We start from the raw sequence: 224930 nt of genomic DNA on the forward strand, positions 1-224930 counted from the left end.
TGGCCCGTCCCGAACGCGGTGTCGCAGCCTTTCGCGAACTTGTCGCTGGGCCTGGGCAGGAGCTTCCCGGCCTCCACCCTGCTGACGTACGCCTCCGAGTACCCGGCAGCCTGGCCCAGGCGCTTCTGCGTGAGCTTGCGGGCGAGACGGACCTGCTTGACGTCCCGCCCGAAGCGCTGGAGCGGATTCAAGTTCACGGATGGGGTCGTCTCGTCCAATGCTGTGACCTCTCGCTAAGTGATCCTGGCCAGCATCGCGGCAGGTCACCGACTTGCACGCCGCTATTCAAGGCGTCTCATTCTATTGGCTGACGCGTTTCCCTGGTGACCAATTGACTACACACGGTGCCCGCCCAGGGTGCCCAGGGAACAGCTGAGTGGAGCTGATGTCATGAACGGCCTACGCCTCCTGCCGTGGTCCAGCCCGGAGGGCAAGCCCTGCTACTTGTCGACTGACGACGACAACAGCCGGTTGAGTCAGAAGGCGGACGACATCGAGGCACTGCAGCTGGGCATGGGCGCCCAACTGCTCGAACACTCCAAGGCGTTGCTCACCAACGAGAAGGTCGGCGTCGTAGAGCTTCGCTTCCTGGCCTGCCGACTGACCGAGGCGCTGCGGGATACGTTGCGCGTCGCTGAGAGCAGGGGTGAACGGCTCCTCGCGTATGCCGGGGACGACACCGATGAGGTGGACGAGGATCATCCCGAACGGCGGCCCGGGTAGCGGATCGGCTTGCGGCAGTCCGGTGCGGCGGCGGGTAACAACTGGCCGTCAAGCGCGTAGCACAGGGCCGCGTGTAGGTGCTCCGCGGCGGTGGAGGTCAGTCGCAGTTCAGAGGCGCCGAGCAGCTGGCCGCCTCTGCTGATCTGGAGCGGGAGTGCGAGGCCACCGTCCTCGGTGTGGCGCAGCTTCCACTCGCGGTCGTGGCTGATCTGCCATACGGTCATGGTCGTCACTCACCGGTAATCGCGGGGGTGGTTGGTGTAGGTGTGACCGGTCGGGGCGGTCCAGGTGGTGGTGCCGGACTCGGAGTCGCGTTTCAGGGCCCAGCCGGGGTGATGGGTCTTCATGAGGTGGTGGCGTCTACAGAGGGTGGTGAGGTTGTCGGGAGTGGTCTGGCCCCCTGCCGTGGGGTTGTCGTGGTTGAAGGGTTCGACGTGGTCGAGGTCGCAGCGGTGGGCGGGCATGTGACAGGAAGGGAAAGCGCAGTAGGCGTCACGGGCAATGACGTGGCGCTCAACTTCGGCGGTGGGCTTGTAGGTGGTGGGGTCGGTTTTGATCAGCATCCCGGTGGTGGGGTGGGTGATCAGGCGGCGCCAGACGGTGCCTTCGGCGAAGGCGACTCCGCGGGCCTGGTCGGCGGTGATAGGGCCGTAGCCCTTGAGGTGGGCGGGGTCGTCGGTGTCGCCGATCAGGACGTCCAGGGGGACGGTCACCTGGACCACCGCCGCTGAGCGGCCGCCCGAGGATTCGGGGGTGCTGACGGCACGGTTGACGATGAGGTCGTAGAGGGCGTCGACCCGCTTCTGCTCCAGGGTGCGGCCCTCGTCGGGGAGGGTGGCGGCGTGGGTGTCGACTGCGGCGGTCATGGCCGCGGCCTGTTCTGCCGGGAGGATCGCGCCCCACATGGCCATGCCGTCATCCTGCGGGTAGTGGACCATCTGCCGCTGCCGCTTGCGGGCTTGGTGCCGCTCTTCCGCGCCGTCCGGATCGGCTCGGACGATCTCGCGGGCCAGGGCGCGGCGGGTCTGGCCGGTGGTCATGGTCGGCAGCTTGTGCAGTAAGGCCGCCTCGACCTGCTCCGCGACATCGGGATTGAGGACGGCGCAGGCTTCGGTGACTGCTGCGGCCTGTGAATAGGAGATCTCGCCCTGGGCCAGGAGAGCGCGTGTGGGTGGGTAGCGACTGGCCAGCTCGCGGGCGACCTCCAGGCGGCGGGCGGCCGTCGTGCCGGACAGCTTCAAGGCACAGGCCACTTCCTCGCAGGTGAAGTTCCAAGCGGCCTCGGTGTTGCGGTCCCATCCCGCCGGTGGGCCCTCGCCCCAGGCGTCGGCTTCCAGTGCGGCGAGGATGTCTGCCTGCTGGGCCTGGATCCAGGCGGTGTGGCGCTCCAGGGCCTTCAGGGCGTCGATACGGCCGGTGTGCGACAGCTTCTCCGCGCGCAGGGTCGGCAGGACCGATGCGGTGTGCGGACCCGGTGCGGTGGCGGCCAGCTGGGCGGCCCATTCGTCCGAGGTGATCGGATCGTTCGGGTCGTTCGGCTCGCTCGGTTCGTTGGTCGCGTTCTCGGTCGTGTGCGCGGTCGTGTGATCGGCTGCGTTCTCGGCCATGGCGGTGGTCATGGCGATCACTCCCCCGTGATGCCTCAACTCCCGCCCCCTCGGCGGGTTCACAGCTCGATTCTTCATCACTCTCCGTGACCACACCAGGCCGCAGCCGCCACGCCATCACTTCGAGTGAACGTTCGGGAGATGGGGAACGCCCCGGGCGAGGAATGGCGGACCCCACCGGGGCGTTGACGTCGGCATGCCCATCGCCGTTTATGTACTTGGCCTGTCCGTCTTCGCCCTCGGAACCTCGGAGTTCATGCTCTCCGGGCTGCTCCAACCCGTCGCCCGGGACATGGGAGTGACGATCCCCACGGCCGGGCTGCTGATATCGGCGTTCGCGATCGGGATGGTGGTCGGGGCGCCGCTGCTGGCGGCGGCCACGTTGCGGTTGCCGCGGCGGACGACGTTGATCGCGTTGCTCGCCGTGTTCGGGCTCGGGCAGGTGGCGGGGGCGGTGGCGCCGTCGTATGGGGTGTTGTTCGCGTCGCGGGTGGTGAGCGCGCTCGCGTGTGCCGGGTTCTGGGCCGTGGGGGCGGCGGTGGCCGTGTCGTTGGTGCCGGTGAACGCTCGGGCGCGGGCGATGGCGGTGATGGTCGGCGGGCTCAGCGTCGCGAACGTCGTGGGGGTTCCGGCCGGGGCGTTCCTCGGGCAGCACGCCGGGTGGCGAGCGGCCTTCTGGGCGGTGGCCGGGCTGTCGGTGCTCGGGCTGATCGGGGTGATCGCGCTCGTACCGCGTACGGAGGTGCCGACCGGGGAGGACCGGCCGCGGCTGCGGGGCGAGTTGGGCATCTACCGGGACCGTCAGGTCTGGCTCGCGCTGGTCACCACCGCGCTGAGCGGGGGCGCGGTCTTCTGCCTGTTCTCGTACCTCGGGCCGCTGCTCACGGACGTGGCGGGGCTGGACGAGGGCTGGGTGCCGACGGTGCTGGCGCTGTTCGGGGTCGGCGCGCTGATCGGTACGGCGGTCGGCGGGCGGATCGCGGACGCGCACCTGTTCGGGACGATGTACGGCGGCATCACCGCTTCGACGGTGGTGCTGAGCGTTCTGGCGCTGACCGCGCACAGCCCGATCGCGGCGGTGGGCCTGGCGCTGCTGCTCGGCTTCACGGCCTTCTTCACCGCGCCCGCGCTCAACGCCCGCATGTTCAACGTCGCGAACACCGCCCCGACGCTCGCGGGCGCGACCACGACGTCCGCGTTCAACATCGGCAACACGGTGGGCCCCTGGCTCGGCGGCCTGGTCATCAACGCGGGCTGGGGCTATCCGGCGGTGGCCTGGACGGGTGCCGCACTGGCCGGTGCGGGCATCGTGACGACGGCCCTCGCGGCGCGGCTGCATCGTACGGAGGGGGCGTCTCGCGTGATCGCGGGCGGCGGCTCGACGGCGACGCCCGCGCGCGAGGCGGAGGCGTCTTCCGCCACGCCGTGAGCCGGGCCGTTCCGCCCGCTGGGCGCGGCTGAGTCAGCCGTCACCCGCCCAGCGGGCGCGCCCTCAGCCCCCGCCGCCCCCACGCCCGCGCGCCGCAGGCACCCGGCGACGGCGCAGGCCAGCCGCCGTGAGCCGCCGCAGCAGTTCCTTGCTGCCGACCTCCTCCGCCCCCGCGCGCACCGCCCGTGCGTAGAGGTCGCTCGGGACGTCGTAGTGGTCGCGGTCGAAGCCGCGGCGCGGGGCGCCGATGCGGGTGGCGAAGGCGTGGAGTTCGTCGTACGAGACGTCGCTCACCAGGTGTGACCACATGCGGCCGTGGCCCGGCCACGAGGGCGGATCGATCAGTACGGCCATCAGAGGGTGGTCCCGAGCCGACCCACGGGGGCCACCGCGACCGCCGTCTTGCCGCAGACCCAGTGCGGGTCGGGGCCCAGTTCGGGTTCCACGTCGAGGGCGTGGAGGTCGCCGCCCCGGGTGCAGACGGGGCAGAGGGGCCAGCGGCCGTAGCGTTCCAGCAGGGAATCCTGGACGTCCTGGGCGACCAGACCGGCGACGTAGGCCACGCCTTCCGGCCATTGCTCGACCCACCAGCGGCGGTGCGCGATGGCGTCCTCGACGAGCGAGACGATGTCGGCGTGGGCGACGTCTCCCGCCGCGAGGTCGGCCAGGACGAGCGCCCGTGCCGCGTGCAGTGCATGTTCGAGCTTCATGGGTCCCATTGTCACCTTTGCTTCGTCGCGCCGCCTTCCAGCGCGCTTCCACCGCCCGACGCGCGCCGCGAACCGCCGCCGCGCGCACTCTTGACGGGCCCCGTGGCCGGAAATAGTTTTCAGACGTGAGTAGCAAGTTGAAGGAAACTTTCACTCCCCTCACCGATCCCGCCGTGCCCGCTCCCTCCGCCCTCGCGGCGAAGGTCCGGACCCTGGGCCCCTCCATGACCCGCTCGATGCAGCGCGTCGCCGAGGCCGTCGCGGGCGATCCGGCAGGCTGCGCGGCGCTCACCGTCACCGGGCTCGCCGAGCGCACCGGCACCAGCGAGGCCACCGTCGTCCGGACCTCCCGGCTGCTCGGCTACCCCGGATACCGCGATCTGCGCCTCGCGCTCGCCGCGCTCGCCGCGCAGCAGGCGGCGGGCCGGGCACCGGCCGTCACGGCGGACATCGCGGTCGACGACCCGATCGGCGACGTGATCGCCAAGCTCGCGCAGGAGGAGCAGCAGTGTCTGGCCGACACCGCCGCGGGGCTCGACCCCGGCCAGGTCGAGGCCGCGGTCGCCGCGGTCGCCGCCGCCCGCCGGATCGATGTGTACGGCATCGGCGCGTCCAATCTGGTCGCCCAGGACCTGGTCCAGAAGCTGCTGCGGATCGGCCTGATCGCGCACGCGCACGCGGATCCGCACCAGGCCATCACCAACGCCGTCCAGCTGCACTCCCGGGACGTCGCGCTCGCGATCACCCATTCGGGGCGGACGACGGACGTCATCGAGCCGCTGCGCGTCGCCTTCGAGCGCGGGGCGACCACCATCGCGATCACCGGCCGCCCGGACGGCGAGGTCGCGCAGTACGCGGACCTCGTCCTCACCACCTCCACCGCGCGCGAGAGCGAACTGCGCCCGGCGGCCATGTCCAGCCGCACCAGCCAGCTGCTGGTGGTGGACTGCCTGTTCATAGGCGTGGCGCAGCGCACGTACGAGAGCGCGGCGCCCGCCCTGTCCGCCTCGTACGAGGCCCTCGCGCACCGGCACGATCCCCGCCCCAGCCACCGCTGAGGCCGGGGCACGCGACAAGGCCCCGCACCGCCATCCCCCACCGTCACGCTTACGTAGGGAAGAGCCGCTTCGCCATGACTTCCGCCGCTGATGAGCAACAGCAGCAACAGCAGCAGCAACAGCTCCGCGCCCAGCTGGAGACCCTCACCACCGAGGCGTTCCGCCCCGAACTCGCCGAGATCGACCGGCTCGACACCGTCGAGATCGCCCGCATCATGAACGCCGAGGACGCCGGAGTCCCCGCCGCCGTCGCCGCCCAGCTCCCCCGGATCGCCGCCGCCATCGACGGCATCGCCGCGCGCATGGCGGACGGCGGGCGGCTGATCTACGCGGGCGCGGGCACCGCCGGGCGGCTCGGGGTGCTCGACGCGAGCGAGTGCCCGCCCACCTTCAACGCCCGGCCGGACCGGGTGGTCGGCCTGATCGCGGGCGGGGAGACCGCCATGGTGTCGTCCGTGGAGGGCGCGGAGGACAGCGCGGAGCTGGCCGCCGAGGACCTGGACCGGATCGGGGTCGGCCCGCAGGACACGGTCGTGGGCGTCTCGGCCTCCGGCCGCACCCCGTACGCCGTGGGCGCCGTCGAGCACGCCCGCCGCCGGGGGGCGCTCACCGTCGGGCTGTCGTGCAATACGGGCTCGGCGCTCGCCGCGGCCGCCGAGCACGGCATCGAGGTCGTCGTCGGACCGGAGCTGCTCACCGGCTCCACCCGGCTCAAGGCGGGTACGGCGCAGAAGCTCGTGCTCAACATGTTCTCGACCATCACCATGATCCGGCTGGGCAAGACCTTCGGGAATCTGATGGTCGATGTGCGCGCCTCGAACGAGAAGCTGCGGGCGCGCACGCGCCGTATCGTTTCTCTGGCGACCGGCGCCACGGACGAGCAGATCGAGAGCGCGCTGACGGCCACCGACTGGGAGGCCAAGAACGCCATCCTCACGATCCTCGGCGGCGTGGACGCGCCCACCGCCGAGAAGCTGCTCGGCGAGGCGAACGGCCATCTGCGGGCCGCCCTCGAAGCGGCCGGGGCGTAGCGCCCCGAAACCCCGGAAACACGGCGGCGGGGCGGCACCCCTGGGAGAAAGGGTGCCGCCCCGCCGTCGTCAGTGGACGGTATGACCGACCGGCGCGCGGGGCGCCGAAGCCGATCAGAAGTCCATGTCACCGCCCGGCATGCCGCCCGGGGCGCCCGCCGGAGCGGCCTTCTCGGGCTTGTCGGCGATGACGGCCTCGGTGGTGAGGAACAGCGCGGCGATCGACGCGGCGTTCTGGAGCGCGGAGCGCGTGACCTTGGCCGGGTCGATGATGCCCTCGGCGATGAGGTCGATGTACTCACCGGTCGCGGCGTTGAGGCCGTGGCCCGGGGTCAGGTTGCGCACCTTCTCCACCACGACGCCGCCCTCGAGGCCGGCGTTGACGGCGATCTGCTTCAGCGGGGCCTCCAGGGCCAGGCGCACGGCCTGGGCACCGGTGGCCTCGTCGCCCTCGAGCTCCAGCTTCTCGAACACCGAGACGGTCTGGAGCAGGGCCACGCCACCACCGGCGACGATGCCCTCCTCGACGGCGGCCTTGGCGTTGCGCACCGCGTCCTCGATGCGGTGCTTGCGCTCCTTCAGCTCGACCTCGGTCGCGGCACCGGCCTTGATGACGGCCACGCCGCCGGCCAGCTTCGCCAGGCGCTCCTGGAGCTTCTCGCGGTCGTAGTCCGAGTCCGAGGACTCGATCTCGGCGCGGATCTGGTTGACGCGGCCCTGCACCTGGTCGGTGTCGCCGGCGCCGTCCACGATGGTGGTCTCGTCCTTGGTGACCGTGACCTTGCGGGCGCGGCCGAGCAGGTCGATGCCCGCGTTCTCCAGCTTGAGGCCGACCTCCTCGGAGATGACGGTGCCACCGGTGAGGATGGCGATGTCGCCGAGCATGGCCTTGCGGCGGTCACCGAAGCCCGGGGCCTTGACGGCGACGGACTTGAAGGTGCCACGGATCTTGTTGACGACCAGGGTCGCCAGCGCCTCGCCCTCGATGTCCTCGGCGATGATCAGCAGCGGCTTGCCGGACTGCATGACCTTCTCGAGCAGCGGGAGGAGGTCCTTCACGCTGGTGATCTTCGAGTTGACGATCAGGATGTACGGGTCGTCGAGCGACGCCTCCATACGCTCCATGTCCGTCGCGAAGTACGGGGAGATGTAGCCCTTGTCGAAGCGCATGCCCTCGGTGAGCTCGAGCTCGAGCCCGAAGGTCTGCGACTCCTCGACGGTGATGACGCCTTCCTTGCCGACCTTGTCCATGGCCTCGGCGATCAGCTCGCCGATCTGGGTGTCGGCGGCGGAGATGGAGGCGGTGGAGGCGATCTGCTCCTTGGTCTCCACGTCCTTGGCCTGCTCGAGCAGCTGGGCGGAGACGGCCTCGACGGCCTTCTCGATGCCGCGCTTGAGGGCCATCGGGTTGGCGCCCGCGGCAACGTTCCGCAGGCCCTCCTTGACCAGCGCCTGGGCGAGGACGGTCGCGGTCGTCGTGCCGTCACCGGCGACGTCGTCCGTCTTCTTCGCGACCTCCTTGACCAGCTCGGCGCCGATCTTCTCGTACGCGTCCTCGAGTTCGATCTCCTTGGCGATGGACACACCATCGTTGGTGATCGTGGGGGCGCCCCACTTCTTCTCGAGGACGACGTTACGGCCCTTGGGGCCGAGGGTGACCTTGACGGCGTCGGCGAGCTGGTTCATCCCGCGCTCGAGGCCGCGCCGCGCCTCCTCGTCGAACGCGATGATCTTGGCCATGTGAAGTGGTCCTCCCAAGACGGGGTGGATTGCTCCGGACCGCGCCTGGCGCCCGCGACGGACGGCCTGCCTGCCGTGCGGTTCCTTGCCCCGCGCGGCGCCGGCGAGCCTCACCGACCCGATCCTTCTGTCACTCTCACCTTCAGAGTGCTAACGCAATAATTAGCACTCGCCCCATGAGAGTGCAAGCGCCCGACGGGCGTCAAGAGAGGCGTGGGGCGGGGCCCCGGGGAAGGGGACCCGCGGCATGCCAGAGGGCCCGCCCCCTCGCGGGGTACGGGCCCTCCGGCTACTTCAGTCAGCTGCGTCGCGTTCGGCGCGTCAGCCTACGGCCACGCGGACCATGTCCGCCTGCGGGCCCTTCTGGCCCTGCGAGATCTCGAACTCGACCCGCTGGCCTTCCTCGAGGGTGCGGTAACCGTCCATCTGGATCGCACTGTAGTGGACGAATACGTCCGCACCACCGTCGACCGCGATGAAGCCGTACCCCTTCTCCGCGTTGAACCACTTGACGGTGCCCTGAGCCATTCCTAACTCCCCTATTGCTGGCCCTTGCGCAGGACCGCACTCCGCGGACCCGGGTCAGACCTCACCCCCCGAGTCGAGGGGGGTGTGCGCCGGAACGCGTCGACCGCCGCTGAATGTATCCGTCCCAACGCCCTCTGCAACAGGTCAATTGGACGAGAATTCTGGGCACGGCCGATCGGTTAAAAGTGGAGAAGTCCTGTGAAGTTCGGGCAAACCCGACCGGACATAGGGTACCAACCCGACAAATCGCGCACACACTTTGCGCACAAGTTGACGAGTTCTCATATGCGGTTCCGGCGCCGGGGCCGATGAGGTAGCCCGCGCCCGACGGGGAAGCGGGGCAACTGTATCGCGATTCCACACACGGAATCGCCCCGTCCGGTTCTTCCCGGACGAGGCGATTTCCAGAGGTGAGCGGGGTGATGGGGCGTCAGCAGCCACCCGCGACCGCGGGGATGATCGACACCCCGGCGCCGTCCGGCGTGGCCGTGGCCAGGCCCTCGGCGAACCGCACGTCGTCGTCGTTGACGTAGACGTTCACGAAGCGGCGCAGCTTGCCGGTGTCGTCCAGGACGCGCGCGGAGATGCCCGCGTGGTTCTTCTCCAGGTCCGCCAGAACCTCGGCGAGGGTCGCACCCTCGGCACTGACCTCGGCCTGGCCGCCGGTGTAGGTACGCAGGATGGTCGGGATTCGGACGTTGACGCTCATGCGAGGCCAGCCTCTCGGAACGAGTCAAGGGTGGGGCGGATGATGGCGGAGGGGCCCGTGGTGGGGGCCACCGCGTCGAGGGTCTTGAGGCCGTCGCCGGTGTTGAGGACGACGGTCGTCAGGGACGGGTCGAGCAGCCCGTCCTCGATCAGCTTCTTGGTCACGCCGACGGTCACGCCGCCCGCGGTCTCCGCGAAGATCCCCTCGGTGCGGGCGAGCAGCTTGATCGCGTCGACCACCTGCTCGTCGGTGACGTCCTCCACCGCCCCGCCGGTGCGGCGCGCGATGTCGAGGACGTACGGGCCGTCCGCCGGGTTGCCGATGGCCAGCGACTTGGCGATGGTGTTCGGCTTCTGCGGGCGTACCACGTCGTGGCCCGCCTTGAAGGCGGTGGAGACCGGGGAGCAGCCCTCGGCCTGGGCGCCGAAGATCTTGTACGGCTTGTCCTCGACCAGACCGAGCTCGATCAGCTCCTTGAGCCCCTTGTCGATCTTGGTGAGCTGGGAGCCGGAGGCGATCGGGACGACGATCTGGTCCGGCAGCCGCCAGCCGAGCTGCTCGCAGATCTCGTACGCCAGGGTCTTGGAGCCCTCGCCGTAGTACGGCCGCAGGTTGACGTTGACGAAGCCCCAGCCCTCGCCCGCCGGGTCGCCGATCAGCTCGCTACAGAAGCGGTTGACGTCGTCGTAGTTGCCCTCGATGCCGACCAGGTCACCGCCGTAGACGGCGGCCATGACGACCTTGCCCGCCTCCAGGTCGTGCGGGATGAAGACGCACGAGCGGAAGCCCGCGCGGGCCGCCGCGGCGCCCACCGCACCGGCCAGGTTGCCGGTGGAGGAGCAGGACAGGGTGGTGAAGCCGAAGGTGCGGGCCGCCTGGACGGCGATGGCGACGACCCGGTCCTTGAAGGAGTGGGTCGGGTTGCCGGAGTCGTCCTTGACGTGCAGCTCGCCGGTGACGCCCAGCTCGCGGGCGAGCCGGTCGGCCTTGACGAGCTGGGTGAAGCCCGGGCTCAGGCTGGGGAGCGCGGCCACGTCGGCGGGGACGGGCAGCAGCGGCGCATAGCGCCAGATGTTGTCGGGACCGGCCTCGATCTGCTTGCGCAGCCCCTCCGGGTCGCCGCCGGGCAGCTCGTACGCCACCTCCAGCGGCCCGAAACACGACCCGCACGCGAAGATCGGGCCGAGGTCGAAGCGCTCACCACACTCGCGGCAGGACAGGGCGACGGCGGGGCCGAAAGCGGCAGCGGACGTGGTTGAGCTTTCGACGGATTGCACAGCCATGGAGGCGAGGCCCTTTCTCCTCATCTTCCTCGGGACGCATTTCGCCACGAGACGGAATTGGCACCTTCCCGAGCTGGGAGCCTCGCTACAGGACGCGAGACCAGCTGGAGGGTTGCCGGGGCTTCAACGGGCCGTTCCCTCTGCCCCTCTGGATGAGCGGTATGGCCGCCGGGCCGGACCCGGGGCGTTTGTCCGCACCGAGCCCCCGACATACGAAGGTCACGTGCGTTGTTCAAGACTGTAACCGACGGCCCGGATGGTTGAGCTAGCCGTCCGAACCGCGAGATGGATCACAACGATCACGCCGAGCGATCACAGCAGGGAGACAAAACAGGTGCTGGATGAGGTGGAGCGCTGGCTGGAGCACCGCTCCTGGTCGGCCGACGACCGTCCGCTGGACCGCCTGCTGGCCGCGAAGCGCCACACGGCGACGAGCGTCAGCGTCATACTGCCCGCGCTGAACGAGGAGGCGACCGTCGGCGAGATCGCCGCCGCGATCCGCCGCGAGCTGATGACCGAGGCCGTGCCGCTCGTCGACGAGCTGGTGGTGCTGGACTCCGGCTCCACGGACCGCACCGCCGAGGTCGCGGCCGCGGCCGGGGCGACCGTGGTGCACCGCGACGCGCTGCTGCCCCGGCTGCCCGCGCTGCCCGGCAAGGGCGAGGTGCTGTGGCGGTCGCTGCTGGCGACCAGCGGCGACATCGTCTGCTTCATCGACGCCGACCTGCGCGAATTCGACGCGCGCTTCGTCTCCGGCATCGTCGGACCGCTGCTCACCGACCCCGGGGTGCAGCTGGTCAAGGGCATGTACGACCGGCCGCTGCGGGACACCGCCGGACAGGGCGGACGGGTCACCGAACTGGTCGCGCGGCCGCTGCTCAACCTGCACTGGCCGCAGCTCGCCGGATTCGTCCAGCCGCTGGGCGGCGAGTACGCGGCCCGGCGCTCGCTCCTGGAGCGGCTGCCGTTCCCCGTCGGGTACGGGGTCGAGCTGGGCCTGCTGGTCGACTCGCTGCACACGGTCGGGCTCGACGCCCTCGCCCAGGTCGACATCGGCGTGCGCAAACACCGCCACCAGGACGGCAAGGCGCTCGGCCGGATGGCCGCCGCGATCTACCGCACCGCGCAGCTGCGGCTGGCCCGCGGCCATCTGGTGCGGCCGCGGCTGACCCAGTTCGAGCGCGGCGAGAACGGCTTCGAGCCGCGGACGACGGCGGTGGACACGGAGGAACGGCCGCCGATGATCGAGATCCCGGAGTACGCGGAGCGGCGGGCGGCATAGCTCTGCGGCATAGCTCTCACGGGGGCAAGAAACCGTACGTACGTTTGCGCGCGGTGCCCGATGGCTAGGCTCGCGACATGGCCGTTGAACGCAGCGCACCGATCCTCGTCGCGTCCAACCGCGGTCCGGTCTCGTACGCGCTGGGCGAGGACGGTTCGCTCACCCCCAAGCGCGGGGGCGGCGGGCTGGTCTCCGGGCTGAGCGCGATCGGGCCCGACGCGGGCGCGGTCTGGGTGTGCGCCGCGCTCGGCGACGGCGACCGCGAGGCGGCGCGCCGCGCCGGGGCCGGACACCTGGACGCGGACCACACCGGTGGGCAGCAGGTGCGGATGCTGGACATCGCGCCGGACGTCTTCGCCGCGGCGTACAACGGCGTCGCGAACTCGGTCCTGTGGTTCGTCCACCACCTGCTCTACCAGACCCCGGTCGAGCCGGTCTTCGACGCGGAGTTCCGCGCCCAGTGGGCGGCGTACGAGGCGTACAACGCGGCCTTCGCCGACGCGCTCGCCCAGGAGGCGGCCGACGGCGCGATCGTGCTGGTGCAGGACTACCACCTGGCGCTGGTCCCCGGGCTGCTCCGGGCCCGCCGCCCCGACCTGCGGATCGGCCACTTCTCCCACACCCCCTGGGCACCCCCGGACTACTACCGGCTGCTGCCGGACGACGTCGCGGCGGGCGTGCTGCGCGGCATCCTCGGCGGCGACCGCGCCGCCTTCCTCACCGGGCGCTGGGCCGCCGCGTTCGCCGACTGCTGTGCGGCGGTGCTGGGCGCGGAGGTCGTCCGGGGGCCGGACGGCTCCGCGGCCGCCGTCCGGTTCGAGGGCCGGGAGACCCGGCTCGGGGTGCACGGCCTCGGCGCCGATGCCGACTTCCTGCGCGAGCGGTCGCGGGCGGCCGACGTGGACGAGCGGCTGGCGGCGCTGCGCGAGCAGATCGGACCGGGCCGGAAAACGATCGTCCGGGTGGATCGCACCGAACTGTCCAAGAACATCGTGCGCGGGCTGCTCGCCTACCGCCGCCTCCTGGAGACCCACCCCGAGTGGCGCGAGCGCGTGGTCCACGTGGCCTTCGCCTATCCGTCACGCCAGGACCTGACCGTCTACCGCGACTACACCGAGCGGGTGCGGGTGCTCGCCGAGGAGATCAACGCGGAGTACGGAACGGAGGGCTGGCAACCGGTCGTGCTCCACGTGAAGGACGACTTCGCGCGCTCGCTGGCCGCCTACCGGCTGGCCGACGTGGCACTCGTCAACCCGATCCGGGACGGGATGAACTTGGTCGCCAAGGAGGTGCCGGTCGTCTCCGAGCGCGGCTGCGCGCTGGTGCTGTCGCGGGAGGCGGGGGCGTACGAGGAGCTGGGCGCGGACGCGGTGACGGTGAACCCGTACGACGTGGAGGGCACGGCCCGCGCGCTGGACGAGGCCCTGCGAACCCCGGACGCCGAGCGTGCGGACCGCACGAAGCGCCTGGCCGCGGCAGCCACAGCCCTCCCACCCCGCGACTGGTTCCTGACCCAGCTACGGGCCCTGCAAGCGGACTAGAGCCCCCCACCCCGCCCCTCCCCGAAACCGGGGCTCCGCCCCGGACCCCGACCCTCACCGGGCTCCGCCCTGAACCGCTGCGGGCGTGGGCGGGGCACCGCCGGGGCGAACCGCCGAGCCCGCGCCACCCCGACACCGCGGCACCGCCCGCGGGCTCCACCCCGGCCCGTCCGGGCGCACCGCCCCGGGCGCCGCTCACCGGGCTCCGCCCCGGGCGCACCGGCCCGAGCACCGCCCCGCAGCCTCAGCGCCCCGGCCCGTCCCGGGCGCCGGGCCCGCGCCTCCCGTCGCCGCGGCACCGCTCCGGACCCGGCCCCGGGGCACCGCCGTAGCCGTGCACGGCCTGCGGGGTCGGCCCTGCGGGCACCGCCCCGGGCGCGCTCACGCGCCTCGTAGCCGAGCGGCGGCACATCGCCCATCGGCGGCGGGGGTCCAGGGGGGTGCCCCCTGGGTTCGGGAAGGGGCGGGGTGGGGGACTCTCAACCCACCGCCCCCGACACCGCTCGCAGGGCGCCGCTCCCCGGACACCGCTCCGGCGCTGCCGCGCCTCGGCGGGGCGCGGCGTCGCTTCGCCGACCGGCGGGCCGGGGGTCCAGGGGGGCTGCCCCCTGGGTTCGGGAAGGGGTGGGGTGGGGGCTCAGCGCAGCGCAGCGGCCAGGGCCTCCAGCAGGGCCACAACCCCCGCCGGGCCGTCGACCACCAGGTCCGCGCGCTCCGCCAGGGCCGTCACCTCCGTGCTGCCGCTGCACACCAGCAGCCCCGGCACGCCTTCCTTCCGCAACCGCTCCACGGCGGCGAACGCGGCCAGGTCGCCGAGGTCGTCGCCCGCGTAGAGCACCGCGCCCGCGGAGGTCTCGCGGACGTACTCCAGCAGGGCGACGCCCTTGTCCATGCCAGGCGGGCGCAGCTCCAGGACCAGGCGGCCGGGTTCGACGATCAGGCCGTGGCGCTCGGCCAGTGCCTGGAGCGGGGCGCGGAGCTGGTCGAAGGCGGCCTGGGGGTTCTCGGTGCGGCGGGTGTGGACCGCGACGGCGCGGCCCTTGTCCTCGGTCCAGGTGCCGTGCCAGGCGCCGTTCGCCTCCAGGACGCCCGGCAGTTCGGCGCGGACGGCGGCGATGCCCGGGTGGGGTTCGGGGGTCTGGACGGCCTGGCTGGACGCGTCCCAGCGCTCGGCGCCGTAGAGGCCGAGGACGACGAGGTTGGCCGGGGCGGCGCTGTCCGCGAAGCCGCCGTAGCGCACGGCGACTTCGGCCGGGCGGCCGGTGATCACCGCGAAGGAGCCCAGCCGGGGGCCCAGCGCGGCGAGGGCCGGGACGGCGCCGGGGTGGGCGCGGGCCTGGTCGGGGTCGGGGACGATGTCGGCGAGGGTGCCGTCGAAGTCGACCCCGAGGACGGCCCGGTCGGGCCGTTCCAGGAGGGCGGCGAGGCCCTCGCGGCCGGCGGCGGTGGCGGGTACGGGAAGGGGGTGGCTGCCCATGCGGCGACCCTACCCGCCCCCGCCCACCGGCACCCGTACCGGCGACCGGCGTCGGCCACCCGGGGACGACGCCAAAAAACTCAGCGGCGGTCGCGCCGCTCGTCGCGCAGACGGCGCAGCCGGTTGATCGTCACCGGGTCGTGTTCCAGCGCGCGGGGGTCGTCCAGCAGGGCGTTGAGCAGCTGGTAGTAGCGGGTCGGGGTGATGCCGAGCCGCTCCCGTATGGCCCGTTCCTTGGCGCCCGGGCCCGGCCAGCCGCCGCGCTCGACGGCGAGCACGGCCAGGTCCTGTTCGGAGAGTCCTTCGGCGGTCACGAGTTGGCCGTCTCCATGGCGTCCGCCGCCCGCTGGATCTCGCCGAGGACGCTCGCTGGGTCGCCGCCCCTGGTCACCGTCGAGCCGATCTTCTCCTTGACCATCTTGCTGATGCTCGCCCAGGAGGTCTTGTCGGCGGGGTAGAAGTGGGCCTGGTCCATCTGGTCGAGGAAGCGCCACAGCTTCTTGTGTTCCTGCTCGTGGCGCATCGTCGCGGAGACGGCCGTGGTGACGGGCAGCAGGTCGTACTGGTCGGCGAAGTCCAGCACGTTCTTTTCCTGGTAGACGAAGTCGAGGAACTCCCCGATCTGCTTCCGTTTGCCGTTCGCCTTGAAGGCCATGAGCCAGTCGGCGACGCCCATCGTGGAGGCGGACTTGCCCTTGCGGCCGGGCAGCGGGGCGGTGGCGTATTCGATGTCGTGGCCGGACGCCTGCTGCATCAGGGTGGGGTGACCGTTGAGCATGCCGACCTCGCCGCGGGTGAAGGCGTTGAAGACGTCCTGGCGGTTGGTGCGGGCCGGGGAGCGCGGACCGGTGAGGTCCGCGCCGACCAGCTCGTCCCGCAGCCACTCGAAGGTCTCGATGTTGGCGGTGGAGTCGATGGTGTAGCTGCCGTTGGAGTCGGTGTAGCCGCCCCCGCCGCTGAGCATCCAGATCATGGCCTCGGCCTGCGACTCCTCGGGGCCGAGCGGTAGCCCGTAGGGGATCTTCACCCCGGCCGACTTGAGCGCTTGCGCGGCGTCCTTCAGGTCCGCCCAGCTCTCGGGGGCGGAGGATATGCCCGCCTCGTCGAACAGCTTCTTGTTGTAGAAGAGCAGCCGTGCGCTGGAGACGAAGGGCAGCCCGTACAGCACCCGGCTGACCTCGCCCGCCTGGGCGATGGAGGTGATGAACGAGGCCTGGGTGGGGATGGAGAGCATCTGGTCGGCGCGGTAGAGCTTGCCCGCGGCGGCGTAGTCGGCGTACGCGCCGATCTGCGCGATGTCCGGGCTGTCGCCGTCCTTGACCATGTCGGCGACCTTCTTGTCGACTTCGGTCCAGCTGTAGACCTTGACGTCGACCGTGATGCCGCTGTGCTTGGCCTCGAAGGCCCGGGCCAGTTTGTCCCAGTACTTCTGGGAGGTGTTCTCGGCGCTGTCGCCGTAGTCCGCCGCGATCACCTTCAGGACGTTCCCGTCCGATCCGGAGCTATCGCTGCCGCACGCGGACAGCGCGGGCATCGCCACCGCCGTCGCGGCCCCAGCCGTCGTCAGACTCAAGAACCGTCGCCGCTGCACTGCCTTTTCCCACCCTATGGCTTGATTCATCCTCCGCGATGCTTCTCGCGAAGGTCGAGCGAGTCTGCCTTGCAAACCTCCACAAGGTCTACACCATGGGCGTATCGCTTCGGTATCGGACCTCTCCTTGCCAGGTCAGACGTATCGCACACCCTCACGTGGGATGTGTCACGTCGTCACAACTCGCTTACCTGCGAAGAAGAACCACCCGGCGAGTGGACTAGACCTCTCGTGGTGGATCGCGGGAGACTGTCCCTGTGAGACACGTCATCGCCCTCGATGTGGGCGGCACCGGCATGAAGGCCGCCCTGGTCGGGGCGGACCGGACACTCCTGCACGAGGCCAGGCGGCCCACCGGGCGGGAAGACGGACCCGAGGCCGTGGTCGCCGCGATCCTCGACTTCGCCGCCGAGCTGCGCGCCATCGGCGAGCGGCGGTTCGGCGAACCGGCCGCGGCCGCCGGGGTCGGCGTGCCCGGCGTGCTGGACCAGGACCGCGGCGTCGCCGTCTTCGCCGCCAACCTCGGCTGGCGCGACGTACCGCTGCGCGCGCTGCTGTCCGAGCGGCTGGGCGGCGCCCCGGTCGCCCTCGGGCACGACGTCCGGACGGGCGGGCTGGCCGAGGGGCGGCTGGGGGCGGGCCGGGGCGCCGACCGGTTCCTGTTCGTGTCGGTGGGCACCGGGATCGCGGGCGCCATCGGCATCGAGGGCCGTCTCGAACCGGGCGCCCACGGCGACTCCGGCGAGATCGGCCACATCGTCGTACGGCCCGGCGGCACCCCGTGCGGCTGCGGCCAGTCCGGCTGTCTGGAGACGCTGGCCTCGGCCGCCGCGGTGGGCCGGGCCTGGGCGGCGGCGGGCGGCGGGCCCGGCGCGGACGCGGCCGACTGCGCCAAGGCCGTCGAGTCCGGCGACCCGCGGGCCGCGGCGGTGTGGCGGGAGGCGACCGGCGCGCTCGCCGACGGCCTGGTGACCGCCCTCACCCTGCTGGACCCCGAGCTGCTGATCATCGGCGGCGGGCTCGCCGAGGCCGGGGAGACGCTGTTCACCCCGCTGCGCTCGGCGATCGAGGAGCGGATCACCTTCCAGACGCTCCCCCGCATCGTCCCCGCGGCCCTCGGGGACACCGCGGGCTGCCTGGGCGCGGGGCTGCTCGCCTGGGATCTCGTCGCCGCGCAGTCCGCCGCGCAGTCCACCGCGCAGTCCACCGCACAGTCCCCGCACCCCGCGCCGTCGCCCACGTCCCCCTCATCCCACGCGCAGCCCGCGCAGTCCACGGAGGTATCCGGCTGATGGTCCAGCGAACGGTTCTCACAGGCGCCCGGGTGGTGCTGCCGTCCGGGATCAGCACGGACGCCACGCTGACGGTCGAGGGCACCCGCATCGCCGGAACGGCCGCCGGGGACAGCGCGGGCGCGGGCGACACCGTGCGCGATCTGTCCGGCTGCTGGATCGTCCCCGGCTTCGTCGACCTGCACCTCCACGGCGGCGGCGGGGCCTCGTTCTCCACGGGCACCGCCGAGGAGGCGCTGACCGTCATCCGGACGCACCGCGCGCACGGCACCACCACGACGCTCGCCTCCACCGTCACCGGCGACCTCGACGACCTCGCCCGGCAGGCGGCGGTGCTCTCCGAGCTGGCCGAGGACGGCGAGCTGGCGGGCATCCACTTCGAGGGGCCGTTCATCTCCCCGCACCGCTGCGGCGCCCACCAGCCGTCGCTGCTGCGCGACCCCGACCCGGCGGACGTGCGCAAGCTGATCGACGCGGCGCGCGGCACCGCGCGCATGATGACGCTCGCGCCCGAGCTGCCGGGCGGGCTGGAGTCCGTACGGCTGCTGGCCGACAGCGGCGTCCTGGCGGCGGTCGGCCACACCGACTCGACGTACGAGGCGACCCGGGACGCCGTGGAGGCGGGCGCGACCGTGGCGACCCACCTGTTCAACGCGATGCCGTCGCTGCTGCACCGCGAGCCCGGCCCGGTGGCCGCGCTGCTGGAGGACGAGCGGATCACCATCGAGCTGATCAACGACGGGACGCATCTGCACCCCGCCGTGCTCCAGCTGGCCTTCCGGCGCGCGGGCGCGGACCGGGTCGCGTTCATCACCGACGCGATGGGCGCGGCGGGCATGAGCGACGGGCGCTATCCGCTCGGCCCGATGGAGGTCGAGGTCAAGGACGGCGTGGCGCGGATCAGCGACGGGCCCACGGCCGGTTCCATCGCGGGCTCCACCCTCACCCTCGACCACGCCTTCCGGCGGGCCGTCACGGTCGACGGGCTCGGCGTGGACCAGGCGGTCCGGGCGCTGTCCGCGACCCCCGCGCGGGTGCTGGGGCTGGACGACCGGGTGGGGTCGCTGGAGGCGGGCAAGGACGCGGACCTCGTCGTCCTCGACGCCGACTTCCGGCTGCGGGGCGTGATGCGGCGCGGCGACTGGGTGGTCGACCCGCGGTAGCGAGCCGCGGTAAGGGAGCCGCTGCCCCGTACGCCGCGCCCCGCTGACCCCGAATTGGCCGATTTCGCACCATGATTGGGCGTCCCGGTCATCCCAAAGGGGTGGGCCGGGCGCCGCGCCTTTGGCATGATCGCTCACGCGCGGGCGCCGCTCGGCACCCAGCCACACGCTTTCAGCACAGGAATCTCCGTCCGGCGGGGGGACGGGAGAGGAGATGCCGGGTGATCCTGACGGTCACGCTCAACACCGCCCTCGACATCACCTACCGGGTGCCTCGACTGCGCCCCCACGCCAGCCACCGCGTGACCGACGTCACCGAACGGCCCGGCGGCAAGGGCATCAACGTCGCGCGCGTCCTCGCCGCACTCGGCCACCACACCACCGTCACCGGCTTCGCCGGAGGGGTGACCGGCACGGTGGTCCGCGATCTGCTGGCAGAGGATGCGGACACGGACGCCGCCACGGACACCGGCGGCGGGCGGATCACCGACGCGCTGGTGCCGATCGCCGGCACCACCCGGCGCACCCTCGGCGTCGTCGACACCGCGTCGGGCGACACCACCCAGTTCAACGAGGCCGGACCGGCCGTCACCTCCGCCGAGTGGGCCGCCTTCATGGACGCCTACGCCGGGCTGCTGCGCGAGGCCACGGCGGTCGCGCTGTGCGGCAGCCTGCCGCCCGGCGTCCCGGTCGGTACGTACGCCCAGCTCATCCGCGAGGCCCGGGCCGCGGGCGTCCCCACCCTGCTGGACACCAGCGGCGAACCGCTGCGCCGCGGCGTCGCCGCCCGCCCCGACATCGTCAAGCCCAACGCCGAGGAGCTGGCCGGGCTCACCGGCTCCACCGAGCCGCTGCGCGCCGCGCGCGACGCCCGGCGGCGCGGGGCGCGCGCGGTGGCCGCCTCGCTCGGCGCGGACGGACTGCTCGCGATCACGGCCCAGGGCGCCTGGCGGGCGGCGCCGCCGGAGCGCCTGGCGGGCAATCCGACGGGCGCCGGGGACGCGGCGGTGGCGGGGCTGCTGTCCGGGCTGGTGGACGAGGCGCCCTGGCCCGAGCGGATAGCGCGCGCGGTGGCCCTGTCGGCGGCGGCCGTGCGGGCACCGGTGGCGGGCGAGTTCGACCGGGCGGTCTACGCGGAGCTGCTGGACCGGGTCGAGGTCACCGAGCACCCGACGGCGGCCTGAGGAAGCGGGACGGCGCCTATGGGCTGCCGTCCCGCGTGCCGTCAGCCCTTCTTCAGCCACATCTGGTCGAGGTTGACGTCGCACTTGTCGCCGTCGCCGCAGGACAGGGTGATCGTGTTGCTGCCCTGGCTGAGCTGGACGATGGACCACGAGTACGTCCAGCCCTTCTCGTAGTCGCCCTTGGGCGCGTTCGAGAAGTTCTTCATGCTGATCGGCCGGGTCGACTTCTTGCCGTTGACCGTCAGCGACAGGCTCTGGTCCTCGCCGGGCACGCCGTAGCGCACGTACAGCTTGTACGCCTTGGCCCGGTCGACGTCCACGTCCCAGGTCGCCGAGGAGCCGGGGCTGTTGACGCCGACGTACGTGCCGCCCTTGGACTTGGCGCCCTTGACGTCACTCGCCGGGGCCGCGCCGCCGCCGAGCGACATGTTGGCCGCGTCCTCCTTGGGCAGCTCGGCGGCGGGCTTCTTGGAGGGCTCCGGCTTCTCGCTGGGCTCGACGCTGGATGCCGCCGTGGGCTTTCCGCCGGCCTGGTCGCCCTTGTCGTTCTCGTTGCCGCCACTGTTGGTGAGCATCGCGACGCCGATGCCGATGACGACCACCGCGACCACGGAGACGGCGCCGATCAGCAGCCCCCGGTTGTTGGGGCCGCGGCCGCCACCGCGCGGGGCGGGGGCGGGCTGACGGGGGCTGCCGCCGCCGGGCAGCGTCTCGGGGGCGGCGTAGTGGGCGTTCTGCTGCCCGTAGCCCTGCTGGCCCGGCTGCCCGTAGCCCTGCGGCTGCTGGTTCGGGATCTGCTGGCCGTAGTTGCGCTCGCCGACCGCGCGGACGTGGTTGTACGAGGTGCGGGGCACCCCCGGCTGCTGCCGGCCGGCCGGACCGGGGTAGCCGTACCCACCGGTACGGGCGGGACCCGGCTGACCCGACTGGCCGCCCTGCCCGCCCTCATCGCCCTCCGTGCGGTACAGATAGGCGAACGGGTCGTCGTTCTCCGGTGTGTCCGAGCCGTTGTTGCCGGCCGTCATCCCTGGTCACTCCCCTATGCATATGGCCATCGGCGCTCAGGTGTGCGTACGCGCCACGACAGCTCATATCAGGGCCGACAGGGCCTCAACAGGGCGTGGGCTATCCGGATGGCCAATATTCATGATCGGTTCACTGTCGGCGGCAGGGCCGCATCGACGCAGCGTACCTCGATCGGAGCGGGGCGGGCTGCCGACCTTCCCGGCCATGGCCCGTCCGGCCCTCACCCGGCTCGTCTGCGCTCCTTCGAACGGGACCGCTTCTCGACGTACATCCGCTGGTCGGCGGAGTGCAGAACCTCCTCGGCCGACATGCCGCAGCCCGCCCAGCCGATGCCGAAACTGGCCCCCACCCGCACCGCACGGCCGTCGACCCGGATGGGCGGCAGGATCGCGTTGCGCAGCCGGACGGCCAGGTCCTGGGCGTCCGCCCGGCCGAGGCCGTCGGCGAGGACGACGAACTCGTCACCGCCGAGCCGGGCGACGGTGTCGCCGTCCCGCACCCCGTTGGTGAGGCGGCGGGCGACCTCGATGAGAACCGCGTCACCCGCGTGGTGGCCGAACCGGTCGTTGATCGACTTGAAGCCGTCGAGGTCGCAGAAGAGGACCGCGAGCCCCTTGTGGCCGTCGTCGACGTCGTCATCCTCGTTGGGCGCGAAGGTGTGCACATGGTGGTCGAACGGGACCCCGCCCGCGGCGGGCGGGGGCGGCGAGCCGAAGCCCTCGAACTCGTCGAAGCCGAGCGGAAAGCCGTCCGTGGCGAGCGTCCGCCCCGCGCCGCCGTCCGCTCCCGGCAGGCCGTCCGCTCCCGGCAGGCCATCGGCGAACTCCGCCCGGCCGCCCTGCGGCGGATGGGCGCACAGCCTGCTGCCGAGGCGGGTGCGCAGCTCGGCGCTGTTGGGCAGACCGGTCAGCGAGTCATGGCTGGCGCGGTGGGCGAGGGCCAGCTCATGGCGCTTGCGCTCCTCGATGTCCTCGACGTGGGTGAGCAGGAAGCGCGGGCCGTCGGCGGCGTCGGCGACCACCGAGTTGCGGAGCGACACCCAGACGTACGTGCCGTCGCGGCGGGCGAGCCGCAGCTCGGAGCGGCCGCCCTCGTGGGAGGTGCGCAGCAGGGTGCCGATGTCCTCGGGGTGGACGAGGTCGGCGAACGAGTAGCGGCGCATCGCCGAGGCGGGGCGGCCCAGCAGCCGGCACAGGGCGTCGTTGGTGCGCAGCAGATGACCGTGCTGATCGCCGCCCATCTCGGCGATGGCCATGCCGCTGGGGGCGTACTCGAACGCCTGACGGAAGGATTCCTCACTGGCCCGGAGGGCCTGCTGCTCGCGCTCCAGGCGCAGCAGGGCGCGCTGCATGTTGCCGCGCAGCCGTGCGTTTCCGATCGCAATGGCGGCGTGGAAGGCGTACATCTGCAACGCCTCGCGCCCCCATGCGCCGGGGCGGCGCCCATTGCGCGGTTTGTCGACGGACAGGACCCCGATCAGCTCGCCGCCGGAGCCGCCCGCCGCGTGCAGGGGGGCGAACAGGCGGTCCATGGGGTGCCACTCGTCGGCGAAGCGGGGCGCGGGGCCGGGGGTGTGCCACTGCGGAACGTCGTCATCGTCGAGGACCCAGCCCTCGGTGTGCGGGATGAAGCGCAGGTCGCCCCAGCGGTCGCCCATCGACAGCCGGCGGTCCCAGGAGGCGCGGGAGCCGACCCGTCCGGCCATCAGCGCCTCGGCGCCCGCGCTGCCGCCCACGGCGGCGACCACCAGGTCACCGTCCGGACGGACCAGATTGACGGCCGACAGCTCGTAGCCGAGCCCGGCTATGACGCCGTCGGCGACGGTCTGAAGGGTGTCGGCGAGGCTGCGGGCGGTGTTCAGGTCGGCGACCACCTGATGCAGCTGCCGCAGGGTCGCAAGGCGGATATAGGGCTCCGACTCGGCCTCCATCGCTCGCACTCCCCCGAGACCTCGACAGCAACTCCTGGCTTCCTTTGTCGTCCGATTGCCAACGGCCACTGAATCACAGCGAGCTGCCCACCCGGTACACAGGGTCAACAATTACTGGCTGCTGTGACTCATGTCACAGACCGTGTTCACACCCCACCAGGACCGCGTGGGAGCGCTCCTACATTTTCTGAACGCAAATTCCGCAAGCGGGCCGCCTACGGCCGGAGACCTACGTCCGGAGTGGTCCGGTGGCCCGATGCGCGGGGCCGCGCGACGCGGCTAGCGTGTAGAACGTGTTTCAGACGACGCCTTCCGCCCCCACCCCCGCCCCGGCCCCGGCCGGGCCCGCCGTCCCGCATGCTGGTGGGGTGAGTGAGGACGACTTCCGCGCCGCCCTGTCGCGGCTCGCGGCCGGTGTGGTGCTGGTGACCGCGCACGACCCGGAAGAGGGGCCGAGCGGTGAGGACGTCGGCATGACGGCCACCGCGTTCATGTCGGTGTCGCTCGACCCGCCGCTCGTGATGGTGAGCGTTCGCAACGGGTCCCGGCTCGACGAGCTGCTCGAACGACAGCCGCTCTGGGCAGTGTCGGTGCTGTCGGAAAGTCAACGGACCACAGCGGGACGATTCGCCATGAAGGGGCGCATCAGCGACCGACTGCTGTTCGAAGACATGGCGGTGACCCACGGCACGGAGTCGGGCGCTCCGCTGGTCTCCGGGGCGCTGGCGACGCTCGAATGTCACACCGAGCAGCGGGTGACGGCCGGAGACCACACCCTGGTGGTCGGCCGGGTGCTGTCGGCGACGACGCCGAGCACCGAGGGCGGACCGCTGATGTACTTCCGCGGCCGCTACCGCACGCTCGAATAGGCGGTGCTCTTAATGGGCGGCGCCCTTAATAAGCGGTGCCCTTAAGAGGCGGTGCTCTTAAGGGGCTCAGCGCCCTGCACGGAGGGGACCTCAGCCCCAGTCGCGTCCCGAACGCCCGCGCTTGGTGTCGCTCCGCTTCTTCTTCTCCCGCAGTCGGCGCTCGTTGATGCCGCGCGGGATCCGGGTCGGGCGGCGCGGCCTGGGCGGCGGCGCGGTCGCCTCCGCGAGCAGCGAGGCGAGCCGGACGGCGGCCGTCTCGCGGTTGCGCCACTGGGAACGGTGTTCGGACGCCCGCACGGTCAGCACCCCGTCGGCCAGCCGCCCGGCCAGCCGCTCCAGCGCGCGCTCCTTCCACACCTGCGGCAGCGCGTCGGTGGCGGCCAGGTCGAAGCGCAGCTCGACGGCGCTGTCACTCGTATTGACGTGCTGCCCGCCGGGCCCGGACGACCGGGAGAAACGCCACATCAGCTCCGCCTCCGGCAGGGAGACGGAACCGCGGATGACATAGGGCCCGGACATGGCTCCATGGTCACCTGCCGACCCCCGCGGCGTCATCCCGTTTTGCCGGGACCGAGGGCGTGCTCCGGGGACCCCCATCAGGGTTTGGCAAAGAAAGTAAAGGTACCTGGAACCTGTGGGTGCCCTGATGGCGTTGTGCAGGATGACAGTGACTTCGCCCGGAGCCAATGGACGAAGCCTGCCGACTCGAACCATCGAGACCACGAAAGGGACTCCCCATGGCTGTAAGCCTGTCCAAGGGCGGCAACGTCTCGCTCACCAAGGAGGCACCGGGCCTGACCGCCGTCACGGTCGGCCTCGGCTGGGATGTCCGCACCACCACGGGCACCGACTTCGACCTGGACGCGAGCGCCATCGCCGTCAACACCAACGGCAAGGTCTACTCCGACCAGCACTTCGTGTTCTTCAACAACAAGGCCACCCCAGACCAGAGCATCGTCCACACCGGTGACAACGTGACCGGTCAGGGCGAGGGCGACGACGAGCAGATCAACGTCAACCTGGCGGCCCTGCCCGCCGACATCGACAAGATCGTCTTCCCGGTCTCGATCTACGACGCCGAGTCGCGCAGCCAGAACTTCGGTCAGGTGCGGAACGCGTTCATCCGTATCGTCAACCAGGCCGGCGGCACCGAGATCGCCCGCTACGACCTGAGCGAGGACGCCGCCACCGAGACCGCCATGGTCTTCGGCGAGCTGTACCGCAACGGCGCCGAGTGGAAGTTCCGCGCCGTCGGCCAGGGCTACGCCTCGGGCCTGGTGGGCATCGCGCAGGACTTCGGCGTCAACGTCTGACGTTTTCCTGGCGCAGTACGCGGCGAGGGCCGCCCCCGACAAGGGGGCGGCCCTCGCCGTTTTTCGCGACAAGTACGTACCAACCAGGCATTTCCCCGCTATGCCTGACTGACTGAAATTTGCCCTGCTTGAATAACGAACGGTCAAATTCTTGTTACGCACCTGTCAGAACGGATCGTTCGATGACAATCTCTGCTCGGCTCGCCGCGCGTCTCTTCTGACTCCGCGGTAAGTCCTTGGTTCCGCGTGCACACGGCCCGGCCCACGGCCCGGCAGGCACCTCTCGCCGCGGAACCGAAGCGCGTCACTGGCACCTCACGCACCACTCCTGCTCGACCGGACGGTCCACCCACGGCTGTCCGCACCCCCTACACAGGGCTGCGATCCCGCGGCCCCTCAGCAAGGAGACCGAGTGAGACCTCACGCTTCCTCCCCCCGCAAGAAGACCATCCGCGCGGCCGCGTTCGTCGCCTCCGCCGCCATGGTCGTCATCGGCATCCAGACCGGCTCGGCCAACGCCCAGCCGGACAGCTCCCGTGAGGCAGGCGCGACCGCGCTGATGCTGACCCCCGCGGAGCGCACCGCCTCGATCAAGGCGGCGCAGGCCGATGCCTCCGCCCAGGCCGACCACCTGGGGCTCGGGGCCAAGGAGAAGCTCCTCGTACGCGACGTCATCAAGGACGCCGACGGAACCGTGCACACCCGCTACGAGCGCACCTACGACGGGCTGCCCGTCCTCGGCGGCGACCTGGTCGTCCACGAGAAGCCCAGCGGCGCCCGCACCGTCACCAAGGCGACCAGCGCGAAGATAGCCGTGGCCGGCACGGACGCCGCGGTGTCCGCCTCCGCCACTTCCAAGGCCGCGCTGAAGGCCGCGACCTCGGCCGACTCCGGCGAGAAGGCCAAGTCGCCGCGCAAGGTGGTCTGGGCCGCGGCCGGCAAGCCCGTGCTGGCCTGGGAGACCGTCGTCACCGGCACCCAGAAGGACGGCACGCCGAGCGAGCTGCACGTCATCACCGACGCCGCCACCGGCAAGAAGCTGGCCGAGAACGAGACCGTCCACACCGGGACCGGCACCAGCAAGTACAGCGGCACGGTGCCGCTCGGCACCACCAAGAGCGGCTCCACGTACAACCTCACCGACGGCACCCGCGGCAACCACAAGACGTACGACCTGAACCAGGGGTCGTCGGGCACCGGCACGCTCTTCACCGACGCCGACGACGTCTGGGGCGGCGGCCGCCAGACCGCCGGGGTGGACGCGCACTACGGCGCCGCCGAGACCTGGGACTTCTACAAGGAGGTCCTGGGCCGCAACGGCATCAAGAACAACGGCGTGGGCTCGTACTCCCGCGTCCACTACGGCAACAACTACGTCAACGCGTTCTGGCAGGACTCCTGCTTCTGCATGACGTACGGCGACGGCTCGGGCAACGCCAACGCGCTCACCTCGATGGACGTGGCCGGCCACGAGATGACCCACGGCGTCACCGCCGCCACCGCCAAGCTCGTCTACAGCGGCGAGTCCGGCGGCCTCAACGAGGCGACCTCCGACATCATGGCCACCGCCACGGAGTTCTACTCCGCCAACTCCTCCGACGTGGGCGACTACCTCATCGGCGAGAAGATCAACATCAACGGCAACGGCACTCCGCTGCGCTACCAGGACAAGCCCAGCAAGGACGGCGCGTCCCGCGACTACTGGTCCTCGACGCTCGGCAACATCGACGTCCACTACTCGTCCGGGCCCGCCAACCACTTCTACTACCTGCTGTCCGAGGGCAGCGGTGCGAAGACCATCAACGGCGTGAGCTACAACAGCCCGACGTACGACGGTTCGACGGTCACCGGCATCGGCCGGGACAAGGCCACCAAGATCTGGTACAAGGCCCTGACCACGTACCTGACCTCCACCAGCAAGTACGCCCAGGCCCGCACCGCCACCCTCAGTGCCGCCACCGACCTCTACGGGGCGAACAGCACCGAGTACAAGGCCGTCGCCGCCGCCTGGACCGCGATCAACGTGAAGTAAAGATCAGCGTGAAGTGAAGACCACCGTGAAGTGAAGACCACCGTGAAGTGAAGACCACCGTGAAGTGAAGCGGAACGGGCCGCACCGGCGATTCCGGTGCGGCCCGATGCGGTCCCCCGGAGTTCCTGTCACAGCCGCTGATCGGCCCTTACGCTGCTCCCATGACTCAACACGTACGCGGCGTGGTGGCCCCCGGCCGAGGCGAGCAGGTCCGGATCGAGACGATCGTGGTGCCGGACCCCGGCCCGGGCGAGGCGGTGGTGAAGGTCCAGGCGTGCGGCGTCTGCCACACCGATCTGCACTACCGGGAAGGCGGCATCAACGACGAATTCCCGTTCCTCCTCGGGCACGAGGCGGCGGGCGTCGTGGAGTCCGTCGGCGACGGTGTCACCGAGGTGGCCCCCGGCGACTACGTGATCCTCAACTGGCGCGCGGTGTGCGGCCAGTGCCGGGCCTGCCGCCGCGGCCGCCCCTGGTACTGCTTCGCCACCCACAACGCGTCCCAGCCCATGACGCTCACCGACGGCACCGCCCTGACCCCGGCCCTCGGCATCGGCGCGTTCGCCGAGAAGACGCTGGTCGCGGCGGGCCAGTGCACCAAGGTCGACCCGGCCGCCTCCCCGGCCGCCGCCGGGCTGCTCGGCTGCGGGGTGATGGCCGGGATCGGCGCCGCCATCAACACCGGCAACGTCGGGCGCGGCGACGCGGTCGCGGTCATCGGCTGCGGCGGAGTCGGCGGCGCGTCGATCGCCGGATCCCGGCTCGCCGGTGCCGCGAAGATCATCGCGGTGGACGTGGACGACCGGAAGCTGGAGCAGGCCCGCTCGCTCGGCGCCACCCACACCGTCAACGGCAAGACCACCGACGTGGTCGAGGCCATCCGCGAACTGACTGACGGCAACGGCGCGGACGTGGTGATCGAGGCGGTCGGCCGCCCCGAGACGTACCGCCAGGCCTTCTACGCCCGCGACCTGGCCGGCACCGTCGTCCTGGTCGGCGTGCCCACCCCGGAGATGAAGCTCGAACTGCCGCTCATCGACGTCTTCGGACGCGGCGGAGCCCTCAAGTCCTCCTGGTACGGGGACTGTCTGCCGTCCCGCGACTTCCCCCTGCTGATCGACCTCTACCAGCAGGGACGGCTCGACCTGGACGCCTTCGTCAGCGAGACCATCGGGCTCGACGACATCGAGGCGGCGTTCGAGAAGATGCACCGCGGCGACGTCCTGCGCTCGGTGGTGATGCTCTGATGACCCCTGACGGTGACACCGCGATGACCCCTCCGCCCGTACGCATCGACCACCTGGTCACCTCCGGCACCTTCTCGCTGGACGGCGGCACCTGGGACGTCGACAACAACGTCTGGCTCATCGGCGACGACCACGAGGCGTACGTCATCGACGCCGCCCACGACGCGGACGCGATCATCGAGGCCATCGGCGACCGCCGACTGCTCGGCATCATCTGCACGCACGGCCACGACGACCACATCGACGCGGCCCCGGACGTCGCCGACCGCACCGGCGCCCCGATCCTGCTGCACCCGGACGACGAGGTGCTGTGGCGGATGCGCCACCCGAACCGCGCCCCGGACAAGCCGCTGGCCGACGGCGACGTGCTCACCGTCGGCGGTACGCAGTTGCGCGTCCTGCACACCCCCGGCCACTCCCCCGGCGCGGTCTGCCTGCACGCCCCCGCCCTGACCACCGTGTTCTCCGGGGACACCCTCTTCCAGGGCGGACCGGGCGCCACCGGGCGCTCGTACTCCTCGTTCGAGACGATCATCGAGTCCATCCGGGAGCGGCTGTTCGCCCTGCCGCCGCAGACCGTCGTCCGCACCGGGCACGGCGACCCGACGCTGATCGCGGACGAGGCGCCGCACCTGGAGGAGTGGATCGCGCGCGGCCACTGAGGCGCCGGTGCCTGAGGCGCCGGCGCCGAGCTGCTGGGGCGTAGTGGGTGTCTTGTCGATCAGCCCGGCATGATCGGCAAGACACCCCCCAGGGCGCCGGGCCCGCCCCGGTGCCCTGCCCCCTTGTCCCACCGGGCCCCCATGACACCATCAACCCCGTGATCGACCTGGGCTACTCCCTCTCCCGCCGCTTCCCGGACCCGCCGCAGACGGACTACCGGAGCGCGGACGTGCACGCGCTGCGCCACGATCTGTTCTGCGGCGACGTCTATCTCGCCGACACCGTGGCCGACCGCGAACTGTCCACAGCCTGGGGATGGGTTCCGGTGCTCGACTTCGCCTGGGCGCTGTGCGACATCGTGGAACGGCTGGACCGCGACCCGCGCGGCAGCCGGTCCGCCCGGGCCATCCACGAGGAGCTGGACTTCACCGAATCGGCCGACCGCATGCTCTTCGAGCGCCGCTTCGGCTGGGTCGACATCACCGCCGACTGGGTGCCGCTCGAAGAGGCACCGCTGACCTTCCAGCACTCCGCGCTGCGCCGCGAGGCCCGCGACTTCCTCCAGGATCTGATCGCCGACCTCGTCGACATGCACGAGGGGCTGGGCGACAACCCGGTGGTCTGGGACCTCCAGGCCCGCTTCCCCCGCGTCTGATCCCTTGTTCCCTTGGTTCCCTTGACTTGAACCATGGTTGAAGTCGGAGGCTGACGGCATGGTCGCGCACCACTCGTTCAAGCTCTGGGAGACGCCATGCACGCCGTCCGCCTGCACGCCTTCGGCCCCGCCGGGAACCTGACGTACGAGAAGACCGACGACCCCGAGCCCGGCCCCGGCCAGGTACGCATCGCGGTCGCCGCCGCCGGGGTGCACCTGCTGGACACCGCGCTGCGCGAGGGCCTGACCACCGCCGTCCACACCGCCCCCGACCTGCCCACCATCCCCGGCCGCGAGGTCGCGGGCACCGTGGACGCCCTGGGCGAGGGCACCGACCCGGCGTGGCTCGGCAGACGCGTCGTCGCCCACCTCGGCATGGTCCCGGGCGGCTACGCCGAACTGGCCGTGGCCCCCGCCGCCAAGCTGCACGCCATACCGGAGTCACTGGACGCGGCACAGGCCGTCGCCATGATCGGTACGGGGCGTACGGCCATGGGCATCCTCCAGTTCGCGGAGCTGACCGCCGACGACGTGGCCCTGGTGACCTCGGCGGCGGGCGGCATCGGCCAGCTCGTGGTCCAGTACGCGAAGCACGCGGGCGCCACCGTCGTGGGGCTCGCGGGCGGCCCGGCGAAGCTGGCGCGCGTCCGCGAGTTGGGCGCGGATCTCGCCGTCGACTACGACGACCCGGCCTGGCCGCAGCAGGTCCGCACGGCACTGGGCCCGTCCCGTCACCCCACCGTCCTCTTCGACGGGGTGGGCGGTGAGCCCGGCCGCGCGGCCGTCGACCTGCTCGGGCCCGGCGGCCGCCATCTCGTCTTCGGCTGGTCCTCGGGCGGTCTGCTCAGCGGCGGACCGCTGGAGTTCGCCGAAGGGGAGCTGGCAGCGCGCGGCATCACCTCGCGGTCCGTCCTCGGCCCGCCGATGCTGGAGAAGGCGGGCGGCCCGGACCCGATGCGCACCCTGGAGGAGCGCGCGATGGCAGAGGCGGCGAGCGGCCGCCTCGTACCCTCCGTGCACCGCTTCCCCCTCGCCGAGGCGGCCGCGGCGCACCGGGCGCTGGAGACGCGGGCGACGATGGGAAAGGTCGTACTGATCCCCTGACCCGGCGCCTCACCAGACCCTGCTACTTGGGCACGCTGGCCGCGACATCATCCAGCACGGCGTCCGTCAGCAGCCCGGTGTCCTCCAACACCTCCATGTGGTCCATCACGGTGTTGTTGGCCACCTTGGCCAGCCGCCGGATCATATGGTTCTTGGTGGCGGCGCGGACCTCGCCGATGGTGATGAAGATCTTCCCGTGCGAGGCGCGCAGCAGATCCACGAAGAGCTGGTCGAACTTCTCGCCGTCCGCGTTCTTCATCTGCTCGACCCACTCCTGCTGTTCGGCGCTGGCCTCGTCCGGTATGGGAGCGGACAGCGCCTTCGCATCCTCGCGCACCAGCTGGTCGAGCTTGCTGTGCCCATCCAGCAGATGCATCCCGGCCCGCTTGATCGCCTCGCTCGACGCCTGGTTCTGCGCCATCCGCCCGGCCGGGATCTCCCACAGCCCGGCCTGGCGGACCTTGACCAGGAACGTCTTGTCCAGCTCGCTCAGCGGCCCCGAATTGGCGGCCTCCGCCCCCGAAGCCGCCGCCCCGGCCCCGGCCCCGCCGTGCGCGGACGGCATGCCGCTGTCCGCCACCGACTGGCTCCCCCCGTCATCCGCCTGGGAGACCCAGATCCCCGCCCCCGCGACCACCGCCGCCAAGGCGACCCCGACGGCCATCATGCGGCTGCGGTTCGACGCTGCGCCGCGACTGCTGCGCCCATGAGTTGTCATCGTGCCTCCTGGTGGGGGGGTGCTGGAGTACGCGAAACACTAAACTTTGCCTGCTGCAAAAAAATGCGTTCGTCAGGAGTGCACAAAAGCACCCACCCCGCCCTGCGCTTCCCCCTACACTCCCCGCCCGCAAGGCATTTCGGCCCGCTGCGACCGATGCGTCCAGGCAGCTCAGCGAACCAGCCCGGGAGCACCGCGCCCAATATCGGCAAGAAGGCGTCGACCCATGCGTGGGCCTATCCCGTCGCCCGGGAGCGCATAGCGAAGCGAAATTGACCTGACGCCACCGGGTTCGCGGCTTACGGTCACCCCGTGAAGCACCTGCGCAAAACGGCGGTCGACCTCGTCCTCGGAGAACAGTCGACCCATGAGCTGCCCATGCTCGCCGCCGAAGCCCTCGCCCGCGGCGTGGACAGCCCGGCCCTCCGTACCCTGGCCGGGCTGTCCCGCGCCGACGCGTCCCGCGAACTCTTCTGGCAGGCCATGGCGGAACTCGGCTTCCCCCGGCCCGACCCGGAGACCGCCTGGCACCACCGCATGCGCTGGGCCGCACAGTCCCTGCTCCGCGGAGAACTCTCCCCGTACGACGCGAGCGACCAGATCTACTGGTGCGCCTCCCACCTCGAGCGGTCCCCCCACGCCACGAGCGTCACCGACCGCTTCCTCGGCCTCCAGCTCGCCTGGGAGGAGCTCCAAGGCCAAGCCCCCGCCGTCGAAGACCAGATGCGCGAGGCGGCTACCGCCCTACTGCGGGCGTCTCCCGATGCGCCGCGTCCATGATCTGCCGCATCTCGGCCAGCGCCGACCCCAGCGCCTCCCGGTCCGTCGCCTCCTCGGCCACGACCTCCAACTCCCGCAGCCGCGCGGCCCGGGCCGGGTACCGCTGGATGGCGACGAACTCGCCCCACCACTGGAGGAACGTACGCAACGGAGCGATCGTGCCGTTCCGGGCGGCCTGCTCGACCGCCCGGTCCAGATGCTCGACGAAGGCGGGCAGCTCCCCGGGCGCGATCTGAGCGACCGCCGCCCGCAGCGCCGACGGAGTGAGGACCGGCATCGGGATCAGGGGCCCGTCGTGGGCGGAGAACTGCTCGGTCATCACTACAGCTCCTGACACTCCATCACGCAAACGTGCGCCGCGAGCCTACGCCGGTACCCCGCCCGCCACGCGCCCCTGACCCCTATCGATCAATCAAGCACCACACCGGATCACAACCGCCCGCCCTTGACGCCCCTTCGCCCACTCACGTCAAAACCGACAACACCCGCGCCCGCTCGCTCCTGCTCCGGGCGGGCGGGGCGGGCGGGGCGGGGCGGGCGGGCAGGGCGGGCAGGGCGGGCGGGCGGGGTGAAGCGTCGGAGAACACTGCGCGGCGTGTCCAGGAGGCTTTCCGGAACGACGCCTCCGCCCTGCCCGAATTGCCGCCGTCTGTCCGGTCCAGGCCGCCCCCAAGGGACGTAGCGTGAACCGCCCGTGGCCGTCGCGCCCAAGGTCGCGCCCAGGTTCCGTCGGTTCCCCCTCGTGAGGATGACGCAGGTCTGATGCAGGTCAGGTTTCAGCAGCCGCTTCCCCCGACCGTCGAATCGCACGGAGGCGGCGCTCACGGCGGCGTCGCCGTGGCCGAGCCACCGCCGCGGGCGGCCCCGCCCCGGAAGCCCGTCACGGCTCGGCGGGCCCGTCGGGCCCGGCCCCGGCTGTACGTCATCGACGGCATCCGCCTGGTCGCCGCCCTCATGGTGGCCCTGCACCACTACGCCGGCACCAACCGCGCCAACCAGCCGGGCAACGCGATCTGGGACCGCCCGGCCTCCGAGATCATGCCCTCGCTGTTCCGCTTCGCGTCCTTCGGCTGGATCGGCGTGGAGATCTTCTTCGTGATCAGCGGCTTCGTCATCTGCATGTCGTGCTGGGGCCGCACCCCAAAGGACTTCTTCGTCTCCCGCGTGATCCGCCTCTACCCCGCGTACTGGGTCGGCGTGGCCTTCACCACGGCCAGCATGATCGCGCTGCCGGGCGTATGGGAACGGCCTCCGGGGCGGGACATCCTGCTCAACTTCACCATGCTCCAGTCGGGTTCCAACGTGCCCGACGTCGACCTCGTCTACTGGACCCTCTGGTCGGAGCTGCGCTTCTACCTTCTCTTCATGGTCGTGGTCGCCATGGGCCTGACGTACCGCAGGGTCGTCGTCTTCTGCTGCGTATGGGGCGCGGCCGCGATGCTCGCCCCCGTGTCCAAGTTCCCGCTCCTGGTCCTGGCGGCCGACCCGAGCGGCGCCTGGTACTTCATCGCGGGCCTCGCCCTCTACCTCATGCACCGCTTCGGCCAGGACCTGCTGCTCTGGGGCATCCTCGCCATGGCCTGGCTGATGGGCCAGCGCGAACTGGCGCTGCGGGTCGCGTACGAAGACGTCTCCAGCTGGCGCGGCGCCGTCCTGATCTTCACGGTGTTCCTGCTCGTCATGGTGGCCGTCGCGCTCGGCTACACCGACCGCATCCGCTGGAAGTGGCTGGTCACCGCGGGCTGCCTCACCTACCCGCTCTACCTGATGCACTACGTCGCCGGCGTGTCGCTGATCAGCCGCCTCCACGACACCATGGACCCCCGCCTGCTCCTCGCCCTCGTCATCTCCGGCTTCCTGGCCCTGAGCTGGCTGGTGCACCGCTTCGTGGAACGCCCGGCGGCGCGACTGCTGAAGCGCGGCCTGGAGTCCTCCTTCACCCGACTCCGCACCTTCGGCCGCGCGGCCTGACCTGACTCAGCGGCGCAGCAGGTCGATCACCCCGGTCGTGCCCTCGTCGCCGTGCCCCGCGGCGAGACGACGCTCCATGAGCGCCATGAACGGAGTGAGCAACTCCGGGCTGACGCCCTGCTCCTCGGCGGTGCGCAGCAACGTCCCGTTGGCCTCCACCATCATGGCGAGGTTCGACGTCACGTCGAGGGTGTAGTCGCCGGTCTCCAACTGCGCGGCGACCTCGTTCGCGTAAGGCGCCATGGCGGTCAGCCACTCAATCAGCAGGCCCGCGAACTCCTTCGGAGCGACCTCCGTCCCGCGCATCAGCGCGAAGGCGTGCGACACCCCGGCGAACAGGCCCGTCATGGCGCTCAGCAGCGCCACATCATGCAGCGCGGCCGAGCCCGGATCCTCACCGACATACCTGGTGCCCGCCGGGACGGCGAGCACCTCGCGGTGCGCCGCGAACAGCTCCGGCGACCCGCTGTAGAAGACGTACGCGCCCGAATCCGGGACCCCGATCATCGGCGGAACGGCCATGATCCCGCCGCCCAGATACCGCGCCCCGCGCGCGCCCGCCCACTCCGCCCGCTCACGGGCCTGCCCAGGCGTGCTCGTGGTGACGTTGACCAGATCCTTGCCCGTCAGATCGACGTCGGCCAGAACCTCCCCGACCGAGGCGTCATCGAGCAGGCACACCACCACAAGCCCACTAGCCGCCACCGCCTCGCGAACCGCCCCCGCAACCGTCGCCCCCTCGCCGACAAGCGGCTCCGCCCGCCCCACGGTACGGTTCCACACCGTCACCTCATACCCAGCCGCCAGCCACTCACGGGCGATGGCGGCACCCATCGCACCAAGCCCAAGCACACTGATCTTCTTTGCGTCATGTCCCATGCCGCAAGACTCATCGCTGAACGCCGAGTCGCCAAGTACCCACTTTTAAGTGGGGTAGTTACCCTGCACGTCAGTGACGAGCTGGAGGGCTCCACGTCCGCCCCCACCGCTTCGGCCCCACGAGGCACCACCCTCAACGAGGCCCTGGCCCCACTAGGCGCCTGGGGCCGCGAGAACCTCCTCGATCACGCGCCCCACGCCTGACTCAGCCTCGCAACGCAGCGTCCCGGCGCCAGCTCACGGCGTCCGCACGCCGCACTCGGCATCCGCTCGCGTCTGGCTGGCGGAGGCGAGCAAAGCCAGTTTGTCGGCGCTGTCGGTGCCGGGGGCCGGGTGGTGGATGACGAGCACCTGGCCGGGCGCGGCGCTGACACCCAGCCGCTCCACTTTCAGTTGCAGGGCGCCGACCTGGGGATGGTCGATGCGCATGGACGCCCCCGCGCACGTTCGTACGTCGTGCCGGGCCCAGAGGCGGCTGAAGCGAGGGCTGGCGAGGGAGAGTTCGCCGACGAGTTCGATGAAGCGGGGGTCGTCCGCATCGGTGCCGACGGACTCCCGGAAACCGGCGACCAGGTCCACGGTCGCGCTCTCCCAGTCCGGGTAGAGCGCGTGCTCGGCGGGGTCGAGAAACAGGTCGCGCAGGCGATTGGCTCCCACCGCCAAGCGCGGTGACAAGGCGGTCGCCAAGGCGTTGGCGGCGAGCACGTCGAAGTAGCGGCCCTCGACGTGCGCGGGGAGCGAGAGCGTGGCGACGAGCTGGACGATGCCCGCTGGGACGGTCTCCCTCCGGGATCGGCGCCGGTGCCGTCGGGGTTTGGCGGCGCCGAGGCGCAACAGGTGCGCCGTCGCCTCGTCGTCGAGCCGCAGCACGCGGGCGAGGGACTCCAGGACCTGCACGGAGGGGTTGCGGTCGCGGCCCTGCTCCAGGCGCAGATAGTAGTCGGCGCTGATGCCCGCGAGCATCGCGACCTCTTCCCGGCGCAGCCCCGGCACGCGCCGTAGCCCCACGGCGGGAATGCCGACCTGCTCCGGGGTGACGAGCTCGCGGCGGGCGCGTACGTAATCGCCCAGCAGGTTCGGTTCGTCGCTCATGCGTCGACGGTAATCGCGCCGTCGCGCCCGTGCCTGGTCCTGCCACCCCCAGGATCACGGGGGCTCTGGCTCGCCCGGAGCCCGAGCGGCAGGGTGGCCCACCAGGGACAGACACGATGAGGAGCAACGATCATGTCAACGTATCTGCTGGTACACGGCGCCTGGCACAGCGGACAGTGCTGGGAGCGAGTGGTCCCGCTACTCGCCTCAGCCGGACACCGGGCGCTCGCGCCATCCCTCACCGGCCACGGCGACCGGGCGCATCTGCTCAGCCGCGACGTGGGGCTCGACACCCACGTAGACGACATCGTCAGGCTGATCACCGACGAGAACCTCACCGAGGTGATCCTCGTGGGCCACAGCTACGCCGGTATGGTCATCTCCTCCGCGGCCAACCGCATCCCGGACCGGATCGCGCACCTGGTCTACCTCGACGCGATGGTCCCCGAGGACGGCGAGAGCGCGGCCGACGTCATGCCCATAACCCAGGACCTGATCGACCGCGCCCTCCAGTCCGAGAGCGGCTGGCGGGTCCCGCCGCTGCCCGAGATGCCGCCGCCCACGGGCCTGTTCGGGGTCACCGACCCGGCAGACGCCGCCTGGCTGCGCACGACCCTGTCGGACCAGTCCGTACGCTGCCTCCAGCAACCGGCCCGGCTGGACAACCCGGCCGTGAACACGATCCCCCGGACGCACATCCACTGCGTCGTCGGCGAGCCCAAAGGCTGGCCCCGACGCCCCGTCCCCCCGACACAGCCCAACGGCACCCCGTCCCAGGTCTGGCAACTGCCGACCGGCCACGACTGCATGATCACCATGCCGACCGAGCTGACCGACCTACTCCTCAAGCTCGGCTGACCCCACCAAAACGCGCCGGTTGGACATGCCAATTCTTACGTGGGTTCCCGGTCCTTGCGGATCGGGACCCCACGCACAATCGCCGACTCGTCAGCTCGGCTGGTCTCCGATGTAGCGGTAGATGGCGTCGTCGGAGTTGACGTGCCACACGGTGCCGTCGGCGGCAACGCCGATGTCGACCGCACTGCCCGGGATGCCGACCCAGGGGTTCGCGTCATAGCCGGTATACCGGTACAACTGATTCGAGGAGTTGACGCCCCAGACGTGGGTCCTGGAGCCGACCGAGATCCGGCTCAGGCCACCGGAGATGTTGACCCAGGTGGTTGAACTCTGGTCTCCGGTGTAGCGGTAGATGGCCCCGGCAGAGTTGACGCACCACACGGTGCCGTCGGCAGCAACGCCGATGTCGACCGCACTGCCCGGGATGCCGACCCAGGGGTTCGCGTCATAGCCGGTGTAACGGTAGATCTGGCCAGAGGAGTTCACCCCCCAGACGTGGGTCCTGGAGCCGACCGAGATCCGGCTCAGGCCACCGGAGATGTTGACCCAGGTGGTTGAACTCTGGTCTCCGGTGTAGCGGTAGATGGCCCCGGCAGAGTTGACGTGCCACACGGTGCCGTCGGCGGCGACGCCGATGTCGACCGCACTGCCCGGGATGCCGATCCAGGGGCTGGCGTCGTAGCCGGTGTAACGGTAGATCTGCCCCAGGGAGTTCACTCCCCAGACGTGAGTCCTGGAGCCGACCGAAATCGTCGTGAGTCCACCAGAGATGTTCTTCCACTCAGCCATGCGTATGCCCCTTCGCTTCGGACGCTGTACGCAGGTACTTGGCGAGCAACAGAACACCCAAACAATCCCATATTTTGATTGGATGCTTTAATTATCCAAAAAGCGATGTTTATTGCTGTCCGCCCTTGAAAGCTGGGGGATCAGGCGTTTTGCAGGGGGTCCTTTGAGGCCGGAAGGGCCGTAACCCACACGGAGGGCCAACGATGCTTCGGGTTGACTTCCTCCCCCGAGGACCCAGCCCCTCATGATCGGCCGCACAAGCCCTAGCCATGCCCGGTTGCCGTTCGCCTCAACCGAGGAGCGGGGAACTCGAGAACCTCGCATCAAACGCACGCTCCGGGAGCCGGTCCGCGCTCACCGTAGACACAGAACCGGGCCATCCTCAGCTCCAGCAGGGCAAACTCGACGACGCCTGCGGCAGCGCGTACGTCGCGTCGTCGGCGCGGAAGACGTGGTGCTCCCAGCGGTGCCCATCGGGCTGCTGGACGTCCACGAGCCACAGGTTGACCCACGGGTTGCTGTAGATCTGCCGCTCACCATGGTCGGTCCACCGCATGAGGCCAACTCCCTCTCACTGACGGGCCGTCCGGCGTGTCACCGTCACGGGCGACGGACCGGGCCAAGGAACCTCACACGGCTGCCCCGGCGCCGGGCGGCTCGGCGGTGAGCCTGGCCCGCTTGGCAGCCACGGCCTCCGGAGCAGCCGGTCCATTGACCTCGTCGACATGGCGTCCGGCTGATGTCCGCCGTGGATGTCGACCGCCCCGGACGGGAGCCGTCCGGGGCGTTGTCCGTGCTCAGGCACAGAGCCGACTGTCGGGTTCGAACCGACAACCTTGGCTTTACAAGTTCGTCACCCCCGATGTGGTGATCAGCCCCTCGACGCCTTGCCCCAGCGTGCCCGGTGCGCGGACGAGTCTCGCGCTGCGGCGATGTGCACGCCTTTGCATGAACACTGCGCGGTACGGCGGGCTTGAGATCAGGGTGACCTCTCAGTTCACTCTCGCTTGGGCTGACGTGGGGTCGGGAGCGGACAAGAACTTCGCCGCCTACAACGTGGGCGGGTTCGGATCGATCGGGGAATGGAAGACGCTGGCTCAGCTGGGCCGGCCGTCCTTCGACGACATCAACGGCAAGGTCGCGGCAATCCAGGTCCGCGCCGTCAGTCCCGGTGACGGGCTGCTGAGGCCGCCCACGGGCTTCACGAAGATCTGGGGTGACCACGGGACTGGCTCCGACAAGGACGGCTCGGTGTGGCGTCCAGTGCCGCCTTCTGGCTACGTCGCGCTCGGAGACGTCTTCGTCTCCGGCTACAACAGTCCTAATCCGGCGCAGTATGCGTGTGTCCGCAAGGACGCCGTCGGCGGTCACAGGTACGTACGGGAAGCCCGCATCGGGGGAGAGATCTGGAACGACCTCGGTTCCGGCGGGGACAGGGACGTGTCGGTCTGGGCGGTGCAGGCCCCGCCGTACCCGCCGGACCGCGTCGACCGGCTGATCATGGGCGTGGACGGCTTCATCACGAACCCCGCGTACAGCAAGCCGGAGCAGCCGGTGTACGTCCTGGACCTCCCTGCGCTGGTCGTGAAGAACGAGCAGGCGCCCGGTCCGGTCCTCACCTCGCACGCGCAGCCGGTGAAGGAGACCCTGCAAACGGTGGAACGGGTGGTGACCGTGCCCTGCACGCTCGTCGCGGACCCGGGCAGGACCCCTGCCTGGCAGGTGGAACACTCGCCGTTCTAGCAGGCTGGAGCGGCGCGTGAGCTACTACCGGCAGATGTACTACAGCCAGCCCAGCGGAACAACCGAGCAGCCCAACAGCGAAGCGATCACCACGGGTGTGTCCGAGACCAAGGGCGAGGAGTTCAGTAAGCGCACGAGCGTCAGTGTCACCGTTTCGGCCGGTATCGAGCTGAAGGCATTCTCCGCGTCGGTGGAGACCAGCGTGACCCACGAACTGGGTTACACCAGCCGTACAGACGTCACCCAATTCCAGGAGCGCACGCAGAACTGGGGGATGACGACGCCGCCGCGGTCGACGACCGTGCTGTGGTCCCCACGGCACGAGATCCGGCCTATCCGGGCCAACGGGGACATCGTCGGCGGCCAGAGCGGCCTCGTCTTCGATGTCGAGGAACGCGTACTCACCGAGTACCCCGGCGGCCAGGGCGCCAAGGTCTTCGTCGACGGCGTGGAAACCACCGTCGAAGACCTCAAGGCCGCCCAGTTCCAGACCACCATCGACACCGCCGTCGGCCCCGAGGGCCAGGAGGCCTGACCGCCACCTGACCGCCAAGCCCACATCCGGATCCTCGGCAGGCATCAACCCCGGCCCCGGCCCTCCCTTCGCAGGGAGGACCAGGGTCGGCCCTGTTCCAACACGACCGCGCAACTCTCCCCGCGCGAGGTGGGGTCCATGACGGCGCACGACGCCCGGCACGGCTGCGCCACGCTGCTCACGGCGGCCGGGGTGGCTCCGCGCGTGCTGATGGAGATCCTGGGGCACAGCCAGATCAGCATGACCATGGATGTGTACACGCACGTCGCGCAGGACACCCAGCGGGAAGCGATCAGCCACATGGACCGGCTGCTGAAGCGGCGGCCCAACCAGGACTGACCAGCGGCGTTCACCCGCGTTGATGTCAGTTGTGGATGTCAGAAGCCCCGGACGGAAAACCGTCCGGGGCTTCTTCCCTGCTCAGACACAGAGCCGACTGTCGGGTTCGAACCGACGACCTTCGCTTTACAAGAGCGGTGCTCTACCAGCTGAGCTAAGTCGGCGTCCCCAGCAGTGTACCCACCACACCGGGGTGCTCCGTTCGAAAATTCTGGTGTCCGGAGTAGAGACAGGGCGGGGGTGGGGGGTATAGCGTCACGCCAATCCACGTGCAGTGGACTAGACCCCTACCTTTACTCGGATCGTCCGGCACGTTCCTGCCGGTGAAGGGACCAGATCACCATGGCTACGGTCACGTATGACAAGGCGACCCGGATCTACCCGGGCACCGAAAAGCCCGCCGTCGACCAGCTCGACATCGGCATCGAAGACGGCGAGTTCCTCGTTCTGGTCGGCCCCTCGGGCTGTGGGAAGTCCACGTCGCTGCGGATGCTGGCGGGGCTGGAGGACGTCAACGGCGGGGCGATCCGGATCGGCGACCGCGATGTGACGCACCTGCCGCCGAAGGACCGGGACATCGCGATGGTGTTCCAGAACTACGCGCTGTACCCGCACATGACCGTCGCGCAGAACATGGGCTTCGCGCTCAAGATCGCCGGGGTCAACAAGACCGAGATCCGGCAGAAGGTCGAGGACGCGGCGAAGATCCTGGACCTCACCGAGTACCTGGAGCGCAAGCCGAAGGCGCTGTCCGGTGGTCAGCGGCAGCGGGTGGCGATGGGGCGGGCCATCGTGCGGGAGCCGCAGGTGTTCCTGATGGACGAGCCGCTGTCGAACCTGGACGCCAAGCTGCGCGTGCAGACCCGTACGCAGATCGCGAGCCTCCAGCGGCGACTGGGGATCACGACGGTGTACGTCACCCACGACCAGGTCGAGGCCATGACCATGGGCGACCGGGTGGCCGTCCTCAAGGACGGGCTGCTCCAGCAGGTCGACACCCCGCGGAACATGTACGACCGGCCGGCCAACCTCTTCGTGGCGGGCTTCATCGGGTCACCCGCGATGAACCTGGTCGAGGTGCCGATCATCGATGGCGGTGTGAAGTTCGGCAACAGCGTGGTCCCGGTGAACCGGGAGGCTCTGGGCGCCGCGGCCGACAAGGGCGACCGTACGGTCACCGTGGGTGTCCGGCCCGAGCACTTCGACGTGGTGGAGGCGAACGGCGGGACGGCGAAGTCGCTGGCCAAGGCCACCGACGACGCCCCGGCCGGTCTCGCGATCACCGTCAACGTGGTCGAGGAGACGGGCGCGGACGCGTACGTCTTCGGTTCGGCCGAGGTCGGCGGCGAGAGCAAGGACCTGGTGATCCGGGTCGGCAGCCGTCAGGTGCCGGAGAAGGGCGCACAGCTGCACGTCGTGCCGCAGCCGGGCGAGGCCCACGTCTTCTCCACCTCCACCGGGGAGCGGCTCAGCGACTGATGTCCGTGAGGTGAGGCGCCGTCTTCCGCTTCGCGGGGGCGGCGCCTCGCTCATGTCCGCGGCCGCTCACTGTCGCGTTGTGGTGTTGTCGATAAATTCCTCGACATTCCGGTCTTTTCGATTCCGTTCGTCAACACCCCCACACGCGAGAACGGGTTTCCATCACCCGGCATGGTGACTCAATGTCGCCAAATCATCGCTCCTCGCTACGATCCCTCCCGTGAACACCGCAGCCCGCCGTATCGGCAGAACCCTCGCGCTCGTCCTCCCCGTCGTGCTCGTCCTCTCCGGAACGCTCGCCGTCACCCGCGTCCCGTGGGCCTCGCCGAGCGCCGAGTCGCAGATCCTCACCGCCTCCTCCGACCGCGCCTCCACCCGCGCCGTCCACCGTGCCCCGCACGAGCTGCTGCGCGACCGGCTGCTCGCGGAGTTGCAGGAGAAGGACCCGGGGGTGGCGCTCACCCACCTCCAGGCCGCCACGAACGAACGGCCGTCGCTGGCCCGGCACTGCGCGGACATCGCCCGTGCGCTCGGCCGTGCCGCGGTCGCCAAGTACGGGGGTACGAACCGGGCCCAGGCGTACGCCCGTCCCGTCTGCGACACCTCGTTCGCGTCCGGCATCACCCAGGCGTACCGCTGACCACACCGACGCCGACCGCACCGCCCCTCGCCACATCGCCGACGGCCACACCCGGCTTCGGCTCCCCGTGCGGTCACCGCGCCACCGCATATGGTGCGATCCATGACCGATGACCTCCACAGGCCCGGGCACCACGCTCACCACCCGCATGCCCCGCGCCCCACACAGGCCGTCGTCCTGGCCGGAGGCCAGGGCTCGCGGCTGCGTCCGTACACCGACGACCGTCCCAAGCCGATGGTCGAGATCCCGGGCACCGGGACCCCGATCATCGGCCATCAGCTGGCCTGGCTGGCCGCCGAGGGGGTCACCGACGCGGTCGTCTCCTGCGGTCATCTCGCCGCCGTCCTCCAGGACTGGCTGGAGTCGGCGGAGCTGCCGCTGCGCGTGACGACCGTCGTCGAGAAGGAACCGCTCGGCCGCGGCGGGGGCCTGAAGTTCGCCGCCGCCCGGCTGCCCTACCCCGATCAGCCGTGGTACGCCACCAACGGCGACATCTGGACCCGCTTCTCGCTGCGCGAGATGGCCGACTTCCACCATGAACGCGACGCCGTCGCGACGCTCGCGCTGGCCCGGCCGCGCATCCCCTGGGGGGCGGTGGAGACGGACGAGTTCGGTCACGTCCTCGACTTCATCGAGTCGCCGCCCTCCCCGTATCTCATCAACGCGGGTGTGTACGTCTTCTCCGCCACCTTCACCTCGCTACTGCCGGGGCGCGGCGACCACGAGCGGACGACGTTCCCGCGGCTCGCCCGCGAGCGGCGGCTGGCCGGGTTTCCGCTGCCCCACGGGGCGTACTGGCGGGCCATCGACACCGCCAAGGACCTCACCGAGGCCGCCAAGGAACTCTCCGCGGGCCCCCCGCCGTCCGGTCGCGGCTCGCTGGAATCAACGCCGGTGCGGCCGTTGCACGATTGACCCCCGGCAGGCATGAAAGAGCCCTCCGCGCCCATGGACGGCGCGCGGAGGGCCTTCTTCGTACGGGTTCGGGTTCGGTCAGCCGAGTACGGCACCCTCAGCCGAGGAGGCCGCCCAGCGCGGCCTCCTCCTGCGCCGGTTCGCCCTCGTCGTAGGAGTCGGCCGCCGGGCCGCCGCCGCCCATGCCGCCGCCCTCCGAACTCGTCCCGCCCAGGCCCGCGCCGCCCCCGCCGCCGAGGGCCGGCGGGCCCGGTTCCGTCATCGGGGCGGCGGGTCGGCTCGGGGTGCGGGGGGTCGTACGGTGGCGCCGCGCCTGGCCGGGGCTGCCGGTGGCGCTCGCCGAACCCGTCGCGCTGGGCCTGCCCGAGGTGGCGGACGCCGATGGCGAGGCGGAGGGGGTCGGACGGTTCAACGGGGCGCGGTACGAAGGCGATCCGGGCGTTTCCACCGTGCCGCCCACCCCGCCGCGCGGGCTGGTCTCGGGCTTCCGGGGCAGCGGCGAGCCGGGGAGGCTGTTCCTCGGCACCTCGTGCGGCTCGGGCGCCCGCACCGTCTCCGAGGACCGTACGGCGCCGCCGATCATCGAGCCGAGCAGCAGGGTGAGCCCGGCCACCACCATCGCCATGACGGTGCCGCGGCGCAGCACCCGCCGCCGCAGCGCCCACAGTTCGACGCGCGGGCCGAGCCGCCGCCAGGCCTCGCCCGCGAGACGGGCGTCGGCCGAGTACACCGGGGCGCCCGCGATGATCAGCGGGCTCCAGGCGGCGAGGTAGATGATGTCGGGCGCGTCGTAGACCGGTACGGTGCGCCAGCTCACGGTGAGGATCAGCGCGGCGGACAACACCGCGCCGACGCAGGCCGCGAGCCGCTGCCACAGCCCGAGGACGGTGAGCACGCCGACCACGATCTGGAGGAACGCCACGGTCAGCCCGGCGCCCACCGGGTGCTCCAGGGCCAGGTCGCGCAGCGGCTCGGCGATCGGCCAGGGGTTCAGGGACTGGAGCCAGGTGACCATCGAGCCGCGCTCGCCGCCGTCGAAGTAGACGGGGTCGGAGAGCTTGCCCATGCCCGCGTAGACGGAGATGAAGCCGAGGAAGATGCGGAGCGGGAGGAGGACGACGCCGAGGTTCATCCGGCGGTCGGGGTAGTACGCGTGCCGCACCTGCTCGGAGGGGCGCCGCGGGCGCGGGACCTGGGGGCTCCGGTGGGTCTCGGGCGCTTGACGGGGCCGGTGGTGGGGCTGCCGGGTCTGGTGGGCGGCGCGGGAAGGCCGGGGGACGCGTGGCGTCGGGCCGGTGCGGTGCGTCGCGTCCGACTCCCGCGGCCGCGGCGGCCGCCCGGTCTCCGGCACCGGGTCCCGGCGCGGGCTGCGCGGCCCGATGACCGTGGGCGGGCCGGTGACCGTGGGCGGGCCGTCGTCGAAGGTGACCCGCGGCAGCACCTGCGTGGTGCCCACGTCCTCGGGGCCGTCCACGGTTTCGGAGTACCGCACGGCCTGGAGCAGTCGGGTCGCCGCCGTGTCCCCGCCGGGCCGGGTGCGGCCGCTCCACACCACGGGCGGGCGGCGCCGGGGCGCGGCCCCGGCCCCGATACCGGCGAGCCGGGCCGTGTCCGCCAGCGCGCTGCTCACGACCGGGGAGGAGAGCTGCACCCGGAAGCTGGGGGGATTGACGGCGACCTTCGCAGGGTCACACGGCACCTTGGCCATGGTCAGCTGCGGCTCGTCGTCGAATCCCGGCGCGCGTCCCGCCAGGGGCGTGCGGAATTTTCTGGTCTCCACGCTCAACTAACCGAGTGACCGGCGGGAAAGACACTGCCGGGGACGGTGTGATCTGTCGGGGGACCGTCAAGATCGTCCGGGCGTGGGTACGTCCCCCCTGCCCCACCCGGTCACGGCGGACCGGCGGGGCGGAGGGGACGGCGCGTCGTGCGAAGGGTTACGACCGGCGCCGCGACGCCTCGTACAGCACCACACCTGCCGCGACACCCGCGTTGAGCGACTCCGCGCCGCCCGGCATCGGGATGCGGACCCGGAAGTCGCAGGTCTCGCCGACCAGTCGGGACAGACCCTTGCCCTCGCTGCCGACGACGATCACGACCGGGCCGTCCAGCGCCTCCAGGTCCTGAAGCTCCGTCTCGCCGTCCGCCGCGAGGCCGACGACCGTGAGGCCCGCCTTCTGGTAGGACTCCAGCGCCCGGGTCAGGTTGGTGGCGCGCGCCACCGGGGTGCGGGCGGCGGTGCCCGCGGAGGTCTTCCAGGCGCCGGCGGTCATCCCGGCCGCGCGCCGCTCCGGTACGACCACGCCGTGGCCGCCGAAGGCGGAGACGGACCGCACCACGGCGCCCAGGTTGCGCGGGTCCGTAACGCCGTCGAGGGCGACGATCAGCGGGTCCTCGCCGTCGTCGAAGGCGGCCGCGCTCAGGTCCTCGGGGTGGGCGTAGTCGTACGGCGGGACCTGGAGCACCATCCCCTGGTGGTTGAGCCCGTTCGTCATCCGGTCCAGCTCGGCCTTCGGGGCCTCCATGAGGTGGATGCCGCCGCGGTCGGCGGCGATCTTCAGCCCCTCGCGCACCCGGTCGTCGCTGTCGATGAACTGCTGCACGTACAGCGTGTTCGCCGGGACGCCCTCGCGCAGCGCCTCGACCACCGGGTTACGGCCCACCACCAGCTCGTTCGTGCCCTTGGCGCCGCCGCGGCGCGGGGCCGGGCGCTTGGCGGCCTGCCGGGCGCGGGCGTTGGCGATGCGCTGCTTGGCGTGTCCCTTGCGCATCTCGGCGGGCGGGGTCGGGCCCTTGCCCTCCAGGCTCCGGCGCCGCTTGCCGCCGCTGCCGACCGTCGCGCCCTTCTTGTTGCTGGTACGGCGGTTCCTGCGCTGGCTGTTGCCGGCCATGAATGTCACCTATCTCTTCACTGCTCAGCGCTGCTCGGCAATCGGCAACGGGCAACGGAAAAACGTGGAACGTCACACGCGTCTACGGTCGTATGTACGGTCATACCAGTGTGCCGCCCGGCTCAGCGGGCGGCACAAAGAGCGAGGTCAGCGGGTGCCCAGCTCCCAGCGCGGACCGGACGGGGTGTCCTCGATGACCAGCCCCGACTGCTGGAGCTGGTCGCGGATCGCGTCCGCCGTCGCGTAGTCCTTGCGGCCGCGCGCGGCCTGGCGCTGCTCCAGGACCAGCCGGACGAGCGAGTCGACCACGCCGTGCAGGTCCTCACCGCGGTCCGAACCGGCCGACCAGTGGTCGTCGAGCGGGTCAAGGCCCAGCACGCCGAGCATGGACCGCAGCTCGGCCAGCCGCGCGACCGCCGCCTCCTTGTCGTCGGCGGTGAGGGCGGAGTTGCCCTGGCGGACGGTGGTGTGGACGACCGCGAGCGCCTGCGGCACCCCGAGGTCGTCGTCCATCGCCTCCGCGAACGCGGGCGGCACGTCGGCCGCGGGAGGGACGGCCTCCCCCGCCTTTTCCGTGACTCGCTGGATGAAGCCCTCGATGCGCGCGAAGGCGGACTCCGCCTCGCGCAGCGCCTCCTCGCTGTACTCGATCATGGAGCGGTAGTGCGGGGTGCCCAGGTAGTAGCGGAGCACGATGGGGCGCCAGCGCTTGACCATCTCGGAGACCAGCACGGAGTTGCCGAGCGACTTGCTCATCTTCTCGCCGCTCATGGTGACCCACGCGTTGTGCACCCAGTACGTGGCGAAGTCGTCGCCGAACCCCTTGGCCTGCGCGATCTCGTTCTCATGGTGCGGGAAGATCAGGTCGACGCCGCCGCCGTGGATGTCGAAGGCGCTGCCCAGGTACTTGTGCGCCATCGCCGAGCACTCCAGGTGCCAGCCGGGGCGGCCGCGCCCCCACGGGGTCTCCCAGCTCGGCTCGCCGGGCTTGGCCGCCTTCCACATGGCGAAGTCGCGCGGATCGCGCTTGCCGGTCTCGCCCTCGCCGCTGGGCTGGCGCAGCCCGTCCAGGTCCTGGTTGGAGAGCCGGAGGTACTCGGGGTACGAGCGCACATCGAAGTAGACGTTGCCCTCGGCCGCGTACGCGTGACCCCGGTCGATCAGGCCCCGCATCATCTCGATCATCTCGGGGATATGACCGGTCGCCCGCGGCTCGTAGGTCGGGGGAAGGCAGCCGAGGACGTCGTACGCGCTGGTGAAGGCGCGCTCGTTCGCGTAGCCGATCGACCACCACGGGCGGCCCTGCTCGGCCGACTTGGCGATGATCTTGTCGTCGATGTCCGTAACATTACGGACAAACGTCACGTCGTAGCCGCGGTACGCGAACCAGCGGCGCATGATGTCGAAGTTGAGCCCCGACCTGATATGCCCGATGTGCGGGGCAGCCTGCACGGTCGCGCCGCACAGGTAGATCGAGACACAGCCCGGCGTGAGCGGGGAGAAGTCACGGATCTGCCGGGCACCGGTGTCGTACAGGCGAATAGTCACGCGTCAAGGGTAGTCGGAACCCGGCAGTGCCCCGCGACCCGTCGGCCGCAGGGACACAGAAGCGTGACACTTCTCCTCAGAGGCTGCCGACGACCTTGCGGGCCGCGATCCGCACGACGATGCGCTCGTCGTCCTGACCCGAGGCCGGGTTGAACTCGGCGTACTTCTTGCCCGTGTACTTGAGCGACAGCTCGTCGATCAGCTTCTGGGCGCCCTCGGTGGTGTAGCTCGCCGTGCCGCGGATCTCGGCGTACGTGTACGGCGCGTCCGCGGGCTGCACCAGGACCGTGACGCGGGGGTCGCGGTCGATGTTCTTCTGCTTCCGCCGTCCCATGGTGGTCGAGAACAGCAGCTCGTCACCGTCGCGCTTCACCCACACCGGTGACAGCTGAGGGCTGCCGTCGGGCTGGGCGGTGCCGATGATGACGAAGACCGGGGTGTCGAGGACGCGCTTGAGGTCGTCGGAGAGTGTGGTGGCCACGGGGTGCTTCCTTTCCTCGCGCCGAGCTGGGCGGTGGTGCGGATGGGATTCGGGTTACCGGATCCGTACCCCACACACCGTCAAGGTGCGGGGCGCGCTCCGAGGAACGGCCCGTACGGCGGAGGAGTGCCCTCCGCCGCCGTACCGGGGCCCCGGCGCCGCGCCCGGTCCGCGGCTGGCACCGCCCCGGGGTCCGCGGCTAGCGCCGTACCACCAGCGCGGTCGCCACCGCCGCCAGGCCCTCGGCCCGGCCGGTCAGTCCCAGCCCGTCCGTCGTCGTGCCCGAGACCGAGACGGGCGCGTCGATCGCCGACGACAGCGCCTTCACCGCCTCGTCCCGACGCTTGCCGATCTTGGGGCGGACGCCGATCACCTGGATCGCCACATTGCCGATCTCGAAGCCCGCCGCCCGCACGATCCGGGCCGCCTCCGCCAGCAGCGTCACCCCGGACGCGCCGGACCACTCGGGGCGGCTGGTGCCGAAGTGGGCGCCGAGGTCGCCGAGGCCCGCGGCGGAGAACAGCGCGTCACAGGCGGCATGGGCGGCCACGTCGCCGTCGGAGTGCCCGGCCAGGCCGTACTCCTCGCCCTCCCACAGCAGACCCGCGCACCACAGCTCGCGGCCCTTCTCGAAGGCGTGCACATCCGTGCCGATGCCGACCAGGGGAAGCGCGGGAAGTCCCGCCGCGGGCGGCTGCTCAGAAGCCATCGTTCTTCCTCCTGCGCGCGAGAACCGCCTCGGCCAGCACCAGATCCAGCGGCCGGGTCACCTTGAACGCCTCCTCGTGGCCGGGTACGACCACGACCTCGACGCCCATCCGCTCGACCATGCCCGCGTCGTCCGTCGCGCCGTCGCCCTCCAGGACGATCTTCTCGTGCGCGGCGGCGAGCGTGGCGCGGTCGAAGCCCTGCGGGGTCTGTACGGCGCGCAGCAGGGCGCGCTCGGGGGTGCCGACGACCGGCTCGGGCTCACCGGCCCGGTCGCCGGTGCGCGGCTCGACCCGCTTGACGGTGTCGGTCACCGGCAGGGCCGGGACGACGGCGGGCGACCCGTCCCGTACGGCGGCGACGACCGCGTCCACGGTGTCCACGGGGACGAGCGGGCGCGCCGCGTCGTGCACCAGCACCGTCGTGACGCTGTCGGGGACGGCGGCCAGGCCGAGGCGCACCGACTCCTGGCGGGTCTCACCGCCGGGGACGACGACCACCTCGGTGGTCCCGGTGAGCGGATACGCGTCGAGCAGCCGCTGGACCTCGTCGGCACCGTCCGGCGGGGCGACCACGACCACGAGCGAAACGGCACGGGATCCGGCCATCGCCCGAACGGCGTGCACGAGCATCGGCGTACCGCTCAGCGGGCGCAGCGCCTTGGGGGCTCCCGGGCCCAGCCGCACGCCACGGCCCGCGGCGGGGATCACGGCGGCGGTGCGGGCGGGGCGCTCGGACGCGCCGATGGGCGGGGTTACGGACTTTGCGTTGGCGTTCAGGTTTGCTTCCTCGGCCGAAATGGGTATGGCCACAGCGTGCCGGGCGCGATGCCCCGACCGGCCCCTTCCGTGACGACTGGTCGTGCCAGCTGCCCGGGCCCGGCACACCTTGCACCACAACAGCGACACCACAAACGGTCTTGCGCCAAGGGCTGCGATGTGGTGGGCTGAGGTGTCTGTGCGCGCACATGCCGCAGCGCCCGGCGAACAGACTTACTTACGAGGAGCAGGTCTGAATCACTCGGGCACCGCGGCATTTATGTGTCAGGACGCGAGTACCTCATCCAGCAGGGCCTCGGCCTTGTCCTCATTGGTGCTCTCGGCGAGGGCGAGTTCGCTCACCAGGATCTGGCGCGCCTTGGCGAGCATGCGCTTCTCACCGGCGGACAGACCGCGCTCCCGCTCTCGGCGCCAAAGATCACGCACGACCTCGGCAACCTTGATCACATCACCGGAGGCGAGCTTCTCGAGATTTGCCTTGTAGCGACGGGACCAGTTCGTGGGCTCTTCCGCATACGGTGCGCGCAGCACCTCGAAGACCCGGTCCAGCCCGTCCTGGCCGACCACATCACGCACACCGACGAACTCCGCATTGTCCGCCGGCACACGAACCGTCAGGTCACCCTGAGCGACCTTCAGCACCAAGTAGGTCTTGTCCACGCCTTTGATCTGACGAGTTTCGATGGCCTCGATCAGCGCGGCCCCGTGATGGGGATAGACCACGGTGTCGCCAACCTTGAACGTCATGTGACAGGTACCCCTTCCGTGGCTATCCAGGGTAACACGTGAACGCCTTCTTCTGAATGGCGTTTTCGCAGGTCAGGGCATATCTCGGGGCTTGACAACAGCGGCTGGGACGTGCTGGGCAAGGTGGGCGGAACCGGGTATTCGCAGGTGGGAGCGGTTGTCCGGGCGGCCTGAAACCGGCGCGATACGCGCCCGGAGAACATCATGCGGGTGGCCGTACGTCCCGTTTTGCCGGAGTCCGGTCGATGGACTTCCGCTACTCCGTTCGGCCGAGGAGCGACAGATCCGGCCCCGATTCCCGAATTGATCACGGCCGCACTGATCATGTCTGTGAGACATCTGTGGTCAAGTGCGTGATCAATTTTTCGGACGTCCACGGATTCCTTACCGATAATCTCCCCGATCCGTCACCGAACCGATATTCAGGGTGGTCGGGAGGGTGGTCATGGATGTGCGGTGTGGGGCGTGCGGGCCGGGCGCGTCGTCCCCGAACGCCGGTGAAGGCGGGTCGGGTGCGGGGCCAGAAGGGCGGATCGGTAACCTAAGCGCGCTGATCCAACTTTTACCTCGTCCTAGGAGATGCCGCCGCCGTGAGCAGCAGCCTTCGACGCGGCGCCCTCGCCGCAGCCGCCATCGTGGTCTCGGTCGCCCCGCTCTCCGCCTGCGGAGCCGGGAACGACGCGCAGACGCTGGAGGTCAAGCCCGACAACGCCGCGACGTCCGTCGGCGATATCAAGATCCAGAACGCCACCGTGGTGACCCAGCCGGACCGGACCGCGAAGGGCCCGGCCGTCGTCACGGCCCGGATCTTCAACAACGGCGACCGGGACGAGACCCTCACGGCCATCACGCTGCCCGACGCGAAGGCGACGGCGAAGCTGCACCCGGCCAAGGGCACGGGCAAGGCCGCGAGCAAGATCGTCGTCCCGGCGGGCGGCTCCGTCGCCATCGGCGGCGAGGGCAACGCCTCCGCCGTCGTCTCCGACGGGCGCGAGGCCGCCAAGGACGGCGACGCCCAGCGGATCGTCTTCGACCTCAGCTCGACCGGCGACGTGCCGATCACGGCCTTCGTCGTGCCGGCGACGAGCTACTTCAAGGGCTGGGGCCCGTCCGAGCTGCCGACCCCGACCCCGTCGGCTCCCCGGGGCGGTACGCCCTCCGGCAAGCCGGGCCAGACCACGCCGGGCCAGACCGCGCAGCCGGGCGGCCAGAAGCCCGGCGGCGACAAGCCGTCCGACGCGGCGTCCGGCTCGGCGAGCAACACGCCGGGCGGCGGCCAGAGCAACGGCATCGCCCCCGGCGAGCCGACGCCGAACGACGAGGACTGAGCACACGCGAGGGCGGCCCCGGAGATCCGGGGCCGCCCTCGCGTTGTGAGCCGGTACGCGAACGTACGGGCCCGTTTACGGCTCGACCCCCTCCCCCGTGCGCACCTCGCACCGATCGGCCCCCGGGGGGCCTCACGGGCTTCGGCGCGCTGCGCCGGACTCCGTCCGGCGGGCCCGGCCCGAGCCCGGTGGCTTACGGCTCGAACTTGTAGCCCAGGCCGCGCACCGTCACCAGGTAGCGCGGCGCACCCGGGTCCGGCTCGATCTTGGCCCGCAGCCGCTTGACGTGGACGTCGAGGGTCTTCGTATCGCCCACGTAGTCCGCGCCCCACACGCGGTCGATCAGCTGCATCCGGGTCAGCACCCGGCCCGCGTTGCGCAGCAGCATCTCCAGCAGGTCGAACTCCTTCAGCGGGAGGTCCACCTTGCCGCCGCCGACCGTGACCACGTGCCGGTCCACGTCCATCCGGACCGGGCCCGCCTCCAGGGCGGCGGGGGTGACCTCCTCCGGCTCGCCGCGGCGGCGCAGGACGGCCCTGATGCGGGCCACCAGCTCACGCGACGAGAAGGGCTTGGTCACGTAGTCGTCGGCACCTATTTCCAGGCCGACGACCTTGTCGATCTCGCTGTCCTTGGCGGTGACCATGATCACCGGGACGTTGGAGCGACCGCGCAGCTGGCGGCACACCTCCGTACCGGGCAGTCCCGGCAGCATCAGGTCGAGCAGCACCAGATCGGCGCCGTTCCGCTCGAACTCGTCGAGTCCCTCGGGCCCCGTTGCCGCGATGGCGACCTCGAATCCCTCCTTGCGGAGCATGTACGACAGCGCGTCGCTGAACGATTCCTCGTCCTCGACGACCAGAACTCGGGTCACGGAAGGACCTCCGGGGCAGAGAGTTGTTCGTTGGTGAAGGTCTCGTACGGTCGGTCGCCGTCCTCACCATCGAGGTCGGATCCGGAATCGTACGGCTCGCCCGGCCCCCCGGCCGGGCGATCCCGGTCCCCCCGCGCCGCACCGGCCTCCGGGAGCCTCAGGGTGAAGGTGGAGCCCTGTCCCTCAGCGCTCCACACCGTGACCTCCCCGCCGTGCGAGGCGGCCACATGCTTGACGATGGCGAGACCGAGGCCGGTTCCACCGGTCTGCCGCGAGCGGGCCGGGTCGACCCGGTAGAACCGCTCGAAGATCCGCTCGCGGTCCCTTTCCGAGATGCCGATGCCCTGGTCGGTGACGGCGACCTCGATCAGATCGCCGCCCGTCGCGGGGATGCGGCGGGCCGCGATGCCGACGCGGGTGCGGGCCGGGCTGTAGTTGACCGCGTTCTCGACGAGGTTGCCGAGGGCGGCGGCCAGCTGGCCCCGGTTGCCCCACACCCGCAGATCCGCGGTGCCGCCGGTGGCCATCGTGATCTGCTTGGTGCCCGCCTGGTGGCGGCAGCGGTCGATGGCCTCGGCGACCAGTTCGTCCACCCGCACCGGCTCGGCGTCCTCCAGCGGGTCGTCGTTCTGGACCCGGGAGAGGTCGATCAGCTCCTGGACGAGGCTGGACAGCCGGGTCGCCTCGACCTGCATCCGGCCCGCGAAGCGGCTGACCGCCTCCGGGTCGTCGGACGCGTCCATGACGGCCTCGGAGAGCAGGGAGAGCGCGCCGACCGGGGTCTTCAGCTCATGGCTGACGTTCGCGACGAAGTCGCGCCGTACGGCCTCGATCCGGCGGGCCTCGGTGAGGTCCTCGACCAGCAGCAGGACCAGCCGGGAGCCGAGCGGGGCCACTCTGGCGGACACGGCGAGGGCGTCGCCCCGGCCGGTGCCGCGCCGCGGCAGGTCCAGCTCGATCTGCCGGATCTCGCCGTCCCGCCGGGTGTCGCGGGCCATCGCCAGCATCGGCTCGACGGCGAGCTTGCCGCCGCGCACCAGTCCCAGCGCGTACGCGGCCGAGCTGGCCTTGACGACGGCGTCCGCCTCGTCGAGCACGACGGCCGAGGAACGCAGTACCGAGAGCACGGTGTCCACACCGGGCGGCAGGGCGGCATCGGTATGCAGCGATGAGCGCGTAGGCTTCGCCTGTTCGCGCTCGCTCCAGCGGAACGCCAGCATGGCGATGACACCGGTGCACAACCCGGCGAGCGCCGCCACTGCGGCGATCGCCGCGTTCACGTTCATGCATCCAGGTTATGCGGGCGGGGAGCGGCCTCCACAGACCTGCACAGGGCCTCTCGAACAGACGTTGCCGAGAGTTCACCGGGGGGATGGCAGCGGTTCACTCCGGACGCCTCGGCGGTCGACCGCCGCACGAGGTGGCGTGGGGAGCGTTGCCGAGAGTTCACCTTGGCGTCCGGGGCGGTTAACCGCGGGGGGTCGCGCCGGACGCGTTCTGAGCCGAACGTGGCAGGGTGGGGCACACGAGTCCACGAAGAACCGTCAGCGAGAGTCAGTGAGAGAAGGTCAGTGATGCGCGACGCGTACCACGAGGAGCTGGATTCGATCGGGGAGGGCCTGGTCGATATGGCCCGGCTCGTCGGTTCGGCCATCGGCCGCGCCACCACATCCATCCTGGACGCGGACCTGAAGCTTGCCGAGAGCGTCATAGCCGCCGATGAGAAGGTCGACGACCTCCAGCGCGACCTGGAGAACCGGGCGATAGCCCTGCTCGCCCGGCAACAGCCGGTCGCCACCGACCTACGGATCGTCGTCACCAGCCTGCGCATGAGCGCGGACCTCGAACGCTCCGGTGACCTGGCGCAGCACGTCGCCAAGCTCACCCGGCTCCGCTTCCCGGACAACGCCGTGCCGCACGACCTCCACGCCACCATCCTGGAGATGGGCCAGCTCGCGCAGCGGCTGATGGCGAAGGCGGCCGAGGTCATCGTCACCAAGGACGTCGACCTCGCCGGGCAGCTGGAGCAGGACGACGATGCGATGGACCTGCTGCACCGCACCCTCTTCCAGCACCTGATGGACGACCGCTGGAAGCACGGCATCGAGACGGCCGTCGACGTCACCCTGCTGGGCCGCTACTACGAGCGCTTCGCGGACCACGCGGTGTCGGTCGCCAAGCGCGTCATCTACCTGGTCACCGGCGAGCACGCGGACGAGATAGCCCCGGCCGGCGCCCAGGAGGCCTGAGCGGGCGTGGCCGCAGCACGGCGGCGTGCCTCCGCGCGCCGTCGATGCGCCCCTGTGGGCGGGCCGTGGACCGGGACCATGAGCAGCAGGTGCCCTCTCCCGAGGAGACGACTCATGGCGGACATCACCCGACCCGAACCCCAGCCCACCCACCCCATCGCCGCCTGCGGCTGCGGCTCGGGCTGTAGCTGCGGCTGCCAGTCCGGCGGCTCCTGCTCGTGCGGCGGCAACTGCGGCTGACGCGGCGACGCGGCCACGCACGACCGGGGCCCGGGACCGAAGACCGGTCCCGGGCCCCGTCCCGTTCCCTCTCCCCCGTCCTCTCCCTGCCGAGGTGCGGCCGACGGCCGCACCGGCGAATCTGGTCCTATGAACGATGGGACCCCGGCCCAGCCGCGCGTAGTGGTGGAGGAACCTCACGACGGCCGCCGCCGCGTGCGGATCGACGGCGAAGACGTGGGCGTGGTGGTGAACGCGGAAGAACTCCGCCGCCTCCTGACCCGCACGGGCCTGACGGACGAGGACACCCCCGTCGACGACCCCCGCCTGATCGACTGGCAAGGCGGCGGCCCCGACGACTGGCCCGCCGCGTAGGCCCACGCGGGCCAGGGGGTGTCAGACACCCCCTGGATACGCCCGGCGGGTGAACGACTACCCGAGGGGCGCTGTACGGGCTGCCCGGAGGCCCGCCACCGCCCACCGTTCCGCCGCAGCCACCGACCGGTCCGCCGCCCGCCGCCGGGTAAGCGGCTGCTCTGGATCGGGGACGCGTACTACCCGCTGCGCAACCTCGCCCGGGTGTACACGCTCACCCATCAGCCCCATGCACTACTACTTCGGAGACAACGTTCGCGAAGTGAGCTCCCTCGGGTCCTTCTCCTGGAGGGGAGAGTCGGCCGCGGGGCGGTGAGCCGCCAGCTCCTTCGTCAGCCGCTGGATGTGGTAGTGCTGAACGCGCGCCGTGCGCTGTAGGGCCATCACCGCGGTGAGGAAATGATCCATCTCGGCGGCCCGGGTGAGGATGTCGTCGGGCACGTGTTCGTCCCGCAGGCAGGCTTCCGCGTCCTGGCTGAGCACGGCCTGCGCCCAGCCATGGGTGATCGGCTTGAACAGGCTCGGGTGTTTGGCCACGATCCGCGCCCGGATGGCCAGGTCGTTCTCGGCGGCCTCCACGTGCAGTCCCGTGTCCTTGTTGCGCGCCCCGAACAGCGGCTCATGGATGTGGTGGGCATCGAAGCCGTGCTCGACGCAGCCGACCCAGAAGTCCCAGTCCTCTCCGGCCCGCATGCTCTCGTCGTAGCCGCCCACGGTCTGCCACACCTCCCGGCGGTACAGCGAGCAGTAGAACATGATCAGCCGCTGGAGCATCAGTTCCCGGCTGTAGGCGGGGAGGGACATCGCCTGCGGGGGCAGATCGTCGTCGGTGAAGGTGAACACATCAGTGGAGGCGATCGCGATGCCGGGGCTGCCGTCCAGGACCGCGACGGTCTTCTCGAGCATCGTGGGAGCGATCACGTCGTCGGCGTCCATCGGAAGGACGTAGCGGCCGGTGGCTTCCTCGATCCCGGTGTTGCGGGCGGCCGAGACACCGCCGTTCGCCCGCTGGACGAGCCTGATGCGCCAGTCGGGGTGGCGGGCGATCAGGGACCGGGCCACCTCGGCGGTGTTGTCGGTGCTGCCGTCGTCGACGATGAGGAGCTCCCAGTCCTGGAAGGTCTGGGCAAGGACGCTGGACACGGCCTCGGGAAGATAGCGGGCGTAGTCATGGCAGGGGATGACCACCGAGACCACAGGTGCGGGATGGTGTGGCATGCGCGGTCTTTCGGTTCGGGACGGGAAGGGGAGGGGAGGAGGAGTGGGCGTGGGAATCGGGCGGGACGGAAGCCGGTGTTCCGGACGCCGGCCGTCCCCCGGGGGCCACTTCTGCGGGCCCACGGCCGGGCACAGCGCCGGATCCCGCGCTAGCTGTGCTCGTGCTCCGCGTGCTGGGGGGCGTAGGCGTCGTGCGCGTACTCGCGGTGGTGGCCGAACTTGTGCTCGCGTCCGCGGTCGTGATCGACCTCGCGGTGGTGGCCGAACTTGTGCTCGCGTCCGCGGTCGTGATCGACCTCGCAGAACCACCCGTAGCCGGGGATGGTGATGTTGCCGACGTTGCAGCAGTGCCCGTAGTCGGTGATGGTCACGTTGTTCACGGGCGGGCAGCAGTGCCCGTAGTCGGTGATCGTGACGTTGTTCACGGGCGGACAGCAGTGCCCGTAGTCGGTGATCGTGACGTTGCCTATCGGCTCGCAGGGGTGGCTGGTCCCGGGCGTGAGGGTCACGTCGCCGCTCATCGGCTGTCCCGAGTACCCGTACGTCGCCGTCTCCGTCCGCGTGTCCGGAGCGACGGCGGCGTAGGCCGCCTCCGCGGTGCTGAGCAGTCCGGCCGTGGCCAGCGCGGCAGGCAGAGCCAGTGAGGTCATGACACGGGATTTCACGGTGGCACCTTTCCTTTGGGTGCGGGGGGAGCTGCCCCGGAATGCCGGTGTACTTCAGTAAAGCGCGCGGAGCCCAGCAGAGCAGAGGCGGTTCCCATGTCCAGGGCCATCGCGGCCAGCCCCTCGGTCTCGATGACCTGCCGGTAGGGGAAGGACGGGAAGGTGAGGCCGTCGCGGTGCAACTCCGCACGGACCAGCAACGCGGTTCCGCCGACCGAGTCGACGCGGACGAGTCCGCGGCCGCGCAACTCGTCGAGGTACGTCCGGCCGAAACCCCTGGGCGGCTGAAGGATGCCGTCGCGCAGCCACTGGGCCCAGTTGAGCGTGCCGGCTCCGGGCTTGAGGACGAAGGTGTTGAGGTCGTACGTCGGCCCGCCGGGTGCGGTGGCGCAGTGCGGGACGACGATGTCCTTGCGCGCGCCCAGCAGGCGCTGGACGAGGTCCGCCGGATAGCCGGTGACATCGACGTCGAGCCACAGCACCCACTCCTCGTCGGCCAGGGCCCGGGTGAGGAGATGGTTGCGCACCTTGGCCAGCACCGACCGGCGTCGGCGCTGGATGCCCTGCTCCCAGCGGGGTCCGGCCAGCTGGAGGCCGAAGTCACGGTGGACGAGGGTCACCCGCCGGAACTCCGCCTCGATGCCGGGCAGGACCTGCCGGAGCAGTTCCGGGGTCGAGTCCCTGCTGTCGCCCTCCAGCAGGCCCAGCGAGATCGCCTCGCGCGGGTAGTCCAGCGTCCGCAGGCGGTCCAGATAGCCGGGCAGGAACGCGGCCGCGTCCTTGAGGGGCGTGAGCACCAGCACCGGGGGCCGCTCGCTCGCCGGTGCCACCACGGGCTCGGGGACCGGCCGCGGCTTCCGCTCGTCCGTGCGCACGGCGCCCGCGGCGGTCTCGGCGTGCGCGATGTCCCCCGGCTCGAGCGGCAGCCGGGTCGCCATGGCGAGCAACTGCTCGGTGTAGGCGCCGGGTTCGGCCCACACCTGGGTCGCCACCTCGAAGTGCTCCGCGAAATGCGACTCGTCGAAGGTGTTGTTCCCGTGGCACACGTAGGTGTACAGGTCGGGCGCGTCCACCGAGACGACCCGGCAGCTTCGGACCAGCTCCTCGGCCACCGGGGTGTCCTCGCCACGGCGCTCGGCCGGATAGCGCGGGAGCCGGTCCTTCGCGCACACCATCGACCCTTCCCAGACCCGCGCGCAGGAGACGGCGAGCTTGCGGCGGGCGGGCCACCACAGCCGCTCACGGGCGAGGAAGCACGCGTCGGCACCGAGCGCGAGGATCGCCGCCATCTGGCTCTCCACCCGCTCCGGGTCATACAGGTCGTCGTCGTCCCACTGGCACACGTACGGCCCGGCGGCCCGGTCCACCGCCTCATTGCGCAGTTCCCCCAAGGTCCGTTCCTCCGGGGGCAGCCGGTGATGGCGGATCCTCGGATCGTCCAGGTCACGGATGTGCTGCTCGAGTGCGTCATCGGTGCCGTCCTCCAGCACGACCAGCTCCAGGTTCGGGTAGGTCTGAGCGGTGAAGCACCTGATCGCGCGGCGTGCCGTCGCCGAACGGTCCTTGGTCACCATCAGGCAGGACACGGTCGGCGCCGACGCGCCCGAGGCCCAACGGCGGCGCTGCGCCTCCAGGTTGAGCAGTCCATCGGCGACCGGTTGCCGCTCCTGGCTCGCCCAGAACGGGAACCGCCTGCCCGCCGAGACCCTCGGCGCGGTCGCGGTGTCGCACGCCCAGCTGCCCGACCAGTGATGCACGGCGTAGGCACGGTCGTAGTCGGCCTCCTGCGGGCCGAACAGCTCCGTCGCGTACGGGCTCACCTCCGGATACAGGGCCTCCGGGCCGACCACCGTGATCGAGTCCGGCTCCGGGGCACTGTCGACCGCTCTGGTGAGGAAGAACGGTCCGGTCGTGTCGAGCGTGCCCGGCAGCTTGTGGGCGCCGACCAGTCGACGGTGCACATGGGCCGCCCAGAAGGGGTGGCCCGGCCGTGACGCGATGAACGCGTTGCCGACGATGCGGGTGAATCCGCGCTGCCGGGCCAGCAACAAGCGCGTGTGCACCTCGGGTTCGCAACCGAGGACGAGTTCGCGCCCGTCAAGGAGATCGGAGACCGGCTTCAGGCACTCGAAATCCAGATCCACGTAGAGGCCGCCGAAATGGTCGAGCAGGAAATAGCGGATCGCGTCGGCCCGCATGATCGGTTCGGGATAGCCGTCGTAGACCGGCAGGAACCACGGATAGTGCTCCTGGAGAAAGGCGCGATTGTCCGCGTCCGTCCACAACCGGTAACCCCAACCGGGGTGGTGCAGCCGCCAGGACTCGGCCCACTTCTGCCATGCCGGAGGGAGGTCGGCGTCTTTCCATGTCTGATGAATCAAGGGGGGAATTGTCTTTTGTGCAGCCATTCGCACAGTATGTCCGCTTGCCCGGCGGGCCGGATATCCGCCGATGCCCGCCGCCGGAGCAATCACCCGAACGGTGGGCTGGGCGCATCGCCGGTGGCGCACGGGCGGTGGCACACGTACTTGATCTCGGCGTTGAATGTCCGACCGGGCGGCCCGGTGACCGCCTCATCAGCCGGGACGACTTGGCCGCCGTTGACGACCGCGACGCCCGCTGTGACCGGGCGCTGATCCTGGACGCCCGGGTCTTTCATTCGCTGAATGCCCTCGGCTGGACCAGTTGGGCTCGAATGGCTCCGTCTTCCACCTGAATGGTCACGTGGACGAGACCTGCGCACCGCTGGAGTGCTAGTGGCCGGGTGGCTCAGATTTCGTTGTCGACTTCCAGCTCGTGAAGCCGCTCTGTGATGTCCTCGGCCCACGACCGTGCCCATCGGCGCAGCTCGGCGGTTGCCTCTTCGTCGAGGCCGTAGGCGGCGAATTCGGTGTCGTCGATCCAGTCGATGCCGGTGAGCCGGGCGAGGGTGTCACGGGCGTGGCGGCGCCCGAGTGTTTCCAGCTCGATGTGGCTCCAGCGGTCCGCTGCGGCTCAGACGTCGATCAGGTCGCTGCGAGCCCGCGGTCGGCCAAGGCGCGCACTTTGGTGCCGACCGCGTCTTCGAGAGAGATCACCAGACCGTGTTCCATCTCCACCGGAGGACGCCAGAGTGCTTCTTTGAGGATGTCGACCTCGCACTCTTCACCACTGCCGCTATCGGTGACGATCAGCCGCGCGGACAGAGGGTCGGCATCCAACCCCCGGACCTGCCAACCGCGTTCTTCCAGCCCGGCGCGTACGGTTGCCGCGATGTTCTCCATCCGCTCCGGATTCTCGGTGGCCAGGTCCAGGTCCTGGCTGAGCCGGTCGACCAGCCCGTGCGCTTGTACGGCGTAGCCGCCGGTGAGGACGAGAGGGTACGGGCCTCCCACGGCGAGCACGTCAGCGAGCAGCCGCCGATGCAGGTCGGTGAGGTTCACGCGGCAGCCGTCGCCTGCTGAGCCAGTTCGGCGAAGGCGCCCTCCCAGGCGTCGCGAATGTCGCGGCTGATCAAGGTGCGGAGGACGGGCCACAGACTGATCAGCAGGTCCTGGTTGAGGTACTGGACCAGGTCGTCGCGCATGCCCTCGGCCAGGACGATCCGGTAGCAGCTCATCCGCAGTCGGGGCTGGTCGAGGTCGAACTGAGTCAGCCCGGACCAGGCCAGGTGCAGCGGCAGCTCGACGGTGCCGTGGGCCGGGCCGACGAGCTCCGAGAGCCGGGCGGGGAGCCGCCGTGCGAACTTGGCGCGGCGGATCTCGGAGACGCTGGGCGTTGATGCCATGCCTCGGTTATCTCGTAACGGCGCCCATCGATGTCAGAGGTACCGAAACCCCCCGACCGGCGGGGAACCGCGGGTCGGGGGCTTACTGGTGTCGGGTTACTTCTTCTTGCCCTGGTTCTTGACCGCCTCGATGGCGGCCTTCGCGGCCTCCGGGTCGAGGTAGGTGCCGCCCGGGTTGGTGGGGCGGAAGTCGGCGTCGAGCTCGTAGGAGAGCGGGATGCCGGTGGGGATGTTGAGGCCCGCGATGTCGGCGTCGGAGACGCCGTCGAGGTGCTTGACCAGGGCGCGCAGGGAGTTGCCGTGGGCGGCGACGAGGACGGTGCGGCCGGAGAGGAGGTCGGGGACGATGGCGTCGTACCAGTACGGGAGCATGCGGACGACGACGTCCTTGAGGCACTCGGTGCGGGGGCGCAGCTCCGGGGGGATGGTGGCGTAGCGCGGGTCGGCGCTCTGGGACCACTCGGCGCCGTCCTCGAGCGGGGGCGGCGGGGTGTCGTACGAGCGGCGCCACAGCATGAACTGCTCCTCGCCGAACTCGGCGAGGGTCTGGGCCTTGTCCTTGCCCTGGAGTGCGCCGTAGTGGCGCTCGTTGAGGCGCCAGCTGCGGGCGACCGGGATCCAGTGGCGGTCGGCGGCTTCCAGGGCGAGCTGCGCGGTGCGGATCGCGCGCTTCTGGACGGAGGTGTGGACCACGTCGGGGAGCAGGCCGGCGTCGCTCAGCAGCTCACCGCCGCGGACTGCCTCCTTCTCGCCCTTTTCGTTGAGGTTCACGTCCACCCAGCCGGTGAACAGGTTCTTCGCGTTCCACTCGCTCTCGCCGTGGCGGAGGAGGATCAGCTTGTACGGTGCGTCGGCCATGCGGTCGAGCCTACTGGACGGGTTCGGGGCGGTCGGTTGACGGACCTGGTCAATTGAGTGGCGGGCGAGGGGCACGCGGTCGTAAGTTGCGGATGCCGCTAGCGCCTCTTACATGGGGGTGTGTGACCGTGGGGGGTGCGCGATGTCCGTCGCCGGGTGGAGATTGGCTGCGAAGGAGAGCGTTTCGGGGTTGCCCCGGGCGTTCTGGTGGTTGTGGACGTCCACGCTGGTGAACCGGCTGGGCGGATTCGTGGCCACCTTTCTTGCCATGTACCTGACCGTGGAGCGCGGCTACTCGGCGACGTTCGCCGGGCTCGTCGGGGCGCTGCACGGGCTGGGCGGGGTGGTGTCGGCGGTGGTCGCGGGGGTGCTCACCGACCGGCTCGGGCGGCGGCCCACGCTGCTGGTGGCGCAGGTGTCGACGGCGGTCACGGTGGCCGTGCTGGGCTTCGTACAGGATCCGGTGGCGATCGCGGCGGTGGCCTGCCTGGTGGGCATGACGACCAACGCGTCGCGGCCCGCGGTGCAGGCGATGATGGCCGACATCGTCGCCCCCGAGGACCGGGTGCGGGCGTTCTCGCTCAACTACTGGGCCATCAACCTGGGCTTCGCGTTCTCCGCGATGGCGGCGGGGCTGATCGCCCGGCACGGCTATCTGACGCTGTTCCTGGCCGACGCGGGGATGACGCTGCTCTGCGCGCTGATCATCTTCGCCAAGCTGCCGGAGTCCCGCCCGGAGGGGGAGAGCGCGGGGCGCGTGGAGGGCGGAAAGGCGGTCGGGCTCGGGACGGTGCTGCGGGACCGGCGGTTCATGGCCCTGGTCGCGCTGACGTACCTGCTCGCGACCCTCTTCCAGCAGGGCTACGTGGCGCTGCCGGTGGCGATGGGCGCGGACGGGCTGTCCAGCGCGGACTTCGGGCTCGCGATCGCGACGAACGGGGTGCTGATCGTCGTCCTCCAGCTCCCGGTCACGCGGTTCATCGAGCACCGGGACCCGGCGCGGCTGCTGGTCGTCGCCGCGCTGCTGATCGGGTACGGCTTCGGGCTGACCGCCTTCGCCGGGTCGGTGGGGATGTACGCGCTGGCCGTGGCCGTCTGGACGCTCGGCGAGATCATCAGCTCGCCGACCCAGATGGGGCTGGTGGTCCGGCTCTCGCCGGTCCACGGACGGGGCCGCTACCAGGGGATGAACGTGCTGGCGTGGTCGCTCGCCTCGCTGACCGCGCCGCTGGCGGGCGGCGCGGTGATCGACCGCTACGGGGCGCCCACGCTGTGGGCGGCGAGCGCGGTGGTGGGCACGGTGGCCGCGGTCGGTTACGCGGTGCTGGGGCGGCGGCTCCGGGCCGACGACCCACCGGAGACCGTGGGGACGAAAGCGGTGGTGGTCGAGGGCGCGGGGGTGGCGGGCTGACCGGCGGGGTCGTACGGGCGCGGTGCGCAGTGCGGGGGTCTGCGCACCGCGCCCGTACGTCACCGCAGCGCGCGCTGCGCCTCGTACAGGTTGCGCGGGTGGACGGCCTCGGGGTGGCCGTAGGACTCGATACGGGAGTGGAGCGGACCGCTGAAGTCCGGTACGTCGATCTGGCCGAACTCCCGGACCTCGCTGATGCCGACCGTCGCGCTGTACGGGGCGACTCCGTCGATCTTCATGCAGCCCGCGCGCTGATTGGTGACGGTGACGTTCCAGTGGGTGAACCGGGCGCCGTACAGCGGGCCCGCCGTCGCGTCGCCGCCGTGCGCGCCGGTGTTGTCCACGGTGATCTGGGTGCGGACGTTGGCGAACGGCATGCCGCGGTGCGTGTCGAAGGTGCCCATCTCCATCCGGCCGCGTGACCAGACGTTGTAGCTGGACAGGCCCTCGACGTTGATGCCGTGCAGCTGCGTCCCGGCGGGCGCGGGCACGGTGGCCCGCGCGAGGACGAAGTCCTCGACCAGGTTGTCGTGCGAGCCCTCGCGGCAGCAGTACGGATGGTGGCTGCCGCGCCCCGAGACGGTGACCCGGCGCAGGGTGCACGCCTTCGCGGCGACGAGCAGGAAGCCGTTGTCGACGTTGTTGACGGTCACGTCGTCCACCCAGCAGTCCCACGCGCACTGGAGCGCGACGCCGTTGTAGCCCTTGTCGAGCAGGTGCTGCGCCTGCGGCGTCTCGACGACGTCGAGGGTGATCCCCTCGACGCCGGAGCCGGTCACCGGGCGGACGAGGGTGGTGAACCGTGGCTTCCAGGCGGGCCGGGCGTCGAGCGGCAGCGGACGGTCCAGGGTCACCCGGCGGCGGCGCCGGTCGACGGCGGTGATGCGGCAGGGCCATTCGTACGGGACGTACGAGGTCAGCTTGGTCTTGTCGGCCCAGGGATACCCGGCGGCGCCCGCCACGTCCCCGGCCATGTGCTGGAGCAGGGAGTGCGCGCCGTCGTCCGCGAGCTGGAACAGCACCCGGTCGCCGCGCCGGAGGGCGGCGGCGCTCTCCACGGGCACGGTCCAGTCGCCGCGCCGGGCGGGGCGGTCGACGGTGGTCAGGGTGCGCCACTCGTCGCGCCGGTTGCCGGTCCAGCCCTCGAACGGCCACGCCTGGGCCCTGATCGCGGCGGTGAGGGAGCGCCAGCGGGCGTCGGGACAGACCCAGATGAGGCCACCGGCCCAGGACCAGGACGACTTGGTGCCGCCGTACCGGCTGCCGTACGGCCCGATCAGCTCGGTGAGGTTGCGGGTCGCGTGCAGCGTGGTCCGCCCGCTGCCCGCGCCGCGCAGCACGACGTTGTCGTAGCCGATGCGGATGATGCCGTCGACGCGGTACGTCCCGGGCGGGACCACCACCGTGCCCCCGCCGCGCCGCCCGACGGCCTCGATGGCGCGGTTGATCGCGGGGGCGGCGTCGGCCGAGCCGTCGGGCCGGGCGCCGTAGCGCCGCACATCGGCGGCGACCGGGTGGCGGGGCAGCTCGGCGCGCCCGCCGCGGAATCCGGCGCGGCCGACGTAGGGGATCTGGGGGTGGCGGTACGGATCGGCGCGGAACTCGCGCCATAACCCCGCCGATGGTCCGGCCGCTGCCGCGGGTGCCGCGCCCAGCACACCCGCCGCGGTGCCCGCGGCCGCCCCCGCCGCCGCGCCGAGGACCGTACGTCTGTCGATTTCCCTGTCCATGAGGCCCACACCTTCCATGGATGTGAACGCCGTTCAGATGAGCGACGGGCGTGAGCATGCCACGGCAACCCTCGGCGCGGAAGGGGGTGGGACGAAGCCGGTCATTCGGACCGGAGAACGGTCACTCGGCGGCGACGTCGCGGGTCAGGTGGGCGAACGCCTCCAGATTGCGGGTGGATTCGCCGCGCGACGTACGCCAGGCGTACTCCTTGCGGATCGCGGTCGCGAAGCCCATCTCCAGCAGGGTGTTGAAGCTGCCGTCCGCGTTCTCCAGCACCGTGCCCAGCAGGCGGTCCAGCTCCTCAGGGGTGACGGCGGCGAGGGGGAGGCGGCCCACCAGGTAGATGTCGCCGAGCTGGTCGATCGCGTAACTCACCCCGTACAGGCGGGTGTTGCGCTCCAGCAACCAGCGGTGGACGGCCTCGTGGTTCTCGTCCGGGTGGCGGACGACGAAGGCGTTGATGGAGAGCGAGTGGCGGCCGACCCGCAGGGAGCAGGTCGTCGACAGCTTGCGCGTGCCGGGGAGCTTGACGACGTACGTGCCGTCCTCCGGGCTCTCCCACTCCAGCTCGGCGTCGTCCAGCGTGCGCTCGATGACGGCGTGGGAGTCGGCCTGGGGGGTGGTGTCAGCCATGGGCCGATCGTAGGCGACGCCGCTCACGCAGCGCGGCCGCGCGGACCGGACGGCGGCAGACCGCGGCGGACCGCGCACCACGGCGGACCGCGGTGTCAGCCATGTCAGCCATGGGCCGCTCGCAGGAGACGCCGCTCGCGCATCGCGTCCGTGTAGACCTCCGCGGTCGCCGCCGCGGCCGTGTCCCAGCCGAAGGACTGGGCGTGGCGGGCGGCGGCCTCGCCCATGCGGGTCGCGCGCCCCGGGTCGTCCGCGAAGGGGCGCAGGGCGCGGGCGTAGTCGGCGGGGTCGTGGCCGTCGACCAGGGTGCCGCTGACCCCGTCCCGTACCGCCACCGGAAGGCCGCCCACCGAGGCCGCGACGACCGGGGTGCCGCAGGCCTGGGCCTCGACCGCGACCAGGCCGAACGACTCGCTGTACGACGGCATCACCAGCACCGACGCCGCCCGGTACCAGTCCGCCAGCTGGTCCTGCGCGACCGGCGGTTGGAAGCGGACGACATCGCCGATGCCCAGGCGCGCCGCGAGCTTGTGCAGCCGCTCGGGCTTCGCGAGGCCGGTGCCGCTCGGCCCGCCCACCACGGGGACCACGATCCGCTCGCGCAGCGACGGCTGCTCCTCCAGGAGGCGGGCGACCGCGTGCAGCAGGATGTCGGGGGCCTTCAGCGGCTGTATGCGGCCCGCGAAGAGGGGTATCAGCGCGTCGGGCGGCAGCCCGAGCCGGGCCCGGGCGGCGGCGCGGCCGTCGGCGGGGCGGAACCGTTCCAGGTTCACCCCGGGGTGGACGACGGCGACCAGATCGCGGTCCGCCTCGTAGTGGCGCACCAGCTCCTCCGCCTCCTCGGCGGTGTTCGCGATGAGCCGGTCGGCGGCGCTGACGATCTGCTGCTCGCCGATGACGCGGGCGGCCGGTTCGGGAGTGTCACCGGCGGCGAGGGCGGCGTTCTTGACCTTGGCCATGGTGTGCATGGCGTGGACGAGCGGCACCCCCCACCGCTCGGCGGCCAGCCAGCCGACGTGGCCGGAGAGCCAGTAGTGGGAGTGGACGAGGTCGTAGTAGCCGGGCCGGTGCCCGGCCCACGCCTGCATCACCCCGTGCGTGAACGCGCACAGCTGCGCCGGAAGCTCCTCCTTGGCCAGCCCCTCGTACGGGCCCGCGTCCACGTGCCGCACGAGCACGCCGGGCGTCAGCTCGACGGTCGGGGGGAGGGTGCCGGTGGTGGCCCGCGTGAAGATCTCCACCTCGATGTCGATGGCGGCGAGGCGGCGGGCCAGCTCGACGATGTACACGTTCATGCCGCCCGCGTCACCGGTGCCCGGCTGGTGCAGGGGCGAGGTGTGCACGCTGAGCATGGCGATCCGCCGGGGACGCCGTAGGTGTGCGAGGCGCCGAAGGCGCTGGTGGGACGGGCCGCCGAAAAGCGTATGGGACCGGCCACGCAGGCCGAGCCGGGACGCGTGCTGGCTCACCGCGCGATACCTCCTTCTTCGGGGCGAGCTTTCTCTCCCTGCTTCCCCTCTGAGGCCACAACACCGGAACCAGCCATTCCCATTTCCGTTTTGCCAAAGTGTGACGTTCGGGATTCGTGCGGGGGTCCCCGGGGAGATCCCCTGGGCGTCGCTGCGTGGTCGGAGCACGGTCACGCAGCGCCTAGGCTGCTCGCCATGTCTGCCCGCGTGCCTCCGCCGATCCGCCCCATCGGATCGGCCACGCGCGGGACCACCAACCCCAACCGGCTGCGGCGCATGGACCGGTGGATCGCCGCCGTCCACGGCACCGCGCTGCGGCGCGCCGAGACGGCGGTGGCCGTCGACCTCGGGTACGGGGCCGCGCCCTGGACCGCCGTGGAACTGCTGCACCGGCTGCGGACCGTACGGCCCGGGGCCCTCGTGGTCGGGGTGGAGATCGACCCGGCGCGGGTCGCCGCCGCGCGGCCGTACGAGCGGGACGGGCTCGCCTTCGCGCACGGCGGGTTCGAGGTGCCGCTGCCGGGCGGGGTGCGGCCCGTGCTCATACGGGCGGCCAATGTGCTGCGGCAGTACGACGAGGACGAGGTCGCCGACGTCTGGCGGCGGCTGTGCGCGCGGCTGGCGCCCGGGGGCGTGCTGGTGGAGGGGACCTGCGACGAGATCGGGCGGCGGCACGTCTGGGTCGCGCTCGGCCCGGCGGGCCCCCGTACGGTCACCTTCGCCGCCCGGCTCGGGTCCCTGGAACGCCCCTCCGACCTGGCCGAACGACTCCCGAAGGCGCTCATCCACCGCAATGTGCCGGGCGAACCGGTGCACACCTTCCTCCGCGACTTCGACCGCGTATGGGCCGCGGCCGCCCCCTACGCGGCGCTGAGCGCCCGCCAGCGGTGGATCCGCAGCGCCCAGGCGCTGCGCGCGGCGGGCTGGCCCCTGACGGACGGTCCCCGGCGCTGGCGGCAGGGCGAGATCACGGTCCGCTGGGAGGCGGTGGCCCCGCGCGGCGGATGATCCGCGCCGCGCATGCGTGATCCGGGCCGCGCATGCGTGATCCGCGCCTGGGGCGCGGGGTTCAGGCCCGGGGGCGCGGGGTTCAGACGCGCGCGCCCGCCTCCAGACCCGCCTCCGCGTCCAGCCCCGCCGCCAGGGCCCGCAGCGCCTTCTCCGACGCGGACCCCTTCTCCGCCGTGTACGTGCACAGCACCTGCCCCGGATCCGCGGGCAGCACGAGCGCCTCGTACGTCACCACCAGGTCCCCCACCTCCGGGTGCCGGTAGCGCTTCGTACCGCGCATCCGCTCCTGCACCGCCTGCGCCTCCCAGCGTCGGCGGAACTCCTCGCTGCGTTCCCGCAGCTCATGGACGACCCGGCACAGCCGCGCGTTGCCCGGGGTACGCCCGATCTCGGCGCGCAGGCTGGCCACCGTGTCATCGGCGACCTCGGACCAGTTCGGGTGCAGCTCCCGCGTCCGGGGGTCGAGGAAGATCAGCAAGGCGCCGTTGCGCTCGTCCTCCGGAAGCACGTCGAAGTCGACGCCGATGCGGCCGCCGAGCCGGTTCCAGGCCAGGACGTCCATGCCCGGGCCGAAGACGAAGGCCGGGATCCTGCCGTCCATCGCCTCCAGCAGCCGAAGGATCTCCGGCCGCACGCGCGGGCGCGGGCCCGCACTCGCGAGGGCGTGCCGCCGCGGCAGGGTGATGTTGCGCAGATACGTGTGCTCGGACGGGGTCAGCCGCAGCGCCCGTGCCAGGCCGTCCACGACGGAGTCCGAGACGGCGGGGGCGCGGCCCTGTTCGATGCGGGTGTAGTAGTCGACGCTGATCCCGGCGCGCTGCGCGACCTCCTCGCGGCGCAGGCCCCGCACCCGGCGCCGGACGACGCCCTCCGGCAGCCCTACCTCGGCGGGGTCGAGCGCGGCGCGCCGCGCCTTGAGGAACGCCTTGATCTCCGGTTCGGAATGGCCCATCGGTCCATTATCCGGGTGGTTCTGGCAGACCCAGGTTGGGTCGGGCCTGGTCCGGTACTCGTCGGATGCGGAGGCTGTGTCCAGTTGCTCCGAACCACCCAGCGGGAGGCATACCCATGAAGCGCAGGATTCTCGGCGGCACCGGCATCTCGGTCAGCGAATACGCCCTGGGCGCGATGATGTTCGGCGCCCATGGGAACCGGGACCACGACGACTCGGTACGGATCATCCACCGCGCCCTCGACGCGGGCATCAACTTCGTCGACACGGCCGACATCTATTCGGCGGGCGAGTCGGAGGAGATCGTCGGCAAGGCCCTCAAGGGCCGCCGTGAGGACGTCGTCCTGGCGACCAAGGCCCATGGCTCCATGGGCGACGACGACAACCACAGCGGCAACTCACGCCGCTGGATCACCCGCGAGATCGAGAACAGCCTGCGCCGCCTCGGCACGGACTACATCGACCTCTACCAGATCCACCGCCCCGACCCGACGACCGACGTCGACGAGACGCTGTCCGTCCTGTCCGACCTGGTCCGGGCGGGCAAGGTGCTGGCCGTCGGCTCGTCCACCTTCCCGGCGGAGCAGATCGTCGAGGCCCAGTGGGTGTCCGAGCGGCGCGGCCACGTCCGGTTCCGCACCGAGCAGCCGCCCTACTCGATCCTGGCGCGGAGCGTGGAGGCGGCCGTGCTGCCGACCGCGCAGAAGTACGGGATGGGCGTGCTGAGCTGGGGCCCGCTCTCGGCGGGCTGGCTCTCGGGCCGCTACACGAAGGCGTCCGACATCGACCTGGCGGGCGGCGGCCGGGCGGCGCTGGAGCAGTTCAAGTTCGACCCGTCGCTGCCGGAGAACGCCCGCAAGCTCGAAGCCGTCGGTGAGCTGAGCAAGCTGGCCTCCGACGCCGGGCTGTCGCTGCCGCACCTGGCCATCGCGTTCGTACGCGCCCACCCCGCCATCACCTCGGTGATCATCGGGCCGCGGACGATGGAGCAGCTGGAGGACCTGCTCGCCGGGTCCGAGGTGGAGCTGAGCGCGGACGTCCTGGACCGGATCGACGAGATCGTGCCGCCGGGCACCGACCTCAACCGGGCGGACAGCTACTACGTGCCCCCGGCGCTCGCCGACAAGGCCCTGCGGCGGCGCTGACGTCCCGGGCCTGGCCCCGGGCTCAGGACTCGTCCAGCGCGGTGAGCAGCGCGTCCACGAGGGTGCGGTCGTGGTCGTAGGTGAGGCGGCTGCGGGCCGCATCCGGGGGCAGCCAGAGCAGCCGGTCGACCTCCCGGTTCGGCACGAACGCCTCGTCGGGGACCGCCTCGGCGGCCCAGTAGCGGACCTCCTTCGGGCGGCCCCTGGCGGCGTAGTGCAGCGTGGGCAGCTCCACGCCGGGCGTGCAGCCGATCCCGGTCTCCTCCACCACCTCGCGCACCGCGCAGTGCAGCGCGTCCTCGCCGCGCTTCAGCTTGCCCTTGGGGTGCGACCAGTCGTCGTAACGGGGCCGATGGACGAGCGCGATCTCCAGCCCGCCGTCCCGCGCGGTGTGCCGCGGGGTGTCCCGCGGGGTCCGGCGCGTGTGCCGCCAGAGCACACAGCCCGCCGCCAGCACGGTCGTCACGTCGTCTCGATCTCGGGATTCACCCTGACCGCTCATCCTGCCGTCTCGCCTCCCCTGGCGTCCGTCGTCAGGAAGCCTGGCCCACGACCCGCCGCCATATCCGGCCGAACGCGAACCGGGCCGCCTCCACCTCGTGCCGCTGGTCCGCGTGCAGCACGCCGAGTGCGTACGCCGTCGCCGGGGCGATCCGCGGCGTACGGGCCGCGGCCGCCGCGGCGGCGGCCGCCTCAGCCGCGTCGCGGTGCCGCTCCAGCGCCTGCCCGGCGGCCTCCAGCCGCGCGGCCTGGGACGGCTCCGCGTCCGTCGCCGCGGGCCTCGCCGCCATCAGGTCCAGCACCTCCAGTGCGTAACGCCGCATCCGCACCAGCCGCCGCACCTGGTGCCAGGGCGCGTCCTGCCGGTCGCTGGCGGGCGGCGAGTCGGCGGCGGGCGTCGCGGCGAGCCCGTGGACCAGCGCCTCCGCGTTGTACGGATGCCCCGCACGGCCCAGCGGAAGCGCCTCCACCGCCTCGATCAGCCGCCGGTTCGCCAACTCGGCGAGCGGCGGCAGCACCTGCTCGGCGGGCCGCCCGGCGGTCGCCTCGTCGAGCGGCACCTCGGAGGCGAGCAGCGCGACGGTGTCGGCGACCGCGTGGAAGCGGGACGAGCCGAGCGCCTGGAGCGCGGCGGTGTGCGCACGCGTCCGGGCCAGGGTGAGCTGACGCTCCAGCAACGCCCCGGCGCGGGCGGCCCCCACGGTCAGCGCCCCGCCCCGGGCCTCCTCCGGATCCCCGGCCCGCTGGTGCGCCGCGGTACGACGCTCCTCCGCACCGCCGCCCCGAACCCGGACCCGCGACGGCTCCGTCCCGCGCGCACGTCCCCCCTCGGCCCCGGTACGCCCACGCCCCGCCCGCGCGGGCGCGTGCCCGGCGGCAGCACCCGCGGCCTCCCGGCCGCCGACAACGGCCCCTCGGCCCGGCGCACCGGCACCGCCGGACGGCTCCGCACCAGCGCCCCCGCCCGGCGCACTCGTGTCCTCGGCACCAGCCACATCCGCGTCACCCACGCCATCGCGCCCGGCCGCGTCCTCGGCCTCCCGCTCGCCCGCGCCAGCACCCTGGCCCGGCGCACCGGCACCGCCCGACGGCTCCGCACCGGCTGCCCTGCCCGGCGCATCCGCGCCCTCGGCCCCGGGCCCGGCCCCGGGCATACCGGCCGCCCCGGCCATGCCCTCCGGTGGGGCGTCGGCGCTCCACTCCTCGTCGCGCTCGTACGGGCGGCGGGGCGGCGCCGTGTGGCCGGGCGCTTCCGCCGCCTCGTCCGGGTCCGGGCCCGGGCCGCCGCCGCGGGGGGCGCGGGGTGAGGGGTCCGGGGTTCCGGTGGCCAGGGAGACGCTGCGGCGGGCGGTGCGGGAGGAGCGGGGGGCGGCGCCCGGGGCGCCGTCGATCCCCGCCGTGACCCCGCCGCGCGCGGTGCGGGCCGCGATGGTGGTGGACCCGGAGGCCCCCACGGCCTCCGGATCCACGCCGGTGGCCGCCGGTTCCCCGGCCGCCGCGTCCCCCGGCGGCGTCCGGTCCGACGGTCCCCCCGTGCCCGAGAGCCGGTGCAGGGCGTCGCGCAGCCGGGCGAGCCGCCCGGCGTACGCGTGCTCCAGCGCCAGCGTGCCCGACAGCCACGCCAGCTCGGCGCGCAGTTGGTCGGACCAGGCGGTGTCGGTGATCGGGCGGTAGACGGAGAGCGCGCCGCTGATCCGGCGCGCGGCGCGGCGCAGCAGGCGGGCGGCCTCGGCCGCCTCCTCGACGTCGGCGCCGCTCTCGCCGTGCAGCCGCAGGCTGCGCAGGAAGTCCCCCGCCTGGGCGTGCAGATACGCCGACAGCACCTCGCCCGCGGTGGCAGGACAAGCAGGGCTGTGTTCGGATGCCGTCGCCACGGGCGGCTCCGCCGCACGCTTCGTCATGTCGTACCCCCCGGGACCCACGGCTGCGGCGGCGGTGCGGGGCGGGGTGCCGGGTGACCCTCCGGCCCCGGTAATCCCGACCAGCGGCAGGTCATGTCGTTGAACCACGCCGTCGCCTCCGGGCGTCTATGAGCATCTCCTGTACGTTCCGCAGCGGCTGTCCGTCCGCGTCCGTCGCATGCCGGGTCCAGCCGCCGTCCGGGCCCAGGTGCCAGGAGGAGGTGGAGTCGGACATGCCGGTCTCCAGCAGCCGGTTGAGCGAGGCGCGGTGGCCGGCGTCGGTGACCCGGACCAGCGCCTCGATGCGGCGGTCCAGATTGCGGTGCATCATGTCGGCGCTGCCGAGCCACACCTCCGGCTCGCCGCCGTTCCCGAACGCGAAGACGCGCGAGTGTTCCAGGAACCGGCCCAGGACGGAGCGGACCCGGATGTTCTCCGAGAGCCCCTCGACGCCCGGCCGCAGGGCGCAGATGCCGCGCACCCAGACGTCGACCGGCACCCCGGCCTGCGACGCCCGGTAGAGGGCGTCGATGACGACCTCGTCCACCATCGAGTTGACCTTGATCCGCACGGAGGCGGGCCGCCCGGCCCGGTGGTGGGTGATCTCCTTGTTGATGCGGGTGACGAGCCCGTCGCGCAGCGACTTGGGGGCGACGAGCAGCCGCCGGTAGTTCTCGCGCCGCGAGTAGCCGCTGAGCCGGTTGAACAGGTCGGAGAGGTCCGCGCCGACCTTGGGGTCGGCGGTGAGCAGCCCCAGGTCCTCGTACAGCCGGGCCGTCTTGGGGTGGTAGTTGCCGGTGCCGACGTGTGCGTAGCGGCGCAGGGTGTCGCCCTCCTGGCGGACCACCAGGGACAGCTTGCAGTGGGTCTTCAGCCCGACCAGGCCGTAGACCACGTGGCAGCCGGCCTCCTCCAGCTTGCGCGCCCACTTGATGTTGGCCTGTTCGTCGAACCGGGCCTTGATCTCGACCAGCACCAGCACCTGCTTGCCGGACTCGGCGGCGTCGATGAGCGCGTCGACGATCGGCGACTTGCCCGACGTCCGGTAGAGCGTCTGCTTGATCGCGAGGACGTCCGGGTCCGCGGCGGCCTGCTCCAGGAACGCCTGGACAGAGGTCGAGAACGAGTCGTACGGGTGGTGCAGCAGCACATCGCGCTCGCGCAGCGCGGCGAAGATGTCGGGCGCGGAGGCGGACTCCACCTCGGCCAGGTCGCGGTGGGTGCCCGCGACGAACTTCGGGTACTTCAGCTCGGGCCGGTCCGAGGCGGCTATGTCGAACAGCGCGGTGAGGTCGAGCGGGCCGGGCAGCGGGTACACCTCGGCGTCGGAGACCTTCAGCTCGCGGACGAGCAGATCGAGGACGTACGGGTCGATCGACTCCTCGACCTCCAGCCGCACCGGGGGCCCGAAGCGGCGCCGCAGCAGCTCCTTCTCCAGGGCCTGGAGCAGGTTCTCCGCGTCGTCCTCCTCGACCTCCAGGTCCTCGTTGCGGGTCACCCGGAACATGTGGTGCGCGAGCACCTCCATGCCGGGGAACAGCTCCTCCAGATGCGCCGCGATCACGTCCTCCAGCGGCACATACCGGTGCGGGGATGCCTCCAGGAACCGCGAGAGCAGCGGCGGAACCTTCACACGGGCGAAGTGGTCGTGGCCGCTGACCGGGTTGCGGACCACCACGGCGAGGTTCAGCGACAGCCCCGAGATGTAGGGGAACGGATGCGCCGGGTCCACCGCGAGCGGGGTCAGCACCGGGAAGATCTGCTGGCGGAACAGGGTGAAGAGGCGGGACTGCTCCTTCTCCGTGAGGTCCGCCCAGCGGATCAGATGGATGCCCTCCTCGGCGAGCGCCGGGGCCACGTCCTGCTGGTAGCAGGCGGCGTGCCGGGCCATGATCTCGCGGGACCTGGTCCAGATCTGCTCCAGCACCTCCCGGGGCTGGAGCCCGGAGGCGGAGCGGGTGGCCACGCCGGTCGCGATGCGCCGCTTCAGACCGGCGACCCGCACCATGAAGAACTCGTCCAGGTTGCTGGCGAAGATCGCGAGGAAGTTCGCCCGTTCCAGCAGCGGGGTCGCCGGATCCTCGGCCAGCTCCAGCACCCGCTCGTTGAACGCCAGCCAGCTGCGCTCACGGTCCAGGAACCGGTTGTGGGGCAGCTCGGTGCCGTCCGGGTCCGTGCCGCCGTCCTCTTCCTCGTACGTATCCGGATCGGCGTCGAGATCGGGATCCAGCGCCCGCACGGGCGGGGAGGCGACCGCGTGCGGACGGTGCGCCGCGATGGACCCGACCGACGGCTGGGGCTGGGGCTGCGGGACGTGGACCGGTGCCTGACCGCTGGACTCGTTCATGACCTCATTGTTCCGCGCCGCGACGACACGCGGCGTGGCGGAAGGCGGCGCGGTAGCGGCACGGAGCCTCCGGTTCGAGGGATGGGGCACAGCGGGCTGCATTCAGTGATGCTTGCAACCGAGATTGAACCGTCGGTAACGGAGACATGGCGTTTGGGAAATCGGGACTCGACCCGCAGGAGTCCCGACCACCCCTCCCGGAGCCTCCGATCCCTCCCGGAAAGCCCCGTCTCTCCCGGCTGGTCCGCCCCTCCCGGGACGCCTTCCCGGGACGCCTTCCCGGGACGCCTTCCCGCGTACTCCTTGCCCTCAGGTCTCGGTTCGATACATCAGATCCGTCTCGTGCGTGACGAACCCGAGCCGGTCGTAGACGGACACGGCGGCGAAATTGTCCGCGTCGACGTACAGCATCGCGGTCGGCAGCCCCTGCGCCGCCAGGTGCCGCAGCCCGATCGCGGTCAGCGCCCGGCCAAGACCGCCGCCCTGCGCGTCCGGCCGCACCCCCACCACGTACACCTCGCCCAGCCGCTCTTCGGCGTGCACCTTCGTCCAGTGGAAGCCGACGATCTCGCCCGCGCGCTCGGCCAGGAAGAACCCGGCGGAGTCGAACCACGCCTCGCCCTTGCGGTCGTCCAGGTCGCGCTGGGTGAGCGAGCCCTGCTCGGGGTGGTGGGCGAAGGCGGCGGCGTTCGCGGCGAGCCACGCCTCGTCGTCCTCACCGGGCCGGAAGGTCCGTACGGTCACGCCCTCCGGAAGCGTCGGCTCCGGGATGCCCAGCTCGTCCGGCGGGCCCAGCGGACGCCGCATCTGCCGCAGCTCGCGGAACAGGGTCAGCCCCAGCACCTGCGCCAGGTGCCGCGCCGAGGCGTGCCCGCCGTGCGCCCACACCCGCAGCCGCTTCCCGGACTCCTTCAGCAGCGTCACGCCCAGCGCCCGGCCGTGCCCCCGGCCGCGGTGCGCCGGACGCACCACCAGCTCGGCGGCCGGGGCCTCCACCGGGTCGGTGTCCTCCAGCTGCGCGTAGCCGACCAGCTCCCCGCTGGGCTCGCGCAGCACCAGGTGGCGCACCCCCTCCCGGCGCCCCCGCAGCTGCAACCGCCCCTGCTCGGAGACCGCCTGCTGCCCGTCGGCGCGCGCGGACTCGGCGATCAGCCGCAGCACGTCCTCCACCACTGCGGGCGCCAGTTCGTCCAGCACCTCGATCCGGCGGGCCCCGGCCGTCTCGTTCACCACGTCATCCATGGGACCGAGCGTACGTCCGCCCCCTTCCCCGGCAAGCCGCCGGACTCCTCGCCCCCGGCGCGGGTCACCCGGTTGACGACCGGCAACCAGCTCGTAACCTCCATCCCCCTGCCCCGCTACGCGCGTTGACCGTAAGCTGCCGCCCACCACTCACCACGGGGCACACAAGGGGACGACATGTCAGCGAGACCTCAACGGCGCGGAGCGGCACGCCGGTTGGCCACCGGAGTCGCGGTGCTGGCCACCGCCGCCGGGGTGCTGTCCGCCGCGAACCCGGCGGGGGCCGACGCCAAGGGGACCGACGCCCAGCGGCACCGGCCCGGCCGCACCGTCGACGTACAGCTGCTGTCCTTCAACGACCTGCACGGAAACCTGGAGCCCCCGCAGGGCTCCTCCGGCACCGTCACCGAAACCCAGCCGGACGGCACCACGAAGGCCATCCCGGCCGGTGGCGCCGAATACCTCGCCACCGCGCTCCGCCAGGCCCGCAAGGGCCACGAGTACTCCGTCACCGCCGCCGGCGGCGACATGATCGGCGCGAGCCCGCTGATGTCCGGCCTCTTCCACGACGAGCCGACCGTCGAAGCCCTCAACAAGCTCGACCTCGACGTCACCTCCGTCGGCAACCACGAGTTCGACGAGGGGCGCGCGGAGCTGACCCGCATGCAGAAGGGCGGCTGTCACCCCAAGGAGGGCTGCTACGAGAAGGGCAAGACCTTCAAGGGCGCCGACTTCCCGTACCTGGCCGCCAACGTCACCGACGACAAGTCCGGCAAGCCCATCCTCAAGCCGTACACCGTCTGGCGCCACAAGGGCGTGAAGGTCGGCTTCATCGGCGTCACCCTGGAGGGCACCCCCGACGTCGTCACCGCGGACGGCGTCAAGGGCCTGAAGTTCCACGACGAGGTCGAGACGATCAACAAGTACGCCAAGGAGCTCCAGCGCAAGGGCGTGAAGTCGATCGTCGCCCTCGTCCACGAGGGCGGAGCGCCCGCCTCCGCCGCGTACAACGACGACTGCGACAACGGCGGCGCGGGCAAGGGCATCTCCGGACCCGTAGTGGACATCGCCAAGAACGTCACCCCGAAGGTCGACGCCCTGGTCACCGGCCACACCCACGCGGCCTACGCGTGCACGATCCCGGACCCCTCCGGCACCCCGCGCACCGTCACCTCCGCCGCCTCCTTCGGCCGCCTCTACACCGACACCACCCTCACCTACGACCGCCGCACGAACGACATCGTGCGCACCACGGTGAAGGGCGCCCACGCGGCGAACCACGTGGTCGACCGCGACCGGCCCAAGGCCGCCGACATGACCTCGCTCATCGGCCGCTGGAACAAGCTCGCCGCCCCCATCGCGGGCAGGCCCGTCGGCTATGTCTCCGCCGACATCAACGGCCGCGGCTCGGGCGCGTACGAATCCCCGCTGGGCGACGTCATCACCGACGCCCAGCTCGAAGCGCTCGCCCCGGACGACAAGGGCGGCGCGCAGATCGCCCTCATGAACCCCGGCGGCATCCGCTCCGACCTCGCCTACAAGGCGTCCGGCAGCGAGGGCGACGGGGTCGTGACGTACGGCGAGGCGTTCACCGTGCAGCCCTTCACCAACATGATGAACGTCATCGACCTGACCGGGGCCCAGCTCATCACCGCGCTCCAGCAGCAGGTCAGCGGCTCCAACGAGGCATCCCCCAAGATCCTCCAGGTCTCGAAGGGCCTGACCTACACCCTCGATCTGACCAAGTCCGGCAAGGACCGGATCGTCACCGACACGGTGAAGCTGAACGGTGAGCCCATCGACCCCGCCAAGACCTACCGCGTCGCGATGAACGAATTCCTCGCGGGCGGCGGCGACGGCTTCCCCGCCTTCAAGGACGGCAAGAACAAGCTCGTCGGTGCCTCCGACCTGGAGGCGCTCAACGCCTACCTGGGCGCGCACTCGTCGGCGTCCACGCCCCTGAACCCGCCGAAGGCGGACCGCATCACCATCGTGAAGTGACCGCGTGAAGTGACCGCACCTGCGGCCCGGCCCGGCTTACGGACCGGGCCGCAGGCGTGTCTCAGCCCAGCATCTCCTCGATCAGGTCCGCGGCCCGCTCCGTGCCGCCCTCGGCCCGCACCTGGTCACGCAGGTCGGCGGCCCGCCGGGCCACCTCCCCGTCCGTGGTCAGGTCGAGCAGCGCGGCGCGCAGCACCTCGGCGATCGCGTCCGCCGTGTCGACGCGGCGGGCCACGCCGAGTTCGACGAGCCGGTCGGCGTTCACCGGCTGCTCGGCCCCCTGCGGTACGGCGATCATGGGCAGCCCGCAGTACAGGCCCTCGCCGCTGCTGCCCATCCCCGCGTGGGTGACGAACGCGTCGGCCTGCTTCAGGATCGACAGCTGCGGCACCCACCGGTGGACCTCGACGTTGGCCGGGACGTGCCCCAGCTCCTCCGGGTCGACGTAACGGCCGATCTGGAGCACGACGTGCCACCCGGGCAGATCGCCGAAGGCGGACAGGCACTCCCGGTAGAAGCCGGGCTGCCGGGTGTAGGCCGACCCCAGGGAGACCAGCAGCACCTTCCCGGCACCCGCGGGACGTTCCCACCAGCCCTGGTCGGAGCGGTCGCCGAGACACGGCCCGACGAACGTCACCACCTCCTCGTTCACCCGGTCCGCGTTCGGCTGCATGGCCCGGGGGATCACCGCGATCGCCCGCCCGGGCGGGCCGCAGAAGGCGTTCACGTCGGTGGTCGTCGCCCCGCAACCGGCCAGCCACGCGGCGAACTTCGCGTGGTACGCGTCGGCCCCGGGCAACGCCATGAGGTGCGCCGCGACCTCCTGTTCGTAGCCCTCCCAGCCGACGAAGGACGGCGAGAGCTGCACCGCCGGACGCCCCTGCGCCTCGGCGAGTGCCCGCCCGGCGTACCCGCCGATGTCGTACAGGTAGAGGTCGGCGGGGTCGTCGTCGTACGCGGCGCGCAGCTGCGGCAGCGCCTGGATCGCGTCGTCCAGGAAGACGGTCATCGCGGCGATGGGGTCCTCGGGCCAGTCGTTGTCGGCGACGGGCAGGGTCGAGCCGTACGGCACCAGTGCGGCACCGGTCGGCTTGATGACGTCCGCCAGGTACGAGTCGTTGGCGTACGTCACGCGGTGGCCGCGCGTCACCAGCTCCCGGATGAGCTCCAGGCTGGGGAGCGTATGGCTGATGGCGGGAATGCCGACCATCGCGATATGGGCACGGCGACGGGACATGAGAGATCACTCGATTCAGGTCTACGGCGAATGGGACACGACGAACCAGCGCAGCGGCGATCTCACCGGTGCGCTGGAGAGGGCGGCGTGTCAGCCGTAGATCTGAAGAAACGAGTCCATGCGGGTACGGTACCCCGGCCGTTCCCGCCGCCGCCTCCCCTTTTCGCGCCCCCGCCCGGGCCGAACTCAGCCCGCCATAAGCGACCCCTCAGCGGCGGGCCATAGGGTCAGCCCTGCGACGGGCCGCCCGTTCTCCCCCCTCTCCCGGCGGGCCGTCGCCCTCAAACCGCCCCGGGAAATGCCGCGGCCCTTTCCCCGCCCCGGCACCGGCCGCCCTCCGCATTTCGTGCACCGAATCTTTCAAGACGGAATGCGCGGCATTTCCGCCACCGCCCTCCGGTCGGCGGTCCGACCGCCACGCCGCGGGAATCGCCACGGGCCCGCAGCGGCCCGAGAAGGCCCGTAGAGGGCCGCGGGCGTGCCAGGACGACGAAAGGGGCCGCTGGACCGTCCGAAACGGTCCAGCGGCCCCTCAGCCGCTCACAAGGTGACGCTTATGCGTCCTTGCTCAGGTTCGGGCCTCCGCCGGCGGCGGACTCGATCGGCGGGGTGTCCGGCAGCGCCGACTTCTCCTCGCCGCGGAAGGTGAACTTCTTCTCCTCACCCTCGCCCTCGGTGTCCACGACCACGATGTGGCCCGGACGCAGCTCGCCGAAGAGAATCTTCTCCGACAGCACGTCCTCGATTTCCCGCTGAATGGTCCGGCGCAGCGGCCGGGCACCCAGCACGGGGTCGTAGCCCCGCTTGGCGAGCAGCTTCTTGGCGTCGCCGCTGAGCTCGATGCCCATGTCGCGGTCCTTGAGCCGCTCGTCCACCTTGGTGATCATGAGGTCGACGATCTGGATGATGTCTTCCTCGGTGAGCTGGTGGAAGACGACGGTGTCGTCGACACGGTTCAGGAACTCGGGGCGGAAGTGCTGCTTCAGCTCCTCGTTGACCTTGGCCTTCATCCGCTCGTAGCCGGTCTTCACATCGCCCTGGGCGGCGAAGCCCAGGTTGAAGCCCTTGGAGATGTCCCGGGTGCCGAGGTTGGTGGTCATGATGATCACCGTGTTCTTGAAGTCCACGACCCGGCCCTGGGAGTCGGTCAGCCGACCGTCCTCCAGGATCTGGAGCAGCGAGTTGAAGATGTCCGGGTGGGCCTTCTCGACCTCGTCGAAGAGGACCACGGAGAACGGCTTGCGGCGCACCTTCTCGGTGAGCTGGCCGCCCTCCTCGTAGCCCACGTATCCGGGCGGGGAGCCGAAGAGCCGCGAGACGGTGTGCTTCTCGCTGAACTCCGACATGTCGAGCGAGATCATCGCGTCCTCGTCGCCGAAGAGGAACTCGGCGAGAGTCTTGCTCAGCTCGGTCTTACCGACACCGGACGGGCCCGCGAAGATGAAGGAGCCGCCGGGGCGCTTGGGGTCCTTGAGGCCCGCACGCGTACGCCGGATGGCCTGCGAGAGCGCCTTGATGGCGTCCTTCTGGCCGATGACGCGCTTGTGCAGCTCGTCCTCCATGCGCAGCAGCCGGGAGGACTCCTCCTCGGTGAGCTTGAAGACCGGGATGCCGGTGGCCGTGGCCAGGACCTCGGCGATCAGCTCCTCGTCGACCTCGGCGACGACGTCCATGTCGCCGGCCTTCCACTCCTTCTCCCGCTTCGCCTTCGCGGCCAGGAGCTGCTTCTCCTTGTCGCGCAGGCCCGCGGCCATCTCGAAGTCCTGCGAGTCGATCGCGGACTCCTTCTCCCGGCGCACGTCGGCGATCTTCTCGTCGAACTCGCGCAGGTCCGGCGGCGCGGTCATCCGGCGGATCCGCATCCGGGAACCGGCCTCGTCGATCAGGTCGATCGCCTTGTCCGGCAGGAAGCGGTCCGAGATGTAGCGGTCGGCCAGGGTGGCGGCCGCGACCAGGGCCGAGTCCGTGATCGAGACGCGGTGGTGCGCCTCGTAGCGGTCCCGCAGGCCCTTCAGGATCTCGATGGTGTGCGGCAGCGACGGCTCGGCGACCTGGATGGGCTGGAAGCGGCGCTCCAGGGCCGCGTCCTTCTCCAGGTACTTCCGGTACTCGTCGAGCGTCGTCGCGCCGATGGTCTGAAGCTCGCCCCGCGCCAGCATCGGCTTGAGGATGCTCGCGGCATCGATCGCGCCCTCGGCGGCACCCGCACCCACCAGGGTGTGGAGCTCGTCGATGAACAGGATGATGTCGCCGCGGGTGCGGATCTCCTTGAGGACCTTCTTCAGGCGCTCCTCGAAGTCACCGCGGTAGCGGGAGCCGGCGACCAGGGCACCCAGGTCCAGGGTGTAGAGGTGCTTGTCCTTGAGCGTCTCGGGCACCTCGCCCTTGACGATGGCCTGGGCCAGTCCCTCGACGACCGCCGTCTTACCGACGCCGGGCTCGCCGATGAGGACCGGGTTGTTCTTGGTGCGGCGCGAAAGCACCTGCATGACCCGCTCGATCTCCTTCTCGCGCCCGATGACCGGGTCGAGCTTGGATTCGCGGGCGGCCTGCGTGAGGTTGCGGCCGAACTGGTCCAGGACGAGCGAGGTGGAGGGAGTGCCCTCCGCCGGGCCGCCGGCGGTGGCGGCCTCCTTGCCCTGGTAGCCGGAGAGCAGCTGGATGACCTGCTGCCGCACCCGGTTCAGATCGGCGCCCAGCTTCACGAGGACCTGGGCGGCGACGCCCTCGCCCTCGCGGATCAGGCCGAGCAGGATGTGCTCCGTGCCGATGTAGTTGTGGCCGAGCTGAAGGGCCTCGCGGAGCGACAGCTCCAGGACCTTCTTGGCACGGGGGGTGAAGGGGATGTGCCCGGACGGGGCCTGCTGGCCCTGACCGATGATCTCCTCCACCTGCTGGCGGACCGCCTCGAGCGAAATCCCGAGGCTCTCCAGGGCCTTAGCGGCGACACCCTCACCCTCGTGGATCAGGCCCAGGAGAATGTGTTCGGTGCCGATGTAGTTGTGGTTGAGCATCCGGGCTTCTTCCTGAGCCAGGACGACAACCCGCCGCGCGCGGTCGGTGAACCTCTCGAACATCGTTAATCGCTCCTCAGAGCGGTCAGAAAGATCGGGGACGATCCCCTCCCTGTCCTTCCGCATGCTAGTCCCGCAACCCGGGACAGCTCATTCCAACTGCCGACAACCGTCCGGATCGGCCCCACTCTCACAGGGCGCACAGCAGATGGCCTCCTGCCCGAACAGCCGACAACTGCTCCAACCCGATGGTGCGAGACGATGTTCCCGCAGGCCAGGCATATACGCCCACCGCCAGTACGCCGATGGCGAACGCCCCTTTCTCCCGACACGCGGACCGCCCCTCCCACTAGGGATGTCTTACCCGCAAGCACGGACACTCCATGCCGGGCGGGCCGGTTCCCTCCGCTACGGGCGAACAACCTTGCGCCAGTTCACCGCCCCTGCACGCCCCCATCCGATCACGCCGTGCGGTTGCCCGCCTACGAGACGTAACCTTCGGGGAGGGAGACAGTTTCTCTGGGCATGATCCCCACCGTCACGGCGCCGTCCGGCCGCTCACAGGACCGCCCGGCCCCCGGACCGTGCTCACCGGCACAGGGCGCACCGGGGTGCGCGCGGTGGTACGAACGGGGGCTGAACTGGCCGACGACCGGCAGCGGTCCCGTCGAGCTGCTCACGGGGGTGGCATTCGACGTACTGGAGCTGCCGGTCGTCGCCGGTTTCGCGCTGCTGCGGCGCGTACCGCGGACCGGTCCGGTCGCGGTGGAGGGCCCCTGGATGCGGCTGCTGGTGGCCGCGGGCAGCGCCGACGAGCTGCCGGGGCTGCTCGACTGGCTGGAGTGGGGCGGGGTTCCGCTGGACCTGACCGCACTCGGCGCCGGCGGCCGGATCACCGCTCCGTGCCCCTCCGCCGCATGGCCTCCGCCCGGGGAACCCGGGGCCGGGACGCCCGCTGAACGGTGCCCGCAGGAGGCCGCCGTATGGCTGCGGCCTCCCGAGCCGGGGGGCGGGGTGGAGCCGACGCTGCCGGTGACAGGCTTCGGGGGCGATGGGGGCGCCCCCGACCTCGTGCGGCTCGTGGGTGCGGCGGCCACGGAGTGCCACCGAGCCCGGTTGCTGCGCGCCCGGCCACTGCCCAGGCAGCGGCGAGCCGGGGAAGGGTGACGTGCTCAGCCGTTGGCCTTCTCGTACGCCTCACGAACGGTCGCCGGAACACGGCCGCGGTCATTGACCTCGTAGCCGTTCTCCTTGGCCCAGGCGCGAATCTTCGCGGTGTCCTGGCTGCCGCCCGACGCCGCGCGCGCCTTTCCACGGCCACCGGAAGCCCGGCCGCCGGTGCGACGGCCGCCCTTGGTGAACGGCTCCAGGGCATCCCGGAGCTTGTCCGCGTTGGCGGTGTTGAGGTCGATCTCGTAGCTCTTGCCGTCCAGCGCGAACGTCACGGTCTCGTCCGCCTCGCCGCCGTCGAGGTCGTCGACAAGAAGGACCTGAACCTTCTGTGCCATGGGGTTCCTTTCAGGGAAAACGGGGGGCTCGGGGCGCGGCGTTAGCCGCTGATGTCTCACCCCCCAGGTAATTACACTACGGGAGAATAGGAAACCGCTTTTCCCGGAAAAACACAAACCCTCCGGGAAGGTTCGACCGATCGACCATGCGGGAAGGCTGATGGAACCCACTGTTCCGGAGCTATGTGATAGGGGCGCGATTCGGACATAGGGACCGCGATCACAGTTGCAGAAGCATCCGGCTGTTGCCAAGGGTGTTCGGCTTCACCCGTTCGAGACCGAGGAACTCGGCGACGCCCTCGTCATAGGAACGCAGCAGCTCGCTGTAGACATCCCCGTCGACCGGCGTCTCGCCGATCTCCACGAAGCCGTGCTTGGTGAAGAAGTCGACTTCGAAGGTGAGGCAGAAAATGCGCCGGACGCCGAGCCAGCGCGCCGTCTGCAACAGCTTGTCGAGCACCAGGTGGCCTACACCACTCCCCTTGTGAGCGGGATCCACCGCGAGAGTACGAACCTCCGCGAGGTCTTCCCACATGACGTGGAGTGCGCCGCAGCCAATGAGCTCAGCGTCCTCGTCCCGCTCCGCGACCCAGAACTCCTGGATGTCCTCGTAAAGGGTCACCGTGGCTTTGTCGAGCAGGATGCGATCGCTCACGTAGGAGTCGATGAGCCGGCGCACGGCTCGTACATCGCTGGTCCGGGCTCGGCGGACGGTGACTACTTTTGATAGTGCAGAGGACATGGCCGGACGCTATCGCCCCGGCTCATCGCCCCGACTCACCGGGGCTCTCTCCCGGCTCACCGAGTTGTGCGACGCGCATGGCATCCCGCAGTGCATCTCGCTGCTCTTCGGACATCATCCCGAAGAACGCGACGAGGGCGGCCGCCGGGTTGTCACTGGTTGACCACGCTTCGTTCATCAGTGCGGCCGAGTAGGCGGCCCTGGTGGAGACCGCGGCATATCGATAGGCGCGGCCTTGGACCTCCCTGCGGAGCCAGCCCTTGTGATGGAGGTTGTCCATTACGGTCATGACCGTCGTGTAGGCGATCGAGCGTTCTCGCTGAAGGTCTTCCAGGACTTCTCGGACCGTGACCGGGCGGTTCCACTTCCACACCCGCGTCATGACCGCGTCTTCCAGCTCTCCCAATGGCCGAGGCACACGTGAATAATAGTGGGAGATGTACCGAATGTCGGGGGATGTGCGCGGCGAATGGCCGCACGCCCCGGGATGCGGAGGCATCCCGGGGCGTGGCGGTTGGTGCGGGGGGCGTCAGGACGCGTCGCGGCCCGGCGCGTTGCCGGCCGACGCCGTGCGGTCCGCCTCGGCGCGGGCGAGCGCCGCGTCCACGAGGTGGTCCTCCTTCGCCTTGTTGGCGCCACCCTGGCTCTTGATCATCGTCACGATCAGAAAGGTGAAGGCCACGGCCATCACCAGGGGCGGCACCAGCGCGGAGACGTAATCCATGGCAATCGGCCTCCTTTTGCTCGATGCCCCCAGATTACGCGGCGCCCGCGTCGGCCCCCGCGCCGGGCCCGACGCCTGGCCGCACGCCGGAGCCGACGCCGGGCCGCACGCCGGGGCCGAGCCGGGACTCGTGCTCCGGCGGCGGGGAGGGACGGCGGCGCTTGGGCGGGAAGACCTCGGCGGGCGTCGGCACCGGCCGCTGCGGGCGGCCGGTGCCACGCCCCGGCTCACGCCGCTTCGGCTCCTCCCGGTCGCCGCGGTCGGGAGCGGGGGTGGGCTTCTTGCGCGGCTCCCGCTTCGGCTCGTCGTCCTTCAGCACCGGCCCGGCCGGGCCCCCTTCCGGCCCGGCCGACCCCCTTCCGGTTCCGACGCCGCCCGGCAGGGCGCGCAGCCGGGCCTCCACGGGGCGGGGACGCGGCGGCTCGGCGGCCACGGCGCGCGTCGCGAGCCGGGCGCGTACGCAGCGCTCGGCGAGGCGCTCGCAGTGGCTCAGCAGCGCGCGGCGGCGCGCGGCCTCGCCGTCCGAGGCAGTGGCCCGGCACAGCGTGCGGAGCGCGGCCAGGTCCTCCGGGAGCGGCTCGTAACCGGCCGCCAGGGCGCCCTCGAGCTGCTCCAGATAGCCGACGGCGGCGCCGGGGAGAGCGGCGCGGTAGCGGGCCAGCTCGTCGAGCAGGAACGCTCGCAGCCGCCCGCCCTCGCGGACCGCCTCGTCCACGGCCTCGGCGAGCCGGAAACAGTCCTGGACCTCCTCCGCCCGGTCCGGGCCGAGAGGGCCGGGGGGAGTGACGGGTTCGGGTTGAAGGGCGATGGCGAGGGCGCGTCGGAGCACACGCAGCTCATCCGCACTGAACGCCATTCCGCCGCGGGATCCATAGGGCGTGGGCATGGGAGGACTTTAAGTGCTAAGCGGACAAATTTCGCTGAGCGGCGGGCGGTGCGGCGCGTTGCGGGGGCGGCCATTCGGCGGTGGGAGCCGGGGCGCGGCCGCCTCCGCGCCGGAGCGCCCGTCCGGCGCCCATCGGGCACCCATCCGGCGCCCATCCGGTGCCCGGACAGGGCGTCTCCGGGCGGGGGCGGGCAGCGGCCGGGCGGGTTCCGCTTGTCGATCCCGAATTCGGCGGGACGGCATTCCTCGACTGCGCCTCGGCACTCGGTGGAGTGCCCTCATCGGCGCCCTGCCGAATGAACAGCGCGATGAACAGCGCGCGGAATTCGTTTCGTAATGCCGCCAATACCGCTGAGTTCGCAGGTGAACGGTGATTTCGGCGCGATCGGGCGCCGATCGGCGCTGTTCAGTCCGATCAGCGCCGATCAGCCGGATCAGCGCTGTTCAGCTCCGTTCAGCTCCGTTCAGCCGCGCTGGACGTTGCGCTCGTAGACCAGCCGCAGGCCGATCAGGGTGAGCCAGGGCTCGTGCTCGTCGATCACCGAGGCCTCGCCCAGCACCATCGGGGCCAGCCCGCCGGTGGCGATCACCGTCACGTCTTCGGGGTCCTGGGCCAGCTCACGCGCCATGCGCCGGACGATCCCGTCGACCTGGCCCGCGAAGCCGTACAGGATGCCGGACTGCATGGCCTCCACGGTGTTCTTGCCGATCACGCTGCGCGGGCGGGCCAGCTCGATCTTGCGCAGCTGCGCACCGCGCACGCCCAGCGCCTCGACCGAGATCTCGATTCCGGGCGCGATCACGCCGCCCACGTACTCGCCGCGCGAGCTGACCGCGTCGAAGGTGGTCGCGGTGCCGAAGTCGACGACCACGCACGGGCCCTCGTACAGCTCGACTGCCGCCAGCGCGTTGATGATCCGGTCGGCGCCGACCTCCTTCGGGTTGTCCATCAGGATCGGCACGCCGGTCTTCACGCCCGGCTCGACCAGGACGGACGGCACGTCGCCGTAGTAGCGGCGGGTGACCTCGCGCAGCTCGTGCAGGACGGAGGGGACGGTGGAGCAGATCGAGATGCCCTCGATGCCGTCGCCCAGCTCCTCGCCGAGCAGCGGATGCATCCCCATCAGGCCCTGGAGCAGGACGGCCAGTTCGTCGGCGGTACGGCGGGCGTCGGTGGAGATCCGCCAGTGCTCGACGATCTCCTCGCCGTCGAAGAGGCCCAGGACGGTATGTGTGTTTCCCACGTCGATGGTCAGCAGCATGGGCTACACCGCTTCCGGTCGGGCTCACGGCAGGGGGCGAGTTCTGGGGTGGTGGGCGGGGCGACGGGCGGGCGCGTGTTTCCCACGTCGATGGTCAGCAGCATCGCCAGTTCACCCCGTCTCGCGCAGGTCCAGGCCGATGTCCAGGATCGGGGACGAGTGGGTGAGCGCGCCGACCGCCAGGTAGTCGACGCCCGTCTCGGCGTACGTACGGGCGTTGGCCAGCGTCAGACGGCCCGAGGACTCCAGCGCGGCCCGGCCCGCGACCAGGTCGACCGCCTCGCGGGTGCGCTCCGGGGTGAAGTTGTCCAGCAGGATCAGATCCGCGCCCGCCTCCAGGACCGGCGGGATCTGGTCCAGGGTGTCGACCTCCACCTCGATCGGCAGGTCCGGGAACTCGGCCCGTACGGCGCTGAACGCCTGCGCCACGCCGCCCGCCGCGACCACGTGGTTGTCCTTGACGAGCGCCGCGTCCGACAGCGACATGCGGTGGTTGACGCCGCCGCCGCAGCGCACCGCGTACTTCTCCAGCGCACGCAGCCCCGGCGTCGTCTTGCGGGTGTCGCGGACGCTCGCCTTCGTGCCCTCCAGGGCGTCGGCCCAGGCGCGGGTCGCGGTCGCGATGCCGGAGAGTCGGCACAGCAGGTTGAGCGCGCTGCGCTCGCCGGTGAGCAGGTCGCGGGTCCGGGTGCGGACGCTCAGCAGCTTCTGGCCGGGCTCGACCCGGTCGCCGTCCTCCACGTGCCGCTCGACCTCGAACTCGTCCGTGCAGACGACGGACAGGATCGCCTCGGCGATCCGCAGCCCGGCCACGGTGCCCGCCTCACGGGCGGTGAAGTCGCCGGTGGCGAAGGCGTCCTCGGGGACGGTGGCGACCGTCGTCACGTCCACGCCCTGGTCGAGGTCCTCCTCGATCGCCATGTGCGCGATGTCCTCGACCTGTACGGGGTCGAGCCCGGCCGCGGCCAGCAGCCGGGCCAGGTCGGGGTCGAGGCCGCACTCCATCGGGTCGAGCCCGTACGCGCCGTCGTCGGCGCCGCTGCCGCAGCCGCAGGCGCTGCCGCAGCCGCCGCCCTCGCCGCCGCCCGGGACGCCGATCTGGAGCAGCGGAAGGGCCGCGGGCTGGGGCGGGCTCTGCTGGCGGTCGTCGGAGGTGCTGCTCACGGGTGGGACTCCGTCTCGGGTCGGGTGGTGGGTGAGGGGAACGCCGCGGAGTCCGTCGTACGGACGTCGAGCGAGCCGTCGGGGCCGAGCGTGACCAGGAGATGCCGCTGCCACGCCGCGTCGTCCCGGTCGGGGCGGTCCTCCCGCCAGTGGCAGCCGCGGGTCTCCTCGCGCCGGAGCGCGGCGGCCACCAGGACCCGGGCGACGAGGAGGAGGTTCGTCGCCTCCCAGGTCTCGACGCCGGGCTCGGCCGTCTTGCCGTCGCGGTGCAGCGTCTCGACGGCGTCCTCCTGGACGCGGTCCAGCTGCCCGGCGGCCCGGGCGAGGCTTTCGGCGGAGCGGAGGACACCGGCGCCGGTGGTCATGATGCGCTGGACGGCGTACCGGGCCTCGGGGGCGAGCAGGGCCCCTCCCCCGCCCCGGGCCGACGCGCCGGTGGCCGCGCCCCGCGGTGCGGGCTCCGGCGCGGGACCCGGTGTGGGACCCGGTATCGGGCCCGGTATGGAGGGCCGTTCGGCGATGTCCGCCGCGATGCGCTCGGCGAAGACCAGGCCCTCCAGCAGCGAGTTGGACGCCAGTCGGTTCGCGCCGTGCACTCCCGTGCAGGCCGTCTCCCCGCACGCGTACAGCCCCGGCACCGTCGTACGCCCCCGCAGGTCCGTCCACACCCCGCCGCTGGCGTAGTGCGCGGCGGGGGCCACCGGGATCGGCTGGGTGACCGGGTCGATGCCGTGGGCCCGGCAGGCGGCCAGGATCGTCGGGAAGCGGTGCTCCCACATCCGGGCGCCGAAGTGGCGGGCGTCCAGGTACATGTGCTCGGCGCCCTGCTCCCGCATCCGCCGCATGATGCCCTTGGCGACGATGTCGCGGGGCGCCAGCTCGGCCAGCTCGTGCTGCCCCACCATGAAGCGCACCCCGTCCGCGTCCACGAGATGGGCGCCCTCGCCCCGCACCGCCTCGGAGACCAGCGGCTGCTGCCCCTCGGCCTCCGGGCCGAGCCACAGCACCGTGGGGTGGAACTGGACGAACTCCAGGTCGCTCACCTCCGCCCCGGCGCGCAGCGCGAGGGCGACGCCGTCGCCCGTGGAGACGGCGGGGTTGGTGGTCGCGGAGAAGACCTGGCCCATGCCGCCCGTCGCGAGGACGACCGCGCCCGCGTGCACCGCGCCCACCCCGTCGCGCGCGCCCTCGCCCATGACGTGCAGGGTGACGCCCGCGGCGCGGCCGGAGGCGTCCTTGAGGAGGTCGAGCACGAGCGCGTTCTCGACGGTGTCGATCCCGGCCGCGCGCACCGCGTCGACCAGGGCGCGGGAGATCTCCGCGCCGGTCGCGTCGCCGCCCGCGTGGGCGATGCGGCTGCGGTGGTGGCCGCCCTCGCGGGTCAGCAGGATCTCGCCGGTGTCGTCGTCGGCGTCGAAGCGGGCGCCGGTGGCGATGAGCCTGCGCACGGCGTCGGGGCCCTCGGTGACCAGCATCCGCACGGCCTGCTCGTCGCACAGCCCGGCGCCCGCGACGAGTGTGTCGTCGAGATGCTGCCCGGGGGTGTCGCCCTCGCCGAGGGCGGCGGCTATGCCGCCCTGGGCCCAGCGCGTGGAGCCGTCGTCGAGGCGGGCCTTGGTGACGACGGTGACCTTCGCCCCGGCGGCGGCGCAGCGCAGCGCCACGGTCAGGCCCGCGACGCCCGAGCCGACGACCACGACGTCGGCCTCGGTGGCCCAGCCGGGCGCGGGGGCGCGCAGGGCGGTGGCCAGGGCGGCGGTGGCCGGGGGCAGGGCGCCGGAGGGCCCGCTTGCCGACCCGTGCTGCGGCTCGTTCATCGGCTCATTCGTCGGCTCGTTCGTCGGCTCGTTCATCCGCTCGTTCGCCGGTTGGCTCATGCGCCCGCTCACCGGCCCGCTCCGAACCACAGCCGGATGTTGTCGATCAGCCGCGTGGAGCCGACCTTGGCGGCGACGGCCAGGACGGCTTCGCCGGTGTGGTCCTCGGGTGCCTCGGTGAAGCTCTCCGGGTCGATCACGTCCAGGTAGTCGAGGACGAGCGGGGGTTCGAGCCGGGCCGCTTCCGCCAGCACCGCGCGCGCCGCGGCCCGCACCGCGCCGGGCGAGCCGACCTGGACGAGGCCGCCCGTGTCCCCGCCGCCGGGGCTCCCGGCGGACCGCGCCGCCGCCAGTCCCGCGTCCCGCCCCGCGAACAGCGCCCGGGACAGGGCCAGCGCGGTGTCCCGCTCCTGCGCGGACAGGTAGCGGTTACGGCTGGAGAGGGCGAGCCCGTCGCCCTCCCGGACCGTGGGGACGCCGACGATCTCCATCGGGAAGTCCAGGTCGTGCACCATCCGGCGGACCAGCACGAGCTGCTGCGCGTCCTTCTCGCCGAAGAAGGCGAAGTCCGGGCGGGTGAGGTGGAGCAGCTTGGCGACCACGGTGAGCACCCCGTCGAAGTGGCCGGGTCGGGAGGCGCCCTCGTACCCCTCGCCCATGGCCCCGGCGGACAGCCGTATCCGCGGCTCGCCGCTCCCGTACACCTCCTCGGCGGAGGGGGCGAAGACGATGTCCGCCCCGGCGGCGGCCGCGACCTCCAGGTCGGCGTCGAGCGTGCGCGGATAGCGGTCCAGGTCCTCGCCCGCGCCGAACTGGAGCGGGTTGACGAAGACCGTGACGGTGACGAGGCCCTTGGCGCCGACCCGGGCGCGCGCGGCGCGGATCAGCGACGCATGCCCGTCGTGCAGCGCGCCCATGGTCATGACGACGGCCGTACGCCCCGGCACGGCGAAGTGCGCCAGCGCCGCGTCGAAGTCCGCGCGGCGCGCGAACAGCTCGACGTCCGGCTCACCGGGGCTCGGCCTGGTCCACAGCTTCGGGCTCACGATCCCGCTCCTCCCCGGCCCCGGGCATCCGAGACATCCGACAGAACGCCCAGCAGGTTCTCCGCCAGCTCCGGCTTGAGCATCCCGTGCGCGAGCGCCCGGTCCGCCGTGGCACGGGCCATCGCGAGATATCCGGCGACGGCCTGCGGAGCGTGCCGCCGCAGCTCCTGGACATGCGCGGCGACCGTGCCCGCGTCGCCGCGCGCGACCGGACCGGTGAGCGCGGCGTCGCCGCTGCGCAGCGAGTTGTCGAGCGCGGCGCCGAGCAGCGGGCCGAGCATCCGGTCGGGCGCCTCGACCCCGGACGCGCGCAGCAGCTCCATGGCCTGGGCGACCAGGGTGACCAGGTGGTTGGCGCCGATGGCGAGGGCCGCGTGATACAGCGGACGGGACTCCTCCGCGACCCACTCGGGCTCGCCGCCCATCTCGATGACCAGCGCCTCGGCCGCCAGCCGCAGCTCCTCGGGCGCGGTGACGCCGAAGGAGCAGCCCGCGAGCCGCTGGACGTCGACCGGGGTGCCGGTGAAGGTCATCACGGGATGCAGCGCGAGCGGCAGCGCACCGGCCCGCAGGGCGGGCTCCAGCACGGCGGTGCCGAAGCGGCCGGAGGTGTGCACCAGCAGCTGGCCGGGGCGCACCGCACCGGTCTCGGCGAGGCCCGCCACCAGCTCGGGCAGGGCGTCGTCGGGGACGGTGAGCAGCACCAGCTCGGCCCGCGCCAGCACCTCGGCGGGCGGGACGATCGGAACCTCGGGGAGCAGGGCGGCGGCCCGGCTCACGGAGGCGTCGGAGACGCCGGAGGCGGCGACGGGCCGGTGTCCGGCCAGCCGCAGCGAGGCGGCGAGCGCCGGGCCGACGCGACCGGCGCCGACGACGCCGACGGTCAGCCGGGCCGGGCGGTCCCGCGGCTCGGGAAGTGGATGTGCGTTCACGCGACTGCGGCCTTCCGTTCCAGTCCTCAGGGGGTACCGGACGATTCCCCGCCATGCTACGCGAGTGCTCCGCTCGGGCCGGGGCGCGTCCCTGCGCCTGTGGATAACGCCGCTGGACAACGCGGCCTGTGGATAACTCCGGGGGTGAGCTGCCCATGCGTCATCATCGGGTCATGGCGGACAAGGGGGATGTGGTGGACGCGGCGGACGGGGCAGATGAGGTGGGCGTGGTGGATGAGCTGGAGGGGGCAGAACAGGCCGACGGCACGGAAGACAGTGCGGACGACGGCACGGAAGACGGGGCGGAAGACGGGGCGGAAGACGGGGCGGAACAGGCCGCGCGGGCGCGCAGACGCGCGGCCTGGCGCGGCTCCGGGCGGGCCCTGGCGTGGGACCCGGCGGAGCAGCGGATCGGCGAGCGGCTGGCGGACCTGACCGCCGTCGCCCCGGACCTCGACGGCGCCCACGACGACTGGGTGGACGTGTACGGGGACGGGGTGGTCGAAAGGCTGGAGCGGCGGGTCGCCGACCTGCTCGGCATGGAGGCCGCGGCCTTCTTCCCCACCGGCACCATGGCCCAGCAGGTCGCGCTGCGCGCCTGGGCCGGGCGCACCGGCAACCCGGTGGTGGCCGTCCATCCGCTGGCCCATCTGGAGGTGCACGAGCGGGACGCGTATCTGACGGTGAGCGGGCTGCGCGCGGTGCGGCCCACCACCCAACCGCGGCTGCCCACCGCCGACGAGATCCGCGACCTGGACGAGCCCTTCGGCACGATCGCCCTCGAACTGCCGCTGCGCGACGCGGGCTTCGTGCTGCCGGAGTGGGACGACCTGGTCGCCGTCGTGGCGGCCGCCAGGGAGCGGGAGGCGGTGGTCCACTTCGACGGGGCCCGGCTGTGGGAGAGCACCACGCACTTCGGGCGCGGGCTCCCGGAGATCGCCGCCCTCGCGGACACGGTGTACGTGTCCTTCTACAAGTCGCTCGGCGGCATCGCGGGGGCCGCGCTGGCGGGCCCGGAGACGCTGATCGCGGAGGCGGCGGCATGGCGCCACCGGTACGGCGGCCAGCTGTTCCAACAGTGGCCCACGGCGCTCGCCGCCCTGGCCGGTCTGGACCGCGAACTGCCGCGGCTGCCGTCGTACGTGGCCCATGCGGCGGTCGTGGCGCGGGCGATGCGCGAGGCGTTCACGGCGGCCGGGGTGGCCTGGTCCCGGGTGCACCCGGAGGTCCCGCACACCCATCAGTTCCAGGTGTGGCTGCCGTATCCGGCGCGGGTGCTGGACGAGGCGGGGATACGGCTGGCCGAGGAGACCCGCACGACGCTGTTCCGGCGCTGGTCGGAGCCGGGGCCGCCCGGTCTGGCCGTGTCCGAGGTGACGGTGGCCGCACCCGCGCTGGACTGGACGGCGGAGGAGGTGACCGAGGCGGTCGCCGCGTTCCTCACGCGGGTGCGGGCGGTGCTGGCCGAGGACGGCGAAGGTGACGGCTGACCGCCGGGCACGCGGCGGGCGGGCCCGCACGTGCCGGAGCGGCGCGCCAACAGGGGGCAGGCATGCGCCGCGTGCTGCACGCTGCTCGGCGCAATCGGCCGCAGGCCGGGCGCGGCCCGGCGGTCCTGCGGGGTCAGCCGGTGGTCGGGCATGAGGACGGGTCCGTGACCGGGCGGCAGGACGCGTCCCCGCCCGGCCCGGCGACTGACCCGGCGGCCGGTTGCCGGGCCGCACCGGTCGGCCACTCCCCTGCGGCACGTACGGGCCGCGCGGGGCGTACGGCCTGGACCGCCCGTGCCCTCACCGCTCGCAGTGCCCGCCGCAGGGCGCTGCCGCGGCGCCGGGCCGGGCGTTCCTCGATCACGGCCTGGAAGTCGCGGTACTCGCGCAGCGCCCGGAGCGTGCGCCAGTCGTCCCGGCCGGGGGCGGGCGGGGCGGGCTCGCCACGCTGGGCGGCCCGGTACAGGTCGAGTGCGTACTGCTGAGTGACGGACATGGAAAGAGCGTCGGACCGCCCGCCGCCGCCCGTCACCTCGATTGACGATCGCCGTCAAACGAGGTCGGGGCGCGGCGCGGGCTGCCGCACCATGGGGGCATGGCCAATGTCGTGGACATCACCGGGCTGTCGCCCGAGCGCATCATCTTCAGCCCGTCACCGCTCGCGGAACTGGGCGCCGCACTGCACGTGCTGTCCGAGCCCGGTCACCACCCCGGGCAGCACGGCTGGGCCACCGCGACCGCCGCCTCCCTCAAGCCGGATCTCGCCGACCGGCTGTGCGAGGCGGACTTCCTGTGGGGCACGGCCCGCTCCGACCTGCTGCTGCCGTCCGCCCCCGGGGCGACGCTCGCGGAGGAGCTGGACGCGCTGGACCGCATCGACGACGAGGCGTTCGTGGCGGCCGCGTTCGAGATCAGCTGCTCCGCCTCGTACGACCGGCCGACGCCGTCGCCCCTGGTCGACCGGGACGAGCGGGACCGGGTCCGGGACATGGCCGCGGCCCGCGGACCGCGGCAACTGGCGTTCGTGGACCGCATGCTGGTGGACCCGGACGGGCTGCGGGTGTGGCTGCGGCGCCTGCTGGAGGACTGCCATCAGGCGTTCTTCGCGGACACCTGGCAGCGGGTACGGGTCCAACTGGCCGCCGACGCCCGCCACAAGGGCGAGCTGCTCCAGCGCAAGGGGCTCGAGGAGGCACTGACGGCGACGTCGGCCGCGCTGTCGCTGGAGCAGGGGGCGGACGGGCGGTCGCGCGTCCTGGTCGACAAGCTGGCGGCGGGGCGTACGACGGCGCACGGGAGCGGGCTGACCCTCATCCCGACGACCTTCGGCTGGCCGCATCTGCTGCTGGTTCACGCGCCGGGCTGGCACCCGGTGATCCAGTACCCCGTCGCCGGGCCCGAACTCACCCCGCCCGCCGCCCTGCAACTCGTCCAGCAGCGCCTGGAGGCTCTCGCCCACCCGATGCGGATGCGCATCTGCCGCACGCTGGCCCGGGGGCCGCACACCACGGGTGAGCTGGCCGAGGCGTACGCCATCACGCCGCCGGAGGTCTCCCGGCACATCGCCGTCCTGAAGAAGGCCGGACTTCTCCACACCCGGCGGCGCGGGCGGTACGTCCTGCACCAGCTGGAGTTGGCGACGGTGGCGCGCCTGGGGAGCGACTTCCTGGAGGGCGTCCTGCGGTAGGGCGCGGCGGCGCGCCGGGGATTTCCCCACCCCGCCCCTCCCCGAAACCGGGGGGGGAACCCCCGGCCCCCCCGACCGCGGGGCTCCGCCCCAGCACCCCGCGCAGGCGCCGCCATCGCAGAGAGCCCGGCCCCGCCGCCGTGGCCCGACGCGTGGGTGGTGGCCCGCGCGCCCCGGGAGCGGGGCCGCGCCCCAGCGCCCGTCGCGGAAGGCCGCCCGTCCCCGTGGTGTTGGGGTCAGCGGGGTGGGCCGCCTGCGCGGACCAGACCTGTTTCGTAGGCCATCACCACCACCTGCACCCGGTCACGGAGTTCCAGCTTGGTGAGGATGCGGCCCACATGGGTCTTCACGGTCGCCTCGGACAGCACCAGGCGGCCCGCTATCTCGCCGTTCGACAGGCCCTGGGCGACGAGCATCATCACCTCGCGCTCGCGCTCGGTGAGCCGTTCCAGCTCGGGGCGGGCCGCCGTGCCGGATCGGCCGCCGATGCCGCCGCCGGCGGTGCCCGGGAGCATCGGGGCGAAGCGGTTCAGGAGTCGGCGCGTGGTGCTGGGGGCGACGACCGCGTCACCGCTGTGGACGGCGCGGATCGCGGCGAGCAGTTCGCCCGGTGGCACGTCCTTGAGCATGAAGCCGCTCGCGCCCGCCTTGAGGGCGGAGAAGGCGTACTCGTCCAGGTCGAAGGTGGTCAGGATGAGTACGCGCGGCGCCCCGTCGCGCTCGCAGATGCGCCGGGTCGCCTCCACTCCGTCCAGCTTCGGCATCCTGACGTCCATCAGGACGACGTCCACCTCGGCGGAGCGCACCGCCTCCAGCGCCTCCAGCCCGTCGCCCGCCTCGGCGACGACCTCCATGTCGGGCTGGGCGGCGAGCACCATGCGGAAACCGGTGCGCAGCAGCACCTGGTCATCGACGAGCATGACGCGGATCGACATCCGGTCGGTCCCTTCCCTCGGCTTCCTCGGCGCGCGCCCCGTGCGGCGCTCACCCCCTACGTACGCGCCGCTGTCCGCGGCTCACCCCGCCGGTTTCAGCGGCAGCAGCGCGCTGATGCGGAAGCCGCCGCCCGGGCGGGGGCCCGCGTCGAGCGTGCCACCCACCATGCCGACGCGCTCGCGCATCCCGATCAGCCCGTGGCCGCTGCCGTCGGCGCCGCCGTCCTCGTACAACTCGCGCTGGGCGCCCCGGCCGTCGTCCTCGACCAGCAGGCCGAGCCCGTCGTCGAAGTAGGTGATGCGGACGCTGGCGCCGACGTCGGGGCCGCCGTGCTTACGGGTGTTGGTGAGCGCTTCCTGCACGATGCGGTACGCGGTCAGCTCCACGCCGCTGGGCAGCTGGCGCGGGCTGCCGACGACCTTGAAGTCCACCGGGAGACCGGAGCCGCGCGCCTGCTCGACCAGTTCGTCGATCTGCTCGACGTCCGGCTGCGGGACGTAGTCGCTGGCCTCCCCCGGTTCCCCGGTGCGCAGCACGCCCAGCAGCCGCCGCATCTCGGCGAGGGCCTGGCGGCCGGTGCCGGAGATCGTCTCCAGCGCCTGCCGGGCCTGGTCCGGGGAGGCGTCGAGGACGTACGCGGCGCCGTCCGCCTGAACGACCATCACCGACACGTTGTGCGCGACGACATCGTGCAGTTCGCGCGCGATCCGGGCGCGTTCGGCGGCGACCGCGACCTTCGACTGCGCCTCGCGCTCCTTCTCCAGCCGGGAGGCGCGCTCCTCCAGCTGGGCGTAGTAGGCGCGGCGGGTGCGGATCGAGTCGCCGAGCACCCAGGCCAGGACGAAGGGGATGGTGACGAAGACCGTCGAGACGGCGGCCTCCCCCGAGGACTCGTGTTCGGCGGGCCAGCGGAGGGTGGCGAGCGACGGTGCGCAGATCGCGGCGCCCAGGGCCAGCCGGGAGGTGCGCCGTCCGCCGGTGCACGCGACGGTGTAGACGATCACCAGCATCGCGAAGTCGACGATGTTGATCCTGACGTCCAGCGCGAGCTGGGCGAGGCCGCACGCGATGGCCAGCCACAGCATCGCCGCGGGGGCGCGGCGGCGCAGCGCGACGGCCGCGCACAGCGCCAGCGTGATCGGCACGGCCGCGAGCGGTGGCTCATAGCCCGGGGTCGCCTGTACGAACCAGAGGAGACCGCAGCCGAAGAGGAGGACGCCCCAGAAGGTGTCCACCCCTGTCGGATGGCTGCGGAGGAAGTCGTAGAGGCGCTGCACGTCACCCAGAGTAGGCAGTGCGGATACCCGGGCGGGTCAGCCCGAGGGGCGATCCGTACCGCCCCGCCCTACTCCCCAAGGTGGATGCCGCTCCGATTTAGCGTGGGGAGGTGGCGAGTGAACAGCAGGAATGGTGCGGGTGGCGGGAAGCCGCCGAACGGGCGCTGTACGGGACGGACGGCTTCTTCCGGCGGGCGGAGGGACCGGCCGGTCACTTCCGCACGTCGGTGCATGCCTCACCGCTGTACGCGCGGGCGGTCACGGAGCTGCTGCGGCGGGTGGACGAGGCGCTGGGGCGGCCGCCGGAGCTGGCGCTGGTGGACCTGGGCGCGGGGCGCGGCGAACTGCTGGCCGGGGTGCTGGCGGCGGCCGCCGGTCTGCCGCACGGGCTGGCCGCGCGGCTGCGGCCGTACGCGGTCGAGCGGGCGGCACGGCCGGACGGGCTCGACGGGCGGGTGGAGTGGCGGGAGACGGCGCCGGAGGGGTTCACGGGGCTGCTGTTCGCCAACGAGTGGCTGGACAACGTCCCCGTCGACGTCGCCGAGACGGACCCGGACGGCGTCCCGCGCCGGGTCGAGGTCTCGGCGGCCGACGGCGCCGAACGCCTGGGCGCCGAGGTGACCGGCGAGGACGCGGAGTGGCTGGCCCGGTGGTGGCCGCTGGCGGGCGCCGAGCCGGGGCTGCGGGCCGAGATCGGGCGGCCGCGCGACGCGGCCTGGGCGGAGGCCGTGCGGTGCGTGGGGGCCGGGCTCGCGGTCGCCGTGGACTACGGCCACGAGCGCGCCGCCCGGCCGCCCTTCGGCACGCTGGCCGGCTTCCGGGACGGGCGCGAGGTGCGGCCGGTGCCGGACGGCTCCTGCGATCTCACGGCACACGTGGCGCTGGACGCGTGCGCGGCCGGGACGGACGCCCGTCTGATCCCCCAGCGCGACGCGCTGCGCCACCTGGGCCTCGACGGGGGTCGCCCGCCGCTCGCCCTGGCCTCGACGGACCCGGCCGCCTACGTACGGGCCCTGAGCGCGGCGGGCGAGGCGGCGGAGCTGCTGGACCCGGCGGGCCTGGGCGGCTTCCGCTGGCTGGCCCAGCCGGTGGGCCTGCCGTACGGGTCCCTCCTGCCCTAGACGAGTAAGTCCGAAGTCTCCGGGCGCATGAAGCGAGGGTCTCGTTGGTTCGTTTGTGACGACAAACCTCGAGACCCTCGCGACAGCACTGTACGTGAAGATCGATGACGCTCTGGCAGGAACGCGGCGATGGGGCCGCCCACCCAGACTGACGGACGCCGAGCTGTTGACCCTCGCGGTCATGCAGGCCCTGCTCGGCTTCGTCTCCGAAGCCCGATGGCTGCGCTTCGCACGCGCCCACCTGGCCGCCGAGTTTCCCTACCTGCCCGGACAGTCCGGCTACAACAAGCGCCTGCGAGCCGGGAACACGCTGATCAGCACATTCATCCGCACACTCGCCCGCGACAGCGACCTGTGGCACGACGACGTGTGGATCGTGGACTCCACACCGGTGGAGTGCGCCCGCTCACGGCCCACCGTGAAGCGTTCCGACCTGGCCGGCTGGGCCGGGTACGGCTACTGCCCCTCCCACTCCCGGTTCTTCTGGGGCCTGCGGCTCCACCTTGTGTGCACGCCCGGCGGCCTGCCGATCGCCTGGGCCCTGGCCAACCCCAAAATCGACGAACGCGAGGTGCTGGCCGACATGCTCACCGGCGACCAAGACCTGCTGGCCACACACCCCGGGCAGACGATCATCGGTGACAAGGGCTACGTGTCCAAGCACCTCGACGCTTTCCTGGCCGAGCACGGCCTGACCCTCCTGCGGCCCAGCTACCGCTCCCACAAGCCGCGGCCCGGCGAATACCTGCTCAAGCCCATCCGCCAGCTCATCGAGTCGGTGAACGACACCCTCAAGGGCCAGCTCGACCTCGAGCGCCACGGAGCGAGAACCCCCGCCGGCGTCCTCGCCCGTGTCGGACAACGGATCCTGGCCATGACGGCCGCGATCTGGCACAACCGCGCCACAGGCCGATCCATCACCCGATCACTGATCGCCTACGACCACTGACCAAGCCTTCGGACTTACTCGTCTAGGGGGTCCGGCGTGCTGGTCCAGGGGCTGGACCCGGTTTCTGGGCGGGGCGGGTGTCGAGACAAACTGTTCCCATGACGGAGACGACAGTCGGCATCGGCGGCGCGGCGGAAAGCACCGACATGGTGCTGAACATCGGCCCGCAGCACCCGTCCACCCACGGCGTGCTGCGGCTCCGGCTGGTGGTCGACGGGGAACGCGTCCAGCACGCGGAGCCGGTGATCGGGTACATGCACCGCGGCGCCGAGAAGCTGTTCGAGGCGCGCGACTACCGCCAGATCATCATGCTCGCCAACCGCCACGACTGGCTGTCCGCCTTCTCCAACGAGCTGGGCGTCGTCCTCGCCGTCGAGCGGATGCTCGGGATGGAGGTCCCGGAGCGCGCCGTATGGGTGCGTACGCTGCTGGCCGAGCTGAATCGGGTGCTCAACCATCTGATGTTCCTCGGGTCGTACCCCCTGGAGCTGGGCGGCATCACGCCGATCTTCCACGCGTTCCGGGAGCGCGAGGACCTCCAGCACGTGATGGAGGAGATCTCCGGCGGCCGGATGCACTACATGTTCAACCGGGTCGGCGGGCTCAAGGAGGACCTGCCGGCGGGCTGGCTCGGCCGGGCGCGGGCGGCCGTGGCCGAGGTGCGGTCGCGGATGGACGTGTACGACGGGCTCGTGCTCGGCAACGAGATCTTCCGGGGGCGCACCCGCGGGGTGGGCGTCCTGTCCGCGGAGGCCGTGCACGCCTACGGGGTCAGCGGCCCCATCGCCCGCGCCTCGGGCGTGGACTTCGACCTGCGGCGCGACGAGCCGTATCTGGCGTACGGAGACCTACAGGACACCCTCAAGGTCGTCGTGCGCGAGGAGGGCGACTGCCTCGCCCGCTTCGAATGCCTGCTGGAGCAGACGCACAACTCGCTGGCGCTCGCCGACGCCTGTCTGGACCGGCTCGCCGAGCTTCCGCCGGGGCCGATCAACCAGCGGCTGCCGAAGGTGCTCAAGGCTCCCGAGGGCCACACCTACGCGTGGACCGAGAACCCGCTCGGCCTCAACGGCTACTACCTCGTCTCGAAGGGCGAGAAGACGCCGTACCGGCTGAAGCTCCGCTCGGCCTCGTTCAACAACATCCAGGCGCTCACGGAGCTTCTGCCGGGCACGCTCGTCGCCGACATGGTGGCGATCCTGGGATCGCTGTTCTTCGTCGTCGGCGACATCGACAAGTAATCGACAAGCAGGCGCCGGGCCGTCAGGCGCCGGGCCCTACGAGATCGCGCTGCGCAGCTCCTCGATCCCGATGGGCTCGTTCTCCTCGTGCGCGGTCAGGTCGATGACCTCGCCCACCGCGCCCTTGCGGGTCTCGGCGAGGGTTTCCGCGCCGATCACGTCGGCGAGGTCCTCCTCGGCCTCCGGCTCGGGCTCCTGCTGCTTCGGCGGGTTCTTCTGGGTGCCGAAGTAGTCGAAACCGCTCTCCGAACGGGAGGCGGCCCGGCGTGCCGCGGCATACGGCACCACGGCGGAGGCGGCCGTACGGGCGTGCGGAGGCGGCACCGGGGAGCTGTCCGGGCCGTCACGCTCGTCGGCCGCCGGGCGCTTCCCCGGGACGGCTGCACCGTCCTCGTCCGGGTCCGCGGCCGTTCTCCCGGCCTTGCTGTCCGTCGCTTCCGCTTTCTCCTGCTCCCTGGCCTCGGCCTCGGCCTTCTCCTGCTCGGCCGCCAGGGCACGGGACTCCGCTTCGGCTCGCTCCCGCTGCTGGCGCGCGCTGGCGACGAGACGGCTCAGCGCCTCGTCGGCGCGTGCGTACGCGCTGAGGTCGAGACCGTCACCGACGGATTCCGCCGACTCCGCCGACTCGGCGTCCGCGACGGTCTCGCCGGACGGCTCCCCCGCGGTCAGCTCCTTCGACGGAACCGCGGCCTCCAGGGCGAGCCTGCGGCGCCCCTCCAGGGCGCTGGCGCGCTCGGTCTCGGCCGTGGCGTAGCGGCGCAGCAGCTCGGCGTGCTCGTTGCGCAGCCGGGCGAGTTCGGCCCGCTTGGCGCGGAGCCGGGTGTTGAGCGCGGTGCGCAGCTCGGCGGCCTTCTCTGCGTCGGCCTCCAGCTCCGCGATCCGCTCCTCGTACTTCATCTCCTGGCGGGCGGTCTCACTCGCGGCCTCCGCGACCCGGCGGCCGGCCGCGCGGTCCCAACGGCGCGTCAGGACCGAGCCGACGACCGCGGCGGTGGCCGCGGTCGCGGCGAGTCCACGGATCACAACCGTATCGCCGACCAGCCAGGCACCGGCGGCGCAGGTTATTGACGCGGCTGCAACCGACAGAGGGGGAAGTAGCCTGTGCAGGGGTGGGGATTGGCGGTGGCGTCCACGTGGCATGGGCCGAAACTTACCGTGCGTACGGCCCGTTTGGGGGGTCGGCAGGCCACATCCGTTGTGAATCCGTTGGCAAACTACTTCACCAGACCCTTCTCCTTGAGGTAGTCGGCCGCGACATCGGAGGGCTTGAGCCGCTCGGCGTCAACTTTCTTGTTGAGTTCGGTGAGATCGGCCGTGGTGAGTACGCGGCCGAGCTTGTTCAGCGCGTTTTCGATCTTGGGTGAACCGGCGGACTTCGCATTCACGACGGGAAGTACGTTGTCGGCATTCTGGAGATTTTTGTCGTCGTCGAGCAGGACAAGCCCGAACTGGTCGAGCGTGGCGTCCGTGGTGGTGGTCAGGACCATCTGGTCCTTGCCGTCCTTGACCGCCTGCTTGGCCTGCACGCTGCCGATGTCCAACGGGTCGATGCCCGCGATGTCGATGCCGTAGCGCTTCTCCAGACCGGGCTGGCAGAACGGCCGCTTCGGGCATTCGTCGCCCGCCGCCAGCTTGACCTTCTGCCCGGACTTCCCCAGATCGGAGAGCGTCTTGAGGTTGTGCTCCTCGGCGAACTTCTCGCTCACCGCGAAGGCGTTCTGGTCGACCGCCTTGCCGACGTCGAGCACCTTCAGCCCGCGCGGCTCGGCGAGCTTCTTCAGCGCCTTCACCGTGTCGTCCGCGTCGGAGGAGGCCACGGGCTTGGCATTCGGCCCGTTCTTCTTCTGGTTGAGGAATTCGGCGAGCGTCGCCGCGTACTCCGGTACGACATCCATCTGACCCTTCTCCAGGGCCGGTTCATACAGTTCGCGGGTGTCCACCGTCTTGAGGGAGGTCGAGTAACCGGCGTCCTCCAACAGTCCCGCGTACAGCTCCGCGAGGATCTTCGACTCGGCGAACGAGGCCGTCCCGATCACCAGCGAGCCCTCCTTGCCGGGCTTGCCGGAGCCGTCGCCTCCGCCGGACTTCTCCAGGCTCTCGCCGCCGCACGCGGTCGCGCCGACCGCCAGCGCCACGGCGCTCGCCGCCGCCCCCGCCACTCTCAAGAACGTGCTCATGGGTTCCCCATCCATAGATATGTACGGCTTCAGACGCATACGGATGCGTACGGCTGCGCACCGAGGCGATGCGAGCGTCACGATGTCAGCGCGGGCGCCTTGGGCGCCTGGTCGGCGGGCGGGCGGCGGAACGCGGCCGACCGCCGCCCCGTCTTCCGCCGCATCGGGTCCAGCGCCAGCCCCAGCACCACGAACACGCCCTCGACCAGCAGCGCGAGCGCCGCGACGAGCACCGCCCCGGCCACCACCTGGGGCGTGTCGGTGAGCCGGAAGCCCGCCGTGATGATCCGGCCGAGCCCGCCGCCGCCGGGCAGCGCCGCCAGCGTGGCGGTGGCCACCACCTGCACCGCGGCGGTCCGCACGCCCGTCATGATCAGCGGGAACGCGAGCGGGAGTTCGACCCGTCGGATCAGCTGGCCGCCCGTCATCCCCATGCCCCGGGCCGCCTCCACGACCTCCCGGTCCGCCTCGCTCACCCCGACGTACGCGTTGGTGAGCAGCGGCGGGATGGCGAACAGCACCAGCGCGATGATCGTGGGCCACTGGCCGTGCGTGCCCAGCGGGCTGAGGAGCAGCAGGACCAGCACGGCGAAGGTGGGCACCGCCCGGCCCGCGTTGGAGATGTTGACCGCGATCGCGCCGCCCTTGCCGATGTGGCCGAGCAGCACGGCCACCGGCAGCGCGACCGCGCACGAGATCGCCAGACAGACGAACGTCAGGAACAGATGCTGGCCGAGCCGGTGCCACACCCCGTCCCCGCCCGACCAGTGCGACCCGGTGGCCAGCCAGTTCCACGCCTCGCCGATGACGCCCATCAGGCCCTCCTCCTCTTGCGCGCCCAGGGCGTCAGCACCCGCTGGACGCCGAGCAGAGCTACGTCCGCCACGACCGCCAGCGCCACGCACAGCACCGAGGCGGTCAGCACCTGCGCCTTGAAGAAGCTGTGCATGCCCTCGTAGATGAGGTTGCCGAGCCCGCCGTAGCCGATGATCGCGCCGACCGTGGTGAGCGAGACGGTGGAGACCGTGGTGATGCGCAGCCCGGCCATCAGGGCGGGCAGCGCGAGCGGCAACTCGACGCCGAGGAGCAGCCGCAGCGGCCCGTACCCCATGCCGCGCGCGGCCTCCCTCGCGTCCTCCGGCACGGAGGCGAGGCCGGCCATGATGTTGCGCACCAGGATGGTCAGCGAATAGAGCACCAGACCCGTGACGACGACCGCCTGGGACACCCCGAAGACGGGCAGCAACAGCGAGAACATCGCGAGCGACGGCACCGTGTAGAGGATCGTGGTCATCCCCAGCACCGGGCCCGCCACGCCCTGTCGGCGGCGGGCCAGCAGCGCGAGCGGAAAGGCGATCGCGAGGCCGATCGCGACCGACGCGAGGGTGATCCCGACATGCTGAAGCGTCGCGTCCGTCAGCTCCTGACCGCGCGTGCGCACATACTCGCCGCAAATCCATTCGTTACTGATCAGACAGTTCTGGTCCGCCATACGCTCACCTCCCCCGGGCACGTGGTCGTCCAATTCCTGGGTGACCCTATCCCCGGGAGATGACAATCTCGTCCGATCGCCACACAACAGCAACAATGTCTGCCACGAATGCGGCAACAATGGGGAGCCATGATCCGTTTCGAGCATGTCACCAAGCGCTACGCCGACGGCACGACCGCCGTGGACGACCTGTCCTTCGAGGTCGCGGAGGGTGAGCTGGTCACGCTCGTCGGGCCCTCGGGCTGTGGCAAGACCACCACGATGAAAATGGTCAACCGGCTCATCGAGCCGTCCTCCGGGCGGATTCTGATGGAGGGCGAGGACATCGCCGAGACGGATCCGGTCGCGCTGCGCCGTCGTATCGGCTACGTCATTCAGCAGGTCGGTCTCTTCCCGCACAAGACCGTGCTGGAGAACACCGCGACCGTGCCGCATCTGCTGGGGTGGCAGCGGAAGAAGGGGCGGCACCGGGCCGCCGAGCTACTCGACCTGGTCGGACTCGACCCTTCCGTATACGGCGACCGCTATCCGGACCAGCTCTCCGGCGGCCAGCGGCAGCGGGTCGGGGTGGCACGGGCGCTGGCGGCCGACCCTCCGGTGCTGCTGATGGACGAACCCTTCGGGGCCGTCGACCCGGTCGTCCGCGAACATCTCCAGACGGAATTCCTGCGGCTTCAGTCGCAAGTACGAAAGACCGTGCTTTTCGTGACGCACGACATCGAGGAGGCGGTGCGGCTCGGCGACCGCATCGCGGTGTACGGCTCCGGGCGCATCGAACAGTTCGACACCCCGGCGGCCGTGCTGGGCGCGCCCGCCTCGCCGTACGTGGCCGACTTCGTCGGCGCCGACCGGGGCCTCAAGCGGCTCTCGGTCACCCCCATCGAACCCGGCGACCTCTGGCAGCCGCCCGTCGTCCACCTCGACGACCCGCTCACGAAGGCGGCCGCCCGCCTGGCCTCGGACGGCGCCCGGTGGGCCGTCGTCCTGGACGACGCGGACCATCTGCACGGCTGGATCCCGGCGGACGCGGCCGACGGGCAGGACGGGACGGTACGGGACCACGCCCGCCGGATGGAGGCGTGGCTGCCGGTGGGGGCACCGCTCAAGCAGGCGTTCAGCACGATGCTCCAGCACGACGCGGGGTGGATCGCCGTCCTGGACGGCGAACGCTTCCTCGGCGTCCTCACCCCGGGACGCCTGCACGAGGCCCTTCGCCGCTCGATCGACGCGGACGCGGGCGGAATCCCCCGCGGCGAGGTCAACCTCCAAACGGTGACCGACCCCTGAGCCTCCCGGCACGCAGTCCGCGCCCAGTCAGGCGGTCAGTCGGCGTGGAGGCGGGTGCTCATCCATTCCAGGGCGGGGGACACCTCGCGCTTCCAGGTGTTGAAGTTGTGGCCCCCGGTGCCGAGGATCATCGACGAGATGCGGGTCGGCTCGCCCCGGCGGTTCAGGTCCCGCACCTTCTCCACGAACCGCATCGTCGCCCGGTAGTTCTTCTCGCCGCGCTCGCTGCTGCTCACCAGCAGCGAGACCGGCGGGGCGGGCTTGTGGTCGAGGCGCCACATGAGGTTGTTCTCGCGTTCCAGCTGCTTGCTGCCGTCGAAGAGGTCGCCGGTGGTCGGGTCGATGGGGGCCTTGTAGTAAGGGGACAGCCCGACGGCGGTGGAGAACGCGTCGGGGTGGCGCATCGCCATCTTCAGGGCGCAGTAGCCGCCGGTGGAGTTGCCGATGACACCCCAGTTGCGGGCCTGCGTGCCCGCCCGGTAGTGCTCGGAGACGGCCTTCGGCACGTCCTTGGTGAAGAAGGTCTCGGTCTGCGGCCCGCCGGGGACGTCCATGCACTCCGTATCCCGCGGCGGCGCCACCGTCGGCCGCATCATGACCAGGATGGTCGGCTGCATCCTTCCCTCTTTGACCAGCTTCTGGGACTTCTGAGGGTATTTCAGCCCGTTGATGAGGGCCTCGGTGGTGCCCGGGTAGCCGGTCAGCACGAGGGCCGCCGGGAACCGGCGCTCGGCGTACCGGGGCTGGAAGTACTCCGGGGGCAGATAGACGTACGCGGGGCTCGCGATCCGCGAGACCGGCCCCCGGAAGGTGACCTTGTCGATGCGCCCGCCGGTCTCCGGCGACGAGCCGCCGGAGACCTTGAGCTTGCGGGTCTCGGTGACCTTCACCCGGGTCCCGGGGGTGTCGTGGTCGACCACCACCCCCATCTCGTCCTCGGCCCCGAACAGGTCGGCCCAGGAGCCGTAGAAGCCGAAAGTCTGATTGGCGAACAATCCAAAAGCCGCGAACACCGCCACCTGGGTAGCCAGTAGCATGCCGATCCGGCCGACCACGGCGGTAACCCCGCGTCCGGCCAGCCGCGGCCACAGCCATATCGTGGCCGTGAACAGCAGCAGCGCCGCGACGACAGCCATGATCACGACGTTGTTGCTCGTGAGACCCATCACTAACTTTCTGCCGGGCGGCGGTCGTCCGTGCCGCGGGGGCGCCTTCCGGCGGGAGCCGGGGGCGGAACCCCGCCGCCTCGAACTGCATCTAGATAGACGCAAATCGTGCGGAAGCTGCGTCAGAGAACCAAAGATCCTTTGACCGAAGCGACGGGAATGCGAATGTCTGACAGTCCAGATGCCGAAAAGTCCGGCTGGGTTCCCAACCGGATACGGCGCGTGCTGCGCGGGCCGCGGCCGGAGACGGTCCCCACCGCCGTCGGCACGGCCTGCACGGTGATCGGGCTCGTGGACATCGTTTTTCCGCGGCTGCGGCACAGCAAGGTGCACGCGCTGGCGGAGCTGCTGCCCGGCGCGGTCAGCTCCCTGGCCGCCGCGGCGTCGATCGTGGTCGGGCTGCTGCTGCTGATGCTGGCGCACGGCCTGAAGCGGCGCAAGCGCCGCGCCTGGGTGGCGGCGGTGGCGCTGCTGCCGGTCGGGGCGGCGGCGCAGCTGCTGTACCGGCACTCGGTCCTGGGCACCGTCTTCTCGCTCGTCCTGATGGTCGTGCTGCTGCACTACCGCCGCGAGTTCGCCGCGCTGCCCGACCCGCGCAGCCGCTGGATGGCGCTGGCCAACTTCGTGGTCATGGGCGCGGTGAGCGTCGGGGTCGGGATGCTCATCGTGCGGTCGCACCCGGACACCATCGAGGGCGCGCCGTCGCTGGCGGCGCAGCTGGAGCACGTGCTGTGGGGGCTGTTCGGCTTCGAGGGGCCGGTCGGCTACCGCGACGGCGCGGACTACACGGTCGGCTACTCGCTGGGCGCGCTCGGCCTGCTGACCGTCGCCACCACCGCGTACCTCGCCTTCCGCCCCGAGCACCCGGCCGCCCGGCTGACCGCCTCCGACGAGGAGCGGCTGCGGGAGCTGCTCGCCACCCACGGGCGCCGTGACTCGCTCGGCCACTTCGCGCTCCGCCGCGACAAGGCGGTGATCTTCTCGCCCAGCGGCAAGTCCGCCGTCTGCTACCGCGTGGTCTCCGGCGTGATGCTGGCCAGCGGTGACCCGGTCGGCGACGTGGAGGCGTGGCCGGGCGCGATCGCCGCGTTCATGGAGGAGGCGCGGTCGCACTCCTGGACCCCCGCGGTGATGGGGTGCAGCGAGACCGGCGGCGAGGTGTGGACCCGGGAGACCGGGCTGGACGCGCTGGAACTGGGCGACGAGGCGATCGTGGACGTCGCGGACTTCACCCTCTCCGGACGCGCCATGCGGAACGTGCGCCAGATGGTCAAGCGCATCGAGCGGGCCGGCTACGAGACGAGGGTGCGGCGCGTCGCCGACCTCGACGCGGAGGAGCTGGAGACCGTCCGGCGCGCTGCGGAGGACTGGCGGGGCACCGACACCGAGCGCGGCTTCTCGATGGCGCTGGGCCGGATCGGCGACCCGGCGGACGGCGAGTCGGTGATCGCCACCGCCCACAAGGCCGCCGAGGAGGGCGCCGAGGAGGGTCCGTACGGAGACCTGAAGGCCGTCCTGCACTTCGTGCCCTGGGGCCCGGACGGGATGTCGCTGGACCTGATGCGGCGCGACCGGAGCGCCGACCCGGGCATGAACGAGCTGCTGATCGTCGCCTCACTCCAGGCCGCCCCGGCGCTGGGCGTCACCCGCGCGTCGCTGAACTTCGCGATGTTCCGCTCGGCGCTGGCGCGCGGCGAGAAGCTGGGCGCGGGCCCGGTGCTGCGCGGCTGGCGGGGGCTGCTCGTGTTCCTGTCCCGCTGGTTCCAGATCGAGTCGCTGTACAAGTTCAACGCCAAGTTCCGGCCGCGCTGGGAGCCGCGCTTCGTGGTTTTCCGCAACACCCGGGACCTGCCGCGCATCGGCCTGGCCGCGATGCAGGCCGAGGGGTTCGTCTCCCTCGCACTGCCCCGGCTGCTGCGCCGCGGGCGGCGCGCCGAGCCGCGTCCCTGCGCGCACCAGGCCCCGGCCCGGCGCCGCGAACTGGAGCAGGCGGCCTGAAGCGGCCGTCTGCTCGGGCACACCGCCCGAGCAGGCACGCGGCCGGAGGGCAGACCACCTGTGCGGGCACCCCGCCCCCCGCGTCCCCCGCCCGGGCTGCCGGTACGTCTAGCCTTAAGGTCATGAGGACGTTGCGCGAGCGGGGCCGAGTGACCGGACTGCCGGAATGGGACCGGTGTGCGGTCATGGGCGTGGTGAACGTCACGCCCGACTCCTTCTCCGACGGCGGCCAGTGGTTCGACACCGACCTGGCCGTCAAGCACGGTCTGGACCTGGTCGCGGCCGGAGCCGACCTGGTGGACGTCGGAGGCGAGTCGACCCGGCCGGGCGCGGCGCGCGTCGACGAGGCCGAGGAGCTGCGCCGGGTGATCCCGGTGGTGCGGGAGCTGGCCGCGGCCGGCGTCTCGGTCAGCGTGGACACCATGCGGGCCACGGTCGCCGAGCGGGCGATCGAGGCGGGCGCGCTGCTGGTCAACGATGTGAGCGGCGGCCGCGCGGACCCGGCGATGGTGCCGGCGGTGGCGGCGGCCGAGGTGCCCTTCGTGGTGATGCACTGGCGCGGCCAGTCGATCGACATGAACAACCGGGCGGTGTACGAGGACGTGGTCGGCGAGGTCGTCGCCGAGCTGCGCACGAGCGTGGACCGGGCCGTCGCGGGCGGTATCGCCCCCGAGCGGATCGTGCTCGACCCTGGGCTGGGCTTCGCCAAGGACGCCGAACACGACCTGGCGCTGGTCGCGCATCTGTCCGCGCTGCGCCAACTGGGCCGTCCGCTGCTGGTGGCGGCCTCCCGCAAGCGGTTCCTGGGTCGGGTCCTGGCCGACGACGGGGGCGCTCCGCCACCCGCCAGGGAGCGGGACGCCGCGACCGCCGCGGTGACCGCGATCGCCGCGCGCGAGGGCGCGTGGGCGGTCCGGGTGCACGAGGTGCGGGCGAGCGCGGACGCGGTGCGGGTGGCCCGGGCCATCGAGTCGGCCGAGGCCGGGTATCTCGAGAACACGGCGAACACGGCGGGAGCGCTGTGACTTCCCTTACGGACAGCGAGCGGGTGGCGCTGGTGAACACCGCTCTGTACGAGGCCATGGAGCAGGGCGACCACGGGGCGCTGGACCGGCTGTGGCTGGATTCCGCCGAGACCGAGGTGTCCTGTGTGCACCCGGGCTGGCCGGTGCTGCGCGGCCGGGGCGAGGTGCTCCGTTCGTACGCCCTGATCATGGCGAACACCGACTACATCCAGTTCTTCCTGACCGACGTCGAGGTGTCGGTGGTGGCCGACACCGCGCTGGTGACCTGCACCGAGAACATCCTCAGCGGCGCCCCGGCCGAGGAGGAGGGGCAGCTCGGCCCGCTGGTCGGCCAGCTGGTGGTGGCGACGAACGTGTTCCGGCGCACCGACGACGGCTGGAAGGTGTGGTCGCACCACGGCTCCCCGGTGCTCGCGGAGCGTGACGACGAGGGCCCGGAGGGTCCCGAGGACGACGACCGGCTGATGCCGGGCTGAGTCCCTGATCCCCGGCCCCGTGATGGCTCGAATGGGTTCCGTTCGAGCCGTGCGAGGTGCGGGTAGGTGAAGGTGGCGCGGGGCTGTGGGAGGCATCCGCCGCGACCCCGTGGGCATGTGCCGCCGACATTCGCAGGTAGATTCGAGGAGGTTTCCCCGCCGACGGCAGGGGGTCACTGGCGCGTTCCGGACCGGCCGGGGCGTGCCCGCGTAACCGACGACCAGCAGGAGTGATTCGGGTGGATCGTGTCGCGCTGCGCGGCCTGAGGGCTCGTGGGCACCACGGCGTGTTCCCGGAGGAGCGCGAGGAGGGCCAGACGTTCGTCGTGGACCTCGTGCTCGGCCTGGACACCCGTCCCGCCGCCGCCGACGACGACCTGACCAAGACCGTCCACTACGGCGTGGTGGCCGAGGAGGTCGTGGACGTGGTGCGGGGCGAGCCGGTCGAGCTGATCGAGACCCTTGCCGAACGGATAGCGGACACCTGCCTGAAGCATGATGTGGTGCGCGAGGTCGAGGTCGTCGTCCACAAGCCGCAGGCCCCGATCACCGTTCCCTTCGACGATGTCACCATCACCATTACCCGGAGCCGAGTATGAGCAGCAGCGACCCGACCGTGCAGCCCGTTCCCGCCTCCGTGGTGGAGAAGGTGGACGCCGCCGATGTGACCCTGTCCAACCCCAAACGGGCAGTGATCTCCCTCGGCAGCAACCTGGGCAATCGCCTGGAGACCCTCCAAGGCGCGGTGGACGCGCTGGAGGACACCCCGGGCCTGCGGGTCAAGGCCGTTTCTCCGGTGTACGAGACCGAGCCGTGGGGCGTGGAGCCGGGCACCCAGGCGACGTACTTCAACGCGGTGGTGCTGGTGAAGACCACGCTGCCGCCGTCCTCGCTGCTGGAGCGCGGCCACGCCATCGAGGAGGCGTTCGAGCGGGTGCGGGACGAGCACTGGGGTCCGCGCACCATCGACGTGGACATCGTGGCGTACCAGGACGTGGTCTCCGACGATCCGCTGCTCACCCTGCCGCATCCGCGCGCGCACCAGCGGGCCTTCGTCCTGGTGCCGTGGAACGACGTGGACCCGCAGGCCGAGTTCCCCGGCCGCGGCAGCGTCTCCGCGCTGCTGGACGAGGTGGGCGACGAGGGCGTACAGGTCCGCACGGACCTGGAACTGCGACTGCCCGAATAGACGTTGACCAGTAGACGTTGACCAATGGACGTTGACCAGGTGACCAGACGTTGATGCGTGGAGGGGCGACCGCTCGGTGAGGCAACTTCGGATCGGGGTGCTGGTCGGGCTGTTCGCCGTGGCCGGTGTGGTGTCGTGGGCGGGCTCCCGGCTGTGGGACACGCTGGGGTCGCTGCCGAGCGTTCCGCTGGCGGCGCCGATCGTGCTGGCCCTGATCGCGGTCGTGCTGCTCGCGACCGCGATCTCGCTGCGGGCCCGGCTGCGCGCCCAGCGGGAGCGGGAGCCGGACGCGAAGGGCGTGGACCCGATGGTGGCCGCCCGCGCGGTGGTTTTCGGCCAGGCGAGCGCGCTGGTGGCGGCGCTGATCGCGGGGATGTACGGCGGGGTCGGCGTCTTCCTGGCCCTGGAGCAGCTCGACGTACCGGCCCGCCAGGACCAGGCCATCTACGCGGGCGCTTCGGTGCTGGCCGGCGCGGGTGTGGTGGCCGCCGCGTTCTTCCTGGAGCGGGTCTGCAAGCTGCCCGAGGACGACGACGAGAACGGGCGCGGCCCGGGCGCCTCCGCCCGGGCCTGAGCGGCCTGAGCGGCCTGAGAGGCCTGAGAGCGCCGTCCTGACCCTCAGCGGGCCGTTCAGCGGGCCATGATGAGGCTCATCGCCTCGGCCCGGGTGGCCGGATCGCGCAGCTGGCCGCGCACGGCCGAGGTGAGGGTCTTGGCGCCGGGCTTGCGCACCCCGCGCATGGTCATGCACATGTGCTCGCACTCGACCACGACGATCACCCCGCGCGGTTCCAGTATCCGCATCAGCGAGTCGGCGATCTGGGTGGTCAGCCGCTCCTGGACCTGGGGGCGGCGGGCGAACACGTCCACCAGCCGGGCCAGCTTCGACAGCCCGGTGATCTTGCCGTCGTGGGACGGGATGTAGCCGACGTGCGCGACCCCCACGAAGGGCACCAGGTGGTGCTCGCACGAGGACATCACCTCGATGTCCTTGACCAGCACCATCTCGTCGTGGCCCAGGTCGAAGGTGGTGGTCAGGACGTCCTCGGGCTCCTGCCGCAGCCCCGCGAAGATCTCCTTGTACGCGCGGGCCACCCGCCCCGGCGTCTCCCGCAGCCCCTCCCGGTCCGGGTCCTCGCCGACGGCGATCAGAAGCTCACGGATCGCGTTCTCGGCTCGCTTCTCGTCGAACACGCCGATGGTGCTCTCGCCGTCCAGCGTCACCGGGTCCGTCATGGAGCTGCCTCGTTCCTCATGTGCACAAATATGCGGAATGCCGCGCCCCCAAGGCTAGAACCTGGGTGACGCGGCATTCATTCCGGGTCCTCCCGGGGCCCTCTCGGGCCCGGGAGGCCGGGTTCAGCTCTCGGAGCCGGAGCCCGACTCCTCGGGCCGCTCGACGCCGTCCTCGGGCGCGGTGGCCTTGGTGAGCGAGGCCGCCGAGGTGGGCTGGGCACCGTTCGCCGGGGCGAGCTCCCGGGGGGAGAGCACCGGCGGGCGGGTGGAGGGCGTACGCCGCGAGGAGCCGGTCCACGCCGGGCGGGCCGGACGCTTCACGACCGGGGCGAAGATCTCGGCGATCTCCTCCTTGTTCAGCGTCTCCTTCTCCAGCAGCGCCAGCACCAGGTTGTCGAGGACGTCGCGGTTCTCGACGAGGATCTCCCACGCCTCGTTGTGCGCGGCCTCGATGAGCTTCTTGACCTCCTCGTCCACCAGTGCGGCGACCTCTTCCGAGTAGTCGCGCTGGTGGGCCATCTCCCGGCCCAGGAACGGCTCGGAGTTGTCGGAGCCGAACTTGATCGCGCCGAGCCGCTCGGTCATGCCGTACTGCGTGACCATCGCGCGGGCCGTCGCGGTCGCCTTCTCGATGTCGTTCGAGGCGCCCGTGGTCGGGTCGTGGAAGACCAGTTCCTCGGCCGCCCGGCCGCCCATCATGTAGGCGAGCTGGTCCAGCATCTCGTTGCGCGTGGTCGAGTACTTGTCCTCGTCCGGCAGGACCATGGTGTAGCCCAGGGCCCGGCCTCTGGAGAGGATCGTGACCTTGTGCACGGGATCGCTGTTCGGAGACGCCGCCGCGACCAGGGCGTGACCGCCCTCGTGGTACGCGGTGATCTTCTTCTCCTTGTCGCTCATGATCCGGGTCCGCTTCTGCGGGCCGGCCACGACACGGTCGATCGCCTCGTCCAGGTAGTGGTTGTCGATCAGCTTCTTGTCGCCGCGGGCCGTCAGCAGGGCGGCCTCGTTCAGCACGTTCGACAGATCGGCACCGGTGAAGCCGGGGGTACGGCGGGCGACGGCCGACAGGTCGACGTCCGGCGCGACCGGCTTGCCCTTCTGGTGAACCTTGAGGATCTCCAGACGGCCCTGCATGTCCGGGCGGTCGACGGCGATCTGCCGGTCGAAACGGCCGGGGCGCAGCAGCGCCGGGTCCAGGATGTCCGGCCGGTTGGTGGCGGCGATCAGAATGACGCCGCCCTTCACGTCGAAGCCGTCCATCTCCACGAGCAGCTGGTTCAGCGTCTGCTCGCGCTCGTCGTGACCGCCGCCCATGCCCGCGCCGCGGTGCCGGCCGACGGCGTCGATCTCGTCGACGAAGACGATGGCCGGGGCGTTGGTCTTGGCCTGCTCGAACAGGTCACGGACCCGGGAGGCACCCACACCGACGAACATCTCGACGAAGTCCGAGCCGGAGATCGAGTAGAACGGGACGCCCGCCTCGCCCGCGACGGCGCGCGCGAGCAGGGTCTTACCCGTACCGGGCGGGCCGTACAGCAGCACACCCTTGGGGATCTTGGCACCGACGGCCTGGAATTTCGCCGGCTCCTGGAGGAACTCCTTGATCTCCTGGAGTTCCTCGACCGCCTCGTCGGACCCCGCCACATCGGTGAAGGTCGTCTTCGGCGTGTCCTTGGTGATCAGCTTGGCCTTCGACTTCCCGAAGTTCATGACTCGGGAGCCGCCGCCCTGCATCTGGTTCATCAGGAACAGGAAGACCACGACGATCAGCACGAACGGGAGCAGCGAGAGCAGAATCCCGACGAACGGGTTCTGCTTCGAAGTCGAGACGTTGTACCCGTCGGGGATCCCGTTGTCCTTCTGGGCATTGGCCTGAAGGGTCCTGGCGAGGTCGACGCCCTGGTCGCCGATGTAGGTGGCCTGGAGCTTCTTGCTGCCCGAGACCTTGGCGACGTTGTCCTTGAGTTCGACCTTGATCTTGTGCTCGTCGCCGGTCGTCAGCTCGGCGGACTGGACCTGGTTCCTGTTGATCGCCTTGACGACCTGGCTGGTGTCCACCGACTTGTAGCCGCCGGACGAGCCGACGACCTGCATCAACACGACCACGGCGAGGACGGCCAGCACGATCCACATGACCGGCCCACGGAAGTAGCGCTTCACGTCCATCCATACGGGGCGAAACCGCCCCGTCCCTCCTGCCACAGTGAGGCACGGCAGCCCTGGAGGGGCGCCTGTGCGTGCGGTGTATTGCGGTGTATTTAGTGGTGTATGAGCTGTGTAATCCTCAGTCTCGAAAAAGACTGACCTTCGGACGGTACCCCAGCATTGTCACCCGACGCCGCCGTGGAGTGTTAACACATCCGCCTTCCCCTGCTCCAACGGCGGAAAACCGCGCCAGGTTCCCAGGGGGAGGCGGTGCCTCTCAGCCGCCGTAGACGTGCGGGGCCAGAGTCCCGACGAACCGCAGGTTGCGGTACTTCTCCGAGTAGTCGAGGCCGTATCCGACGACGAACTCGTTCGGGATGTCGAAGCCGACCCACTTCACGTCGATGGCGACCTTGGCCGCCTCCGGCTTGCGCAGCAGCGTGCACACGTTCAGTGAGGCGGGCTCGCGCGACCCCAGGTTCGACAGCAGCCAGGACAGCGTCAGGCCGGAGTCGATGATGTCCTCGACGATCAGGACGTGCTTGCCCTTGATGTCGGTGTCCAGGTCCTTGAGGATCCGCACCACGCCCGAGGACTGGGTGCCCGCGCCGTACGACGACACGGCCATCCAGTCCATGGTGACGGGCGTGGAGAGGGCTCGCGCCAGGTCCGCCATCACCATCACCGCGCCCTTGAGCACGCCGACGATCAGCAGGTCCTTGCCCTCGTACTCGGCGTCGATGCGGGCGGCCAGCTCGGCCAGCTTCGCGTTGATCTCTTCCTCGGTGATGAGGACCGACTTGAGGTCGGTGCCCATGTCCTTGTCGTCCACCCGCGCCACTCTCGTTCGACGTAACCGGCTCATCTGGCTCGGGCGGGTCAGCCCTGCCGGATCACCAGTCTGCCACCCTCCCGGCGGACCTCGACGCGGCCGGGGAGGTTGATGGCCCGCTGACCCCGCCAGCCGGTGATCAGCCGGTCGACTTCCTCGATGTGTCGGGCGAAGAGCGAACCGGCGGGCGCGCCCGCGGCGATGGCGGCGCGCCGCAGCACCCGGCGGCGGACGGCGGGGGGCAGCCCGTGCAGGCCGACGGTGTCCAGCTCGACGGCCTCCGCGCCGCCGGACCCGGCCCCGGGGGCGGGGGCCGGGGCGGTGCGCAGGACCTCGGCCTCGGCGCGGGCGGCCCAGGCGTCGAGGGCGTCGGCGTCGTCGCGGGAGAGCTGGGCGGTGCGGGCGAGGGCCTCGACGACGCCCTTGCCGAGGGCCTTCTCCAGGACGGGCAGCGCCTCGTGGCGGACCCGGGAGCGGGTGTAGGCCGGGTCCACGTTGTGCGGGTCGTCCCAGACGGGCAGCGCCTGGACGAGGCAGGCCTGGCGGACGGTGTGCCGGTCGAGCTGGAGGAAGGGGCGGCGGTAGCGGCCGCCGGTGCCGGAGACGCGGGCCATGCCGGACAGCGAGCGGGTGCCGGAGCCGCGGGCGAGCCCCAGCAGAACCGTCTCGGCCTGGTCGTCGCGGGTGTGGCCGAGCAGCACGGCGGCGGCTGCGTGGCGCTCGGCGGCGGAGTCGAGGGCGGCGTAGCGGGCGTCCCGGGCGGCGGCCTCGGGACCGCCGTCCCGGCCGACGGACACGGCGATGGACTCGACGGGGGCAAGGCCCAGCTCCCGCATCCGGTCGGCGACCTCGGCGGCGCGGACGTCGGAGCCCGGCTGGAGGCCGTGGTCGACGGTGACGGCTCCGGCGCGCAGGCCGAGCCGGGGGGCCTCGAAGGCGAGCGCGGAGGCGAGGGCCATGGAGTCGGCGCCGCCTGAGCAGGCGGCGAGCACGAGGGGGCGGCTCTCGCGGGGGGTGGAGCCGCGGGGGGCGGGCGCCTGGGCCGGGGAGGCCGGGGAAGGCTGCGCGGGGGCGGAGGCGGCCGGGGAGTCGACGAGGACGTCGTGGAGGACGCGGCGGACCGCCAGGCGTATCGCGGCGACCGCTGGATGGGGACCCATGTCCGTTTCCCATCTGTCATGCGAGGGGGTGCCTCGGGGGGCGTACGAGATGTCGTTACGCGGGGGGATTCGTCACGCTGTGTATGTCGATGGTGACAGAAGCGAGCTGTTCCCCGAGCATCGCACGCCTACCCGTCGCTAACGGTCCCTCGGACGAGTGATTAACGGGAGCATTCATCCGTTCCCAAGTGAGCCGGTTTCACGACTCTGCCCTACGGTGCACCCGCGCGACCCACTCGGCGGGTTTGCTGATCTCCGACTTGGTCGGGAGCGTGTTGGGGGACGTCCAGACCCGGTTGAAACCGTCCATGCCGACCTGGTCCACCACGGCCCGTACGAACCGCTCACCGTCACGGTACTGCCGCAGCTTGGCGTCGAGCCCCAGCAGCTTGCGCAGCGCCTGGTCGAGGCGGCCCGCGCCGCTCGCCCGCCGCTTCTGGAACTTCTCGCGGATCTCGGCGACGGTGGGCACGACGTCCGGCCCGACCCCGTCCATCACGTAGTCCGCGTGCCCCTCCAGCAGCGACATCACGGCGGTCAGCCGGGCCAGGATCTCGCGCTGGGCCGGGGTCTGGACCAGCTCGATGATGCTGGGCGAGGCGCCGCGCTCCGCGGCCTCCTCGCTGTCCGGCCGCCCGCCGCCCAGCGACTGGACGGCCTCCCGGATCCGCTCCAGCAGGGTGGCCGGATCCACGTCGGTCTCGCCCAGGAACGCCTGGATCTCGGACTCGATGTGGTCGCGCAGCCAGGGCACCGCGGTGAACTGCGTACGGTGCGTCTCCTCGTGCAGCGAGACCCACAGCCGGAAGTCGTGCGGGGCCACGTCCAGCTCGCGCTCCACGTGGACGATGTTGGGGGCCACCAGCAGCAGCCGGCCGCCGCCCGCGGTCCCGGCGGGCAGGTCGCGGGTGGCGGGCGCGAACGTCTCGTACTGGCCGAGCACCCGGGAGGCCAGGAACGACAGCAGCATCCCCAGCTCGACGCCGGTCACCTTGCCGCCGACCGCTCCCAGCACCGCCCCGCCGGGCAGCCCGCCGCGCCGGTCCTGCATCTTGCCCAGCAGCGGCGACAGGAGCTGGCGGAAGCCCGCGACGTTGGCCCGGATCCAACCCGCGCGGTCCACGACGAGGACGGGGGTGTCGGAGGCCGGGCCGCCGGGGACGGCCATCCGGGTGAAGCCGCGGACGTGCTCCTCCGAGGATTTCGCGTGCCGTCGCAGCTCCGCGACGACGGCGCGCGCCTCGTCCCGGCTCACCTCGGGGCCCGGGCGCACCAGCCGGGTCGCGGTCGCGACGGCCAGGTTCCAGTCGACCATCTCCACACCACCGATGCTCGTCATGGCTTCACGGTACGTGGCCCGCGCCCCATCCGGGAGGAGACGACTCCCCCGCACACGCGGCCGCCCCCGGCCCGACCGGGCGACGCGTCACCTCCGGCTCGCCCCGCCTCACCGGCATCCGCAGTTCGCGAGCGCCGAGGCCATGGTGTCCAGGGCCCGCTGGGCGCCCTCGGGGTCGGTGGTGCCGTTGGTCATGAACGCGAAGACCAGGAGCCGCCCGTCGGCGTCCACGACGCTGCCCGCCAGGGTGTTGACCCCGGTCAGGGTGCCGGTCTTGGCGCGCACCACGCCGCGGCCCACGGTGTCCGCGTCGTAGCGGGTGCGCAGGGTGCCGCTGAATCCGGCCACCGGCAGCCCGGTGAGCAGCGGCCGCAGCTCGGGGTGGCCGATGTCCGCGGCCCGCACCAGCACCTGGGCGAGCAGCGCGGCGGAGACGTGGTCATCGCGGTCGAGCCCGCTGCCGTCCGCGATCCGGGCGCCGGAGACCGGCAGCCGGAGCTTCTTCAGCCGGGCGGTCACGGCCTTCGCCGCGCCGTCGAAGCTCGCGGGGTCACCGGCGGCGACGGCGGTCTGCCGGGCCAGGGCCTCGGCGATGTCGTTGTCGCTGTTGGTCAGCATCCGCTCGACGAGCGCGGACAGCGGCTGGGAGCGGACGGTGGCCAGCGGACGGGGGCGCTTTCCGGCCTCCCGTTCCCGCGGGTCCCCGGTCACGTCGACGCCGCGGTCGCGCAGCATCGAGGCGAACGTTCCCGCCGCGTCGGCGGCGGGGTCCTCGGAGCGCGCGGCCGGGCCGTGGTCGCTGTCGTCGAGGCGGCCCTCGTCGGCCATCAGCGGGGTGACGGGCGAGATGTTCTCGTTGGGGCCGATGGGGTGCAGCCCGGGCCCGGAGTAGAGCGAGGTGTCGTATCCGAGCCGGACGGACGTCGCGCCGCGCTTCTTGAGGGCGCGGGCGGTGTCGTCGGCCAGGGCGCGCAGCGAGGCGGGGCGGTCGGTGCCCTTGGCGTCGCGGGCGGTGAGGGTCGGGTCGCCGCCGCCGACGAGCACGATGCCGTCGTCGCCCTGGACCACGGTGGTCTTGATCCGGTAGTCGGGGCCGAGGGCGGAGAGCGCGGCGGCGCCGGTCGCCAGCTTGATGGTCGACGCGGGCACCACGGCGTCCTTCGCGCCGGTCCCGAACACCTGCTGTCCCGTCGTCACGTCCACGACGGACGCCGAGCGGTCGCCGCCCAGCGCGGGGTCGTCCAGCAGTGGTTCCAGGGCGTCGGCGAGCCCGCCGCCGGTGGGCGGCGGCACCGCGTCCTCGCCGCTGTCCGGCGACGGCACGGCGCCGGGCGCGCCGAGGGCGGCCAGCACGGGCGCGGCGCTGGGGACGGCCTTGCCGGGGTGACGCTCGCCACCCGCGGCCGGTCCGCGGGCGGCCCGGGCGCGTTCGGCCGTACGCTGGCCGGTGTCCCAGGGCCCGGCGGCGAGCACCGCTCCGGCCGCGACGGCGAGGCCGACCGTGCCGGAGAGGGCCACCAGCCGCCAGGTGCCACGCTGTTGGGGCGGGGTGCGCTGCCAGCGGTCGTGGAGCCCGGTGCGGCGCCACAGTTCGCGGACCCGGCCGTGCCACGGCCGGGTACGGACCGGGCGGTTCCACCAGCGGTCGCGGAGCCGGACTCCGACGGCGGCGACGCGGCGCCACTGGTCCCGCACGAGGGTCCGCCCGCGCGCGAGCAACTCCCTGAACTGCCGTGATCTGGCTTCAGGCACGACGGACCAGCCCCTTTCGCCACCACACACCTGCGTGGGGGACACTTAATCACCAGACGTATGTGTTGATCATGGAGGAGCCACCCGTGGAGTTCGACGTCACCATCGAGATCCCGAAGGGTTCGCGGAACAAGTACGAGGTGGACCACGAGACGGGGCGCATCCGTCTCGACCGTCGACTCTTCACTTCGACCAGCTACCCGGCGGATTACGGCTTTGTCGAGAACACCCTCGGCGAGGATGGCGACCCGCTGGATGCCCTGGTCATTCTCGACGAGCCGACGTTCCCCGGCTGCCTGATCAAGTGCCGTGCGATCGGCATGTTCAGGATGACCGACGAGGCGGGCGGCGACGACAAGCTGCTGTGCGTGCCCGCGTCGGACCCGCGGGTCGAGCATCTGCGTGACATTCACCACGTGTCGGAGTTCGACCGCCTGGAGATCCAGCACTTCTTCGAGGTCTACAAGGACCTGGAGCCCGGCAAGTCGGTCGAGGGGGCCAACTGGGTGGGGCGCGCCGAGGCCGAGGCCGAGGTCGAGGCGTCCATCAAGCGCCTGGAGGCGTCCGGCGGCCACTGAGCCCCGACACCCGAACGGGCCGACCACAAGGTCGGCCCGTTCGTCGTTTGCGCAGGTCAGAGCAGGGCAGCCGCAGGTCAGAAGCCGCGGGTGCGCTTGGCCGCGCGACGCCCCGAGGGGTCGTCCCCGCTGCCGGGGATCTTGAGGAACAGCCGGGCCGCCTCGCCACCCAGGTTCACCCCGATGGCGATCGCCAGGGCCAGTGCTGCCGCCTGGGTGAGGTGGGGGATGCCGCGGTCCAGATTTCCCTGGGCGAGCGCGAGCAGTCCGAAGTACGTCGCGCTACCGGGCAGCAGCGGCCCGATCGCCGCCGTGACGTACGGGAGCGCCGACGCGTAGCGGTAGCGGGAGAGCAACTGCCCGAAGAGGCCGACCAGCCCGGCGGCCACGGTCGTGGCGGCGACCGGCGGCACGTTGGCGGTGTCGGCGAGCGCGCCGTAGACCACCCAGGCGACCCCGCCGTTGAGGGTGGCGAACAGCACGGTGTGACGTTCCTGCTGGAGCAGGATGCAGAACGTCAGCGCCAGCAGCATCGCCGCCAGTATCTGGGTGACCGGCTCCGGCTGTCCCACCAGCGCCGCCTCCGGGTTCAGCTTGGCGTTCAGCTGGAGCCCGCCGTACAGCACGGTGAGCACGCCGCAGACGATGCCGACGATCAGGTAGCCGACCTCCAGCAGCCGGGCGGCGGCGGTGATGTAATACCCGGTCAGCCCGTCCTGGACGCTCGCCACCAGGGCCCGCCCGGGGATCAGCGCGAACAGCCCACCGGTGATCACCGCGGACGACTGGAGTCCCGCGCCCATGAGGCTGAGCGCGATGCCCATCGCGGCGGGCGGCATCGCCGCGACCACGAACTGGTAGAACTCCGGCAGTCCGCGCCCGGACGCCAGCCACGCCAGCCGGTCGCCCAGCATCGCGCCGATCGCCGCCGCGAAGAACACCGGCCACGCACCGCCGACCAGCATGCTCGCCGCGCCCGCCAGCCCGCCGGCGGCCACGGTGAGCGCCCAGCCGGGGTACGGGTGGCGGTTACGGCGGATCTCGGCGAGCCGGCGGTACGCCTCCTCCAGGGTGAAGTCGTCCTGCGAGGTGATGTCGTCGACGAGCCGGAAGACGGCGGCCAGCCGGTTGTAGTCGGTGCCCCGGCGGCGCACCGTACGGCTGGCGGTGACGGGGTCGTCGACCAGCGAGGGCTGGTAGCTGACCGACAGCAGGGTGAAGGTCACGGTGGGCTCGCAGCGGTGGAGCCCGTACGCGTGCGCCACGCCGAGCATCGCCGCCTCGACGTCCTCGGCGCCCTCGCCGCCCGCGAGGAGCAGCTCGGCGATGCGGAGAGTGAGATCGAGCACACGGGGGACGGCGGGGCCCGTGTCGTCCTGCGGATCGGGGCGCTCGGCCGGTGTCGGGCGCTCGCTGATCGGCATCCGCAGCATCGTGCGCATCCGGTCCTGCCAGGGCGAATCCTTGGTCAGCCGGACCATGGGTATGCCGTTCGGCGGCGTGAAGGCCGGGAAGCCGCCGGTGGTCTGGTTGGCCGACGTGGTGACCCCGGCGGGCGGCACGAAGGCCGAGCTCTCGGGCTCGGGTGCGGTCAGTTCGGTGGCCAGCCCCTGGGGGATGGCGAACTCCGAGGTCGGGTGCTCGCCATCGGGCGAGGGCGGCCTCGGTACGCCCTGGGGCGGTGTGAAGGCGCTGTGCGCCTCATCGGACTGCGGCTTGCGGTTCTCCGCCGTATCCGCGTCCTGCGTGCCCGCGCCACGCTGCCCGTACTGTCGGTCCGACCCCACTGCCTCGCTCCTCGACCGCCTCCCCGTCACTTCTTCCAGCAGCCACGATGCATCATCGGCGGCCACCGAAGCCCATTGTGCGGGGAGGTGGCCGCCGAGTGGGAGCGGGGGCAGCGTGTGCGACGGGTGTGTAGTGGAGTGACGCCTGTGAAGCGACGGTGAAGATTCGCGCCGGACGGGAACGCCGGGACGGGCGGCGCCCGGCGTGGCGGCCGGTCAGCGCCCGGCGCGCCGCCCGGTCAGCGCTTGGCGTGGCGGCCGCGCGGCCCCTGCTGGTCGGCCACCGGCCCGGCCGGTGCCTCGGCGGCCGCCTTCTTGGACTGGCTGCGGGCCCGCATGAACTCGATCACGATCGGGATGACGGACAGCAGGACGATGCCGACCAGGATCAGCTCGATGTGCTTGTGGACGAAGTCGACCTTGCCGAGCGCCGCGCCCAGCAGGGTGACGCCCGAGCCCCACAGCACACCGCCGACGATGTTGAAGATGATGAAGGAGCGGTAGTTCATCCGGCTCACGCCCGCGATGATCGGCGTGAACGTCCGCACGATGGGCACGAAGCGGGCCAGGATCAGCGACTTCGGGCCGTGCTTCTCGAAGAACTCATGCGCCTTCTCCACGTTCTCCTGCTTGAAGAACTTGGAGTCCGGGCGCTTGAACAGCGCCGGGCCGACCTTCCGGCCGAAGAGATATCCGACCTGGTCACCGATGATCGCCGCGACGGCGACGCCCACGCACACCAGCCACAGCTCCTGCTTGATCACATCGGTGGTGACCAGCAGTCCGGTGGTGAACAGCAGCGAGTCGCCCGGCAGGAAGAAGCCGATGAGCAGGCCGGACTCCGCGAAGACGATGGCCAGCACGCCGAGCAGCCCGAAGGTTTCGATCAGATAGTCCGGGTCCAGCCACTGAGGGCCGAGCGCGAGGGTGGTCACGGGTCACAGGCTCCTGGGTCGAGGGGTGCAGGCTCGTGCTCGTGCGAGGCCCGGCCGCAGGGTCGGGGTACGGACTGCTGCGGGGTTCATCGCTTCGCAGTGTGCCGCCCAAAGCTATCAACGCCGTGTGCGTGCCCGTGGTTCCCGCTGTCCGCCCGCCCCCTCACCCGAGGCCCCCTCACGCCCGAGGCCCCCTCAGCCGTGGCGCTCCGCGTTGGCCAGGATCGCACCCCGGAGGTACGCGGCGAGCCCCGGCTTGGCCTTGTCGATGTTCTCGGTGAAGCGGTGGTCCGTCACATACATCTCGGCGATGCAGGCATGGGCCTGGTGGGGGCAGTCGTAGTGGTTCCGGCTGATCCACTGCCGGTGCTCCTCGGCGAGATCCATCGCGGCCTCGGACTCCGGCGCGGTGCCCGACTCCATCAGCGCGATGAAGCGGTCGTTGATCGCGTCGCTCTCGGCCTGGATCCGCTGCCAGTCCTCCTTGGTGTACGTGGCCGCCTTGCGCTGCGACTCCCGGTACGCCTCGGTGTCGCCCCAGCGCTCCTCGACCTCGTCCGCGTACTGGTCCGGGTCGAAGTCGCCGAAGACCTCGAACTTCTCCTCGGGGGTCAGATTGATGCCCATCTTCCGTGCCTCCATGGCGCGTTCGACGGCGGCGGCCATCTTCTGGAGCTGCTCGATCCGGCCGGTCAGCAGCGAGTGCTGACGCCGCAGGTGGGCCCGCGGGTCCGCGTCCGGGTCGTCGAGGAGGACCGCCACCTCGTCGAGCGGAAAGCCGAGCTCCCGGTAGAACAGGATGCCCTGGAGCCGGTCGAGGTCGGCGTCGTCGTACCGCCGGTGCCCGGCCGTGCTGCGGGCGCTCGGGCGCAGCAGCCCGATCTCGTCGTAGTGGTGCAGCGTGCGCACCGTCACCCCGGCGAAGCCCGCGACCTGTCCCACCGAATAGCTCATGACCTGGTCCGCTCTCCTGGTGTTCCGTTACGGGCTCCACGGTGGCGCCTCACGTCGCGTGAGGTGCAAGTCCGGATGCCGAAATCCTGTGGGGGACATGCACGCTCCCTGGCATCCTGCCGATCGTGCTGGGGATAACCGATCTTTCGACGTATCTGGCGGGCCTTGCGCTGATCATCCTGCTGCCGGGCCCGAACTCGCTCTATGTGGTGTCGGTCGCCGCCCGCCGCGGCCCCCGCACCGCCTACCGGGCGGCGGGCGGGGTGCTGTGCGGGGACGCCGTGCTGATGACGCTGTCCGCGGGCGGCGTGGCGTCGCTGCTCCAGGCGAGCCCGGCGCTCTTCGCCGTGGTGAAGTTCGCCGGTGCGGGCTATCTGACCTGGCTCGCGGTGGGCATGCTGCGCGGGGCGCGGAAGCTGTGGCGCCAGGGTCCGGGCAGCGCGCGGACGGCCGAGGCGGCCGAGACGGACGGCGCGGGTGCCGAGGACGGCGTGGCGTCCGGGGCGGTCGAGCGGCCCTATCGCCGGGCGCTGGTCGTGAGCCTGCTGAACCCGAAGGCGATCCTGTTCTTCATCTCCTTCTTCGTGCAGTTCGTCGATCCGGAGTACGCCCATCCGGCGCTGTCCTTCGTGGCGCTGGGCCTCTGGGCGCAGCTGTTCAGCATCACCTATCTGTCGCTGCTGATCTTCGGCGGTACGTATCTCGCGGCCGTCTTCCGGCGGCGCAAGCGGCTGACGGCCGGGCTGTCGGCGGGCGCGGGGGCGGCGTTCCTGGGCTTCGCGGCGAAGCTGTCGCTCAGCAGCGCGGGCTGACGGCGCGGGATCCGGGCGGCGCGTGATCCGGGCGGCGCGTGATCCGGGTATTTGCGCCATATGTCCGTAATTTAATGAGCATGGCACTTCACGGCGACAGGCACGGCGCGGCAAAGCGGCCCGACATCTCGGTCAACCCCTTCTACGGCGTGGCCGATCCGGTCAGCGGCATGACGACGAACCCGCCGCGCCGCTGCCTGCCGGACGGGCCCATGGCCCCCTCGGCCGCGTACCAGCTGGTGCACGACGAGCTGATGCTCGACGGCAACGCCCGTCAGAATCTCGCCACCTTCGTCACCACCTGGATGGAGGCACAGGCGGGGCGGCTGATGTCCGACTGCCGGGACAAGAACATGATCGACAAGGATGAGTACCCGCGCACCGCGGAGCTGGAGCGGCGCTGTGTGGCCATCCTGGCCGACCTGTGGCACACACCCGACCCGCATGCGGTGATGGGCTGCTCCACGACGGGGTCGAGCGAAGCGTGCATGCTCGCCGGACTGGCCTTCAAGCGGCGCTGGGCCAAGCGGAACCCCGTCCGCTATCCGGCCACCGCCCGGCCCAATCTGGTCATGGGGATCAACACCCAGGTGTGCTGGGAGAAGTTCTGCGCCTACTGGGAGGTGGAACCGCGGCAAGTGCCCATGGAGGGCAACCGGTTCCACCTCGCCCCCGGGGCCGCCGCCGAACTGTGCGACGAGAACACCATCGGGGTCGTCACCGTCCTCGGCTCGACCTTCGACGGGTCGTACGAGCCGGTCGCCGAGGTGTGCGCGGCCCTGGACGACCTCCAGGAGCGCACCGGGCTCGACGTACCGGTCCATGTGGACGGCGCCTCGGGCGCGATGGTGGCGCCGTTCCTCGACCCCGACCTGATGTGGGACTTCCGGCTGCCCCGCGTCTCCTCCATCAACACCTCGGGGCACAAGTACGGGCTGGTCTACCCGGGGGTGGGCTGGGCGCTGTGGCGTACACCGGAGTGCCTGCCCGAGGAGCTGGTCTTCCGGGTCAACTACCTGGGCGGCGAGATGCCGACCTTCGCGCTCAACTTCTCCCGGCCCGGCGCCCAGGTGGCCGCCCAGTACTACACCTTCCTGCGGCTGGGCCGGGACGGCTACCGCGCCGTCCAGCAGACCTCCCGCGACGTGGCCTGCTCGCTCTCGACACGGATCGCGGAGCTGGGCGACTTCAGGATGCTCACGCGCGGCGACGAGCTGCCGGTCTTCGCCTTCACGACGGCGGAGGAGATCACCAACTTCGACGTGTACGACGTGTCGCGGCGGCTGCGCGAACACGGCTGGCTGGTGCCCGCGTACTCGTTCCCGGCGAACCGCCAGGACCTGTCGGTGCTGCGGGTGGTGTGCCGCAACGGCTTCTCGGCGGACCTGTCCGACCTCTTCCTGGACGACCTGCGGACGCTCCTGCCCGAACTGCGGAAGCAGTCGGCGCCGATGGAGCGGCCCGCGGAGGTCGCCACGGCCTTCCACCACTGAGCAGGGTGCCCGCCGGGGGGTCAGCCCGCCTGAGCGGTGGCGCGGAGCAGCTCGACCCTGCGCCGTACGGCCTCCAGGGCGCCCGGCCTCCGGCCCGGCACCCGGCCCCGCAGGTCGATCAGCATCGGCGCGAGGGCATGCGCCCGGGCCGGTTCCTGGACGAACTGCCACTGGTGGTGGGCCCGGTCCACGGCGCCCTCCACCTCGGGGTGCCCGGTCGGCTCGCCATTGCCCAGCCGGGCGTCGGCCACCGCCAGCCACAGCTCACACGCGCGGGCCGGATCCCCGGCGATCCGGGCGAGGTCGGCGCGGACCTCCAGCCAGTGGATCGCGTCGGAGGAGCGCGGCCCGGCCGACCGGAGGGCCTCCTGCTCCCAGGCGGCGGCCATCGAGGCGGCCTCGCTGTGGCGTCCGGCGTGCGCGGCCTCGAAGATCGCGGCGTGCGGATCGGGAACGGGCTCGGGCGCCCGTCGTACGGGGTCGGACCGCCGGGCCGGTATGGACTCCGGCACCGGGGCGCTCCCGGGGGCGGGCGCGGCGCCCATGGGCGGGGGCCCGGGCGGGGGCGACGAGGCGGACGGCGCCGCGCCGCCCGGTGCGGCCGGTCCTCCCTGGGGCTGCTGGTGTTGGTGTGGACTCTGGGTCTCGTGCGTCCTGTGCGCCCCATGCGTCCCGGGCGGCTCGTACGCGCCGGGCGACTCGTACGCCCCGGGTGCCCCGTACGTCCCCGACGCCTCGTACGCCGCGTAGCCCTCCACCGGCGCGCCCAGCAGCAGTCCGGGCCCGGCGCCCAGCCCGGCCTCGGCGGCGGCCTGCTGGTGCAGCAGGGCGAACGGCGGGCTGCCCTCGCCCTCGCCGCGCAGCAGCCCGGCGAGGGCGCGGCTGTAGACAGGCGCCGCGAGTTGGCGCTTGGGCGGGGCGGGGGCGATCGTCCCGTACAGCGTCAGCCCGCCCGCGAGCGTGGCGACCGGCAGCCGCCCGTCGGACAGCCGCGGCCAGGCGGTCTCGTCGGCCACCAGGTCGGTGAGCACCGTGGTGCTGCCCGGCGGCCGCTGGGCCAGCTCGGCGGCCAGCCAGTGCCACGGCAGCGCGGTGTAGCGGGCGGTCCTCGGCGTCGTACGGGCCAGCGCGAGGTGCGGCAGCCGCTGCTTGTGGTCGAGGGTGAGCTGGCCCGCGAGATAGATGAGCACCGGGCCCGGGTGGGCGGCCGCCGTCCGCAGGTGCGTGAGCACGGTCTGCGGATCGGCGGGGTCCACGAGTTGGACGACGCTGGCGCCGCCGGGCGTGCCCAGCAGCGCGGCCGGAGGCACGGCCGCGAGCTGTGGCAGCGCGGCGGCCGCGTCCATCAGCCGCTGCTTGCCCATCGGACCGGCGGCGAGGAGCAGGGCGTAACCGGGCCCGCTCGTCCGTGCCGCCCCCGTGCCCGCCGTGTCGTTCCCCATACGTGCACCGTATCCGCATCCGGCGACGTCGGGTGGGGGTGTGACATACGTGGCATCGGGGACGGCGGGTCGGACGCTCAGCGGCTGAGCCCCCGGTAACGGGCCACGGCGAGCGGGAAGAAGACGACGAGGAGCGCCAACGGCCAGCAGACCGCGAGGAGTCCGGCGTGGTCCGCGGCCCACGATGCGCCGTGGCCCCCGGGGCTCCCGAACAGGTCGCGGACCGCGGTGGCCGTCGCCGACATCGGGTTCCACGCCGCGATCGAACCGATCCAGTCGGGCATCGACTCGGGCGCGGCGAAGACGTTGGACAGGAAGCCGATCGGCCAGACCAGGATCTGCACGGCCTGCACGAGTTCGGGGCGCCCGGCGAGCAGGCCGAGATAGATGCCGATCCACAGCATCGCGAAGCGCAGCCAGAGCAGCAGCCCGACCGCGTACAGCACGTCGTCAATGCCGCCGTGCCAGCGCCAGCCCATCGCGAGCCCGACCCCGATGAGGAGCAGCAGGCTGAGCGCGGACTGGAGCATGTCCAGCACACTGCGCCCGATCAGCACCGCGGAGGAGGCCATCGGCAGGGAGCGGAAGCGGTCGATGACGCCCTTGTTGAGGTCCTGGGTGATCGCGAGCATGGTGGCTTCGAGGCCGAAGGCCATGGTGAGGGCGAGCATGCCCGGCACCAGGTAGTGCTTGTAGTTGCCGCCGCCCGGGACGGTCATCCCGCCGCCGAGGAAGTACGCGAACATCAGCAGCATCATCACCGGGAAGACCAGGCCGACGACCACCTGGACGGGCTGGCGGGCCCAGTGGGCGAGGCCGCGGCGGGTCATGGTCCAGGAGTCGACGAGGGTCATGGCGGTCATACGGACGTCTCCTCTTCGGTCATGGCGGCGGTCTTCACGCGGGTCTCGTCGCGGGTCTCGCCGTGGGTCTCGGCGCCTGGCCCGTCGCCGGTCTGTCCGTCCGTCCGCTCGCCGGTGAGGTGCAGGAACACCTCGTCGAGGGTGGGGCGGCGCAGGGCGATGTCCTCCGCCTCGATCCCGGCCGCGTCCAGCGCCCGTACGGTCTCGGTGAGGGCGGCGACCCGGTCGGTGACCCGGGCGCCGATCCGTCGCCGGTCGGGGTCGGTCTCGACCGAGGCGGCGCGGGTGGCCATGCCGATCACCGAGGCGGCGGCGGCCAGTTGGCCGGCGTCGCGCAGCACGACGTCGATGCGGTCCCCGCCGATGCGGGCCTTGAGCTGGTCGGTCGTGTCGTCCGCGACGGCCCGGCCGTGGTCGACCACGCAGACGCGGTCGGCGAGTTGGTCGGCCTCCTCCAGGTACTGGGTGGTGAGCAGGACCGTCGTACCGTCACCGACCAGGGAGCGGACCGACTGCCACACCTCGGTGCGGCCGCGCGGGTCGAGCCCGGTGGTGGGCTCGTCCAGGAAGAGCACCCGGGGCCGCACGATGAGGCTCGCGGCCAGGTCCAGCCGCCGCCGCATGCCGCCGCTGTACCGGCCGACGGCCTTGGTGCCGGTGTCGCCGAGCCCGAACCGCTCCAGCAGCTCGTCCGCGCGGGCCGCCGCGCGCCGCCCACCGAGGTGGTGGAGGCGGCCGAACATCTCCAGGTTCTGCCGCCCGCTCAGCTCCTCGTCCACCGCTGCGTGCTGGCCGAGCAGCCCGATGCGGTGGCGGACCTCGTCGGGGTGGCGCAGCACGTCGTACCCGGCGACCTCGGCGCGGCCGCCGTCGTGGCGCAGCAGGGTGGCCAGGATGCGGACGCAGGTGGTCTTGCCCGCGCCGTTGGGGCCGAGCACGGCGTGCACGGTGCCGGACGGGACGGTCAGGTCGAGTCCGGCCAGGGCAGGTTTTCCTCCGACCCGTTTCGCTCCGGCTCGCTGTGCTCCGTAGGTCTTGCGCAGTCCTTCGACGACGATCGCGGGATCGCTGTCGGCCACGGTCTTCCCCTCTCGCTCCGCAATGAGCCGCATTAGTCAAATTTGACTACGAGCCACCGGAAGGTACTCCCCGATCCGGGTCTAGTCAAACTTGATTACTGTCGGAATTACTCCACGTGCGGGTTCGGCGCCCCGTCCGGCAGGACGTCCACCGAGCGCTCCCCCTCGCCCGCCATGACGTACGCCCCGCCTTCCAGCCGCTCGATCAGCCCGCGGGTCCACTCGGCCCCGCTGTCGGCCGAGTGCACCCAGAACTTCATGATCTCGCCGATGTGGCCCCACTCGTCGGGGCTGTCCTGCGGCGGCGACCAGTGCCGGGTGACCTCGGCCCGCCACCCCTCCAGCGCCGCCACCCGCTCCTTCAGCAGCGCGATGGCCTCGGCACGGGGCAGGTCCACGATGAACCCGACCCCGGCCGTCAGCTCATCGATCTTCTGGTCGTGCCGCAGCAGGGCGTCCCGCAGCAGCTTGAAGTACTCCTCCTCGCCCGCCGCGGTCAGCTCGTACTCGGTGCGCGGCGGGCCGCCGACGGTGCTCGGGGCCACGTCGTGGGCGCGCATCAGGCCCTGCTTCGCCATCTGTTTGAGCGCGTGATAAATCGATCCGGGTTTGGCGTTGGACCACTCGTGCGCGCCCCAGAACTCCAGGTCGTTACGGACCTGATAGCCGTGTGCGCGCCCGTGCTGGCGCACCGCTCCCAGCACCAGCAGCCGGATCGCTGACATGTGCCCGTCTCCCCATCCTGCCCCCGCCTGACCTGCGCTGGGGTCCAGAGTAGGGGTGTCAGCCCTCCATGAGCGACCAATCGGGCTCGGGCATCGCACCGGTCTCGAAGACCAGATCGAACGCGCCCTTCCCGTCGATCGTCTCGCGGATGACGTCCGCGTGCCCCGCGTGCCGGGCGACCTCCTGAATCAGGTGGAGGACCAGCCAGCGCCAGGTCCGGGTACCGCCCTCGTCCCAGGGGTAGCGGGGCGCCTCGAACGTCTCGTCCAGCGAGGACAGCGCGCGCACGGCGGCCTCGGTCTCGCGCGCCACCTCCTCGTACCGCTCCAGCAGCACCGGCACGGTCTCGTCGGCCGTGGGGACGAATCCGGCCTCGAAATCCGCCAGCGTCTCCTTCGACAACCGGTCCGCATTCCCCTGGCCCGTGCGAATCCAGCCCAGCTCGGCGGCTGTCACGTGCTTGATCAGCCCGGCCAGGGAGAGCGCGCTCGCGCTGGGCGCGCTGCGGGCCTGCTCCTCGGTCAGACCGTGCACGGCGCGCCGGATGCCGCCGCGCTGCGCGTCCAGATAGGCCAGCAGCGCGGTGCGCTCGTCCTTGCAGGCTTCGGGGTTCACGACGGTGGGCATGGCTGCCGCCTTTCACGAGGAGGGCGCCCGGGTCGGGTGCCCTTCGATGAACCCCACATTAGGGAGGCTTGCGGTCAGGTTCTGTCCGCAAGCCTCCTGACGTCATAGAAGCATCAGAACGGGAACTGGCTGCGGCCGTGCTGGATCGAGATCCACTTGGTGGTGGTGAAGTCCTCGATCATCGACTCCCCGTTGAGCCGCCCGACCCCCGAGTGCTTCTCGCCGCCGAAGGGCACGATCGGCTCGTCGTGCACGGTGCTGTCGTTCACATGGATCATGCCGGTGTGGACGCGCTTGGCGAGGCGCACCCCGCGCTCGATGTCGCCCGTGTGCACGGCGCCGCTGAGGCCGTAGTCGGTGTCGTTGGCGATCCGGACGGCCTCCTCGTCACCGTCGAACGGGATCAGCACCACGACCGGGCCGAAGACCTCCTGGCGGAGGATCGCCGAGCCCTCGGGGACGTCGCCGAGGACGGTCGGCTCCACCAGGGTGCCGTCGGCCCGCCCCCGCACCAGCGCGGTCGCGCCGTCGGCGATCGTCTGGTCGACGAGCGCGGTGATGGCCTCGGCCTGGCTCTCGTTGATCAGCGGGCCGATGTGGGTGGCCGGATCGCCCGGGTCGCCCACCGTCAGCGTCTTCACCTTGGCCACGAACTTCTCGGTGAACGCGCGCTCCACCGCCCGGTCCACCAGCACTCGGTTGGCGGCCATGCAGACCTGCCCCTGGTGGACGAAGCGGCTGAACACCGCGGCGTCCACCGCGTAGTCGAGGTCGGCGTCGTCCAGCACGATCAGGGCGCTGTTGCCGCCCAGCTCCAGGATGGAGCGCTTGAAGTGCGAGGCCGCGACGGTGGCGACATGGCGGCCCACCCGGTCGGAGCCGGTGAACGAGATGACCTTCGGGACCGGGTGCTCGATCAGGGCGTCACCGATCTCCGCGATGTCGGTGACGACCACATTGAGCAGCCCGGCCGGAAGCCCGGCCTCCTCGAAGATCTTCGCGACCATACCGCCGCCGCATATCGGGGTGTTCTGGTGCGGCTTGAGGACGACGGAGTTGCCGAGGGCCAGCGCTGGGGCGACCGACTTCAGCGACAGCAGGAAGGGGAAGTTGAACGGGCTGATCACGCCGACGACGCCGACCGGCACCCGGTAGAGGCGGTTCTCCTTGCCGTCGTCGGGCGACGGCAGGATGCGGCCCTCGGGGCGCAGCGCCAGCTGGACCGCCTCGCGCAGGAACTCCTTGGCGAGGTGCAGTTCGAAGCCCGCCTTGACGTGGGTGCCGCCGCACTCCGCGATGATCGTCTCGGTCAGTTCCTTCTCGCGCTCCTCGATGACGCGCAGCGCCCGCTCGAAGACCGCCCGCCGGGCGTACGGGTTGCGGGCCGCCCACTCCGGCTGGGCCCGCTCGGCGGTGCGGTAGGCGAGGTCGACCTCGTCGACGGTGGCCACGGTGATCGAGGCCAGCTTCTCCCCGTCGTACGGGTTGAAGTCGACGATGTCCCAGGAACCGCTGCCGGTGCGCCACTCACCGCCGATGTACTGAAAGGCCAACTCGGAGAAGTAGGACATGCCATCCCTATCTGGAGGACGCGGGACCGCAGTCGGACACCCGCGAACACGTGGGGGGTATTCCTGACAGGGCGTCATCCTACTGATCGGTCAGACCTCGCGCAGGAGCCCCCCGAGCAGGTCCCGGCTCTTCTCCGGGGACAGGCTGTCCGCCCCCAGCCGCTCCAACGCCCGCTCGTACTGCCCCACTTCATCGGGCTTGTCCAGGTAGAGCGCGCTGGTGAGCTGTTCCAGATAGACGACGTCCGGCAGATCGGACTCCGGGAACCGGAGCAGGGTGAACGCACCGCTCTCCCCCGCGTGCCCGCCGAACGCGAACGGCATCACCTGGAGCGTCACGTTCGGCTGCTCGGAGACGGAGAGGAGGTGCCGCAGCTGGGCGCGCATCACCTCCGGTCCACCGTACGGGCGGCGCAGCGCGGCCTCGTCCAGCACCACGTGGAACGCCGGAGCCCGCTCGGAGACCAGCAGCTTCTGCCGCTCCAGCCGCAGCGCGACCCGCCGCTCCACCTCGGACTCGCACGCCTGCGGCTGGCCCCGGGTGACCACGGCGTGGGCGTAGCCCTCGGTCTGGAGCAGGCCGTGGATGAACTGGACCTCGTAGACGGCGAGGTGCGAGGCGGCGCCCTCCAGCCCGACGTACGTCTGGAACCAGCCCGGCAGCACATCGCCGTAACTGTGCCACCAGCCGGTGAGGTTGGCCTCGCGGGCGAGGCCGAGCAGCGCCGCGCGCTCCGCCTCCTCGGCGACCCCGTACAGGGTGAGCAGGTCCTCGATGTCGCGCGCCTTGAAGCTCACCCGGCCCAGTTCCATCCGGCTGATCTTGGATTCGGAGGCGCGGATCGAATAGCCCGCCGCCTCGCGGGTGATACCCCTGGCCTCGCGCAGCCGCCTGAGTTGGGAGCCCAGGAGAATGCGGCGCACCACCGATCCACTCGACTCGCTTGCGGTCATGTGTCCGTGACCCTCCCTGTACGGAACGCGCTCTTCCGGCGATGGGCCCCCGCAACCCGGCAGGCCGAAGTCTGCCACTTTCCGGGCTCCGGTCTGTGCCCAAGCGGTTACCCGACCGGGAGTCCTACGCATATGTGCGTAGAACGAAAGTGTGGCAAAGAGCCATGCACTACCTCAATACCCCTGCGTGCACGTGCATTTGCCCTTGCATCTGCCGTCGGCATTCGAAACCATGGGGTACGCGCACGTGCAAGCTCGTACGAGATCTGGCCAGGATTCGTCAGGGCCACGGATGCAGGAGTGCTCGCATGGGGAGCGAAGGTACGGCCCTGCTGGAACCGTTGTGGCGAGGGCTTCCCGCGATCGATCCCTCCGCCGTCTCCGGCGCCGTCTCCTGCTCGCTCCCGGCGCGCTACGACGCGGTCAAGGGGGCGCGGCAGTTCACCGGGGCCACGCTGCGGCAGTGGGACCTGCCCGAGCTGCTCGACGAGGTGGCCCTCGTCGTCTCCGAACTGGTCACCAACGCGCTGCGGCACGCGGTCGCCGGGGTCCTGCCGGGCGGCCCGCCCGGGGACGAACCCGAACCGCCCCTGGTGCGGCTCCACCTCATGTACTCCGCCTCACGGCTGGTGTGCGCCGTACGCGACCCCAGCGAGGCCGGACCGGTCGCCGGGGAGGCCGGCTCCTGCGAGGAGTCCGGGCGGGGGCTGTATCTGGTGGAGTCGTTCACCGACGGCTGGGGCTGGCATCCGCTGGCCGGAACGCTGCCCGGCAAGATCGTCTGGGCCCTGTTCCGCCTGCCCCGCACCTAGCTTCCGTCCCGGTGCGGCGTCAGCCCGGCCTCAGTGGGGCGTCGCCTCCGGCGGCGCCGTCGTGATGCCCAGCGAGTGCAGCTGGAAGAGGCGCGACACATCGTGGGAGGTGACGATCCCCTCCAGATGCCCGTCGTCCACCACCAGCACCGGCATCCCCCCGGCCCCCGGCCGGGCCCGCTCCAGCACCTCGCTCAGCAGCTCGTCCGACGTCGCGACCGTGCACCGCGACAGCGGCGTCGCCACCTCGCGCACCCGCCGCTCCTCCCGCATCCCGGCCGGGACCGCCGCCAGCGCGCGCAGCTCCACGACACCGCTGACCCTGCCCTCGAAGTCCAGCAGCGGCAGCGCCGAGTGGCGTGAATGCGCCGCCACCTCGTCGATGAACCGCCCCACCGGCAGCCAGTCGGCGCCGGTCGCGACCGGGGACGACATCGCGTCGCCCGCCCGCACCCCGCGCAGCGCCGTGTTGACACCGGCCCGCTGCCGCTCCGCGTTGGCGATCACCAGTATGAACAGCCCGACGAGCGCGATCCACAGCCCGCCGCCCTCACCGCGGACGAACGAGAACCAGCCGAGCGCGATGAGCAGCACCCCGAAGATCTGGCCGCTGCGCCCGGCCGCCCGCTCCGCCCGCTCCCGGTCGCCCGTACGCCACCACAGCACCGCCTGCACCACCCGGCCGCCGTCCAGCGGCGCGGCGGGCACCAGGTTGAACACCCCCAGCAGCAGATTCGCCCAGCCCAGCCAGATCAGCACCGCCGCCGGTACGCCCCACCCGGCCAGCGCGTTGGCCCCGATCCCGGCGCCCACGGCCACACCGCCGATGGCCAGGCTGGTGAGCGGGCCGCTGATGGCCACGAGCAGCGCGATCCCGGCGGTGCGCGGCCGCCCCATCTGGGTCATGCCGCCGAGCGCCCACAGCGTGACGTCCTCCACCGATACGCCCTTGCCGCGCGCGGTGACCGCGTGCGCGGCCTCATGCAGCAGCAGGCTCCCCATCAGCAGGAGGGCGCCGATCACGCTCGCGACCGCGTACACGAGTCCGGTCCGGCCGGGCGTCCAGGCGGGCAGCGTCTCGCGGCCGAGTCCGTAGGCGAGCAGGACGATCAGTACGGGGGCGCTCCAGTGCATGCGCAGCGGCACCCCGAGGACATGTCCGACGCGGACCGAGCCGTTCATCGCTCATCGCCGTCTCACATCAGAACGACCCCCACCAATACCAGTGTCGCTCACGCGCCTGCCTCACGCGCGGGCTCTCACGCGCGGGCTCTCACGCGGGCTCTCACGCCCGGCCGACCGGGTCGTGCACCAGGTGATCGAATTCCCCGTCCTTCGCGCCGCGCAGCATCGCCTCGACCTCGGCCGGGGTGTAGACGAGCGCCGGTCCGTCCGGGAAGCGGGAATTCCGTACGGCCACGTGACCGCCTGGCAGCTTGGCGAACTCGACACAGGACCCCTGGGAATTGCTGTGCCTGCTCTTCTGCCAGACGACCCCCTGGAGGTCCGCGGCCGCCATGCCGTTGTACGGGTGGTCGCGCACAGGGCTCTCCACTGTTCGTGCATTAGTGCAACTGTCAACTGACTCGGATGATAGCCGCGTTTCTTTACGTATGCATGGGCAAATGCATGAGCATATGCACGTGCACGTCGTGTGATCACGTGAGCACGGCGTCTTCTGCCCCGACCCGAGCGGGTCAGTCGTCATGGACGACGTCATGGAAGAAGCCGTCATGGAAGAAGACGACGAGGACGCCCCGCGGGTTGGCCCGCGGGGCGTCCTCGTCGTCAGGTTCGTCAGGTGTGCCGGGCGTCCGTCAGCGCCGCAGGGCGGCCGGGGTGCCGGAGGGCTCGGCCAGGGCGGTGGAGGTGGAGACGGGGGCGCCGAAGTTCGGGGTGCCGTCCGCGTTCCAGTTCACCTTCTGCGCCCGGGTGGTACGGGTGCCGCTACAGCCGTCCGTCGCCTTGGCATTGGCGTGATAGGCCATCCAGACCTCCTTGCCGTCGGGCGACGGGAAGAAGAAGTTGTGGCCCGGTCCGTACACCCCGGCCGCGTCATTGCGCTGGAAGACCGGGTTGGCGTACTTCTTCCACGCGCCCGCCGCCAGCGGATCGCTCCCGGTCAGCTCCATCAGGCCGAGCTTGTAGTCCGGGGTGTCGCAGTGCGAGGCGGAGAAGGTGAGGAAGGTCCGGCCGCCGTGCTGGAGGATGACCGGCCCCTCGTTGACCGCGCTGCCCGACTTCTCCCAGGCGTAGGAGGGCGTGGCGATGCGGACACCGGCGCCGGTCGGGGTCCATGGGTTGCTCATCCGGACCGCGTAGAGGTTCTGCGAACCGCCCTCCCAGAAGGAGTACAGCATGTAGAGGCGGCCGTCCGGCAGGGAGAGATAGCTGCTGTCGATCATCCAGCGGTTGTCGCCGTACGGATCGACCTGGCCCTTGTACGTGTACGGGCCCAGCGGGTTGGAACCGGCGCTCTCCAGCACATGGACGTGCTGGTGGTCGATGTTCGCCGACACCCCCGCGCTGTACGTCAGATACCAGCGCAGCCCGTTCGGGCCGTTGAGGCGGTGGAGTTCGGGCGCCCAGAAGTTGCAGCAACGGGACGCCACGGTCTCGCGGTACACGGTGGTGGGCGCCGCGGTCTTCAGCCCGCCGAGCGTGGGCGACCGGCGCATCTCCCAGTGCGAGGCCCAGGTGGTGCCCAGGTGGTAGTAGTACCCGGCGTAGCGGATGATCGTCGGGTCCGCGCCGTTCTGCGTCACGACCGGATTGGTGAAGCTCCCGGCCCTCACCCCCGGAGAACCGGCCGGTTCGGCCTTCGCGGCGGAGGCGTTGCCCGTCTGTAGCAGGGCGACGAGCGCGAGCAGCGCGGCCGTCAGCAGCGGCAGCGCTCTGGTGCGGATGCGGGTCATGGAAGGCTCCAGGGTTCGAGGGCCCGGGCAGCCACGTGCTACGCCCGGTCGATATTTCGAACACGCTCCGTCATTGCGAACGGACCGTAGAGCCACCCGGGGGAAGGGTCAACCCCTCGCGCAACGCCCGCCCTTGCGCCCGGGGCCGCGTCGGGCCGCTGTCCGGCAGCTGTCGGGGCGTTGTCAGACCCCCCTGCCAGACTCACGGTCATGAGGTGGGCAGCGGCAGAGACGGACGACGGGGGTGTTCGTCTCTGCCCGCTCGACGCCTCCGGAAAGGCCGCCGGACCGGTCGTCGAGGTCCCGGCGGCGCGGGGCGGGATCGCCGAGGCCGTGCGGTCCCGCCCGGAGGCCGACCGGTGGGTGTGGCGGTCCACCGCCGAGGTCTACCCACGGCTGCTGGCGGCCGGGGTCCGGGTCGAACGGTGCTACGACGTGGAGGCGGCCGAGGCGCTGCTGCTCGGCCACGAGGGGCGCTCGGGCGCCCCGCGCTCGCTCGCCGCGGCCTGGGCCCGGCTGCGCGGGCTGCCCGTCCCCGAGGACCCGCCGGTGCGGGCCGCCCAGACCCAGCCGTCGCTCTTCGAGCCCGGCCCGCCGCCGCTGCCGCCCGGCACCGACCCGCTCGACGCGCTGCTGGCGGTGTACCAGGCGCAGCTGGCCCGTACGGGGGCGGCCGAGCACCCGGACCGGATGCGGCTGCTGACCACCGCCGAATCGGCCGGGACCCTGGTCGCCGCCGAAATGCGGCGCGCCGGGGTGCCCTGGCGGGCCGACCGCCACCGGGAACTGCTGGACGAGCTGCTCGGCGAGCGCTATCCGGGCGGTCTTGAGCCGCGGCGGATGGCCGAGCTGGCCGACGAGGTGTCCCGCGCCTTCGGGGAGGGGGTGCGGGTGCGGCCCGATCTGCCCGCCGACGTCATCCGGGCGTTCGGGCGCGCGGGCATCGCGCTCACCTCCACCCGGGCGTGGGAGCTGAAGGAGATCGACCACCCGGCGGTGGAGCCGCTGCTGCGGTACAAGAAGCTGTACCGGCTGCACACCGCCCACGGCTGGTCCTGGCTCCAGTCCTGGGTGCGCGACGGCCGCTTCCGCCCCGCATACCTGCCCGGCGGCACCGTCTCCGGCCGCTGGACCACCCACGGCGGCGGGGCCCTCCAGATCCCCCGGGTGGTGCGGCGCGCGGTCGTCGCCGACCCGGGCTGGCGGCTGGTCGTCGCCGACGCCGACCAGATGGAGCCCCGGGTGCTCGCCGCGATCTCCCGCGACCCGGGTCTGATGGAGGTCGCGGGCACCGGCCGGGACCTGTACGCAGAGCTGTCCGACCGCGCCTTCGCGGGCCGCCGCGACCAGGCCAAGCTCGCGCTGCTCGGCGCCGTCTACGGGCAGACCTCCGGCGACGGGCTCAAGCACCTCGCCGCGCTCAGGCGCCGCTTCCCGGCGGCCGTGGCGTACGTGGACGACGCGGCCCGCGCGGGCGAGGAGGGCCGTCTCGTACGGACCTGGCTGGGCCGCACCTGCCCACCGGCCGGGGGCGCCGCCACCGACCCGGCCGACGAGGCGGGCCTGCCGCGCGACCTGGACGAGGAGCCGCGTTACGGCAGCACGCCGAGCGCCCGCGCCCGCGGCCGCTTCACCCGGAACTTCGTCGTCCAGGGCAGCGCCGCCGACTGGGCGGTGCTGATGCTCGCGGCGCTGCGCCGCGCCCTGGCGGCCGCCGGACTCCGCGCCGAGCTGGTCTTCTTCCAGCACGACGAGGTGATCGTGCACTGCCCGGAGCCGGAGGTGGCGGCGGTGCGGCAGGCGATCGCGGAGGCGGGCGAAGCGGCGGGCACGATCGCCTTCGGCACCACCCCGGTCCGCTTCCCGCTCACGGTGGCGGCAGTGGAGTGCTACGCGGACGCGAAGGACTAGCGAAGGGGCGGCCGAGACGGAGGGGGGCTCGCCCGACCGGCGCACCTCCGGAGGCAGCGGCCGCGTCCGGCCGCACACGATGGCCACATGAGCATCAGCCTCGAGCGGCTGCGTCGCTGCTCCATCGCCGTGGACCTCGGAGCGTCCAGGACCCGCGTCTACCTCAAGCGCACCGGGGTGATCGTCGACGAGCCCACCGTGGCCGCCGTCAACACCCGCACCGGCGCGGTGATCGCGGTCGGGGCGTTCGCCGAGCGCATGACGGGCCGTACACCCGCCCACATCCGGGTGGTGCGTCCCGTGGCGGGCGGCACCGTCGTCGACATCGCCATGGCTCAGCGCATGCTGCGGCTGCTCCTCGGCAACAAGTTGCGCCGCGCCTGGCGCCGCAAGCCGCGGCCGGGCGCCGCCGTTTGCGTACCGCACGACGCCGATCCGCTCGCCCAGCGCGCCGCCGTGGAGACGCTCGCCGGGCTCGGCGCCAAGCGGGTCGAGCTGGTGGACACGCTGATCACCGCCGCCGTGGGCTGCGGGCTGCCCGTGGAACGGCCCGAGGCGACGATGATCGTGGTGTGCGGCGCGGCCACCACCCAGGTCGCGGTGTTGTCGCTGGGCTCGATCGTGGCCGCCGAGCGGGTGCCGGTGGGCGGCGAGACGGTCGACCACGCCGTCGTCCAGCATCTGCGCAACGCACACGCGCTGATGCTGCCGAGCCAGGCCGTCCGCCCGCTGCACCTGGTCCTCGGCGACACGGCGCTCGCCTCGCTGGGCACCGAGGTGCACGGCCGCGACGTGGCCACCGGGCTCGCCCGGTCCGTACGGATCGACGTGGAGGGCGTACGCAACGCCATCCGCACCCCGCTGACCGGCGTCCTCGACGCGATCAGCGCCGTGCTGCGCCGCTGCCCGCCCGATCTGGTGGCCGACCTCGCCGACCGCGGCATCATGCTCGCGGGCGGCAGCGCGGTGCTGCCCGGTCTGGACACCCTGCTGCGGGAGGCGACCGGCGTCCCGGTGAACATCGCGGACAACCCGGGCGTGTGCGCGGTGGAAGGGCTCGGCGCGATGCTGGAGGGCAAGGTCCAGCCCCATGTCCTCAGCTCGGCCATCACCTGAGGACCGTTACCCGAGCACCGTCGCCTGAGGACCCTTCACCCACCTCTCCCCCGCCTCTCCCTCCGGGCAACTCCAGGAACTGATCGGAACTTTCTTCCCGACGCGTTGAGTGGCCGCCCCCTCCCGTCCGTACGAAGGGAGGAAGAGGCCGACATGGCCACCCAACCCCCCCGGGGCACAGACCGGGAGTCGTCAGTTGATGTTGTCCAACTCAGGTCCTGTCCTGGAGGTTCTGGTGCACGACGACGCCGCCGTGGCCGATGAGCGTCCGTCCAGATCGCAGCGCGGTACACCGGACGAGCAACTCATGCGTGCGCTCTACCAGGAGCACGCCGGACCGTTGCTCGCGTTCGTACTGCGTCTGGTCGCGGGCGATCGCCATCGCGCGGAGGACGTCGTGCAGGAGACTCTGGTCCGCGCCTGGCGGAATGCGGACCAGCTGTCCCGGGCCACCGGTTCCATCCGGCCCTGGCTGGTCACGGTCGCCCGCCGCATCGTCATCGACGGGCACCGGAGCAGGCAGGCCAGGCCCCAGGAGGTCGACCCGTCTCCCCTGGAGCTGATGCCGGCGGAGGACGAGATCGACCGGGCACTACGGCTGATGACACTTTCCGACGCGATGCACGACCTCAGCGACGCCCATCGCGAGGTGCTCGTCGAGACCTACTTCAAGGGCCGTACGGTCAATGAAGCGGCGGAAACGCTCGGCATACCCAGCGGGACGGTTCGGTCCCGGGTCTTCTATGCGCTGCGCTCCATGAAGCTCGCGCTTGAGGAGAGAGGAGTGACGGCATGACAGCGCAGGCGCACCACGCGGGACACGACGCCGTTGGCGCGTATGTGCTCGGCGTGCTCGACGAGGCGGAAGCCACCTATTTCGAGGAGCATCTGGCCGGTTGCGACCAGTGCGGTCGGCAGCTCGACGAGCTGACCGGCCTGGAACCCCTGTTGGCGGACCTCGCGGCGGACATCCCCGGCATCCACGGGGCACCCGGCCGCACCGCGATCACGGGCCACACCCCGCACGCGTTCACCGCCACCCCGACCGCGATCGACACCCTGACCGCCAAGCCCGGCCCCGCCCTGCTGAACCGCATGGTGGGCGAGGTCGCCGCGGCCCGCAGCAAGCGCAAGCGGCGCGGTCTCTACCTGGTCGCGGCGGCGGCCGCCCTGATCGTCGGCGGACCGCTCGGCACGATGGCCGTCACCTCGGGCTCCGACGCGAACCCGCCCGTCGCGGCGAGCCCGACGACCGACAAGGCGCTCTTCGCCGAGATGCCGATGAAGATGGAGGGCACCGACCCGACCACCAAGGTGTCGGCGGCGGTCGCGATGCAGGACAAGATGTGGGGCGTCGACGCCGTGCTGCGGCTGAAGAACGTCAAGGGCCCGCTCAATTGCAGCCTGATCGCGGTCTCCAAGGACGGTCATGAGCAGACCATGATGACCTGGGCCGTGCCGGAGCGGGGCTACGGGATCGAGAACAGCCCCACGAAGATGGCCAGAGATCCGCTGTGGGCGCACGGCGGCGCGGGCATGAAGAGCGACGACATCGAGCGCTTCGAGGTCCGTACGAGCGACGGCAAGCGTCTGGTCTCCATCAAGGCGTAACCGGCCCCGCCCGAGGCTCCTGGCCGCTGTGCCACTCGGATCGCCGACCATCCCGTGCGGCGCTGTGAGCGAGATGTTACACAGGGTGTGATATGTCGCTTTCGCGTCCCCGGGGGGTCCGGATCCGAGGAGGCACACGTGGCTGACCCGGACGCCCATCAGCAACGCATGTTCAGCCAGTACGTGCTGCCCGAGATCGAGGTGCTGCTGCGCGTGGCGATGTCTCTGACCGCTCAGCGCGCCGACGCCGAAGATCTCGTGCAGGACACGTTACTACGGGCGTACCGGGCAGTCGGCCGTTTTGACGGGAGACATCCACGGGCCTGGCTGCTGACGATCATGCGGCACGCTGAGGTGAGCCGGCGCCGCCAGCGCCGGCCCCGCCTGCTCGACGACCCGGACACCGAGCTGGAACGGCTCTCCCCGGCCCGCGACGCCACCCCTGAGGAACTGGTGGTGGACACCGCGTTCGACGAGGCCGTGGACGCCGCGTTCACCGCGCTGCCGCTCCGCGACCAGCAGGTCGTGCGGCTGGTGCATGTGGACGGGCTGTCCTACGCGGAGGCGGCGCAGGTGCTGGACGTCCCCAAGGGGACGGTGATGAGCAGGCTGCACCGGGCCCGCAAACGGATCCGGAACCAGCTGATGGCCGCGGGGCGCACGGGACGGGAACCTGAGCGAGGTGAGGCATGAGCCGATGGACATGGTGGCGCGACACCGAACGGCGCCGGACGAGGGAGTGCCCGGTGGGCGCGCCGATGCTCCAGGCGTATCTCGACGGCGAACTGGACGCGCCGGACGCGGGCCGGGTGCGGGCCCATGTGGCGGAGTGCCACCCCTGCGCCCGTGAGCTGTCCCTCTACCAGCGCATCACCAGCGAGCTGGCCTCCCGGGGGGTGACCGACGAAGCGGCGCTGGCGCGGCTGAAGGAGTTCGCGGCCTCGATCGCGGAGCGGGAGAGCACCCGGGAGCCGGGGCCGGACCCGGATCGGATGCCGGGATCGGGTTCGGGGCCTGGGACGGGGCCGAATGCGGTGCCCAAGGCCGGGGGCTGACGTACGGCCGTCGCGCGGCCGAGCACAGCAGCACGGCCGCGGTGAGCAGGGTCCCGGAGACGAGGGCGACATCGGCCAGGTTGAACACCGGGCCGCGCCCCGCCACCGTGATCCAGTCGACCACGGCGCCGCGCAGCGGGCCCGGCGGCCGTGCCACCCGGTCGGCGCCGTTGCCGACCGAGCCCCCGGCGATCAGCGCCATGCCGAACGCCAGGCCCCGGCGGTGGGCCCGCAGCCCCGCGCAGACGGCGGCCAGCGTGGCGACCGCGCCGGTCAGGGTGATCATGCTGATCAGCACCGGGCGGCCGTGCCCCAGCCCGAAGGCCACCCCGGCGTTGTGCACCAGCAGCGCGCGGAACGGCCCCATCCGGGCCTGCGGCCCCGAGGTACCGCTCCAGGCGGCCAGCGCGAGCGCCTTGCTCACCTGGTCGGCCGCGACCACCAGGAGCGCGGCCAGCGGGAAGAGCAGCCGGCCGGTGTGCGGGTGGGGGTTCATGGCGGGCCTCCCTGAATGCCGGGGCCCGGTCCACGGGCGCGGTCGGGGCCCAGGGAGGAAACCCGGCGGGAGCACGTCCCGCTTCCCTCCATACGAGACTTTCGGGACTTTCCCGACCATCTCCGTGGGTACGGACATGACGGAGGGCCCGCAGGCGGCTGCCTGCGGGCCCTCGCTGTCACATCACCATGCTCGGCACAGTGCCGGGAGGGGTCACTCCGACGCCTTCCCCTTCGGCTCCAGCATCGGCATCTGGTACTTGGACAGCATCTTCATCTTGTTCTTGTCGAGGGTCTTCCAGTCCTTGTTCAGCACACCGCCGGTGTCACCCGAGTCCGGGTTCCAGGTCCAGTAGGTGTAGCTGATCTGGTTCTTCTTGAGGTAGTCCATCAGGGCGTTCTGCCAGATGGCTTCCTTGCTGTTACCAGCGGTCTTGCGGCCACCGAACTCACCCAGGAGCAGCGGACCGATGTTCTGCTGCTTGACGTAGGCCCAGTGCTTCTTCCAGATGGCCGGCATGTTCTTCGGGAAGTCCTTCGCCTGGAACCAGTTCTGGTTGAAGACGCCCGGACCGTAGTCATGGGCCGAGTAGACGACCTTGTTGCCCTCGTCCAGCTTCACCGGGTGCTTCTTCACACCCTGGAGGTCGCCACCCCACCAGAACTGCTCGTTCTTGTGGCGGTCGGTGCCCTCGACGAAGATCAGCCAGTTCTTGTTGACCTTGTGGATCGCGTTACCGGCCTTGGTGGCCGCCATGTGCCAGTCGGTCTTCTTGTTGCCGTCGCCCCACGTGGCCTGGCCACGCGGCTCATTGTGCAGGTCGGCGCCGATCACCCGGTCGTTGCTCTTGTAGCGCTTGGCCAGCTTGACCCAGTCGCTCAGCCACTTGTTCTCGGTGAGGCTCTGGGAGTACCACAGCTCACTCTGGCTGTACTGGTCGGGGCGGTGCTGGTCCAGGATCACCATCATGCCGCGGTCGGTGGCACCCTTGACGACCTTGTCCATGATCTGCTGGCCGGTGAGGCCCTTCAGGTCGGGGTTCTGCTTGAAGTCGATCCCGTTGGGCTTGCTCTTGGCGTCGAACATCTCGTTCGCGTAGGGGAGCCGCATGGTGTTGAAGCCCTGCTTGGCCATCTGGTCCAGCATGGAATCCAGGCTACGGGTCCACAGGCCGTGCGGCGCGAAGGTACCGGTCTCGAAGCCGAACCAGTTCACGCCGGTCAGGACAACCTTCTTGCCGTTCGAGTCGACGATGTCACCCTTCTTGGTCGACAGCGGGAACTCCACGTCCGAGCCGGCGGGCTTGCCCGGGGCGGCCGAGGACGAGGAACCCGCGTCGTCGCCATTCATGGCGAACGCCGTGACGGTGCCACCCACGGCACCGACAGCGACGACGGCCGCGGCGATACCCATGCGCAGACGGCGGGAGCGGGGAACGCTCTTCGTCTCGGTGGTCTCGGGGTTGGTCGGGACGTTGTTCTGGTCCATGGGGGAATTCATTCGGTGATACTCCTGAGGAATTCGCGTATTTCGGTCTTGAGGATGCTGGGGGTGTTCGTCGGAGATTCCAGGCATTCCAAGTAGGGGTCGGATACGGCGGTCAGCCGGACAATCCGCGCCTGCGGGAGGAGGTCGCCGATCAGGCGGTCCAGCCCTTGGGCCTTCCAGCCGGGCTCGTCCACATCGATCAGCACCACATCCGGTTGCGCTTCACGCGCCAGAGAAATTGCCTCCCTGGCCGATCCGGCAATTCCGGACAACTCCAGTCCCGGCTCCTCGATCACGAGATCGGCGAGAGCACTCAGCACCTGGGTGTGGTGCTCCACGACGAGAACTCTTTGCATCGATGGAGCTCCTTCGGGCTTTTTTGTCCTGTCGCTCACCGACATTAGAAAAGCCCGGGGCTCGAAACACCGTACGGATGGCCGAAATCTGGATACCTCAATTGCAGGAATTCAGGGCACGCCAAACGGCCGAATTCCGACTACCTCAGTTGAGGTAGCAGAATTCGGCCGTTTTATATGGGTTATGTCCGTTTTGCGGGGGTGGTTCCTGGGGGCCCTGGGAGGAGGCTCAGCCGGTCAGCCGGTACGCGTAGCCGGGGACGAAGACGCCCGCACCGGCCGCGCAGCCGTCCGCCTGCCCCGGCTGCTTGATCCACAGGAAGGCGTCGACCCCGGGGATCCCGGTGGCCGCGGTGGGGGCCCGGCCCAGCTTGCGGCCGGGCGGATCGCAGAACTGGTGCTTGGCGGCAGGCCCCGCCCCGTTGCGGCTGGTGTCGACCACGACCCCGAGCCGGGGGCGGCGCAGCTCCCGCAGCACGGACAGGCCGTAGCGCACCTCGTCGCCGGTGGCGTTGAAGTTGGAGACGTTGACCGCGATGCCGTCCCCGTACCGGTCGATACCGGCGTGCCGCAGCCGCCCGGCCATGGTGCGCGCGGGCTGCCAGCCGGAGTTCCCGGCGTCGTAGTAGACCCGGGCGCGCGGGGCCCGCTCGTGGAGCGTCCGGGCCGCGTACGCCAGCGCGGCGAACCGCTCCGCGCGCTGCCGCTTCCGCAGACAGCCCAGGTGGGCGAGGCCGTCCGGTTCGAGGACGACCAGGGCGGGCCGGTCGCCGATGCCCCGGGTGAAGGCGTCGATCCAGCGCCGGTAGGCGACACCCGCGTCCCCGCTGCCGCCGGCGCTGTACTGCGCGCAGTCGCGCTGCGGGATGGCGTACGCGACCAGGACCGGCAGCCGCCGCCGGGCCGCGGCCGTGCCGACCAGGCCCCGGGCCCGCTCCTCGACCAGCGACTCGTTGGTCTCGGTGAACCAGGCGGCCTGCGGCTGGGCGGCGATGCGCTTGCGGATGGCCGCTGCCCGCCGGTCGCGCGGATGGGCGCGCACCCAGGACGCGGCGGGGTTGTGCGGGTCGGTGTAGAAGCGCGTCGTCGCGGGATAGAACGGCTTCGTTACGGGGAGTGACGGCGCGAGGGCATGGGTGTCCGAGGGCTTCAGCAGCGTACGCACCGTGGCGGCGGCCATCACGACCTCGGCCACCAGCACCATGACCAGCACCTGGGCCATGCCGCGGCTCAGCCATGCGGTCCGGCGCGACCGCACCGGCGGGCGGGCCCGGTCGGCGCGGTCGCGTGGTCCGGTGAACATCGCCGGCTCCGCCGTCAGCCGTTGTGGGAGTTGCCGGGCGGCGGGCGGCGGCGGCTGATGAGCACCACGGCCAGCACCGCGAGCACGACCAGCACACCGGCCACCACCCCTATCGTGACCAGGGCGGATGTATCACCGGCCGCCTCGGAGGCGGCGGCCGCCTTGGTGCGGTGCGGGGAGGGGGCCGCGGTGGGCTCGGCGGAGGGCGGCGGTGCGGCCCGGTCCGCGAGCGCCTTGGCGGGGGCGATCACCCCGTAGCCGTAGCGCGGATCGTGGCCCGCGGAGCCCTTCCGGTCGGCCGTGTCGATCAGCTTCCGCACGATCTGGCGGGAGTTCCAGCGGGGGTGTTCCGAGCGCAGCAGCGCCGCCCCGGCGGCGACCCAGGGCGCGGCGTAGCCGGTGCCGTCGCCGGTCCAGTAGTCGTTGTTGCCCGCGGTGGTGAGGATGGCGACGCCGGGCGCGGCGAGCGTGATGGTCCCGCCGTGGTGGGACGAGGTCCACACGGCGCCCTTCTTGTCGGTGGCCACGACGGCGACGACGCCGGGGAGGGCGGCCGGGTACGTGGGCCGGTTGCCGTCCTTGCCGTTGTCACCGGCGCCCGCCACGACCACGGCGTCCTGCCCGGCGGCGTACTTCACCGCGGACTTCAGGTCGGCGCTCGGGCGCTTGAAGGACACGGCCACGTGGATGATGTGCGCGCCATGGCTCGCCGCATGGCGGATGGCCCGGGCGGTGGCCGTGACCTGGGGCTTTCCATTGCGGTACACCCCGAGGGGCATGACTCGGGCCCGGGGCGCGAGCCCGTACACCCCGTCGCCGCGGTAGTTGCGGCCGGTGCCGACGATGATGCCCGCGGCGTGGGTGCTCTGTTCGTCCTCGTTTCCGTCGTCCCGGGTGACGGGGCTGCCGCTGCCCGCGAAGTCCTTTCCGGCGGCGACCCGCCCGCGCAGATCCGGATGGGTCGCGTCCACTCCGGTGCCGACGACCGCCACGGTCACTCCGGCGCCCTTGCTGTATTTCCATGCGCGCTCCGCCTTGAGCGCGGTGAGCGCCCATTCGGAATCGTGCAACGCACCGCTGCTGTCGGAATCACTCGCCGCGGCGTCACTTGCCGCAGCCGGCGTGGCCAGTGCGAGGGCCATCGCTACGATGACCGCTCCGGCCCGGCCGGCGAATGGATGGCGTGACATCACGTGACCTGACATTACGTCACCTACTCTCGTCGCACGGGACGCAAGGCCGTCGGGCCCCTTTCATCTTGGGCAGCCCCCGGAAGTACTGACACCCGCGGGCGAGGGATCCGCCGTTCCCCTCTTCGGGGGAAAGGTTCGAGCCCGGAAAACCGGCTCTCCCCGAAATGGGGGAGGAAAGAGGTCCGCCGAAGGTGCACTCACCGCTCCCCCGGGCGCGGGTACTACCTCCTTTGCGGGTGACGCACTCTGGGACGCGACGGCGATAAGAGCCTCCTGTCGAGGGAGTCGCGATGCAGCGTTTCCGAACGTTCAGTGAGCGCGCGGGAGAGCCGGGCGATCGAGCGGACGTGGCCACCGACAGGCGAAACGGGTGCCCGGTCCGGGTCCCCTCGCCGCGGAAAAGGCTGTCGGGTCTGCCCGGTCTGGCGCTGCGCTTCGCGGTGGTCGGCGGGGGCGGTGTGCTGGTGAACTCGGTGGCGCTCTTCGCGCTCTACCACTGGGCCGGGCTTCCGCTTCTGGTGGCGTCCGGCATCGCGGTGGAACTCGCCGTGGTCCACAACTATCTGCTCAACGACCGGTGGACCTTCGCCGTGCACACGCCGTCGGCCAGACGTTTCGTCAAGTTCAACGTATCCGTACTGGGCGGACTCGCGGTCAACGTCGTTCTCGTCTGGTCGCTGGTCCGCTCCGGAATGTATCTCCTGCTGGCGAATTGCCTCGGCATCTCCGCCGCGTTCGCGGTCAACTTCGCCTGTAGTACGGGATGGGTATGGGGGAGGCGGAGCCGATGATTATCCCCATCGTCTATCTGGTGCTGGTGCTGGTCTCGATCCTGCTCACGGTGCAGTCGACCCACGTCCTCTATCTCATGCTCTACACCTGGGACCGGCGGGACGCCGAGCGGAAGGCCAGGGCGCCGGACACCTTCATTCCGCCGCGGCTCTCCTTCAGCGTGCTGCTGCCCGCCCGGCATGAGGAAGACGTCATCCAGTCCACCATCGAGCGAGTGGTGCGCGCCGACTACCCGGCCGAATTGCTGGAGGTCTTCGTGATCTGCTCACAGGACGACGACGGCACCGTGAAGAAGGCCGAGGAGAAGATCGACCAGCTGGCCCGGGAAGGGCTGCACAACGTGCGGGTCGTGGTCTTCGACGACGGGCCGATCAACAAGCCGCACGGGCTCAACACCGCCCTGCCGCAGACCGCCAACCAGGTGGTGACCATCTTCGACGCCGAGGACGACATCCACCCGAAGATATTCCGGCTCGTCAACACCGTGATGGTGAAGGAGCGGGTCCGGGTGGTGCAGGCGGGCGTCCAGCTCATGAACTACCAGTCCAATTGGTATTCCACGCTGAACGTCCTGGAGTACTTCTTCTGGTTCAAGAGCCGGCTCCACTACCACGCCCACCACGGCTCCATCCCGCTCGGCGGCAACACCGTCTTCTTCGCCCGCGAACTGCTGCTGCGGCTCGGCGGCTGGGACGACCGCAACCTCACCGAGGACGCGGACATGGGCCTGCGGATCTCGGCCATGGGCGAGCGGGTGCGCGTGGTCTACGACGACCGGTATGTGACCAAGGAGGAGACGCCGCCCACCCTCGGCCACTTCATCCGGCAGCGCACCCGCTGGAGCCAGGGGTTCATGCAGACCCTGAAGAAGGGCACGTGGAAGAAGATGCCGACGCGCAAACAGCGCTGGCTGGCCTTCTACGTGCTGGTGTTCCCGCGCGGGCAGGCGTTGCTCGGCCTCTATCTGCCGATCTCGCTCGGCATGATCCTGATCCTCAAGGTGCCGGTCCTGATCGCGCTCTGCTCGTATCTGCCCGTACTGCTGCTGGTCGCGCACTTCCTGGTGCAGATGGTCGGCCTGTACGAGTTCACCGACGCCCATGGCCTCGAGGCCTCGCCGAAGGCCGTCCTCCGGATGGCGATCGCCTGGTTCCCGTTCCAGATGGTCCTGGCGTACGCGGCGCTGCGGGCCATGCGGCGGCAGGTGGCCGGCCGCCACGACTGGGAGAAGACACAGCACGTGGGCGCCCACCGGGGCTCGACCGAGGAGGCGGAGTCGCGTGTCGCATGACCCCGTGCCCAGCCGGGCACCCTCGAACCCGGTCACCGTCGACCAGGACGTCGACCAGCATCGGGCCGCCCCGCAGCGGCCCCCCGCACGGCGCCGCCGCCGGTTCTCCGTGGAGCGCGGCTGGTTCCCGCCGCTGGGGAACATCGGGAAGATCGCCCTGGCGGTCTCCCTGCTGACCGGAGCGCTCACCCACGGCTACCACCTGTTCCGCTACCCCCTCTACCTCACCGACGAGGGCATCTACATGCAGCGGGCCTGGTCGCTGGTGCGGGAGACCAGCCTGTCCCCGTACACCTACGACTACGACCACGCCCCGGCGGGCTGGATCACGCTGGCCGGCTGGGTCTTCCCGCTGCCGCAGCAGTTCGAGACGTTCGGCAACGCGATCAACACCGGTCGCTTCCTGATGCTGGTGGTGCATGTCGCGAGCGTCTATCTGCTGTTCGAGATCACCCGGCGGCTGTCGGGCAGCGTGCTGGCCGCCACCATCGCCGCGTTCTTCTTCAACGTCTCGCCGATCGCGGTCTACTACCAGCGCCAGGTGCTGCTGGACAACCTGATGATGTTCTGGCTGCTGCTGAGCCTGTTCGCCCTGCTGCGCCGGGAGACCACCATCAGGTCGGTGTTCGGCGGCGGGATGGCCCTGGGGCTCGCGCTGATCACCAAGGAAAACGCGATCTTCTTCGTGCCGAGCTTCATCTATCTGCTCTACCGGCGGATCAAGGGGTCACCGAGCCACCGGTTCCTCCGGACGCTCTGGCCGTTCGCCGCGGCGGCCCCGATCGGCGCCTATGTGACGTACGCGCTGCTCAAGAACGAGCTGCTGCCGAGCAGTTTCGACTTCGACCTGAACAACCCGCCCGCGGACCACGTCTCGCTGCTCTACACCCTGTGGTGGCAGCTCAACCGCAGCCAGGGCAACCTGCTCAGCCACGACGGGCTGCTGTACACGAGCTGGCTGATGCGCGACTCGTTCATGCTGATCGCCGGGTTCGCGGCGATGCTGCTGTGCCTGTGGTGGGGGCTGCGGGACCGGCAGCGCAACCTGGGCTACCTGATCATCGGGACCCTGGCCTTCGGCTACACCTTCTACCTGCTGCGCGGCAGCGTGGTGCTGGACTTCTACGTCACCCCGCTGATCCCCATGTTCGCGATGAGCATCGGCATGGCCGTGGACCGGCTGCTGAGGGCCTCGTTCAAGAACCGCTTCATGCGGGGAGCCCATTCGCTCGTCCGGGTCGGTGCGCCCTCGCTGGTAGCGGTCGTCCTGCTGATGTCACCGTCCTCCGGATATCTGGTGCACACCAATACCGAGGGCGTCGTACAAATCGCGGACCAGTACCAGTCGAAGCTGAACCTCACCAAAATGCAGCATGATCAGATCGCCTGGGTGCGCAAACACGTCCCGTCCAATGCGCGCATCATCATGGACGACGACCTATGGGGAGAGCTGCACGATGTGCGCCCGTTCTACCCGTACGCGCATTCCCACTGGAACGCCGCATCCGACCCCGATGTGCGCGACAAGCTGTTCAAAAAGAGATGGCAGAACATCGACTACATCATCATGTCGAACAAGATGCGCAAGTCGATGGCGACAAACAACGCCGACGGGCGCGAGAACTGGATTCTCAAGGCCCTCCAGAATTCCGACCGGGTCTGGTCGAGAATCCAGGGCAACATCAAGCTCGAAATCTACCGGGTGCAATAGCCGCGGGAAGAGGAGGTGAAGGCCATGCCTGAGTACGACGACTGGGATGTTCCGGAGGACAGGGATGTTCCCGAGTACGAGGAGAATTCCCCGGCCGGGAACGACCCGGGCGACAAGCACAAGAAGAAGCTCACCTGGAAGACGGCCCTGCTCGCTCTCGTGGTCTTCGCGATCGTCGGATCGCTCGTGCAGGTGATCGCGCGCGGTGGCTTCGGTGGCGCCCTCGACACCACCGGCAACGGAGGCGGCGGCGCCCCGAAGAAGGGGCATCCGCAGGAGCGGCAGGAGGTACGGCCGCCCAAGCAGCCCAAGACCATCAAGCTGGGCAACCAGCGCATCCCGCAGGCGTCCGGCCCGATCATCGTGCTCAACCCGGGCCTGGTGACCCCCGGCGGCAAGGCGACGGTCGAGGGCGGCGGCTTCGACAAGAAGTCCACCGTGGACCTGCTGCTCAAGGCCCGGGCGTCGGACACCAAGGGCCGGGCGATCGGCAGCGTCCGGACCGACCGCTACGGCTCGATCTACGCCCGGTTCACCGTGCCCGAGTCCAACAGCGGACGGCCCGCCACCCTCGTCGCCCAGCAGCGCGGCAGCACCAACACGGCCGAGGCCAAGGTGATCACCGGCGGTGCGGTCGGCACCGCGCGGATCAACAAGATGGTCGGCCGGCCCGGCGACGTCGTCATGGTCAGCGCCCATGGCTTCCGGCCCGGCGAGTCGATCGACGTGTTCTGGGGACGGACCACCGGCACCCCCGTCACCACGCTGCACACCGACAGCGGCGGCAGCGTGGGCCGCGCGGACATCAAGGTCGGGGTGGCCCCGACCGGCAACAGCACGCTGGTCCTGGTGGGCAAGCGCAGCAAGACCACGGCGACCGCGCCGTTCCAGATGCTGGCCATGTACCCGTCGATGAAGTCCAAGCCGTACGCGCTCAAGGCCGGTCAGCGGATCACGCTGTCCGCCAACAAGTTCGCGCCCGGCGAGCGGGTGCTGGTCTACATCAACCGCAACAGCGGGCTGCCCGCCTTCACCGCCCAGGCGAACGGCATGGGCCAGATCCGCGACGTGGCGTTCAACGTGCCGTTCGGGCTCAAGGGCCGCCAGACGCTGATGGCGATCGGCGACCAGAGCCGGGCCGTGGTGCGCTCGGGCTTCACGGTGCTGCCGTACTCCCCGTCCGCCGAGCCCAGCGCCTTCGGCGGCAGGGCGGGCACCACGCTGAGCTTCTACGTCGCGGGCTTCGCCCCGGGCGAGACGGTGGTCGCGTACGCCGGGTCCGGCTCCACCGGGCAGCGGAAGATCGGGACCTTCCAGGTCGACGAGCGCGGCAAGGCGTCGGCGGTGGGCTCGTACCGGATCACCGCGGCCGACGAGAACGGCGTCGCCTTCCAGCTCATCGGCCAGAAGAGCGGCGGTATCGCCAAGGCGAGCATCAACATGTCCTCGGGCCACGGACAGAACGATTAGGTACGCCGGTGACGCCGGTGACGTCGGCGATGACGCCCGAGCGGGAACGTGGACCGGCCGGTCCTTCCGGCCGCCTCGGGGGCCCGGGCCCACGTTCGCGATAGTCCGGAGATGTACCATGCGTCCTGGAGTGTCCTATGAGTATTATTTTCGGCCCAAACTCGCGAAGAGTCCTCCAGTTCCTGACCCATATCGAGGACCTCTCCCCCGAAGAAATCGACCGGGTGGCCGATCTGTGGAAGCAGACCTCCAGCCAGACCCGCGCCGAGGGATGGGCGGAAGTCCACCGCACCACGACCGACGAAGAGCGGTACCGCATCCTCGTGGCCGCCGCCGTCGCGCGCCGGGCCGCCCTGGACGCGGCCCGGAACCACCGGCGTCACGACTGGGCCTTCTGGGCCGCGGTGTGGGACGCCGCTGCGGCGGTCGCCGTGTGCGATCGCATCGGAAGCCACTACAACGTGCTGGTCGCGCCGCTCGCTGCGGTCATGCCGTCGCTGTCGCACTGCCGGCGCGATGAACTCAGCACCCGCGAACTCCAGGGTGCCGTCCTCAAGGGAGGTGGGTAGCGATGGGTGACGACCGGATCGACGTTGTGGTGGCCGATGACGACCCGGCAGTCCGGGAAGCCCTCGCGGACCTCATCGACTCCCACCCCGACCTGGAACTCGTGGGCCTTGCCAACGACCACGAGCAGGCCGTGCACGAGGCGGTCGAGCACCACCCCCGCGTCGTGATCATGGACGTGCACATGCCCAAGGGCGACGCCCCGGGCAGCGTCCGCGCCATCCGTGACCAGGCCCCCGAGGCCCGTGTGGTCGCGCTGTCCGCCCACGGCGACCGCGAGACCGTCCTCAACATGCTCGCCGTCGGTGCCACCGGCTACCTGGTCAAGGGCACCCCCGCCGAGGAGATACTCGAGGCGATCAACAGGGCCGCCCGCGACCAGTTCTCCATGTCCGCCGATCTGCTCGCCGACTGCGCGGAGCCGCTGCGCCGCGCCGACCGCGCCTCCTGGCGCTTCGAGGACCTGGTGGGCGGACGGCTGGAGGAGTCGTATGTGGACCTGCTCGGCCACGCCCCCTGCGGAGTGGTGGTCCTCGGCTCCCGCGGCCGGATCGAGTTCGCGAACGCCCACGTACGGCACATGTTCGGCTACAGCTCGGCCGAGCTGCGCGACAAGCGGCTGCGGGACCTCGTACCCGAGCGCTACCGCACCGCCTCCGAACAGCTCATCGGCCGGGTGTTCAGCGCGCCCTCCGCGATGGCGGGACGCCGCCGGGACGGCACCGAGTTCCCCGCCCAGTTCAGCGGCGGCCACCTCCAGGGCAAGCGGGCCCGCGGCGTCGTCTTCGTCGCCGACCTGAGCCAGCTGCGGGCCGCCGAGAGCCGGTTCCGCCAGCTCATCGAGTCCTCCCCGGACGCGATGATGATCGTCGACACCGCCGGGCGCATCCAGGCCGTCAACAACCGCACCGAGGCCCTCTTCGGCTACGACCGCGACCATCTCATCGGCCGCGCCGTCGAGGCACTGCTGCCCGACCAGCCGCTGACCATCTCGCTGCGCGAGTGGGACGAGTCCGAGGAACCGCTCGGCCACAGCATGGAGCTGGTCGGCCGCCGCAGCGACACCAAGCAGTTCCCGGCCGACGTCAGCATCAGCCCGCTGCGCACCGAGGAGGGGCTGCTGACCGTCCTGACCGTGCGGGACATCACCGAGGTGCAGCGCGCCCAGTTCGTCCTGGAGCGCAGCCTGGAGCTGCTGGAGGTCACCGACCGGGACCGGCAGGCCCTGCTCAGCCATCTCGTCCACGCCCAGGAGGTCGAGCGCGGGCGGATCGCCGCGGACATCCACGACGACACCATCCAGGTGATCACCGCGGCCAGCCTCCGGCTCCAGCAGCTGCGGCGGCGGCTGCGGGACCCCGAGGAGCAGCGGGTGATGGACAAGCTGGACGAGACCCTGAAGCTGTCCCTGAGCCGACTGCGGCAGCTGATCTTCGACCTCCGCCCGTCCAGCCTGGAGCACGGCTGCCTGGCCGCCGCGCTGCGCGGGCTGCTGGAGCAGATCCGTACCGAGACCGGGCTCACCTACCGGCTGGAGGACCGGCTCGCGGCCAAGCCGCCCGCCGAGACCATGGCGCTGATCTACCGGACCGCGCAGGAAGCCCTGATGAACGTGCGCAAGCACGCCCGGGCGAAGACGGTGCACGTCCAGTTGCTCGGGCTGGACGAGGGCTGTCTCGTACGGATCGTCGACGACGGCCAGGGCTACAACCCCCTCGAAGTCGAGTCCCGCCCGGGCCACCTCGGGCTGTCCCTCATCCAGGAGCGCGCCCAGATCGCGGGCGGCTGGTGCCGCATCGAGAGCGCCCCGGGCGCGGGCACCACCGTCGAGTTCTGGGTGCCGCTGGGCGATCCGCCGGTCCCGGCCCTCGGCGCCTCGACCCTCGGCTCCCCCTCCGCGGAAGGGGAACCGGAGCCGTGACCGCCCCGGCGGAGCTGACCAAGGTCCTGATCGTCGAGGACCACCGGGTGGTCGCCGAGGGGCTGTGGGCACTGCTGGCCGAGTACGGGGACCTGACCGTGGTCGGGTGGGCCGACTCGGTCGCCGAGACCGTGCCCATGGCCAAGGAGCTGTCCCCCGATGTGGCCCTGATCGACTTCCGGCTGCCCGACGGCACCGGGGCCGACGCGGCCGCGGGCATCCGGGCCCATGACCCCTCCTGCGCGATCGTGATCCTCAGCGCCGACGCCAGCGACTCCGCGCTGCTGGCCGCGGTGGAGGCGGGCGCCTGCGGCTATCTGCTGAAGTCGGCGAGCGGCGACGAGATCGCCTCCGCCATCCGCTCCGCCGCCGAGGGCGAGACCCTGATCCCGGCCGGAACCCTGGTGGAGGTGCTGTCCCGGCACCGCGAGTCGGCGCGCTCGAGCGCCGAGCAGACCGGGCGGCTGGAGAGCCTGACCCGGCGCGAGCAGGAGATCCTCACCCTGATGAGCCAGGGCCTGGACAACCGGGCGGTCGCGGAGCAGCTGAGCATCAGCTACGCGACCGTGCGCACCCATGTGCGCAAGATCCTGGAGAAGCTGGAGGTGCGCTCGCAGCTGGAGGCGGTCGCGAAAGCCACCGAGTGGGGTTTCCGCCCCGTCGAACCGGAGTGAGGACCGGGGCCTCCCGGCCCTCCCGGCGCCTCCGCCAACCGGGGGCGGACGAATGGGGGACGAAATCCCCCGACTGATGGAATTCCGGACAGCACTCACCGGGTTTCCCTCCCGTGCGCACCCCCTGCGCGCAGCTGGACGCTCCGTTCCGTTGTTCCCGTCGTTCTCGTTCCCTGGGCAGGTGAGTCAACGTGGCGCTTCGCGTTCTGATCGCAGACGATCATGCGGTGGTCAGGCAGGGCCTGCGCATGATCCTGGGACTCGACAACGAGATCAAGGTGGTCGGCGAGACGACCAACGGCCGCGAGGCCGTACGGCTGGCCCGGGAGCTGTGCCCCGACGTCGTCCTGATGGACCTGCTGATGCCCGTGATGGACGGGGTGTCGGCCACGGCGGAGATCCGCCAGGACATCCCCGAGGTCGAGGTCGTGGCGCTGACCAGCTCCCTCGACGACGCCATGGTGATGGGCGCCGTACGGGCCGGGGCGATCGGCTTCCTGCTGAAGAACGCCGAGGCCGACGACCTGAGGAACGCGGTGAAGGCCGCGGCCGCCGGTCAGATCCATGTCTCCCCCGCCGCGATCTCCCGGCTGATGGGCCAGGTCCGCGAGCCGAGCGGCCCCGAACAGCTCACCGAGCGGGAGACCGAGGTGCTCACCATGCTGGCCCGCGGCAAGGCCAACAAGGAGATCGCCCGCGATCTGCGGATCGGCCAGCAGACCGTGAAGACGTACGTGAGCCACATCCTGACCAAACTCGGCGTGCACAGCCGGACCCAGGCGGCGGTGTACGCGGTGCAGTCGGGCCTGGTGCCGGCCGGTGAGCTGACCCCGCCCGAGGCGCTGGAGTCCACGACGAGGGAGCAGTGGTGGTCGGCGTGATCGCTTTTGAGATCCATGGGCACCGGTACGGGTGCGGCTGCGGGTCCGGCCTGGGGCGCGGCTTCCCGTTCCGGTGGCGGCGGCGCCGCGCGGCGCTCGCCGAGGTCACCGAGCAGGTCCTGGCGGGCGAGCCGGGCGACGAGGTGCTGCGGCTGATCGCCGCCCGGCTGCGCGAGCTGCTGGGCTCCGACCTGGCGCGGGTGATGGTGCTGGAGCCGGGCGACGTCCTGGCGGTACGCGCCACCGACGGGGCCCCGGACGCCATCCCCCGCGGGCTGCTGACCCCGGGCGGGTCCGCGCCCGCCCGCAAGGCGATCCGCGCCGGGCGACCCACGGTCTCCGGGGGCGAGCGCCAGTCCCCCTTTCGCCGTGTCCCGCACGACGCGGCCCTGACCTCCGTACTGGACGCGCCGCTGCTGGTGCGCGGCCAGGTCGCGGGCGTGATCGAGGTCGCGACGAGGCGCGGCGGCCGACGGCTCACCCGGGCCGATGTGCGGACCGTCCGGATGTTCGCGGAGCCCGCCGGACTCGCCGTGGCCCGGCTCCGCGGCCGCGAACAGCTGCGCCGAGTGGCCGCCACCACCGCCGCGGCCGCCGGACAGGGTTCCGTACGGCGCATCCTGGACTCCCTGGCCGCGGGCGCGGTGGCCCGTACCACCGCCGCGAGCTGCACCGTCTACCTCCTGGAGCCCGGACCGGGCGCCGTTCTGCGCATGGCGGGCGGCGGCCACGGGCACACCCCGCCGTCCCGCACACCCGCGCTGGAGGCGATCGCGGGCGCCGCGCCCGTGATCCACTGGGGCGAGGCCGGGACCGGGGAGTCCCCGGCACGCGGCGCGGTGGCCGCCTGGCCGCTGCTGCGCGGGACCACCGTGATCGGCGCGATGTGCTGCCACTTCCCGGCGGGCCGCCGCCCCGGCGAGACCGACATGACCGTCCTGGAGGTGATCGCGGGCCATGCGGCGTGCGCGGTGGAGGACGACCGGCAGCGCGCGGCCGCCCGGGAGACGGCGGTACGGGAGGAACGCCGGCGGGTCTCCCGGGAGCTGCACGACTCGGTCTCGCAGGCGCTGTACGGCATCGCTCTGGGCGCCCGTACCGCCCGTGAGCTGCTGGAACGCGATCTGGCAGCGCCGACCGGAGTGGCCGAGCTGGCCCAGCTCGCCGAGCCGATCGAGTACATCAGGCGGCTCGCGGACGTCGCCATCGCCGAGACCCGGACCCTGCTGTGCCAGCTGCGCCCCGAGTCACTGGAGGCCGAGGGCCTGGTCGCCGCGCTCACCCAGCACCTGGAGACGCTGCGGGACCGGTACGGCATCACGGCCGAGGCGACGCTCGGATCCGAGCCGGAGACCACGCCGGAGGCCAAGCACGCCCTGTACCGGATCGCACAGGAGTCGCTGCACAACATCGCCAAGCACTCCCGGGCCCGGAACGTCACCCTCCACCTGCTCAGCGGCCCCGGCACGGTCACGCTGACCGTGGCCGACGACGGCGTGGGCTTCGACTCCCAGGGCACGTTCCCCGGCCACCTCGGGCTGCTCTCGATGCGGGAACGGGCCCGCGAGGTGGGCGGCACCCTGCTCGTGGACAGCCGCCCGGGGCAGGGCAGCCGGATCCGGGCCACGGTCCCGGCCGAGCCCTGAGTCGAACCCGAGCGACATATGAGACATTGCTGCCCTCTGACCCTTGCGAATGGAGCCCCGGGTGACCGTCGTCGGGAACCACACGCGGGAACCGGACCTGCGGGCCGCGCTGGCGGCGGTCGAGGAGACCCTCGTGGAGGCCACGCGCAGCGACGTGCCGTTCATCTCCGAGGCCGCCCGGCATCTGGCACGCCCGGGCGGCCGCCGCTTACGTCCGCTGCTGGTGCTGCTGGCCGCCCGGTTCGGCGACCCGGACGCACCGGGCGTGGTGCCCGCGGCGGTCGTCGTCGAGCTGACCTATCTGGCGACGCGCTACCACGACGACGTACGGCACGAGGCGAGGCCCACGGTCGCCGTCCTCATCGGCGACTTCCTCTTCGCCCGCGCCTCCCGCCTCCTGGCCGGGCTGGGGCCGCGGGCCGTACAGCTCCAGGCCGACGCGTTCAAAGTCCTGGTCACCGGTCAGATCCTGGAGACGACCGGCCCCCGCGACGGCCACGACCCCGTCGCCCACCACCTGAGGACCCTGGCCGCCCGCACCGGCGCCCTCACCGCCGTCTCCGGCCGCCTCGGCGCGCTGACCTCCGGCGCCACGGAGGAGATCGCGGACACCCTCGCGGTGTACGGCGAGCGGCTGGGCGTGGCCCGCCACCTCGCCGCCGAACTGCGGTCCCCGGTCCACGGCGCCCCCACCCTGCCGGTCCTGCTCTCCGGCGACCCGACGGCCCCGGCCATGACCGAGGCCCGCCACGAGGTGCTCCGCCAATGCGCCGCAGCCCGCGCAGCCCTCGCCCCCCTCCCACCCTGCCCGGCCCGCACGGCCCTTGCGGAGCTATGCGACGCGGTGGCGGAGGCCACCTGAGACCGACAGCCGCCACCGCCTGCTGGCCACCCTTCAGAACCGCCGACCTCGGAACGGCCCGCGCTCAAAACGGCCCGCGCTCAGGACGGCCGCTCGCCCCGTGACAGCGCCTCCCCGAACCGCCGCAACCGGGTCAGCGCCCCGGGGTCCAGTGGCTCCCGCCGCCGTACCAGCGCCCGCGCCACGACCCGCCGCACCCCGGCGCCCGCACCGCCACACCGGCACCCCGCCGCGCGGCCACCGCCCCCGCCACCGCACCGGCAGTCGCCCACGCCGCGGCACCGGCACCGGCACCGGCACTCGCCCGCGCCCGCCCCCTCGCTCGGTCCGCTGTGCGTCTCCACCCCACGGAAACCCCGCCCGGCGCCACCCGATTCCACCCGGGGACCGGGCTACGGCGGCCACCAGTTGTGGCTGACCACCAGCATCGCCTGCAACTGCACACTCGCCGAGTAGTACCGGTCCGGCACCGGCGGCGACGCCGCCATCCACTCCCACAGCGCGTCCAGCCACTCCTGCCCGCCGCCGCCCACCACCGCCGCCACCCCGAACGGCGCGACGAACGCCCCGGACGCGCCCTCCCCGTACGCCGCGCCGTCCAGCCGGTACCCGCACCGGATCCGGCCCGGATCACCGTTCGTCGCCGCGCACATCCACCGCCCCATCCGCCCGGCGGCCGCCCGCGCCCGCGCGTCGCCGCTCACCACCGCGTCCACGCCGATCCGCCAGGGGTCGCGGCAGGCGTTCCAGTGGTGGTCACCGTCGTGTTCGCTCTCCAGCACCCGCCCAGGGGCCGGCTTCGGATCGCTCCCCGCGTCCACCACGAAGTCCGGCAGCAGCCCGGTGTCCGGCGCGTACTGCCGCTGTAGCGCCCCCACCAGCGACAGATGCGTGTCCAGCGCCTCGCCCCACCGCGGGTCACCCGTCACCGCCCGGAACGCCCTGAAGTGGCCGGGCATCCAGTCCGAGGTGCGGGAGACCTCGTCGAAGTGGCCCGAGGACCAGTCGCCCAGCTTGATCGGCCCGCCCGCCGCGGGCAGCTCCGTCTCCCGGAGGGCGTCGATCCGGCGGAGCGCCCACGCCCGGTAGCCCTCGCCCCACTGCCGGTCCGCGAGCAGCAGCCCGTACGCGATGTCCAGGTCACCGTCGGTCGCGGAATTCGCCCCTCCGACGTCCCGTCCCGCAGCGTCCTGCTGGGCGGCATGCAGATCGGGATGACCGGAGGACGGATGGGCGAGGACATACCGGAGGATTCCGTCGAAGACGTCCCGCGCATCGGGGTCGGCGCCCGCCATCAGCGCGCTGATCACCATGCCGTAGCCCTGCGCCTCGGCGACGTACGGATACGCGGCGTCGGGGGCGTACACCGCGCACGAGCCATCGCCCCGGGGCCGTACGAAATGGCTCTTCCACAGCCGGTAGTGCTCCAGAACCCGCTGGTCGGCGGCCGCCGGGTCGCCGGAGAGCCGCAGCGTACCGGGGGCGTACGGGAAGGAATGGGCGCCGAACGGAACGCCGACCCGCCCCGTCCTCATCGCAGTGGCCGCCGCCGCGCCCGCCGCGACCAGTGCACGGCCAGGAAGATCAGATCGGCCACGAACACCGCCACGCCGACGATCAGCAGATAGCTCAGCCCGTGCGCCATCGTGCCGATGAGCCCGAGCACCATCGCCACGATCACGAAGAAGAGGAAGAGAGCCACCGCGCGACCTCCCGTCCCCTCATCAGGGACAACTGACCCCGAGGACAACCACCCGCGCACCCCGTCAGCGGCGGGCGAGCCGCCGCTGACCGCCCGGGCCCGCCTGGTACGCCTTGCCGTAGTACTGGAAGATCGCGCCCTCCTCGTCGACGGGCAGCACATCGTCCATACCGAGCGACGGGGCCTTCTTCACCAACGTCCGCGCATACGCCACCTTCACGTAGCCCGGACCCACGATCGCGTCGTCCACGGGAACGAAGACCAGGCGGTGCCGGGTAGGCATCCCGGTACGGACCGTCGCCATCTCGGGCTGGTCGGTCGACGTCGACACGTAGACCGACTCCAGCGCGCCGATCTTGCGCCCCTCGTCGTCCACGACATCGCGGTCGCGCCACTCACGGATATCAGCCGGCTGGATCATGACCATCACCCTCCGCCCTGGCCACCCTCTACATCTCCAGGCTGCGCCTCGCGACGGCGTTCGACAACTGACCGAAATGATCAGGCGTGTGCCATTCGCGGAGGGGTACTCGGGCGGCGGAGGTTGATAATCATGGTCCCCCTTCTCGTGGTACTGCTTCTCGCGCTCCTCCTCTTCGGTGCCGGGTTCGCCCTGAAGGCACTGTGGTGGATCGCCGTCATCGTTCTCGCGGTCTGGCTGCTCGGCTTCATCGTCCGTCCCACGACGGGCGGCCGCAGGGGACGCTGGTACCGCTGGTAGCACACCACAAGGAAAGTGGGGCCCGACCGGATTCTCGGTCGGGCCCCACTCATACGTTCATCGAGCTTCGCTCGAACTGATCGGCCGAGTCGGCCGAGTTGGCCGGGTCGGGCCTCGTCGGGCCTAGACGAGTAAGTCCGAAGTCTCCGGGCGCATGAAGCGAGGGTCTCGTTGGTTCGTTTGTGACGACAAACCTCGAGACCCTCGCGACAGCACTGTACGTGAAGATCGATGACGCTCTGGCAGGAACGCGGCGATGGGGCCGCCCACCCAGACTGACGGACGCCGAGCTGTTGACCCTCGCGGTCATGCAGGCCCTGCTCGGCTTCGTCTCCGAAGCCCGATGGCTGCGCTTCGCACGCGCCCACCTGGCCGCCGAGTTTCCCTACCTGCCCGGACAGTCCGGCTACAACAAGCGCCTGCGAGCCGGGAACACGCTGATCAGCACATTCATCCGCACACTCGCCCGCGACAGCGACCTGTGGCACGACGACGTGTGGATCGTGGACTCCACACCGGTGGAGTGCGCCCGCTCACGGCCCACCGTGAAGCGTTCCGACCTGGCCGGCTGGGCCGGGTACGGCTACTGCCCCTCCCACTCCCGGTTCTTCTGGGGCCTGCGGCTCCACCTTGTGTGCACGCCCGGCGGCCTGCCGATCGCCTGGGCCCTGGCCAACCCCAAAATCGACGAACGCGAGGTGCTGGCCGACATGCTCACCGGCGACCAAGACCTGCTGGCCACACACCCCGGGCAGACGATCATCGGTGACAAGGGCTACGTGTCCAAGCACCTCGACGCTTTCCTGGCCGAGCACGGCCTGACCCTCCTGCGGCCCAGCTACCGCTCCCACAAGCCGCGGCCCGGCGAATACCTGCTCAAGCCCATCCGCCAGCTCATCGAGTCGGTGAACGACACCCTCAAGGGCCAGCTCGACCTCGAGCGCCACGGAGCGAGAACCCCCGCCGGCGTCCTCGCCCGTGTCGGACAACGGATCCTGGCCATGACGGCCGCGATCTGGCACAACCGCGCCACAGGCCGATCCATCACCCGATCACTGATCGCCTACGACCACTGACCAAGCCTTCGGACTTACTCGTCTAGTCGGCCAGCATCCCGCGCCGCAGCCGCGTCAGCGACTTCGTGAGCAACCGCGACACATGCATCTGGGAGACACCCAACTCGGCACCGATCTCGGACTGGGTCATCTCCTCACCGAACCGCATCTGAAGGATGCGCCGGTCCCGGTCCCCGAGCTGCTCCACCAGCGGCTTGAGGGCGTGCAAGTTCTCCACGACCTCCATCGCGGGATCGACCTCACCGATCCGGTCCGCATACGTGGTGACGCGGGTCGTACCGGTCTCGGGATCGGCGGGCGCGTCCAGCGACGAGGTGCTGTAACCATTGCTGGCCACCAGCCCGTCGAGGACCTCGTCCTCGCTCAGGTTCAGATGCTCGGCCAGCTCGGTCGTCGTCGGCGACCGGTCGAACCGCTGGAACAGCTCCTCGTTCGCCTTGGCCAAGTCGATCCGCAACTCCTGCAACCGGCGCGGCACATGCACTGCCCAGCTCGTGTCACGGAAGAACCGCTTGATCTCACCGACGATGTACGGAACGGCGAAGGTCGTGAACTCCACCTCACGGCTGAGGTCGAACCGGTCGATCGCCTTGATCAACCCGATCGTCCCGACCTGGACGACGTCCTCCATCTCCACCGAACGATTGCGGAACCGCCGGGCGGCGTACCGCACCAGCGACAGATTCAGCTCGATCAGGGTGTTACGCACGTACTGGTAGTCGTGCGTCCCCTCTTCCAACTCGGTCAGCCGGTCAAGGAAGACCTTGGTCAGCGCACGAGCGTCCTGTGGCGTCACCTTGGTCGGGTCCGCCACGGCCGGCAGCCCCACCACTCCGCACGTCCGCTCAGCCTCCCCTGCCGTCAGCTCCGACGAATCCACGGTTGCCGTGCCGTTCACTTCGCCCTCCCTGCCCATCGGCTTGTTTCAGCTGAACGAGGACCCGCCTACCCCGCATTCACACCCCCATGCCCAATTCATCGAGCGACAAAGAGAGCTCCGCAGACAACCGGGGCCCCTCCTTCCCCCCAACTGACCTGGCCACCCGACCCGTTGGACGGATTCCCCAAAGATCGCCACCCGCGGCGAACCGCTGACCTTCCCCAACTCGTCTACGACGGTGACCAGCTAGGAAAGGTGAGAACTCGATGGGTTCCATGTTCACTGTCGTGATGGCCGCCCTGATCGGCGTGGCAGTCATCTCGCTCATCGCCAAAGCGGGCAGGACCGGACCGAGGAACACCCCCCTCGGCGGCAGGCGCCGCGGCTCCAACAGCTGGTGGACCGGCGGCAGCGCCGACGGCTCCTCCTGCGGCGGAGGCTCCTCGTGCGGCGGCGGCTCGTCCTGCGGAGGCGGAGGCGGTGGCGGCTGCGGCGGAGGCGGCGGTGGCGGTGGCGGTGGCGGCTCCTGAACAGAGCGCGAGACGCTCAGCAAAAAGCCCAGGTCACACGAGGTGTGACCTGGGCTTCAGGATGAGCCGCCTAAGGGAATCGAACCCTTGACCTACGCATTACGAGTGCGTCGCTCTGGCCGACTGAGCTAAGGCGGCATGCTGGTGGTGCCTGATCGGCAACAGCAGCTTCGCCAAGTCTACACAGTCCCGGGGGGTGCTCCGTACGGGGTTCCGGGGCGGCGGACCGGGAGGTCAGGTGCAGCGGCGGTGGGTGGGGGTGGGGCCGGTGAGGAGGTAGGTGTTGATCGCGGTGTCGACGCAGCGGCTGCCGCGGGCGTAGGCGGTGTGGCCGTCGCCGTCGTAGGTGAGGAGGGTGGCGGAGGTGAGCTGGGAGGCGAGGGCGCGGGCCCAGCGGTACGGGGTGGCGGGGTCGCGGGTGGTGCCGACGACGACGATGGGGGCGGCGCCCTTGGCCCGGAGGGGGTGGGGGCGACCGGTCGGGCGGACGGGCCAGTAGCCGCAGTTCAGGGCGGACCAGGCCAGGGACCTGCCGAAGACGGGGGAGGCCTTCTCGAAGGCGGGGAGGGACGTGCGGACGTCGGCGGGGGTGCGGAAGGCGGGTGGGAGGTCGAGGCAGTTGACGGCGGGGTTGGCGTACATGAGGTTGGCGTAACGGCCGTCGGTGTCGCGCTCGTAGTAGAGGTCGGCGAGGTCCAGCAGGCCCTTGCCGTCGCCGCGCTGGGCCGCGCGGAGGGCCGTGCGCAGCTGGGGCCAGGCGCCCTCGTCGTACATCGCTGTGATCACGCCGATGGTGGCGAGGGATTCGGTCAGCGTGCGGGAGCCGCCGGTGCGGACCGGGTGGGAGTCGATGCGGCGGAAGAGGGCGCCGAGCCGCTTGCGGGCGCTCGCCACGGTGCCGGTGCCGAGGGGGCAGCCGGAGCGGTGGAGACAGTCGCGGGCGAAGGCGGTGAAGGCGGTTTCGAAGCCCGCGGTCTGGTCGCGGTTCATGCGCCGGGAGGTCAGCGTGGGGTCGAGGGCGCCGTCGAGGACGAGGCGGCCGACGCGGGCCGGGTAGAGGTCGGCGTAGGTGGCGCCGAGGAAGGTGCCGTAGGAGGCGCCGACGTAGACGAGTTTGCGGTCACCGAGGGCGGCGCGCAGCAGGTCCATGTCGCGTGCCGCCTCGACGGTCGAGACATGGCCGAGGACGCGGCCGGAGCGGGCCGCGCAGCCGCGGGCGAACTTCTTGTACGCGGCGACGAGCCGACGGGTCTCGGCGGGGTCGTCGGGGGTCTGGTCGGTCCGGGTGAAGGTGTCCATCTGCCGGTTGTTCAGGCAGGTGACGGGTTCGCTCCCGGCCACGCCGCGCGGGTCCATCGCGACCAGGTCGTACCGTGCGCGAACCGGCGCCGGGTAGCCGATCGCCGCGAAGCTCTGGAGATAGCCGATCGCGGAGCCGCCCGGACCGCCCGGGTTCACCAGGAGCGAGCCGATGCGGCGGGCGGAGCGGGTCGCCTTCTTCCGGGAGACCTCCAGCTTCAGGTCCTGGCCGGTGCCGGGCCTGGCGTAGTCGAGCGGGGCCTTCAGCGTGGCGCAGTCGAAGCCCGCGCCGCCGGGGCACTTGTGCCAGGTCAGAGTCTGTTCGTAGTAGGGCCTGAGGGCGGTGGGGACGGCCGTCGGCATGGCCGCGGCGCGCGGCGCCGAGGCTCCCACGGAGCAGCCGGAGAACAGCAGGGCGGCGCCCGCGACGGCGACGCCGATGGTGGTGAGCGTGCTGCTGCGGCTGGTGGCCATCGGCGAATCCCTCGGGTCGCGAGTGCTGGCGAGGAGTCGCCAGCGATACGGAGGGTATCCGTCCGACTACGCTCCATGCGGCCCCGTGCTCACTCGTACGGGTGAGGAAGCCGCCCACAGCCGGCCCACAGCCGGCCCGCGACCAGCCCACGACCGGCCCGCGACCGCGCGCACTCCGGCGGCCGCGCCACGCTCAGCCCGCGCGCAGCGCCATCGTCATCGCCTCCACCGCCAGCAGCGGCGCCACATTGCGGTCCAGCGCCTCGCGACAGGCCGAGACCGCCTCGATCCTGCGCAGCGTCCGCTCCGGCTTCGAGCCGGACGCCACCCGCTCCAGGGCGTCCCGCACATCGGTGTTGGCGAGCGCGACCTGGGAGCCGAGCTGGAGGGCCAGCACGTCCCGGTAGAAGCCCGTCAGCTCGGTCAGGGCCAGGTCGAGGCTGTCGCGCTGGGTGCGGGTCGCGCGGCGCTTCTGGCGGTCCTGTAGCTCCTTCATGGCCCCGGCCGTGCCGCGCGGCAGCCGCCCGCCCGTACCGGCGGCGGCGCCGAGCGCGGCGCGCAGCTCCTCGGTCTCCTTGGCGTCGACCTCCTCCGCGACCTGCTTGGCGTCCTCGGCCGCCGCGTCGACCAGCTCCTGCGCGCCCTTGAGGCAGCCGCCCACGTCGTCGATGCGCAGCGGGAGCTTCAGCACCGCCTTGCGGCGGGCCCGGGCCCGCTCGTCGGTGGCCAGCCGCCGGGCGCGGCCGATGTGCCCCTGGGTGGCGCGGGCGGCGGAGGCGGCCAGCTCGGGATCGATGCCGTCGCGGCGGATCAGGATGTCCGCGACGGCGTCCACCGGGGGCGTACGGAGGGTGAGGAGGCGGCAGCGGGAGCGGATGGTGGGCAGCACGTCCTCCAGGGAGGGCGCGCACAGCAGCCATACGGTGCGCGGGGCGGGCTCCTCGACGGCCTTCAGCAGCACGTTGCCCGCGCCCTCGGTGAGGCGGTCGGCGTCCTCCATGACGATCACCTGCCACCGGCCGCCCGCCGGGGAGAGCTGGGCGCGGCGGACGAGCTCGCGGGTCTCCTTGACGCCGATGGTGAGCATGTCCGTACGCACCACCTCCACATCGGCGTGGGTACCGACCAGGGCGGTGTGGCAGCCGTCGCAGAAACCGCAGCCGGGGGCGCCGCCGAGCGCCCGGTCGGGGCTCACGCACTGCAACGCGGCGGCGAAGGCGCGGGCGGCGGTGGCCCGGCCGGAACCGGGCGGTCCGGTGAACAGCCAGGCGTGCGTCATCTTGGACGACGCCATGGGCTCGGCGGCGGGCTCGGCCGACGCACCGGCCGTGACCAGCGCGTCCGCGTCGTGCGCGGCAGCGGTCAGCTGGGCCGCTACTCGGTCCTGCCCGACCAGGTCGTCCCATACCGCCATGGCTGCCTCCGCCGTTCGTGCCCAACGCGTCCCATTGTGGGGCACCCCACCGACAACGCCGCCAGGCGGTCAGCGACGGCGCCGACCGCCGCCCTCGTCGTCGCGGTCGGGGTCGCCGAGGAGTTCGTCGGCGAGCGTCGGAAGGTCGTCCAGCGGGGTCTCCTCCGCCCAGTCCGGACGCGGGCGCCGACGGCGCGGCTCATCCTGGCCCTGGTCCTGGTCGAACTGCGGCAGCTCGCGCGTACGGTCGTCCGCCTGCGCCTGGCCCTGACCCTGGTCCTGCTCGTCCTTGCGGAACAGCCACGGCGGAACCCGGTCGGCCGGATCGGCGGGCCGCTCCTCCCGCACGGGCCGCTCCTCCCGTACCGACGGCAGGACAGCCGTCTCGTCGGTCGCGGAGGACTCCGGCTGAGGAAGGACCGTGGTCTCCTCGGCGTCCGGCTCGCGCCGGGGGCGCACCGGCGGGAGCACGGCGGTCTCGTCGGTCTCGCGGGCCTCGCCGGTCCCGCCCGTCTCCGGACGGGCGGTCCGCGGGTCGAAGCGCGGCGTCCGGACCGTCTCCGCCGTGTCGGACGGCGCGTCGGACGGCGTACCGGCCGACGCGTCGGGCGCCGCACCGGCCTCGTCCGTCGCACCGGCCTCATCCGTCGCACCGGCCGGCTTCGGGAGCTCGGTCTCCACGGTCGGAGCGTCCGCCGCCATCCGCGCCTGCTCGGCCCGCAGCAGCGCCTCCTCCGCCTTGCGCTGCTCCTCCTGGCGGCGCGCCGCCGCCTCGGCCCGCTCCAGGGCCTGCGCCTCCGCCTTGCGGCGGAGCCGCTCCTGCTCGGCGGCGCGGGCTCGGTCCTCGGCCTCGATGCGCTTGCGGTCCTCCTCGGCCCGGCGGCGCGCGTCCTCGGCCCGCCTACGGGCCTCCTCCGCCTGCCGCTCGGCCTCGCGCTGCCGCGCCTCCTCCAGCTCGCGGCGCTTGCGCTCCTCCTCCTCGGCGCGCGCCTTGGCCAGCGCCTCCTGGCGCTCGCGCTCCAGCCGCTCCTCCTCCGCCTTGCGGGCGGCCTCCTCCTCGGCCTTGCGGCGCGCCTCTTCCTCCGCCGCCTTCCGGGCCTCCTCCTGGGCCTTCAGCTCCGCCTCCGACAGCGGCAGCATCTGGTCCAGCCGGTGGCGTACGACGGAGGTGACCGCCTCCGGGAGCTGTCCGGCGTCCACGACCAGGTAGCGGGCCGGGTCGGCGGCGGCGAGGGCGAGGAATCCGGAGCGCACCCGCTGGTGGAACTCGGCGGGCTCGGACTCCAGCCGGTCGGGGGCCTCGGTGAAGCGTTCGCGCGCGGTCTCCGGGGAGACGTCCAGCAGCACCGTGAGATGCGGCACCAGGCCGTTCGTCGCCCAGCGGGAGATGCGGGCGATCTCGGTCGCGGCGAGGTCGCGGCCCGCGCCCTGGTAGGCGACGGACGAGTCGATGTAGCGGTCGGAGATGACGACCGCGCCGCGCTCCAGGGCCGGGCGGACGACCGAGTCGACGTGTTCGGCGCGGTCCGCCGCGTACAGCAGCGCCTCCGCGCGGTGCGAGATCCCCGCGGACGAGACGTCGAGCAGGATCGAGCGCAGCCGCTTGCCGATGGCGGTCGCGCCCGGCTCGCGGGTCACCACCACCTCGTGGCCCTTGGCCCTGACCCATTCGGCCAGCGCCTCGACCTGCGTGGACTTGCCCGCGCCGTCACCGCCCTCGACGGCGATGAAGAAGCCGGTCGCGGCCGGGGCCTCCTCCGCGCCCCCGCCGCGCAGCAGCGCCTCGCGCAGGTCCTGCCGCAGCGGGACGCCCTGCCGGTCGTCGGTGCGGCCGAGGACCAGCGCCGCGATGGGCAGCAGCAGCGCGCCGACGAGCATGAGCGTGAAGGCCGCGCCGCCGTGGGCGAACACGAAGTCGCCGCTGCCGAGCCGGTGCGGCCCGATCACGGCGGCCAGCAGCGGGGCGGCGACCGCGCCGAGGCCGACGGCGACGCGCACGACGGCGTGCAGGTGCTCGGTCATCCGGGGCCGACGGGACTCCTCCAGCTCCTGGTCCAGGAGGGAGTGGCCGGTGTTCGCCGCGACACCGGCCGACAGACCGGCGAGCAGCGCGATCATCAGGACGGTCGTCGCGTCGTGCACCAGCCCCGCCGCGAGCAGCGCGAGACCGGTCAGCGCGACCGACAGGGCGAGCAGCCGACGCCGCGAGAGCCCCGGGAGGACCTTGGGCGCCGAGCGGATGCCGATCGCCGGGCCGCCGCTGAGCACGAGCACGAGCAGCGAGAAGCCGACCGGGCCGCCGCCGAGGTCGACGGCCTGGAGCGCGGCGACGCCGACGGCCGCGGCGATGGCGGCCGCCACTCCGGCGCAGGCGAGGATCAGCAGCGGCGCGGCGCCGGTGCGGCCCTTGTCTGCACCGGAGCCGGAAGCGGCGCGCGGACGGCGCAGCCCTTCGAGCGGGGAGCGCGTACGGGGTGTCTGCGCGCCGGGCAGCTCCACGAAGTAGAGGACCGAGATGGACGCGGCGAACAGCCCGGCGCCGACGTACGAGCCGAGGGCCGCCTGGTGGGCGTGGAACCAGCTGATGCCGGTGCCCAGCAGCCTGCCGATGAGCATGACAACGAGGAGCCCGGCGGCGGCCAGCGGCACGCTGAGGAAGTTCGTCCGCAGCGAGAGGCGGCGCAGCGCGTCCATGTGGTCCGGCAGCGGGCGCACGGCGGCGCCCTCGACGGGCGGCGCGGGGAGCAGCGCGGGGGCCGCGTCGTCCTTGGCGATGGTCCAGAAACGCTCGGCGACGCCCACGACGAAGGTCGTGATGAGCAGCCAGGCGACGGCGTCGTCGGGCGTCCAGTCGATCCACAGCGGTGCGATGAGCAGCAGGACGAGCCGCAGCCCATCCGCGCCGATCATGGTCCAGCGGCGGTCCAGCGGACCGGACGGGCCGATGAGCGCGGAGATCGGGCCGAGGAGCACCGCGCCGAACAGCAGGGTCGCCAGGAGCCGCATGCCCAGAACGGCCGCGACCGCCAGGGCCGCCCCGCGATAACCCCCGCCGAAGGAGCCCGCGGACACCGCAGCCTGCAATGACAGCAGGACGAGCACCAGCACGGCCAGCGCGTCCGCGGCGCCGCCGACGAGTTGGGCGCTCCAGAGCCGGCGTAGCGGCGGATAGCGCAGGAGGGCTCGGACGGCACGCTCGCGGGAGTCCGCGGCAAGGGCGCCGGAAGTGGGGGTCACGTCCGTAGGCTGCTCTCGCGTCATCCCGCCAGCCTATCCGGATCACGTGAATCCACGTCCCCCCGGCCGAACAAACGGGCGGGGGCACGCGGATGACGTGGCCGCGACCAGGTGTTTACTCCGCCTTGGCCGCCGTCTTCTCGGCCGTGGCCGTCTTGGCCGCGGTGGTCTTCTTCGCGGCCGTCTTCTTGGCCGTGGTCTTCTTCGCCGCGGTCGTCGTCTTCTTCGCCGCGGTCTTCTTGGCGGCCGTCTTCTTCGCAGCCGTCTTCTTCGCGGTGGTCTTCTTGGCCGCGGTCTTCTTCGCGGCCGCCTTCTTCGCGGTCTTCTTCGCCGGGCCCTTGGCGCGCTTCTCCGCCAGCAGCTCATAGCCGCGCTCGGGCGTGATCGTCTCGACGTCGTCGTCCCGGCGCAGCGTCGCGTTGGTCTCGCCGTCCGTGACGTACGGACCGAAGCGGCCGTCCTTGACCACGACCGGCTTCTCGCTGACCGGGTCGGTGCCCAGCTCCTTCAACGGCGGCTTGGCCGCGGCCCGGCCGCGCTGCTTGGGCTGCGCGTAGATCGCCAGCGCCTCGTCGACCGTGATGGTGAAGAGCTGCTCCTCGCGCTCCAGCGAGCGCGAGTCGGTGCCCTTCTTCAGATACGGGCCGTAGCGACCGTTCTGCGCGGTGATCTCGGTGCCCTCGGGGTCGGTGCCGACGACGCGCGGCAGCGACATCAGCTTGAGCGCGTCCTCGAGGGTCACCGTGTCGAGGGACATCGACTTGAAGAGCGAGGCGGTGCGCGGCTTGACCGCGTTCTTGCCGGTCTTCGGGGTGTCGTCGGGCAGCACCTCGGTGACGTACGGACCGTAGCGGCCGTCCTTGGCGACGATCGGGCGCCCGGTCTCCGGGTCGGTGCCCAGCTCGAAGTCGCCGCTCGGCTTGGCGAGCAGCTCCTCCGCGAACGCCACGGTCAGCTCGTCCGGCGGCAGGTCGTCGGGGACGTCGGCGCGGTGGCCGGTCTCGCCCTCGGTCGTGGCCGGGCGCTCGACGTACGGGCCGTAGCGGCCGACGCGCAGCATGATCCCGTCGCCCACGGGAAAGGACGAGATCTCCCGGGCGTCGATCGCGCCCAGGTCGGTGACCAGCTCCTTCAGCCCGCCGAGGTGATCGCCGTCGCCGTTCCCGGCCTCGGCCGCGGCGCCCTCACCGGCGTCGCCGCCGTCGGCGCCGTTCACGCCCTCGCCGAAGTAGAACCGCTTGAGCCACGGCACGGCCTGGGCCTCACCGCGGGCGATGCGGTCGAGGTCGTCCTCCATCTTCGCGGTGAAGTCGTAGTCGACGAGCCGGCCGAAGTGCTTCTCCAGCAGGTTGACCACGGCGAAGCTCAGGAAGGACGGCACCAGCGCGGTGCCCTTCTTGAACACATAGCCGCGGTCGAGGATGGTGCCGAGGATCGTGGCGTACGTGGACGGACGGCCGATCTCGCGCTCTTCCAGCTCCTTGACCAGCGACGCCTCGGTGTAGCGGGCCGGGGGCTTGGTGGCGTGGCCGTCGGCGGTGATCTCCTCCGCGGTGAGCCCGTCGCCCTCGGCGACCTGCGGCAGACGGCGCTCGCGGTCGTCCAGCTCGGCGTTCGGGTCGTCGGCGCCCTCCACGTAGGCCTTCATGAAGCCGTGGAAGGTGATCGTCTTGCCGGAGGCGGAGAATTCCGCGTCCCGGCCGTCGCTCGCCCGGCCGCCGATCTTGACGGTGACGGAGTTGCCGACCGCGTCCTTCATCTGGGAGGCGACGGTCCGCTTCCAGATCAGCTCGTAGAGCCGGAACTGGTCGCCGGTCAGCCCGGTCTCCGCCGGGGTGCGGAAACGGTCACCCGAGGGGCGGATGGCCTCGTGCGCCTCCTGCGCGTTCTTCACCTTGCCCGCGTACGAGCGCGGCTTGTCCGGCAGGTAGTCGGCGCCGTACAGCTGCGTGACCTGCGCCCGGGCCGCCGCCACCGCCGTGTCGGACAGGATGGTGGAGTCCGTACGCATATAGGTGATGTAGCCGTTCTCGTACAGCTTCTGCGCGACCTGCATGGTGGCCTTGGCGCCGAAGCCGAGCTTGCGGCTGGCCTCCTGCTGCATCGTCGTCGTACGGAACGGGGCGTACGGCGAGCGGCGGTACGGCTTGGACTCGACGGACCGCACCGTGAAGGCGGTGTCCGCGAGGCCGGCGGCCAGGGCGCGGGCGTCCGCCTCGTCCAGGTGCAGGACGTTCGACCCGCCCTCCCGTCGCCCGCCACCACCCTCAATCGAGGCTTCGCGCTGCCCATTCTTGAGCTGCCCGAGCGAGGTGAAGTCACGGCCCTGGGCGACCCGGCGGCCGTCCACGGCGGACAGCCGGGCGCCGAAGGTGCCCGGATCGCTGACGTCACCGGCGCGGCCGGTGGAGAAGGTGCCGGTCAGGTCCCAGTACTCGGCGGAGCGGAAGGCGATGCGCTCGCGCTCGCGCTCGACGACGAGACGGGTGGCCACCGACTGGACGCGGCCCGCGGACAGCCCCCGCATGACCTTCTTCCACAGGACCGGCGAGACCTCGTAGCCGTAGAGGCGGTCCAGGATGCGGCGGGTCTCCTGGGCGTCGACCAGGCGCTTGTTCAGCTCGCGCGGATTGGCGACGGCCTCGCGGATCGCGTCCTTGGTGATCTCGTGGAAGACCATCCGGCGGACCGGCACCTTGGGCTTGAGGACCTCCTGGAGGTGCCAGGCGATGGCCTCGCCCTCCCGGTCCTCATCGGTGGCGAGGAAGAGTTCGTCGGACTCGGCGAGCAGCTCCTTGAGCTTCTTGACCTGGCTCTTCTTGTCCGCGTTCACCACATAGATGGGCTGGAAGTCCCGCTCGACGTCCACGCCGAGGCGGCGCACCTCGCCGGTGTACTTGTCGGGTACCTCGGCCGCACCGTTCGGCAGGTCCCGGATGTGCCCGACGCTCGCCTCGACCACGTAGCCCGGGCCCAGGTAGCCCTTGATCGTCTTCGCCTTGGCAGGCGACTCGACGATGACGAGTCGGCGGCCGCCCTGTGCGGTCTCGCTGGTGGTCGGGGACAACTTCGCTCTTCTCTCCGGTCGACGCTCGGTGAACGGACGCTGCAGCGCGGGTAACGCATACACGGCCTCTACGGTGACGCTGCGGAGTGTGACGGTACATCCCGCCCCCGTGTCAAACGGAAAAAGCCCGCAACGCCACTCGAACGGTAACCCGACAAGCGTCCTGTCTGCCGCCCGGACCGGCACAAGCCTCGCGGAAGGCGCCCTGTCAGGCGTAACCGAGGCACCAGATCCCGCCGCCCAGACAGGCGGCGGCGAAGAGAAGGGAGAGGGTCGCGGAAGCGACGGGACTCACACCGTCGGCGACCGGCACACGCTGCCGCAGCCGCACCGCTGTCCACAGCAGCAGGGCCGTACCGAACAACACGAATGCCGTTCCGGCGAAGATCGCAGGTCCGCTCTCCATGCCCGGAGCGTGCCACGCGCGGTAGGCGTACGCACGAACCCCGGGTGAACGGCGCGCGACCGCCCTTTCCGGCCGTGTTCACGTCCCCGGCAGCGGCATCCCGCCATGCGGGGGCAAGGGGGGCGCGCGGCCGCGCCCCCGGCGTACGCCCGGCGTGCGCTACGGGACCTCGTCGGCCACCGGCTGGAGAAAGCCCTGTTCGACCAGGAGCCGGATGGACTCCGGGGTGCGGTCGCGCAGCACCACCGGGTCCTCCCCGAGCAGCTGGGCGATCGCGTCCAGGATCCGGCCCGCGCTCAGCGTGCCGTCGCACACCCCCGCGAAGCCCGCGCTCACCGTGTCGACCTTGGTCGCGCGGCGCATGCCCCGGTTCTGCCGCAGCACCACGTGCTCGGGGTCCTCCATGCCGGGCAGCCCGACCTGCTCCTGGACGACCTCGTCGGCGAGCCGGAAGCGGGCCGTCAGCAGCGCCGCGTCATCGTGCGCGCGCAGGAAGTCCTGCCGGTCGAAGTGGGCCGCCACCGCCTCCCCCAGCGGCTGCTCGACCGGGTGCGGCCACTCCTCCACCGTCACCGACGGCCGGTCGGCGCCGGACTTGCGCAGCGTGATCCAGCCGAACCCGACGGCCGTGGTCCCGCTCGCCTCGAACTCGTCCAGCCACGCGTCGTAGCGCGCCGCGTACGCCTCGGGCCCGGCCAGGTGCTCGCCCGCGTCACGCAGCCACAGCTCGGCGTACTGCGCGACGTCCTGCACCTCGCGCTGCACGATCCAGGCGTCGCAGCCGGGCGGCACCCAGGAGGCCAGCCGCTCGCGCCAGTCCTCGCCCCGGACGTGCTGCCAGTTGGCGAGCAGCTGGCACCAGCCGCCGTCGGCGAGATGACCGGCCGCCTGCTGGACGAGGGTGCGGCACAGATCGTCCCCGGCCATCCCGCCGTCCCGGTAGACCAGCCGGTCGCCCTCCGCGGAGCGCGGCGAGATCACGAACGGCGGATTCGACACGATCAGGTCGTACGTCTCGCCGCCGACCGGCTCGAAGAGCGACCCCTCGCGCAGATCCGGCTCCGGCGCCCCGGAGAGGGCGAGGGTGAGCCGGGCCATGTCGAGGGCGCGCGGATTGGGGTCGGTGGCGGTGACGCGGGAGGCGTGCCGGCTCGCGTGCAGCGCCTGGATGCCGGAGCCGGTGCCGAGGTCGAGAGCCCGCTTGACGGGCGTACGGACGGTGAGACCGGCCAGCGTGGTGGACGCGCCGCCGACGCCGAGGACGAGCTGCGAGCGGTCCGCGGCCCCACGGGCGCCGCCGGGACCGCCGATGCCTCCGGCGCCGCCGACCGCGCAGCCGAGGTCGGAGACGATCCACCAGTCCTGGCCCTCTGGGCCGCCGTACGGGCGCACGTCCACGCTCGCGCGCACCTCGGAGCCGTCCCGCACCAGCCAGCCGTCGGTGAGGCAGTCCGTCACCGGCAGGGCCTCGGCCGCCCGTTCGTCGGAGACCGGGCGCTGGAGCAGAAAGAGCCGCACCAGGGTCTCCAGCGGGCTGCCGCCGCGGGCCGCGCGCAGCGCGGGGACGGTCTCGCCGCGGGCCAGGGCGGCGTAGGCGGACCCGCCGAGCAGGTCCAGCAGGCCGTCGGCGGTGAACGCGGCGGCCAGCAGCGCTTCGCGGAGGCGGGTGGTGCGCTCGGGGTCGGGGAACGGGAGGCGGGACGGGGGCTGGTGCGTACTCACGCCCCCATTGTCGGGGCAACCGCCGACCGTCGGCGACGACGGGCGGCGGCCTGTGGAAAAGCCACCCTGTGGATAACTCGGCACCCCGACAGCCCGACAACAGGGGCGTGCATCCCGGCCCTCGCGTCCTACGTGGCGCTGGTGGCGCCGGTCTTCGGCTTCTGGCAGCCGGGCTGCTTCGACATCGCGGTGCCGACCTTGCCCGCCTGGAGCTGCTGAAGGGCCTTGTCACCCGAGTCGCTGAGCTTCTTGAGCTCGTCGGCGACGCCCTTGAGGCCCTCGGCGAACTTGGACTTGTCCGAGGTGTCGAGCTTGTCGACGGTCGTCTTCAGGTCGTTGTACGCCCCGGAGGTGGCGTTCAGCTCCTTGACGGCCTGCTTCTGGGTCTGCTCGCCGTTGTCGACGGGCGGGGCGCCCGCCTTCTGCACCGCCTTGGCGAGCGCCGCGTAGGACTCGGAGATCTGCTGGAACGCCTTGGAGTCCGTCTGCTGGAGCTTCTTGGAGTCCTGCTCCTCGGACGCCGCCCGAATGGAGGCGTTGGCGCCCTGGATCTTCTTCAGCTGCGGCTGCACCTCGTCACAGACCGATTTGGCCCAGTCGTTGGCCTTCTTGTCGCTATCATCGCCGCCGCCGCAGCCGCTCAGCGCCAGTACGAGTGCCGCACCGCCGGACAGTGCCACAAGCTTCTTGTTCACCGGATTGGTCCCTTCCATGGCTCTCGGCCCCGGAACATACACGGCCAAGCCGCTCGGACCGTCTGCCGAGCATCCTATATGGATATCTTTGAAGCCATTTGAACCAAGCTCGGTGTGCCATCCGCCTCATCGCGCTCATCGCGTGAACGCGCCGGAAGCCGGGCACGGCTGCGGGCGGACGGCATGCCGTCGCACACCGTCCGCCCGCATGCCGCGGGGGCTCACACGGCCCCGTGACCGCTTCCGGGTCAGGACACCACCGCCGCGTCGGCCGACTTCGCGACGCGTTCGGAGTTGCCTTCGTCACCCACGGCGATTCCACGCCGCTTGGAGACGTAGACGGCACCCACGATGATCGCGACGGCCAGCGCGGCGATCGCCGCGCGGAGCCCCGGACTCGCGTTGTCGCCGTAACTGAACTTCACGACCGCCGGGGCGATCAGCAGCGCCACCAGGTTCATGACCTTCAGCAGCGGGTTGATCGCGGGACCGGCGGTGTCCTTGAACGGGTCGCCGACCGTGTCGCCGATCACCGTCGCGGCATGGGCCTCACTGCCCTTGCCGCCGTGGTGCCCGTCCTCCACCAGCTTCTTCGCGTTGTCCCAGGCGCCCCCGGAGTTCGCGAGGAAGACCGCCATCAGGGTGCCGGTGCCGATCGCCCCGGCCAGGAACGAGCCGAGCGCGCCGACCCCGAAGGCGAAGCCGACGGCGATCGGCGCCAGGACCGCCAGCAGACCGGGGGTGGCCAGCTCGCGCAGCGCGTCCTTGGTGCAGATGTCGACGACCCGCCCGTACTCCGGCTTCTCGGTGTAGTTCATGATCCCGGGCTTCTCCCGGAACTGCCGCCGCACCTCGAAGACCACCGCTCCGGCCGACCGCGACACCGCGTTGATCGCCAGCCCCGAGAAGAGGAAGACGACGGCGGCGCCGAGGACGAGCCCGACCAGGTTGTTGGGCTGCGAGATGTCCAGGCTGAGGTTCATCTGCCCGGCCACGGAGGTGTGCACTTCGGAGACGGCCTCCGCGATGGCGTCGCGGTACGAGCCGAAGAGCGCCGCGGCGGCGAGCACCGCCGTCGCGATGGCGATGCCCTTGGTGATCGCCTTGGTGGTGTTGCCGACCGCGTCGAGGTCGGTGAGCACCTGGGCGCCCGCGCCCTCGACGTCGCCGGACATCTCGGCGATGCCCTGCGCGTTGTCGGAGACCGGCCCGAAGGTGTCCATCGCGACGATGACGCCGACGGTGGTGAGCAGACCGGTCCCGGCGAGCGCGACCGCGAACAGCGCCAGCATGATCGAGGTGCCGCCGAGCAGGAACGCGCCGTAGACGCTGAGCCCGATCAGCACCGCCGAGTAGACGGCGGACTCCAGCCCCACCGAGATGCCGGAGAGCACCACGGTGGCCGGGCCGGTCAGCGAGGTCTTGCCGATGTCCCGCACGGGGCGCCGGGTGGTCTCGGTGAAGTAGCCCGTGAGCTGCTGGATGAGCGCGGCGAGCACGATGCCGATGGCGACGGCGACCAGCGCGAGAATGCGCGGATCACCGCTGTGGCCGAGGATCTCGCGGTTGGTGACACCGTCGAGGTCGGCGTAGCTGGACGGCAGATAGATGAAGACCGCGGCCGCCACCAGCGCCATCGAGATCACCGCGGAGATGAAGAAGCCGCGGTTGATGGCGGTCATCCCGCTGCGGTCGGCGCGGCGCGGGGCCACGGCGAAGATCCCGATCATGGCGGTGATCACGCCGATGGCCGGGACGATCAGGGGGAAGGCGAGGCCCGCGTCGCCGAACGCCGCCTTGCCGAGGATCAGCGCGGCGACCAGGGTCACCGCATACGACTCGAACAAGTCGGCGGCCATGCCCGCGCAGTCACCGACGTTGTCGCCCACGTTGTCCGCGATGGTCGCGGCGTTGCGCGGGTCGTCCTCGGGGATTCCCTGCTCGACCTTGCCGACCAGGTCGGCTCCGACATCGGCGGCCTTGGTGAAGATGCCGCCGCCGACCCTCATGAACATCGCGATGAGCGCGGCACCGAGACCGAAGCCCTCCAGCACCTTGGGCGCGTCGGCCGCGTACACGAGCACCACGCAGGACGCGCCCAGCAGGCCGAGGCCCACGGTGAACATGCCGACCACGCCGCCCGTGCGGAAGGCGATCTTCATCGCCTTGTGCGAGACCGCCGTCAGATCCACGGCGGGCTTCCCGGGGACCCCGGGAGCGGACGATGCGGAATCCCCGTTGACCGGGGTTCTGGGGGCCTCGGGGGTCGCTTCCCGGGCCGCGGCGGCGACGCGCACATTGCTGCGCACCGCGAGCCACATGCCGATATAGCCGGTGGCCGCCGAGAATCCCGCGCCGATCAGAAAGAACACCGATCGCCCGATGCGCTGCGACCAGTCGTCCGCAGGCAACAGCATGAGCAGGAAGAACACGACCACGGCGAATACGCCGAGGGTGCGCAGCTGCCGGGCCAGATAGGCATTCGCGCCTTCCTGAACGGCCTCGGCGATCTTCTTCATGCTGTCCGTGCCCTCGCCGGCTGCGAGCACTTGTCGTACCAGCACCACGGCGACAGCGAGCGCCGCGATCGCGACCGCAGCGATCACCATCACGATCACACGGTTGTCATCGGTCAGCTCTGCGGCGGCCAGGGTCGTGGTGAGATCCAGCTGATGAGGGGTGAGAGGCCCCGCCATTCGTCCTCCTTGACGTTTGGCACATGGGCGCGCAGCAGTTCTGCGACCGCAGAAGAGCCGCCACGCTCAGGCGTCCTGAGCTCAAGATGTGGACGGATTGTAAGTAGCGTCACACGATCAAAACAGGGCGCCGGAATGGGAATTCGCCTGCACCAGCGAAGATCAATAGGTTTCGGCCCCGGAAATTCCTCCGGAAGGAGGAAGGTCAACAATTCACTGACGGGGGTGAAATGATCTCCATAAACGATCTCAGTGCACTATGAAAAGTGCTGTTCAGAGCGGTTTCCCGGCCCTCTGGAAGGACCTCCGGAACGACGGCCGGAAGGACGGCCCGGAACGTGCCGGAACGACGACCGGGCCGGCCGTCACGGGGACGGCCGGCCCGGAGGTCACAGCGGATGAAGCGGGATGGCGGCGGAATCGTTACGGCACGAGGGACTGGGGCGAGGCCGGCCAGCTCATGCGGATCACCCCGCCGGTCTCGCTGGTCGTCACCTCGACGTCGTCGACGAGCCCGCTGATGACCGCGAGGCCCATCTCGTCCTCGCTCTCACCCTCGTCGTCCACATCCGGGTGGGAGCCGGGGGCGTGCCCCGTCGAGGTCGGTGACTCATCGCCGACCTCGATGGAGAACTTCTTCTCCTCCTCGGTGAGCGCCACCCGCACCGGGGCGTCCACCCCGTTGCTCAGGTGCAGCCCCACCGCACGGGTGCAGGCCTCGCCGACCGCGAGCCGCACCTCGTCGAGCACGGCCTCGTCCACCCCCGCCCGACGCGCTACGGCAGCCGCGACCAGCCGGGCGGTCCTGACGTGCTCGGGAAGCGCGCTGAAGCGGAGTTCGACAGTGGCCATGCCATCCCCCTCGGGCGTATGGGCGTGCAGATCAGGGGGCCGGGCGAAACCGCCCGGGACCCCCTTGGTGGTCTTCCCGCGGTGACTGGTCAGTCAGTCGCCGCGACAGCGTCCTCGACCGAGGTGTGGATGGGGAACACCTTGGTCAGGCCGGTGATACGGAAGATCTTGAGAATGCGCTCCTGGTTGCACACCAGACGCAGTGAGCCCTCATGGGCACGTACGCGCTTGAGCCCGCCGACGAGCACGCCGAGCCCGGTGGAGTCGAGAAAGTCGACGCCCTCCATGTCGACGACCAGGTGGTAGCTACCGTCGTTGACAAGCTCGACCAGCTGCTCGCGCAGCTTGGGCGCGGTATATACATCAATCTCGCCACCGACCTCGACGACCGTGCGGTCGCCAACGGTCCGAGTCGACAGGGACAGGTCCACGGATCCTCCAGCACCTTGCATCGAGCGGTCGCCCCCCATGGATCGGCAGCCGCGATGGCATTCAATCACTTACCAGCAGGCGTGCACGACGCCTTGAGCCCATTGTCCGTCAGACCAGTGACACACTCGGTGTCGATGGCCCACAACCAACTCCCGCGGCAGGCGGGCATACGCCCCTCGCCCCGGGCCGTTCTCGACCGGCTCGGCACCGGAGCAGGCCGAGGCGCGCGCATCACTCATACGGAGCACTTGCCCCCGCGTCTCGGCAGCCATGCCGACTGGCCTTCGCCGATCCGGCCGGAAGTGATCGACGCCGTCCGGGCCGCCGGAATCGAGCGCCCGTGGACCCATCAGGCACGCACGGCCGCCCACGCCCTGCGCGGAGAATCCGTGGTCGTGGCCACCGGCACCGCCTCGGGGAAGTCCCTGGCCTATCTCGCCCCCGTGCTCAGCACGCTGCTGGACGGCTCGGAGGAGCCCAGCGGGCGCGGCACGACCGCCCTGTACCTCTCGCCCACCAAGGCGCTCGCCGCCGACCAGCGCCGCGCGGTGGCCGACCTCACGGCCCCGCTGGGCACCGGAGTGCGGGCCGCGGTGTACGACGGCGACACGCCGGTGGAGGAGCGGGAGTGGGTCCGCCAGTACGCGAACTACGTGCTCACCAACCCCGACATGCTCCACCGGGGCATCCTGCCCGGCCACCCCAGGTGGTCCTCGTTCCTGCGCGCGCTGCGCTACGTCGTCATCGACGAGTGCCACACCTACCGCGGCGTATTCGGCTCCCATGTCGCCCAGGTGCTGCGCAGGCTCCGGCGGGTCTGCGCCCGCTACGGCTCCTCGCCCGTCTTCCTGCTCGCCTCGGCCACCTCCGCCGACCCGGCCGTGGCGGCCACCCGGCTGACCGGGGTGCCGGTCGCGGCGGTCACCGAGGACTCCTCGCCCCGCGGCGAGGTGGTCTTCGCCCTGTGGGAGCCGCCGCTGACCGAGCTGCACGGCGAGCAGGGCGCCCCCGTCCGCCGCACGGCCACGGCCGAGTCCGCGGACCTGCTCACCGACCTCGCCGTCCAGGGCGTCCGCACCGTCACTTTCGTGCGCTCCCGGCGCGGCGCCGAGCTGATCGCCCTGATCGCCCAGGAGCGGCTGGCGGAGGTCGACCGGTCCCTGCCGGACCGGGTGGCCGCCTACCGCGGTGGATATCTCCCCGAGGAGCGCCGCGCCCTGGAGCGGGCCCTGCACTCCGGTGACCTCCTCGGCCTCGCCGCCACCACCGCCCTGGAACTCGGCATGGACATCGCCGGTCTGGACGCCGTCGTACTGGCCGGCTATCCCGGCACCCGGGCCTCCCTGTGGCAGCAGGCGGGGCGGGCCGGACGCACCGGGCAGGGGGCCCTCGCGATCCTGGTCGCCCGCGACGACCCGCTGGACACCTATCTCGTCCACCACCCGGACGCCCTCTTCCGGCAGCCCGTCGAGTCCACCGTCCTGGACCCCGACAACCCGTACGTCCTCGCACCGCACCTGTGCGCGGCCGCCGCCGAGCTGCCGCTCACCGAGGCGGACCTGGACCTCTTCGGCCCCGCCACCGAGGAACTGCTGCCGCAGCTGGAGCAGCGCAAGCTGCTGCGCCGCCGCGCGACCGCCTGGCACTGGACCCGCCGCGAGCGCGCCGCCGACCTCACCGACATCCGCGGGGAGGGCGGCAGCCCCGTCCAGGTCGTGGAGGCGGCGACCGGGCGGCTGCTGGGCACCGTGGACGCCTCGGCCGCCCACACCACCGTCCACGAGGGCGCCGTCCACCTCCACCAGGGCCGGAGCTATATCGTCCGGCAGCTCGACCTGGAGGACTCGGTCGCGCTGGTGGAGGAGGCCAGTCCGCCGTACTCGACCACCGCCCGCGACACCACCGCGATCTCCATCCTGGAGACCACCACCGAGATCCCGTGGGGGGACGCACGGCTGTGCTTCGGCTCCGTCGAGGTCACCAACCAGGTCGTCTCCTTCCTGCGCCGCAAGCTGATCTCCGGAGAGGTGCTGGGCGAGACCAAGCTCGACCTCCCGCCCCGCACGCTGCGCACCCGGGCCGTGTGGTGGACGGTGACCGAGGACCAGCTGGCGGACGCCCGGGTCCACCCCCAGGCCCTCGGCGGCGCCCTGCACGCCGCCGAGCACGCCTCCATCGGCATACTGCCGCTCTTCGCGACCTGCGACCGCTGGGACATCGGCGGGGTGTCGATCCCCCTGCACCCCGACACGCTGCTGCCGACGGTCTTCGTGTACGACGGCCACCCCGGCGGGGCGGGCTTCGCCGAGCGCGCCTTCCACACGGCCGCCCGCTGGCTGACCGCCACCCGCGAGGCGATCGCGGCCTGCGAGTGCGAGGCGGGCTGCCCGTCCTGCATCCAGTCCCCGAAGTGCGGCAACGGGAACGACCCGCTCGACAAGCGGGCCGCCATCCGCCTGCTGACGACGCTCCTGGCCAAAGCCCCGGACCAGCCGCCCGCCGAAGGCTGACCGGGCCCCGGCGCCCGCCGCAGGCTCCCGGACGGCCCGCTCCGCCGAGCGCCCGCCGCGGCCGGGCACGGGAGGGCTGGGTACGGGGGTGTCGGCGGGGCCCGCCCGCGACCGGACCCGGAGGGCGAACGGCCCGGCCCGCACCTCCGCCGTGAGATCCGCGATCTCACCGCTCAGGGCGCACCGCACCACGCGCGCACCCTGGGCGGAGGCCACCCGCCGGGCGAGGCGGCACGCCGCCCCGGGCCCCTCCAGGCCGTGGTCCGCCGCGGCGAGCGCCGCCAGGTCGGCGGCCCCGCCTGCCCGATGGCGCGCCACCATGACCTGCCCGGCCGTCAGCACGATCGCGAACACCGCGCACAGCGCCGTCGCGGCGAACGCCGCCCACACCGTCGCCGACCCGCGGTCGCCCGCGCCGCGTACGGATCGCCTCACCGGTCCGTGCCCTGCCCCGTGTGCGGAACGCCTCACGGGACCCTGACCTGTCCCGCGTACGGATCGCCTCATGGGACCGTCCCCCGCCTCGTGTCGGCCGCGCCCACCGTGTCCTCGGCGAGGGCGGACGACTCCGCGTGCAGCCGGAGTGCCAGCGGACCGGGACCGACCGCATGGGTCCGAACCCGCACCCGCACCAGGTCTCCGTCCCGCCACAGCTCCACCCGTGCGCCACGCGGTGCGGCCGACCGGGCGGCGGCCACCGCGGCGTCCCGCGACTCCGAGCGCGCCGCCGCCCGGGCTCCGGCCTGGGCCGCGTCCTCGCAACTCAGCTGCGCGGACGCGGCCATCAGGCCCCAGATCAGCATCAGGGCGAACAGGGCCAACACCGGCAGCGCGACGGCCGCCTCCGCGGTGACGAACCCCTGGTCCGACCTCATACGGGCCGCTCGGACGCGGACCACTCCCGGTGCGCTCCGCGCGCGGAGCCCGGCCCTCGCGTCCGGCCGTCCCGCCGTGGACGGTGCCTCAGAACGGCGCATCGAGAGCCCGCCCGATCACCGATTGCAGCGCACCGCTGACGGTTCCGCTCGTCACCACCTTGTACAGCACCGCGGCGAAGGCACACGCCGCCAGCGTCCCCATCGCGTACTCAACGGTGGCCATGCCCGCCTCGGCCTGTGCACGCGCTGCCACGCGCCGCCGGGCCCACCACTGCTTCATCATTTCGGTCCCCCTCGTAGCTGTCATTGCCGTACAGAAGCCGATCTCTCGTGCCGCGCCGGGCCGGGGCGCCGTGCTCAGGTGTGGCCCGCCAGACCACCCGCCAGCCCGGTCATCACCGGGGCCACACCGATCAGCAGATACGCGGGCAGGAAGCAGGCCCCGAGCGGGGCGGTGGCCAGCACGCTCGCCCGATCGGCGCGGCGGCCCGACTCCCTCCCCTGCTCGGCGCGGCAGTCGGCGGCGATCCGGGACACCGGCTCCACCGCCGGGGCGCCCGTGGTCCCGGCGTGCTCCAGGGCTCGCGCCAGCCCACTCGCCCCTGGCAACGCGCCAAGCCGCCCCCAGGCGCCGGCTGGCTCTCCTCCCAGCCGCAGCTCCGCAGCGGTCCGGACCAGCCGGTCGCCGACCGGGCCGCCGAGCGACTTGCCCACCGCGTCCGCCGCCGTACGCGGGTCCGCCCCGGCGGCCAGACAGGCCGCCAGCAGGTCGGCGGCCAGCGGGATCTGCCGCTCCGCCTCGGCCGCCTCGCTCCCCGCGCCGCCGGACCGACCGCCGGACCGGCGCGCGGCGGTCTGCCGCCGCTGCCACCGCCGGACGCCGTACGCGGCCGCCAGCCCCAGCACCCACCCCGGCGGCCCTCCGACGAGGACGACACCGGCCAGCAGGACTCCGACGGAGGCCGCCCACGCCAGGGCCGCGCCCTCGTCCGTCCGCGCACGCCATCGCTCCCGGGCCCGCTTCCGGACCGTGCCGGTGTCCCCGTCCGTTCGTCCGCCCGGAAGCAGTGCCGCCAGACGCCGCCCGGCGGCACGGTCCCGCCGGGCCTCCACCACCGCCATCGCCACATACGCGACGGCGGCCATGAGGGACAGCACGATCCCCAGCCTGTGGACAAGGGCGGCGCTCATCGGCCGACTGCCTTCCCGGGGGCGAGCGCCGCTCGCATCGACCGCCTGAGCCAGACGAACCCCGCCCACTCCAGCAGGCAGCCGCCCAGCAGACAGCCCAGCCCGACCGGGGTGTGCAGGAGCTGATGCAGCGGCTCGGTGCCCAGCGCGGCGCCCATCACCAGCCCGAAGGCCGGTAGCACGGCCAGCACCGCGACGGTGACCTTGGGCCCCGCCAGCCGGGCGCGCAGGACCTCCCGCTGCTCGCGCTCGGCGCGCAGCGCCGAGGCCACCCGGTCGAGCCCGGCGGCAAGCCCCGCGCCCTCGTCGACGGCCACCTGCCAGCAGGCCGCGACCCCGGTCAGCCCCTCCGCGCCCGGCTGCCGGGCCGCCCTGCGCAGCGCCTCGGGAACATCCCCGCCGAACCGGGCGGCGGCGGACACCAGCCCCCATCGCTCCCCCAGGTCTCCCGAGGGCACGGACAGCAGCGCCTCGCCAGGTTGCCGCCCGGCCCGCAGCTCGCCCGCCACGGTGCCGCACAGCTCGATCACTCCCGTCGCACGCCGGTCGCGGGCCCGGACGCGCTCCCGGGTCCTCAGCCACCGGCCGACGACCGGCACGGCCGCCACAGTGGCGAACAGCGGCAGGACCGACGCGCCGAGCACGGCGAGCACACAGCCGACCGGCAGGCACAGCAGCTCACGCCCCATCCGCCCGCCGTACCTGATCCGCCAGCGCTCCTTGAGCCAGGCGACCGTCTCGGACAGCCGCCGCGCCGGGTCCGGCCCGGTGGGCGCGACGGGCCCGCCACCCGCGAACAGCAGCCTGGCCCGGCGCAGCTCCCGGTCCCGCCCGGAGAGCAGCCACGCGGCCACCGCCGCACACAGCAGCGCCGCGCCGAGCGTGAGTGCCCCGGGGTTCCCTCCGATGCCGGTCATGACGCGCCTCCGCCTCGTGCGCACAGCCGCTGAAGCCGCTGCCAGCCCGCCGCCCGCTCGAAGCCATGCGGGCCCCACAGGGCGGCCGGCACGGTGGTGACGAAGCCCGCACGGTCCCGGTCCAGCACGTGCAGCTCGGCGATCCTGCGCCGTCCGCCGCGGTCCCGCACCAGATGGACCACGACCGACAGGGCGGCCGCCAACTGGCTGTGCAGCGCGGCCCGGTCCAGGCCCGCGGTCGAGCCGAGCGCCTCCAGCCGGGCCGGTACGTCTCCCGCCGTATTGGCGTGGACGGTGCCGCAACCGCCCTCGTGGCCGGTGTTCAGGGCGCCCAGGAGATCGGTGACCTCGGGCCCCCGCACCTCACCGACCACGAGCCGGTCGGGCCGCATCCGCAGCGCCTGGCGCACCAGGTCCCGCAGGGTGACCTGGCCCCGGCCCTCCTGGTTGGCGGGGCGGGTCTCCAGCCGGACCACATGGGGATGGTCGGGCCGCAGCTCCGCCGAGTCCTCGGCGAGGACGATGCGCTCTTCCCTGCCGACCAGCCCCAGCAGAGTGCTCAGCAGCGTCGTCTTGCCGGACCCGGTGCCGCCGCTCACCAGGTACGAGAGCCGGGCGTCCAGCATGGTCCGCAGCAGCTCCGCACCGCCGGGCGGCACGGTCCCGGCGGCCACCAGCTCGGCGAGGGAGAACGCCCGCGGACGCACCACCCGCAACGACAGACAGGTGGATCCGACGGCCACCGGCGGGAGCACCGCGTGCAGCCGTGTCCCGTCCGGCAGCCGGGCGTCCACCCAGGGCCGGGCGTCGTCCAGCCGCCGCCCGGCCACCGCGGCGAGCCGCTGGGCGAGCCTGCGCACGGCGGCCGCGTCGGCGAAGGTGACGGCCGTCCGCTCCAGCCCTGCACCGCGGTCCACCCACACCTCGTCGGGGGCGGTGACCAGCACGTCCGTGACCTCGGGTGCGGCGAGCAGCGGCTCCAGCGGGCCGGTGCCGACCAGTTCGGAGCGCAGGGCGGCGACCACGCCGAGCACTTCGGTGTCGCCCAGCAGCCGCCCCTCCTCGCGCAGGGCGGCCGCCACCTGGGAGGGAGTCGGGTCCGCACCGCTCTCCGCCAGCCGCAGCCGCACCGCGTCCAGCAGATCCAGGGTTTCGACGCTCATGCGGTGACACCCCCCGCGCCGGGCAGGGCCCGTGCCCAGAACTCGGCGCAGAACCGGCCGAGCGGGCCGCGCGCGCTGCCGCCCGGGGGCTCGCCGCCGTCGATCGCGTCCAGCAGCCCCGGTTCCGGCGGCAGTTGACCGGCCAGCGGCAGCCCGAGCAGCCGGGCGATCTCCTCGTCGTCCAGCTCGGGCCCGCACGGGCCCCGAACCACCGCGCGCAGATCGCTCAGCACCATGCCCACCGTGGACGCCACCCGGTGGGCGGCCGCGACGGCGCGCAGCTCCGCCGGGACGACCAGCAGACCGAGGTCGACCTGGGCGAGGGCCTCGGCCGCCGCCTCGTCCACCCGGCGCGGCAGATCCACCACCACGATCCCGCCGCGCCGGCGGGCCGCGGCCAGCACCGCGCGCATCGCCGAGGGCGGAATGACGACCGAATCGCCCCTGTCCCAGCTGAGCACCCGCAGGGAGTGCAGCTCGGGCAGCGATTCTTCCAGCGCGCTCCCGGCGACGCGGCCGCGCGATTCGGCGAAGGCGGGCCATCGCAGCCCCTCCGACCCCTCACCGCCGAGCAGCACGTCGAGGCCGCCGCCCAGCGGGTCGCCGTCGATGAGCATGGTGCGCCGGCCCGAGCGGGCCGCCGAGACGGCCAGGGCGCAGGCGAGGGTGGAGGCTCCGGCCCCGCCGCGGCCGCCGATGACCCCGATGGTCAGGGCCTGTTGCCCGACCCCCTCCGCGACATCGGCGATCCGGTCCACGAGCCAGGTCTCGGCATCGGGCAGGAACGCCACGTTGTCGGCGCCGAGATCCACCGCCCGGCGCCAGATGTTGTGGTCGTCGAGATCGCGCCCGATGAGCAGCACGCCCGCTCTGCGGACGCGGCCCCGGAGCCCGGTCGCCGCGTCGTCCCCGACGAGAATCAGCGGCGCGCCCTCCCAACTGCCCCGGCGCGTGGGTGCGCCATGGGCCACTTCGGCCTCGGCTCCGGCGGCCGCGCACAGGCGCAGCAGATCGTCGAGAAGCTCTTCGTCCTCGGTGATGATCAGCGGTCTGCCGCGCTGTCCTTCTTCCGGTGATGACCGTTCCGGTGTGATGGATGCAGTCACGATCCCCTCCCCATATCGTTACGCGCTCTCACTCACGCGAACGGCGAGTGCAAACAACGCGGAGAATCACCGTGTCGCGATCCTGAAAATCTTGGGGATCTTGGTCCAAAACCGTGGACAACTCATCAGTTGTGAATATCCCAGTCACCTAAACCAGTGACTTCCGGAGTGCAGCCTAGCGATTACGCACGGTAACCGTTCAGGCTGTTGGAGAGCAGGCGCCACCCAGGCCCGGATGAGGGGAGCAAGATCTCGTGAAGGGACCGAAAAAGCGTCCGGACATGCGACGACCCCCGCCGGGGGGGAGAGCGGGGGTCGTCCCCACGGCCGACTCGGGGGGGGAGGAGTCGGGCCGGGTTAGCACGGTCGCGAACGATCCGTGACTTCCATGGTGTACCCGAGAGCCTTCTCAGGCAAACCCACGCGCCTCAGCTTACGCCGAATGGTGGGCCCTATGCTCGGCGTCGTGGAAAACCACTCCTTGCCCCGGACAGCCGCCTTCTTTGACCTGGACAAGACGGTCATTGCGAAGTCAAGCACGCTCACCTTCAGCAAGTCGTTCTACCGGGGTGGGCTGATCAACCGTCGAGCCGTACTGCGTACTGCTTATGCCCAGTTCGTCTTCCTCGCCGGCCGCGCCGATCACGACCAGATGGAGCGGTTGCGCGAGTACCTCTCGGCACTCTGCCGCGGCTGGAATGTCGCGCAGGTGAAGGAGATCGTCGCGGAGACTCTGCACGATCTGATCGACCCCATCATCTATGACGAAGCGGCTTCGCTCATCGAGGAACACCACACCGCCGGACGCGATGTGGTGATTGTCAGTACCTCGGGAGCGGAGGTCGTGGAGCCGATCGGCGAGCTGCTGGGCGCGGACCGGGTGGTGGCCACCCGCATGGTCGTCGAGGACGGGGTCTTCACCGGGGAGGTCGAGTACTACGCCTACGGACCGACGAAGGCGGAGGCGATCGCCGAACTGGCCGAGTCCGAGGGATACGACTTGTCGCGCTGCTACGCCTACAGCGATTCGGGGACCGATCTGCCGATGCTGGAGTCGGTCGGCCATCCGCACGCGGTGAATCCGGACCGGACCCTGCGCCGCGAAGCGGTCGCCCGCGGCTGGCCGGTCCTCTCCTTCGACCGCCCGGTGCGGCTGAAGCAGCGGCTCCCCTCGCTGTCCATGCCGCCGCGGCCGGTGCTGGCCGCGGTCGCTGCGGTGGGCGCGGCCGCCGCCACCGCCGGTCTGGTCTGGTACGCCAGCCGACGACGCGCCCCTTATGACCGCAATTGGCCTCGTCGCAAAGATCTGCGCGGAGGGGTTCCACTTGGCTCCGCGCAGGAGTAGAAAGGAATCGACGGCCCGCGAGACCAGGGGTATCCGGGAGGATCTCCCCAGACGCACCAAGGCCCCACGGACCGAGCACGGATGCTGGGCACCCACGCGACGCCGACCCGTCGATTACGGGCCAGCCGCACCAGGTGACGGGCGAAGATCCCGGCCTGATGGGCGAATTTCTGTGCACGCACTGGTAACCCGGCGGACGTGCCAGCGGCGGCACCTTCACGGTGCCGCCGCAACTCTGTCCGGACCCGGAAACACCCGGAGCCGGACGACCTCAGGCCGCTCCCCGCTGCATCGCCTCGCATACGGCCGTGCTCTCCCGCACGCCCAGCTCAACCGACCGTCCGCAGTGCGCGATCCAGGCCGCCATGCCCTCGGGCGTCCCGGACACATAGCCCTCCAGCCCGGCCACACACGTCGCGGCACCCTGCTCCGCGTGACCCACCTCCGCCGGGCAGATGGACTTCGGGTCGAGCCCGCTGCCGACCAGCACGATCCGCTCGGCCGCGCGTGCCACCAGGCCGTTGTAGGAGGCGAAAGGCCGCAGCGCGAGCAGTTCGCCGTGCACCACCGCCGCCGTCACCAGCGCCGGGGCCTCGCTGCCCGCGAGCAGCAGCCGCGCCAGGCCGTCGAGTCGGGCCGCCACCTCGTCGGCGTCCGGCGGCTCCGGCCCGACCAGATGCTCCCGCACCGGTTCGCCCGCCAGCCGGGGCCGTCCGACTCGGTCGTCCTCGTCCGCCCCTCCGGCCGCGACCAGATGCAGCCGGGCCAGCACCCGCAGCGGCGACTGCCGCCAGACGCTCAGCAACTGACCGGCCTCGGCGGTCACCCGCAGCGCCGCACCCACCGTGTGCGGCTCCCCCTCGGCCCCGAAGTCGGTGCGGCGGCGGACCTCTTCGAGCGCCCAGTCGGCACCGGCCAGCGCAGCGGAGCCACGCGCTGCGCGCAGAGCCGCCTCCGACGTGACCTCATTGCTGCGGCGACGCATCACCCGGTGGCCGTAGACCCGGTCCACTGCCGTCCGTACGGCCTGCACGGAATCGGCCACACCGGGCAGCGCCGCCAGGGTGGCGAGCGGATCTGCTGACGTACTCATGAGTACGACCCTACGCACCCGTTGCCCGGCGCCCCTCGTTGGAGTGGTTTTCTTCACGTAAATCCCTCATGGGAGAGGATCACTCACCTACGCTTTCTGAACATGAAGATCGCTTTCGTAGGCAAGGGCGGCAGCGGCAAGACGACGCTGTCGTCGCTGTTCATCCGCCATCTCGCCGCCACCCGCGCCCCGGTCGTCGCGGTCGACGCCGACATCAATCAGCATCTGGGCGCGGCACTCGGGCTCGACGAGGCGGAGGCCGCGGCGCTGCCCGCCATGGGCGCCCATCTCCCCCTGATCAAGGACTACTTGCGCGGGACGAACCCCCGGATCACCTCCGCCGAGACCATGATCAAGACAACGCCGCCCGGCGAGGGTTCGCGGCTGCTGCGGATCAGCGAAAACAACCCCGTCTACGAGGCGTGCGCCCGGACCGTCCCGCTCGGCGACGGGGAGGTGCGACTGATGGCGACCGGGCCCTTCACCGAGTCCGATCTCGGCGTCGCCTGCTACCACTCCAAGGTCGGCGCGGTCGAGCTGTGCCTCAACCATCTGGTCGACGGGCGCGGGGAGTTCGTGGTCGTCGACATGACGGCGGGCAGCGACTCCTTCGCCTCCGGGCTCTTCACCCGCTTCGACATGACGTTCCTGGTCGCCGAGCCCACGCGGAAGGGCATCGCGGTCTACCGCCAGTACAAGGAGTACGCCCGCGACTTCGACGTGGCGCTGCACGTGGTCGGGAACAAGGTGCAGGGCCCGGACGACCTCGCCTTCCTGCGCGCCGAGGTGGGCGACGACCTGCTGGTCACCGTCGGCCACTCCGACTGGGTCCGGGCGATGGAGAAGGGCCGCGCGCCGCGCTTCGCGGAGTTGGAGGAGCTGAACCGCGAGGCGCTGCGCACGCTGCACGACGCGGTGGACGCCTCCTACGAGCGGCGGGACTGGCAGCGCTACACCCGCCAGATGGTGCACTTCCACCTGAAGAACGCGCAGAGTTGGGGGAACGCGAAGACGGGTGCCGACCTGGCGGCACAGGTCGATCCGGCCTTCGCCCTGGACGAGTCCGCCCCGGCCGGGCGGGCGGCGGCCGCTCCCGCACCCGCCTAATCGACCGCCCGGCGCGGTCATCTCACCTGACTATTCACCCCATAGGGGGAACAACAGCCCACCCCTCCTCAAAAGGCTTCCCGCTGACTTTACCTGGCATTACGATTCATTTACCAACGCTTGGGAGTCAGCACCGCAGTACGCCGTGACCCACGGCCGCGCCTTGCCCGCGACCGCGAAGCCCCGGAGGAGACGGGAATGTTGAAGCTCTTGGACCAGATCGCGCTTGCCTCAGGCGCCCCGCTGCGGGCCGGGCTGATGGCCGTCGCGCTCGCCGGGATCGCGATCGTCGTCTTCGTCTCGCTGCGCCGCTTCAACCGGCCGCAGCGGCCGGTCGCCGAGCCGGACGGTGTGCCCGCCTGCCGCCCGTGGACGCCCTGGCGCAACCACCACTGCACCCGTCCCGCCCCGGCGGCCGGGGACGGACACGGACGCGGACGCGGGGAGGGCGCGGGGCAGCTGCTGGGCGGGGTGAGCGCCTTCCAGCGCAACACCGCGCCGCTGGTGCGCGACGAGCTGGCGCGGCTCGCCCGGGAGGGGCAGCGGCCCACCCAGCTGTTTCTCACCTGCGCCGACTCCCGGCTGGTGACCAGCATGATCACCTCCAGCGGCCCCGGCGATCTGTTCACCGTACGCAATGTGGGCAATCTGGTGCCGCCTCCCGGCACGGATGCCGCCTGCGACTCGGTGGGCGCGGCCATCGAGTACGCGGTGGAGGTGCTGAGGGTCGACAGCATCACGGTGTGCGGGCACTCCGGATGCGGGGCGATGCAGGCGCTGCTCGGCTCGTCGTCCGCGCCGCCCGGGGCGCAGACGCCCCTGGCGCGCTGGCTGCGACACGGCAGGCCAGGGCTGGCGCGGATGGAGCGGATCGGGCGGCTGGGGCGTGGCGAGGTCGCACTGGCCGACCGGCCGGTGGCCGACGACGTGGAGCGGCTGGCGCTGATCAACGTGATGCAGCAATTGGAGCATCTGATGGCGCACGCTTGCGTCGCGCGACGGGTAGCGGAGGGAGGGCTGGTGCTGCACGGGATGTATTTCCATGTGGCGGAGGCTCAGGCGTACGTCCTGGAGCCCGGATCGGGCCGATTCCTGGCCGTCCGGCCGGACGACGGCACCCCGGTGGCCCTCTGTGCAGCCGGTCCGGCCGCCGCCCGGGAGCCCGGAAAGGGGGGATCTGCGGAAGCGCTGGAGGCGATCTGATTACAGGTCTAAACCAATTTACGGCGACAGCGCCTTGTCAGGGCCTGCCCGGGGCTGATGAGCTATGGCGGGGACACAACGGACACCCTGGGAATGGGAGATGTCGTGAGCAACGAAAGCCTGGCCAACCTTCTTCGCGAGGAGCGCCGCTTTACGCCGCCGGCCGACCTGGCCGCGGACGCCAACGTGACGGCCGAGGCGTACGAGCGCGCGAAGGCGGACCGCCTGGGCTTCTGGGCCGAGCAGGCCCGTCGGCTGACCTGGGCGACCGAGCCGACGGAGACGCTCGACTGGTCGAACCCGCCCTTCGCGAAGTGGTTCGCCGACGGCAAGCTCAACGTGGCGTACAACTGCGTCGACCGCCATGTCGAGAACGGGCTCGGCGACCGGGTTGCCCTCCACTTCGAGGGGGAGCCGGGCGACACCCGTTCGCTGACCTACGCCGAGCTTCAGCGGGAGGTCTCCCAGGCGGCGCACGCGCTGACCGAGCTGGGGGTCCGGACGGGCGACCGGGTCGCCATCTACCTGCCGATGATCACGGAGGCCGTGATCGCGATGCTGGCCTGCGCCCGCATCGGTGCACCGCACTCCGTGGTGTTCGGCGGCTTCTCGGCCGACGCCCTCGCCACCCGCATCCAGGACGCCGACGCCCGCGTGATCATCACCGCCGACGGCGGCTACCGCCGCGGCAAGCCGTCCGCGCTCAAGCCCGCCGTCGACGAGGCCCTGACCCGTCCCGGCACCGAGAACGTGCGCAGCGTGCTGGTCGTCCGCCGTACCGGCCAGGAGGTGGCCTGGACCGAGGGCCGCGACGTCTGGTGGCACGAGATCGTGGACCGCCAGCCGGAGCAGCACACGCCCGAGGCGTTCGACGCCGAGCACCCGCTGTTCATCCTCTACACCTCCGGCACCACCGGTAAGCCGAAGGGCATCCTGCACACCACCGGCGGCTACCTCACCCAGGTGTCGTACACCCACCACGCCGTCTTCGACCTCAAGCCGGAGTCGGACGTCTTCTGGTGCACGGCCGACGTCGGCTGGGTCACGGGCCACTCGTACATCGTCTACGGGCCGCTCTCCAACGGAGCGACCGAGGTGCTCTACGAGGGCACGCCGGACTCCCCGCACCAGGGCCGCTGGTGGGAGATCGTCCAGAAGTACGGGGTCACCATCCTGTACACCGCCCCGACCGCGATCCGCGCGTGCATGAAGTGGGGCGACGACATCCCGGCGAAGTTCGACCTGTCCTCGCTGCGCGTCCTCGGCTCGGTCGGCGAGCCGATCAACCCCGAGGCGTGGATCTGGTACCGCAAGAACATCGGCGCGGACACGACGCCCGTCGTCGACACCTGGTGGCAGACCGAGACCGGCGGCATCATGATCAGCCCGCTGCCGGGCGTCACCGCGACGAAGCCCGGTTCCGCCCAGCTGGCTCTGCCCGGCATCGCCGCGACCGTCGTCGACGACGAGGCGAACGAGGTGGCGAACGGTTCGGGCGGATATCTGGTGCTCACCGAGCCGTGGCCGTCGATGCTCCGCACCATCTGGGGCGACGACCAGCGCTACCTGGACACCTACTGGTCCCGCTTCGAGAACCGCTACTTCGCGGGCGACGGCGCCAAGAAGGACGACGACGGCGACATCTGGCTGCTCGGCCGGGTCGACGACGTGATGCTGGTGTCCGGCCACAACATCTCGACGACCGAGGTCGAGTCGTCGCTCGTCTCACACCCCAAGGTCGCCGAGGCCGCCGTCGTCGGTGCCACCGACCCGCAGACCACGCAGGCGATCTGTGCCTTCGTCATTCTGCGCGGCGGTGCGGCCGAGGACGAAGGTCTGGTCGAGGAGCTGCGGGCGCATGTCGCCAAGCAGCTCGGCCCGATCGCCAAGCCCAAGCGGATCCTGCCGGTGGCCGAGCTGCCCAAGACCCGCTCCGGCAAGATCATGCGTCGGCTGCTGCGCGATATCGCCGAGAACCGCGCGCTGGGTGACGTCACCACGCTCACCGACTCCTCCGTCATGGAGCTGATCCAGAGCAAGCTGCCGTCCGCGCCCAGCGAAGACTGAGCAGCGGAGCCGAAGCGACGGTCTGAGCAGCAGCCCGGGCAAGGGCCCTAGCAGCAGCTCGAGCCGAGGTCATGCGGCCGAGGGGCGCTCCCGCCACGCGGGAGCGCCCCTCGGCTGTTCCGGTTAAGGTGAGAACCTGACGCGTTAACGACGCGTCAAGATCACAAGGGCGCGCCGGGAAGTCTGGTCGGCACACGGCACACGTGTGTCCGCACCCGCCCGACGACCCAGGAGGCCCCGCCCGTGGCCGCGCCCACCAGCCGCAAGTTCCTCGGCCGCCTTTCGCTCCCCGAGCGGACGTTCATCACCGACGCGCTGCGCACCGAGACCGTCGGCGGCATGATCCTTCTCGTCGCCGCGATCGCTGCGCTGATTCTGGCGAACACCCCGCTCAGCGGCGTCTACGGCGACATCAAGGACTTCTCCTTCGGCCCCCGGGCGCTGCATCTGCATCTGTCCGTGGAGTCCTGGGCCACGGACGGCCTGCTCACCGTCTTCTTCTTCGTCGCCGGCATCGAGCTGAAGCGCGAGCTGGTCGCGGGCGAGCTGCGCGATCCGAAGGCCGCCGCGCTGCCCGTGATCGCCGCGCTGTGCGGCATGGCCGCCCCCGCGCTCGTCTACGTCGTCGTCAACGCGACCGGCGGCGGCAGCATGAAGGGCTGGGCCGTACCGACGGCCACCGACATCGCCTTCGCGCTCGCCGTCCTGGCCGTCATCGGCACCGCGCTGCCCGCCGCCCTGCGCGCGTTCCTGCTCACGCTCGCGGTCGTCGACGACCTCGGCGCGATCCTGATCATCGCGATCTTCTTCACCAAGGACATCAACTTCGTCGCCCTCGGCCTGTCCTTCGCCGGGCTCGCCCTCTTCCGGCTGCTGCACCACAAGGGCGTACGCGGTGCGTACATCTACCTCCCGCTCGCCCTGGTGATCTGGGCGCTGATGCACGCGAGTGGGGTGCATGCCACCGTCGCGGGCGTCGCGATGGGCCTGATGCTGCGCTGCACGGTACGCGAGGGCGAAGACCGTTCCCCCGCCGAGCGCATCGAGCACCGGATGCGCCCCCTGTCGGCCGGGCTCGCCGTGCCGGTGTTCGCCCTGTTCGCCGCCGGTGTCCCGATATCCGGCAACGCCGTCGCGGACGTCTTCACCCGCCCCGAGACGCTCGGCGTCGTCCTCGGCCTGGTGGTGGGCAAGGCCGTCGGGGTCTTCGGTGGTTCGTGGTGCGCCGCCCGGTTCACCAGGGCCGAGCTGAACGAGGACCTGGCGTGGGCGGACGTGTTCGCCGTCGCGACGCTCGCCGGCATTGGTTTCACCGTCTCGCTCCTCATCGGAGAACTGGCCTTCCCCGACGATCCGGCGCTCGCCGAGGAGGTGAAGTCGGCGGTCCTCATCGGCTCGCTGTGCGCAGCGCTGCTCGCGGGCATCCTCCTCAAGCTGCGCAACAACCGCTACCAGCGGCTGTATCAGGACGAGGAGCGGGACGAGGACATGGACGGCATTCCCGACGTCTATGAACGCGACACTCCGGAATACCACCTCCGCATGGCCGCGATCCATGAGGCGAAGGCAGCCGAGCACCGGCGGCTTGCCGAAGTGGCCGCCGGGGGCGGCTCCGACGACGATGGTCCGGCATGATCTGAGACGCCATGATCTGAGAGGCTTGAAAGCCGCGGAACAGCGCAGAAGACCTGCACGCGCGGAAGACACGCGAAGACGACCGGAAGACGTACAAGAGCAGAGGGAGATGGCGATGAGCGCAGCCGACGACGGCGGCAACCGCAGCCTCGGCCAGCTGGTGGCCACGGCGACCACCGAGCTGTCCGCGCTGATGCACGACGAGATCGCGCTGGCCAAGGCCGAGCTCCGGGTGGGTGCCAAGAAGGCCGCGTTCGGCAGCGGCGCCGGTGTGGCGGCCGGGGTGCTGATCCTCTTCTCGCTTCCGGTGCTGAGCTTCGCCCTCGCCTATGGACTGCGTTCCTGGACCGGCCTCGGCCTCGCCTGGTGCTTCCTGATCGTGGGCGGCATCTACTGGCTGATCGCCGGAATCCTGGGCCTGGTCGCGCTGGTGAAGTTCAAGAAGGTCAAGGCGCCGAAGCGGTCCATCGCCTCGTCCAAGGAGACGGCGGCCGTCCTCGGGAAAGTCAAGCCGCATCCGCGGGCCGCGGCGAACGGCGGCCGCCCCGTACGGGATGTGACACGCTCGTCGGCATGAGCGTCCCTGATATCTCCGCGTCGGTCGTTCGGCTGGACGGCCCCTGGACCCACCGGGACGTCGCTGCTCCACGGGTTTCCGCAGTTCTGGTGGACCTGGCGGCACCAGCTGACCGCGCTCGCCGACGCCGGCTACCGGGCGGTCGCGATGGACCTGCGCGGAGTGGGCGGCAGCGACCGTACGCCGCGGGGGTACGACCCGGCCAACCTCGCCCTCGACATCACCGGTGTGATCCGCTCGCTCGGTGAGCCGGACGCCGCCTTGGTCGGCCATGACCTGGGCGGATATCTGGCGTGGACGGCCGCGGTGATGCGGCCGAAGCTGCTGCGGCGGCTCGCGGTGACCTCCATGCCGCATCCGCGGCGCTGGCGCTCGGCGATGCTCGGGGACGTCAGGCAGAGCGCCGCGGGCTCCCACATCTGGGGCTTCCAGCGGCCGTGGCTGCCCGAACGCCAGCTGGTCGCGGACGACGCGGAGGCCGTGGGGCGGCTGATCCGGGAGTGGTCCGGGCCGCAGCTACCCGAGGACGCGGCGGTGGACGTCTACCGGCGGGCGATGGCCATCCCCTCGACCGCGCACTGCTCGATCGAGCCGTACCGCTGGATGGTGCGGTCGCTGGCGCGGCCGGACGGTATCCAGTTCAACCGCCGGATGAAGCGGCCGGTACGGGTGCCGACCCTGCACCTGCACGGGTCACTCGACCCGGTGATGCGGACCCGCAGCGCGGCGGGGTCGGGGCAGTACGTGGAGGCGCCGTACCGCTGGCGGCTCTTCGACGGCCTCGGCCACTTTCCGCACGAGGAGGATCCGCACGCCTTCTCCACGGAGCTGATCAACTGGCTCAAGGACCCGGAACCGGACCGCTGAGCCGACGCCGGACCGGGCGCCGGGCCGAGCCCCGATACGGCCGCGAAACGGCCGCTGGGCCAGCCTCGTGCGAACAGGTGTTTCTCGAACAGCCACTTGCCTGGCGCATAGGCCAATTGCCGCAGCCACCGGCGATTACCGACCTTGGGCCACGGGCAAAGTCCGGAGTATGGGCTGGACGCACGACTACCGTGACGCACCAAGCGGCCGCGGCCCCGAAGCCGCCGCTGCTGCCAATGCCGCACTGAGCGTTTCCGAGCGGAGCGGCTCCGGGCCTACCCAAGGCCATGACCCCAATATCGTCGGGATTCCCCGCATCATCCGGCGCCGTGCCCGCTGGGTCTCGGCGCGGCTGCGCCATCCACGCAGCCGGTAGGCAACACCTACCGGCTCGCGTCTCCATCACCCAGGAGCACCGGACCGCCCGACACACCGGGATCACCGGGCACTCCTGGAACACCGGGAACGTGGGGCTATAGGGCGGGGCTATAGGGCACATCCCTGGCTGTCCACCGGCTGATCGGCCGTACGCCCCTTCTCGGCATCCTTGCGCACCTCGTCCGCCGTCAGCGCGTACCCCGTGTCCGCGTCGTCGAGCGACTTGGCGAAGACCACGCCGTACACCCTGCCCTGCGGGGTGAGCAGCGGGCCGCCGGAGTTGCCCTGGCGCACGGTCGCGTACAGCGAGTAGACGTCGCGCTGCACGGTGCCACGGTGGTAGATGTCCGGGCCGTTGGCCGTGATGCGGCCGCGGACGCGGGCCGCGCGCACGTCGAACGCGCCGTTCTCCGGGAACCCGGCCACGATCGCGTCGTCGCCGCTGTTCGCGTCGCCCTGTGTGAACTTGAGCGCGGGGGCTTGCAGCGAGGGCACATCGAGGACCGCGATGTCGCGCTTCCAGTCGTAGAGCACGACCTTCGCGTCATACAGCCGACCCTCGCCGCCTATCTGCACCGTCGGGTCGTCGACGCCGCCGACCACGTGGGCGTTGGTCATGACCCGGTTCTGTGCGAAGACGAAGCCGGTGCCCTCCAGGACCTTGCCGCAGCTCGGGGCGGTGCCGACGACCTTCACGATGCTCTTCTGGGCCTGGCTGGCCACCGGGGACTGCGCGAGCGCCGGGTCGGGCTGCGGCACCGAGGTGATCGGCTCGTTCGAGAACGGCGAGAAGACCTGCGGGAAGCCGCCCTGCGCGAGCACGGTGGAGAAGTCGGAGAACCAGGTGTTGGCCTGCTCCGGGACCACGCGCGAGACCCCGAACATCACCTTGGATTCGCGGACCTCTTTGCTCACGGTGGGGAGCGAGGTCCCGGCCACGAGGGAGCCGAGAAGCCAGGCGACCATCAGCATCGCCAGGACGTTCACCAGCGCGCCGCCGGTCGCGTCCAGGGCGCGCGCGGGTGACCAGGTGATGTACCGGCGCAGCTTGTTTCCCAGGTGGGTCGTGGCCGCCTGGCCGACCGACGCGCACACGATCACCAGCACGATCGCCACGATGGCGCCGAAGGTGCCGGGCGACGCCCGATCGGTGGTGCCGTCCCAGATGACCGGCAGCAGATAGACCGCGACCAGGCCACCGCCGATGAATCCGATCACCGACAGCACGCCGACGACGAAGCCCTGGCGATAGCCGATGATCGCGAACCATACGGCGGCGAGCAGCAGCAGGATGTCCAGCACATTCACCGGGACACCGTCTCACGCGCGCCAGTCGAGTGGGACGTGCTTCGCCCGGTCCCATGGTCGTTCCCAGCCGGAGTAGTGCAGTATGCGATCGATCACTCCCGCTGTGAAACCCCAGACCAGAGCGCCTCCGACCAGGAAGGCCGGGCCCTGGTGACCGCTGGGGTGAACGGTCGTCGCCCGGTTCGCCGGATCCGTGAGATCCGCCACGGGAACCGTGAAGACCCGGGCCGTCTCGGCGGGGTCCACCGGCCCGACCGGGCTCGGCCGCCGCCACCAGCCCAGGACGGGCGTCACGACGAAGCCGCTCACCGGGATGTACAGGCGCGGCAGGACGGCGAAGACCTGGACACCCGCGGGGTCCAGCCCCGTCTCCTCCTCGGCCTCGCGCAGCGCCGCATGCAGCGGACCGGCCCCGTCCGGATCACCGTCCTCGGGGTCGAGCGCGCCGCCGGGGAAGGACGGCTGGCCCGCGTGCGAGCGCAGCGAGCCCGACCGCTCCATCAGCAGCAGCTCGGGGCCGCCGGGGCCCTCCCCGAAGAGCACCAGCACGGCGGAGGGGCGGCCGCCGCCGTGCGGCGGCGGCAGGAACCGGCTCAGCTGGTGCGGCTCGATCGTCTCGGCCGCCCGTGCCACGGGGAGCAGCCACTCGGGCAGCCCCTGTGAGCTGACCCCCACGCCTCCGCCGTACGTGCTCGTCATCCGGCGGCTCCCAGCGGGGCGGCAGGGCTCCCCGGGTAGTCGGCGGGTGGGCGCAGCCGCTGCCCCGGCTGGCCGCCCATCTCGTACTTCAGCAGCTTCTTCGCCTTGTCCGGATCGGTCTCGCCCTCCCCGTACGCCGGGCAGAGCGGGGCGATCGGGCAGGCGCCGCAGGCGGGCTTGCGGGCGTGGCACACGCGGCGGCCGTGGAAGATGATGCGGTGCGAGAGCATCGTCCACTCGCTCTTCGGGAAGAGCGCGGCGATCTCCGCCTCGACCTTCTCCGGGTCCTCCTGATCCGTCCACTTCCAGCGCCGCACCAGACGCCCGAAGTGGGTGTCCACGGTGAGCCCGGGCACCCCGAACGCGTTACCGAGGACCACATTGGCCGTCTTGCGGCCGACGCCGGGCAGCGTGACCAGGTCCTTCAGGCGCCCCGGCACCTCGCCGTCGAAGCGGTCGCGCAGCGCGGCGGAGAGGCCCAGCAGGGACTTGGCCTTGGCACGGAAGAAGCCGGTGGGCCTGATCAGCTGCTCCAGCGCCTCGGGGTCGGCGGCCGCCATGTCCTCGGGGGTCGGGTAGGCGGCGAAGAGCGCGGGGGTGGTCTGGTTGACCCGCAGGTCGGTGGTCTGGGCGGACAGGACCGTGGCGACCAGCAGCTGGAACGGGTTCTCGAAATCCAGCTCGGGGTGGGCATACGGGTAGACATCGGCCAGCTCGCGGTTGATGCGCCGGGCGCGGCGGACGAGCGCGAGCTGGGATTCCGGCCGGGAGGGCTTCGCGGTCTTGGCCGACTTCGCGGTCTTCGCGGTCTTGGCGGTCTTCGCTGGCTGAGCAGATTTGGGTGCCTTCGCCGCTTTCGTCGGCTCGGCACGCACTTGTTCGCCCACAGCAGAATTACGAGATGCGGTCACCCGTTCGGCCCCCTTGCCCCGTGCTCTCACCGGCGTATTGGACACCCGGCCAGCCTAAGCCCCGCCACCGACATCCGGCCGGGCCACCGACGAGACCGCGCCCAATCGGACCCCTGCCGCACGGTCCGGCAGGCCAGTGCGTCAAACTTGTGATTGATCGCACTGTTTTACCGTCCGGCATCATGGGGACGACGGTCCCCTGTGCATGTCGACAAGGAGAGACTCGTGGACGACGTTCTGCGGCGCGCCCCGCTCTTCGCGGCGCTCGATGACGAGCAGGCCGCTGAGCTGCGCGCCTCCATGGGAGAGGCAACCCTCGCGCGGGGTGACGCCCTCTTCCACGAAGGGGACCCGGGCGACCGCCTGTACGTGGTCACCGAGGGCAAGGTGAAGCTCCACCGCACCTCTCCCGACGGCCGCGAGAACATGCTGGCCGTACTCGGCCCGGGCGAGCTGATCGGCGAGCTCTCGCTCTTCGACCCCGGCCCGCGCACCGCCACCGCCAGCGCCCTCACCGAGGTCAAGCTGCTCGGCCTCGGCCACGGCGACCTCCAGCCGTGGCTCAACGCCCGCCCCGAGGTCGCCTCCGCGCTGCTGCGCGCCGTGGCCCGGCGCCTGCGCAAGACCAACGACCAGATGTCCGACCTCGTCTTCTCCGACGTGCCCGGCCGGGTCGCCCGGGCCCTGCTCGACCTGTCGCGCCGCTTCGGCGTGCAGTCGGAGGAGGGCATCCACGTCGTCCACGACCTGACCCAGGAGGAGCTGGCCCAGCTGGTCGGCGCCTCCCGCGAGACCGTCAACAAGGCGCTCGCCGACTTCGCGGGCCGCGGCTGGCTGCGGCTGGAGGCGCGCGCCGTGATCCTGCTGGACGTCGAGCGGCTGGCCAAGCGCTCCCGCTGACGCAAGACGCCGCAAGGGCCCCTGCCGGAATCCCGGCCGGGGCCCTTCGCCGTTTCCCGGGCCAGCCCGCGCTCGGATCGGTCCGCGCCTTCGGATCAGCCCGGTCTCAGATCAGCCCGTGCTCGCCCAGATAGTCCAGCTGAGCCCGCACCGACAGCTCCGCCGCCGGCCACAGCGACCGGTCCACGTCCGCGTACACGTGCGCCACGACCTCCGAGGGCGTGCGGTGGCCGCTCTCGACCGCCGTCTCGACCTGCGCGAGGCGGTTGGCGCGGTGCGCCAGGTAGTACTCCACCGCGCCCTGCGCGTCGTTCAGCACCGGGCCGTGGCCCGGCAGCACCGTACCCACCCCGTCGTCCACGGTGAGCGACCGCAGCCGCCGCAGGGAGTCCAGGTAGTCGCCGAGCCGCCCGTCCGGATGCGCGACGACCGTCGTACCGCGCCCGAGCACCGTGTCGCCCGTCAGGACGGCGGCGTCGGCGGGGAGGTGGAAGGACAGCGAGTCGGCGGTGTGGCCGGGCGTGGGCACCACCCGCAGCTCCAGACCGCCGGTGGTTATGACGTCCCCCTGCTCCAGCCCCTCGTCGCCCAGCCGCAGCTCCGGGTCCAGCGCCCGGACCCGCGTCCGGGTCAGCTCGGCGAAACGGACGGCGCCCTCCGCGTGGTCGGGGTGGCCGTGGGTCAGCAGCGTCAGCGCGATCCGCTTCCCGGCCCGCTCCGCCGTCGCGATCACGTTCCGGAGGTGGCCGTCGTCCAGTGGGCCGGGGTCGATGACGACGGCGAGATCGGAGTCCGGTTCGGCGACGATCCAGGTGTTGGTGCCGTCCAGCGTCATGGGCGACGGATTCGGCGCGAGGACGCACACGGCGCGGTCGGTCGCCGGGCCGCCGACCGCGCCCCCGCGCGGCTGCCCGGGCAGGGAGGCTGCGTACGTCATGCTTCGGACTCCCCCGCGGTACCCGGGATGTGCTTGGTGAACTCGTCGTGGCCCGGCCAGCTCAGCACCAGTTCGTCGCCCTCCAGCCGGGCCTGTGCGAGCACGGGGGTCAGGTCCTGGTCCACGGCGGCCACCAGCGCGTCGTGGACCGTGCCGTACGGCCGCAGCTGCCGCAGCGTCGCGATGGTCGGCGGCATCATCAGCAGCTCGCCCCGGTCGTAGCCGTCGGCCGCGTCCCCGGGGCGGATCCAGACCGTACGGTCCGCCTCCGTGGAGGCGTTGCGCGTACGCTGCCCCCGCGGCAGCGCAGCCACAAAGAACCAGGTGTCGTAGCGGCGCGGTTCGAACTCCGGCGTGATCCAGCGGGCCCAGCCGCCCAGCAGGTCCGAACGGAGCACCAGCCCGCGCCGGTCGAGGAATTCGGCGAACGACAGATCCCGGGCGACCAGCGACAGCCGGTCCGCCTCCCAGTCGTCGCCCGTGGTGTCCGCTACGACCGTGTGCGGGGTCGGGCCCGCGAGGAGCACGCCGGCCTCCTCGAAGGTCTCCCGGACCGCCGCGCACACGATGGCCTGCGCCTGCGTCGCGTCGCTCTCGTCGAGGCCCAGCCGCCGCGCCCACTGGGCGCGCGAGGGCCCGGCCCAGGCGACCATCCGCTCGTCGCGCGGGTCCACCGAGCCACCCGGATAGGCGTACGCGCCTCCGGCGAAGGCCATGGAGGCGCGTCTGCGCAGCATGTACACGGCGGGCCCGGCCGCATCGCCGCCGCGGTCGCCGTCGCCCTCGCCGTTCGTTCCGAACCGTTCCCCGTTCGCCCCGTGCTCCCCGTCCTGCCCGCCCGGCGCACCGTCCGGTCCGTCCCGCAGCAGCAGCACGGTGGCGGCCCGGCGCGGCGTCACCGGCGTCAGCTCACCGGCCGACAACAACCGGATGCGCTCTGGCCACTCGGGTGGATACCACTGGCCATTCGTAGTGGACATGGCCGGATGCTATGCGTTTGCGGGCGGATGTTCGAGGGGCCCCGGCCGGGGCCCGGACCCCACCAAGGGCCCTGACCAGGGACTAGTCCGCGACCTCGACCTGGATCTCCACCTCGACCGGCGCGTCCAGCGGCAGCACCGCCACGCCGACCGCGCTGCGCGCGTGCACGCCCGCGTCGCCCAGCGCCTCGCCCAGCAGCTCGCTCGCGCCGTTGACGACGCCCGGCTGCCCGGTGAAGTCCTGGGCCGAGGCGACGAAGCCGACGACCTTCACCACCCGCACGACCTTGTCGAGGTCGCCGACCACCGACTTCACGGCGGCCAGCGCGTTCAGCGCACAGGTGCGCGCCAGCTCCTTGGCCTCCTCCGGCGTCACCTCCGCGCCGACCTTGCCGGTCACGCCCAGCTTCCCGTCGACCAGCGGCAGCTGGCCCGCGGTGTAGACGTACGGCCCGGTGCGAACCGCCGGAACGTAACTGGCGAGCGGCGCCGCGACCTCGGGCAGGCTCAGGCCGAGCCCGGCGAGCTTCTCCTCGACGGCTGTCACGCCTTCTCCCGCTTCAGGTAGGCCACCAGCTGCTCGGGGTTGTTCGGCCCGGGCACGACCTGGACGAGCTCCCAGCCGTCCTCGCCCCAGGTGTCCAGAATCTGCTTCGTGGCGTGTACGAGCAGCGGCACGGTCGCGTATTCCCACTTCGTCATGCAGCCGACTGTAATGCCTCACTCCCGGGGCCTGGTGCGTAGCCCGTGGGGGGACTGGTTAGGCTCCCCAGTGTGAGCAGGCTCCATGTCGTCAGTGGCAAGGGCGGAACCGGCAAGACCACGGTCGCCGCCGCACTCGCGCTGGCCCTCGCGGCCGATGGCAGGCGCACACTGCTGGTCGAGGTCGAAGGCCGCCAGGGCATCGCGCAGCTCTTCGAAACGGAACCGCTGCCCTATGAAGAACGCAAGATCGCGACCGCGCCGGGCGGCGGGGAAGTCCACGCCCTCGCGATCGATCCGGAGTTCGCGCTCCTGGACTACCTCCACATGTTCTACAAGCTCGGTTCGGCGGGGCGCGCCCTGAAGAAGCTCGGCGCGATCGACTTCGCGACCACGATCGCGCCCGGGCTGCGGGACGTCCTGCTGACCGGCAAGGCGTGCGAGGCGGTGCGCCGCAAGGGCAAGGACGGCCGCTTCGCCTACGACTCCGTGATCATGGACGCCCCGCCGACCGGCCGGATCACCCGCTTCCTGAACGTCAACCACGAGGTGGCGGGGCTGGCCCGGACCGGCCCGATACACAACCAGGCCCAGGCCGTGATGCGCGTCCTGAAGTCGCCCCAGACGGCCGTCCACATGGTGACGTTGCTGGAGGAGATGCCGGTCCAGGAGACCGCGGACGGCATCGCGGAGCTGCGCTCGGACGATCTTCCGACGGGCGCGGTCATCGTCAACATGGTGCGGCCCGCGATCCTCGACCACGAGGCCGTCGACGCCGCCGCCAACGGCCGCCGCACGGCCGTCGCCAAGGCGCTCTCGCAGGCCGGGCTGGGCGGCGCGCGCCGCGGCGGCCTCGCCGAGCGGCTGGTCGACCCGCTGCTGGAGCAGGCGCGCGAGCACGCGGAGCGCGTCGCCCTGGAGCGGGCGCAGCGGTCCGAGCTGGCCGGTCTTGACCTGCCGCTGCACGAGCTGGAGCTGCTGACGGACGGCGTCGACCTGGCCGGGCTGTACCGGCTGGCGGCGGATCTGCGCAAGCAGTGGCCGTCGTGACGGGCACGGCGCGCGTCCCCGGCGGCGCGCCCCGTACGGGCGGCACCAACGGCACGAACAGCACGAGCCGCACACGCCGCAGGAGCGGCACACGCCGTACGCAGGAGGCGGCATGAGCATGGACGTGGCACCCCGGCTGGAGACCGACGCGCTGCTGGACGACCCGCAGACCCGCATCGTGGTGTGCTGCGGCTCCGGCGGTGTGGGCAAGACCACGACGGCCGCCGCCCTGGGCGTACGGGCCGCCGAGCGCGGACGCAAGGTCGTCGTCCTCACCATCGACCCGGCCCGCCGGCTCGCGCAGTCCATGGGCATCGACGCGCTCGACAACGTCCCGCGGCGGGTGGAGGGCGTCGGGGACGAGGCGGGCGGCGAACTGCACGCCATGATGCTGGACATGAAGCGGACCTTCGACGAGTTCGTCGAGGCGCACGCCGACCCCGAGCGCGCCCGCGCGATCCTGGCGAACCCCTTCTACCAATCGCTTTCGGCCGGGTTCGCGGGCACGCAGGAATACATGGCCATGGAGAAGCTCGGCCAGCTGCGGGCCCGCGAGGAATGGGACCTGATCATCGTCGATACGCCTCCGAGCCGGTCGGCGCTGGACTTCCTGGACGCCCCGAAGCGGCTCGGCTCGTTTCTGGACGGGAAGTTCATCCGGGTGCTGATGGCTCCGGCGAAGGTCGGCGGCCGGGCCGGGATGAAGTTCCTGAACGTGGGCGTATCGATGATGACGGGCACGGTCAGCAAGGTCCTCGGCGGGCAGCTGATGCGCGATGTGCAAACGTTCGCGGCTGCGATGGACACCATGTTCGGCGGGTTCCGCACCCGCGCCGAGGCCACCTACCGGCTCCTCCAGGCGCCCGGTACGGCCTTCCTGGTGGTGGCCGCCCCGGAGCGGGACGCCCTGCGGGAGGCCGCCTATTTCGTGGAGCGGCTGGCCGCGGATCAGATGCCGCTGGCCGGTCTCGTACTGAACCGGGTGCACGGCAGCGGCGCCGAACAACTGTCGGCGGAACGGGCCCTGGCTGCGGCGGAGACGCTGTCCCTGAAGAGCGCCACCGTTCCGGATCCGCCGGGGGAGGGTAGCGTTCCGGCCAACCCCGGTGAGGGGGCAGAAAATCTTGGTGCCGACGGATTTGTCGATCCCGACTCAGGGAATGCTCAAGCCCGGAACGCCTCAGCAGCGGACAATTCCTCGGTAGCGGAACCCGACGTCTCCCCCACGTCGGCGGAGCGGCTTGCCGCGGGACTGCTCCGGCTGCATGCGGAGCGTATGCAGGTGCTCGGACGCGAGCAGCGCACACACGACCGCTTCACGGCGTTGCACCCCGAAGTTCCGGTGGCCCAAGTGGCCGCGCTCCCTGGAGATGTACACGACCTGGCAGGGCTGCGGGCGATCGGCGATCGCCTCGCGGCGGCCCCGGCGGACCGGCCCAAGCGCACGGCAGGCTGACGCCCAGCCCATGGTGAGTGCAGCCGACACGAGAGCCGTCAGGGCAGGCTGACGCCTACCCAAGTACCCAGGGCGCGTGTACGCATGGCGCTGCGTACCCATGGCGACAGGGTGCGGCCCGGCATGGGTGCGGCATGGCACGGCTGCGGCATGGCGCGCGTGCCCAGGCCGTGGCGTACCCAGTGCGTAGTCATACGCAGGTGCGCCCGGCACGGCACACGGCCGGGACGGTCACAGCGCCCGCCGCGGATCCCCAATCGTCCGCGCCGTCACGCTCCGCACGTCGTCGCCCATGCACGTCGTCGTCCATGGCGTGGCGGGCTGCCCCAAGGTCCGCAGGCCCCCATGCCCGTGAACCACCTCGCCCGGCCACGACCGGCCGCGACCACGGTCGCGGCCGTACTCGTGTCGTACACCCTTCCTCGTCCCGTCGCAGATGAGAGAAAAGCCCGTGACGAGGGGTGGGTGAGATGAAGTTGTGATGCGATGCGACGTCGTCGTCACGAACCGGCCTGCCGGCCGACCGCTATCCGACGGCAGCGAAGCGCTCGTACTCTTCGTCGTCGAAGGGCAGAATGCCCGCGCTGCGCTCGTACTCGGTGCGTGCGGTCTCCAGCAGCCTTCGCCAGGAGGTCACCGTCGGGCGGCGGCGCAGCAGCGCCCTCCGCTCACGCTCGGTCATCCCTCCCCACACACCGAACTCGACACGGTTGTCCAAGGCATCCGCAAGGCACTCGGTGCGCACCGGGCATCCGGTGCAGACCGCTTTGGCCCTGTTCTGTGCCGCGCCCTGGACGAACAGTTCATCTGGATCAGTAGTGCGGCAGGCGGCCTGCGCACTCCAGTCGGTTACCCAGCCCATGCTGGCGCCGTCCTCTCCCGAATCGGAGCTCCCCCACGGCGACAAACGGCATATTCACCGTCGCCAGTTGAGGACGTTACGGAAGGCAAGCAGGGCGCACCACACCCTCCGGGCCCAATCTTGGATGGCCCGAACGGACTATGGGTACGCGGCAGATCACCCAACGGAGTGAGCTGACGACATTTGCGATTACTGGTGCAAACCAGGGCAGTTCACCCGGCGAACGCCGGGCAGCTCGTGACACGGGGCCACAATCCGGGCACGTCTCATCACTCACTCGAGTGGAGGCGGGGATGTGGTGCGATGCGGTGCGATGTGGCGCAGCAGCACATGCGTGACTGGCGTGAAACAGCGTATGCGAACAGGCGGTCCCCTGTCCGGCGATTCGCCACGTAGGCTGCCTCTTATGGGTTACACGCGCTCGGGCGGAGGGCTGTCCACCGCTCAACAGGCCGCCAAGTTCCTCGGCGTCAGCGCGCTGGCCGGCGCCGTGATGGCCGGGCTCGCGCTTCCCGCCGTCGGGGCTTTCGGCCTCACCGCCAAGGAAACGGTCCAGGAATTCGACGATATTCCGGCCAATCTCAAAACGCCGCCGCTCAGCCAGCGGACGACCATCCTGGACGCGAAGGGCGGGGAGATCGCGAAGGTCTACTCGCGCGACCGCACCATCGTGAAGCTGGGCGACATCTCCCCGTATATGCGCAAGGCGATCGTCGCGATCGAGGACGCGCGCTTCTACGAGCACGGGGCGGTCGACCTCAAGGGCATCCTGCGCGCCGCCAACCGGAACGCGCAGAGCGGCGGGGTCTCGCAGGGCGCGTCCACCCTCACCCAGCAGTACGTGAAGAACGTCTTCGTCGAGGAGGCGGGCAACAGCAAGGAGAAGTTCGCCGAGGCCACCCAGCAGTCCATCGGCCGCAAGATCAAGGAACTGAAGTACGCGATCCAGGTCGAGAAGGAACTGGGCAAGAAGCGGATCCTGGAGAACTACCTCAACATCACGTACTTCGGGCAGCAGGCCTACGGCATCGAGGCCGCCTCCCAGCGCTACTTCAGCAAGTCCGCCAAGGACCTGAAGGTGGAGCAGGCCGCGCTGCTGGCCGGTCTCGTCCAGTCGCCGAGCCGCTACGACCCGGTCACCAACCCGGACACCGCGAAGGCCCGCCGCAACACCGTGCTCCAGCGCATGGCCGACATGAAGGACATCACCCCGGCCCAGGCCGCCGCCGCCAAGAAGAAGCCGCTCGGCCTCGATGTCAGCATGCCCCGCAGCGGCTGCATCACGGCCGTCAAGGGCGCGGGCTTCTACTGCGACTACGTCCGCCAGATCTTCCTCAACGACCCGGTCTTCGGGAAGACGGCGGCGACGCGCGCCAAGCGCTGGAACCAGGGCGGCCTGACGATCCGCACGACGCTGGACCCGCAGGCGCAGGAGTCGGTCCAGAAGTCGATCAAGTCCCATGTGTACCAGTCCGACAAGGCCGCCACCGCCGTCTCGCTCGTCGAGCCGGGCACCGGCAAGGTCCTGGGCATGGGCCAGTCCAAGCCGTACGGCTTCGGCAAGGACCAGACCCAGATCAACCTCTCCGCGGACCACTCCATGGGCGGCTCGAACTACGGCTTCCAGGTGGGGTCCACGTTCAAGCCGATCACCGCCGCGGCCGCCCTCGAGCGGGGCACCAAGCCGTACAAGAGCTACTCCTCGCCGTACAAGATGGAGTACCCGAGCCCGGTCAGCACCTGCAAGGGCACCTGGAGCAACAACGAGGGCGCGACGGTCGAGAACGAGAACGAGTCCGAGCGCGGCCCGTACGGGATGAAGGAGGCGACCGCGAAGTCGGTCAACACCTACTTCGTCCAGCTGATCAGCGACATCGGCGTCTGCCCGGTGACCGAGCTGGCCGACAAGATGGGCGTGGAGCGGGCCGACGGCAAGGAGCACCACCAGGTGCCGTCCCTCACCCTCGGCACCGAGGGCTTCTCCCCGCTGACCATGGCCAACGCGTACGCGACCTTCGCCAACCGCGGCGTCTACTGCTCCCCGGTCTTCATCGACTCGATCACCGGCCCCGGCGGCAAGAAGCTGAAGGTGCCGCAGTCGAAGTGCTCGCGCGCGATGTCCGAGAAGACCGCGGACACGATCAACACCCTGCTGCGCGGTGTGGTCGAGGACGGCACCGGCAAGAAGGCCGGTCTCCAGAGCCGGGCGAGCGCCGGCAAGACGGGTACGACGGATGAGCGCAGGGCCGCCTGGTTCGTCGGCTACACCCCGAACCTCGCGGGCGCCGTGTGGGTCGGCGGCGGCCCGGGCGCCAGCGACCTCAAGATGGAGAACATCACCATCGGCGGTGCCTACCACGACAAGGTCTACGGCGCGGATACCCCCGGCCCCATCTGGAAGGACGCGATGAGCGGCGCGCTGAACGGCAAGCCCGCGCCGAACTTCGTCAGCGTGCCGATCAATGACCCCAACGCGCGCAAGCCCTCCCCGCCCAAGAAGCCGGGCGGCGAGAAGCCCGGCCGTGAGAAGCCCGGGAACGGCGGCGGGGACAACCCCTGGCCGGACATCTCCCTCCCGCCGGGCGTGATCGGCGGCAACGGGAACGGTGGCAATGGGAACGGCGGCTTCGAGTGGCCGCGGTAGCGGTACCCGCGGCCGGCTGAGCACGGAAGCCGACCGAGCACGGAAGCCGAGAGCACGGAAGCCTACTGAGCGCGGAAGGGGCCCGGACGAGAGATCGTCCGGGCCCCTTTTCCGTGTCTCCCCTACCCGCCCGCGAGCTGCCGCTTCACCGCGGCGGCGACCCGGCCGCCCTCGGCCCGGCCCGCGATCTTCGGGTTCACGATCTTCATCACCGCGCCCATCGCCCGCGGCCCCTCGGCGCCGCCCGCGGCGGCCTCCCGGACCGCCTCCGCGACCAGGGCGTCCAGCTCGTCGTCCGTCAGCGGCTGCGGCAGGTACCCGGCGAGCACCTCGCCCTCGGCCCGCTCCCGCTCGGCCTGCGCCGCCCGGCCGCCCTTGTCGAACGCCTCGGCCGCCTCGCGGCGCTTCTTCGCCTCGCGCGCGATGATCTTCTCCACCTCGGCATCGGACAGCTCCCGGGAGCTCTCCCCCGAGACCTCTTCCTTCGAGATCGCGGTGATCGTGAGCCGGAGCGTGGAGGAGCGCAGCTCATCGCGCGCCTTGATCGCTGCGGTGAGATCGTCGTGCAGCCTGGACTTGAGCGTGGTGGTCATGGCGTCGAGTCTGCCAGCACTGGCCGGGAATCACCCGAAGATTTCTCCCCCGGCGGCGTTCTGCGACCATGGGGACCATGCGCGCGCGATACGGAGTACCTCTGGGAATCACGGCGGTCGGCGCAGCCGGTCTCGCCTACGCCGTCGGCTTCGAAGTGCGGTCCTTCAGGCTCCGCCGCATCACCGTACCCGTGCTGCCGCGCGGCATGCGGCCGCTGCGCGTCCTCCAGGTCTCCGACATCCACATGGTGAGCGGGCAGCGCAAGAAGCAGCGCTGGCTCCAGTCGCTCGCCGGTCTGCGCCCCGACTTCGTCGTGAACACCGGCGACAACCTCTCGGACCCGGAAGGCGTCCCCGAGGTCCTCGACGCGCTCGGCCCGCTGATGGAGTTCCCCGGCGCGTACGTCTTCGGCTCCAACGACTACTACGGACCGAAGCTGCGCAACCCCGCCCGCTACCTGATGGAAAAGGCCAGCGGCCGTCACGGTCTGAACGGCAACGCCCCGGCCGTCGGCGCCGTCCACAACCCGTGGACGGAGATCCGCGACGCCTTCGACGCGGCCGGCTGGGTCGGCCTGTCGAACACCCGCGGCCGGCTCAAGCTGGACGACATCGAGATCGCCCTCACCGGCCTCGACGACCCGCACATCAAGCGCGACCGCTACGCCGAGGTGGCCGGCGGCCCCGAATCCGGCGCGGACCTCTCCCTCGCCGTCGTCCACGCCCCGTACCTCCGCGTCCTCGACGCCTTCACCGCCGACCGCTACCCCCTGATCCTCGCGGGCCACACCCACGGCGGCCAGCTGTGCATCCCCTTCTACGGCGCCCTGGTCACCAACTGCGACCTGGACACCCGCCGGGTCAAGGGCCTCTCCACCCACGAGGCCGGGGGCCACACCTCCTACCTCCACGTCTCCGCAGGCTGCGGCACCAACCGCTACACCCCCGTCCGCTTCGCCTGCCCCCCGGAGGCCACCCTCCTCACCCTCACCCCCCAGGCCCCCTGACCCACCTCCCCGCCCCGACCTGCGAGACCCCGGAAACCGGATTTCGTGTCTGGCCACAGGTCCGCTAAAGTAGAGCTCGTTGCTTCGGGGTGTAGCGCAGCTTGGCAGCGCGCTTCGTTCGGGACGAAGAGGTCGTGGGTTCAAATCCCGCCACCCCGACTGAAGGAACAAGGGTCAGGCCCGGTGTTGAGAAATCAGCACCGGGCCTGATTCGTTGTGCTCGGCTCGGCCCTCGTGGCGGTCTGTGACTGTCCTTACACTGTGCAGACCGCGACATCACATTTCTGGGGGGCCTGATGTTTCGACGAGCGGTGCCGACGCCCGGGATGCCTGAGGAGGGGGCGGCGCCGACCAGTCCCCCGCGGGCGCGTCGGCTGTGTGCCTGGGCGCTGGATTTCGCCGTCGTCGTGGCAGTGGCCGTGCTGCTCGGCTCGTTCACCTTCCAGCAGATCAGTGCCGAGGTGACCGACGCGACGAGCCTGGCTGGGACGAGCGCTTGGGAGGTCATCACCTCGAACGGCGATCTGGCGGGGGCGGGTCAGGACGTCGGGGAGTCGCTTTGGCGGTCTGCGGTGAGCGCAGTCCAGCAAGCCTTCGCCACGCTGGTCGTGTTCACCTTCGCCTACCACTTCCTCTCGCTGGCCGTGATGAGCCGCACGCCGGGGCAGGCGTTGACGGCCCTGTGCGTCGTGCGGCGCGGTGGCGCGGGGCGGCCCGGGCAGGGCCGGGTTGCGGTGCGCGCCGCGGTGACCACGCTGGTCGATGTCGGCTGGTATGCGCTGGCCTGCTGCCTGCTGGCCGGGGGCGAGATCGTCCTCTCGGTGTTGTGCTGGGTCGTCGCCATATTCTTCTTCGCCTTCAATGCGGGGCTGGCGCTGTTGGGCTCCCGGAGGTCGCTGGCCGACCGGCTGGCCGGCGTGACGGTCACCGGCACGTGGCGCGTCCGCGCCGCGCTCGCCCGGATCGGTGAGGCGGCGCGGTGGGGCAGGTGATGTCCTCATGCCACAGACCCAACTGCACGGAGTTCCGCGCTCACTTGATCACCAGATGAGTAAGAGCCTGAGGGCTGCTCGGCACAGCTGAACGGGGTCGGCCAACGTCCGGCGGGTGCCGTGTGAGAAGGCGATCACCTATCGGGAAGGACGTGCCCGGACCGACCCAGGCGCGGGTCTCGAAGGGTGGTCGGGCCGACCCCGTACCTCTTCAGCTTGATGCAGTGCAGATGTTATTGCAAGAAGTTCGCAATAACAGTTCAGAGCGTGGAGCGGACCTCGCGGGCCGCCGCGACCAGGTGGTCCAGGGAGGCGCGGACCTCGGGCCAGGCGCGGGTCTTCAGGCCGCAGTCGGGGTTGGCCCAGAGGCGGTCGGCGGGGATGGCGGCGAGGGCCGTGCGGAGCAGGGCGGCGGTTTCGGCGGGGCCGGGGACGCGGGGGGAGTGGATGTCGTAGACGCCGGGGCCGACCTCGCGGGGGTAGTGGGCGCCGGCGAGTTCGGTGGCGACCTGCATATGGGAGCGGGCGGCTTCCAGGCTGATGACGTCGGCGTCGAGGTCGTCGATGGCCGGGAGGATGTCCCCGAACTCGGCGTAGCACATATGGGTGTGGATCTGGGTGTCCGCGCGCACGCCGCCGGTGGTGAGGCGGAACGCCTCGGTGGCCCAGGCCAGGTAGGAGGGTCGGTCGGCGGTGCGCAGGGGCAGGGTTTCGCGCAGGGCGGGTTCGTCGACCTGGATGACCGGGGTGCCCGCGGCCTCCAGGTCGGACACCTCGTCGCGCAGGGCGAGGGCGACGTGGCGCGCGGTGTCGGCGAGGGGCTGGTCGTCGCGGACGAAGGACCAGGCCAGCATGGTGACGGGGCCGGTGAGCATGCCCTTGACCGGGCGGTCGGTGAGGGACTGGGCGTACGTCGTCCAGCGCACCGTCATCGGCTCGGGCCGGGAGATGTCGCCGGCCAGGATCGGCGGGCGGACGTAGCGGGTGCCGTAGGACTGCACCCAGCCGTGCCGGGTGGCGAGGTAGCCGGTGAGCTGTTCGGCGAAGTACTGGACCATGTCGTTGCGTTCGGGCTCGCCGTGCACCAGGACATCGATGCCCGTCTTCTCCTGGAAGGAGATCACGTCCTGGATCTCGGCCGCTATGCGCTGCTCGTATCCGGCGGTGTCGATGCGTCCGGCGCGCAGGTCGGCGCGGGCGGTGCGCAGCTCGCTGGTCTGCGGGAACGAGCCGATGGTGGTCGTCGGCAGCGCGGGCAGCCGCAGCCGGGCGCGCTGGGCGGGGGCGCGTTCGGCGTACGGCTCGGGGCGGCGGGCGTCGGCGTCGGTGACGGCCTCGGCGCGGGCGCGTACGGCCGGGTCGCGGGTGAGCGTGGAGGTGGCCCGGGAGGCCAGGTCGGCGCGGTTGGCGGCGAGTTGTGCGGCGATGGTGCCGGTGCCCTGGGCGATGCCGCGGGCGAGGGTCGCGACCTCGGCGGCCTTCTGGCGGGCGAAGGCCAGCCAGCGGGCGATCTGGGGGTCGATGTCGCGTTCGGCCGCCGTGTCGAGGGGGACGTGGAGGAGGGAGCAGGAGGCGGCGACGTCGACCCGGTCGGCGAAGCCGAGCAGGGTGCCGAGCCTGGACAGCGAGGCGGGGAGGTCGTTGATCCACACGTTGCGGCCGTCCACGACGCCCGCGACCAGGCGCTTGCCGGGCAGTCCGCCGACGGCGGCGAGGTCGTCGAGGTTGGCGGCGGCGGGCCCGGTGAAGTCGAGCGCCAGCCCGTCCACGGGGGCCTTGGCCAGGACGGACAGGGCCTCGCCGAGGCGGTCGAAGTACGAGGCGACCAGCAGCCGGGGGCGGTCGGTGAGGGCTCCCAGTTCGCGGTACGCGCGGGCGGCGGCGTTCAGTTCGGCGGCGGTGCGGTCCTGGACGAGCGCGGGTTCGTCCAGCTGGACCCACTCGGCGCCGACCGCCCGCAGATCGGCCAGCACCTCCGCGTACACCGGCAGCAGCCGGTCCAGCAGGGTGAGCGGCTCGAAGTCCGGCGCGACGCCGGGTGCGGGCTTGGCGAGCAGGAGGTAGGTGACGGGGCCGACCAGCACCGGCCGGGCGATGTGACCGAATGCGACCGCTTCCGACAGCTCGGCGACCTGCTTCGCCGAGTTGGCGGCGAAGACGGTATCGGGGCCGAGTTCGGGCACCAGGTAGTGGTAGTTGGTGTCGAACCACTTGGTCATCTCCAGCGGCGCAGCCTCCTGGGTGCCGCGTGCCATGGCGAAGTAGCCGTCCAGCGCGTCGGCTTCGACGGCGGCGCGGTGGCGGTCCGGTACGGCGCCGACCATGACGCTGGTGTCCAGCACATGGTCGTAGAACGAGAAGTCACCGGTCGGCACCTCGTCGATACCGGCGTCGGCCAGCTGCCGCCAGTTCGCCTCGCGCAGGCTCACGGCGGTGTCCCGGAGGGCGTCGGCGCCGACCCGGCCCTTCCAGTAGCCCTCGACGGCCTTCTTCAGTTCGCGGTGGTGTCCCTGCCGGGGGTAGCCGTACACGGTGGCCCGTGCCGCCGCGGCCGCGGATGTCGCTGTCACGTAGCTCTCCTTCGCGAGCATGTCCCTTGGGGATCCCGGCCGGATCGGGGGCGCGAAGGAGTGACGAACCGGGCGGACCGACTGCGCGTCCGATACGCACGCGTCCGCCTGCTTGGTACGCCGACCCGCCCTCGAGGTCACCGGGATCTCCGCGCGCGATCGGTCGCGCACGGGCAACGGGCAGGTCTTCGGACTCGCGGGCACACCTCGTGACGTCGTGCACGTACGAGGCACCTACTGGCCGTCGCTTCCCGGATCCGTCTCCCGGACCCAGTGCGTATGACGGCGGTCGTTCCCGCTCACCGCTGCGGGGCAGTCCCGGATTTCCACCGGGTTCCCTCTTACGACGCGCCTGCCTGGCGGGCAGGGCGAACCAGCTGCGGGACCCAGCCTAGGCGGTGGTGCCGGATCGGGGCACCCCCTCCACAGGGGCAGGGGGTAGAAAGGGCGTATGGCGCGCCGTTCCTTAGCATCCGATGTGGTTTCCACAGCCTCCGCAGCCCCCGAGGCCGGAATCTCCGAGTCCGACGCCGAGGCGATGGTCACCGCCGTGCTGACCGCGTCCCGGCTGCTCGTCGCCGTCTCCGCCCGGTCGTTGGCCGCGGTGGAGGAGTCCTTGACGCTGCCGCAGTTCCGGATGCTGGTCGTCCTGGACGCCGGAGGCCCGCTGAGCCTGTCCGGGCTGGCCGGGGAGCTGGGCGTCCAGCCGTCGACCGCGATGCGCATGATCGACCGCCTGGTCACGACGGGTGTGGTCGCGCGCGGCGGCTCCGCCGAGGACCGGCGTACCAGCATGATCTCGCTCACCCGGGCCGGTCGGCGGGTCGTGGCCGAGGTCACGGAGCGGCGCCGCCGGGAGATCGCGCGCATCGTGGACGTCATGCCCGCCGGACAGCGCCGCCATCTGATCGAGGCGCTCCAGGCATTCGCCGAGGCGGGCGGCGAACCGACCGTCGAGACCGGGAGCCCGCAGGCCCACGCCGCCTGGTGACCGCGTGGGCGCCCCCGTCGCCCGGCAGCCGCACCCCCGTAACCCTGCGAGAATGATCAACTGCTCTGGGAGACCGTAAGGCCGGTGGGTGGCCGGGGGGATGGGACGTGCGATGAGGCTGCGGGACCGGCTGCGGTACTGGTTCGACGGCACGATGGACCGGGGGACGCCCGCCCTGATCGGCTGGCTCGGCCTCGCCTCGCTGGCGTTGATCGCCGTGGTCTCCACGCTGGTGGTCGCCCTCACCCACGAGGACACCCGGAAGAGCGGCGGCTGGACGGGCGTGGTGTGGATGAGCCTGCTGCGCACGCTCGATCCGGGCACCATGGGCGGGGACACGGGCCGACCGCTGTTCCTGGTGCTGATGCTCACGGTCACGATCGGCGGCATCTTCATCGTCAGCGCGCTCATCGGTGTGCTCACCACGGGCCTGGAGAACCGGATCCAGATGCTCCGCAAGGGCCGGTCGCGGCTGATCGAGCGCGGCCACACGATCGTGCTGGGCTGGTCGGACCAGGTGTTCACGGTGATCGCCGAGCTGGTGGAGGCCAACCAGAGCGCCCGCCGCTCCTGTGTGGTGATCCTCGCCGACCACGACAAGGTCGACATGGAGGACCAGATCCGCGACCGGATCCCCGCGACCGGCCGCACCCGCGTGATCTGCCGCTCCGGAAGTCCGCTGGAACGGCGCGATCTGGAGCTGGTGAGCCCCGACACCGCCAAGTCGATCATGGTGTTGCCGCCGGTCGGGGACGACACCGACACGGACGTCATCAAGGTGCTCCTGCTGCTCAACAGCCGGAAGTGGAAGGGCACGCGGCCGAACGTCGTGGCGGCCGTGGAGAGTTCGGACAACCTGCCCGCGGCCCGTCTCGCCGCCGGTACGAACGCGCTGATCATCGACGCCGACGACATCGCCGTACGGCTCATCGCCCAGGCCCACCGGCAGTCGGGGCTGTCCAGCGTCTTCAACGAACTGCTCAGCTTCGAGGGCAACGAGTTCTACTTCCACGAGCAGCCCGCGCTCGCGGGCGGGACGTACGCGGACACCCTGGCCCACTACGCACAGGGCATGGCCGCCGGGCTGCGCCGCAGCGACGGTGAGATGCTGCTCAACCCGCCGATGGACACCGTCGTCCGCGCCGACGACCAGTTGCTGGTGATGGCCGAGGACGATCTGCTGATACGGCCCGCCGAGACCCGGCCCGAGATCGTCCCGTCGGCGATCACCACCGCGCCCGGGCGGCCGCCGGTGCCGGACCGCACGCTGGTGATCGGCTGGAACTCCCGGGCGTCGAAGCTCATCACGCTGCTGGACAGCTTCGTCGAACCCGGCTCGGCGGTGGACATCGCGGCACCGCGGCGGCCGCGGAAGGGCGTGCCGGAGGGGCTGAAGAACCTGACGGTCGGCCACAAGCGGTGCGAGCCGACCCGCAGGTCGTCCCTGGAGGCCCTCGACCTCGGCCGCTACCAGCACATCGTGGTGCTGTCCGACGACACCATCGACCCCCGGCGCGCCGACGACCGGACGCTGGTGACGCTGTTGCACCTGCGCGACATCGAAGTGCGGCTCGGTGATCCGTACTCGATCGTCACGGAGATGAACGACGACAGCAACCGGGAGATCGCCCAGGTCACCAAGGCCGACGACTTCATCGTCAGCACCAAGGTGATCAGCCTGCTGCTGACCCAGCTGACCGAGAACCGCGACCTCTACACGGTGTTCATCGACCTGTTCGACCCGGAGGGTTCGGAGATCTACCTCAAACCGGCCGCCAACTACCTGGTGCCCGGGGCCGAGGCCAACTTCGCGACGGTCATCGAGGCCGCACGGCGGCGCGGCGAGACGGCCCTCGGCTACCGGCTGGCACGCCACGCCGACGTGCCGCCCGCCTACGGTGTCCGCCTCAACCCCGACAAGGCCGCGCCGCTGGTCCTGGACGAGGGCGACGCGATCGTCGTCCTGGCAGAGGAGTAACGCTTCTGCGGTCGCTGCTACTGGCGGCTCAGGGAGCGGCTGACGCCCGCCGCGGTGGTGGTGGCCAGGATCCAGCCGGTGACGATCAGCAGGTACGAGAGCCACTGGTACCAGCCGTGCGGGGCGAACGCGGCCTCCTGCCCGAAGCCGATGATCGGGAGGAGCAGGTCGAGGGTGTAGAAGACCGGGTTGAAGTCGGGGGCCTCGCCGGATTTCAGCGGCCGCGGGTGGTGGAGCGCGAAGGCCAGGGTGCCGGTGAGGAGCAGGGCGAAGAGCCAGCCCGCGGCGCGCAGCGGGCGGAAGCCGTAGCCGACGGTGACGTCCTGGAGGTGGCCCCAGGCGCGGGCGTAGCGCGGGAGGGTGCGGCGGTGGCGGCGGAGCTTGGCGAGCTGGACCGTGCGGGCGGCGGCCTCGTCGCCCGCGGCGCGGTACGCGGTGGTCAACTGCTCGTAGGAGGCGGGGAGATAGCCCTCCTTCTCGCGTTCCAGGAGCGGCAGCCGCTGTTCGGCCGGGAGGTGCGGGGCGAGGCTGCGGTAGGTGAGGCCGTCGATCCGTACGCAGTCGGGCCAGGTCTCGGGCCGGATGTGCAGCAGGTCGATCTGGGAGCGGCTCAGGTTCACCTCGCCCTCGATGGGGGCGGCCCCGCGTAGCCACAGCTCGCCGATGACGCAGCTGCTGGCGCGCAGGGCCTGGCCGCCGGGGTGGGACAGCCGGGCGTGGGCGAGGCTGAGGTGGCGGGGCACCCGGGCCCCGCTGAGGTTGACGCGTCCGCAGGCCCGCAGGCGCATGGCATGCAGATCGTTGCCGACGGACAGGTTCTCGGCGTGCAGGGCGGTGCCGCCGGGGACGTGGAGTTCGCTGCCGTCCAGGTTCACCTGGCCGGTGACGGTGGCCTCGTTGAGCCGTATCGTTCCGTGGGCGATGAGGCCCTCGGCCCGGATGTCGGCGCCGATGGCCGCGTTGTTGAGCTGGAGCAACGGCTGTTCGCAGCGGGTGTCCGGAGTTCCCAGGCGCGCCCCGTCGAGGAAGAGCCCTCCGCCGATCTGCGCCCCCGCGAGCCGCACCGGGCCGGTCGTGCGGCACCTGTTCATCCGCAGGACGCCCTCGGTGTGCAGGGCCCCGGCCGTGAGCTCGGGAAGGGTGGAGTCGCTGAGCACCAGGACACGCAGCCGCGCCCCGTACAGCTGCGGGGTCCGCTCGAAGTGGCAGGACCGCAGCCGTACGGCGTGCTCGACCACCCCGTACTTCAGGCGCAGCTCCCCGGTGATGCGCGCGCCGATCAGCTTCAGGCCCGCCACCTCGCCGTCGCGCGTGGGCCCGCCGAGCAGCAGCGCGCGCAGCACCTCGGCTCGTACGGTCCGCTCGGGCCCCCAGGAGCCGCCGTGGTCGGGATCGTCGTCGGCGCCTTCGCGGAAATCGACGCCCTCATCGAGCGGGAAGGCCCGCCAGACGCGCCGCTCCGCCGGTGTCAGGTCCGTGATCTCCACCGGCGGGATCGTGTCGCGGGGGTGTTGGGGGTGTCAACCACGCTGTGTTTCGCGGGGCTTGGACTCGGCGGTCGCGGTTTCGGCGGCGGGGGCCGCGGCGGGCTTGGGGCGGATGAGGCGGCGCGCCAGGGGCTCGGTGTAGCGGGCGGTGAGGGGGCCGATGATGACCAGGATCAGGACGTACGCCGTGGCCAGGGGGCCCAGCGACGGTTCGATGCCCGCGGTGACGGCGAGTCCGGCGATGACGATGGAGAACTCGCCGCGCGCGACCAGCGTGCCGCCCGCCCGCCAGCGGCCCTTGACGGAGATCCCGGCGCGCCGCGCGGCCCAGTAACCCGTGGCGACCTTGGTGCAGGTGGTGACGACGGCCAGGGCGAGCGCGGGCAGCAGGACCGGCGGGATGCTGGCGGGGTCGGTGTGCAGGCCGAAGAAGACGAAGAAGACGGCGGCGAACAGGTCGCGCAGCGGGCTGAGCAGGTTGTGGGTGCCCTCGGCGACCGAGCCGGTGAGGGCGATGCCGACCAGGAAGGCGCCCACGGCGGCGGAGACCTGGAGCTGCTGGGCCAGCCCGGCGACCAGCAGGGTCAGGCCCAGCACCACCAGCAGCAGCTTCTCGGGGTCGTCGCTGGAGACGAAGCGGGAGATGTGGCGGCCGAAGCGGACGGCGACGAAGAGGACGAGGCCCGCGACGCCGAGCGCGATGGCCAGGGTGACGCTGCCCGCGGCCAGCCCGACGCCGGCCAGCAGGGCGGTGACGATCGGCAGGTAGATGGCCATCGCCAGGTCTTCGAGGACCAGGATGGACAGGATGACCGGGGTTTCGCGGTTGCCGAGCCGGCCGAGGTCGCGGAGGACCTTGGCGATGACGCCGGACGAGGAGATCCAGGTGACCCCGGCCAGCACCACGGCCGCCACCGGGCCCCAGCCCAGCAGCAGCGCCATGACGGCGCCGGGCAGGGCGTTGAGCGTGGCGTCGACCAGCCCGGCCGGGTACTGGGTCTTGAGGTTGCTGACCAGATCGCTGGCCGTGTACTCCAGGCCGAGCATCAACAACAGCAGAACGACGCCGATTTCGGCGCCGATCGCGACGAACTCCTCACTGGCCCCGAGCGGCAGCAGCCCGCCCTCGCCGAAGGCCAGCCCGGCGAGCAGATAGAGGGGGATGGGCGAGAACTGGAAGCGTCCGGCGAGTCGGCCCAGCAGTCCGAGGCTGAGGATGACCGCACCGAACTCGATCAGGAAGACGGCAGAAGAGTGCATCCGTCGGTCACTCCCGACCCAATATCGCCGCGGCGGCTTCCACGCCCTCGCGCGTGCCGATCACGATCAGGATGTCGCCGCCTGCCAGCCGGAAGTCCGGGGCCGGGGACGGGATGGCGTCCGCCCGGCGCAGCACGGCCACGATGGAGGTACCGGTCTCGGTGCGGGTCCGCGTCTCGCCCAGCACCCGCCCGTTCCAGTACGAGTACGGGGACAGCTCGATCCGCTCGGCGACCAGCCCCAGCTCGGTGGTGGACAGCAGGGTGGGGCTGTGGTGCGCGGGCATCAGCGCGCTGATGAGCGCCTCCGCCTCGCCCGGGGTGAGCCGGGTGGACAGGGCGCACTCGTCGGGATCGTCCCTCCGGTACGCGCTCAGCGTCCGTTCGCCGTCGCGGTGCGCGACCACCGACATCCGGCCCTGGTCCCGCGTCGTCAGATCGTAACGGACTCCAATGCCCGGCAACGGCGTACTGCTCAACCGCGGAACACCCACAGCCATCCCTTCGTTCGTGCGCGCCTTCGCGCAGGTCGCGCGGGTCGAAGTGTCGTCCGGCCACCGTAACAAATGGTAAAGAGTAAGTAATGGGGGAAAGTGCTCCGGGGCCCGGTGGAACAATCCGCGTTCGGGTGTCCGTACCCGGGAGACGCACGAGAAAGACGGTGATCATGATCGAGTGGCGGCAGCTCAGCGTCGGCATGAGGCCCGTTCCCGAACCCGTCGCCACCCCGGTCATCTGGTCCGCGGCCTTCGCCGGGGCGCTGCTGCTGGTGGCCGTCCTCAACTCGCTCGGCGGCCATGGGCGGCCGACGCTCGCCCTGATCGCGCTGTCGCTGTTCGCCGCCGTGCTCGGGCTGTGCGCGCGGTTCGTGGCGGCGCCGGGGACGGCCGTGCTGTGCTGGCTGTTCCTCAACGGCTTCGCCATCCCGCCCGCCGGCGTGCTGACCTGGGCGGGCGGCCGCGACGGCACCTGGCTCGCATGCCTGCTCGGCGCGACCGTCGTCGGCACGGCCTGCGCCCGCGTCGTCAACGCCCGGGCGGGCTACCGGCGCATCACGCCGGGCGACCACGGCTGATGGGGGCGTCGGAAGGGGGCCGGGCATCGCTGTTCCGCGAACCCCGGCGCGTGTTCCGCGAACCCTGGCGCGGAGGAACAATGGCACCATGACCGAGCGCAAGCCACCGGGCATC

The 224930-nt window shown here is 71.5% G+C and carries 205 protein-coding genes, 3 tRNA genes, 7 pseudogenes and 2 riboswitches (2 of these 217 running past the window's edge); of the genes and pseudogenes, 89 read left to right on the forward strand and 126 right to left on the reverse strand.

What is annotated here, in order from left to right:
* Positions 1-218, reverse strand: the start of a protein-coding gene (locus tag HYQ63_RS19590; protein ID WP_179935130.1) for a helix-turn-helix transcriptional regulator. The gene continues 613 nt to the left of window position 1, outside the view; 218 of the gene's 831 nt are visible here — the first part of the coding sequence; the start codon lies at positions 216-218; its stop codon lies off the left edge, out of view.
* Between the two features lie 172 nt (positions 219-390).
* Here HYQ63_RS19590 and HYQ63_RS19595 point away from each other — a divergent pair, with 172 nt between their 5' ends.
* Positions 391-723, forward strand: a complete 333-nt coding sequence (locus HYQ63_RS19595) for a hypothetical protein (protein ID WP_179935131.1) — start codon at positions 391-393, stop codon at positions 721-723.
* On the opposite strand, the gene HYQ63_RS19600 is transcribed toward HYQ63_RS19595, so the two are convergent.
* Positions 699-947, reverse strand: a complete 249-nt coding sequence (locus HYQ63_RS19600; protein WP_179935132.1) for a hypothetical protein — start codon at positions 945-947, stop codon at positions 699-701. The genes HYQ63_RS19595 and HYQ63_RS19600 overlap by 25 nt on opposite strands.
* A gap of 9 nt (positions 948-956) precedes the next feature.
* Positions 957-2342: an HNH endonuclease signature motif containing protein gene (locus tag HYQ63_RS19605; RefSeq protein WP_257231957.1), complete on the reverse strand. Its 1386-nt coding sequence runs from the start codon at positions 2340-2342 to the stop codon at positions 957-959.
* Positions 2343-2526: 184 nt separating this feature from the next.
* Here HYQ63_RS19605 and HYQ63_RS19610 point away from each other — a divergent pair, with 184 nt between their 5' ends.
* Entirely contained in the window at positions 2527-3759 is a 1233-nt protein-coding gene (locus HYQ63_RS19610; protein WP_179935133.1) for a Cmx/CmrA family chloramphenicol efflux MFS transporter, read from the forward strand.
* Positions 3760-3822: 63 nt separating this feature from the next.
* Here HYQ63_RS19610 and HYQ63_RS19615 read toward each other — a convergent pair whose 3' ends face one another.
* Complete coding sequence (locus HYQ63_RS19615) at positions 3823-4113, reverse strand: DUF4031 domain-containing protein (protein WP_179935134.1); 291 nt, start codon at positions 4111-4113, stop codon at positions 3823-3825.
* Positions 4113-4469, reverse strand: a complete 357-nt coding sequence (locus HYQ63_RS19620; RefSeq protein WP_179935135.1) for a hypothetical protein — start codon at positions 4467-4469, stop codon at positions 4113-4115. The genes HYQ63_RS19615 and HYQ63_RS19620 overlap by 1 nt, the downstream gene beginning before the upstream one ends.
* A gap of 125 nt (positions 4470-4594) precedes the next feature.
* Here HYQ63_RS19620 and HYQ63_RS19625 point away from each other — a divergent pair, with 125 nt between their 5' ends.
* Together HYQ63_RS19625 and murQ are read left to right on the forward strand one after the other, a co-directional pair.
* Positions 4595-5527, forward strand: a complete 933-nt coding sequence (locus HYQ63_RS19625; protein WP_179935136.1) for a MurR/RpiR family transcriptional regulator — start codon at positions 4595-4597, stop codon at positions 5525-5527.
* 74 nt (positions 5528-5601) lie between these two features.
* Entirely contained in the window at positions 5602-6558 is a 957-nt protein-coding gene (murQ, locus tag HYQ63_RS19630) for an N-acetylmuramic acid 6-phosphate etherase (protein ID WP_179935137.1), read from the forward strand.
* Between the two features lie 114 nt (positions 6559-6672).
* Here the strand turns inward: murQ and groL are convergent, their stop codons facing one another.
* The 4 genes from groL to thrC all read right to left on the reverse strand — a co-directional run bounded on the left by groL (position 6673) and on the right by thrC (position 10818).
* Positions 6673-8298 carry a chaperonin GroEL gene (groL, locus tag HYQ63_RS19635; protein WP_179935138.1) on the reverse strand — a complete coding sequence of 542 codons (1626 nt, stop codon included), beginning with the start codon at positions 8296-8298 and terminating at the stop codon, positions 6673-6675.
* Positions 8299-8619: 321 nt separating this feature from the next.
* Positions 8620-8826, reverse strand: coding sequence for a cold-shock protein (locus tag HYQ63_RS19640; RefSeq protein WP_009716982.1), 207 nt, complete (start codon positions 8824-8826; stop codon positions 8620-8622).
* 430 nt (positions 8827-9256) lie between these two features.
* Complete coding sequence (locus tag HYQ63_RS19645) at positions 9257-9535, reverse strand: MoaD/ThiS family protein (protein ID WP_123101625.1); 279 nt, start codon at positions 9533-9535, stop codon at positions 9257-9259.
* Complete coding sequence (gene thrC / locus HYQ63_RS19650; protein WP_179935139.1) at positions 9532-10818, reverse strand: threonine synthase; 1287 nt, start codon at positions 10816-10818, stop codon at positions 9532-9534. Before thrC ends, HYQ63_RS19645 begins: the two co-directional genes overlap by 4 nt.
* 17 nt (positions 10819-10835) lie before the next feature.
* Positions 10836-10977, reverse strand: a riboswitch (SAM riboswitch).
* Between the two features lie 175 nt (positions 10978-11152).
* On the opposite strand from thrC, the gene HYQ63_RS19655 reads away from it, so the two are divergent.
* Complete coding sequence (locus HYQ63_RS19655) at positions 11153-12100, forward strand: glucosyl-3-phosphoglycerate synthase (RefSeq protein ID WP_179935140.1); 948 nt, start codon at positions 11153-11155, stop codon at positions 12098-12100.
* A gap of 77 nt (positions 12101-12177) precedes the next feature.
* Positions 12178-13641 carry a trehalose-6-phosphate synthase gene (locus tag HYQ63_RS19660; protein WP_179935141.1) on the forward strand — a complete coding sequence of 488 codons (1464 nt, stop codon included), beginning with the start codon at positions 12178-12180 and terminating at the stop codon, positions 13639-13641.
* A gap of 637 nt (positions 13642-14278) precedes the next feature.
* Here the strand turns inward: HYQ63_RS19660 and otsB are convergent.
* From otsB to HYQ63_RS19675, 3 genes are all read right to left on the reverse strand, one after another.
* Positions 14279-15118: a trehalose-phosphatase gene (gene otsB, locus HYQ63_RS19665; RefSeq protein WP_179935142.1), complete on the reverse strand. Its 840-nt coding sequence runs from the start codon at positions 15116-15118 to the stop codon at positions 14279-14281.
* Between the two features lie 80 nt (positions 15119-15198).
* A complete protein-coding gene (locus HYQ63_RS19670; RefSeq protein WP_179935143.1) occupies positions 15199-15432 on the reverse strand; it encodes a DUF3263 domain-containing protein in 234 nt (77 codons plus the stop codon).
* Positions 15429-16709, reverse strand: coding sequence for an extracellular solute-binding protein (locus HYQ63_RS19675; RefSeq protein WP_179935144.1), 1281 nt, complete (start codon positions 16707-16709; stop codon positions 15429-15431). The genes HYQ63_RS19670 and HYQ63_RS19675 overlap by 4 nt, the downstream gene beginning before the upstream one ends.
* Positions 16710-16966: 257 nt before the next feature.
* Here HYQ63_RS19675 and HYQ63_RS19680 point away from each other — a divergent pair, with 257 nt between their 5' ends.
* The 3 genes from HYQ63_RS19680 (at position 16967) to HYQ63_RS19690 (ending at position 20348) form a co-directional block, all read left to right on the forward strand.
* The gene (locus tag HYQ63_RS19680) at positions 16967-18001 is read left to right on the forward strand and encodes an ROK family protein (RefSeq protein WP_179935145.1); all 1035 of its coding nucleotides are present in this window, start codon (positions 16967-16969) and stop codon (positions 17999-18001) included.
* Positions 18001-19164 carry an N-acetylglucosamine-6-phosphate deacetylase gene (nagA, locus tag HYQ63_RS19685; RefSeq protein WP_179935146.1) on the forward strand — a complete coding sequence of 388 codons (1164 nt, stop codon included), beginning with the start codon at positions 18001-18003 and terminating at the stop codon, positions 19162-19164. Before HYQ63_RS19680 ends, nagA begins: the two co-directional genes overlap by 1 nt.
* 221 nt (positions 19165-19385) lie before the next feature.
* Positions 19386-20348 carry a 1-phosphofructokinase family hexose kinase gene (locus HYQ63_RS19690; protein WP_179935147.1) on the forward strand — a complete coding sequence of 321 codons (963 nt, stop codon included), beginning with the start codon at positions 19386-19388 and terminating at the stop codon, positions 20346-20348.
* Positions 20349-20389: 41 nt separating this feature from the next.
* Here the strand turns inward: HYQ63_RS19690 and HYQ63_RS19695 are convergent, their stop codons facing one another.
* Both HYQ63_RS19695 and cdgB read right to left on the reverse strand, forming a co-directional pair.
* Entirely contained in the window at positions 20390-21373 is a 984-nt protein-coding gene (locus HYQ63_RS19695) for a carbohydrate-binding protein (RefSeq protein WP_179935148.1), read from the reverse strand.
* Between the two features lie 221 nt (positions 21374-21594).
* Positions 21595-23304 carry a diguanylate cyclase CdgB gene (gene cdgB, locus HYQ63_RS19700; RefSeq protein WP_179935149.1) on the reverse strand — a complete coding sequence of 570 codons (1710 nt, stop codon included), beginning with the start codon at positions 23302-23304 and terminating at the stop codon, positions 21595-21597.
* Positions 23305-23597: 293 nt separating this feature from the next.
* Between cdgB and HYQ63_RS19705 the strand changes: the two genes are divergently transcribed.
* A complete protein-coding gene (locus tag HYQ63_RS19705; protein WP_179935150.1) occupies positions 23598-24173 on the forward strand; it encodes a flavin reductase family protein in 576 nt (191 codons plus the stop codon).
* 90 nt (positions 24174-24263) lie between these two features.
* Here the strand turns inward: HYQ63_RS19705 and arfB are convergent, their stop codons facing one another.
* Entirely contained in the window at positions 24264-24692 is a 429-nt protein-coding gene (gene arfB / locus HYQ63_RS19710; RefSeq protein ID WP_179935151.1) for an alternative ribosome rescue aminoacyl-tRNA hydrolase ArfB, read from the reverse strand.
* A 218-nt stretch (positions 24693-24910) separates the two neighbouring features.
* On the opposite strand from arfB, the gene HYQ63_RS19715 reads away from it, so the two are divergent.
* The 6 genes from HYQ63_RS19715 to HYQ63_RS19740 all read left to right on the forward strand — a co-directional run bounded on the left by HYQ63_RS19715 (position 24911) and on the right by HYQ63_RS19740 (position 31187).
* Complete coding sequence (locus HYQ63_RS19715) at positions 24911-25486, forward strand: TerD family protein (protein ID WP_123106151.1); 576 nt, start codon at positions 24911-24913, stop codon at positions 25484-25486.
* A 412-nt stretch (positions 25487-25898) separates the two neighbouring features.
* A complete protein-coding gene (locus HYQ63_RS19720; protein ID WP_179935152.1) occupies positions 25899-27518 on the forward strand; it encodes a M4 family metallopeptidase in 1620 nt (539 codons plus the stop codon).
* Between the two features lie 161 nt (positions 27519-27679).
* Positions 27680-28765 (forward strand): S-(hydroxymethyl)mycothiol dehydrogenase, encoded by a 1086-nt coding sequence (locus HYQ63_RS19725; protein WP_179935153.1) that lies wholly within the window; start codon positions 27680-27682, stop codon positions 28763-28765.
* A 23-nt stretch (positions 28766-28788) separates the two neighbouring features.
* Positions 28789-29427 (forward strand): MBL fold metallo-hydrolase, encoded by a 639-nt coding sequence (locus HYQ63_RS19730; protein ID WP_179940311.1) that lies wholly within the window; start codon positions 28789-28791, stop codon positions 29425-29427.
* Between the two features lie 158 nt (positions 29428-29585).
* Positions 29586-30083 carry a hypothetical protein gene (locus tag HYQ63_RS19735; protein WP_179935154.1) on the forward strand — a complete coding sequence of 166 codons (498 nt, stop codon included), beginning with the start codon at positions 29586-29588 and terminating at the stop codon, positions 30081-30083.
* A 96-nt stretch (positions 30084-30179) separates the two neighbouring features.
* Complete coding sequence (locus HYQ63_RS19740) at positions 30180-31187, forward strand: zinc-binding dehydrogenase (RefSeq protein WP_179935155.1); 1008 nt, start codon at positions 30180-30182, stop codon at positions 31185-31187.
* Between the two features lie 22 nt (positions 31188-31209).
* Here HYQ63_RS19740 and HYQ63_RS19745 read toward each other — a convergent pair whose 3' ends face one another.
* Positions 31210-31905: a DUF4142 domain-containing protein gene (locus HYQ63_RS19745; protein ID WP_179935156.1), complete on the reverse strand. Its 696-nt coding sequence runs from the start codon at positions 31903-31905 to the stop codon at positions 31210-31212.
* 312 nt (positions 31906-32217) lie between these two features.
* Here HYQ63_RS19745 and HYQ63_RS19750 point away from each other — a divergent pair, with 312 nt between their 5' ends.
* The gene (locus tag HYQ63_RS19750) at positions 32218-32685 is read left to right on the forward strand and encodes a hypothetical protein (RefSeq protein ID WP_179935157.1); all 468 of its coding nucleotides are present in this window, start codon (positions 32218-32220) and stop codon (positions 32683-32685) included.
* On the opposite strand, the gene HYQ63_RS19755 is transcribed toward HYQ63_RS19750, so the two are convergent.
* On the reverse strand, positions 32642-33004 hold the full coding sequence (locus HYQ63_RS19755) for a DUF6247 family protein (RefSeq protein ID WP_179935158.1): 363 nt from the start codon (positions 33002-33004) through the stop codon (positions 32642-32644). The two genes, HYQ63_RS19750 and HYQ63_RS19755, sit on opposite strands and share 44 nt — an antisense overlap.
* Positions 33005-33447: 443 nt before the next feature.
* Here HYQ63_RS19755 and HYQ63_RS19760 point away from each other — a divergent pair, with 443 nt between their 5' ends.
* Complete coding sequence (locus HYQ63_RS19760) at positions 33448-34656, forward strand: acyltransferase (RefSeq protein WP_179935159.1); 1209 nt, start codon at positions 33448-33450, stop codon at positions 34654-34656.
* A 6-nt stretch (positions 34657-34662) separates the two neighbouring features.
* On the opposite strand, the gene HYQ63_RS19765 is transcribed toward HYQ63_RS19760, so the two are convergent.
* On the reverse strand, positions 34663-35535 hold the full coding sequence (locus tag HYQ63_RS19765; RefSeq protein WP_179935160.1) for an NAD(P)-dependent oxidoreductase: 873 nt from the start codon (positions 35533-35535) through the stop codon (positions 34663-34665).
* Between the two features lie 237 nt (positions 35536-35772).
* Positions 35773-36627 (reverse strand): helix-turn-helix domain-containing protein, encoded by an 855-nt coding sequence (locus HYQ63_RS19770; protein WP_179935161.1) that lies wholly within the window; start codon positions 36625-36627, stop codon positions 35773-35775.
* Between the two features lie 132 nt (positions 36628-36759).
* On the opposite strand from HYQ63_RS19770, the gene HYQ63_RS19775 reads away from it, so the two are divergent.
* Positions 36760-37485 carry an alpha/beta fold hydrolase gene (locus tag HYQ63_RS19775; protein WP_179935162.1) on the forward strand — a complete coding sequence of 242 codons (726 nt, stop codon included), beginning with the start codon at positions 36760-36762 and terminating at the stop codon, positions 37483-37485.
* A gap of 90 nt (positions 37486-37575) precedes the next feature.
* Here the strand turns inward: HYQ63_RS19775 and HYQ63_RS19780 are convergent, their stop codons facing one another.
* Both HYQ63_RS19780 and HYQ63_RS19785 read right to left on the reverse strand, forming a co-directional pair.
* Positions 37576-38274, reverse strand: a complete 699-nt coding sequence (locus tag HYQ63_RS19780; protein ID WP_179935163.1) for a tectonin domain-containing protein — start codon at positions 38272-38274, stop codon at positions 37576-37578.
* Positions 38275-38716: 442 nt separating this feature from the next.
* Positions 38717-38830 (reverse strand): annotated as a pseudogene (locus HYQ63_RS19785) (NUDIX hydrolase); the annotation flags it as partial.
* A gap of 392 nt (positions 38831-39222) precedes the next feature.
* Between HYQ63_RS19785 and HYQ63_RS19790 the strand changes: the two are divergent.
* From HYQ63_RS19790 to HYQ63_RS19800, 3 genes are all read left to right on the forward strand, one after another.
* A complete protein-coding gene (locus tag HYQ63_RS19790) occupies positions 39223-40017 on the forward strand; it encodes a Vps62-related protein (RefSeq protein WP_257231964.1) in 795 nt (264 codons plus the stop codon).
* A gap of 16 nt (positions 40018-40033) precedes the next feature.
* A complete protein-coding gene (locus tag HYQ63_RS19795) occupies positions 40034-40552 on the forward strand; it encodes a hypothetical protein (protein WP_179935165.1) in 519 nt (172 codons plus the stop codon).
* A gap of 129 nt (positions 40553-40681) precedes the next feature.
* Complete coding sequence (locus HYQ63_RS19800; RefSeq protein WP_257231965.1) at positions 40682-40891, forward strand: tyrosine-type recombinase/integrase; 210 nt, start codon at positions 40682-40684, stop codon at positions 40889-40891.
* 91 nt (positions 40892-40982) lie between these two features.
* Here HYQ63_RS19800 and HYQ63_RS19805 read toward each other — a convergent pair.
* Positions 40983-41055, reverse strand: a tRNA-Thr gene (locus tag HYQ63_RS19805).
* A 178-nt stretch (positions 41056-41233) separates the two neighbouring features.
* Between HYQ63_RS19805 and HYQ63_RS19810 the strand changes: the two genes are divergently transcribed.
* The 3 genes from HYQ63_RS19810 to HYQ63_RS19820 all read left to right on the forward strand — a co-directional run bounded on the left by HYQ63_RS19810 (position 41234) and on the right by HYQ63_RS19820 (position 43925).
* A complete protein-coding gene (locus HYQ63_RS19810) occupies positions 41234-42370 on the forward strand; it encodes an ABC transporter ATP-binding protein (RefSeq protein WP_179935166.1) in 1137 nt (378 codons plus the stop codon).
* 220 nt (positions 42371-42590) lie between these two features.
* On the forward strand, positions 42591-43010 hold the full coding sequence (locus HYQ63_RS19815) for a hypothetical protein (RefSeq protein ID WP_179935167.1): 420 nt from the start codon (positions 42591-42593) through the stop codon (positions 43008-43010).
* A gap of 102 nt (positions 43011-43112) precedes the next feature.
* Complete coding sequence (locus HYQ63_RS19820) at positions 43113-43925, forward strand: nucleotidyltransferase family protein (protein WP_179935168.1); 813 nt, start codon at positions 43113-43115, stop codon at positions 43923-43925.
* Positions 43926-44022: 97 nt separating this feature from the next.
* On the opposite strand, the gene HYQ63_RS19825 is transcribed toward HYQ63_RS19820, so the two are convergent.
* From HYQ63_RS19825 to HYQ63_RS19855, 7 genes are all read right to left on the reverse strand, one after another.
* Entirely contained in the window at positions 44023-45633 is a 1611-nt protein-coding gene (locus tag HYQ63_RS19825) for a DoxX family protein (protein WP_179940313.1), read from the reverse strand.
* A gap of 229 nt (positions 45634-45862) precedes the next feature.
* On the reverse strand, positions 45863-46816 hold the full coding sequence (gene rlmB / locus HYQ63_RS19830) for a 23S rRNA (guanosine(2251)-2'-O)-methyltransferase RlmB (RefSeq protein ID WP_179935169.1): 954 nt from the start codon (positions 46814-46816) through the stop codon (positions 45863-45865).
* 147 nt (positions 46817-46963) lie between these two features.
* Positions 46964-48364 carry a cysteine--tRNA ligase gene (gene cysS / locus HYQ63_RS19835; protein ID WP_179935170.1) on the reverse strand — a complete coding sequence of 467 codons (1401 nt, stop codon included), beginning with the start codon at positions 48362-48364 and terminating at the stop codon, positions 46964-46966.
* 76 nt (positions 48365-48440) lie between these two features.
* Entirely contained in the window at positions 48441-48845 is a 405-nt protein-coding gene (locus HYQ63_RS19840; RefSeq protein ID WP_179935171.1) for a PPOX class F420-dependent oxidoreductase, read from the reverse strand.
* A 199-nt stretch (positions 48846-49044) separates the two neighbouring features.
* The gene (gene ispF / locus HYQ63_RS19845) at positions 49045-49554 is read right to left on the reverse strand and encodes a 2-C-methyl-D-erythritol 2,4-cyclodiphosphate synthase (protein ID WP_179935172.1); all 510 of its coding nucleotides are present in this window, start codon (positions 49552-49554) and stop codon (positions 49045-49047) included.
* Positions 49544-50332 (reverse strand): 2-C-methyl-D-erythritol 4-phosphate cytidylyltransferase, encoded by a 789-nt coding sequence (gene ispD / locus HYQ63_RS19850; RefSeq protein ID WP_179940315.1) that lies wholly within the window; start codon positions 50330-50332, stop codon positions 49544-49546. The genes ispF and ispD overlap by 11 nt, the downstream gene beginning before the upstream one ends.
* A gap of 264 nt (positions 50333-50596) precedes the next feature.
* Entirely contained in the window at positions 50597-51079 is a 483-nt protein-coding gene (locus HYQ63_RS19855) for a CarD family transcriptional regulator (RefSeq protein WP_009716930.1), read from the reverse strand.
* Positions 51080-51669: 590 nt separating this feature from the next.
* Between HYQ63_RS19855 and HYQ63_RS19860 the strand changes: the two genes are divergently transcribed.
* Complete coding sequence (locus HYQ63_RS19860) at positions 51670-52407, forward strand: copper chaperone PCu(A)C (RefSeq protein ID WP_179935173.1); 738 nt, start codon at positions 51670-51672, stop codon at positions 52405-52407.
* A gap of 193 nt (positions 52408-52600) precedes the next feature.
* Here HYQ63_RS19860 and HYQ63_RS19865 read toward each other — a convergent pair whose 3' ends face one another.
* Both HYQ63_RS19865 and HYQ63_RS19870 read right to left on the reverse strand, forming a co-directional pair.
* Positions 52601-53281, reverse strand: a complete 681-nt coding sequence (locus tag HYQ63_RS19865) for a response regulator transcription factor (protein WP_009716928.1) — start codon at positions 53279-53281, stop codon at positions 52601-52603.
* On the reverse strand, positions 53278-54567 hold the full coding sequence (locus tag HYQ63_RS19870; RefSeq protein WP_179935174.1) for a cell wall metabolism sensor histidine kinase WalK: 1290 nt from the start codon (positions 54565-54567) through the stop codon (positions 53278-53280). The genes HYQ63_RS19865 and HYQ63_RS19870 overlap by 4 nt, the downstream gene beginning before the upstream one ends.
* Positions 54568-54855: 288 nt before the next feature.
* Between HYQ63_RS19870 and phoU the strand changes: the two genes are divergently transcribed.
* The 3 genes from phoU to HYQ63_RS19880 all read left to right on the forward strand — a co-directional run bounded on the left by phoU (position 54856) and on the right by HYQ63_RS19880 (position 56124).
* Complete coding sequence (phoU, locus tag HYQ63_RS19875; RefSeq protein ID WP_123105088.1) at positions 54856-55530, forward strand: phosphate signaling complex protein PhoU; 675 nt, start codon at positions 54856-54858, stop codon at positions 55528-55530.
* A 114-nt stretch (positions 55531-55644) separates the two neighbouring features.
* Positions 55645-55770, forward strand: coding sequence for a hypothetical protein (locus tag HYQ63_RS44800; protein WP_257231966.1), 126 nt, complete (start codon positions 55645-55647; stop codon positions 55768-55770).
* Positions 55771-55899: 129 nt separating this feature from the next.
* On the forward strand, positions 55900-56124 hold the full coding sequence (locus HYQ63_RS19880; protein ID WP_179935175.1) for a hypothetical protein: 225 nt from the start codon (positions 55900-55902) through the stop codon (positions 56122-56124).
* Positions 56125-56361: 237 nt separating this feature from the next.
* On the opposite strand, the gene HYQ63_RS19885 is transcribed toward HYQ63_RS19880, so the two are convergent.
* The 6 genes and pseudogenes from HYQ63_RS19885 to HYQ63_RS19910 form a co-directional block, all read right to left on the reverse strand.
* Positions 56362-57342, reverse strand: coding sequence for a glycosyltransferase family A protein (locus HYQ63_RS19885; protein WP_179935176.1), 981 nt, complete (start codon positions 57340-57342; stop codon positions 56362-56364).
* A 149-nt stretch (positions 57343-57491) separates the two neighbouring features.
* Complete coding sequence (locus HYQ63_RS19890; RefSeq protein ID WP_179935177.1) at positions 57492-57992, reverse strand: hypothetical protein; 501 nt, start codon at positions 57990-57992, stop codon at positions 57492-57494.
* Between the two features lie 11 nt (positions 57993-58003).
* Positions 58004-60388, reverse strand: a complete 2385-nt coding sequence (locus HYQ63_RS19895) for a glycosyltransferase (RefSeq protein ID WP_257231967.1) — start codon at positions 60386-60388, stop codon at positions 58004-58006.
* A 388-nt stretch (positions 60389-60776) separates the two neighbouring features.
* Positions 60777-61429 (reverse strand): annotated as a pseudogene (locus HYQ63_RS19900) (nucleotidyl transferase AbiEii/AbiGii toxin family protein).
* Positions 61426-61773 carry a transcriptional regulator gene (locus HYQ63_RS19905; RefSeq protein ID WP_179935178.1) on the reverse strand — a complete coding sequence of 116 codons (348 nt, stop codon included), beginning with the start codon at positions 61771-61773 and terminating at the stop codon, positions 61426-61428. The pseudogene HYQ63_RS19900 and the gene HYQ63_RS19905 overlap by 4 nt, the downstream one beginning before the upstream one ends.
* 96 nt (positions 61774-61869) lie before the next feature.
* Complete coding sequence (locus tag HYQ63_RS19910; RefSeq protein ID WP_123105068.1) at positions 61870-62631, reverse strand: phosphoglyceromutase; 762 nt, start codon at positions 62629-62631, stop codon at positions 61870-61872.
* A gap of 142 nt (positions 62632-62773) precedes the next feature.
* Here HYQ63_RS19910 and HYQ63_RS19915 point away from each other — a divergent pair, with 142 nt between their 5' ends.
* On the forward strand, positions 62774-64042 hold the full coding sequence (locus HYQ63_RS19915; RefSeq protein WP_179935179.1) for an MFS transporter: 1269 nt from the start codon (positions 62774-62776) through the stop codon (positions 64040-64042).
* A 59-nt stretch (positions 64043-64101) separates the two neighbouring features.
* On the opposite strand, the gene HYQ63_RS19920 is transcribed toward HYQ63_RS19915, so the two are convergent.
* From HYQ63_RS19920 to mshA, 3 genes are all read right to left on the reverse strand, one after another.
* Positions 64102-65772, reverse strand: coding sequence for a glycoside hydrolase family 55 protein (locus HYQ63_RS19920; RefSeq protein WP_257231968.1), 1671 nt, complete (start codon positions 65770-65772; stop codon positions 64102-64104).
* Positions 65773-65893: 121 nt separating this feature from the next.
* Positions 65894-66406 carry a YbjN domain-containing protein gene (locus HYQ63_RS19925; RefSeq protein WP_179935181.1) on the reverse strand — a complete coding sequence of 171 codons (513 nt, stop codon included), beginning with the start codon at positions 66404-66406 and terminating at the stop codon, positions 65894-65896.
* Between the two features lie 104 nt (positions 66407-66510).
* Positions 66511-67875 carry a D-inositol-3-phosphate glycosyltransferase gene (gene mshA, locus HYQ63_RS19930; RefSeq protein ID WP_179935182.1) on the reverse strand — a complete coding sequence of 455 codons (1365 nt, stop codon included), beginning with the start codon at positions 67873-67875 and terminating at the stop codon, positions 66511-66513.
* A 195-nt stretch (positions 67876-68070) separates the two neighbouring features.
* Between mshA and HYQ63_RS19935 the strand changes: the two genes are divergently transcribed.
* On the forward strand, positions 68071-68883 hold the full coding sequence (locus tag HYQ63_RS19935) for a class I SAM-dependent methyltransferase (RefSeq protein ID WP_179935183.1): 813 nt from the start codon (positions 68071-68073) through the stop codon (positions 68881-68883).
* A gap of 82 nt (positions 68884-68965) precedes the next feature.
* On the opposite strand, the gene HYQ63_RS19940 is transcribed toward HYQ63_RS19935, so the two are convergent.
* The gene (locus HYQ63_RS19940; RefSeq protein ID WP_179935184.1) at positions 68966-69838 is read right to left on the reverse strand and encodes a helix-turn-helix transcriptional regulator; all 873 of its coding nucleotides are present in this window, start codon (positions 69836-69838) and stop codon (positions 68966-68968) included.
* A 116-nt stretch (positions 69839-69954) separates the two neighbouring features.
* Here HYQ63_RS19940 and HYQ63_RS19945 point away from each other — a divergent pair, with 116 nt between their 5' ends.
* Entirely contained in the window at positions 69955-70983 is a 1029-nt protein-coding gene (locus HYQ63_RS19945; RefSeq protein ID WP_179935185.1) for an aldo/keto reductase, read from the forward strand.
* Between the two features lie 22 nt (positions 70984-71005).
* On the opposite strand, the gene HYQ63_RS19950 is transcribed toward HYQ63_RS19945, so the two are convergent.
* From HYQ63_RS19950 to mshD, 5 genes and pseudogenes are all read right to left on the reverse strand, one after another.
* Complete coding sequence (locus HYQ63_RS19950) at positions 71006-71485, reverse strand: NUDIX hydrolase (RefSeq protein WP_179935186.1); 480 nt, start codon at positions 71483-71485, stop codon at positions 71006-71008.
* A 31-nt stretch (positions 71486-71516) separates the two neighbouring features.
* Positions 71517-72656: a CHAD domain-containing protein gene (locus HYQ63_RS46065; RefSeq protein ID WP_373689214.1), complete on the reverse strand. Its 1140-nt coding sequence runs from the start codon at positions 72654-72656 to the stop codon at positions 71517-71519.
* 384 nt (positions 72657-73040) lie between these two features.
* Positions 73041-73385: pseudogene (locus tag HYQ63_RS19960) on the reverse strand (CHAD domain-containing protein); the annotation flags it as partial.
* A gap of 91 nt (positions 73386-73476) precedes the next feature.
* On the reverse strand, positions 73477-75732 hold the full coding sequence (locus HYQ63_RS19965; RefSeq protein ID WP_179935187.1) for an RNA degradosome polyphosphate kinase: 2256 nt from the start codon (positions 75730-75732) through the stop codon (positions 73477-73479).
* A 309-nt stretch (positions 75733-76041) separates the two neighbouring features.
* Positions 76042-76974, reverse strand: a complete 933-nt coding sequence (mshD, locus tag HYQ63_RS19970) for a mycothiol synthase (protein WP_179935188.1) — start codon at positions 76972-76974, stop codon at positions 76042-76044.
* Positions 76975-77151: 177 nt separating this feature from the next.
* On the opposite strand from mshD, the gene HYQ63_RS19975 reads away from it, so the two are divergent.
* Positions 77152-78975, forward strand: coding sequence for a bifunctional UDP-sugar hydrolase/5'-nucleotidase (locus HYQ63_RS19975; RefSeq protein WP_179935189.1), 1824 nt, complete (start codon positions 77152-77154; stop codon positions 78973-78975).
* 61 nt (positions 78976-79036) lie between these two features.
* Here HYQ63_RS19975 and HYQ63_RS19980 read toward each other — a convergent pair whose 3' ends face one another.
* The gene (locus tag HYQ63_RS19980) at positions 79037-80212 is read right to left on the reverse strand and encodes a macrolide family glycosyltransferase (protein WP_179935190.1); all 1176 of its coding nucleotides are present in this window, start codon (positions 80210-80212) and stop codon (positions 79037-79039) included.
* A 554-nt stretch (positions 80213-80766) separates the two neighbouring features.
* The gene (locus HYQ63_RS19985) at positions 80767-83289 is read right to left on the reverse strand and encodes an ATP-dependent Clp protease ATP-binding subunit (RefSeq protein ID WP_123107280.1); all 2523 of its coding nucleotides are present in this window, start codon (positions 83287-83289) and stop codon (positions 80767-80769) included.
* Between the two features lie 462 nt (positions 83290-83751).
* Here HYQ63_RS19985 and HYQ63_RS19990 point away from each other — a divergent pair, with 462 nt between their 5' ends.
* On the forward strand, positions 83752-84393 hold the full coding sequence (locus HYQ63_RS19990; RefSeq protein ID WP_179935191.1) for an SCO3374 family protein: 642 nt from the start codon (positions 83752-83754) through the stop codon (positions 84391-84393).
* Between the two features lie 5 nt (positions 84394-84398).
* Here HYQ63_RS19990 and HYQ63_RS19995 read toward each other — a convergent pair whose 3' ends face one another.
* The 10 genes from HYQ63_RS19995 to HYQ63_RS20040 form a co-directional block, all read right to left on the reverse strand.
* Entirely contained in the window at positions 84399-84734 is a 336-nt protein-coding gene (locus HYQ63_RS19995; RefSeq protein ID WP_123107278.1) for an Lsr2 family protein, read from the reverse strand.
* A 220-nt stretch (positions 84735-84954) separates the two neighbouring features.
* Positions 84955-85476, reverse strand: a complete 522-nt coding sequence (locus tag HYQ63_RS20000) for an amino-acid N-acetyltransferase (RefSeq protein WP_123107277.1) — start codon at positions 85474-85476, stop codon at positions 84955-84957.
* Positions 85477-85498: 22 nt separating this feature from the next.
* On the reverse strand, positions 85499-85894 hold the full coding sequence (locus HYQ63_RS20005) for a BlaI/MecI/CopY family transcriptional regulator (protein ID WP_009716896.1): 396 nt from the start codon (positions 85892-85894) through the stop codon (positions 85499-85501).
* A 111-nt stretch (positions 85895-86005) separates the two neighbouring features.
* Positions 86006-86200 carry a hypothetical protein gene (locus HYQ63_RS20010; protein WP_009716895.1) on the reverse strand — a complete coding sequence of 65 codons (195 nt, stop codon included), beginning with the start codon at positions 86198-86200 and terminating at the stop codon, positions 86006-86008.
* A gap of 34 nt (positions 86201-86234) precedes the next feature.
* Positions 86235-87086 carry a hypothetical protein gene (locus HYQ63_RS20015; protein ID WP_257231969.1) on the reverse strand — a complete coding sequence of 284 codons (852 nt, stop codon included), beginning with the start codon at positions 87084-87086 and terminating at the stop codon, positions 86235-86237.
* Positions 87087-87550: 464 nt separating this feature from the next.
* The gene (locus HYQ63_RS20020; protein WP_179935192.1) at positions 87551-88348 is read right to left on the reverse strand and encodes a type III pantothenate kinase; all 798 of its coding nucleotides are present in this window, start codon (positions 88346-88348) and stop codon (positions 87551-87553) included.
* A gap of 111 nt (positions 88349-88459) precedes the next feature.
* A complete protein-coding gene (gene nadC / locus HYQ63_RS20025; RefSeq protein ID WP_179935193.1) occupies positions 88460-89512 on the reverse strand; it encodes a carboxylating nicotinate-nucleotide diphosphorylase in 1053 nt (350 codons plus the stop codon).
* Positions 89509-91329: an L-aspartate oxidase gene (locus HYQ63_RS20030; protein ID WP_179940317.1), complete on the reverse strand. Its 1821-nt coding sequence runs from the start codon at positions 91327-91329 to the stop codon at positions 89509-89511. Before HYQ63_RS20030 ends, nadC begins: the two co-directional genes overlap by 4 nt.
* A gap of 68 nt (positions 91330-91397) precedes the next feature.
* A complete protein-coding gene (gene panC, locus HYQ63_RS20035) occupies positions 91398-92375 on the reverse strand; it encodes a pantoate--beta-alanine ligase (protein ID WP_179935194.1) in 978 nt (325 codons plus the stop codon).
* Positions 92372-93307 carry a Rossmann-like and DUF2520 domain-containing protein gene (locus HYQ63_RS20040; RefSeq protein WP_179935195.1) on the reverse strand — a complete coding sequence of 312 codons (936 nt, stop codon included), beginning with the start codon at positions 93305-93307 and terminating at the stop codon, positions 92372-92374. The genes panC and HYQ63_RS20040 overlap by 4 nt, the downstream gene beginning before the upstream one ends.
* A 173-nt stretch (positions 93308-93480) precedes the next feature.
* Between HYQ63_RS20040 and HYQ63_RS20045 the strand changes: the two genes are divergently transcribed.
* Positions 93481-94797 (forward strand): low specificity L-threonine aldolase, encoded by a 1317-nt coding sequence (locus HYQ63_RS20045; protein ID WP_179935196.1) that lies wholly within the window; start codon positions 93481-93483, stop codon positions 94795-94797.
* 133 nt (positions 94798-94930) lie between these two features.
* On the opposite strand, the gene HYQ63_RS20050 is transcribed toward HYQ63_RS20045, so the two are convergent.
* Positions 94931-95293 (reverse strand): hypothetical protein, encoded by a 363-nt coding sequence (locus tag HYQ63_RS20050; protein WP_179935197.1) that lies wholly within the window; start codon positions 95291-95293, stop codon positions 94931-94933.
* 99 nt (positions 95294-95392) lie between these two features.
* Between HYQ63_RS20050 and HYQ63_RS20055 the strand changes: the two genes are divergently transcribed.
* On the forward strand, positions 95393-96484 hold the full coding sequence (locus HYQ63_RS20055) for a DUF5937 family protein (RefSeq protein WP_179935198.1): 1092 nt from the start codon (positions 95393-95395) through the stop codon (positions 96482-96484).
* A 236-nt stretch (positions 96485-96720) separates the two neighbouring features.
* Here HYQ63_RS20055 and HYQ63_RS20060 read toward each other — a convergent pair whose 3' ends face one another.
* Entirely contained in the window at positions 96721-97419 is a 699-nt protein-coding gene (locus HYQ63_RS20060; protein WP_179935199.1) for a response regulator transcription factor, read from the reverse strand.
* Between the two features lie 81 nt (positions 97420-97500).
* Positions 97501-98697, reverse strand: a complete 1197-nt coding sequence (locus HYQ63_RS20065) for a sensor histidine kinase (RefSeq protein WP_179935200.1) — start codon at positions 98695-98697, stop codon at positions 97501-97503.
* A 110-nt stretch (positions 98698-98807) separates the two neighbouring features.
* Here HYQ63_RS20065 and HYQ63_RS20070 point away from each other — a divergent pair, with 110 nt between their 5' ends.
* The 3 genes from HYQ63_RS20070 (at position 98808) to HYQ63_RS20080 (ending at position 102008) form a co-directional block, all read left to right on the forward strand.
* Positions 98808-99818: an SAM-dependent methyltransferase gene (locus HYQ63_RS20070; protein ID WP_179935201.1), complete on the forward strand. Its 1011-nt coding sequence runs from the start codon at positions 98808-98810 to the stop codon at positions 99816-99818.
* A gap of 55 nt (positions 99819-99873) precedes the next feature.
* A complete protein-coding gene (locus tag HYQ63_RS20075; protein ID WP_179935202.1) occupies positions 99874-100767 on the forward strand; it encodes an IS982 family transposase in 894 nt (297 codons plus the stop codon).
* A 98-nt stretch (positions 100768-100865) separates the two neighbouring features.
* Entirely contained in the window at positions 100866-102008 is a 1143-nt protein-coding gene (locus HYQ63_RS20080; RefSeq protein WP_179935203.1) for an NADH-quinone oxidoreductase subunit D, read from the forward strand.
* Positions 102009-102044: 36 nt separating this feature from the next.
* On the opposite strand, the gene HYQ63_RS20085 is transcribed toward HYQ63_RS20080, so the two are convergent.
* The 4 genes from HYQ63_RS20085 to HYQ63_RS20100 all read right to left on the reverse strand — a co-directional run bounded on the left by HYQ63_RS20085 (position 102045) and on the right by HYQ63_RS20100 (position 105677).
* Positions 102045-103148 carry a hypothetical protein gene (locus tag HYQ63_RS20085; RefSeq protein ID WP_179935204.1) on the reverse strand — a complete coding sequence of 368 codons (1104 nt, stop codon included), beginning with the start codon at positions 103146-103148 and terminating at the stop codon, positions 102045-102047.
* Positions 103149-103222: 74 nt separating this feature from the next.
* Entirely contained in the window at positions 103223-104185 is a 963-nt protein-coding gene (locus HYQ63_RS20090; protein ID WP_179935205.1) for an ABC transporter substrate-binding protein, read from the reverse strand.
* 77 nt (positions 104186-104262) lie between these two features.
* Positions 104263-105000 (reverse strand): ABC transporter permease, encoded by a 738-nt coding sequence (locus HYQ63_RS20095; protein WP_179935206.1) that lies wholly within the window; start codon positions 104998-105000, stop codon positions 104263-104265.
* Positions 105000-105677 (reverse strand): ABC transporter permease, encoded by a 678-nt coding sequence (locus HYQ63_RS20100; RefSeq protein WP_179935207.1) that lies wholly within the window; start codon positions 105675-105677, stop codon positions 105000-105002. The genes HYQ63_RS20095 and HYQ63_RS20100 overlap by 1 nt, the downstream gene beginning before the upstream one ends.
* Positions 105678-105806: 129 nt before the next feature.
* Here HYQ63_RS20100 and HYQ63_RS20105 point away from each other — a divergent pair, with 129 nt between their 5' ends.
* Positions 105807-106964, forward strand: coding sequence for a betaine/proline/choline family ABC transporter ATP-binding protein (locus tag HYQ63_RS20105; RefSeq protein ID WP_179935208.1), 1158 nt, complete (start codon positions 105807-105809; stop codon positions 106962-106964).
* 35 nt (positions 106965-106999) lie between these two features.
* Here the strand turns inward: HYQ63_RS20105 and HYQ63_RS20110 are convergent, their stop codons facing one another.
* The gene (locus HYQ63_RS20110; protein ID WP_179935209.1) at positions 107000-108130 is read right to left on the reverse strand and encodes an esterase family protein; all 1131 of its coding nucleotides are present in this window, start codon (positions 108128-108130) and stop codon (positions 107000-107002) included.
* A 165-nt stretch (positions 108131-108295) separates the two neighbouring features.
* Here HYQ63_RS20110 and HYQ63_RS20115 point away from each other — a divergent pair, with 165 nt between their 5' ends.
* The 6 genes from HYQ63_RS20115 to HYQ63_RS20140 all read left to right on the forward strand — a co-directional run bounded on the left by HYQ63_RS20115 (position 108296) and on the right by HYQ63_RS20140 (position 113392).
* Entirely contained in the window at positions 108296-110128 is a 1833-nt protein-coding gene (locus HYQ63_RS20115) for a phosphatidylglycerol lysyltransferase domain-containing protein (protein ID WP_179935210.1), read from the forward strand.
* Between the two features lie 122 nt (positions 110129-110250).
* Entirely contained in the window at positions 110251-111153 is a 903-nt protein-coding gene (gene folP / locus HYQ63_RS20120; RefSeq protein ID WP_179935211.1) for a dihydropteroate synthase, read from the forward strand.
* Positions 111150-111629: a nuclear transport factor 2 family protein gene (locus HYQ63_RS20125; RefSeq protein WP_179935212.1), complete on the forward strand. Its 480-nt coding sequence runs from the start codon at positions 111150-111152 to the stop codon at positions 111627-111629. The genes folP and HYQ63_RS20125 overlap by 4 nt, the downstream gene beginning before the upstream one ends.
* Before the next feature lie 230 nt (positions 111630-111859).
* Positions 111860-112228, forward strand: a complete 369-nt coding sequence (gene folB, locus HYQ63_RS20130) for a dihydroneopterin aldolase (RefSeq protein WP_078510390.1) — start codon at positions 111860-111862, stop codon at positions 112226-112228.
* A complete protein-coding gene (folK, locus tag HYQ63_RS20135; protein WP_179935213.1) occupies positions 112225-112818 on the forward strand; it encodes a 2-amino-4-hydroxy-6-hydroxymethyldihydropteridine diphosphokinase in 594 nt (197 codons plus the stop codon). Before folB ends, folK begins: the two co-directional genes overlap by 4 nt.
* A 76-nt stretch (positions 112819-112894) precedes the next feature.
* Positions 112895-113392: a DUF3180 domain-containing protein gene (locus HYQ63_RS20140; RefSeq protein ID WP_179935214.1), complete on the forward strand. Its 498-nt coding sequence runs from the start codon at positions 112895-112897 to the stop codon at positions 113390-113392.
* A 56-nt stretch (positions 113393-113448) separates the two neighbouring features.
* On the opposite strand, the gene folE is transcribed toward HYQ63_RS20140, so the two are convergent.
* From folE to dacB, 6 genes are all read right to left on the reverse strand, one after another.
* On the reverse strand, positions 113449-114054 hold the full coding sequence (gene folE, locus HYQ63_RS20145) for a GTP cyclohydrolase I FolE (protein WP_009716869.1): 606 nt from the start codon (positions 114052-114054) through the stop codon (positions 113449-113451).
* A gap of 123 nt (positions 114055-114177) precedes the next feature.
* Positions 114178-116220 carry an ATP-dependent zinc metalloprotease FtsH gene (ftsH, locus tag HYQ63_RS20150; RefSeq protein WP_179935215.1) on the reverse strand — a complete coding sequence of 681 codons (2043 nt, stop codon included), beginning with the start codon at positions 116218-116220 and terminating at the stop codon, positions 114178-114180.
* 256 nt (positions 116221-116476) lie between these two features.
* Positions 116477-117016, reverse strand: coding sequence for a hypoxanthine phosphoribosyltransferase (gene hpt, locus HYQ63_RS20155; RefSeq protein ID WP_055547184.1), 540 nt, complete (start codon positions 117014-117016; stop codon positions 116477-116479).
* A gap of 62 nt (positions 117017-117078) precedes the next feature.
* Positions 117079-118191 (reverse strand): tRNA lysidine(34) synthetase TilS, encoded by a 1113-nt coding sequence (tilS, locus tag HYQ63_RS20160; RefSeq protein ID WP_179935216.1) that lies wholly within the window; start codon positions 118189-118191, stop codon positions 117079-117081.
* A gap of 199 nt (positions 118192-118390) precedes the next feature.
* Positions 118391-119530, reverse strand: coding sequence for a zinc-dependent metalloprotease (locus HYQ63_RS20165; RefSeq protein ID WP_179935217.1), 1140 nt, complete (start codon positions 119528-119530; stop codon positions 118391-118393).
* Between the two features lie 108 nt (positions 119531-119638).
* Entirely contained in the window at positions 119639-121120 is a 1482-nt protein-coding gene (gene dacB / locus HYQ63_RS20170; protein WP_179940319.1) for a D-alanyl-D-alanine carboxypeptidase/D-alanyl-D-alanine-endopeptidase, read from the reverse strand.
* Positions 121121-121368: 248 nt separating this feature from the next.
* Here dacB and HYQ63_RS20175 point away from each other — a divergent pair, with 248 nt between their 5' ends.
* On the forward strand, positions 121369-121860 hold the full coding sequence (locus tag HYQ63_RS20175) for an inorganic diphosphatase (protein ID WP_009716864.1): 492 nt from the start codon (positions 121369-121371) through the stop codon (positions 121858-121860).
* Between the two features lie 77 nt (positions 121861-121937).
* On the opposite strand, the gene HYQ63_RS20180 is transcribed toward HYQ63_RS20175, so the two are convergent.
* From HYQ63_RS20180 to HYQ63_RS20190, 3 genes are all read right to left on the reverse strand, one after another.
* The gene (locus tag HYQ63_RS20180; protein ID WP_179935218.1) at positions 121938-123647 is read right to left on the reverse strand and encodes a threonine/serine exporter ThrE family protein; all 1710 of its coding nucleotides are present in this window, start codon (positions 123645-123647) and stop codon (positions 121938-121940) included.
* 239 nt (positions 123648-123886) lie between these two features.
* Complete coding sequence (locus HYQ63_RS20185) at positions 123887-124582, reverse strand: DedA family protein (protein WP_179935219.1); 696 nt, start codon at positions 124580-124582, stop codon at positions 123887-123889.
* 195 nt (positions 124583-124777) lie between these two features.
* The gene (locus HYQ63_RS20190) at positions 124778-125536 is read right to left on the reverse strand and encodes a MerR family transcriptional regulator (protein ID WP_179935220.1); all 759 of its coding nucleotides are present in this window, start codon (positions 125534-125536) and stop codon (positions 124778-124780) included.
* A gap of 125 nt (positions 125537-125661) precedes the next feature.
* Between HYQ63_RS20190 and leuE the strand changes: the two genes are divergently transcribed.
* Positions 125662-126348, forward strand: coding sequence for a leucine efflux protein LeuE (leuE, locus tag HYQ63_RS20195; protein WP_179935221.1), 687 nt, complete (start codon positions 125662-125664; stop codon positions 126346-126348).
* Positions 126349-126428: 80 nt separating this feature from the next.
* Complete coding sequence (locus tag HYQ63_RS20200; protein WP_179935222.1) at positions 126429-127841, forward strand: glutamate decarboxylase; 1413 nt, start codon at positions 126429-126431, stop codon at positions 127839-127841.
* A 20-nt stretch (positions 127842-127861) separates the two neighbouring features.
* Here HYQ63_RS20200 and HYQ63_RS20205 read toward each other — a convergent pair whose 3' ends face one another.
* The 7 genes from HYQ63_RS20205 to HYQ63_RS20235 form a co-directional block, all read right to left on the reverse strand.
* The gene (locus HYQ63_RS20205; protein ID WP_179935223.1) at positions 127862-129283 is read right to left on the reverse strand and encodes a hypothetical protein; all 1422 of its coding nucleotides are present in this window, start codon (positions 129281-129283) and stop codon (positions 127862-127864) included.
* A gap of 77 nt (positions 129284-129360) precedes the next feature.
* Positions 129361-130146 (reverse strand): ABC transporter permease, encoded by a 786-nt coding sequence (locus HYQ63_RS20210; protein ID WP_179935224.1) that lies wholly within the window; start codon positions 130144-130146, stop codon positions 129361-129363.
* Positions 130143-131225, reverse strand: coding sequence for an ATP-binding cassette domain-containing protein (locus tag HYQ63_RS20215; protein WP_179935225.1), 1083 nt, complete (start codon positions 131223-131225; stop codon positions 130143-130145). The genes HYQ63_RS20210 and HYQ63_RS20215 overlap by 4 nt, the downstream gene beginning before the upstream one ends.
* A gap of 107 nt (positions 131226-131332) precedes the next feature.
* Positions 131333-131950 carry a PadR family transcriptional regulator gene (locus HYQ63_RS20220; protein WP_179935226.1) on the reverse strand — a complete coding sequence of 206 codons (618 nt, stop codon included), beginning with the start codon at positions 131948-131950 and terminating at the stop codon, positions 131333-131335.
* A 58-nt stretch (positions 131951-132008) separates the two neighbouring features.
* Entirely contained in the window at positions 132009-132578 is a 570-nt protein-coding gene (locus HYQ63_RS20225) for a DinB family protein (protein ID WP_179935227.1), read from the reverse strand.
* A 113-nt stretch (positions 132579-132691) separates the two neighbouring features.
* Positions 132692-134149, reverse strand: a complete 1458-nt coding sequence (locus HYQ63_RS20230) for an aldehyde dehydrogenase family protein (protein ID WP_179935228.1) — start codon at positions 134147-134149, stop codon at positions 132692-132694.
* Between the two features lie 90 nt (positions 134150-134239).
* The gene (locus HYQ63_RS20235) at positions 134240-135103 is read right to left on the reverse strand and encodes a helix-turn-helix transcriptional regulator (protein WP_179935229.1); all 864 of its coding nucleotides are present in this window, start codon (positions 135101-135103) and stop codon (positions 134240-134242) included.
* Between the two features lie 308 nt (positions 135104-135411).
* Here HYQ63_RS20235 and HYQ63_RS20240 point away from each other — a divergent pair, with 308 nt between their 5' ends.
* Positions 135412-135915, forward strand: coding sequence for an ATP-binding protein (locus HYQ63_RS20240; protein WP_179935230.1), 504 nt, complete (start codon positions 135412-135414; stop codon positions 135913-135915).
* A gap of 30 nt (positions 135916-135945) precedes the next feature.
* On the opposite strand, the gene HYQ63_RS20245 is transcribed toward HYQ63_RS20240, so the two are convergent.
* The 3 genes from HYQ63_RS20245 to HYQ63_RS20255 form a co-directional block, all read right to left on the reverse strand.
* Complete coding sequence (locus tag HYQ63_RS20245) at positions 135946-137097, reverse strand: site-2 protease family protein (RefSeq protein ID WP_179935231.1); 1152 nt, start codon at positions 137095-137097, stop codon at positions 135946-135948.
* A gap of 103 nt (positions 137098-137200) precedes the next feature.
* Positions 137201-137434 carry a DUF397 domain-containing protein gene (locus HYQ63_RS20250; RefSeq protein ID WP_179940321.1) on the reverse strand — a complete coding sequence of 78 codons (234 nt, stop codon included), beginning with the start codon at positions 137432-137434 and terminating at the stop codon, positions 137201-137203.
* Positions 137435-137732: 298 nt separating this feature from the next.
* On the reverse strand, positions 137733-138830 hold the full coding sequence (locus HYQ63_RS20255; RefSeq protein WP_179935232.1) for a family 43 glycosylhydrolase: 1098 nt from the start codon (positions 138828-138830) through the stop codon (positions 137733-137735).
* Positions 138831-139040: 210 nt separating this feature from the next.
* On the opposite strand from HYQ63_RS20255, the gene HYQ63_RS20260 reads away from it, so the two are divergent.
* From HYQ63_RS20260 to HYQ63_RS46070, 6 genes and pseudogenes are all read left to right on the forward strand, one after another.
* A complete protein-coding gene (locus HYQ63_RS20260) occupies positions 139041-140741 on the forward strand; it encodes a bifunctional 3'-5' exonuclease/DNA polymerase (RefSeq protein ID WP_179935233.1) in 1701 nt (566 codons plus the stop codon).
* Between the two features lie 87 nt (positions 140742-140828).
* On the forward strand, positions 140829-141857 hold the full coding sequence (locus HYQ63_RS20265; RefSeq protein WP_179935234.1) for a rod shape-determining protein: 1029 nt from the start codon (positions 140829-140831) through the stop codon (positions 141855-141857).
* 199 nt (positions 141858-142056) lie between these two features.
* Positions 142057-142653 (forward strand): sigma-70 family RNA polymerase sigma factor, encoded by a 597-nt coding sequence (locus tag HYQ63_RS20270; protein ID WP_050799946.1) that lies wholly within the window; start codon positions 142057-142059, stop codon positions 142651-142653.
* On the forward strand, positions 142650-143468 hold the full coding sequence (locus tag HYQ63_RS20275; RefSeq protein ID WP_179935235.1) for a zf-HC2 domain-containing protein: 819 nt from the start codon (positions 142650-142652) through the stop codon (positions 143466-143468). Before HYQ63_RS20270 ends, HYQ63_RS20275 begins: the two co-directional genes overlap by 4 nt.
* A gap of 138 nt (positions 143469-143606) precedes the next feature.
* A complete protein-coding gene (locus HYQ63_RS20280; protein WP_179935236.1) occupies positions 143607-144161 on the forward strand; it encodes an RNA polymerase sigma factor in 555 nt (184 codons plus the stop codon).
* A 65-nt stretch (positions 144162-144226) separates the two neighbouring features.
* Positions 144227-144301: pseudogene (locus tag HYQ63_RS46070) on the forward strand (zf-HC2 domain-containing protein); the annotation flags it as partial.
* A gap of 37 nt (positions 144302-144338) precedes the next feature.
* On the opposite strand, the gene HYQ63_RS45665 reads toward HYQ63_RS46070, so the two are convergent.
* From HYQ63_RS45665 to HYQ63_RS20305, 5 genes are all read right to left on the reverse strand, one after another.
* The gene (locus tag HYQ63_RS45665) at positions 144339-145019 is read right to left on the reverse strand and encodes a signal peptidase II (protein WP_179935237.1); all 681 of its coding nucleotides are present in this window, start codon (positions 145017-145019) and stop codon (positions 144339-144341) included.
* 213 nt (positions 145020-145232) lie between these two features.
* Complete coding sequence (locus tag HYQ63_RS20290) at positions 145233-146507, reverse strand: glycoside hydrolase family 5 protein (RefSeq protein WP_257231972.1); 1275 nt, start codon at positions 146505-146507, stop codon at positions 145233-145235.
* 8 nt (positions 146508-146515) lie between these two features.
* Positions 146516-146863 (reverse strand): response regulator transcription factor, encoded by a 348-nt coding sequence (locus tag HYQ63_RS20295; protein WP_179935239.1) that lies wholly within the window; start codon positions 146861-146863, stop codon positions 146516-146518.
* Positions 146864-147092: 229 nt separating this feature from the next.
* A complete protein-coding gene (locus HYQ63_RS20300) occupies positions 147093-148166 on the reverse strand; it encodes a glycoside hydrolase family 6 protein (protein ID WP_179935240.1) in 1074 nt (357 codons plus the stop codon).
* A gap of 14 nt (positions 148167-148180) precedes the next feature.
* Positions 148181-149236, reverse strand: coding sequence for a S8 family serine peptidase (locus HYQ63_RS20305; RefSeq protein ID WP_257231973.1), 1056 nt, complete (start codon positions 149234-149236; stop codon positions 148181-148183).
* Positions 149237-149649: 413 nt separating this feature from the next.
* Between HYQ63_RS20305 and HYQ63_RS20310 the strand changes: the two genes are divergently transcribed.
* From HYQ63_RS20310 to HYQ63_RS20355, 10 genes are all read left to right on the forward strand, one after another.
* Positions 149650-150150: a GtrA family protein gene (locus HYQ63_RS20310; RefSeq protein WP_179935242.1), complete on the forward strand. Its 501-nt coding sequence runs from the start codon at positions 149650-149652 to the stop codon at positions 150148-150150.
* The gene (locus tag HYQ63_RS20315; RefSeq protein ID WP_257231974.1) at positions 150147-151442 is read left to right on the forward strand and encodes a glycosyltransferase; all 1296 of its coding nucleotides are present in this window, start codon (positions 150147-150149) and stop codon (positions 151440-151442) included. The genes HYQ63_RS20310 and HYQ63_RS20315 overlap by 4 nt, the downstream gene beginning before the upstream one ends.
* Positions 151432-153153: a glycosyltransferase family 39 protein gene (locus HYQ63_RS20320; protein WP_257231975.1), complete on the forward strand. Its 1722-nt coding sequence runs from the start codon at positions 151432-151434 to the stop codon at positions 153151-153153. The genes HYQ63_RS20315 and HYQ63_RS20320 overlap by 11 nt, the downstream gene beginning before the upstream one ends.
* Before the next feature lie 24 nt (positions 153154-153177).
* Positions 153178-154623: a hypothetical protein gene (locus HYQ63_RS20325; RefSeq protein ID WP_257231976.1), complete on the forward strand. Its 1446-nt coding sequence runs from the start codon at positions 153178-153180 to the stop codon at positions 154621-154623.
* 137 nt (positions 154624-154760) lie between these two features.
* Entirely contained in the window at positions 154761-155192 is a 432-nt protein-coding gene (locus HYQ63_RS20330; RefSeq protein WP_123103622.1) for a hypothetical protein, read from the forward strand.
* Positions 155193-155194: 2 nt separating this feature from the next.
* Entirely contained in the window at positions 155195-157111 is a 1917-nt protein-coding gene (locus tag HYQ63_RS20335) for a PAS domain S-box protein (RefSeq protein ID WP_179935245.1), read from the forward strand.
* Complete coding sequence (locus HYQ63_RS20340; protein ID WP_179935246.1) at positions 157108-157785, forward strand: response regulator transcription factor; 678 nt, start codon at positions 157108-157110, stop codon at positions 157783-157785. The genes HYQ63_RS20335 and HYQ63_RS20340 overlap by 4 nt, the downstream gene beginning before the upstream one ends.
* A gap of 191 nt (positions 157786-157976) precedes the next feature.
* Positions 157977-158666: a response regulator transcription factor gene (locus HYQ63_RS20345; protein WP_009716830.1), complete on the forward strand. Its 690-nt coding sequence runs from the start codon at positions 157977-157979 to the stop codon at positions 158664-158666.
* Entirely contained in the window at positions 158663-160312 is a 1650-nt protein-coding gene (locus HYQ63_RS20350; protein ID WP_179935247.1) for a GAF domain-containing sensor histidine kinase, read from the forward strand. Before HYQ63_RS20345 ends, HYQ63_RS20350 begins: the two co-directional genes overlap by 4 nt.
* Positions 160313-160373: 61 nt before the next feature.
* Entirely contained in the window at positions 160374-161174 is an 801-nt protein-coding gene (locus HYQ63_RS20355; protein WP_257231977.1) for a polyprenyl synthetase family protein, read from the forward strand.
* Positions 161175-161566: 392 nt separating this feature from the next.
* Here HYQ63_RS20355 and HYQ63_RS20360 read toward each other — a convergent pair whose 3' ends face one another.
* The 3 genes from HYQ63_RS20360 to HYQ63_RS20370 form a co-directional block, all read right to left on the reverse strand.
* The gene (locus tag HYQ63_RS20360) at positions 161567-162709 is read right to left on the reverse strand and encodes a glycosyl hydrolase family 8 (RefSeq protein WP_179935248.1); all 1143 of its coding nucleotides are present in this window, start codon (positions 162707-162709) and stop codon (positions 161567-161569) included.
* Positions 162706-162876 (reverse strand): hypothetical protein, encoded by a 171-nt coding sequence (locus HYQ63_RS20365; RefSeq protein WP_179935249.1) that lies wholly within the window; start codon positions 162874-162876, stop codon positions 162706-162708. Before HYQ63_RS20365 ends, HYQ63_RS20360 begins: the two co-directional genes overlap by 4 nt.
* A 64-nt stretch (positions 162877-162940) precedes the next feature.
* The gene (locus HYQ63_RS20370) at positions 162941-163297 is read right to left on the reverse strand and encodes a PRC-barrel domain-containing protein (RefSeq protein WP_179935250.1); all 357 of its coding nucleotides are present in this window, start codon (positions 163295-163297) and stop codon (positions 162941-162943) included.
* Positions 163298-163429: 132 nt separating this feature from the next.
* Here HYQ63_RS20370 and HYQ63_RS20375 point away from each other — a divergent pair, with 132 nt between their 5' ends.
* Both HYQ63_RS20375 and HYQ63_RS20380 read left to right on the forward strand, forming a co-directional pair.
* Positions 163430-163597: a hypothetical protein gene (locus HYQ63_RS20375; RefSeq protein ID WP_009716824.1), complete on the forward strand. Its 168-nt coding sequence runs from the start codon at positions 163430-163432 to the stop codon at positions 163595-163597.
* A gap of 182 nt (positions 163598-163779) precedes the next feature.
* Positions 163780-164673, forward strand: a complete 894-nt coding sequence (locus HYQ63_RS20380) for an IS982 family transposase (RefSeq protein WP_179935202.1) — start codon at positions 163780-163782, stop codon at positions 164671-164673.
* 22 nt (positions 164674-164695) lie between these two features.
* On the opposite strand, the gene HYQ63_RS20385 is transcribed toward HYQ63_RS20380, so the two are convergent.
* Positions 164696-165589, reverse strand: a complete 894-nt coding sequence (locus HYQ63_RS20385) for an RNA polymerase sigma factor SigF (protein WP_373689124.1) — start codon at positions 165587-165589, stop codon at positions 164696-164698.
* A gap of 239 nt (positions 165590-165828) precedes the next feature.
* Here HYQ63_RS20385 and HYQ63_RS20390 point away from each other — a divergent pair, with 239 nt between their 5' ends.
* Positions 165829-166083 (forward strand): hypothetical protein, encoded by a 255-nt coding sequence (locus HYQ63_RS20390; RefSeq protein WP_257231979.1) that lies wholly within the window; start codon positions 165829-165831, stop codon positions 166081-166083.
* A gap of 64 nt (positions 166084-166147) precedes the next feature.
* Here HYQ63_RS20390 and HYQ63_RS20395 read toward each other — a convergent pair.
* The 11 genes from HYQ63_RS20395 to bldG all read right to left on the reverse strand — a co-directional run bounded on the left by HYQ63_RS20395 (position 166148) and on the right by bldG (position 182376).
* A tRNA-Thr gene (locus tag HYQ63_RS20395) sits at positions 166148-166221 on the reverse strand.
* 96 nt (positions 166222-166317) lie between these two features.
* Positions 166318-167856, reverse strand: a complete 1539-nt coding sequence (locus HYQ63_RS20400; protein ID WP_179935252.1) for an alpha/beta hydrolase — start codon at positions 167854-167856, stop codon at positions 166318-166320.
* Between the two features lie 193 nt (positions 167857-168049).
* The gene (locus tag HYQ63_RS20405) at positions 168050-169270 is read right to left on the reverse strand and encodes a DNA polymerase III subunit delta' (RefSeq protein ID WP_179935253.1); all 1221 of its coding nucleotides are present in this window, start codon (positions 169268-169270) and stop codon (positions 168050-168052) included.
* 69 nt (positions 169271-169339) lie between these two features.
* Positions 169340-172531: a dTMP kinase gene (gene tmk, locus HYQ63_RS20410; RefSeq protein WP_179935254.1), complete on the reverse strand. Its 3192-nt coding sequence runs from the start codon at positions 172529-172531 to the stop codon at positions 169340-169342.
* Positions 172532-172622: 91 nt separating this feature from the next.
* Positions 172623-175574: a type I DNA topoisomerase gene (gene topA, locus HYQ63_RS20415; protein ID WP_179935255.1), complete on the reverse strand. Its 2952-nt coding sequence runs from the start codon at positions 175572-175574 to the stop codon at positions 172623-172625.
* 208 nt (positions 175575-175782) lie between these two features.
* On the reverse strand, positions 175783-175980 hold the full coding sequence (locus tag HYQ63_RS20420; RefSeq protein ID WP_179935256.1) for a hypothetical protein: 198 nt from the start codon (positions 175978-175980) through the stop codon (positions 175783-175785).
* Between the two features lie 159 nt (positions 175981-176139).
* Entirely contained in the window at positions 176140-177702 is a 1563-nt protein-coding gene (locus HYQ63_RS20425) for a class I SAM-dependent methyltransferase (protein WP_179935257.1), read from the reverse strand.
* 128 nt (positions 177703-177830) lie between these two features.
* Entirely contained in the window at positions 177831-178397 is a 567-nt protein-coding gene (locus HYQ63_RS20430) for a small secreted protein (RefSeq protein ID WP_257231980.1), read from the reverse strand.
* Between the two features lie 248 nt (positions 178398-178645).
* A complete protein-coding gene (locus tag HYQ63_RS20435; protein WP_179935259.1) occupies positions 178646-181093 on the reverse strand; it encodes a sodium-translocating pyrophosphatase in 2448 nt (815 codons plus the stop codon).
* Positions 181094-181516: 423 nt separating this feature from the next.
* Positions 181517-181945 (reverse strand): ATP-binding protein, encoded by a 429-nt coding sequence (locus HYQ63_RS20440; RefSeq protein WP_009716788.1) that lies wholly within the window; start codon positions 181943-181945, stop codon positions 181517-181519.
* An 89-nt stretch (positions 181946-182034) separates the two neighbouring features.
* Positions 182035-182376, reverse strand: a complete 342-nt coding sequence (bldG, locus tag HYQ63_RS20445) for an anti-sigma factor antagonist BldG (RefSeq protein WP_009716787.1) — start codon at positions 182374-182376, stop codon at positions 182035-182037.
* 54 nt (positions 182377-182430) lie between these two features.
* On the opposite strand from bldG, the gene HYQ63_RS20450 reads away from it, so the two are divergent.
* Positions 182431-184887, forward strand: a complete 2457-nt coding sequence (locus tag HYQ63_RS20450) for a DEAD/DEAH box helicase (RefSeq protein ID WP_179935260.1) — start codon at positions 182431-182433, stop codon at positions 184885-184887.
* A 96-nt stretch (positions 184888-184983) separates the two neighbouring features.
* Here HYQ63_RS20450 and HYQ63_RS20455 read toward each other — a convergent pair.
* The 7 genes and pseudogenes from HYQ63_RS20455 to ssd form a co-directional block, all read right to left on the reverse strand.
* Positions 184984-185394, reverse strand: a pseudogene (locus HYQ63_RS20455) (Rv3654c family TadE-like protein); the annotation flags it as partial.
* Positions 185391-185762 (reverse strand): TadE family type IV pilus minor pilin, encoded by a 372-nt coding sequence (locus HYQ63_RS20460; protein WP_179935261.1) that lies wholly within the window; start codon positions 185760-185762, stop codon positions 185391-185393. The pseudogene HYQ63_RS20455 and the gene HYQ63_RS20460, both read right to left, overlap by 4 nt.
* Before the next feature lie 88 nt (positions 185763-185850).
* A complete protein-coding gene (locus tag HYQ63_RS20465) occupies positions 185851-186048 on the reverse strand; it encodes a DUF4244 domain-containing protein (RefSeq protein WP_179935262.1) in 198 nt (65 codons plus the stop codon).
* Between the two features lie 74 nt (positions 186049-186122).
* On the reverse strand, positions 186123-186956 hold the full coding sequence (locus tag HYQ63_RS20470) for a type II secretion system F family protein (RefSeq protein ID WP_179935263.1): 834 nt from the start codon (positions 186954-186956) through the stop codon (positions 186123-186125).
* Complete coding sequence (locus tag HYQ63_RS20475) at positions 186953-187873, reverse strand: type II secretion system F family protein (protein WP_257231981.1); 921 nt, start codon at positions 187871-187873, stop codon at positions 186953-186955. The genes HYQ63_RS20470 and HYQ63_RS20475 overlap by 4 nt, the downstream gene beginning before the upstream one ends.
* On the reverse strand, positions 187870-189036 hold the full coding sequence (locus HYQ63_RS20480; RefSeq protein ID WP_179935264.1) for a TadA family conjugal transfer-associated ATPase: 1167 nt from the start codon (positions 189034-189036) through the stop codon (positions 187870-187872). The genes HYQ63_RS20475 and HYQ63_RS20480 overlap by 4 nt, the downstream gene beginning before the upstream one ends.
* Positions 189033-190142, reverse strand: a complete 1110-nt coding sequence (gene ssd, locus HYQ63_RS20485; RefSeq protein WP_179935265.1) for a septum site-determining protein Ssd — start codon at positions 190140-190142, stop codon at positions 189033-189035. The genes HYQ63_RS20480 and ssd overlap by 4 nt, the downstream gene beginning before the upstream one ends.
* Positions 190143-190596: 454 nt before the next feature.
* Here ssd and HYQ63_RS20490 point away from each other — a divergent pair, with 454 nt between their 5' ends.
* Positions 190597-191487, forward strand: a complete 891-nt coding sequence (locus HYQ63_RS20490; protein WP_257231982.1) for an HAD family phosphatase — start codon at positions 190597-190599, stop codon at positions 191485-191487.
* Between the two features lie 271 nt (positions 191488-191758).
* Here HYQ63_RS20490 and HYQ63_RS20495 read toward each other — a convergent pair whose 3' ends face one another.
* The gene (locus tag HYQ63_RS20495) at positions 191759-192580 is read right to left on the reverse strand and encodes an oxidoreductase (protein ID WP_179935266.1); all 822 of its coding nucleotides are present in this window, start codon (positions 192578-192580) and stop codon (positions 191759-191761) included.
* Positions 192581-192682: 102 nt separating this feature from the next.
* On the opposite strand from HYQ63_RS20495, the gene HYQ63_RS20500 reads away from it, so the two are divergent.
* The 7 genes and pseudogenes from HYQ63_RS20500 to HYQ63_RS44815 all read left to right on the forward strand — a co-directional run bounded on the left by HYQ63_RS20500 (position 192683) and on the right by HYQ63_RS44815 (position 200412).
* On the forward strand, positions 192683-193687 hold the full coding sequence (locus HYQ63_RS20500; protein ID WP_179935267.1) for an ATP-binding protein: 1005 nt from the start codon (positions 192683-192685) through the stop codon (positions 193685-193687).
* Positions 193688-194005: 318 nt separating this feature from the next.
* Positions 194006-194890 (forward strand): annotated as a pseudogene (locus HYQ63_RS20505) (carbonic anhydrase); the annotation flags it as partial.
* Between the two features lie 105 nt (positions 194891-194995).
* Positions 194996-196957, forward strand: coding sequence for an acetate--CoA ligase (gene acs / locus HYQ63_RS20510; protein ID WP_179935269.1), 1962 nt, complete (start codon positions 194996-194998; stop codon positions 196955-196957).
* A 243-nt stretch (positions 196958-197200) separates the two neighbouring features.
* The gene (gene nhaA / locus HYQ63_RS20515) at positions 197201-198592 is read left to right on the forward strand and encodes a Na+/H+ antiporter NhaA (protein WP_179935270.1); all 1392 of its coding nucleotides are present in this window, start codon (positions 197201-197203) and stop codon (positions 198590-198592) included.
* Positions 198593-198707: 115 nt separating this feature from the next.
* On the forward strand, positions 198708-199169 hold the full coding sequence (locus HYQ63_RS20520) for a phage holin family protein (protein ID WP_179935271.1): 462 nt from the start codon (positions 198708-198710) through the stop codon (positions 199167-199169).
* Positions 199166-200036, forward strand: a pseudogene (locus tag HYQ63_RS20525) (alpha/beta fold hydrolase). The gene HYQ63_RS20520 and the pseudogene HYQ63_RS20525 overlap by 4 nt, the downstream one beginning before the upstream one ends.
* Before the next feature lie 169 nt (positions 200037-200205).
* The gene (locus HYQ63_RS44815; protein ID WP_257231983.1) at positions 200206-200412 is read left to right on the forward strand and encodes a hypothetical protein; all 207 of its coding nucleotides are present in this window, start codon (positions 200206-200208) and stop codon (positions 200410-200412) included.
* 110 nt (positions 200413-200522) lie between these two features.
* Here HYQ63_RS44815 and HYQ63_RS20530 read toward each other — a convergent pair whose 3' ends face one another.
* The 3 genes from HYQ63_RS20530 to nth are packed head-to-tail and all read right to left on the reverse strand — an operon-like array spanning position 200523 to position 203308.
* Entirely contained in the window at positions 200523-201722 is a 1200-nt protein-coding gene (locus HYQ63_RS20530) for a MarP family serine protease (RefSeq protein ID WP_179935272.1), read from the reverse strand.
* A 12-nt stretch (positions 201723-201734) separates the two neighbouring features.
* Positions 201735-202421 (reverse strand): CoA pyrophosphatase, encoded by a 687-nt coding sequence (locus HYQ63_RS20535; protein WP_179935273.1) that lies wholly within the window; start codon positions 202419-202421, stop codon positions 201735-201737.
* Positions 202418-203308: an endonuclease III gene (gene nth / locus HYQ63_RS20540; RefSeq protein ID WP_257231984.1), complete on the reverse strand. Its 891-nt coding sequence runs from the start codon at positions 203306-203308 to the stop codon at positions 202418-202420. The genes HYQ63_RS20535 and nth overlap by 4 nt, the downstream gene beginning before the upstream one ends.
* Before the next feature lie 249 nt (positions 203309-203557).
* Here nth and HYQ63_RS20545 point away from each other — a divergent pair, with 249 nt between their 5' ends.
* Complete coding sequence (locus tag HYQ63_RS20545; RefSeq protein WP_009716739.1) at positions 203558-204232, forward strand: Crp/Fnr family transcriptional regulator; 675 nt, start codon at positions 203558-203560, stop codon at positions 204230-204232.
* Between the two features lie 106 nt (positions 204233-204338).
* Here HYQ63_RS20545 and HYQ63_RS20550 read toward each other — a convergent pair whose 3' ends face one another.
* From HYQ63_RS20550 to HYQ63_RS20565, 4 genes are all read right to left on the reverse strand, one after another.
* Positions 204339-205169: an MBL fold metallo-hydrolase gene (locus tag HYQ63_RS20550; protein WP_179935275.1), complete on the reverse strand. Its 831-nt coding sequence runs from the start codon at positions 205167-205169 to the stop codon at positions 204339-204341.
* Positions 205166-206149 carry an NUDIX hydrolase gene (locus tag HYQ63_RS20555; RefSeq protein ID WP_179935276.1) on the reverse strand — a complete coding sequence of 328 codons (984 nt, stop codon included), beginning with the start codon at positions 206147-206149 and terminating at the stop codon, positions 205166-205168. Before HYQ63_RS20555 ends, HYQ63_RS20550 begins: the two co-directional genes overlap by 4 nt.
* 82 nt (positions 206150-206231) lie before the next feature.
* Entirely contained in the window at positions 206232-206696 is a 465-nt protein-coding gene (locus tag HYQ63_RS20560; RefSeq protein ID WP_179935277.1) for a RidA family protein, read from the reverse strand.
* Positions 206693-206851 (reverse strand): DUF4177 domain-containing protein, encoded by a 159-nt coding sequence (locus tag HYQ63_RS20565; protein WP_003967454.1) that lies wholly within the window; start codon positions 206849-206851, stop codon positions 206693-206695. Before HYQ63_RS20565 ends, HYQ63_RS20560 begins: the two co-directional genes overlap by 4 nt.
* A 72-nt stretch (positions 206852-206923) precedes the next feature.
* Between HYQ63_RS20565 and HYQ63_RS20570 the strand changes: the two genes are divergently transcribed.
* Together HYQ63_RS20570 and HYQ63_RS20575 are read left to right on the forward strand one after the other, a co-directional pair.
* A complete protein-coding gene (locus tag HYQ63_RS20570; RefSeq protein ID WP_179935278.1) occupies positions 206924-207901 on the forward strand; it encodes an ArsA-related P-loop ATPase in 978 nt (325 codons plus the stop codon).
* Positions 207902-208013: 112 nt separating this feature from the next.
* A complete protein-coding gene (locus tag HYQ63_RS20575; protein ID WP_179935279.1) occupies positions 208014-209357 on the forward strand; it encodes an ArsA family ATPase in 1344 nt (447 codons plus the stop codon).
* A gap of 526 nt (positions 209358-209883) precedes the next feature.
* Here HYQ63_RS20575 and HYQ63_RS20580 read toward each other — a convergent pair.
* Positions 209884-210219 (reverse strand): WhiB family transcriptional regulator, encoded by a 336-nt coding sequence (locus HYQ63_RS20580; protein WP_030829787.1) that lies wholly within the window; start codon positions 210217-210219, stop codon positions 209884-209886.
* 406 nt (positions 210220-210625) lie between these two features.
* Here HYQ63_RS20580 and HYQ63_RS20585 point away from each other — a divergent pair, with 406 nt between their 5' ends.
* A complete protein-coding gene (locus HYQ63_RS20585; protein WP_179935280.1) occupies positions 210626-212863 on the forward strand; it encodes a transglycosylase domain-containing protein in 2238 nt (745 codons plus the stop codon).
* Positions 212864-212985: 122 nt separating this feature from the next.
* On the opposite strand, the gene HYQ63_RS20590 is transcribed toward HYQ63_RS20585, so the two are convergent.
* Positions 212986-213456, reverse strand: a complete 471-nt coding sequence (locus HYQ63_RS20590; RefSeq protein ID WP_009716731.1) for a GatB/YqeY domain-containing protein — start codon at positions 213454-213456, stop codon at positions 212986-212988.
* A 77-nt stretch (positions 213457-213533) separates the two neighbouring features.
* On the opposite strand from HYQ63_RS20590, the gene HYQ63_RS20595 reads away from it, so the two are divergent.
* The 3 genes from HYQ63_RS20595 to HYQ63_RS20605 all read left to right on the forward strand — a co-directional run bounded on the left by HYQ63_RS20595 (position 213534) and on the right by HYQ63_RS20605 (position 215455).
* Positions 213534-214463, forward strand: coding sequence for a metallophosphoesterase (locus HYQ63_RS20595; protein WP_179935281.1), 930 nt, complete (start codon positions 213534-213536; stop codon positions 214461-214463).
* Between the two features lie 85 nt (positions 214464-214548).
* Positions 214549-214622: transfer RNA gene (locus tag HYQ63_RS20600), tRNA-Pro, on the forward strand.
* A gap of 254 nt (positions 214623-214876) precedes the next feature.
* Positions 214877-215455 carry an RDD family protein gene (locus HYQ63_RS20605; RefSeq protein WP_257231985.1) on the forward strand — a complete coding sequence of 193 codons (579 nt, stop codon included), beginning with the start codon at positions 214877-214879 and terminating at the stop codon, positions 215453-215455.
* 260 nt (positions 215456-215715) lie between these two features.
* On the opposite strand, the gene metE is transcribed toward HYQ63_RS20605, so the two are convergent.
* Complete coding sequence (gene metE / locus HYQ63_RS20610) at positions 215716-218025, reverse strand: 5-methyltetrahydropteroyltriglutamate--homocysteine S-methyltransferase (RefSeq protein WP_179935283.1); 2310 nt, start codon at positions 218023-218025, stop codon at positions 215716-215718.
* Between the two features lie 161 nt (positions 218026-218186).
* Positions 218187-218418, reverse strand: a riboswitch (cobalamin riboswitch).
* A 58-nt stretch (positions 218419-218476) separates the two neighbouring features.
* On the opposite strand from metE, the gene HYQ63_RS20615 reads away from it, so the two are divergent.
* Both HYQ63_RS20615 and HYQ63_RS20620 read left to right on the forward strand, forming a co-directional pair.
* Entirely contained in the window at positions 218477-219016 is a 540-nt protein-coding gene (locus HYQ63_RS20615; RefSeq protein ID WP_179935284.1) for a MarR family winged helix-turn-helix transcriptional regulator, read from the forward strand.
* Between the two features lie 112 nt (positions 219017-219128).
* Positions 219129-220994 (forward strand): potassium transporter TrkA, encoded by a 1866-nt coding sequence (locus tag HYQ63_RS20620; protein ID WP_179935285.1) that lies wholly within the window; start codon positions 219129-219131, stop codon positions 220992-220994.
* A 17-nt stretch (positions 220995-221011) separates the two neighbouring features.
* On the opposite strand, the gene HYQ63_RS20625 is transcribed toward HYQ63_RS20620, so the two are convergent.
* From HYQ63_RS20625 to HYQ63_RS20635, 3 genes are read right to left on the reverse strand one after another with little or no spacing between them, the layout of a single operon-like run.
* A complete protein-coding gene (locus tag HYQ63_RS20625) occupies positions 221012-222481 on the reverse strand; it encodes a membrane-associated oxidoreductase (protein ID WP_179935286.1) in 1470 nt (489 codons plus the stop codon).
* Between the two features lie 33 nt (positions 222482-222514).
* Entirely contained in the window at positions 222515-223741 is a 1227-nt protein-coding gene (locus HYQ63_RS20630; RefSeq protein ID WP_179935287.1) for a cation:proton antiporter, read from the reverse strand.
* 7 nt (positions 223742-223748) lie between these two features.
* Positions 223749-224240, reverse strand: coding sequence for a cation:proton antiporter regulatory subunit (locus HYQ63_RS20635; RefSeq protein WP_179935288.1), 492 nt, complete (start codon positions 224238-224240; stop codon positions 223749-223751).
* Positions 224241-224407: 167 nt separating this feature from the next.
* On the opposite strand from HYQ63_RS20635, the gene HYQ63_RS20640 reads away from it, so the two are divergent.
* Together HYQ63_RS20640 and HYQ63_RS20645 are read left to right on the forward strand one after the other, a co-directional pair.
* Positions 224408-224815 carry a hypothetical protein gene (locus tag HYQ63_RS20640; RefSeq protein ID WP_179935289.1) on the forward strand — a complete coding sequence of 136 codons (408 nt, stop codon included), beginning with the start codon at positions 224408-224410 and terminating at the stop codon, positions 224813-224815.
* A gap of 88 nt (positions 224816-224903) precedes the next feature.
* Positions 224904-224930 carry the beginning of a DUF1992 domain-containing protein gene (locus HYQ63_RS20645; protein ID WP_179935290.1) on the forward strand. It continues 393 nt past the right edge of the window, so 27 of the gene's 420 nt are visible here — the first part of the coding sequence; the start codon lies at positions 224904-224906; its stop codon lies off the right edge, out of view.

This window comes from Streptomyces sp. Rer75 (genome assembly GCF_013414305.1).
GTDB classification, from domain to species: domain Bacteria; phylum Actinomycetota; class Actinomycetes; order Streptomycetales; family Streptomycetaceae; genus Streptomyces; species Streptomyces himastatinicus.

What these genes read in the sequence shown, in the direction of transcription:
- HYQ63_RS19595 (WP_179935131.1), top strand. Translation starts at nt 391, where the DNA reads ATGAACGGCCTACGCCTCCTGCCGTGGTCCAGCCCGGAGGGCAAGCCC.
- HYQ63_RS19600 (WP_179935132.1), bottom strand. Translation starts at nt 947, where the DNA reads ATGACCGTATGGCAGATCAGCCACGACCGCGAGTGGAAGCTGCGCCAC.
- HYQ63_RS19605 (WP_257231957.1), bottom strand. Translation starts at nt 2,342, where the DNA reads ATGACCACCGCCATGGCCGAGAACGCAGCCGATCACACGACCGCGCAC.
- HYQ63_RS19610 (WP_179935133.1), top strand. Translation starts at nt 2,527, where the DNA reads ATGCCCATCGCCGTTTATGTACTTGGCCTGTCCGTCTTCGCCCTCGGA.
- HYQ63_RS19615 (WP_179935134.1), bottom strand. Translation starts at nt 4,113, where the DNA reads ATGGCCGTACTGATCGATCCGCCCTCGTGGCCGGGCCACGGCCGCATG.
- HYQ63_RS19620 (WP_179935135.1), bottom strand. Translation starts at nt 4,469, where the DNA reads ATGAAGCTCGAACATGCACTGCACGCGGCACGGGCGCTCGTCCTGGCC.
- murQ (WP_179935137.1), top strand. Translation starts at nt 5,602, where the DNA reads ATGACTTCCGCCGCTGATGAGCAACAGCAGCAACAGCAGCAGCAACAG.
- groL (WP_179935138.1), bottom strand. Translation starts at nt 8,298, where the DNA reads ATGGCCAAGATCATCGCGTTCGACGAGGAGGCGCGGCGCGGCCTCGAG.
- HYQ63_RS19640 (WP_009716982.1), bottom strand. Translation starts at nt 8,826, where the DNA reads ATGGCTCAGGGCACCGTCAAGTGGTTCAACGCGGAGAAGGGGTACGGC.
- HYQ63_RS19645 (WP_123101625.1), bottom strand. Translation starts at nt 9,535, where the DNA reads ATGAGCGTCAACGTCCGAATCCCGACCATCCTGCGTACCTACACCGGC.
- thrC (WP_179935139.1), bottom strand. Translation starts at nt 10,818, where the DNA reads ATGGCTGTGCAATCCGTCGAAAGCTCAACCACGTCCGCTGCCGCTTTC.
- HYQ63_RS19660 (WP_179935141.1), top strand. Translation starts at nt 12,178, where the DNA reads ATGGCCGTTGAACGCAGCGCACCGATCCTCGTCGCGTCCAACCGCGGT.
- otsB (WP_179935142.1), bottom strand. Translation starts at nt 15,118, where the DNA reads ATGGGCAGCCACCCCCTTCCCGTACCCGCCACCGCCGCCGGCCGCGAG.
- nagA (WP_179935146.1), top strand. Translation starts at nt 18,001, where the DNA reads ATGGTCCAGCGAACGGTTCTCACAGGCGCCCGGGTGGTGCTGCCGTCC.
- HYQ63_RS19695 (WP_179935148.1), bottom strand. Translation starts at nt 21,373, where the DNA reads ATGACGGCCGGCAACAACGGCTCGGACACACCGGAGAACGACGACCCG.
- cdgB (WP_179935149.1), bottom strand. Translation starts at nt 23,304, where the DNA reads ATGGAGGCCGAGTCGGAGCCCTATATCCGCCTTGCGACCCTGCGGCAG.
- arfB (WP_179935151.1), bottom strand. Translation starts at nt 24,692, where the DNA reads ATGTCCGGGCCCTATGTCATCCGCGGTTCCGTCTCCCTGCCGGAGGCG.
- HYQ63_RS19715 (WP_123106151.1), top strand. Translation starts at nt 24,911, where the DNA reads ATGGCTGTAAGCCTGTCCAAGGGCGGCAACGTCTCGCTCACCAAGGAG.
- HYQ63_RS19725 (WP_179935153.1), top strand. Translation starts at nt 27,680, where the DNA reads ATGACTCAACACGTACGCGGCGTGGTGGCCCCCGGCCGAGGCGAGCAG.
- HYQ63_RS19730 (WP_179940311.1), top strand. Translation starts at nt 28,789, where the DNA reads ATGACCCCTCCGCCCGTACGCATCGACCACCTGGTCACCTCCGGCACC.
- HYQ63_RS19740 (WP_179935155.1), top strand. Translation starts at nt 30,180, where the DNA reads ATGCACGCCGTCCGCCTGCACGCCTTCGGCCCCGCCGGGAACCTGACG.
- HYQ63_RS19745 (WP_179935156.1), bottom strand. Translation starts at nt 31,905, where the DNA reads ATGACAACTCATGGGCGCAGCAGTCGCGGCGCAGCGTCGAACCGCAGC.
- HYQ63_RS19755 (WP_179935158.1), bottom strand. Translation starts at nt 33,004, where the DNA reads ATGACCGAGCAGTTCTCCGCCCACGACGGGCCCCTGATCCCGATGCCG.
- HYQ63_RS19760 (WP_179935159.1), top strand. Translation starts at nt 33,448, where the DNA reads ATGCAGGTCAGGTTTCAGCAGCCGCTTCCCCCGACCGTCGAATCGCAC.
- HYQ63_RS19765 (WP_179935160.1), bottom strand. Translation starts at nt 35,535, where the DNA reads ATGGGACATGACGCAAAGAAGATCAGTGTGCTTGGGCTTGGTGCGATG.
- HYQ63_RS19770 (WP_179935161.1), bottom strand. Translation starts at nt 36,627, where the DNA reads ATGAGCGACGAACCGAACCTGCTGGGCGATTACGTACGCGCCCGCCGC.
- HYQ63_RS19775 (WP_179935162.1), top strand. Translation starts at nt 36,760, where the DNA reads ATGTCAACGTATCTGCTGGTACACGGCGCCTGGCACAGCGGACAGTGC.
- HYQ63_RS19780 (WP_179935163.1), bottom strand. Translation starts at nt 38,274, where the DNA reads ATGGCTGAGTGGAAGAACATCTCTGGTGGACTCACGACGATTTCGGTC.
- HYQ63_RS19790 (WP_257231964.1), top strand. Translation starts at nt 39,223, where the DNA reads ATGAACACTGCGCGGTACGGCGGGCTTGAGATCAGGGTGACCTCTCAG.
- HYQ63_RS19810 (WP_179935166.1), top strand. Translation starts at nt 41,234, where the DNA reads ATGGCTACGGTCACGTATGACAAGGCGACCCGGATCTACCCGGGCACC.
- HYQ63_RS19820 (WP_179935168.1), top strand. Translation starts at nt 43,113, where the DNA reads ATGACCGATGACCTCCACAGGCCCGGGCACCACGCTCACCACCCGCAT.
- HYQ63_RS19825 (WP_179940313.1), bottom strand. Translation starts at nt 45,633, where the DNA reads ATGGCCAAGGTGCCGTGTGACCCTGCGAAGGTCGCCGTCAATCCCCCC.
- rlmB (WP_179935169.1), bottom strand. Translation starts at nt 46,816, where the DNA reads ATGGCCGGCAACAGCCAGCGCAGGAACCGCCGTACCAGCAACAAGAAG.
- ispF (WP_179935172.1), bottom strand. Translation starts at nt 49,554, where the DNA reads ATGGCTTCTGAGCAGCCGCCCGCGGCGGGACTTCCCGCGCTTCCCCTG.
- HYQ63_RS19855 (WP_009716930.1), bottom strand. Translation starts at nt 51,079, where the DNA reads ATGACGTTCAAGGTTGGCGACACCGTGGTCTATCCCCATCACGGGGCC.
- HYQ63_RS19870 (WP_179935174.1), bottom strand. Translation starts at nt 54,567, where the DNA reads ATGAACGTGAACGCGGCGATCGCCGCAGTGGCGGCGCTCGCCGGGTTG.
- phoU (WP_123105088.1), top strand. Translation starts at nt 54,856, where the DNA reads ATGCGCGACGCGTACCACGAGGAGCTGGATTCGATCGGGGAGGGCCTG.
- HYQ63_RS44800 (WP_257231966.1), top strand. Translation starts at nt 55,645, where the DNA reads ATGGCGGACATCACCCGACCCGAACCCCAGCCCACCCACCCCATCGCC.
- HYQ63_RS19880 (WP_179935175.1), top strand. Translation starts at nt 55,900, where the DNA reads ATGAACGATGGGACCCCGGCCCAGCCGCGCGTAGTGGTGGAGGAACCT.
- HYQ63_RS19885 (WP_179935176.1), bottom strand. Translation starts at nt 57,342, where the DNA reads ATGCCACACCATCCCGCACCTGTGGTCTCGGTGGTCATCCCCTGCCAT.
- HYQ63_RS19890 (WP_179935177.1), bottom strand. Translation starts at nt 57,992, where the DNA reads ATGACCTCACTGGCTCTGCCTGCCGCGCTGGCCACGGCCGGACTGCTC.
- HYQ63_RS19905 (WP_179935178.1), bottom strand. Translation starts at nt 61,773, where the DNA reads ATGGCATCAACGCCCAGCGTCTCCGAGATCCGCCGCGCCAAGTTCGCA.
- HYQ63_RS19910 (WP_123105068.1), bottom strand. Translation starts at nt 62,631, where the DNA reads ATGGCCGACGCACCGTACAAGCTGATCCTCCTCCGCCACGGCGAGAGC.
- HYQ63_RS19915 (WP_179935179.1), top strand. Translation starts at nt 62,774, where the DNA reads ATGTCCGTCGCCGGGTGGAGATTGGCTGCGAAGGAGAGCGTTTCGGGG.
- HYQ63_RS19920 (WP_257231968.1), bottom strand. Translation starts at nt 65,772, where the DNA reads ATGGACAGGGAAATCGACAGACGTACGGTCCTCGGCGCGGCGGCGGGG.
- HYQ63_RS19925 (WP_179935181.1), bottom strand. Translation starts at nt 66,406, where the DNA reads ATGGCTGACACCACCCCCCAGGCCGACTCCCACGCCGTCATCGAGCGC.
- HYQ63_RS19935 (WP_179935183.1), top strand. Translation starts at nt 68,071, where the DNA reads ATGTCTGCCCGCGTGCCTCCGCCGATCCGCCCCATCGGATCGGCCACG.
- HYQ63_RS19940 (WP_179935184.1), bottom strand. Translation starts at nt 69,838, where the DNA reads ATGGGCCATTCCGAACCGGAGATCAAGGCGTTCCTCAAGGCGCGGCGC.
- HYQ63_RS19945 (WP_179935185.1), top strand. Translation starts at nt 69,955, where the DNA reads ATGAAGCGCAGGATTCTCGGCGGCACCGGCATCTCGGTCAGCGAATAC.
- HYQ63_RS19950 (WP_179935186.1), bottom strand. Translation starts at nt 71,485, where the DNA reads ATGAGCGGTCAGGGTGAATCCCGAGATCGAGACGACGTGACGACCGTG.
- HYQ63_RS46065 (WP_373689214.1), bottom strand. Translation starts at nt 72,656, where the DNA reads ATGGCCGGGGCGGCCGGTATGCCCGGGGCCGGGCCCGGGGCCGAGGGC.
- HYQ63_RS19965 (WP_179935187.1), bottom strand. Translation starts at nt 75,732, where the DNA reads ATGAACGAGTCCAGCGGTCAGGCACCGGTCCACGTCCCGCAGCCCCAG.
- mshD (WP_179935188.1), bottom strand. Translation starts at nt 76,974, where the DNA reads ATGGATGACGTGGTGAACGAGACGGCCGGGGCCCGCCGGATCGAGGTG.
- HYQ63_RS19975 (WP_179935189.1), top strand. Translation starts at nt 77,152, where the DNA reads ATGTCAGCGAGACCTCAACGGCGCGGAGCGGCACGCCGGTTGGCCACC.
- HYQ63_RS19980 (WP_179935190.1), bottom strand. Translation starts at nt 80,212, where the DNA reads ATGTCCCGTCGCCGTGCCCATATCGCGATGGTCGGCATTCCCGCCATC.
- HYQ63_RS19985 (WP_123107280.1), bottom strand. Translation starts at nt 83,289, where the DNA reads ATGTTCGAGAGGTTCACCGACCGCGCGCGGCGGGTTGTCGTCCTGGCT.
- HYQ63_RS19990 (WP_179935191.1), top strand. Translation starts at nt 83,752, where the DNA reads ATGATCCCCACCGTCACGGCGCCGTCCGGCCGCTCACAGGACCGCCCG.
- HYQ63_RS19995 (WP_123107278.1), bottom strand. Translation starts at nt 84,734, where the DNA reads ATGGCACAGAAGGTTCAGGTCCTTCTTGTCGACGACCTCGACGGCGGC.
- HYQ63_RS20000 (WP_123107277.1), bottom strand. Translation starts at nt 85,476, where the DNA reads ATGTCCTCTGCACTATCAAAAGTAGTCACCGTCCGCCGAGCCCGGACC.
- HYQ63_RS20010 (WP_009716895.1), bottom strand. Translation starts at nt 86,200, where the DNA reads ATGGATTACGTCTCCGCGCTGGTGCCGCCCCTGGTGATGGCCGTGGCC.
- HYQ63_RS20015 (WP_257231969.1), bottom strand. Translation starts at nt 87,086, where the DNA reads ATGCCCACGCCCTATGGATCCCGCGGCGGAATGGCGTTCAGTGCGGAT.
- HYQ63_RS20020 (WP_179935192.1), bottom strand. Translation starts at nt 88,348, where the DNA reads ATGCTGCTGACCATCGACGTGGGAAACACACATACCGTCCTGGGCCTC.
- HYQ63_RS20030 (WP_179940317.1), bottom strand. Translation starts at nt 91,329, where the DNA reads ATGAACGAGCCGCAGCACGGGTCGGCAAGCGGGCCCTCCGGCGCCCTG.
- HYQ63_RS20045 (WP_179935196.1), top strand. Translation starts at nt 93,481, where the DNA reads ATGGCGGACAAGGGGGATGTGGTGGACGCGGCGGACGGGGCAGATGAG.
- HYQ63_RS20050 (WP_179935197.1), bottom strand. Translation starts at nt 95,293, where the DNA reads ATGTCCGTCACTCAGCAGTACGCACTCGACCTGTACCGGGCCGCCCAG.
- HYQ63_RS20055 (WP_179935198.1), top strand. Translation starts at nt 95,393, where the DNA reads ATGGCCAATGTCGTGGACATCACCGGGCTGTCGCCCGAGCGCATCATC.
- HYQ63_RS20060 (WP_179935199.1), bottom strand. Translation starts at nt 97,419, where the DNA reads ATGTCGATCCGCGTCATGCTCGTCGATGACCAGGTGCTGCTGCGCACC.
- HYQ63_RS20080 (WP_179935203.1), top strand. Translation starts at nt 100,866, where the DNA reads ATGACGGAGACGACAGTCGGCATCGGCGGCGCGGCGGAAAGCACCGAC.
- HYQ63_RS20085 (WP_179935204.1), bottom strand. Translation starts at nt 103,148, where the DNA reads ATGCCACGTGGACGCCACCGCCAATCCCCACCCCTGCACAGGCTACTT.
- HYQ63_RS20090 (WP_179935205.1), bottom strand. Translation starts at nt 104,185, where the DNA reads ATGAGCACGTTCTTGAGAGTGGCGGGGGCGGCGGCGAGCGCCGTGGCG.
- HYQ63_RS20095 (WP_179935206.1), bottom strand. Translation starts at nt 105,000, where the DNA reads ATGGGCGTCATCGGCGAGGCGTGGAACTGGCTGGCCACCGGGTCGCAC.
- HYQ63_RS20100 (WP_179935207.1), bottom strand. Translation starts at nt 105,677, where the DNA reads ATGGCGGACCAGAACTGTCTGATCAGTAACGAATGGATTTGCGGCGAG.
- HYQ63_RS20105 (WP_179935208.1), top strand. Translation starts at nt 105,807, where the DNA reads ATGATCCGTTTCGAGCATGTCACCAAGCGCTACGCCGACGGCACGACC.
- HYQ63_RS20110 (WP_179935209.1), bottom strand. Translation starts at nt 108,130, where the DNA reads ATGGGTCTCACGAGCAACAACGTCGTGATCATGGCTGTCGTCGCGGCG.
- HYQ63_RS20115 (WP_179935210.1), top strand. Translation starts at nt 108,296, where the DNA reads ATGTCTGACAGTCCAGATGCCGAAAAGTCCGGCTGGGTTCCCAACCGG.
- folP (WP_179935211.1), top strand. Translation starts at nt 110,251, where the DNA reads ATGAGGACGTTGCGCGAGCGGGGCCGAGTGACCGGACTGCCGGAATGG.
- folK (WP_179935213.1), top strand. Translation starts at nt 112,225, where the DNA reads ATGAGCAGCAGCGACCCGACCGTGCAGCCCGTTCCCGCCTCCGTGGTG.
- folE (WP_009716869.1), bottom strand. Translation starts at nt 114,054, where the DNA reads ATGACGGACCCGGTGACGCTGGACGGCGAGAGCACCATCGGCGTGTTC.
- ftsH (WP_179935215.1), bottom strand. Translation starts at nt 116,220, where the DNA reads ATGGACGTGAAGCGCTACTTCCGTGGGCCGGTCATGTGGATCGTGCTG.
- hpt (WP_055547184.1), bottom strand. Translation starts at nt 117,016, where the DNA reads ATGGGCACCGACCTCAAGTCGGTCCTCATCACCGAGGAAGAGATCAAC.
- tilS (WP_179935216.1), bottom strand. Translation starts at nt 118,191, where the DNA reads ATGGGTCCCCATCCAGCGGTCGCCGCGATACGCCTGGCGGTCCGCCGC.
- HYQ63_RS20165 (WP_179935217.1), bottom strand. Translation starts at nt 119,530, where the DNA reads ATGACGAGCATCGGTGGTGTGGAGATGGTCGACTGGAACCTGGCCGTC.
- HYQ63_RS20190 (WP_179935220.1), bottom strand. Translation starts at nt 125,536, where the DNA reads ATGAGCTATTCGGTGGGACAGGTCGCGGGCTTCGCCGGGGTGACGGTG.
- HYQ63_RS20200 (WP_179935222.1), top strand. Translation starts at nt 126,429, where the DNA reads ATGGCACTTCACGGCGACAGGCACGGCGCGGCAAAGCGGCCCGACATC.
- HYQ63_RS20205 (WP_179935223.1), bottom strand. Translation starts at nt 129,283, where the DNA reads ATGGGGAACGACACGGCGGGCACGGGGGCGGCACGGACGAGCGGGCCC.
- HYQ63_RS20210 (WP_179935224.1), bottom strand. Translation starts at nt 130,146, where the DNA reads ATGACCGCCATGACCCTCGTCGACTCCTGGACCATGACCCGCCGCGGC.
- HYQ63_RS20220 (WP_179935226.1), bottom strand. Translation starts at nt 131,950, where the DNA reads ATGTCAGCGATCCGGCTGCTGGTGCTGGGAGCGGTGCGCCAGCACGGG.
- HYQ63_RS20225 (WP_179935227.1), bottom strand. Translation starts at nt 132,578, where the DNA reads ATGCCCACCGTCGTGAACCCCGAAGCCTGCAAGGACGAGCGCACCGCG.
- HYQ63_RS20230 (WP_179935228.1), bottom strand. Translation starts at nt 134,149, where the DNA reads ATGTCCTACTTCTCCGAGTTGGCCTTTCAGTACATCGGCGGTGAGTGG.
- HYQ63_RS20235 (WP_179935229.1), bottom strand. Translation starts at nt 135,103, where the DNA reads ATGACCGCAAGCGAGTCGAGTGGATCGGTGGTGCGCCGCATTCTCCTG.
- HYQ63_RS20240 (WP_179935230.1), top strand. Translation starts at nt 135,412, where the DNA reads ATGGGGAGCGAAGGTACGGCCCTGCTGGAACCGTTGTGGCGAGGGCTT.
- HYQ63_RS20245 (WP_179935231.1), bottom strand. Translation starts at nt 137,097, where the DNA reads ATGAACGGCTCGGTCCGCGTCGGACATGTCCTCGGGGTGCCGCTGCGC.
- HYQ63_RS20250 (WP_179940321.1), bottom strand. Translation starts at nt 137,434, where the DNA reads ATGGCGGCCGCGGACCTCCAGGGGGTCGTCTGGCAGAAGAGCAGGCAC.
- HYQ63_RS20255 (WP_179935232.1), bottom strand. Translation starts at nt 138,830, where the DNA reads ATGACCCGCATCCGCACCAGAGCGCTGCCGCTGCTGACGGCCGCGCTG.
- HYQ63_RS20260 (WP_179935233.1), top strand. Translation starts at nt 139,041, where the DNA reads ATGAGGTGGGCAGCGGCAGAGACGGACGACGGGGGTGTTCGTCTCTGC.
- HYQ63_RS20265 (WP_179935234.1), top strand. Translation starts at nt 140,829, where the DNA reads ATGAGCATCAGCCTCGAGCGGCTGCGTCGCTGCTCCATCGCCGTGGAC.
- HYQ63_RS20270 (WP_050799946.1), top strand. Translation starts at nt 142,057, where the DNA reads ATGTTGTCCAACTCAGGTCCTGTCCTGGAGGTTCTGGTGCACGACGAC.
- HYQ63_RS20275 (WP_179935235.1), top strand. Translation starts at nt 142,650, where the DNA reads ATGACAGCGCAGGCGCACCACGCGGGACACGACGCCGTTGGCGCGTAT.
- HYQ63_RS45665 (WP_179935237.1), bottom strand. Translation starts at nt 145,019, where the DNA reads ATGAACCCCCACCCGCACACCGGCCGGCTGCTCTTCCCGCTGGCCGCG.
- HYQ63_RS20290 (WP_257231972.1), bottom strand. Translation starts at nt 146,507, where the DNA reads ATGGACCAGAACAACGTCCCGACCAACCCCGAGACCACCGAGACGAAG.
- HYQ63_RS20295 (WP_179935239.1), bottom strand. Translation starts at nt 146,863, where the DNA reads ATGCAAAGAGTTCTCGTCGTGGAGCACCACACCCAGGTGCTGAGTGCT.
- HYQ63_RS20300 (WP_179935240.1), bottom strand. Translation starts at nt 148,166, where the DNA reads ATGTTCACCGGACCACGCGACCGCGCCGACCGGGCCCGCCCGCCGGTG.
- HYQ63_RS20310 (WP_179935242.1), top strand. Translation starts at nt 149,650, where the DNA reads ATGCAGCGTTTCCGAACGTTCAGTGAGCGCGCGGGAGAGCCGGGCGAT.
- HYQ63_RS20315 (WP_257231974.1), top strand. Translation starts at nt 150,147, where the DNA reads ATGATTATCCCCATCGTCTATCTGGTGCTGGTGCTGGTCTCGATCCTG.
- HYQ63_RS20325 (WP_257231976.1), top strand. Translation starts at nt 153,178, where the DNA reads ATGCCTGAGTACGACGACTGGGATGTTCCGGAGGACAGGGATGTTCCC.
- HYQ63_RS20330 (WP_123103622.1), top strand. Translation starts at nt 154,761, where the DNA reads ATGAGTATTATTTTCGGCCCAAACTCGCGAAGAGTCCTCCAGTTCCTG.
- HYQ63_RS20335 (WP_179935245.1), top strand. Translation starts at nt 155,195, where the DNA reads ATGGGTGACGACCGGATCGACGTTGTGGTGGCCGATGACGACCCGGCA.
- HYQ63_RS20360 (WP_179935248.1), bottom strand. Translation starts at nt 162,709, where the DNA reads ATGAGGACGGGGCGGGTCGGCGTTCCGTTCGGCGCCCATTCCTTCCCG.
- HYQ63_RS20370 (WP_179935250.1), bottom strand. Translation starts at nt 163,297, where the DNA reads ATGATCCAGCCGGCTGATATCCGTGAGTGGCGCGACCGCGATGTCGTG.
- HYQ63_RS20375 (WP_009716824.1), top strand. Translation starts at nt 163,430, where the DNA reads ATGGTCCCCCTTCTCGTGGTACTGCTTCTCGCGCTCCTCCTCTTCGGT.
- HYQ63_RS20385 (WP_373689124.1), bottom strand. Translation starts at nt 165,589, where the DNA reads ATGGGCAGGGAGGGCGAAGTGAACGGCACGGCAACCGTGGATTCGTCG.
- HYQ63_RS20390 (WP_257231979.1), top strand. Translation starts at nt 165,829, where the DNA reads ATGTTCACTGTCGTGATGGCCGCCCTGATCGGCGTGGCAGTCATCTCG.
- HYQ63_RS20400 (WP_179935252.1), bottom strand. Translation starts at nt 167,856, where the DNA reads ATGGCCACCAGCCGCAGCAGCACGCTCACCACCATCGGCGTCGCCGTC.
- HYQ63_RS20405 (WP_179935253.1), bottom strand. Translation starts at nt 169,270, where the DNA reads ATGGCGGTATGGGACGACCTGGTCGGGCAGGACCGAGTAGCGGCCCAG.
- tmk (WP_179935254.1), bottom strand. Translation starts at nt 172,531, where the DNA reads ATGACGCGAGAGCAGCCTACGGACGTGACCCCCACTTCCGGCGCCCTT.
- HYQ63_RS20420 (WP_179935256.1), bottom strand. Translation starts at nt 175,980, where the DNA reads ATGGAGAGCGGACCTGCGATCTTCGCCGGAACGGCATTCGTGTTGTTC.
- HYQ63_RS20435 (WP_179935259.1), bottom strand. Translation starts at nt 181,093, where the DNA reads ATGGCGGGGCCTCTCACCCCTCATCAGCTGGATCTCACCACGACCCTG.
- HYQ63_RS20440 (WP_009716788.1), bottom strand. Translation starts at nt 181,945, where the DNA reads ATGGCCACTGTCGAACTCCGCTTCAGCGCGCTTCCCGAGCACGTCAGG.
- HYQ63_RS20450 (WP_179935260.1), top strand. Translation starts at nt 182,431, where the DNA reads ATGGCATTCAATCACTTACCAGCAGGCGTGCACGACGCCTTGAGCCCA.
- HYQ63_RS20460 (WP_179935261.1), bottom strand. Translation starts at nt 185,762, where the DNA reads ATGAGGTCGGACCAGGGGTTCGTCACCGCGGAGGCGGCCGTCGCGCTG.
- HYQ63_RS20465 (WP_179935262.1), bottom strand. Translation starts at nt 186,048, where the DNA reads ATGATGAAGCAGTGGTGGGCCCGGCGGCGCGTGGCAGCGCGTGCACAG.
- HYQ63_RS20470 (WP_179935263.1), bottom strand. Translation starts at nt 186,956, where the DNA reads ATGAGCGCCGCCCTTGTCCACAGGCTGGGGATCGTGCTGTCCCTCATG.
- HYQ63_RS20475 (WP_257231981.1), bottom strand. Translation starts at nt 187,873, where the DNA reads ATGACCGGCATCGGAGGGAACCCCGGGGCACTCACGCTCGGCGCGGCG.
- HYQ63_RS20480 (WP_179935264.1), bottom strand. Translation starts at nt 189,036, where the DNA reads ATGAGCGTCGAAACCCTGGATCTGCTGGACGCGGTGCGGCTGCGGCTG.
- HYQ63_RS20490 (WP_257231982.1), top strand. Translation starts at nt 190,597, where the DNA reads ATGCTCGGCGTCGTGGAAAACCACTCCTTGCCCCGGACAGCCGCCTTC.
- HYQ63_RS20495 (WP_179935266.1), bottom strand. Translation starts at nt 192,580, where the DNA reads ATGAGTACGTCAGCAGATCCGCTCGCCACCCTGGCGGCGCTGCCCGGT.
- HYQ63_RS20500 (WP_179935267.1), top strand. Translation starts at nt 192,683, where the DNA reads ATGAAGATCGCTTTCGTAGGCAAGGGCGGCAGCGGCAAGACGACGCTG.
- HYQ63_RS20520 (WP_179935271.1), top strand. Translation starts at nt 198,708, where the DNA reads ATGAGCGCAGCCGACGACGGCGGCAACCGCAGCCTCGGCCAGCTGGTG.
- HYQ63_RS44815 (WP_257231983.1), top strand. Translation starts at nt 200,206, where the DNA reads ATGGGCTGGACGCACGACTACCGTGACGCACCAAGCGGCCGCGGCCCC.
- HYQ63_RS20535 (WP_179935273.1), bottom strand. Translation starts at nt 202,421, where the DNA reads ATGACGAGCACGTACGGCGGAGGCGTGGGGGTCAGCTCACAGGGGCTG.
- HYQ63_RS20550 (WP_179935275.1), bottom strand. Translation starts at nt 205,169, where the DNA reads ATGACGTACGCAGCCTCCCTGCCCGGGCAGCCGCGCGGGGGCGCGGTC.
- HYQ63_RS20555 (WP_179935276.1), bottom strand. Translation starts at nt 206,149, where the DNA reads ATGTCCACTACGAATGGCCAGTGGTATCCACCCGAGTGGCCAGAGCGC.
- HYQ63_RS20565 (WP_003967454.1), bottom strand. Translation starts at nt 206,851, where the DNA reads ATGACGAAGTGGGAATACGCGACCGTGCCGCTGCTCGTACACGCCACG.
- HYQ63_RS20575 (WP_179935279.1), top strand. Translation starts at nt 208,014, where the DNA reads ATGAGCATGGACGTGGCACCCCGGCTGGAGACCGACGCGCTGCTGGAC.
- HYQ63_RS20580 (WP_030829787.1), bottom strand. Translation starts at nt 210,219, where the DNA reads ATGGGCTGGGTAACCGACTGGAGTGCGCAGGCCGCCTGCCGCACTACT.
- HYQ63_RS20585 (WP_179935280.1), top strand. Translation starts at nt 210,626, where the DNA reads ATGGGTTACACGCGCTCGGGCGGAGGGCTGTCCACCGCTCAACAGGCC.
- HYQ63_RS20590 (WP_009716731.1), bottom strand. Translation starts at nt 213,456, where the DNA reads ATGACCACCACGCTCAAGTCCAGGCTGCACGACGATCTCACCGCAGCG.
- HYQ63_RS20595 (WP_179935281.1), top strand. Translation starts at nt 213,534, where the DNA reads ATGCGCGCGCGATACGGAGTACCTCTGGGAATCACGGCGGTCGGCGCA.
- HYQ63_RS20615 (WP_179935284.1), top strand. Translation starts at nt 218,477, where the DNA reads ATGGCGCGCCGTTCCTTAGCATCCGATGTGGTTTCCACAGCCTCCGCA.
- HYQ63_RS20620 (WP_179935285.1), top strand. Translation starts at nt 219,129, where the DNA reads ATGAGGCTGCGGGACCGGCTGCGGTACTGGTTCGACGGCACGATGGAC.
- HYQ63_RS20630 (WP_179935287.1), bottom strand. Translation starts at nt 223,741, where the DNA reads ATGCACTCTTCTGCCGTCTTCCTGATCGAGTTCGGTGCGGTCATCCTC.
- HYQ63_RS20635 (WP_179935288.1), bottom strand. Translation starts at nt 224,240, where the DNA reads ATGGCTGTGGGTGTTCCGCGGTTGAGCAGTACGCCGTTGCCGGGCATT.
- HYQ63_RS20640 (WP_179935289.1), top strand. Translation starts at nt 224,408, where the DNA reads ATGATCGAGTGGCGGCAGCTCAGCGTCGGCATGAGGCCCGTTCCCGAA.